134 protein-coding genes, 2 tRNA genes and 4 pseudogenes (2 of these 140 only partly in view) are annotated in these 230,686 nt (G+C 40.9%); 80 read left to right on the top strand and 60 right to left on the bottom strand.

Annotated elements, in window-relative coordinates:
* The 3 genes from ACN222_RS13585 to ACN222_RS13575 form a co-directional block, all read right to left on the bottom strand.
* A protein-coding gene (locus tag ACN222_RS13585; protein WP_010996872.1) for an RNA-guided endonuclease InsQ/TnpB family protein crosses the window boundary here: on the bottom strand, nucleotides 1-849 show its 5' portion. 510 nt of this gene lie to the left of the window's left edge; only the first 849 of its 1,359 coding nucleotides appear in the window; it begins with the start codon at nucleotides 847-849; the stop codon falls past the left edge of the window.
* A gap of 248 nt (nucleotides 850-1,097) precedes the next feature.
* The gene (locus tag ACN222_RS13580; protein ID WP_010996871.1) at nucleotides 1,098-1,919 is read right to left on the bottom strand and encodes a type 1 glutamine amidotransferase; all 822 of its coding nucleotides are present in this window, start codon (nucleotides 1,917-1,919) and stop codon (nucleotides 1,098-1,100) included.
* Between the two features lie 44 nt (nucleotides 1,920-1,963).
* Complete coding sequence (locus tag ACN222_RS13575) at nucleotides 1,964-3,307, bottom strand: Mur ligase family protein (protein ID WP_010996870.1); 1,344 nt, start codon at nucleotides 3,305-3,307, stop codon at nucleotides 1,964-1,966.
* Between the two features lie 197 nt (nucleotides 3,308-3,504).
* On the opposite strand from ACN222_RS13575, the gene ACN222_RS13570 reads away from it, so the two are divergent.
* From ACN222_RS13570 to ACN222_RS13555, 4 genes are all read left to right on the top strand, one after another.
* On the top strand, nucleotides 3,505-4,092 hold the full coding sequence (locus tag ACN222_RS13570) for a thylakoid membrane photosystem I accumulation factor (RefSeq protein WP_010996869.1): 588 nt from the start codon (nucleotides 3,505-3,507) through the stop codon (nucleotides 4,090-4,092).
* A 204-nt stretch (nucleotides 4,093-4,296) separates the two neighbouring features.
* On the top strand, nucleotides 4,297-4,905 hold the full coding sequence (locus ACN222_RS13565; protein WP_044523051.1) for a hypothetical protein: 609 nt from the start codon (nucleotides 4,297-4,299) through the stop codon (nucleotides 4,903-4,905).
* 68 nt (nucleotides 4,906-4,973) lie between these two features.
* Nucleotides 4,974-5,165, top strand: a complete 192-nt coding sequence (locus ACN222_RS13560) for a type II toxin-antitoxin system HicA family toxin (RefSeq protein ID WP_010996867.1) — start codon at nucleotides 4,974-4,976, stop codon at nucleotides 5,163-5,165.
* Entirely contained in the window at nucleotides 5,165-5,380 is a 216-nt protein-coding gene (locus ACN222_RS13555) for a type II toxin-antitoxin system HicB family antitoxin (protein WP_010996866.1), read from the top strand. Before ACN222_RS13560 ends, ACN222_RS13555 begins: the two co-directional genes overlap by 1 nt.
* 183 nt (nucleotides 5,381-5,563) lie before the next feature.
* On the opposite strand, the gene egtD is transcribed toward ACN222_RS13555, so the two are convergent.
* The 6 genes from egtD to pdhA all read right to left on the bottom strand — a co-directional run bounded on the left by egtD (nucleotide 5,564) and on the right by pdhA (nucleotide 11,420).
* Entirely contained in the window at nucleotides 5,564-6,577 is a 1,014-nt protein-coding gene (egtD, locus tag ACN222_RS13550) for an L-histidine N(alpha)-methyltransferase (RefSeq protein WP_010996865.1), read from the bottom strand.
* Between the two features lie 335 nt (nucleotides 6,578-6,912).
* On the bottom strand, nucleotides 6,913-8,178 hold the full coding sequence (gene egtB, locus ACN222_RS13545; protein ID WP_044521453.1) for an ergothioneine biosynthesis protein EgtB: 1,266 nt from the start codon (nucleotides 8,176-8,178) through the stop codon (nucleotides 6,913-6,915).
* Nucleotides 8,153-8,941 carry an ergothioneine biosynthesis protein EgtC gene (gene egtC, locus ACN222_RS13540; RefSeq protein ID WP_044521450.1) on the bottom strand — a complete coding sequence of 263 codons (789 nt, stop codon included), beginning with the start codon at nucleotides 8,939-8,941 and terminating at the stop codon, nucleotides 8,153-8,155. The genes egtB and egtC overlap by 26 nt, the downstream gene beginning before the upstream one ends.
* 324 nt (nucleotides 8,942-9,265) lie before the next feature.
* Nucleotides 9,266-9,337 (bottom strand) — tRNA-Lys (locus ACN222_RS13535).
* 62 nt (nucleotides 9,338-9,399) lie between these two features.
* A complete protein-coding gene (locus tag ACN222_RS13530) occupies nucleotides 9,400-10,269 on the bottom strand; it encodes an aldose 1-epimerase (RefSeq protein ID WP_010996862.1) in 870 nt (289 codons plus the stop codon).
* Nucleotides 10,270-10,385: 116 nt separating this feature from the next.
* Nucleotides 10,386-11,420, bottom strand: a complete 1,035-nt coding sequence (gene pdhA, locus ACN222_RS13525; protein WP_419756861.1) for a pyruvate dehydrogenase (acetyl-transferring) E1 component subunit alpha — start codon at nucleotides 11,418-11,420, stop codon at nucleotides 10,386-10,388.
* Nucleotides 11,421-12,301: 881 nt separating this feature from the next.
* Between pdhA and ACN222_RS13520 the strand changes: the two genes are divergently transcribed.
* From ACN222_RS13520 to ACN222_RS13480, 9 genes and pseudogenes are all read left to right on the top strand, one after another.
* Nucleotides 12,302-14,698, top strand: a complete 2,397-nt coding sequence (locus ACN222_RS13520; protein WP_010996860.1) for an IMS domain-containing protein — start codon at nucleotides 12,302-12,304, stop codon at nucleotides 14,696-14,698.
* Nucleotides 14,699-14,863: 165 nt separating this feature from the next.
* Nucleotides 14,864-15,853, top strand: a complete 990-nt coding sequence (locus ACN222_RS13515) for an AEC family transporter (RefSeq protein WP_096637150.1) — start codon at nucleotides 14,864-14,866, stop codon at nucleotides 15,851-15,853.
* A gap of 388 nt (nucleotides 15,854-16,241) precedes the next feature.
* Nucleotides 16,242-17,492 carry a DUF4912 domain-containing protein gene (locus ACN222_RS13510; RefSeq protein ID WP_010996858.1) on the top strand — a complete coding sequence of 417 codons (1,251 nt, stop codon included), beginning with the start codon at nucleotides 16,242-16,244 and terminating at the stop codon, nucleotides 17,490-17,492.
* Between the two features lie 131 nt (nucleotides 17,493-17,623).
* Nucleotides 17,624-18,557 (top strand): annotated as a pseudogene (locus ACN222_RS13505) (phosphodiester glycosidase family protein).
* 10 nt (nucleotides 18,558-18,567) lie between these two features.
* Nucleotides 18,568-19,380, top strand: a complete 813-nt coding sequence (locus ACN222_RS13500) for an Rpn family recombination-promoting nuclease/putative transposase (protein WP_010996856.1) — start codon at nucleotides 18,568-18,570, stop codon at nucleotides 19,378-19,380.
* Between the two features lie 59 nt (nucleotides 19,381-19,439).
* Nucleotides 19,440-20,009: a hypothetical protein gene (locus tag ACN222_RS13495; RefSeq protein ID WP_010996855.1), complete on the top strand. Its 570-nt coding sequence runs from the start codon at nucleotides 19,440-19,442 to the stop codon at nucleotides 20,007-20,009.
* A 25-nt stretch (nucleotides 20,010-20,034) separates the two neighbouring features.
* Nucleotides 20,035-20,421 (top strand): DUF2358 domain-containing protein, encoded by a 387-nt coding sequence (locus ACN222_RS13490; RefSeq protein ID WP_010996854.1) that lies wholly within the window; start codon nucleotides 20,035-20,037, stop codon nucleotides 20,419-20,421.
* 240 nt (nucleotides 20,422-20,661) lie between these two features.
* Nucleotides 20,662-21,849: a TRC40/GET3/ArsA family transport-energizing ATPase gene (locus ACN222_RS13485; RefSeq protein ID WP_010996853.1), complete on the top strand. Its 1,188-nt coding sequence runs from the start codon at nucleotides 20,662-20,664 to the stop codon at nucleotides 21,847-21,849.
* A 336-nt stretch (nucleotides 21,850-22,185) separates the two neighbouring features.
* Nucleotides 22,186-24,948: a GAF domain-containing protein gene (locus ACN222_RS13480; RefSeq protein WP_419756860.1), complete on the top strand. Its 2,763-nt coding sequence runs from the start codon at nucleotides 22,186-22,188 to the stop codon at nucleotides 24,946-24,948.
* Nucleotides 24,949-25,698: 750 nt separating this feature from the next.
* Here the strand turns inward: ACN222_RS13480 and ACN222_RS13475 are convergent.
* The 5 genes from ACN222_RS13475 to ACN222_RS13455 all read right to left on the bottom strand — a co-directional run bounded on the left by ACN222_RS13475 (nucleotide 25,699) and on the right by ACN222_RS13455 (nucleotide 29,593).
* Nucleotides 25,699-26,919 carry an ISL3 family transposase gene (locus ACN222_RS13475; protein WP_010996851.1) on the bottom strand — a complete coding sequence of 407 codons (1,221 nt, stop codon included), beginning with the start codon at nucleotides 26,917-26,919 and terminating at the stop codon, nucleotides 25,699-25,701.
* A gap of 165 nt (nucleotides 26,920-27,084) precedes the next feature.
* The gene (locus ACN222_RS13470; protein WP_126987825.1) at nucleotides 27,085-27,528 is read right to left on the bottom strand and encodes a hypothetical protein; all 444 of its coding nucleotides are present in this window, start codon (nucleotides 27,526-27,528) and stop codon (nucleotides 27,085-27,087) included.
* A gap of 70 nt (nucleotides 27,529-27,598) precedes the next feature.
* The gene (locus tag ACN222_RS13465) at nucleotides 27,599-28,042 is read right to left on the bottom strand and encodes a hypothetical protein (protein ID WP_010996849.1); all 444 of its coding nucleotides are present in this window, start codon (nucleotides 28,040-28,042) and stop codon (nucleotides 27,599-27,601) included.
* A 28-nt stretch (nucleotides 28,043-28,070) separates the two neighbouring features.
* Nucleotides 28,071-28,556, bottom strand: coding sequence for a hypothetical protein (locus tag ACN222_RS13460; RefSeq protein WP_010996848.1), 486 nt, complete (start codon nucleotides 28,554-28,556; stop codon nucleotides 28,071-28,073).
* A 143-nt stretch (nucleotides 28,557-28,699) separates the two neighbouring features.
* Complete coding sequence (locus ACN222_RS13455) at nucleotides 28,700-29,593, bottom strand: IS982-like element ISNsp1 family transposase (RefSeq protein ID WP_010996820.1); 894 nt, start codon at nucleotides 29,591-29,593, stop codon at nucleotides 28,700-28,702.
* Between the two features lie 506 nt (nucleotides 29,594-30,099).
* Between ACN222_RS13455 and ACN222_RS13450 the strand changes: the two genes are divergently transcribed.
* A protein-coding gene (locus ACN222_RS13450; RefSeq protein ID WP_419756859.1) for an IS5 family transposase occupies nucleotides 30,100-30,893 on the top strand; the annotation gives its coding sequence in 2 pieces (ribosomal slippage) (nucleotides 30,100-30,439 and nucleotides 30,439-30,893; 795 coding nt in all).
* Between the two features lie 125 nt (nucleotides 30,894-31,018).
* Here the strand turns inward: ACN222_RS13450 and cas12k are convergent.
* On the bottom strand, nucleotides 31,019-33,043 hold the full coding sequence (cas12k, locus tag ACN222_RS13445) for a type V CRISPR-associated protein Cas12k (RefSeq protein WP_010996846.1): 2,025 nt from the start codon (nucleotides 33,041-33,043) through the stop codon (nucleotides 31,019-31,021).
* 1 nt (nucleotide 33,044) lies between these two features.
* Between cas12k and ACN222_RS13440 the strand changes: the two genes are divergently transcribed.
* The 8 genes from ACN222_RS13440 (at nucleotide 33,045) to ACN222_RS13405 (ending at nucleotide 38,836) form a co-directional block, all read left to right on the top strand.
* Nucleotides 33,045-33,191, top strand: a complete 147-nt coding sequence (locus tag ACN222_RS13440; RefSeq protein ID WP_158303716.1) for a hypothetical protein — start codon at nucleotides 33,045-33,047, stop codon at nucleotides 33,189-33,191.
* Nucleotides 33,192-33,472: 281 nt separating this feature from the next.
* On the top strand, nucleotides 33,473-33,619 hold the full coding sequence (locus ACN222_RS13435; RefSeq protein WP_158303715.1) for a ribbon-helix-helix domain-containing protein: 147 nt from the start codon (nucleotides 33,473-33,475) through the stop codon (nucleotides 33,617-33,619).
* A gap of 197 nt (nucleotides 33,620-33,816) precedes the next feature.
* A complete protein-coding gene (locus ACN222_RS13430) occupies nucleotides 33,817-34,254 on the top strand; it encodes a type I restriction-modification system subunit M N-terminal domain-containing protein (protein WP_010996844.1) in 438 nt (145 codons plus the stop codon).
* 3 nt (nucleotides 34,255-34,257) lie between these two features.
* Nucleotides 34,258-36,231 carry an N-6 DNA methylase gene (locus ACN222_RS13425; RefSeq protein WP_199315966.1) on the top strand — a complete coding sequence of 658 codons (1,974 nt, stop codon included), beginning with the start codon at nucleotides 34,258-34,260 and terminating at the stop codon, nucleotides 36,229-36,231.
* Nucleotides 36,228-37,505: a restriction endonuclease subunit S gene (locus ACN222_RS13420; protein ID WP_049942447.1), complete on the top strand. Its 1,278-nt coding sequence runs from the start codon at nucleotides 36,228-36,230 to the stop codon at nucleotides 37,503-37,505. Before ACN222_RS13425 ends, ACN222_RS13420 begins: the two co-directional genes overlap by 4 nt.
* Nucleotides 37,506-37,570: 65 nt before the next feature.
* A complete protein-coding gene (locus tag ACN222_RS13415; protein ID WP_010996841.1) occupies nucleotides 37,571-37,807 on the top strand; it encodes a type II toxin-antitoxin system Phd/YefM family antitoxin in 237 nt (78 codons plus the stop codon).
* A complete protein-coding gene (locus ACN222_RS13410) occupies nucleotides 37,804-38,193 on the top strand; it encodes a type II toxin-antitoxin system VapC family toxin (protein WP_010996840.1) in 390 nt (129 codons plus the stop codon). Before ACN222_RS13415 ends, ACN222_RS13410 begins: the two co-directional genes overlap by 4 nt.
* Before the next feature lie 103 nt (nucleotides 38,194-38,296).
* Nucleotides 38,297-38,836, top strand: coding sequence for a type I restriction endonuclease (locus ACN222_RS13405; protein WP_010996839.1), 540 nt, complete (start codon nucleotides 38,297-38,299; stop codon nucleotides 38,834-38,836).
* Here the strand turns inward: ACN222_RS13405 and ACN222_RS13400 are convergent.
* The 3 genes from ACN222_RS13400 to ACN222_RS13390 all read right to left on the bottom strand — a co-directional run bounded on the left by ACN222_RS13400 (nucleotide 38,823) and on the right by ACN222_RS13390 (nucleotide 46,435).
* The gene (locus ACN222_RS13400) at nucleotides 38,823-39,716 is read right to left on the bottom strand and encodes an IS982-like element ISNsp1 family transposase (RefSeq protein ID WP_010995738.1); all 894 of its coding nucleotides are present in this window, start codon (nucleotides 39,714-39,716) and stop codon (nucleotides 38,823-38,825) included. The two genes, ACN222_RS13405 and ACN222_RS13400, sit on opposite strands and share 14 nt — an antisense overlap.
* 456 nt (nucleotides 39,717-40,172) lie before the next feature.
* A tRNA-Ala gene (locus tag ACN222_RS13395) sits at nucleotides 40,173-40,245 on the bottom strand.
* Between the two features lie 349 nt (nucleotides 40,246-40,594).
* The gene (locus tag ACN222_RS13390) at nucleotides 40,595-46,435 is read right to left on the bottom strand and encodes an AAA family ATPase (RefSeq protein ID WP_010996838.1); all 5,841 of its coding nucleotides are present in this window, start codon (nucleotides 46,433-46,435) and stop codon (nucleotides 40,595-40,597) included.
* A 565-nt stretch (nucleotides 46,436-47,000) separates the two neighbouring features.
* On the opposite strand from ACN222_RS13390, the gene ACN222_RS13385 reads away from it, so the two are divergent.
* Nucleotides 47,001-47,648 carry an HAD family hydrolase gene (locus ACN222_RS13385; protein WP_010996837.1) on the top strand — a complete coding sequence of 216 codons (648 nt, stop codon included), beginning with the start codon at nucleotides 47,001-47,003 and terminating at the stop codon, nucleotides 47,646-47,648.
* 43 nt (nucleotides 47,649-47,691) lie between these two features.
* Here ACN222_RS13385 and ACN222_RS13380 read toward each other — a convergent pair whose 3' ends face one another.
* From ACN222_RS13380 to ACN222_RS13370, 3 genes are all read right to left on the bottom strand, one after another.
* Nucleotides 47,692-55,248: a type I polyketide synthase gene (locus ACN222_RS13380; protein WP_010996836.1), complete on the bottom strand. Its 7,557-nt coding sequence runs from the start codon at nucleotides 55,246-55,248 to the stop codon at nucleotides 47,692-47,694.
* 114 nt (nucleotides 55,249-55,362) lie between these two features.
* Nucleotides 55,363-62,730 (bottom strand): type I polyketide synthase, encoded by a 7,368-nt coding sequence (locus ACN222_RS13375; RefSeq protein ID WP_044523045.1) that lies wholly within the window; start codon nucleotides 62,728-62,730, stop codon nucleotides 55,363-55,365.
* Between the two features lie 96 nt (nucleotides 62,731-62,826).
* Nucleotides 62,827-66,447, bottom strand: coding sequence for an AMP-binding protein (locus ACN222_RS13370; RefSeq protein WP_010996834.1), 3,621 nt, complete (start codon nucleotides 66,445-66,447; stop codon nucleotides 62,827-62,829).
* Between the two features lie 417 nt (nucleotides 66,448-66,864).
* On the opposite strand from ACN222_RS13370, the gene ACN222_RS13365 reads away from it, so the two are divergent.
* From ACN222_RS13365 to ACN222_RS13330, 8 genes are all read left to right on the top strand, one after another.
* The gene (locus ACN222_RS13365) at nucleotides 66,865-67,542 is read left to right on the top strand and encodes a peptidylprolyl isomerase (protein ID WP_010996833.1); all 678 of its coding nucleotides are present in this window, start codon (nucleotides 66,865-66,867) and stop codon (nucleotides 67,540-67,542) included.
* 97 nt (nucleotides 67,543-67,639) lie between these two features.
* Nucleotides 67,640-70,609, top strand: a complete 2,970-nt coding sequence (locus ACN222_RS13360; RefSeq protein WP_010996832.1) for a peptidase domain-containing ABC transporter — start codon at nucleotides 67,640-67,642, stop codon at nucleotides 70,607-70,609.
* 98 nt (nucleotides 70,610-70,707) lie between these two features.
* Nucleotides 70,708-72,231: an HlyD family efflux transporter periplasmic adaptor subunit gene (locus ACN222_RS13355; protein WP_010996831.1), complete on the top strand. Its 1,524-nt coding sequence runs from the start codon at nucleotides 70,708-70,710 to the stop codon at nucleotides 72,229-72,231.
* Between the two features lie 227 nt (nucleotides 72,232-72,458).
* A complete protein-coding gene (locus ACN222_RS13350; RefSeq protein ID WP_010996830.1) occupies nucleotides 72,459-75,062 on the top strand; it encodes a TonB-dependent siderophore receptor in 2,604 nt (867 codons plus the stop codon).
* Between the two features lie 82 nt (nucleotides 75,063-75,144).
* The gene (locus ACN222_RS13345) at nucleotides 75,145-76,473 is read left to right on the top strand and encodes an MFS transporter (protein WP_269083579.1); all 1,329 of its coding nucleotides are present in this window, start codon (nucleotides 75,145-75,147) and stop codon (nucleotides 76,471-76,473) included.
* Nucleotides 76,474-76,604: 131 nt separating this feature from the next.
* A complete protein-coding gene (locus ACN222_RS13340; RefSeq protein WP_010996828.1) occupies nucleotides 76,605-77,486 on the top strand; it encodes an ABC transporter ATP-binding protein in 882 nt (293 codons plus the stop codon).
* Entirely contained in the window at nucleotides 77,483-78,454 is a 972-nt protein-coding gene (locus ACN222_RS13335; RefSeq protein WP_010996827.1) for an ABC transporter permease, read from the top strand. The genes ACN222_RS13340 and ACN222_RS13335 overlap by 4 nt, the downstream gene beginning before the upstream one ends.
* The gene (locus tag ACN222_RS13330) at nucleotides 78,448-80,610 is read left to right on the top strand and encodes a M1 family metallopeptidase (protein ID WP_197535799.1); all 2,163 of its coding nucleotides are present in this window, start codon (nucleotides 78,448-78,450) and stop codon (nucleotides 80,608-80,610) included. The genes ACN222_RS13335 and ACN222_RS13330 overlap by 7 nt, the downstream gene beginning before the upstream one ends.
* Nucleotides 80,611-80,620: 10 nt before the next feature.
* On the opposite strand, the gene ACN222_RS13325 is transcribed toward ACN222_RS13330, so the two are convergent.
* The 4 genes and pseudogenes from ACN222_RS13325 to ACN222_RS13310 all read right to left on the bottom strand — a co-directional run bounded on the left by ACN222_RS13325 (nucleotide 80,621) and on the right by ACN222_RS13310 (nucleotide 82,272).
* Nucleotides 80,621-80,827, bottom strand: a complete 207-nt coding sequence (locus tag ACN222_RS13325; protein WP_010996825.1) for a hypothetical protein — start codon at nucleotides 80,825-80,827, stop codon at nucleotides 80,621-80,623.
* Entirely contained in the window at nucleotides 80,824-81,039 is a 216-nt protein-coding gene (locus ACN222_RS13320; protein ID WP_010996824.1) for a hypothetical protein, read from the bottom strand. The genes ACN222_RS13325 and ACN222_RS13320 overlap by 4 nt, the downstream gene beginning before the upstream one ends.
* 176 nt (nucleotides 81,040-81,215) lie before the next feature.
* Nucleotides 81,216-81,479: pseudogene (locus ACN222_RS13315) on the bottom strand (Rpn family recombination-promoting nuclease/putative transposase); the annotation flags it as partial.
* The gene (locus ACN222_RS13310) at nucleotides 81,472-82,272 is read right to left on the bottom strand and encodes an Rpn family recombination-promoting nuclease/putative transposase (RefSeq protein WP_044521433.1); all 801 of its coding nucleotides are present in this window, start codon (nucleotides 82,270-82,272) and stop codon (nucleotides 81,472-81,474) included. The gene ACN222_RS13310 and the pseudogene ACN222_RS13315, both read right to left, overlap by 8 nt.
* 181 nt (nucleotides 82,273-82,453) lie before the next feature.
* Between ACN222_RS13310 and ACN222_RS13305 the strand changes: the two genes are divergently transcribed.
* The gene (locus ACN222_RS13305) at nucleotides 82,454-83,347 is read left to right on the top strand and encodes an IS982-like element ISNsp1 family transposase (protein ID WP_010996820.1); all 894 of its coding nucleotides are present in this window, start codon (nucleotides 82,454-82,456) and stop codon (nucleotides 83,345-83,347) included.
* A gap of 136 nt (nucleotides 83,348-83,483) precedes the next feature.
* Here the strand turns inward: ACN222_RS13305 and ACN222_RS13300 are convergent, their stop codons facing one another.
* On the bottom strand, nucleotides 83,484-85,226 hold the full coding sequence (locus ACN222_RS13300) for an ABC transporter ATP-binding protein/permease (RefSeq protein ID WP_010996819.1): 1,743 nt from the start codon (nucleotides 85,224-85,226) through the stop codon (nucleotides 83,484-83,486).
* A 13-nt stretch (nucleotides 85,227-85,239) separates the two neighbouring features.
* Nucleotides 85,240-85,980, bottom strand: coding sequence for a VOC family protein (locus tag ACN222_RS13295; protein WP_010996818.1), 741 nt, complete (start codon nucleotides 85,978-85,980; stop codon nucleotides 85,240-85,242).
* A 647-nt stretch (nucleotides 85,981-86,627) separates the two neighbouring features.
* On the opposite strand from ACN222_RS13295, the gene ACN222_RS13290 reads away from it, so the two are divergent.
* Nucleotides 86,628-87,569 carry a DNA-methyltransferase gene (locus ACN222_RS13290; RefSeq protein WP_231865456.1) on the top strand — a complete coding sequence of 314 codons (942 nt, stop codon included), beginning with the start codon at nucleotides 86,628-86,630 and terminating at the stop codon, nucleotides 87,567-87,569.
* Between the two features lie 127 nt (nucleotides 87,570-87,696).
* Here ACN222_RS13290 and ACN222_RS13285 read toward each other — a convergent pair whose 3' ends face one another.
* Nucleotides 87,697-88,761 (bottom strand): sucrase ferredoxin, encoded by a 1,065-nt coding sequence (locus tag ACN222_RS13285; protein WP_010996816.1) that lies wholly within the window; start codon nucleotides 88,759-88,761, stop codon nucleotides 87,697-87,699.
* A 78-nt stretch (nucleotides 88,762-88,839) separates the two neighbouring features.
* Nucleotides 88,840-89,556, bottom strand: a complete 717-nt coding sequence (locus ACN222_RS13280; protein WP_010996815.1) for a COG4280 domain-containing protein — start codon at nucleotides 89,554-89,556, stop codon at nucleotides 88,840-88,842.
* Nucleotides 89,557-89,683: 127 nt separating this feature from the next.
* Between ACN222_RS13280 and ACN222_RS13275 the strand changes: the two genes are divergently transcribed.
* From ACN222_RS13275 to ACN222_RS13165, 23 genes are all read left to right on the top strand, one after another.
* Nucleotides 89,684-90,529 carry a sterol desaturase family protein gene (locus ACN222_RS13275; RefSeq protein ID WP_010996814.1) on the top strand — a complete coding sequence of 282 codons (846 nt, stop codon included), beginning with the start codon at nucleotides 89,684-89,686 and terminating at the stop codon, nucleotides 90,527-90,529.
* 29 nt (nucleotides 90,530-90,558) lie between these two features.
* The gene (locus tag ACN222_RS13270; RefSeq protein WP_044521432.1) at nucleotides 90,559-90,810 is read left to right on the top strand and encodes a thioesterase II family protein; all 252 of its coding nucleotides are present in this window, start codon (nucleotides 90,559-90,561) and stop codon (nucleotides 90,808-90,810) included.
* 22 nt (nucleotides 90,811-90,832) lie between these two features.
* On the top strand, nucleotides 90,833-92,077 hold the full coding sequence (locus ACN222_RS13265; protein ID WP_010996812.1) for a serine hydrolase domain-containing protein: 1,245 nt from the start codon (nucleotides 90,833-90,835) through the stop codon (nucleotides 92,075-92,077).
* Nucleotides 92,078-92,731: 654 nt separating this feature from the next.
* Nucleotides 92,732-102,520: an Ig-like domain-containing protein gene (locus ACN222_RS13260; protein ID WP_010996811.1), complete on the top strand. Its 9,789-nt coding sequence runs from the start codon at nucleotides 92,732-92,734 to the stop codon at nucleotides 102,518-102,520.
* A 198-nt stretch (nucleotides 102,521-102,718) separates the two neighbouring features.
* Nucleotides 102,719-106,972 carry a pre-peptidase C-terminal domain-containing protein gene (locus tag ACN222_RS13255; protein ID WP_010996810.1) on the top strand — a complete coding sequence of 1,418 codons (4,254 nt, stop codon included), beginning with the start codon at nucleotides 102,719-102,721 and terminating at the stop codon, nucleotides 106,970-106,972.
* Between the two features lie 153 nt (nucleotides 106,973-107,125).
* Nucleotides 107,126-108,196, top strand: a complete 1,071-nt coding sequence (locus ACN222_RS13250) for an LLM class flavin-dependent oxidoreductase (protein WP_010996809.1) — start codon at nucleotides 107,126-107,128, stop codon at nucleotides 108,194-108,196.
* 26 nt (nucleotides 108,197-108,222) lie between these two features.
* Entirely contained in the window at nucleotides 108,223-109,389 is a 1,167-nt protein-coding gene (locus ACN222_RS13245; RefSeq protein ID WP_044523038.1) for an HlyD family efflux transporter periplasmic adaptor subunit, read from the top strand.
* Nucleotides 109,390-109,463: 74 nt separating this feature from the next.
* Nucleotides 109,464-110,645, top strand: a complete 1,182-nt coding sequence (devC, locus tag ACN222_RS13240; RefSeq protein ID WP_010996807.1) for an ABC transporter permease DevC — start codon at nucleotides 109,464-109,466, stop codon at nucleotides 110,643-110,645.
* A gap of 1 nt (nucleotide 110,646) precedes the next feature.
* Nucleotides 110,647-112,305 carry an ABC transporter ATP-binding protein/permease gene (locus ACN222_RS13235; RefSeq protein WP_231865546.1) on the top strand — a complete coding sequence of 553 codons (1,659 nt, stop codon included), beginning with the start codon at nucleotides 110,647-110,649 and terminating at the stop codon, nucleotides 112,303-112,305.
* Nucleotides 112,306-112,457: 152 nt separating this feature from the next.
* Nucleotides 112,458-117,209 carry a non-ribosomal peptide synthetase gene (locus ACN222_RS13230; protein ID WP_010996805.1) on the top strand — a complete coding sequence of 1,584 codons (4,752 nt, stop codon included), beginning with the start codon at nucleotides 112,458-112,460 and terminating at the stop codon, nucleotides 117,207-117,209.
* A 44-nt stretch (nucleotides 117,210-117,253) separates the two neighbouring features.
* Complete coding sequence (locus ACN222_RS13225) at nucleotides 117,254-124,981, top strand: non-ribosomal peptide synthetase (RefSeq protein ID WP_044521430.1); 7,728 nt, start codon at nucleotides 117,254-117,256, stop codon at nucleotides 124,979-124,981.
* The gene (locus ACN222_RS13220; protein WP_010996803.1) at nucleotides 124,978-128,238 is read left to right on the top strand and encodes a non-ribosomal peptide synthetase; all 3,261 of its coding nucleotides are present in this window, start codon (nucleotides 124,978-124,980) and stop codon (nucleotides 128,236-128,238) included. Before ACN222_RS13225 ends, ACN222_RS13220 begins: the two co-directional genes overlap by 4 nt.
* A 67-nt stretch (nucleotides 128,239-128,305) precedes the next feature.
* Nucleotides 128,306-132,772 (top strand): type I polyketide synthase, encoded by a 4,467-nt coding sequence (locus ACN222_RS13215; RefSeq protein WP_010996802.1) that lies wholly within the window; start codon nucleotides 128,306-128,308, stop codon nucleotides 132,770-132,772.
* 51 nt (nucleotides 132,773-132,823) lie between these two features.
* Entirely contained in the window at nucleotides 132,824-140,203 is a 7,380-nt protein-coding gene (locus ACN222_RS13210; RefSeq protein ID WP_010996801.1) for a non-ribosomal peptide synthetase, read from the top strand.
* A gap of 102 nt (nucleotides 140,204-140,305) precedes the next feature.
* Entirely contained in the window at nucleotides 140,306-148,159 is a 7,854-nt protein-coding gene (locus ACN222_RS13205) for a non-ribosomal peptide synthetase (protein WP_010996800.1), read from the top strand.
* 130 nt (nucleotides 148,160-148,289) lie between these two features.
* Entirely contained in the window at nucleotides 148,290-151,598 is a 3,309-nt protein-coding gene (locus ACN222_RS13200) for a non-ribosomal peptide synthetase (RefSeq protein WP_096637148.1), read from the top strand.
* Nucleotides 151,595-155,089: a non-ribosomal peptide synthetase gene (locus ACN222_RS13195; protein WP_010996798.1), complete on the top strand. Its 3,495-nt coding sequence runs from the start codon at nucleotides 151,595-151,597 to the stop codon at nucleotides 155,087-155,089. The genes ACN222_RS13200 and ACN222_RS13195 overlap by 4 nt, the downstream gene beginning before the upstream one ends.
* A gap of 2 nt (nucleotides 155,090-155,091) precedes the next feature.
* A complete protein-coding gene (locus ACN222_RS13190) occupies nucleotides 155,092-158,151 on the top strand; it encodes a thioester reductase domain-containing protein (RefSeq protein WP_010996797.1) in 3,060 nt (1,019 codons plus the stop codon).
* A 27-nt stretch (nucleotides 158,152-158,178) separates the two neighbouring features.
* The gene (locus tag ACN222_RS13185) at nucleotides 158,179-159,057 is read left to right on the top strand and encodes a class I SAM-dependent methyltransferase (RefSeq protein ID WP_010996796.1); all 879 of its coding nucleotides are present in this window, start codon (nucleotides 158,179-158,181) and stop codon (nucleotides 159,055-159,057) included.
* Between the two features lie 73 nt (nucleotides 159,058-159,130).
* Nucleotides 159,131-160,618, top strand: coding sequence for an aspartate aminotransferase family protein (locus ACN222_RS13180; protein ID WP_044521428.1), 1,488 nt, complete (start codon nucleotides 159,131-159,133; stop codon nucleotides 160,616-160,618).
* A 55-nt stretch (nucleotides 160,619-160,673) separates the two neighbouring features.
* Nucleotides 160,674-161,123, top strand: coding sequence for a hypothetical protein (locus ACN222_RS13175; RefSeq protein WP_010996793.1), 450 nt, complete (start codon nucleotides 160,674-160,676; stop codon nucleotides 161,121-161,123).
* Entirely contained in the window at nucleotides 161,117-161,692 is a 576-nt protein-coding gene (locus tag ACN222_RS13170) for a hypothetical protein (protein WP_010996792.1), read from the top strand. The genes ACN222_RS13175 and ACN222_RS13170 overlap by 7 nt, the downstream gene beginning before the upstream one ends.
* A gap of 52 nt (nucleotides 161,693-161,744) precedes the next feature.
* Nucleotides 161,745-166,442, top strand: a complete 4,698-nt coding sequence (locus ACN222_RS13165) for a type I polyketide synthase (protein WP_096637147.1) — start codon at nucleotides 161,745-161,747, stop codon at nucleotides 166,440-166,442.
* Nucleotides 166,443-166,523: 81 nt separating this feature from the next.
* Here the strand turns inward: ACN222_RS13165 and ACN222_RS13160 are convergent, their stop codons facing one another.
* Nucleotides 166,524-167,183, bottom strand: coding sequence for a hypothetical protein (locus ACN222_RS13160; RefSeq protein ID WP_010996790.1), 660 nt, complete (start codon nucleotides 167,181-167,183; stop codon nucleotides 166,524-166,526).
* A gap of 539 nt (nucleotides 167,184-167,722) precedes the next feature.
* On the opposite strand from ACN222_RS13160, the gene ACN222_RS13155 reads away from it, so the two are divergent.
* Together ACN222_RS13155 and ACN222_RS13150 are read left to right on the top strand one after the other, a co-directional pair.
* The gene (locus ACN222_RS13155; RefSeq protein WP_419756905.1) at nucleotides 167,723-168,403 is read left to right on the top strand and encodes a ferric reductase-like transmembrane domain-containing protein; all 681 of its coding nucleotides are present in this window, start codon (nucleotides 167,723-167,725) and stop codon (nucleotides 168,401-168,403) included.
* Nucleotides 168,375-169,067 carry a hypothetical protein gene (locus tag ACN222_RS13150; protein ID WP_419756908.1) on the top strand — a complete coding sequence of 231 codons (693 nt, stop codon included), beginning with the start codon at nucleotides 168,375-168,377 and terminating at the stop codon, nucleotides 169,065-169,067. Before ACN222_RS13155 ends, ACN222_RS13150 begins: the two co-directional genes overlap by 29 nt.
* A 506-nt stretch (nucleotides 169,068-169,573) precedes the next feature.
* Here ACN222_RS13150 and ACN222_RS13145 read toward each other — a convergent pair.
* Complete coding sequence (locus tag ACN222_RS13145; protein WP_272867740.1) at nucleotides 169,574-169,699, bottom strand: hypothetical protein; 126 nt, start codon at nucleotides 169,697-169,699, stop codon at nucleotides 169,574-169,576.
* Between the two features lie 178 nt (nucleotides 169,700-169,877).
* On the opposite strand from ACN222_RS13145, the gene topA reads away from it, so the two are divergent.
* Together topA and rpmB are read left to right on the top strand one after the other, a co-directional pair.
* Nucleotides 169,878-172,061 (top strand): type I DNA topoisomerase, encoded by a 2,184-nt coding sequence (topA, locus tag ACN222_RS13140; protein WP_010996787.1) that lies wholly within the window; start codon nucleotides 169,878-169,880, stop codon nucleotides 172,059-172,061.
* Nucleotides 172,062-172,233: 172 nt separating this feature from the next.
* The gene (gene rpmB, locus ACN222_RS13135; RefSeq protein WP_010996786.1) at nucleotides 172,234-172,470 is read left to right on the top strand and encodes a 50S ribosomal protein L28; all 237 of its coding nucleotides are present in this window, start codon (nucleotides 172,234-172,236) and stop codon (nucleotides 172,468-172,470) included.
* Between the two features lie 172 nt (nucleotides 172,471-172,642).
* On the opposite strand, the gene ACN222_RS13130 is transcribed toward rpmB, so the two are convergent.
* The 5 genes from ACN222_RS13130 to ACN222_RS13110 form a co-directional block, all read right to left on the bottom strand.
* The gene (locus tag ACN222_RS13130; protein WP_010996785.1) at nucleotides 172,643-172,954 is read right to left on the bottom strand and encodes a hypothetical protein; all 312 of its coding nucleotides are present in this window, start codon (nucleotides 172,952-172,954) and stop codon (nucleotides 172,643-172,645) included.
* Nucleotides 172,955-173,549: 595 nt separating this feature from the next.
* Nucleotides 173,550-174,344, bottom strand: a complete 795-nt coding sequence (locus tag ACN222_RS13125) for a peroxiredoxin-like family protein (protein WP_010996784.1) — start codon at nucleotides 174,342-174,344, stop codon at nucleotides 173,550-173,552.
* 333 nt (nucleotides 174,345-174,677) lie between these two features.
* On the bottom strand, nucleotides 174,678-175,673 hold the full coding sequence (locus ACN222_RS13120; RefSeq protein ID WP_010996783.1) for an iron-siderophore ABC transporter substrate-binding protein: 996 nt from the start codon (nucleotides 175,671-175,673) through the stop codon (nucleotides 174,678-174,680).
* Between the two features lie 37 nt (nucleotides 175,674-175,710).
* A complete protein-coding gene (locus tag ACN222_RS13115; protein ID WP_044521425.1) occupies nucleotides 175,711-178,317 on the bottom strand; it encodes a TonB-dependent siderophore receptor in 2,607 nt (868 codons plus the stop codon).
* 299 nt (nucleotides 178,318-178,616) lie between these two features.
* A complete protein-coding gene (locus tag ACN222_RS13110) occupies nucleotides 178,617-179,660 on the bottom strand; it encodes a helix-turn-helix transcriptional regulator (protein WP_010996781.1) in 1,044 nt (347 codons plus the stop codon).
* A 930-nt stretch (nucleotides 179,661-180,590) separates the two neighbouring features.
* Here ACN222_RS13110 and ACN222_RS13105 point away from each other — a divergent pair.
* The 8 genes from ACN222_RS13105 (at nucleotide 180,591) to ACN222_RS13070 (ending at nucleotide 191,402) form a co-directional block, all read left to right on the top strand.
* Nucleotides 180,591-181,439, top strand: coding sequence for a DUF4351 domain-containing protein (locus ACN222_RS13105; protein ID WP_010996780.1), 849 nt, complete (start codon nucleotides 180,591-180,593; stop codon nucleotides 181,437-181,439).
* A 285-nt stretch (nucleotides 181,440-181,724) separates the two neighbouring features.
* The gene (locus ACN222_RS13100; RefSeq protein WP_010996779.1) at nucleotides 181,725-183,485 is read left to right on the top strand and encodes an ABC transporter ATP-binding protein; all 1,761 of its coding nucleotides are present in this window, start codon (nucleotides 181,725-181,727) and stop codon (nucleotides 183,483-183,485) included.
* A 125-nt stretch (nucleotides 183,486-183,610) separates the two neighbouring features.
* On the top strand, nucleotides 183,611-185,434 hold the full coding sequence (locus tag ACN222_RS13095) for an ATP-binding cassette domain-containing protein (protein WP_096637146.1): 1,824 nt from the start codon (nucleotides 183,611-183,613) through the stop codon (nucleotides 185,432-185,434).
* Nucleotides 185,435-185,557: 123 nt separating this feature from the next.
* A complete protein-coding gene (locus ACN222_RS13090; protein ID WP_231865545.1) occupies nucleotides 185,558-186,280 on the top strand; it encodes a helix-turn-helix transcriptional regulator in 723 nt (240 codons plus the stop codon).
* Nucleotides 186,281-186,486: 206 nt separating this feature from the next.
* A complete protein-coding gene (locus ACN222_RS13085) occupies nucleotides 186,487-188,097 on the top strand; it encodes a TonB-dependent receptor plug domain-containing protein (protein WP_010996776.1) in 1,611 nt (536 codons plus the stop codon).
* On the top strand, nucleotides 188,093-189,367 hold the full coding sequence (locus ACN222_RS13080; protein WP_084789097.1) for a TonB-dependent receptor: 1,275 nt from the start codon (nucleotides 188,093-188,095) through the stop codon (nucleotides 189,365-189,367). Before ACN222_RS13085 ends, ACN222_RS13080 begins: the two co-directional genes overlap by 5 nt.
* A 116-nt stretch (nucleotides 189,368-189,483) precedes the next feature.
* A complete protein-coding gene (locus tag ACN222_RS13075) occupies nucleotides 189,484-190,395 on the top strand; it encodes an iron-siderophore ABC transporter substrate-binding protein (RefSeq protein ID WP_199315699.1) in 912 nt (303 codons plus the stop codon).
* Between the two features lie 8 nt (nucleotides 190,396-190,403).
* Nucleotides 190,404-191,402, top strand: a complete 999-nt coding sequence (locus tag ACN222_RS13070; protein WP_010996773.1) for a sucrase ferredoxin — start codon at nucleotides 190,404-190,406, stop codon at nucleotides 191,400-191,402.
* A 117-nt stretch (nucleotides 191,403-191,519) separates the two neighbouring features.
* Here ACN222_RS13070 and ACN222_RS13065 read toward each other — a convergent pair whose 3' ends face one another.
* The 3 genes from ACN222_RS13065 to ACN222_RS13055 all read right to left on the bottom strand — a co-directional run bounded on the left by ACN222_RS13065 (nucleotide 191,520) and on the right by ACN222_RS13055 (nucleotide 193,670).
* Nucleotides 191,520-191,951, bottom strand: coding sequence for an EamA family transporter (locus tag ACN222_RS13065; RefSeq protein ID WP_010996772.1), 432 nt, complete (start codon nucleotides 191,949-191,951; stop codon nucleotides 191,520-191,522).
* 326 nt (nucleotides 191,952-192,277) lie between these two features.
* On the bottom strand, nucleotides 192,278-193,069 hold the full coding sequence (locus ACN222_RS13060) for a CPBP family intramembrane glutamic endopeptidase (protein WP_010996771.1): 792 nt from the start codon (nucleotides 193,067-193,069) through the stop codon (nucleotides 192,278-192,280).
* 4 nt (nucleotides 193,070-193,073) lie between these two features.
* Nucleotides 193,074-193,670, bottom strand: a complete 597-nt coding sequence (locus ACN222_RS13055) for a helix-turn-helix domain-containing protein (protein ID WP_049942441.1) — start codon at nucleotides 193,668-193,670, stop codon at nucleotides 193,074-193,076.
* A 152-nt stretch (nucleotides 193,671-193,822) separates the two neighbouring features.
* On the opposite strand from ACN222_RS13055, the gene ACN222_RS13050 reads away from it, so the two are divergent.
* From ACN222_RS13050 to ACN222_RS13030, 5 genes and pseudogenes are all read left to right on the top strand, one after another.
* Entirely contained in the window at nucleotides 193,823-194,803 is a 981-nt protein-coding gene (locus ACN222_RS13050; RefSeq protein WP_010996769.1) for an AraC family transcriptional regulator, read from the top strand.
* A gap of 57 nt (nucleotides 194,804-194,860) precedes the next feature.
* Nucleotides 194,861-195,799, top strand: a pseudogene (locus ACN222_RS13045) (hypothetical protein).
* Nucleotides 195,800-196,133: 334 nt separating this feature from the next.
* Complete coding sequence (locus ACN222_RS13040; protein ID WP_010996766.1) at nucleotides 196,134-198,707, top strand: TonB-dependent receptor; 2,574 nt, start codon at nucleotides 196,134-196,136, stop codon at nucleotides 198,705-198,707.
* A gap of 86 nt (nucleotides 198,708-198,793) precedes the next feature.
* Nucleotides 198,794-199,708 (top strand): iron-siderophore ABC transporter substrate-binding protein, encoded by a 915-nt coding sequence (locus ACN222_RS13035; RefSeq protein WP_158303714.1) that lies wholly within the window; start codon nucleotides 198,794-198,796, stop codon nucleotides 199,706-199,708.
* 2 nt (nucleotides 199,709-199,710) lie between these two features.
* Complete coding sequence (locus ACN222_RS13030; protein ID WP_010996764.1) at nucleotides 199,711-200,712, top strand: sucrase ferredoxin; 1,002 nt, start codon at nucleotides 199,711-199,713, stop codon at nucleotides 200,710-200,712.
* Here ACN222_RS13030 and ACN222_RS13025 read toward each other — a convergent pair whose 3' ends face one another.
* Nucleotides 200,713-200,979 (bottom strand): hypothetical protein, encoded by a 267-nt coding sequence (locus ACN222_RS13025; RefSeq protein WP_237087488.1) that lies wholly within the window; start codon nucleotides 200,977-200,979, stop codon nucleotides 200,713-200,715.
* Nucleotides 200,948-201,558, bottom strand: a pseudogene (locus ACN222_RS13020) (Rpn family recombination-promoting nuclease/putative transposase). Before ACN222_RS13020 ends, ACN222_RS13025 begins: the two are co-directional and overlap by 32 nt.
* Nucleotides 201,559-201,710: 152 nt before the next feature.
* Between ACN222_RS13020 and ACN222_RS13015 the strand changes: the two are divergent.
* Nucleotides 201,711-202,421: an ABC transporter ATP-binding protein gene (locus ACN222_RS13015; RefSeq protein ID WP_313949414.1), complete on the top strand. Its 711-nt coding sequence runs from the start codon at nucleotides 201,711-201,713 to the stop codon at nucleotides 202,419-202,421.
* On the opposite strand, the gene ACN222_RS13010 is transcribed toward ACN222_RS13015, so the two are convergent.
* Both ACN222_RS13010 and ACN222_RS13005 read right to left on the bottom strand, forming a co-directional pair.
* Entirely contained in the window at nucleotides 202,414-202,605 is a 192-nt protein-coding gene (locus tag ACN222_RS13010; protein ID WP_049942439.1) for a hypothetical protein, read from the bottom strand. The genes ACN222_RS13015 and ACN222_RS13010 overlap by 8 nt on opposite strands.
* Nucleotides 202,596-202,787 (bottom strand): hypothetical protein, encoded by a 192-nt coding sequence (locus tag ACN222_RS13005; RefSeq protein ID WP_010996758.1) that lies wholly within the window; start codon nucleotides 202,785-202,787, stop codon nucleotides 202,596-202,598. Before ACN222_RS13005 ends, ACN222_RS13010 begins: the two co-directional genes overlap by 10 nt.
* Nucleotides 202,788-203,069: 282 nt before the next feature.
* Here ACN222_RS13005 and ACN222_RS13000 point away from each other — a divergent pair, with 282 nt between their 5' ends.
* Nucleotides 203,070-203,228, top strand: coding sequence for a hypothetical protein (locus ACN222_RS13000; RefSeq protein ID WP_158303713.1), 159 nt, complete (start codon nucleotides 203,070-203,072; stop codon nucleotides 203,226-203,228).
* 108 nt (nucleotides 203,229-203,336) lie between these two features.
* Nucleotides 203,337-203,525, top strand: a complete 189-nt coding sequence (locus tag ACN222_RS12995; protein WP_010996757.1) for a hypothetical protein — start codon at nucleotides 203,337-203,339, stop codon at nucleotides 203,523-203,525.
* A gap of 165 nt (nucleotides 203,526-203,690) precedes the next feature.
* Here the strand turns inward: ACN222_RS12995 and ACN222_RS12990 are convergent, their stop codons facing one another.
* Both ACN222_RS12990 and ACN222_RS12985 read right to left on the bottom strand, forming a co-directional pair.
* Nucleotides 203,691-203,879, bottom strand: coding sequence for a hypothetical protein (locus ACN222_RS12990; RefSeq protein WP_010996756.1), 189 nt, complete (start codon nucleotides 203,877-203,879; stop codon nucleotides 203,691-203,693).
* Between the two features lie 521 nt (nucleotides 203,880-204,400).
* Complete coding sequence (locus tag ACN222_RS12985) at nucleotides 204,401-204,796, bottom strand: winged helix-turn-helix transcriptional regulator (protein WP_010996755.1); 396 nt, start codon at nucleotides 204,794-204,796, stop codon at nucleotides 204,401-204,403.
* An 89-nt stretch (nucleotides 204,797-204,885) separates the two neighbouring features.
* Between ACN222_RS12985 and ACN222_RS12980 the strand changes: the two genes are divergently transcribed.
* Complete coding sequence (locus ACN222_RS12980) at nucleotides 204,886-205,740, top strand: SDR family oxidoreductase (RefSeq protein ID WP_010996754.1); 855 nt, start codon at nucleotides 204,886-204,888, stop codon at nucleotides 205,738-205,740.
* A 245-nt stretch (nucleotides 205,741-205,985) separates the two neighbouring features.
* Here ACN222_RS12980 and ACN222_RS12975 read toward each other — a convergent pair whose 3' ends face one another.
* The 12 genes from ACN222_RS12975 to ACN222_RS12920 all read right to left on the bottom strand — a co-directional run bounded on the left by ACN222_RS12975 (nucleotide 205,986) and on the right by ACN222_RS12920 (nucleotide 222,322).
* Entirely contained in the window at nucleotides 205,986-207,062 is a 1,077-nt protein-coding gene (locus ACN222_RS12975; protein ID WP_231865542.1) for an iron-siderophore ABC transporter substrate-binding protein, read from the bottom strand.
* Nucleotides 207,063-207,085: 23 nt separating this feature from the next.
* Nucleotides 207,086-209,644 (bottom strand): TonB-dependent siderophore receptor, encoded by a 2,559-nt coding sequence (locus ACN222_RS12970; RefSeq protein ID WP_044521422.1) that lies wholly within the window; start codon nucleotides 209,642-209,644, stop codon nucleotides 207,086-207,088.
* 175 nt (nucleotides 209,645-209,819) lie between these two features.
* Nucleotides 209,820-210,812, bottom strand: coding sequence for a helix-turn-helix transcriptional regulator (locus ACN222_RS12965; RefSeq protein WP_010996751.1), 993 nt, complete (start codon nucleotides 210,810-210,812; stop codon nucleotides 209,820-209,822).
* Nucleotides 210,813-211,141: 329 nt separating this feature from the next.
* Entirely contained in the window at nucleotides 211,142-211,534 is a 393-nt protein-coding gene (locus ACN222_RS12960; protein ID WP_044523016.1) for a DUF1636 family protein, read from the bottom strand.
* Between the two features lie 125 nt (nucleotides 211,535-211,659).
* Nucleotides 211,660-212,661 (bottom strand): iron-siderophore ABC transporter substrate-binding protein, encoded by a 1,002-nt coding sequence (locus ACN222_RS12955; RefSeq protein ID WP_010996749.1) that lies wholly within the window; start codon nucleotides 212,659-212,661, stop codon nucleotides 211,660-211,662.
* Nucleotides 212,662-212,694: 33 nt separating this feature from the next.
* Nucleotides 212,695-215,244 carry a TonB-dependent siderophore receptor gene (locus ACN222_RS12950; RefSeq protein ID WP_010996748.1) on the bottom strand — a complete coding sequence of 850 codons (2,550 nt, stop codon included), beginning with the start codon at nucleotides 215,242-215,244 and terminating at the stop codon, nucleotides 212,695-212,697.
* A gap of 160 nt (nucleotides 215,245-215,404) precedes the next feature.
* Nucleotides 215,405-216,391 (bottom strand): helix-turn-helix transcriptional regulator, encoded by a 987-nt coding sequence (locus tag ACN222_RS12945; RefSeq protein ID WP_010996747.1) that lies wholly within the window; start codon nucleotides 216,389-216,391, stop codon nucleotides 215,405-215,407.
* Nucleotides 216,392-216,641: 250 nt separating this feature from the next.
* Complete coding sequence (locus tag ACN222_RS12940) at nucleotides 216,642-217,634, bottom strand: ABC transporter substrate-binding protein (RefSeq protein ID WP_010996746.1); 993 nt, start codon at nucleotides 217,632-217,634, stop codon at nucleotides 216,642-216,644.
* Nucleotides 217,635-218,588, bottom strand: a complete 954-nt coding sequence (locus tag ACN222_RS12935; RefSeq protein ID WP_010996745.1) for a sucrase ferredoxin — start codon at nucleotides 218,586-218,588, stop codon at nucleotides 217,635-217,637. It lies immediately after the preceding gene.
* Nucleotides 218,589-218,633: 45 nt separating this feature from the next.
* Complete coding sequence (locus ACN222_RS12930) at nucleotides 218,634-220,166, bottom strand: TonB-dependent siderophore receptor (protein ID WP_419756904.1); 1,533 nt, start codon at nucleotides 220,164-220,166, stop codon at nucleotides 218,634-218,636.
* Nucleotides 220,167-220,181: 15 nt separating this feature from the next.
* Nucleotides 220,182-221,177, bottom strand: a complete 996-nt coding sequence (locus ACN222_RS12925) for a TonB-dependent receptor plug domain-containing protein (RefSeq protein WP_419756903.1) — start codon at nucleotides 221,175-221,177, stop codon at nucleotides 220,182-220,184.
* Between the two features lie 161 nt (nucleotides 221,178-221,338).
* A complete protein-coding gene (locus tag ACN222_RS12920) occupies nucleotides 221,339-222,322 on the bottom strand; it encodes a helix-turn-helix domain-containing protein (protein WP_010996743.1) in 984 nt (327 codons plus the stop codon).
* Nucleotides 222,323-222,796: 474 nt separating this feature from the next.
* Here ACN222_RS12920 and ACN222_RS12915 point away from each other — a divergent pair, with 474 nt between their 5' ends.
* The 3 genes from ACN222_RS12915 (at nucleotide 222,797) to ACN222_RS12905 (ending at nucleotide 225,772) form a co-directional block, all read left to right on the top strand.
* Nucleotides 222,797-223,828, top strand: coding sequence for a FecCD family ABC transporter permease (locus ACN222_RS12915; protein WP_010996742.1), 1,032 nt, complete (start codon nucleotides 222,797-222,799; stop codon nucleotides 223,826-223,828).
* Nucleotides 223,825-224,865 (top strand): FecCD family ABC transporter permease, encoded by a 1,041-nt coding sequence (locus tag ACN222_RS12910; protein ID WP_010996741.1) that lies wholly within the window; start codon nucleotides 223,825-223,827, stop codon nucleotides 224,863-224,865. The genes ACN222_RS12915 and ACN222_RS12910 overlap by 4 nt, the downstream gene beginning before the upstream one ends.
* A gap of 109 nt (nucleotides 224,866-224,974) precedes the next feature.
* A complete protein-coding gene (locus ACN222_RS12905) occupies nucleotides 224,975-225,772 on the top strand; it encodes an ABC transporter ATP-binding protein (protein WP_044523010.1) in 798 nt (265 codons plus the stop codon).
* A gap of 124 nt (nucleotides 225,773-225,896) precedes the next feature.
* Here the strand turns inward: ACN222_RS12905 and ACN222_RS12900 are convergent, their stop codons facing one another.
* The 3 genes from ACN222_RS12900 to ACN222_RS12890 all read right to left on the bottom strand — a co-directional run.
* Nucleotides 225,897-226,883, bottom strand: coding sequence for an ABC transporter substrate-binding protein (locus ACN222_RS12900; RefSeq protein WP_010996739.1), 987 nt, complete (start codon nucleotides 226,881-226,883; stop codon nucleotides 225,897-225,899).
* A 15-nt stretch (nucleotides 226,884-226,898) separates the two neighbouring features.
* On the bottom strand, nucleotides 226,899-227,870 hold the full coding sequence (locus ACN222_RS12895) for a sucrase ferredoxin (RefSeq protein ID WP_010996738.1): 972 nt from the start codon (nucleotides 227,868-227,870) through the stop codon (nucleotides 226,899-226,901).
* Between the two features lie 263 nt (nucleotides 227,871-228,133).
* Nucleotides 228,134-230,686, bottom strand: partial view of a TonB-dependent siderophore receptor gene (locus ACN222_RS12890; protein WP_044521420.1) — the 3' portion only. The gene runs 72 nt beyond the window's last position; only the last 2,553 of its 2,625 coding nucleotides appear in the window; the start codon falls outside the window, past its right edge; it ends in the stop codon at nucleotides 228,134-228,136.

The following is a 230,686-nucleotide window of genomic DNA, read 5'->3' as shown; positions in this document are numbered from 1 at the left end:
GTACACTTTGGCAACAACTTTTCTATATCTATTTCTTGAATTACTCCCTTTTACTTTACGGGCTAACTTCTTTTGTTTACGCTTGAGGTTTTTCTCATGCTTGGCAAGGTGTTTAGGATTATCGTATTTAGAAATCTTTTCACCGTCAGACACAACAGCGAAATGTTTTAGCCCTAAATCAATACCGTAAATCTTCCCCTCCGTAATAGCAGGCTTTTCACTTGTGTTGAGCGGAGTCGAAACACCCTCTACTTCAGTCAGGATAGATGCCAAGTATTTACCTGATGGTGTTTTACTAACAGTGACAGTCTTTATTTTCCCTTCAATCGGTCTATGTATTTTGGCTTTGACTATTCCAATATTTCCTGGAAGTTTGATATTGCCCTTACGGGTGAATCCTTCGGATACGCTACGCGAGCGCCAGTTCCCTACGGAGGGAAACCCTCCTTCCCTACGGGACGCTGCGCGAACAGGACTGGACTCACCATCTACAATTTTGACGTTTTGAGGATACTGAATTGACTGCTTGCCATGCTTGGATTTGAACTTAGGAAAGCCAGCACGTTTCTCAAAAAAGTTCTTGTACGCTGTGGTTAGATTCAGTGTTGTAGCTTGTAAAACTTGGCTATAACAGTCAGCTAACCAACAAGTATCTTCTGCTTTTTTGAGATTAGGAAGTAGTGCGTTGAGTGCTGCACGTGTAAGTCCTTTGCCCGTTTCTTTATAAGTCTCAATTGATTTATTTAGAGCGTAATTCCACCACCAACGAGAGCAACCAAAAGCTTGAGCTAACTGAACTTTCTGCTCAATTGATGGGTATAAACGAACTTGTACAACCTTGTGCAACACTCAACCTCACCTCCTTATATACTTATTTTAGCATGATATATAATTCGTGGTAAGCAATCAAGAGAAAATAATTGTTGATTCGTCATACATCTAATATTTGTCTTTGCTGTGCAAAGAATTAACCTTAGATGCAATCCTTATCAACCACCATTAATCCCGCCACTGATTCGGAGTACCAAATTCAGTGGGGGACGAGGGCGTAATAGTTAAAAGAAGTGGAGACTTCCAAAAAACGCTAAAATACATTATTAGACTTTAGCTACCGCAGATGGTCTTGGTGGGTTGACTTGTAACTTTTTAAACATAGCTTCCCGTGCCTGCATAGCCAAACTATCATCTAAAGCTTGTAAAGTAATTGCCTGCTGATACTTTAACCGCAACGCTGTTTGAATTAACCAGTCAGCCACAAAGGGGTTTTTGGGTAATAATGGCCCGTGGGAATAGGTTGCTATGGCATTCTGATAAAATGAGCCTTCTGTACCATCTTCACCATTATTGCCTAAGCCGTAAACCACTTTTCCTAAAGCTTCTACCTTACCTAACTTAGTGCGTCCACCGTGATTTTCAAAACCCACTAAGTAGGCTTTGCTTCCCGTCATTTCTTCTAAATCTTTAGCCAGACGACTAGCTGTAACTTCTATAACTAAGTTACCGATACAACGCTTAGTATTTTCACCAGGATGGATAGAAACTAAATCAAGTATTCCTAAACCTTCAATACGCTGTCCAAATGCTGGTTCGTAATAGTGTCCTAATAATTGGGGTGAACCACAAGTAAACACTCCTGGTGTGCCATTGTCGATTTTCTCACGCATCGCGTCAGCTTTCGCGCCTTGCAAATCGCGCATGACAATTTCTTGCTGTCTGTCTTGTGCGCCACCACCAACTATCACATCTACAGACTTAATATCATCTGCTGTGGAGTTTTGGTCTAAAGGCAATACTTTCACCGTATATCCCCGCCATTGGGCGCGACGTTCGATAGTAATTACATTACCGCGATCGCCATAGGTACTCATCAATGTAGGATATAGCCAACCGATAGTTAATTCTAATTGTGGAGAATTCATATTTGTGGGGATTGTTGACTGTTGACTGTTGACTGTTGACTGGGTTACAGAATTTTCCTACCTGTGAGGACTTCGCGCACTTCTAGCATGGCGGAATAGGTGGGGAGAATATGCAGGGTTTCGGTGACTGGGGTGTGTTCTAAGGCTGTGGCGATCGCTTGACGTAAATCGGCTTCGACAATTAAATTTAGGTTACTATGGGGCGATTTTTCACTATAACGTAGACGTAGTGCCATATCATAGACGCGATCGCCACTTACTACTAAAGTTCCTCCCCGTTCCACTAATTTTTCTGTATCTACGTCCCAAATCCAAGATACATCTGTGCCATCTGGGGTGCGATCGTTTAATACTAATAAAGTGGTTTTATCTGTGCTTTGAGTGACGACGCGAATTGTTTCATTTGTCCCCACAGGATTTTTTGATAATAAAATTCTGACGCGCTTACCATCAATCACTAAATCTTCTGCACGACCAAAAGCCGCCTGGAAATTATTAATAGTATCTCTAATTGTGGTTTCATCTACACCTAATTCAATAGCGGCGGTGGTGGCGGCTAAGGTGTTGTATTTGTTGTATAAACCAACGAGAATTTGTGACCATTCCCTACTGGCTAAAGCAGGTTGACTCTTAGTAAATCCGCAACTAGGACAAGTAAAATCTCCCAAATGGGATAAATACACACCTTGGTAATCTAAAGAATGTCCACATTGAGGACAATAGATAGAATCAACGGCGTGAGGAATGGCTTCTAAATAATGTTCTGGTTCATTTAAACCGAAGAACAAGACCTTTTGGGGTAACTGTTGACCGAGAAGGGATAAAGTCGGGTCATCAGCGTTGGGAATGACTACCGTTTCTGTTGGAAGAGTCGAAATAACCTTCGTCCACCGCTTGCTGATGGTGTCTACTTCACCGTACCTATCAAGTTGGTCGCGGAACAGGTTTAAACAAAGAATAATTCGTGGCTGGAGTGGTTTTAAGACTCTGGGAACAATATTCTCATCCACTTCCAGAATTGCATAATCCACATCTAGCGTCCCCACCAGGTTAGTGCTTTCTAGCAACGCCGTCATCAACCCATTTTCTAGATTTGCACCCGTGGAGTTATGGCAGACACGGTAGCCTTTATTTTCTAAAATAGTGCATAACAGCAGCGCTGTAGTAGTTTTACCATTAGTCCCAGCAATGATGATGACCCCATTTTTCACCTGCTGACTCAATAATTGCAGCAACCGGGGTTCAATCCGACGGGCAATAGACCCTGGTAATACACTAGCAGCACCGAGACGGAGCGATCGCACTAAAAACGTGACACTTTTCGCCACCAACACCGCAAAACCCAACCGCAGCCTATCTATAACTTTGATTTTATTTCCCACATCCATACCCTAATTTATTAATAGTCATTAGTAATTAGTCAATAGTCCATAGTCAACGGTCAAAGGTCAACAGTCAACACTCCCCACAGATCCCACTAGGCGCTATCTTAAAAAATAGTATACGGGCGTAATTATATATCCGGCCCAGGTTGCCTCATTCAGCACAAACCGAAGACAAACAGTAGCTTGTAAGGTTCATTTTGATGAATAGTATAGAGTTTTCTTTTTTACATAGACAGATTGCTGACTGGCGACGGTTGGTTTTTAAAGGCCTGTGTTTGCTTATATGTCTATTGATTGTAGGAATACAGCCAGCCTTTGCAGGTATTAACGATGATGTATATGATGGCAATATGTTCGTGGTTTATGCGGGTAATGGATCGTTAGTACCATCCAGATTTACTTTAGCCCAATCGTTAGCAGAACATAAACCAATATTTTTGGCATTCTACTTGGATGACAGTAGCGATTGCAAACAATACGCCATTGTAATTTCACGGGTACAAGAATTCTACGGTAGAGCCGCAGAAATTATCCCCATCAGCGTGGATACCATCCCATCCAAAAAGACTTATGAACCCACCGAACCAGGATATTACTATTCTGGAGGTGTGCCTCAAGTTGTAGTGTTGAATCAATCTGGTGAGGTAGTCTTAAACAAGAAAGGTCAAGTTCCTTTTGAAGAAATCGATGACAGACTACGAGAAGTATTTGATTTATTACCACGTACAGAATCTGTACAATTGAAAAGGCGATCGTTCAATGAGTTCAGTAGTGAGTTAGCCAAGTAACTTCGGGGGTAGACCAAATTGGTCTGCCCAAATTTTTAGTGATATCTGTTACTGTATTCCCCATAACGCCAAGAGATAATGTCGAAATATCAACAGTCCAAAGTCTATAGTCAACAGTCCAAAGTTCATAGTCAATCATCCAAAACTAGAACTAATGACCAATGACTCATGACCAATGACCAACGACCAATTAAGTGTGTTCTGATGTCAAAGGTTTACACCACGGAAGAACTAATTCAAATTTTGGCTGCTGAACGCCTAGCTTGCCTTAAAGGAGAGCGTCTAAAATTAGAAGTAACAGTTTCTGGTAATCCTATAATTGACCAGTTTATCAGAACAGATGGACTACAAAAATTCACGGCATATCAAGATTTTAAAAATGCCATACATGACTATCAAAGGGATTATCAAATTTCTGGCATTGTGTGGAAGGAAATATCAGTCAAGGGCAAGATATTACGTTATCCAGAAGTAGATACCCAACTAATTGCTTTAAGTAGTGATTTAGAAATATTACAAGCTGCTAAAAACCATATTTTAGAATTTTGGTATGCAGTCTCAGCCGGGATGGATTTATATTTAAGCTTTAATATTAACAAACAACATCAGTTAATTTTTATGTCTGATGTAGAAAGAATTGTCCAAAGAACAGAATGGGCTACTTTATGGAAATCGGAAAGTTCTAATTTTTTAGAAATAGTTTTACAGTTGGGATGGGGTAAGCCAGAAGAAGCCAGTTATAAACGCGGTAGACCCAACTCAGGTAGTGAGTTTATTCATGCAGTTAATCCCGGTAATCGTCCTATTGGATAATTGGTTAGTTGGGAAGGCGCATCATATTTGAGTATTCTCTAAGTATGTAAATCCAGAGTATACAAAATATGAAAGTTAGTGAAGTTATTAAAAGATTGGAAACCGATGGTTGGTATTTAGCTAGAACTAAAGGTAGTCACAGACAGTTCAAGCATCCCGATAAAACTGGTACAGTAACAGTGTCTGGTAAGCCGAGTGTTGATGTACCAATTGGTACTCTGAAAAATATTTGGAGACAGGCTCAATTGGAGGAAGATTGATGCGTTACGCGGTTGTAATTGAAAAGGGTGAAACTAGCTATGGTGCTTATGTACCTGATTTACCAGGATGTGTAGCTGTGGGTGAAACTTTAGAAGAAGTTAAACAACTGATTACAGAAGCTATTGAGTTTCATATAGAAGGAATGATTGTCGATGGGTTACCTATTCCTCAACCCACAAGTATGACTCACGAAGTTGAAGTCTTAATGTCATGACCGAAATAGAGATAAGACAGTTTCCCTATTTTGGCAGATACCTATAAATTAATCACTAACAATATCCGTATTAGTTGGTAATCGGTAACAGGTAATGGGAAAGACCAATTACCTGTTACCGACAATACCAAGCATATTTTCAGCAATTAGCCGGACTTGATTGACATTTCCTAACTTAATTACTTATCCTTGCACTTGACATAGCAATAAACCAAACCACTGATTTGCATCAGTCCAGGTCTGGACAGGTATTAAACCTTTAGCTGCGAGTTGCTGCTGAATGCTTTCGAGGTTAAATTTGCGAGAAATTTCGGTGAGGATGGTTTCACCTTGGGCAAAATTAACGGTGAGATTGAGAGACTTTAACTGGACAGTTTGCGATCGCTCACTTTTCAAGTGCATCTCAATTTGCTGTTCACTTTCATTATAAAACGCCCAGTGTTCAAACTGTGTCGTATCAAAATTTCCCTCAAAACTTCGGTTTAAATGCTCCAACATATTCAGGTTAAATTCTGCGGTTACTCCTTGACTGTCGCTATATGCTGGTTCCAAAATCTCCTTTGGCTTTTGCAAATCTACCCCCAATAAGAAATATTCCCCAAAATTTAAAGTTGCTCTAATTTGGGACAAGAAGACATCACACTCTTGCTGGTTCAGATTACCTAAGGTACTACCAATAAAACAAATCATCCTACTAGATAATTTTCTGGTAGTAAGTTGTGCAAGTGCTAATTCATAAGTTCCTGCTAGTGCATAAACTTCTAGGGAAGGATAGTCTTGAAGTAACTGCTTGGCGCTACTTTCCAAAATCCCTGCACAAACATCAATCGGTAAATAACGCAGAGGATAATCTAGTTGCTGATAAGCATCCAGTAATATACGAGTTTTGGTAGAATTACCGCTTCCCAGTTCTACTAACTCGCAAGCGCCAGTAATTCGAGCAATTTCACCTGCAAACCTTTGTAGAATAGCCGTTTCTGTGCGTGTCACGTAATATTCAGGTAACTCACAGATACGCTCAAATAATTCAGAACCTCTGTCATCATAGAAATAACAAGGGGGTAAAGTTTTGGGTGTTTGAGTTAACCCCTTTACCACATCACCCCCAGCCGTAGATGTAACTACGCGGGTTGGCGCTTGCAAACGCTGTATTTGCAAACGTTGTTCAATGCTGTTAGTAGCTTTCAGTACTGACATTTAACCTCCGGATGCTGGATGTAAGAGATTGCCCTGAAAGAAGAATCTTTACGCTAGCCAGTGAAACATATAGCCATAATAAATAACATCACGCCACAGCAGGAATACTCAAACTTTAAAGCTATATTTAAGGTTTTTGTCTAAGAAAATGTTGTTAGCGATAGCGGGGCGTTCGGCCCATCTTGAGTAAGAATTGTTATCCTACTCTCTCATTTCTGTTTCATCTCTCATCATATAAAACTCCCAAAACCATGTAGCCTCTCCGTTAGAAGAGGCTACATAAACACCAACACAATAGCTCAACTTTCCACAACGAATTTTGAATTGATTCGTCCCTAATCCCTCGCACAACGAAACCCAGCAAAAATCTGACGAACCTGGGGATGATACCAATTGCGGAAACTAGGACGCAGTACCCAAGGACGTGTTGCCCAACTACCACCTTTTAACACGCGATGTTTTTGGTCAAAATAAACTTGCGCGTAACCTTTGTATGGGTAACTTTGAAAACCTTTGTAACCATCGAACCAAGAAGCTGTCCACTCCCAAACATTTCCTAAAGTGTCATATATACCATAGGCACTTTGCCCAGCCGGGTAAGCATTGACTGGTGTGGTTTTCTCGCCTAAACCTCGTCGTAGTCCATCACAATTACAATTCTGGGGTGTTGGCATATCTTCCCCCCAAGGGTAGGTGTGGCGACAGTCAGCTTTGACATTCCAACTTGCGGCTTTTTCCCATTCAACTTCTGTGGGTAAACGCTTACCGACGAACCGCGCATAAGCTTCGGCTTCGTACCAACTAACACCATATACTGGGTGATTCTCCGTGGTAGAGCTTAGGCGATTCCAGTAAAGTGGTTGTATTACTTGCTCTGTTTGTAACCATTTCCAACCTGCTACTGACCACCATTCAGGGTTTTGATACCCTCCAGCCTCTATAAATACCCCATATTCACCACACGTCACAGGGTAACGGTCAATCCAGTAAGTATCTAAATAAACTCTATGTGCTGGACGCTCATTATCTAAAGCATCAATGGAATCGTTACCCAACTCAAACTCCCCTGCGGGAATTTCCACCATCTCCCCCACAGAATTTAACTGTTGATGGTTGACGGTTGATAGTTGACAGTTGACAGTTGGCAGTTGACAGTTAAGTAATTCCAACACCATAGTTATGATTTCGCAGTGTTGGCTTTCGTGCTGAATTAAAAAGCGCCAAAGTCGTTCTTGCTGTTGGATATCAGCTACTTCTAGATATTCCAAAACCTTTGCTCTCACTGTATCCAAGTAATAAACGATTTCTGCTATTTCTGGTAATTGGCCTCGTTGTTTTTTCGGTAAACCATCAGCTGCGAATAACTGACGATATTGGGGAAATAAGCATGGTAAATCAGCACTATGTTCTAATACCCAAAGAGATTCTATATAGGCAATATGTCCCAAATGCCAACCCACAGGACTAAAATCAGCATGAGGTTGACAACAGAATGTAGCTGCATCCATACCTACAAATAAACTTAGGGTTTTAGTGCGACACTCCTCCAAAGCAAAAGCAATCAACTCTTTCACACTAGATGCTTTCAATTTTGATATCACAATCCTCTCCCACACTGATAATGCTATTTTCTGGACAAGCAGTCCAATTACCTGCAAATAATGGTTCAGATGCAATAATGACAGAATTAGGAAAAGTTAAATCATCTTTGAGCCAATACAGTGATGGCGGTGATGAAGATGAAGCAAAGCGGGAGGCGATGAGGCGATCGCCATCACTAAAAACTACATTTGCAGAAGCATCAACTTGATGACGTTTTGCCATCTCCCACAGCATGAGTAAAGTGTTACGTAAAACCGACTCTACAGAACGATGTTTATTGCTTTGAATTTGTGAAAGTAGTAACGCAAAAATATGTTCAGAATCAGTACTTCCATTGATATGTTCGTAAAAATCTGGGGTTAAAATACTGCGGAGTTTGCGATGTAAGGTCTTGCGAAAATTCTCAATGTAACCATTATGAATAAATAGGGATTGCTTATAATGAAATGGCTGACAGTTGGCAAAATCTAGAGCTTGTCCTGCTGTCGCACTACGCACATAAGCTAAAATACACTTAGATTCCACATAACGGCTCAGACTAGGCAAATTAATATCATTCCAAATAGGCAGAGTATTTTTATAGGTAAAAGGTTCAGTATCTTTTTGGCTATGATACCAACCCACACCAAAGCCGTCTGCATTTACCACCCCAGAAGTCATTTCACGGGGTTGGTAACTTTGAACTATCAGCGAATGTTCTGGTTTATACAAGAGATATTCCAGAGAAATAGGCGAACCAAGGTAGGCAAGTAGACGGCACATAATGAAAGAATTTGCTCCTAATTCCTGTATAGAATAAACTGTGTTGAGCATTATTGACGCAATACCACATCAATTTCAGTCATTCGTCATCTTTAAGTATTTGTATTATTTGTAGGGTTAGCATTGCCAAAGACATCTAGGTTAGTGTGAGCAATGCCCCATAACACTTGCCTTAAACCCCATATAATTCAGAAGTCAAACAGTCACTCTATAGTTTTAAAAAACAAATGGGGCGCAGATTATCAACACTGTAAATTTGCTCTTATTATGAAACCCGCCTCTACTTTCATTTAAAAGCATCAGCGAGTTTGTTTGTTCATTTTATGGGTCGCCCGGGATTCGAACCCGGAACTAATCGGTTAAAAGCCGAGTACTCTACCGTTGAGTTAGCGACCCTTGCGGTTTGTTTCGCAACTTTGCCATCATAGCATAAACAACCGTAGACTTGTAAAGGGTTTTTAGAAAAAACTTGCCGACAATCTTACAGATGCTTTGTAGCTAGTGCCTGGCTCTAGCACCGTCAGCTTTTCACCAGTATTCAGGGAGTTACGAGGAGCGCTCCAAGGTTCTAGACAATAGAATTCTTTGCCCTTGAGCGTCCAAAATACCAACATTGAAAAAATATCATCAGCATCCAAAGTTAGTTTAAACTGCCGATTACGGTCGATGACACTAGCAGACTGGCTGGTGATGTGACCAAACGCAAAATCCATTTCATCACGGTTAAAGTCAAAATTGCCATTAAAGGGATGAACTTCCTTTGTTTGCTGGTCTTGATACTCCTGGGAGGGAATGTCAAATTCCAGTTGATTTTTATCTCCAGTAAAGAAGTAAGGATGGAACCCAGCCGAGAATGGCAATTGCGTAGATGACAGATTTTGGTACTCCTGGCGAATTTCTAGAGTATTCCCTCGTAGTACGTAAGTGAATACTAATTGGAAATCGAAAGGATAAACCGCCTTTGTTTGTTCGTTGCTACGGAGAACTAACGTCAGTGCAGCTGAGTCCTTAGTGGTCTGCTCAACTACTTCCCAGGGCAAATCACGGGCAAACCCATGTTGTTTGAGTGTGTGCTGCTGACCGTTGAGGGTGTAAGAATTATCCGGTAAGTTGCCGCAGATGGGAAATAGAATTGGTACTCCACCTCTGACGCTCAAATCCGGATGAGTGAAGCGTTCAGCATCTAGGTAGAGAATTTCCTCTCCCTTCACACGCCAACGGGTAATAATACCGCCACGTTCTGGTACAACTTCCAATTGAGAACCAGTCGTTTCATCAGAAAGGATATAGGTTTTGTACTGTTGCTGTTGGATGGCAATACTAAACACAAGTTGAGTCCTCAGAGGCTAGGGGCTGGAGGCGAGAGATTAGGGGCTAGAAGCATTGGGGTTCAGAGCTAAATATATAATCCCTAATCCCCAATCCCTAATCCCCAGTCCTCAATTTATTCGTCTTCTGCGAAGACAAAGCGATACAATTCGCTGGGGTCTGGTTCAGGGCTACTTTCTGCGAACTTCACCGCATCATCAATCACGTCCTGAATCTTGCGCTCGATGGCTTTGAGTTCTGCCTCATCTGCCAAGTTCTGCTCTATTAGATAAGCTGCTAGCTTCTTAATTGGGTCACGGGAAAACCAAAATTCTTTCTCAGCTTTGCCACGCATTTCATCCGGGTCTGCCAAAGAGTGACCACGGAAACGGTAGGTTAGAGCTTCTATTAAGGTCGGGCCTTCACCAGCACGCGCACGGGCTACGGCTTCTTGCGCGACTGCACGCACCGCCAGCACATCCATACCATCTACTTCTACGCCAACCATGTTAAAGACGCTGGCTTTTTTGTAAATCTCTGGGTCAGAAGTTGCTCGGTCGTGAGCCATACCAATGGCCCACTTATTATTTTCTACCACGAAAATAATTGGCAGTTTCCAAAGAGCAGCCATATTGAGAGTTTCAAAGAACTGCCCGTTATTAGCTGCACCATCACCGAAGAAGCAAGCTGTTACCTGGTCGGCGTTGGGGTCTCCCAAAACTTCCCGGCGGTATTTACTTTGAAAAGCTGCACCAGCTGCTACAGGAATTCCTTCCGCAACGAAAGCATAGCCGCCTAATAAGCCATGTTCGGCGGAAAACATATGCATGGAACCGCCGCGCCCTTTGCTGCAACCTGTGGCTTTGCCAAATAACTCCGCCATGACTTCTCTAGCTGGGACTCCAGCACTCAAAGCATGAACGTGGTCGCGGTAGGTACTGCTAACAAAATCTTCCCCTGGTCGCATCGCTTGAATTACGCCAGTAGAAACTGCTTCTTGTCCGTTGTACAAGTGGACAAAACCAAACATTTTGCCTCTGTAGTACATTTCGGCACATTTATCTTCAAAAAAACGCCCCAAAGTCATGTCTTCGTATAAAAGAAGCCCTTCTTCTTTGGTGATTTTGGCGTTGGCAGTATTAAATTTAGGTATTGTGCGTTCTTGAACCATTATTTTTTAGTATTCCTGTCTAAAATCGAAATTTACCATTTTAAATAGGTTGTTTTCTGAGCAATTTTATTTTCCCCAGCAGGGTTTACTAGAGTGAACAACCAAATTTTCTACACCACAAAGAATTATGGGAAATAGTAGAGAGTAAATGCTGGAATTTTGTGTTTATGGGACATTTATCTGGGAATATCTCACTGTAACAACAATATTCTTGTTCTCAGTCTGACTCATCCCTATTTCAGTTCATAGACTATCACCCAGGATAGCTCGGTTTCTGCATACCGATGAACAATTTCCAAGAAATAAGAGTGACGACTCCTCAATGTATATAGGATTCAGTTTTGATTTTCATTTGTGCAGAGTGGTGTAGCCATATTTATTTTCGGAGGTAGGAGACAGAGGAGAAGAGAGATTAATAAGATGTAGGGAATTTTTCTGCCCAGGCTATGCCAACAGAGATCACATCGGATGCCTATATTTGTGTAGTTGCCATAAAAATATAGTTATGATAATATCTTGTTCTTTCTGTTATCCACATCTACCATTAGCAGTGGTGCATATTTAACTCCTGAATCAGAAAATTTTCTGATACGGGATTAATTGTACTTATGTGTAAGCACAACATTCGTACTCAAAAACAATGATTCTTATGTTGGTTTTACAGTAACTTAATTATTGATAACAGTTATTTTCAGCAGAAATACTAAGAATTAAGACAAAACATCAACATTTCCTAGCCAAGGAATAAAATATGACACAAATTTTTGGGAAGATACAAAAGTAATTGTTGCAATATACACTTATAGTGTAAGTTCACCACGGTATTATTCACCGTATGATTATGGCACGGTTTTACAAGCCTGGAATGGTCTAGGTGAATTATGTTGATCACGGTGCAGGGGAAGTACGCTGTGCGAATTCCGCTAGATTACTACCGAATTTTAGGGCTACCGTTAGCGGCAAGTGATGAACAACTGCGACAAGCATACAGCGATCGCATTGTCCAATTGCCGCGACGGGAGTATTCTCAAGCAGCAATTGCTTCCCGTAAACAACTTATAGAAGAAGCTTACGTGGTTTTATCAGATCCAAAGGAACGCAGCAGTTATGACCAGCTGTATCTTGCTCACGCCTACGACCCAGACAACGCGGCTACAACCAAAGTGGCAGTGGAAAATCGTGGGGACAGCAACAATGGTCATTTCGATGTCCAAAGCCTGAGCATCGAAGTTTCCTCCGAGGAATTAATTGGTGCTTTATTAATTTTGCAAGAGTTGGGAGAGTATGAACTCGTACTCAAGTTAGGTCGTAATTACTTAGGTAATCAAAACGGCACAGCATCCACCAGAAATGGCAATCATCGCACGCCTGAAGAATTTCTCGATAGTTCTGAACGTCCAGATATTCTCTTGACTGTTGCTTTGGCCTCATTAGAATTAGGGCGGGAACAATGGCAACAAGGCCACTATGAAAACGCTGCTTTGTCTTTAGAGACTGGGCAAGAAGTGCTGTTTAGTGAAGGCATCTTCCCCAGCGTCCAGGCAGAAATTCAGGCTGATCTTTACAAATTACGCCCTTATAGAATTTTAGAATTACTTGCCTTACCCCAGGAAAAAACCATTGAACGCCACCAAGGGCTGGATCTATTACAAAGCATCTTAGACGATCGCGGTGGCATTGATGGTACAGGCAATGATCAATCAGGCTTAAACATTGATGACTTCCTCCGATTCATCCAGCAATTACGCCACCACTTAACAGTGGCTGAACAACATAAGTTGTTTGATGGTGAAAGCAAACGCCCTTCGGCTGTGGCTACATACTTAGCTGTTTATGCTTCCATCGCCAGAGGATTCACCCAACGCCAGCCCGCTTTAATTCGTCATGCCAAGCAAATTCTGATGCGTTTGTCTAAGCGGCAAGATGTGCATTTAGAGCAGTCCCTGTGTGCGCTATTACTAGGGCAAACTGAAGAAGCCACGCGAGTTTTAGAACTGAGCCAAGAATACGAAGCTTTAGCCTTAATTCGAGAAAAATCTCAAGATTCACCCGATTTACTGCCAGGTTTGTGCTTATATGCCGAACAATGGCTGCAAAATGAAGTTTTCCCCCATTTCCGCGATTTGTCCAGACAGCAAGCTTCCCTGAAAGATTACTTTGCTAATCAACAAGTACAAGCGTATTTAGAAGCCTTGCCCAACGACGCGGAAACCACTAATGAATGGGCTGTAATTAACCGCCAATCGTTTTCTCAACCCAGGGGCAATTCTTACTCTGGAGGAACGCCAGTCGCCAAACGTCCCGTAGGGAAGGCGAACAGGCCAGGAGAAGCGTCCACAAGACCAGTTCCCCAACGTAGTCATCCATCAGAAGTAAATCGGCAGTTTCATCAAAACAGAACCCCTGATCCCGAATTACCAGAAACATCAAACCACAGAAGACCAGAGTCTTCAAATTTTACAACTGCTAGAGAAAATATATCGACCACAGATGCTTACACTGACAATTATCCACCAGAGATCCCTGTAGAACGCGCCAGCAGACCTGTTCAGCCGGGGGTAAGTGGTTATACCCAATCGACCCCTCCACGGCAAACTCCTAAACGCAGGAGACGCAAGAAGCCACAGGCAGTTGTCAACAGAGGACACAGTATTCATCAGCAACGCCAACCCTCACCTAGCACTCTAGGCCGGAAAACAAGATTACTTTGGATAGTTTTGGGTTCTTTGGGTGGGATATTATTGTTCTGGCTGATAGTCTCAACGACTTTTGGGTGGTTAAAGAATGTATTCTTCCCAGCACCATCTTTACAAGGTGAGCAATTATCGATTCAGATTAGTCAACCACCTTTAGAGATTCCTGACAAAAATGCCCAGATACAATCCCCAGAGGTGAGTCTCACAGAAGAAACGGCAAGGAAAATAATTGAAAATTGGTTGGCTACCAAAGCTAGTGCTTTAGGCGCTGAACATAAAATTGAGAGTTTAAACGAGATTTTAACTGGTTCAGCGTTATCTCAATGGCGGCTAATTGCCTTGCAAGATAAAGCAGACAATCGTCATCGAGAATACAGTCATAGTGTCAAGGTAGACTCCATCAGTAAATCTGACATAGATCCCAATCGTGCAAGTGTGGGGGCTACAGTCAGAGAGTTAACCCAATTTTATGAGAATGGGCAAAAAGGGAAGTCTTCTGACGAAAGATTACGTGTACGCTATGAATTGATTCGACAAGATGATATTTGGCGGATTCAGAGGATGTCAGCCGCTATAAATTAAGTATGAATTTTTATATCTAAATCAACTAAACTCAAGTTGTCTGTCTCTAGCGACAATTGGTAATTCGGAATGAAGAAAGTCAGATTTATCTGGGTTTTGGCGTTTTGAGTTGACCCAAGACGCGTACTTGAGACTAATGACACTGCTTAATCCCTATGATGATTCATGACAGAAACTTTGTTTCAGGCTTATACACCCCTGATTCTGTGGATAAGTTTGGGTTTATTAATATTTAGATTTTTACCTACATGGTTACCGCAATTTTTAGGTCGTGGTCTTTACTGGGTAGGAGTACCGTTGGAACTGGTGGCACTGGCTCGTAAAGGCAGTCAGAATGAACTTAGTGGTGCTGGGAGTACTCCCATACTAGCATCATTAATTACCTTCTTGGCATTGCTGCTGGGTTTAGTAGCTGCATTGGTGGTGTGGTGGGGATGGCAACAAATCTCACCTCGTTTGTTTAAGCCTGACTTGAGTGAGTCTGTTTCTCATCCTTGGCTGGACTCTTCTACTAAAGGTAGTTTTCTGCTGGCGGCTGTTTTAGGAAATACTGGTTTTGTGGGTTTGGCGATCGCACCATCTTTAATCCACGTTGATAGTCTCAACTGGGTTGTTCTCTTCAGTATTACCCACAATGTGATCGGCCCCTACGGTGTAGGTGTATTAATCGCCAGCTACTTCAGCCATACCAAGTCTACAAATCGCTGGTGGATGCAGCTTTGGGATCTGTTGACTGTACCCCCTCTATGGGCGTTTCTCATTGGGACTCTCACCCAACCAATAAAGTTACCGGAAGTTGTGGAATCAGGATTACAAGGTTCTGTTGATATTGTTATTGCTTGCGCTTTTCTCTTGACTGGTATTCGCTTGGCTCAACTACAAAGATGGCAAAGTTTCCAACTGGCGCTGATCCCCACCGTGTTGAGGGTTGTGATTACACCCTTACTAGTAGGTTTAGTTACAACTGTGTTTTTGGGGTTGTCAGGCGATCGCCGTTTAGCAATGGTTTTAATGTCGGGGATGCCCTCAGCCTTCGCTGGTCTAATTTTGGCAGAGGAGTACAACCTCAACCGTGATTTAATCGCCAGTAGCATCATTCTCTCAACTCTTCTATTACTGCTGATCCTGCCCTTGTGGATTCAAGTTTTTGGGTGAGTCCAGCGCATTGTCATGAAATTTTCACATAAATCAGGGGATCACCAATATCAATATCAAGATTTCATGACAATATGATCCCCTCAGAGGTAATAAGTTCGTAAATTAGGTAAAAAAGCCTGTTGACACCCCTTGATCCCGACCAAGAAGTAGTTAATATTTAGTTAACAAACTTAATAAATTGACTCCTCCAATCCTAAAGTGCTGATTTTGGCACGAATAAGGAGTTGAAAGGGAGTGTCCCCTCTTTTAACAAAAGACTAAAAACACACACTTAGCAAAACCAGGAGTCAGGAATAAGAAATTCATCTGGAAAGGATGATCTTTTATCAAGCATTCTATAACCAGGGGAAATCATTTACCTTTCAAACTACTGGAGGCCAAACACATGGCGAAAGAACGCCCACCGCTAGAAGAGATGACATTAAGGCAACTACGAAGAGTTGCCAGCGAATTCAGCATCTCTCGCTACAGCCGAATGCGTAAATCACAACTGCTGGCAGCAATTCAAGAAGTCCAGCGAAATAAAGCTTTGCTTAACCCATCTCGTTCACTGGAGGCACAGGAAACCGTGGAAGCCGCGAAATTTGAATTAGGACAAGAAGATCGTACTGGTGGCTCTCTGGCTGATGTTGATGAAGGACTAGCAGACCTACCTGGTGGTTACGGTGACAGCCGGATTGTCCTTCTACCACGCGATCCTCAGTGGGCTTATGCTTACTGGGATATTCCTAACGATCATAAAGAAGAATTGCGCCGCCAAGGGGGGCAACAACTAGCCCTGCGGATTTACGACGTTACTGATGTTAATCTGGAGTACCAAAGCCCCCACAGTATCCAAGAATATCCTGCGGATGAACTAGCAAGAGAATGGTACCTTCCTATTCCCGTGAGCGATCGCGATTATGTACTCGATATCGGTTATCGTGCAGTAGATGGTCGTTGGTTAGTCTTAGCTCGTTCCGCTCGCGTCCACATTCCCCCAGTCTATCCTTCTGACTGGATTGAAGATGTGTTCATCAGCGTCAACTTTGAAGAAGACCTACGCGGTAAGACACTGTACGAATTAGTTCCCCCAGCGAAGAAAGCACCTACTGTGGCTGCTGGTGCAAATGGCAGCAACCCCATCTACGACCACATCTTTGGCTTGGCAGAATCAGCCGAAGCCCAACGGGTTGCAGGTTCTCTGTTCGGTTCTCAACAACACGTTGCTGGTTCCGTGCGTCCCGAACAAGCTATCAGTTCTTATATCTTCCCCTCTGGTGTAGGTATGTGGGCAGTTCCCACCACATCGGGCTTAAATATGTCCGGCGTGGGAATGTCTGGTGTCGGCTTCTCCGCCTCCGCTATCCCAGTACGTCCTCGCCAGTTCTGGTTAATTGCTGATGCTGAGTTGATTGTCTACGGTGCAACAGAACCCGATGCTACCGTGACAATTGGCGGTCGTCCCATCAAACTGAATCCAGATGGTACATTCCGCTTCCAGATGTCTTTCCAAGATGGCTTAATCGACTATCCTATCCTGGCTGTGGCGGCTGATGGTGAGCAAACACGCTCAATTCACATGAAGTTTAACCGTGAAACCCCATCTCGTAACACCAACACCAAAGAAGAAGCTGTTGTAGAGTGGCTGGCTTAAGAAATTAGGACACAAAAGGCGGAATAATTTTAAATTGATAATGATATCAAGCCTTTAAAGTCTGTTTACTCACAATTGAAATTTTGAATTATTAACCGCTATAGTCATGCTGTAGCGGATTTTTATTTTATATGTATCTCCAAAAACTCATTGCTTTATCTGTATTTATCGGTGCTGTCAGCTTATTGTCTGGTTGTAAAAAAATCGATGCTAGTTCAGCACCAAAAGCTGCCAAAGTTTGTCCTGGAGAAAATGCTCAATTTAGTATGGAATTTTTTCAGACAAATAATCGTGGTGAAAAATTTGCTAAAGGCATTAATCATGTAATTATTTTTAATCCCAGATCAGCAAACTTAGATTTTAAAGTTAATCTTGGTTTATCTCATCAGTTATATACAAAAGATGCTAGAGGGAAAATTCGCCGAGAATATATCCCAAAACAATTTAACGAACTAATTTCTGATAGCAACTCTACATTAAATGGCCGAAGACCAATAGCCGCAATTAACGCCGACTATATAGATCCTGAAAATAAACCCCAAGGGTTAAATATTTCTCGTGGAGTAGAGTATTCAGGAGATTTTAAGAATAAACGTTCTTCCTTTGGCATTTCTGGCGGTAAACCACAGGAACGGAAAGCGACAATTCAAGCGGGAAGGAGAGAGATTAATATATTGAATTACAACTTAGTAGGGGGGTAACGGGAGATTTTATCGCCAGGGTAAATTTAAAGATATTTGTCAAGATTTAGGTGAATTCGCCTGTAAGCAATCTACAAATCGTTCTATGGCAGCTATTACCAATAAAGGCTATGTCATTTTATTAGTAAATGATATAAAAGCTAACTCTAATATTGAAATAAATTCAAATAATCAAGAATTAACACCAGATAAATTTGATGATGTTTTAGAAGGTATTTCCCGCCAGAACTGTTTAGGGAAGATTCAAGAGGGAATTTTATTTGATGGTGGGATGTCACCCGGATTGTATTACAACAAGAAAATTTATGTAGAAAATCCCGGCCCTATTGGTTCGGTATTTTTGATTTATAAGAACTCAAATTAAGTCTTGAATCGTGAAAACTGACACAATCTTCTACAGTCTATTTCAAGAATTTCCCCACATCTTCTTTGAACTGATTAACCAGTCTCCACAAGAAGCAAGTATCTACGAATTTACCTCGCGCGAAGTTAAACAATTGGCTTTTCGTCTGGATGGCTTGTTTCTCCCAAAAATTAACGACTCTACTAAACCATTTTATATAGTTGAAGTCCAATTTCAACCAGATGATGATTTTTACTACCGTTTGTTTGCAGAATTATTCCTCTACTTAAAACAATACAAACCTCCCTATCCTTGGCAAGTGGTGGTAATTTATCCTAGTCGCGGTATCGAAAGACAGCAGACTATACATTTTGATGAAATTCTTGTACTCAACAGAGTCAAACGCATTTACTTAGATGAGCTAGGAGAAGTAGCAGAAACTTCCTTGGGCGTTGGAGTTGTTAAGCTAGTAATTGAAACTGAAGAAACTGCACCAGTATTAGCAAGACAGTTGATAGCACAAGCAAAGCAGCAGCTAACGGATGTAACCGCTAAACGTGACCTCATCAACTTAATTGAGACAATTATCGTCTACAAATTACCGCAAAAAAGCCGCGAGGAGATAGAAGCTATGTTGGGTTTAAATGAACTGAAACAAAGCCGAGTTTATCAAGAAGCTTTAGAAGAAGGGAAACAGGAAGGTAAACAGGAAGGTAAACAGGAAGCTAAGTTAGAAACGATACCTCGTATGGTACAGTTTGGGTTGAGTGTAGAAGCGATCGCTCAATTATTAGATTTACCGCTAGAAGTTGTCCAGCAAGCAGTACAACAGTTCAACCAATAAACTGATGCGCCTCTGTACGCGAAAGCGGTACGCTAGAGGCTAAAGCTCAAAAAAAGACCATGACACCTGAAGTAATTGCCCAAACTCTGGCAGAATTATTTAGTACAGCAGATGTACAAGCGATCGCACCTGGATCGTGGCAAGTAGACACATCTACATTTAGACTGTTGGTGTTGCTGTCGGAAGATAGCAGTTGGTTGCGAGTTTTACTACCAATTGTGCCATTGCAAGAAGCTCAAGCATTCTTAGCACAGTTTTTGGAAGCCAACTTTGATGATACTCAAGAAGTCCGCTACGCCTTGTATGATGGCGTGGTATGGGCAGTCTATCAACACAATAGCAGTACTTTGACCAAAGATGACTTGAGTAGTGCGATCGCTAGACTGATTTCCTTATATGAAGCTGGTTTAAATGATGTCTTCAATCGTCTGATTGAAAGTCGCATCCGGCAAATTGTGCAAGCCGCAAAACAGCAAGGACAATCTCTGGAAGCCACAATGCAGAACCTAGAACGGTTTTACGCCGAAGGATTATTAGGAGAAATTAACCAAACTGTAGAATCAAGAGAAGAAGTTTTAGCAGCTTGGAAGCGTCAGTTAGAACGGTTGTGGAATGAAGTAAATAGCTAAATAATTGGTAATTGGTAATGCGTGAATGAAAATTATTGAAATTCTTAAGCAAGACTATCAGCGATTTCCCGTGAATCAAACTTACAGCATTTATGCAGAAGACGTTTATTTTCAAGACCCACTAAATAAATTTCGTGGGATTACACGTTATAAACAAATGATTAATTTCATGCAAACTTGGTTTTTAAATATCAAAATGGATTTGCATGATATTCAACATTTAGAAGACAAAATCAAAACCGAATGGACGCTGAGTTGGAATACTCCCGTACCTTGGAAGCCACGTATTTCCATCTCCGGTTGGAGTGAACTAGGTCTTAACTCCAAGGGTTTGATTGTCTCTCATATTGATTATTGGCAATGTTCCCCCTTCGATGTCATCAAACAACATTTCTTCCAGGTAAATAATTAGTAAGATTTGATTGCCAATAAATAATTCGTAACTTAAAAATTAAGATAGTAGTCCAACCCACTCTTAATCCTTTTTCTGCGCCCCCTCGCCTGTACGTGAGCTAAATTACCCATCACCCATCAACACCCAATGATTTCTTGACAGTAGACCCACTCAAACTGCACTTATTCCCTGCAAACCATCGATAATAGAGATAACGTAAATAAATGTAAACAATTCTCAGGCAGGGCATAATCATCCATGCGAGTAATCTTGATGACAGGGAAAGGCGGCGTAGGTAAAACCTCGGTGGCTGCTGCAACTGGGCTGCGGTGTGCAGAATTAGGCTATCGGACACTGGTCTTGAGTACAGACCCCGCTCACTCATTAGCAGACAGTTTTGACATGGAACTAGGCCATGCACCAAAACAAATCCGTCCCAACTTGTGGGGTGCAGAACTAGATGCACTGCAAGAACTAGAAGGAAACTGGGGTGCGGTGAAGCGCTACATTACCCAAGTTTTGCAAGCTAGGGGTTTAGATGGAGTGCAAGCGGAAGAATTAGCCATCCTACCAGGCATGGATGAGATTTTTGGCTTAGTGAGAATGAAGCGCCACTATGATGAAGGTGATTTTGATGTATTAATTATCGACTCTGCACCTACTGGTACAGCATTGCGCCTCTTGAGCTTACCAGAAGTGGGCGGCTGGTATATGCGGCGTTTTTACAAACCATTCCAAAATATCTCAGTTGCGTTGCGTCCATTGGTTGAACCTATATTTAAACCAATTGCTGGGTTTTCCTTGCCAGATAAAGAGGTGATGGATGCGCCTTATGAGTTTTATGAACAAATTGAAGCTCTGGAAAAAGTATTAACAGATAATACACAAACTTCTGTGCGTCTTGTTACAAACCCAGAGAAGATGGTTATTAAGGAATCCTTACGCGCTCACGCATATTTAAGCTTGTATAATGTTGCCACAGATTTAGTTGTGGCTAATCGCATTATCCCTGCGGAAGTACAAGATCCATTCTTCCAACGCTGGAAACAAAATCAGGAAGAATACCGTCAAGAAATTCATGAAAATTTCCATCCTTTACCAGTGAAGGAAGTGCCACTTTTTTCCGAGGAAATGTGTGGTCTGGCGGCTTTAGAACGCTTAAAAGAAACCCTGTATAAAGATGAAGATCCAACTCAGGTATATTACAAAGAAACCACTGTCAGAGTGGTGCAAGAAAATAACCAATACAGTTTAGAATTGTATTTACCTGGGATTCCCAAAAACCAAGTTCAACTCAGTAAAACTGGAGATGAATTAAACATCACTATTGGTAATCATCGCCGCAATTTAGTGCTACCACAGGCTTTGGCAGCATTGCAACCATCAGGAGCAAAGATGGAAGATGATTACTTAAAAATCCGTTTTGCTGATAACGTGAAACTTTAAATGGTTGAGATATAAAAGCAACCACAATACTGATAAATCCTGAAATATGCCTGAAAGAAGACACGATGTTAAGCGTGTCTTTTCTATTTTTAATTCTAATTAGTATGTAAATAATTAAGATATATTTATTCCGCTTAAATTTGCTTTTTTCTTTGCCTTATCTTAATAAAATATGTGAATTTCCGAGGATAAATATTTATATAAATAACCCGTGATTTTATTCATGATATTTTGACCGTACTTTTACTGTAGACAATGTAATATTTAAAATTTAAAAATATTTTTATATTTGTTAAGAATATCGTGATTTTCCTGAACTTAATTTAAAGAAAAGCAATGTCACCGACCGCTAAACCAAATTCTCAGGTTAGTCTCAATCAAGAAAGTGTACTACGTCGTATTACGGCTCGGATTCGTCAATCCTTGGAGTTGGAGGATATTATCACAGCGACAACGGCAGAGGTGCGCGCTCTCTTGGGAACTGACCGAGTGATGATTTATAAATTTCATCCAGATGGAAGCGGTCAGGTTATTGCTGAGTCTATTTATGAAAATCGTCTACCCTCATTGCTGGGCTTGAATTTTCCGGCTGATGATATTCCACCCCAAGCCAGGGAACTTTTGGTCAAGTCTAAAGTACGTTCTATAGTTGATGTTGCTACGGGGATGATTGGTCAAAGCCCTGTGCATGACTTAGAAACGGGGGAATTAATTTCCGAAGACATTTGTTACCGCCCTGTAGACTCTTGTCATGTGGAATACTTAACAGCAATGGGTGTGAAATCTTCGGTAGTCGCGCCTATTTTTTGCCAAGATGAACTGTGGGGACTGTTGGTATCTCATCATTCCGAAAACCGGACGGTTTCAGAGGATGAGTTGGAAGCTATGCAGATGATTGTAGATCAACTTGCAGCAGCGATCGCCCAAAGTCATCTCCTCACCCAAGCCAGAAAAAAAGCCCAAAAAGAAGCCATCATTAACCGCATTATTACCCTACTGCACTCATTACCCACCATTGTCTTAAAGCCAGCTTTAGAAGCAGCTGTTGGGGCTTTTGCTGGTGTTGGTGGTAGGCTGTGTTTAAGAAATCAAGCTGTTGAGTCACAACACGTTGTTCTTCGGAGTTTAGCAGAGTGTTTAATTCCAGGTAGTAACTGCGTTCAACTTTATACCTGTGGACAACAGCCTATCACCCCAGAACAAACTATCTATCCGCTCATTGAACAGTATAGGGTCTGGCAGGAACACTACACATCTCATCATGATATCTGGGCGATCGCTGATATTTATCAAGATTCCACGTTACGTAGCTTGCAAGCTGTTTTTCAACCAACTAAAATTCGCGGCATTTTAATCATTCCTCTAGAATATCGTCAGCAGTTACTAGGTTATTTAAGTATTTTCCGCAATGAGATAGATACCGAAACTCTCTGGGCCGGACGCATTGATCAGGATCAGAGGCAAATGTTTCCTCGTGTATCATTTAATTTATGGCGTGATGCCAAAAAGTCACAAGCTCAAGAATGGACAAGCGAAGAGATTGAACTAGCAAAAGAAATCGGTCAACACTTTGCCTCAGCCATTCAGCAGTATGAACTATATCAACAAGTACAAGCCTTTAACGAAAACTTAGAAAAACAAGTCCAGAAACGCACTCTTGAACTACGCCATACATCAGAACAACAACAAGCAGTGTTTGGTGTAATTTCTAAGATTCGTGAATCGCTAGATACTAACACTATTTTTCAAATAACTACTAAAGAAGCTTGCCAATTAATTAAAGCGGATCGGGTTTCTGTATATCGCTTTGATAATGAATGGGGTGGCGAATTTGTTGGTGATTTTGAAGCCACTAGCCCTCACTGGTCAAATGAATCAAAAATAAGTATTAATACCGTTTGGAACGACACCTACTTACAAAACACACAAGGAGGACGCTATCGCTACAATGAAACTTTTGCCGTAGATGACATCTATAAAGTGGGATTTACTCAATGTCATGTTGAAAATCTAGAGCAATTTCAAATTTATGCTTTTGTCTTGGCTCCTATCTTTGTTGGTCAAAAACTGTGGGGTTTACTAGCAACTTATCAACATTCTGGCCCCCGTCAATGGAAACCTTCAGAAGTTAACTTCCTGACTCAAATTGCTGCCCAACTAGGAATAGCACTACAACAAGCTGAACTACTCAATCAAACCCAGCAACAGGCTCAAAAGTTAACTCAAGCGCTGCACCATTTGCAACAAACCCAAACTCAACTCATCCAAACAGAGAAAATGTCTTCATTGGGTCAATTAGTAGCCGGAGTAGCCCATGAAATTAATAATCCAGTAAACTTTATTTATGGAAATCTCAGCCATGTAAGTGAATATGCTCAAAATTTACTCACTATGCTGGAACTTTATCAGCAAGAATTACCCAACCCTAGTGTAGAAATTCTAGAACAAGCAGACGAAATCGATCTAGAGTTTTTAGCTAAAGATTTACCCAAAACTCTCTCCTCTATGCAAATTGGTGTCGAGCGCATCCGCCAAATTGTTATGTCTTTACGGACTTTCTCTCGCCTTGATGAAGCAGAAATGAAAGCCGTAAATATTCATGAGGGTATTGATAGTACCTTGTTGATTTTGCAACACCGCTTGAAGGCCAAGCCGGAAACTGCGGGGATTAAACTTACCAAAAAATACGCTGAGATTCCCTTGGTAGAATGCTACGCCGGACAGATGAATCAAGTATTTATGAATGTTTTGAGTAACGCCATTGATGCTCTAGAAGATTGTAAGGAAACAAAATCGCCAAATCATAATGGTGAAATTATCATCTCTACTAGCTTTGGTCAAATTAGAGACAGTATTCAAAGCATAGTAATTCGGATTATGGATAATGGCCCTGGCATACCAGAGGATTTGAGACTCAGAATATGCGATCCATTCTTTACTACAAAGCCAGTGGGTAAGGGTACAGGTTTGGGTTTGTCTATTAGTTACAAAATTGTAGTAGATAGACATGGTGGGGTTTTCAAATGTGATTCTCAACTAGGTTCAGGTACAGAATTTTGGATTGAAATTCCAATTCAACAAGTTAATGGTAATTGGTAATTGGTCAATTCTTAAGTATGAATTACAAATACTATAGAAATCGTACTTGAATCTTGCTAGGTATACTGAGAACAAACCTTTTGCTACAACAATCATAAGTTGTCCAAACTGACAACCAATAGTTTGTGACTTTACACATTGCGACAACAACCATTAGTTGTCCAAAGTGACAACCAATAGTTGACCAAGATGGACTTTGAAATGTTCATTCTTTAGTTATGGCGATCGCAGCAGAAAAACCTATCAACAAGTATTAAGTGACCATAAGTTGAAATGCTAGGCATTAATTGACTAAAAATTGTAAATTAAAAATCTATAAATTTGCGTTTGATTGTGTGTGCTTGAAACTATGGCTTAGCCAGATGCTACGCCGGATGCTAATTTTTTCGTGAGTGCGCTCCTAAGCTGTTAGACATTTACCTTGCATAACATGGGTGGGCCAGATTCCCACCCTACAATAGCTTGAGTTAAACTTTTTTATCACTTCACAGAAAGTAGTGGGTTTTTTGAGCATGGAGCAGAAGCGGTTCATGCTGGTATGGGATATAAACTTTCAGACTATCGATCTTTTCTGAGTAACTACTGGAGTAGTATAATGTGTTCCTAACTAGTGTTAACAATAGCCTAAACTGGATTGCCAGTCTAACCAAAGTAGTTGGCGATGACAGCAAGGACAATTTTGCACAAGAGGATGTTGATGTATTAAACAAACTTTAACATCTTTAAATCTTTCTGGTTCTTCAGTTAATTTTATGGAGAATTAATAGTAAAATGCCAGTTTAACAAACTGCGTAATCTGAAATTGGTAAAGTTACGAAAGCCATATCCAAGTCTTTTAATTAACTTGAGTTTATTATTAATTCCTTCTACAGCACCACTTGTGGTTCTTCCGTCAAAATAACCGACTATTTCACCAAACCATCTAACTATTGTACCTATACTTTTCGGGAAATATGAAAGTGCATCATACATCCAATCCAATAGTTTTATTATACTATCTCCCCAGGATTTAGTTGTTTCAAATATATCTCGAAATTGTTCTTTAAGTGAGTGCATTTTGGCGAGATTTGGCGACACCTCTTGCACAGATTTTAATTTTTCTCTTTGCTTTTCATTTAGAGAGTCTTCATTTTTAATAATCGCATATTTACTCTTATTCAATGCCTCTAATATTCGCTCTTTTTCTGATTTATTATCTAGCGATATAGCTGCTTTATTTTCAGCTTTACGCATAGTATCTAATTCGTCATTTACTTGTTTCATTACATGAAATCTATCAGCAGTTATATTAGCATTTGGCATTAACTCTTCTACTAAATTTTTATAAGGCAACCAGAGGTCAATGCTCACTTCTTCAATTTGATTAAGTATCTCAACTCCCCAACTGACAAGTACTTCACGAATATCTTCTATTCGTCTTGATTGCACTATCTCAATTGGTTTATGAGTATCTAAATCCACTAATATTGCTAAGTAGTTTCCTTTTCCTTTAACTAAAGCTATTTCATCTATACCTAACTTTTTTACCTGACTTAGGTTAATGTTTAATATGTGCGAGACTTGCTTTTTTAACATTGATTCTACTTCTTCATCACTTAATCCATTTCTTTGGGCAACACTCCGGATATTACTATTTAATACTTGTTGAACTATGTCGGTCGCTAATCTTTTAGTATATCCTTTACTTTTATCTACAAAGTCTAGTTGTTCGCTAAATACTTTTTTACACTTATGACATTTAAATTGCCGACGATTTATTTTTAATAACACTGGTTTTTTATTCCACGGTAAATCATGAATTATTCGCCAGTGATTTTGATGTATACTGTGAGTCATTTGACCGCACCAAGGACAAGTCGAATAGTTCACACTTTTTTCTATCGTTATAATTATTTCTTCACCTTCAAGTTCTTGAAAATCTAATACTTTCATATCGGGAAGATTCAGGATTTGTTCTACTGGAAACTTCATAGCGATCGCCTAAAACTTTACTATATTATAATATAGATGATAATTTTAGAGTTCTTTAACTATGCTTGATATTTACTAAATGCCTATGTAATCTATCTTATAGGCATTGATATCACTAAATTATAAGTTATTAAAATCAAGTCAATTCTAATAAACACCATAAAACTACCGGAAGAACCAAAACTTTTTCCAAATACTACTATTATCTATATTAGTAATCCAGTTTTGTGTAATGTCTTCTGTAGCACTTTTATTGCGGGGTATCCATGTAGCAGAAATAGAAAGACTAGACTGTGATTCAAGAGATTTAAAGTATATGGGATAACGATTTCTATCGGTTGAATATTGCTCCTTCTTTTTTTCAACAAACTCTAAAACATTCATTGAACTAGAAATGAGACCAAGATAACCAAATTCGCTAAATTCTTGTAGTTCATCAAGAATTTTTTTGGCAAAAGGTGATTCAAAATAGTTTGATGCAGGAATGACAACCTTGTCTGAACATAGAAGGAAGGCTAATCTAGTAGACAAGCGAAGTTCTTGATATATTTTTTTAGAAATTTTCCCTGATTGTTTGATACCAAATAAAGTGATTAATTCATTATCCAAAAAGTGTAGCAGTATCTTGCCTATCATTCATTTGTTTACTTTGTCTAATCAGATTTTTTGGGAAACTGAGTTATTTAGTTTTAGAGTAAATACAGGAATTGTATTGTTCTATTAATGAATTAATATTTCCTTGAAGTGGTTTTATATCCCAAGCAATCAATTCATCTTTGAAACCCTCATATATATCATAGAGAAGGAATATTTGCCTTTGTTTATAAAATGCTATAGCAATCTCTGCAAAGGTATTAGCACCTATATAATTAGGAATATAATTTTTGGTAGGATTGACTACTAAAATTGCAAAAACATTATTATTGATAATTTCTTCAAAATGCCTTTTTGAGACTTTTCTTTTGAACTCATTAAATTCATCTCTTGAAAGGTGTTTGATTAGTTCTCCCTCATTTTCAGGAACTAGACAAGGAATGTTATTTTTTATTAAAATGTTTTGGTATTTTAACATTTCCTCATAATTAGACATACTACCGCATATTACAATATGTTTTTTTTCCATACTAACACCTATAAATTATGTACCTAATTTAATCTTGATACTTTCCTAAGAATAAATCATTATGTAACTTTTCTGAAAGTGTTTTACTTCCAGCCTCTAAAGTTTCAGGTAATTTTCCATTAGTTAAGAAATATTTACTAAAATCTTTTGGACTCCAAATAGAATTTTGTGGCAAAAAAATAGGTAAATCTTTTGGAGCTTCACTGAAAAATAATTTTATTTTACGTTCTACAACTCGTCCTATTTCATATGCCGTAGTACGTCCAATATAACCGTTAGGACAAAATGTATACACAAAACTTGATCTTAAGATTCTATGAAAAGCTATGAGTTGTATTTCCACAGGAGAGTAGTTTAAGTCATCACTTTCAAGTAATACAAATTCCTCATCTGGGTTTATAACTTGTGATTTTGTGGGAGAAAGAATAAAAATTCCTACACTTTCAAATAAATCTATAACCCCCCTAATTTCTCTGTAATATTTACGGAAGCTGCCAATGATAGAACCCTGCATAATTTGTTGAACGTTTTACATCTTTTTTAAAAGATTAATACTATCCTAATAAATCACTTTTTATTTTAACGAGTTTAGTATATTACCATGAAATAATTATTTTCAGTTAATTATTAAATTACTAGTGTTACGCCATGTGCGACTTAATATTCTGTAACAAGATCGTCGAACTGAAGAGGGTCACAATTGTGGCGATTAAGCCAGAAACAGACGGTATGAGCTAAAATCTTGCGATTGAGCCGACTGGTAAGATGCCACATATCTCTCGCTCGAATCTTCTCTATATGAAATCTCTCAACTAATTGACCAATTACTGTTTCAATTAGGCGACGAAAGCGTTGCATTAATCGCACTGAAGATCGGCTACGAGAGTCAGACATATTAGAACGCAAAGGGGTTTGTAAAGTAATACCCACTTCTTTAAGTTCTCCTGACAAGAACTGACTTAAATAGCCCTTATCTCCGATTAATAAACCTTTAATTCGCGTGATTAAATCCCAAAGTGCGTCCCGTTCACTGCCATTTGCCGGAGTCAGGGTAAACCCACTAATAACTCCTGTGCCACTAACGATTAAATGCCCATGAAACCCATAGTACGTCTGTTTTTTAGCAGCACAAAAACCATAATCTGCAAGGGATTTAAAACTTCGGCAGTTGGGAGCGCGACTCAAGCCACACAAAGGTATTGGTAATCCATCAATCAAATGAAGTTGATCAGAGTATGCTCCTAAATACTGTGCTAATTTTTGTTGTATGAGTTCCTTGTACTGCCAACAATTAGCTGCTTGACGAATAAAAGCATAGCGACTCTTTAACTGAGGAAATAGCCCTAACCAGTGACGGTGAAAGTATTTCCAAATGTCTTTGTCAGCATCTATTCCCAAAAACTCTGCCACTACTTCCATTGTTAAAACTTCACTCTCCCTTAAACTCGGAGCAAAACCTCGTCTCTTGATTGGGTATATCTGGGTGATTTCCATCCGCACGTCGTCAACACAGCAAAATACGGCAATGATAAACTCTTCAATAGAAAACATTTTTCCCGCATTCCATTCACTGGTAACGATTTTCTCGCTCCAGTGCGGATTGTGGGAATTTTCTTTTCAATCGTTCATACACCTCAATTGTGTAACGAAACAATAAGTCGCACATCGCGTAAAGTAAGAGGTAGAAAGTCACTGTAAAATCAAAATCGAAGATTTAGATCATACAGGCCGCTCTGGCACCCAACACCAAGCTAAAAGAGTTTGATGTCAAGAGCTAAGGTTCTGGGCTGTTTGAAACCCTAACACCTTATACTTCCCATGCGTCTCGGTGCGAGTCCTTTCTCATCTAAAAGCAGCATTTACTTACCCAAGCAATTACTGCTAACAAACACTTAGATGATCGCACAGGTAGAGTTGGCAGCCACCAGGGCCAGAAAGAATACGCTTATCCAAGCGTTAAACTAAGAGGCTATTTATAAAGTAAATCTAAAGGAGAGCCATCAGATAAAAAGGCAGCGATAAGATACTGTTTGTAGAGTGTATTTACATAGGAAACAATGAGACGAAAGTCTTATTCTACAGACCTTAATGACTCAGAATGGGCAATTTTAGCTCCTTTGATTCCACCCGCTAAATGCGGTGGGCATCCCCGAACAACTGATATGCGAGAAGTATGCAACGCTATCTACTACCATCTGAAAACAGGTTGTCAGTGGGATATGCTTCCAGGGGATTTTCCTCCTAGTTCAACTGTTTACAGCTACTATCGTAAATGGCAAAAACGAGGTATCTGGGAGCAAATGAATCATACTTTGCGCGATCAAGTTCGTCAAAAAATGGGGAAGTCAACTCAACCCACGGCGATCGCGGCAGACAGCCAGTCGGTAAAAACGACTGAAAAAAGGGGGATGTGTACGGTTTTGATGGTGGCAAGAAGGTAAAAGGACGAAAGCGGCAAACTTTGGTTGATAGTCTGGGACTTTTGTTAAAAGTGGTTGTAAGTGAAGCAAATGCTGGAGAAAGATTACTTGCCGCCTATACTTTGATGGAACTGTTAGAAGAGCGTCCAGAATTACTGGAAAAAGTTGAAGTCATCTGGGTTGATTCCGGCTATGACGGTGATAAATTTGCGCTCTCTGTTTGGCTGATGATTCAAGCTCATGTTGAGGTAATCCGGCGTACTAATCAAGAATTTCAGGTTTTGCCCAAACGGTGGGTAGTAGAAAGAACATTTGGCAGGTTAAACCAGTACCGTCGTCTCAGTAAGGATTATGAGCGTCTCCCAGAAATGAGTGAGGCTGCCATATATGCCGTTATGACTCGTATTATGCTACGTCGTCTAGTCGTCTAAAGATTTACTTTATAAATGGTCTCTAACCCATTCTTACAGTATCTACACAAAGGGGTGATACTGTCGCATCATAATAGATGGCACCGATTTAATATTTAAAATAATACAATCTTTAGGGGGAAATTTTATCTATCAATAGTATGAATCCTGCATTGATAGGCAGACAATGCTAAATCCCTCGCTTGTGCTTGCAGAGTGTCATAAGATAGCTGAATACCAAATTCAATACTAATTTTCAATTCAGCAGCTTTTGACTTTATGGATTCTTGAAGTCTGTTGTAACTCCAATTATGTACCTGGCGATTATATTCCTTGACATATAATTTTTGTGCATTGACATTACCTGGAAACTTGGTTTCAGCTTTTGCTTGAATTACACTGGTGCGAATTTCCTTCATATCTTTTAATTTGGGTAGGACAATGCAAATAGCCTGATATTCCTTAGCGACTTCCACTATTCTCTTTGCTAGTAATTTATCCACATATTCCCCTAGTTTTGATTCCCCTAGATTACAAGGCGAATCTTTTTTCTGAGCTTTTTTCCTCTCTTTACGGAAATGTATTTGTTGTCGTCGCATACGGCTTAATAGATGAAAAGCATTATCTAGTAACTCGTTGATTGTCTTATAGGCTATGACTTTTTGAGTGGTTGTATCAACTACAGCAACTGTTGCTAATTCCACTGGATGAAAACTAACGCCAACAATCATGTTAGATAGACCTTGGTAAATTGGCTGAATAGGACGATTGAAAGAATTATTCAGTCGAGACAATGAAGATTTATTTTTCTTCAATTGTTTTTGTTGCTGTTCATCTAGATTTTCAGTCTCTTCTGCTTGTTCAACTTGTCTTTGTATTTTATTTATCTTTTCTTTTCTCGCCTCTTCAGTACCTTCTGCTGTCCATAAACGAGTATCATATGTACAATGTAAAGATAATTTGTTAACTTTCCAAGGTTCACCCTTGCCTTCACCTTGTTGCCATAACAACTGTACACAGCGTAGTGTCACCAGGCTTCCTGAGAGTTTTACTTCTCCTTTCTCGCTCTCTTTCCAAGCCTTATGGTCTTCTAGGAACCTTTCAAAAAAATGACGCTGGCGTTTATTACAACAAATTTGAAAGTGATACTTAGACCAACCATTAAAGTATACAAAAATCTTTCCATCTTGATTTTTATACCAAGTTAAATCACTGTATAAATAATCTATTGGATATGGCAAATTTGATATTTTTCTCGATGCGTCAGCTATCCAATTTGCAAACTCTTCATTATTTTTAGGCACTTGATTTATTAACTTATCAAATGCCTCAAGATATCTGGCTCCAGTGATATCTCTACCATTAGGTAATCGACTATCTTGAATCTGCTTCTCCAAGCGTTTAATTTCTATTTCTTTCTCGGCACGACGCTCTTTTAATTTGTTTAAATCTTCTTCTGTATCACTAATTTTAGTATAGTTCTTTATCAGGTAAGTAACAGCACAGCGTATTATTGTATCCTGTGTTGTTTTGTGAATTTCGTATAAAATCTCTATTACGCTTTTTGATATGTTTTCTTCTGTAGTTTTTTCTTGAGAATTTAAAATATTATTTTTTGCTGTATCACTATTTGAAGCATTAATGTTTTTTCTAACTCGTTTTTGAATAGATTTAGTAGGTTTATCCTTGGGATTATCAATAGTAATTTGCCTGAGAATATCTTGTGGATTAGAAATGATTTCCTGTGCTTTAGCCCGTAGAATTTGTAAATCACAATTACTCTCTTCTACAAGCTCGATGTCACTTTTGAGTATATTGTTGAGAAAATACTCTTTGCCTTCTTTCTGCTTTTTTCTTTTTTGGTATAAAGTCAGCCATGCTGAATAAACTTCTTGCACTAAGTTGTCCACCGATGAGTAAAGGCGACCTGAATCTTGAGTCAGAGATTTACGTAAGTTTGTGATTTCTTTCTTCGTTATTTTTCCGTTTTCTTTATTAGTTTCAAATTCTGGTTGTTCGCTCACACTCTTCAGCAATTCAACAATTAAAGGAGTATTTTTTTGAGTCATTTCTTCCCATACTTTACGAAGTACATCTTCTTTGGTATGCAGATGACATCGTATAGTTCTTAGGCTTGGACTCTTGGAACCCTTTTTACGATCGCGGCTCATAGTGACAATATCTCCAGCAAATACACCCTTTTCTATTTGTGTGACTAAAATCAATCACCTATTTACCTTCACTAGGCAACGATCGCACTTGACGCGATCGCCATACAAAAATCTCGGTACTTTTGCAGCAACTTCTCAAATCTGCTGATGACTTTGTAGATTTGGGAAGTTCTTCATCAATGCAAACTCATTAATATTGCTGAAGCCGCACATAGCGTGAACTTTCGAGGTAATAGCTAAAGGCATTAAACATTGCCACACGTTTTATTAATGTTCGGCAATGTTTCTAATCTAACATATAAACATTGCCACACATTGTTAAACTTTATTTAGCCCTGTAGCAAGGTTGTGAAGGTATGATGGTTGGACTACAAATCGTTTTTGATTTGATTACAAATCGTTTTATTGTTGATGAGCCAGAGCGATCGCGTGCAAACTTCGATATATTTCCCCAAAGATATCCACGATGCTTTGGTGAGATGGGCGCAGGAAGAAGACCGTCCCATCAGTAATCTGGTTGTGCGGATTGTGAGTAAGGCTGTTGAGGAGCGAGAGAAGCAAAATCCGCCGCAATAATATGTAGCTGTTGTATTTACGCCAATTTGAGCATTCCTGGTATACGATATATCCTCAGCCACTACATGAGCTAAGTTCTTGTGCGTGGTATGTTATTGGTTCTTTGCACGATGTAAAAACTTCAAGGCAAAGTGTCAGACGGGCTTGAGAACGTCTGGCAAAGTTGATCGGGGGAGGTCTTTTAAAGGCTACACGAAATGGCAATTAAGAAAAGTGAACTATATAGTTCGTTATGGAAAAGCTGTGATGAACTGCGGGGTGGTATGGATGCCTCGCAGTATAAGGATTATGTACTGGTTTTATTGTTCGTTAAATATGTATCTGATAAATACGCTGGTGTCGCAGATGTGCTGATTGAAGTGCCTGAAGGTGGCGGATTTCAGGATATTGTGGCGCTAAAAGGACAGAAAGATATCGGGGATGGTATCAACAAAATTATTACCAATTTAGCCGAAGCCAATGATTTAAAGGGTGTCATTGATGTCGCTGATTTCAATAATGCCGACAAGCTGGGTAAGGGTAAGGAAATGCAGGATAGGCTTTCCAACTTGGTGGCGATTTTTGAAACCCCTGCTTTGAATTTTAGTAAGAATCGTGCTGATGGTGATGATATTTTAGGCGATGCCTATGAGTAACTGATGCGGAACTTTGCGACACAATCAGGTAAAAGCAAGGGTCAATTTTATACTCCGGCGGAAGTTTCCCGTGTCATCTCTCAAGTTATTGGGGTTAATTCAGCCCAAAGCCAGAGTCAGACGATTTATGACCCGACTTGTGGTAGTGGTTCTCTGTTGTTAAAGTCGGCGGATGAAGCGGAACGGGGCTTAACTATCTACGGGCAAGAGATGGACAACGCTACCCGCGCCTTGGCTCGGATGAACATGATCCTGCACGGACACCCTACTGCTGAGATTTGGCAGGATAATACTTTATCAAGTCCTTACTTCAAAGATGCGGATGGTAGCCTGAAAACTTTTGATTTTGCTGTGGCTAATCCTCCCTTTTCCTCCAAGGCTTGGAGTAATGGACTTGATCTAGCCAAGGATGAGTTTCAACGGTTTGATAACTATGGGATTCCTCCAGCTAAAAATGGGGACTATGCTTTTTTGCTGCACATGGTTCGCTCTCTGAAAAGTAATGGCAAAGGAGCGATTATTCTACCGCATGGGGTGCTGTTTCGGGGGAATGCGGAGGCAGAAATTCGGAAAAATCTGATTAGTAAGGGCATTATTAAAGGGATTATTGGGCTACCGCCGAACTTGTTTTATGGCACAGGGATACCAGCCTGCATTATTGTGTTAGACAAAGAAGATGCCGAGAATCGCCAAGGCATTTTTATGATTGATGCCAGCAAGGGATTTGTTAAAGACGGCAATAAAAACCGTCTGCGGGAGCAGGACATTCATAAGATTGTTGATGTCTTCAACAAACAGCTTGAGGTGGCGAAGTATTCGCGGATGGTTCCAGTTGAGGAAATTGCGGGGAATGAGTACAACCTGAATATTCCGCGCTATATCGACTCTCAGGAAGAGGAAGATATTCAGGATATTGAGGCGCATCTGTTGGGGGGGATACCCAAGCGAGATATTGAGGCTTTGAGCGATTACTGGCAGGTTTACCCGACGCTGCAACAGGAATTATTTGAGGCGGCCGATCGCCCAGGATACCTGATGCTCAAAATTCCAGGCTCAGAAGTCAAAGCTTGTATTTTTGCCCATCCTGAATTTATCAGCTATGGGAAAGACATTCAAGCGGTTTTTGAGACGTGGCAAGGGAAACACACGCCTTTGCTGAAAGCCATCCAGCCGGGAGATAAGCCCAAGGCGATTATTTACGCGCTCTCGGAAGACTTGCTGCAAGGGTTTACGGGTAAAAGTCTGATTGATAAATACGATGTTTACCAGCACCTAATGACTTATTGGGTGGAAAGTATGAAAGATGATGTTTATATTTTGGTTGAGGATGGCTGGAAGGCAGAACTGAAAGCGGTGACGAATAAGAAAGGTGTAGTAACAGATTATGTCTGCGAACTGATTCCGAAGGAGTTGATGATTAATCGCTATTTTCAAACTGAACAGGCGGCGATCGCAACTTTGGAAACGAAAAAAGATGAAATTGTTCGCCAGCAGGAAGAACTGCAAGAAGAACATGGCGGTGATGATGGTTTGCTGGAGGAAGTCACTAACGATAGTGGGAAAATCACTAAAGCGAACATTAATCTTCGGATTAAGGAAATTCAGAAAAATCCTCTTTTTGCGGATGCGGATGAGTTGAAAGTTCTAAAGTCTTATTTGAAATTGATTGAGTCAGAAGCGGAACTTAATAAAGAAATTAGAGAGGCTACCCAATCTTTACATAATCAGGTGTTAAAAAAATATCAGGAATTAACAGAGGATGAAATTAAAAACCTAGTAGTTGATGATAAGTGGATGCAGACGTTAAGACAGGCGATCGCTTCTGAGATGGATCAGATTTCGCAACGGTTGGCGCAGCGAATTCAGGAATTGGCTGAACGGTATGATACACCTTTACCGGAGTTGACGAGTCGGGTGGATGAGTTGACGACTAAGGTTGAGGGGCATCTTCAGCAGATGGGGATTGTGTGGTTATGAAAACAAATTTTCCTGAAAGCTATCAAAAAACAGAGTTTGGAATCGTACCTAATGATTGGAAGATAAGAAAGTTAGTAGAATGTTGTAATAAAATTACAGACGGAACTCACGATACACCAAAACCACTTGCTCAAGGAATACCATTTTTAACTGCTATTCATGTGAAAGAGGGTTTTATTGATTTCAATAATTGCTATTATTTGCCCCAAAGTATACATGAAAGTATTTACAAACGATGTAATCCAGAAAAGAATGATGTGCTTATGGTAAACATCGGTGCAGGAGTAGCTACAACTGCACTAATCGATGTTGAATATGAATTTAGCCTTAAAAATGTTGCATTATTAAAACCTGATAAGAATAATTTAATCGGTTCTTATTTAAATTATTGTCTTTCTCTTAATAAATTTAGAATTACCAATCAGCTTCTAAGTGGAGGAGCGCAACCGTTTCTGTCTCTAAAACAAATAGGTGAAATTTCAATTCCTATCCCTCCAACAATAGAAGAACAAGAAGCGATCGCCCAATCCCTCAGTGATGTCGATGCCCTGATTACAGAGTGCGATCGCATCATCGCCAAAAAGCACAACACCAAGCAAGGCACGATGCAGCAACTCCTCACGGGAGAGAAACGCTTGCCGGGTTTTAGTGGCGAGTGGGAGGTGGAGGAATTTGAGCAAGTTCTAAAAGTGGTAGATGGAGATAGAGGAGATAATTATCCAAGCAATGATGAGCTTTTTGACAATGGATATTGCTTGTTTTTAAGTGCCAAAAATGTCACAAAAGGAGGGTTTAAGTTTTCGGATTGTACTTTTATAACAAAGGAAAAAGATAATTTATTAGGAAATGGAAAGCTATGTAAAAAAGATGTGGTGTTAACAACTCGTGGGACTGTAGGTAATATTGCATTTTTTGATTATTCTGTCCCCTTTGAAAATATTCGGATAAATTCGGGAATGGTAATTTTAAGAAGTGAAGATAAGAATTTAGACAATAGTTATCTTTATAGTTTTTTGAAATCACATCTTTTCCAAACTCAGATTGATAGGGCTGTATTTGGAAGCGCACAACCACAATTAACTGTAAAAGGGATTAGTAAATTTAAAATTCCCGTCTCTTCTCTCCCTGAACAAAAAGCGATCGCCCAAATCCTCAGCGACATGGATACAGAAATCGCAGCCTTAGAACAAAAGCGCGATAAATACAAAGCCATAAAACAGGGCATGATGCAAGAACTTCTCACCGGAAAAACGAGACTAATTTGCAGTTCTTGATCAACGTTAGAGTTTTCAACCGCCAATCTCTAGAATAGAAGCAAGAACAAAAGCTAAACCTTACTATGGAACACATTGCTACCAGCGAACTGCCTGAAACCCTGCAACAAATATTTGCAGAAATACAACGCACTAAAACACCCGTAACCGTCACCCATGACGGGGAACCCTTAGTCATTATCTATCCCGCCACCCCTCAACCCCAACGCCCAGCATTTGGCGCAATGAAGGGTAGCGGCGAAATATTGGGAGACGTAATTGCTCCAGTAATCCCTGCTGCCACATGGGAAGCACTCCAGTGAAGCTATTACTTGATACCCACATCTGGCTTTGGTATTTGCTGGGTAACGAACGCCTATCTCCTGGGCTTCAAACCACTATTGCAGCAACAACAACCGAACTTTGGCTCAGTCCAATTAGTATCTGGGAAACGCTACTTTTAGCAGAAAAAGGACGAATATCTTTACAGCCTAATCCAGTTGCATGGGTCGATTTAGCCTTAAATACCCTAGAAATTCGTGAAGCTCCACTTAACCGCCACATCGCTATTTTAAGCCGTCAGATTCAGCTACCACATCAAGACCCAGGCGATCGCTTTATTGCTGCTACCGCAGTTCACCACCAGTTGACCTTAGCTACAGTCGATACCAATCTCACAGGTACTTCCTGGTTACAAACATTAAGCTAGACAGAAAATTCACGGATGACACAAATAGAGATGACATAGTTTGATTAACAGTGTCATATTTAAAGCTGAGTAAATCCGTGATTATCACAGTGAGAGAGTTGCTATGAGCAAGGTCGGACAACGCGAACGCCAAACCCAAAACCGCATTGTGCAACTATTCCAGCAACAATTAAAATATCGCTATCTGGGTGATTGGCACGACCGACCTAACAACAGCAACATCGAAACGGAAATCCTCAGCACCTTCCTACGCGACAAACAAGGCTACAGCAACAGCCTGATCACCAAAGCCTTGTATGAACTCAACAAAGTCGCAGGCGATCAAAGCAAAAGCCTTTATGACATCAACAAACAAGTTTATAGCCTCCTGCGCTATGGGGTTAATGTCAAAGAAGAAGTTGGCGAGAACACCCAAACCGTTTGGCTGATCAACTGGGAAAAACCCCTAGAAAATGATTTTGCGATCGCCGAAGAAGTCACAGTCAAAGGCGAAAACACCAAACGCCCAGATATCGTACTTTATGTTAATGGTATTGCGATCGGTGTACTCGAACTTAAACGCAGCACCGTTTCCGTCTCTGAAGGCATCCGCCAAAACCTAGATAACCAAAAATCACGCCATGTGCGACTTAATATTCTGTAACAAGATCGTCGAACTGAAGAGGGTCACAATTGTGGCGATTAAGCCAGAAACAGACGGTATGAGCTAAAATCTTGCGATTGAGCCGACTGGTAAGATGCCACATATCTCTCGCTCGAATCTTCTCTATATGAAATCTCTCAACTAATTGACCAATTACTGTTTCAATTAGGCGACGAAAGCGTTGCATTAATCGCACTGAAGATCGGCTACGAGAGTCAGACATATTAGAACGCAAAGGGGTTTGTAAAGTAATACCCACTTCTTTAAGTTCTCCTGACAAGAACTGACTTAAATAGCCCTTATCTCCGATTAATAAACCTTTAATTCGCGTGATTAAATCCCAAAGTGCGTCCCGTTCACTGCCATTTGCCGGAGTCAGGGTAAACCCACTAATAACTCCTGTGCCACTAACGATTAAATGCCCATGAAACCCATAGTACGTCTGTTTTTTAGCAGCACAAAAACCATAATCTGCAAGGGATTTAAAACTTCGGCAGTTGGGAGCGCGACTCAAGCCACACAAAGGTATTGGTAATCCATCAATCAAATGAAGTTGATCAGAGTATGCTCCTAAATACTGTGCTAATTTTTGTTGTATGAGTTCCTTGTACTGCCAACAATTAGCTGCTTGACGAATAAAAGCATAGCGACTCTTTAACTGAGGAAATAGCCCTAACCAGTGACGGTGAAAGTATTTCCAAATGTCTTTGTCAGCATCTATTCCCAAAAACTCTGCCACTACTTCCATTGTTAAAACTTCACTCTCCCTTAAACTCGGAGCAAAACCTCGTCTCTTGATTGGGTATATCTGGGTGATTTCCATCAGCACGTCGTCAACACAGCAAAATACGGCAATGATAAACTCTTCAATAGAAAACATTTTTCCCGCATTCCATTCACTGGTAACGATTTTCTCGCTCCAGTGCGGATTGTGGGAATTTTCTTTTCAATCGTTCATACACCGAACTTGTGTAACGAAACAATAAGTCGCACATCGCGTAAAGTTATAAGCTTTAAGCCTAAAGCAGGGTGACTTTTAGATTGTTTATATTGTGGTCGGCTGTTTAGCCAAAACTAAACTATAGACTTTGGTACTAAAAGCAACTGTGTATTTAACTGACACTTGCGTCGCTTAAATTACTGGATTTTTCCTGCTTAAACCTTCCAACTTACTTTTTGGACAATAATTCTTTAAAACTGGTTTCAACTTTGGACAATAATTCTTTGAAACTGAATTAACTGCTGAAAGTCAAGGAAACACGCAATTCATGTCTCTTCACAGGGTAAAATTGGACAATAATTCTTTAAAACTGACAATAAATATTTAATGTACAAATGGAGTTAAGCGGATTCGAACCGCTGACCCCTTCAATGCCATTGAAGTGCTCTACCAACTGAGCTATAACCCCGAATTAACTTTTAATTATTTTTTTTATTTTTTTATGGCATTCTGCCATTGTATGCCATAATCGAGCAATTTAAACCAAGTATTACTTATTTATAAATACTTAAACATTATTAAAACTTATGTACATTAGCATAATGCTTATTATATTAGACTCATCCGCAAATGGTAAATACCTAGTGTAAATGGGTTTGACAAATGTGGATGCAATAGAATCATCCTTAATATAAATAACATGGGATAGTAAAAAGCTAGAGTAAAAATTATGTATGAAGAATATGACGAGTCTCCTAGTAAGAATTGAGTCACAATCACTGCGTTGCTGTTTCTATGCAAATTACATCCACCATAACTCACACTGGAATCTCTATCATAAAGTCTGTACCCTCACCCAAAATAGAGTGACAACTCAATTTACCGTTGTGAGTTTCTTCTACAATTTGCCGAGCGATCGCCAATCCCAATCCAGTACCTTTACCTACAGCTTTTGTAGTAAATAAATGGTCAAAGATTTTCTCTTGGACTTCTTTAGTCATTCCTTTACCATTATCAGATATTGAAATATTTACACATTTATCTACCATTAATGTTGTAATCAAGATGCGGTTAGGCTTGGCTTGAATATCTGCAAAACTTCGTCCAGTATTTGATTCATCAAGTGCATCAATGGCATTGGCTAGAATGTTCATAAATACCTGATTTAATTGCCCAGGAAAACATTCAATTAGGGGTAAATCTCCATACTCAGTTATGACTTCAATTGCTGGGCGTTTATCATTGGCTTTGAAACGATGTTTGAGAATAAGAATGGTACTGTCAATACCTTGATGAAGATTAAAAGGTACTTTATAGTCTTTATCTGCGCGGGAAAAAGTGCGAAGACTAGTACTAATATTTTTCAGTCTGTCACACGCCATAACCATTGCATCTATCGTTTTAGGTAAGTCTTCTAAAAGATAATCTAGGTCAATTTCTTCAGCATGGTCTTGAATTTCATCACCTGGATTTTCTATTAATTCTTGATAGAGTTGCAAGTGTCCAATTATATCAGTAAAATTGGGTTTAGTTTGTTTGAGAGTCGCAGAAATAAAGCCCAAAGGATTATTCATTTCATGGGCTACACCGGCTACTAAATTTCCCAATGCAGACATTTTCTCACTCTGAACAATTTGTAATTGTGCTTGTTGTAAATCTTCTAACGCTGTTTCGAGTGCTTGTGATTTCTCTGTTACAGCTTCTTCAGCTTGTTTGCGTTCACGAAGTGCAGCTTGCTGTTCGCTAATATTAATCGTTGTCCCAACTAGGCGATAAACTTTGTCCGTCTCATCTTTTAATGGACTGAGTGTGGTTAACCACCAAGTTTCCTGATCATTAAATGTTAGGCATTCCTCATAGGTGATGGGTATGCCGGTTTGGAAACAACGCAAATATTTTTGCTCCACTGCTGCACCTTGATCGGGAGCCATTAATTCTTGTGGAGTTTTGCCCAGTACTTCACTAGTCGGTATACCAATCGCTAGTTCGCAAGATTTGCTCCATCCTGTGTACTCAAGCCTACCATTATCCCGGACATCAATCACAAATACCAGACAGCCAATACCTTCATAAATACTACTGAGGAACTGTTCTCGCTCTTGCAGATGGTTATATAATTGAGCATTTTCCAATGCAATCGCAGCTTGAGTGCAGAGGAAATTGATCACAGAAAGGCGATCGCGCGTAAATACCCCTTGAGTGAGTTTATTTTCTAAGTAAAGAACCCCCACCAAACGCCCTTGATTAATAATGGGAGTAGATAATACACTCTGGGGTTGTATTTGCTGCATATATTCCCCCATTAAACCAGGGATATCTGTTTTGCAGTTGTCTATCACAACTGTTTGCCGAGTATTTTTAACGTAGTTGATAATATTTACAGGAATATCTTGACAAGTATCTAGTGATTGTGATTCAAAAATCGGTTGTATTTGCTCATGATTAATCAAGGTAATTGCCTTAACTTGCCAAGTATTTTCTTGGAGAAGAATGAGTGCAGATTTCTTCGCCCCAGAGTTTTCTAGGATAATGCGGGTGAGATTGGCAATCAGTTGATCTAGTTTTAGAGAACTGGAAATAGCTTGAGCAGCTTTGAGGATAGAGGAAAAATCCAGCATATTGGAAATACTGGTGCTGTCAGCATTTGAAGTGTGAATGGATAAGGAAGTTCCACTCCAGGAAATAGTTTCCAAGGGGTGAAAGTTGATTCGTTGCTGTTGTAAAATCGGTTGGAGCAGGTGGGGATAGCGTTTTTCTAAGTCCTCGGTTTTTGCTTTTGCCCCCCAGGAAAAGTAGCAGTAGTATGCTTCCTGCATATATGCTTGAGCCACTTTTTCCTTACCCCATTCCAGGTAAAATTTAGCTGCTAGTTCGTTAGCCAAAGCTTCTTCCAGAATATATTCGTTTGCTTTAGCTCCAGCGATCGCACTTTCATATAGATCAATTGCCTCAAATCGTTGCCCTAATGCCCGATGACGCTCTGCTTCCACTAAATCAAACTTATGCTGAAAATTCATTGGTGCAACTGTAGCCCGAAGTTTTAGGTGTTGCTGATTTTCGTCAACCCGCAAAAGTAACCTTGTTTGTTCAGAGGGTTCAACTTGAGAATAAAGAGCTAAACGAGCCAAAGAATCGTAGTAATAAAAGACAGATACAGATAGCATTCCTGCACCGCCTTTAAGATGGCTATCTCCTTGCTCTGCATAGTGAACAGCAGTGAGACTATCATTAAATAAATAGCTGTTTATTAACTTAATTAAATAAAATTCATGGAATGTGAATTCATCATTCTCTTGTAGTAAAATAGGTAAAATATTTTCCTCATTCCAGTGTTCATCCATCAATAAATCAGAATCATGACTAACACCAGTCAGAATTTCAATACTTTGCCGCAGCATCCTAAATCTGATTGAGAAAGATTGACTACTTGCAAAATTTACCTCGTACATTTTAATTTCTTTTAGCAAGTCATCTAATTTTTCACTACTGGTTAAATAAGTATAAAAAAGTCGGAAAAACGTTGCTACTATTATATGTACAAAATCTCCAAATTCTAAACCAAAACTATAAGATTCTTTTAATAAATTGATTGCATCTCGAATATGTAATTTATTAATTTGATTAAATGCAGCTACTTTGAAGCTAGTCATACTCTGAACATATTTTGCTGCAAACTTATCGACAATTTTTAATGCTAACTGTCCGAATTCATAGCCTTTGTCTAATTCGTTGAATACAGCATTCAAGACAATTGCAAAGTCTGCATATCCTGGTGCTGAGAGTGCAGCATTGCCGTATTTAAGCGATAAATTAACTTGTTCACAGGCAATTATAGGAAATAGCTGAGGGGCAGCCTGATGTACAGAGGGAGTCAGGCTAATCATAATTTTTAGGGCAAATAGAGCTTGAGGCTCAATCATCATAGGTAAATCAATCAAGCTTTCAATTTGGCGATTACCTAATATTAATAATGTGTTTTCTATGGCTTGATTAATGTCATGAGATGTAATATCTTCAGATAAGACTATGCCCAATTCTTGAAGGGTTTTGCATCCAATTTTGATGGCTTTAAGCATCTGCCCCTGCACCTGATAAGACTGTAGCTGAATCTCATGAACTTTGACTTTATCTAAGAGATTTTTCGCTTCTTGAATCACCACTTCAATCAGGGATTCCATCTGTTCAAATTCATTATTCAGAAAGGCTGCCTCAGCAGCATCTTGATATAAATTTAGCGTCAAATCATGAGCATTTTTCCAGCCATCACTAATTATTAACTCAATGCCCTGATTAAAATATTGTAGAGATGCACTATAAGCAATTGCTTCTTTAGCTTTGCGACCTGCATTGAGATTTAGTTGAGCTAATTGTTGACATTTTTTTTGCTCAGTAATGAGTGGAATTGCACAATTTAACTGACCAACAATCTCAAAAATTCGCTCTGACTGCTGGGCTAAGGGTGTATTTTCTAAAAGTAATTGCCCCACTTTCAAATGTGTTAACTGTTTCTGTTCTTCTGGAATCAGATAAGAGGCAGCTTGTTGGACACGATCATGCAAAAATTTATATATAGTTGTTTTTTCTTCTACATTAAATGCAGCTAATTGCGCTTCTATATTCTTCGCTGTGTGTTCAGTATTTTCTAATGATGAATCCTGATAAAATTTATAAATTTCACTCAGAGGTAAAATTAATCCTTCTTGTAAAGCTTTGCATAAACTAGCTGCCGTTTCTATTTTTGATTGTTCTGAAACTATTGCCAAGGTTGCTAAATCAAATTGATTCCCAATACAAGCAGCTAGCTGTAAAACTTTTTGAGTAGCTTCAGGTAGTCGCCGTAATTGAGCTACCATAAATTCTACAACATCATCTGTAACAACTTGGTTCTTTACTTTTGCAATATCACATTGCCAAAATCCAGATTGAAAATTAAAGTCAATCAACTTATCTTGATATAATTGTTTTAACAATTGGGTAGCAAAAAATGGATTACCTTGAGTTTTCTGAAATATCAATGCAGAAAGAGGTAGTGCCAAATCTTCTGTACATTTAAATGTGTCAGCAATTAATTGATTTATTTGTCTTTGAGTTAATGCTGATAAAGTAATTGTATTAATTATTGTTGCTGTTTTTTCAATCTGATTTAAAGTCACCATTAGTGGATGGACTGGGCTAACTTCATTATCACGATAAGCACCAATTAAAAAAAGATGACCTGTATCAGCCATTAAGAGTTGCATTAACTTTAGTGATGCTGAATCTGCCCATTGTAAATCATCTAAAAATATCACTAATGGATGTTCAGCAGTAGTAAAAACTTGGGTAAATTTCTGAAACAATAAATTAAATCTACTTTGTGCCGCCGTTCCGGATATTTCCAGCACAGATGCTTGTTCACCAATAATTCTTGATAATTCGGGAATGACTTCAATAATTATTTGTCCATTCTCACCCACAGCTTCTAGTATTTGGTTTCTCCATCTCTGGATTTGAGTATCACTTTCGGTTAACAATTGTGCGATTAAATCTCGAAATGCCTGCACAAACGCACTCAAGGGAATATTACGTTGAAATTGATCAAATTTTCCTTTAATAAAATAACCGCGTTGCCGTACAATTGGTTTGTGAACTTCGTTGATCACAGCAGTTTTGCCAATTCCGGAAGCCCCAGCTATCAGCATCATTTCTGTTGCACCAAGGCTGACTCGCTCGAATGCTTGCAGCAAAGCTTCCACTTCGGTGTCTCTGCCATATAGTTTATCGGTTATCAGAAAACGATCGCATACATCCCTTTGGGCAATTTCAAAGTCCTGAATCTTACCAGTTTCTTGTAACTGATTTAAACAATTTTCTAAATCAAATTTTAATCCTAACGCGCTTTGATAGCGATTTTCTGCATTTTTCGCCATCAATTTCATCACAATATCACAAATAACTTTGGGAATTTCTCTTTCCCTACCACTCCTCAATTTCTCTGGAAGTTTTGCAATATGAGAATGTATTAACTCCATCGGATCTCTGGAGACAAAAGGTAACTCAGCAGTAAGTAATTCGTAGAAAGTTACACCCAGAGAATAAAAATCAGTCCGGTAGTCAATACCCCGATTCATTCTGCCAGTTTGTTCTGGAGAAATATAAGCAAGTGTCCCTTCTAATATATTTTTATTAATAACTATTTGTGTTTCTCGTGGAAGTAAAGATGCAATACTAAAGTCAATGAGCTTTATTTGTTTGGTTTCTGGATTAATTAAAATATTGGCGGGTTTTATATCTTTATGAATAATGCACTCCCTATAAAGTACATCTAAGGTATTACAGAGAGCGATCGCTATTTCTAAAAACTCTTGTAGAGACGCAACATGATGATCCTTGCCAAAATAATCCTTAAGAGAAACGCCCCCAAAATCTTCCATTACTAACGCATAGCCATTTTTGTAGGGTTCAAGACTATAGGTTTGGATGATTCCCGGATAGTGCAGATTTTTGGTGATAGTGTATTGATTGCGAAAATGTATGAGTTCGTTAAAACTAGGATAAGGATTTTTCAGCAGTTTGACCACTACTGGTAAGGAGTCAATTTCTCTATATCCTCGATAAACTAACGTTCTGGAACCATTGTAGAGTTCTTCATCCAAGCGATAACCGGGAATACTAAGCATAGTGCCAAATCTTCAATACTAGATTTAGTATTCCCTTATATTTAAAATTTTTAAAACATGAAGTTGGCATACTTGAATTTTGTCAGTAATGGACTACAGAAAAATGTACTCATTGCTTTTTGTCAAGTAATCAGTTATCTCAATGAGAGATATAGCTATAATATCGACTATGCAATGGTTTTAAGGTTGAAAACAAGGAAATAAAAGGGTAATGCAGCAACAGGAGTAGCAAATCTAGCATATCGCTCAATTAGAACTCCTAATTATTAGCGACTTTGTTTTACAGCTTTTTTCCAAAGACGCTATGCAAATACTCGCTTTTGGAGGCATTCTTCGGGTGTAGTCAGTTTTATGGGACAAATATACAATAATGTCGGAACTCTTATAATTGGCGCAAGCAGTCCAGCGTTAACGGTGCTAATAACATGGATAACCATTAGCGAAACTTTAAACTTGATTCAGATTTTAGGAATTGGTATTGTCACTTTGGGGGTTGCATTATTGAGAGGCGAAAGCTTTATAAATAGACGTAGTCCTTCCTAAAAATCTTTTCAATTACAAATGAATGTCTACCTCCGTTATTTTGTTTGATTTAGATGGAACCTTGACAGACCCCAAGCTTGGGATCACTCGCTGCATTCAGTTTGCTTTATCTGAACTCGGTTATAAACCACCTGATGCTGATGAATTAAACTGGTGTATTGGCCCTCCCATCAAAAATACTTTTTCCCTGCTATTGAATACATCAGATGACGCAGTTTTGGAACAAGCTATTTCGCTGTATCGTAGTCGTTTTGCCACAATCGGATTATTTGAAAACTCCCTTTATCCCCAGATTCCTGAAACCTTAGATGCTATTTGTTTTGCTGGTTATAAAACCTTTGTAGCGACTTCTAAACCACAGATTTATGCTAACCAGATCATTCAACATTTTGGCTTGTCGTCGCTTTTCGATGGTGTTTACGGGAGTGAACTTGACGGAACCAGGAGTGTAAAATCTGACTTGATTCATTACATCTTACTCACAGAAAATTTTTCTCCTCCCCATGTGGTTATGGTAGGCGATCGCTTGTACGATATGATCGGAGCTAAACGTAATGGTATAACTGCAATTGGTGTTACCTACGGTTACGGAACAGAGGAAGAGTTAAAGGCTCATGGTGCTGATTTGATTGTTCATACTCCAGATGAGATTACCCGATTACTTATTTAAAGTCCGGAGAAATAGACTAATTAAATCAGCTTTTGTTGGTGATTCATGTTAATAAAGATTCTAGGGCTGCTAATTCTGCTGTAATTGATGTTTCAATTTCCTGTTTTGAGGAAACATCTGAAGAGCTTATATCCGGTTGTTCATTTATTGCGGAAATTACAGTTTCCTGTGGTAACAACTGAGTGGCAATATACTCTGCTAAAGCTTGAATGCTCGGATGTTCAAATAATACTGTAGAAGGAATAGTTTGCTTTAAACTTGTTTCTAGACGACTCCGCAACTCTACCATCATCAGTGAATCCATCCCCATATCAAAAAATCCTAACTGCACATTTGGTAGTTGAGATGAGGACGAACCTAAAACTTGACTGACTTCTGTTTGGAGGTATTTTCTCAAGTAGGAAATCCGTTCTTTGATTCCTAAACATTGGATGTGTTGGATTAGTTGAGAGGGTTGATATTCTTGGCTAGTGCTTGGGGTGGACTCGTAAAAATCTGCAAAGAAAGTTGAGGATAATTTTTGCTTGAGCAGTTCTGACCAATTGATGGGAATTACCCCTACTTGTGTGGAAGATTGGGTGAGGATAAATTCTAAAATATCTATACCTTGGTCGGGAGTAATTTCACCGATACCCCGTGAACTCATTTGATTAGAAACTTGTCTTTTAGCTGCTGCACCAATATCTGACCATACGCCCCAATTTATACTCAGTGCAGGTAATCCCTGATGGCGGCGATATTGGGCTAAAGCATCGAGGAAGGTATTTGCAGCTACGTGGTTTGCCTGTCCTGGAGAACCTAGTAGGGAAGCTGCGGAAGAAAACATGATGAAATAATCTAGGGGGATGTCTTGGGTTAATTGGTGGAGATTCCACGCACCTGTAACTTTGGGATTCATGACGCGGTGCGATCGCTCTGGAGTTAATTGCTGTAAAATGCCATCATCTAAAACTCCGGCGGCGTGAATCACTCCCCGTAAAGGAGGATGGTTTTGCTGAATATCTGTCAAAACTGCTGCTAATTGGTCTTTTTGGCTGACATCCGCCTGAGTTATGATAATTTTTGCCCCTGTTGCTTCTAAAGCTTGAATTTGTTGCTGTGCTGTTGTATCTGGTTGGTTACGTCCCAACAATACGAGATGTTTTGCACCTTTTTCTACTAACCAACGGGCTACACGCAAACCTAAACCGCCCATTCCCCCTGTAATTAAATAGGTTGCATCGGGTTGTAATGACTCAGTAGGTGTGTGGGTAATGACGATTTTACCGATGTGTCGGGCTTGTTGCATCATCTGCAACGCTTCTACTATTTTGGTGGCGGGGAAAATGGTTTGAGGATGCGATGACCTACGGTCGGTCGGAGACCAACGCAATTCTCCACTTTCAAACTCTGCCATGAGACAATGTAACAAGGTTTGGATTGTCTGGGGTTGTTGTTGAGCAACACTCATCAAATCCACTAAATGATAAACAACATCAGGCTTGACTTGAGCAACTTTTTGTGCATTCCACACTCCCCGTTTACCAATTTCGATAAATTGTCCTTGGGGTTTGAGTACCGATAAACTAGCCGGGATAAATTCACCAGACAGGGAGTTAAATACAATATCAACTCCTTCCCCTTGGGTGATTTCGTGAATTTCCTCGGCAAAATTCAAGGTACGAGAATTAAAAATATGTTGCACACCTAAAGCGCGTAAAGTCTCCCATTTCCCAACACTAGCTGTAGCGAAGACTTCTAACCCTGCTTGTTGGGCGATTTGTAAAGCAGCCATTCCTGTTCCCCCAGTCGCTGCATGAATGAGAATGCGTTTTCCTGGTTGAATTTTGGCAACTTCCCGCAAAGCATAAGCAGCAGTGAGGAAATTGGCGGGAATGGTAGCTGCGGCTGTAAAACTGAGGGAATCTGGTTTTTTAATTACATAATTAGCGTTAGTTGTCACATATTGACTAAAACTATCAGCCGCCAGTGCAACCACAGCATCACCGACATTTAAATGTGTAACACCCTCACCAATGGCGACAACTTCACCGGCACATTCTACACCAAACCAATTACGTTCAAAAGGTAGTAATCCTAAAGCGTCGAGAACATCAATAAAATTTAATCCGGTGGCTTTTACTTGAATTTCTACCTCTCCAGGTTGGGGTTGACGACGGGGTGAAGATTGCCATTTTAAGGATGCAATTACACCACGTTTAGCAATAGTTAAACGGTAAGGTTCATGGGGGAGAATTTGCAAAGTGCAGCGAGTTAATCTGGCTACCTTACGTTCAGATTTGTGTAGGGTAATTTGTGCTTCTTCTCCAGGATGGGTAATTTCAGTAACGAGGTTTTCAACTTGGGTAAACAGTTCTTGTGTAGGATCTAAATCGACACAACGACAATTTAATTCTGGGTGTTCTAAACGAATGACTTTACCCATACCCCAAACAGAAGATTGATTTAATCCTGTGATAGTGTGGGGACTAATAGCACCTTGAGTTACTAACCAAAGGTTGATAGGGTAATGTTGTGTCTTAATTAGGGTTTGGACTAGGTGAAGAATATTATTACATTCGGTGATATTGTCTTGACATCCAGCAATATAAATGATGTGTTTAATAGATTGATGCGGAAATTCGGCAATGTTGTCTGAAGGTTTGAGGGTAAAAGATGGCAATTTTAATTGTTGATTTATAGCTTCTCCCCATGCTGGTAAATCTGTAATAATTAAGCATTCTTCTCCCTCCCTTTTATAAGGGGAGGGTTGGGGTGGGGTATTTTGTGCCACAATGACACTTTGTTGGGCTAATGCTTCTGGGAGAATTGAATCAGGAGTAATATTTACAATGTTGGTAAAGTCATGTGTTTTTAATAAACTGTGCCAAGCAGTAGTAGAAATGAGGGGATGATGAGGGCGTAAATCTTGGTCTTGAAAACGCCACCAACCTTCAGTTAAACCGAAAATTAAATCTATCCAAATACTAGGAATAGTGCCTTCTAAAACAATGAGTAAACCTTGATTATTGAGTAATGATTTAACATTAGTAATTGTATGATTTAAATTTTCAGTTGCGTGGAGAACATTAGCTGCAATTACTATATCAAAACTATGAGGTGTAATATCTTGATTGGTTAAAGGTTGTTCAATATTCAGGGTTTGGTAACTCACAAATTCATACTCTGAAAATTGCTGACGCGCCTTTGCTAAAAATAAAGGTGAAATATCTGTGAATACATATTCTACAGATTGGTGGACGAGTTGGGGTAAAACATAAGCTGTTGTTCCGCCAGTACCTGCACCAATTTCTAAAATTCTTACCTTTTCCCCTGGGGGTAAATCTTTTAAAGCTGAGTTTATTGCTTGCTGTACTAAGGTATTCATTACCTTTGCACCAGGGGAGTTTTGATAAAGTTGTGTGAGGGTTGTTAAGTCTCCGTTGGGAAATAACAAATCTATAGGATTACATTTTCCTTGTAAAACTTTACCTAAATTTGTACCACAACGCTCTATCAGAGTTAATTCTGCGGCTATTTCTGGGTGTTGTGTTGGGGAAAGTTGGGGTTTTTCATATTCACGTTGATTTGTGATGAGAGAAAGTAGGTGTGTATATAATCGCTGATGCTGTGGGGCGATTTCTGGTGATAAAACATCTAGATTTTGTAAGGCTTGGACGATATAATAAAGACTTAATGCTTCCAATTGTGGTAGTAATTGGGCATAAGTTTTAATTTCTTCTGTTGTTAATAGTTCTGTGAATTTAAGTGCTAATTCTTGGGAGATTTCTGCTGGAGAGGTGAGAGAAATATCAGAGGTGATGCTTAAAGGTTGGCTTCTCCATTCAATTTCATATAACCAGTTTTGCCAATCTTTAATATTTGGCGATTGGATTTTTTTGAGTTGTAATCCTTCAACTAGAGCAATTACTTGTCCTGATGGGGACAAGATTTGAATATCTGCTACAAGAGCAAAGGCGGTTTTGTGTTGAGTACGTAATTTAACTAAACTCCAAACGGTTTCACCAATGGGTAGATAAATTGTCAATTTATCTACGCCAATAGGTAGGTAAACTTGATTTGTTGTGTTTAAACCTAACCCCCTAACCCCCTTCCCTACAAGGGAAGGGGGAACATTTAAAGCCTCTCTCCTTTTAGGAGAGAGGTTTGGAGAGGGGTTTTCTATATCTTGTGAAGAATTAGAGGGTGTAGGTTGACTGTAAAAAATTGCTGCTATAGTTTGCAAGCAAGCATCGAGAATAATGGGATGAAATTGATAATTATCCCGACAATTACAAGTTGATGGTAGGTGAATTTCTGCTAAAGCTTGGTTATCAAGATACCAAATATGGGTAATAGCTTGAAAGGTTTCACCGTATTCAATTCCTACTTGGGTTAGGTTTTGATAAAAATCGGTAATATCGATGATTTTGGTGAATGTATTTTGCAGTTCTCCAAGATTTATCTGCTGGGGTTGGGGAATATTGTTGTGAGGTTTTATTTTACCAGTAGCATGAGTTATCCAATCATGATTTGATGTGGTACTGACAATTTCAAATTCATGATTATTTTTCAAGATGAACTGTATATTTTTGGGATTATCTGGAGTTAAAATACACGTCTCTTGGAAGGAAACTGTTTCTACAGAAATACTATTATTTTTAAATATTGTCTTTGCCGCAGCTAAAGACATTTCTAAATATGCTGCTCCAGGTAAGATGATTTGGTTAAATACTTTATGGTCTTGGAGATAATCAGGGTTATTATTAGTAAGTTGTTGCTCAAAGTAAATATCTGAAGATTTAGCTAAGTTTAATTGCTGTCCTAATAAGGGATGAATGTTATTAGGTGAAGATGAATAGTAATTTTTATTTACTGGTTTAATATCTATCCAAAAATTCTGTCTTTGGAAAGGATAATTTGGTAAGTCTAAGCGTTGATGGTGGTAATTTTGCTCAAATTTATGCCAATCAATTTTTACTCCTCTGCCATAAATTGCGGCTATGCTTGATAGCATTACTTGCCAATCTTGTTGTTTTGGCTGTAAGCTTGGTAGCCATAAATATTTATCGGCTTGGGAGATAATAGAGCGTGCCATTTGTAGTAAGATTGGCTTTGCTCCGACTTCTAAAAATATGCTGCAATTTTGTTGAATTAGCGTTTCGACACCAGCAAGAAACTGCACTGGTTGGCGAATGTGACGACACCAATATTCAGGAGTTGCAATTTCTGAATTAATTAAGCTACCTGTGACGTTAGATATAATTGGATATTTCGGGGGATGGAAATTAATAGTAGCAGCAATTTTCTCAAATTCTCCTAACATTGTTTCCATCATGGGTGAGTGGAAAGCATGAGAAACTGATAGAGGTGTGGCTTGAATATTTTGGGATACTAAAACAGCAATAATTTTTTCAATCGCAGCAGGTTCACCAGAAATTACTGTATTATTAGGTGCGTTAATTGCGGCAATAGAAACTTGTTGATCATAAGGTAATAAAAAGTTTTGTAATTGAGATGGGCTGGCTGCTACTGCTACCATTTTACCTTGTGGTAGTTGCTGCATTAAACGAGCGCGAGTAGCAATGAGTTTTAAGCCATCTTCTAAACTGAAAACTCCTGCAATGCAAGCGGCGACATATTCACCAACGCTATGTCCCATGAAGAAGTCAGGTTTGATTCCCCAGGATAACCACAGTTGACAAAGGGCGTATTCTAGGATGAATAATGCGGGTTGGGTGTAGAGAGTTTGGGAAAGTAATTTGTGATTATTTTCGTTGTCTTGTGGAAATAATACTGAATGTAAGTCTAAGCCTGAGTTAGCTAATAGTAATTCACAGCATTTATCTATTGTTTCTTTAAAAAATGGCTCAGTTTGATATAGTTCCCAGCCCATGTTTTGATATTGGGAACCTTGTCCGGTAAAGAGGAAGGCGATTTTGGGACGAGATGGAGAATTTACTTTATTTGTAAATAGATTTGTGGTGGCTTCATTGTTGATGAAACAAGTTAATTTTTCTTGGGCTGTGGTGATGGAATTGGCGATGATAGATAGACGATGTTCAAATTGCGTTAGCGAAGCGGCTCCTCTGGAGCTTCGCCCAGTATTTGCACTATAACAAATATCGGCTAAATTAATATCTTGATGTTCCTTGAGGTAGGTTATATAGTTTTGTGCTAGTTGTTTTAATGCTGTCTCAGTTTTAGCTGATAAATTTAAAATTTGTAGAGGACGTTTTATAGTATTTTCTTTATTTTGATTTTGAATTTCTGAAGCTGCTAAAATCACATGGGCGTTAGTTCCACTAAAACCAAAGGAACTTACCCCAGCTAATTTTTTACCATGCCAAGGTGTGCAAGTGGTGGGAATTTGAATTGGGAATTGTTCCCAAGGAATATGGGGGTTTGGTTGTTGAAAATGCAGATGTGGCGGAATTTCTCCATGTTTCAACGCCAGCACTACTTTCATTAACCCCGCTATACCCGCAGCTGCTTCTAAATGTCCGATGTTCGTTTTGAGTGAACCTACCAATAAAGGTGATGTTTGATGACTTTCGCCAAATACAGCCCCTAATGCGCCAATTTCAATGGGATCTCCCAAGGCTGTACCTGTTCCATGTGCTTCTACATAAGTAATATCACTAGGTTCTACAGTCGCATTTTTTAAGGCTTGTCTAATTACAGCTTGTTGTGCGGGGCCATTGGGAACTGTTAAGCCGCTACTGCGTCCATCTTGGTTGACGGCACTACCCCGAATTACTGCTAGTATAGGATTTCGGGCGGCTTGGGCATCGCTCAGTTTTTGTAGAATGATTACACCACAGCCTTCACCCCGCACAAAACCGTCAGCTTTAGTATCAAAGGTTTTACATCTTCCATCGGCTGCTAACATCCGCGCTTGGGAAAAGTTGATGGTAAATTCTGGGGAAAAGATGCGATTTACACCACCAACTACAGCGAGTTGACATTCTCCTTGGCGTAAGCTTTGACAGGCGAGATGTACGGCGACTAGGGAGGAGGAACAGGCGGTGTCTACGGCTAAGGAAGGGCCTGTGAATCCTAAGATGTAGGAAATCCGACCGGCTGCGGTACTGTGGGAATTACCTGTGGCTAAGTAAGCATCGATGTCTGTGACTGGGCGATTTAATAGGTGGGTGGTGTAGTCGTTGCTGCTGATACCAATGAAAACTCCGGTTTGGCTACCTGTAAGTTGTTCGGGTAAGATACCTGTGTTTTCTAAGGCTTCCCAAGTGACTTCTAATAATAGGCGTTGTTGGGGGTCTAGGGAAATGGCTTCTTTTGGGGCGATACCAAAAAAGTCTGCGTCAAATTCTTTTAGGTGTCCAATGAAACCGCCGTAACGGGTGGACATTTTGCCAGGGGTGGCGGGGTTGTTGTGGTAGAAGGTTTCTATAGACCAGCGATCGCTCGGTATTTCAGTAATTCCATCATCTCCGTTGCGTAATAATTGCCACAGTTTTTCGGGGGTGTCTGCACCTCCAGGGAAGCGACAGCCCATCCCAACTATGGCTATGGGTTCGGTTTGAGCTTTTAGTTTTTCCCGCAAGTCTTGGATTTGCTTGAGGGCGTTTTGCATTAGGGTGCGGTAGTCTTGTGTCATGTGTTTTTTAAACGCAGAGGGGCGCGGAGGTAAACGCAAAGGGGCGCGGAGGTTTAAGAAGTTTAATTGCGTTAGCGTAGCGGGACGTTAGTCCATTGCGAATTGCGAATTGATTTAGTTGAGTTGTTCTAGTTCTTGGGCTAGTAGTTGGGCGATTTCTGCTGTGGAGGGTTCGGTTTGGGGTTCTGGGGTTGGTTGTAGTTGATTGTTTAGGTGGTGGGCTAATGTTTGAATGTTGGGATAGTCGAAGGCTATTGTTGAGGGGAGTGTGATTTTTAGGTCGGTTTGGAGGCGGTTTTTGAATTCGATGGCTGTGAGTGAGTCCATTCCTAAGTCGAAAAATCCGGTTTGGGGGTTGATTTCATGGGGTGGGAAACCTAAGACTTTGGCTATTTGTTCTTGAAGATAGGTTTCTAGTAGTTCGTAACCTGTTTGTTTATCTAGTTGAGATAGTTTTTCTAGTAAATCTGTTTTGGGGGGTGGTGTTTGCCTTGTTTCTGGGTTGTTAGTTGGGTAAAAATTCTCGAAAAATGGTGAGTTAATAGGGAATTTTTGCCAATTAATGGGTACTACTCCGATTTGGGTGAGGGGTTGGGTCATGAGGTGTTGTAGAATTTGAATACCATCGGCTGGAGCGATCGCTTCGATTCCTCTTTGCTGCATTTGTTTGGTGGCTTGGGTGGCTGAACCAATTTCTGACCAAATTCCCCAGTTAATACTCATGGCGGGTAAGCCTTTGGTATGTCGGTAATGGGCTAGGGTATCAAGAAATGTGTTTGCAGCTACGTGGTTTGCTTGTCCCGGTGAACCAAATAAGGCGGTGGCTGAGGAGAAAAGGACGAAGAAATCTAGGGGTAGGTGTTGGGTTAATGTATGCAAATTCCAAGCACCCATGACTTTCGCCGCCATGACTTTTTGAAAGCGTTCCCAGTTCATTTGTAGTAATGCGCCATCATCTAATACTCCCGCCGCATGGATAATTCCGGCTAGGGGATATGCGGAGTTTTCGATTTGTGTCAAGATGTTGCTTAAAGCTGCGGTTTGGGATACATCTATTTGGGCGATCGCTATTCTCGCACCAGTAGTTTCTAATTCCTGAATCTTTGATACTGCATCAGCTGTAGGTGCATTGCGTCCCAATAGGAGGAGATGACAAGCCCCCATTTTTACTAGCCACTCCGCTACAAGTAAACCTAAACCACCCAAACCGCCAGTAATTAAATAAGTACAATTCTCTTTGAGAGGATACAGCGAATTTCCCAGCCCCCAATCTACTACTACTTTCCCAATATGCTTACCTTGCTGCATATACCGGAAAGCATCTACTATTTGATTCATCGGAAATACTTTTGCAGCTAGGGGTTGCAAGCGATGTTGCTCAAATTCCTCCACTAACTGCTTTAACATATTCTGTATCAGTTCCGGTTGTTGCTGGCACAAGTCAACTAAATCTACTAAGAAGTAATTTGCATTTGGTTTGACTTGTTTTACCTGTTCCTCTGTCCACACATCAATTTTGCCGATTTCTACAAATCTTCCTTGGGGTTTGAGAACGGCGAAACTCGCAGCGATAAAATCACCACGGAGAGAATTGAGGACGATATCTACACCTTCTCCTTGAGTTTGGGTGAGAATTTCCTCAGCAAAATCTAAAGTGCGTGAGTTGAAAATTTTGGTTACGCCTAAGTTTCGCAGGGTTTCCCATTTCTGGGGACTGGCGGTTGCAAATATTTCTGCACCTGCTAGTTTAGCTATTTGAATGGCTGCTTGTCCGACACCACCCGCAGCAGCATGGATGAGAACTTTGTCACCGGGGCGAATTTTGGCGAGATGGCGCAAGGTGTAAAAGGCGGTGAGGAAGGCGGCTGGTATGGTTGCGCCATCGATGATATTTAAGTTTTGGGGGAGGGGAATTGCGATGCCTGCGGCGGGCGAAGCCATCGCTGCTTTGATGGTGACATACTGGCTAAAGCTACCACTGGCTAAGGCTATGACTGTTTGTCCGATTTGCAGGTGTTTGACATCTGTACCGATGGCTACTATTTCGCCGACGCACTCACAGCCTAGCATTCCGGGTTCGCCTGGGTACAAGTCTAAGGCGTTTAAGATGTCGCGGAAGTTTAAGCCTGTGGCTTGAATGCGGATTTCTATTTCTCCTGGGTTTGGGGAAGTACGGTTAACTGTTTGGAAGGTTAGGTTTTCTAGTGTTCCTCTTTGGGGGATGGTTAGGCGTTGCATTAAGGAATTATTTTTCTCACGCAGAGGCGCAGAGACGCAGAGAGAGTTTTGAGAGAGTCTTGGGGTGTATCGGATGTTAGTGCGCCAAGCGATTTCTTTTTCTGGGGAGTTTGTTAGGAGTTCTTTTAAAAGAATATCTAGTTGTTCTATGGGGGTGTGGTTTGGGTCTAGGTCTAAACAGTGACAGTTGATTTCTGGATGTTCTAGTTGTATTACTTTGCTTATTCCCCACAATGTTGTGGCTGCAAGTCCTTTTATAGAAGTGTCCTGATCTGTGTTTACTGCTCCCTGGGTGACTAGCCACCATTGGGGTAATTGCTGATATTTTATATTATTTTGTAGCGAATACAACAAACTTTCGCAGAGGATCTGTTGTTGTTTGATTAATTCTGCGGTGGTTAATTCGTCGGGGTGGGGTACGTCTAAACCCCAGAGGTTAATTAGGTGTGATGCTGGTGTGGGAAGGGTGGGAGGTTGGGAGTCGGCAAAAATTAAATGACAAGTTACTCCTTGGGTTTGTAGATGGGTGGCGAGTTTTTCTCCTAAGCCTTGTTTATCCGCTAAAATTACGCAGTTATCTGGTAATTTTGGAGTTTGCGCGGTAATTACTGCTTGGTTTCCTATGGTTTCGAGTAAGGTTGTAGAGTCAAAACCCTCTTGTGTGAATAATTTCTGCCATTGTTCACTGGAAATTAGCGGATGATGGGGACGTAAATCATAGTCTTGGAAACGCCACCAGCCTTCAGTTAACCCAAATATTAAGTCTAACCACCATACAGGCTGTACTCCTTCTAGTAAAATAAGCAGCCCACCTCTTGACAAGAGTTGCTTGATATGTATTATGGTTTGTCGTAAATCTTCGGTGGCGTGGAGTACGTTAGCGGCGATGATGATATCAAAGCTATTTTCTGTGAAGCCTTGGGTAGTGGGAGGTTTTTCGACATCAAATAATTGATATCGCACACAGGAATAATCTGCAAATTGTTGCTGTGCTTTGCTGAGGAACAGGGGTGAAACGTCGGTAAAGAAATATTCAATGTTTCTTTGTGCGAGTTCTGGTAATAAATGTGCGGTAGTTCCCCCAGTTCCCGCGCCTATTTCCAAAATTCGCAGGGGTTGTTCTGGGGGGATGTCGGTTATGGCTGTGGTAATTGCTTGTTTTACCAAGGTATTCATCATTTTGGCAATGGGTGAATTTTGGTAAAGGTGCGTTAAGTCGCTGAAGTCTCCATTGGGAAATAATAATTGTAGTGGGTCGATTTTTCCTTGCAAGACTTCTGCTAAATGGCTGGTGCAGCGTTTGAGTAAGTTTAATTCGGATGTGGCGTTGGGATAGGTTTGACGCAATTGGGTAAAGCTGAGGGGTGTTTCTCTTTGTTCTTGATTTTGGAGAATTTGCAATAAATACTGATATAGTTTTTTATGTTGGGTTACTATACTCAATTCTTCACCCGCTTGCAATGTCTGTAAGATGCAAGCAATACTCAGCTTTTCTAGTTGGGATGATAGGGATAAATAATTATCTAATTCTGACTGATTTAATATTGATGAGTTACTAACTTTAGTGGGAGTTAGTAAGTGATGGTAAGTTAAGGGGTTTTCTTTCCATGCAATACTATATAACCAATCTTGCCAGTTATTTAATTGTTTGACTGGCTGAATTTTTAAGCCGGTGATAGTGGCGATTAGTTTATTATTAGCGTTGAATATTTGAATATCAGCGATATATCTTTCTCGCAGTTTAACGTAACTCCAAAGGTGTGTTTGGTGTTTTTCTCCATACCATTGGAATTGTTCGATAGCTATGGGTAGGTACGCTGTTAATGGTTGGGAGTCGAGGAAAATTGCTCCCGTTACTTGTAAGCAAGCGTCTAAGATTATCGGGTGAATTTGATAAGGGGTTGTGTCAATTTCTGGTGATAGTTTGATTTCGCCTAATGCTTGGTTTTCTCCTCGCCAAAGTTGTTGAATTGCTTGGAAGTATTTTCCGTATTCTATTCCTAATTTTTGGCAGGTTTGGTAGTAGGTGGTGGGGTCAATTTTTTGGGTGCAGGTTGTTGGGAGTTGAGGGGAGTTTGGAAGGGGTGGGGAGGTTTGGATGATTCCTGTGGCGTGGGTGGTTTCTTTCTCACGCAAAGGCGCAAAGGCGCAAAGGGAGAGGATTTCAAATTGGTAGGTTTGTTTTTCTAGGGGGGTGAGGATTAGTTGGAGGGTGATTTCTTGGGTGGTGGGTAAGGGTTGGATGATTTGAATGTTTTGTAGGTTGTAGGAGTGGGATGGAAATATTTGTTCGGCGGCTGTTATTGCTATTTCTATATAGCCGGCAGCAGGCATGATACTATTACTCTGGACTTGATGTTGCTGTAGGAAGTCTGGTTTTTTTGGGGAAATTTTATTTTGGTAATATATCTTTTCTGATTTTGCTAGTTTTAATTTCTGTCCCAGTAAAGGATGTAGGTTAGGAGTTGGATAGGGTGGGGTAAATTCAGGTTTGTCTACCCAAAATCTCTGGCGTTGAAATGAATAGGTTGGTAAAATTACTCGTTGATGTGGTTGGTTGTCGGTGAAGTTTTCCCAGTTGATATCTATACCTTGCATATATAACGATGCGAGGCTAGATAAGATTGTTTGTCTGTCACTTTGTCGGGGACGTAAACTGGGTAGCCAGGAGTAATTTTCTGCATCTGGGAAGCAGGTTTTACCTATACTGAGTAAGGTGGGTTTTACTCCAATTTCGAGAAAGATTTTGCAGTTGTCTTTGGCTAATGTTTCTATCCCTAGTGCAAATTGTACGGGTTGTAAAATATGATGACACCAATACTCGGCGTTCGCAATTTCTTCACCAATAACTGTACCTGTGATGTTAGAAATTATCGGTGTTTTGGGTGGATGAAAGGTGATACTCTCGGCGACTTGTCTAAATTCTTCTACCATTGTCTCCATTAAGGGAGAATGGAAAGCATGGGAAACTGATAAGGGTGTAGTTTTGATTCCCTGATTTTGCAAAATTTCTGCTAGTTGTGCAATGGCTGTTTGTTCGCCGGAAATTACTGTATTCTCTGGGGAATTGATGGCAGCAATACCCACGTTTTCAGAATATGCTTGAATATATTCGGCGATTTCTGTGGCTGATGCACTCACAGCTAACATTTTGCCATTCTCAGGCAATTGTTGCATCAACCGAGCGCGGTGAGCAATTAGTTTGAGTGCGTCTGGTAAGGTGAAGACACCAGCAATACAAGCGGCGACATATTCCCCTAAACTATGTCCTATAAGAAAGTCAGGTGTAACTCCCCAATGTCGCCACAGTTGAGTTAAGGCGTATTCGATGACGAATAAGGCGGGTTGAGTGTAGATGGTATGGGATAATTCGTAATTTGTAATTCGTAATTCGTAATTACTACTATTTGGCGTTTCTGGTGTGAATAAAATCTCACGTAAATCTACATCTAAGTAAGGATGCAATAATTCACAACATTTATCAACTTGTTGGCGGAAATAGGGGTGGGTGTCGTAAAGTTCCCTCGCCATGTTAAGGTATTGGCTACCTTGTCCGGTGAAGAGAAAGGCGATTTTGAGAGTATTTGGGGGGATTAGTTGACTATCAAATGTTTTTGCGGTATTGTTCAGGTAATTAGATAATTGCTCATAAACTGAATTATAAGAATTGGCGGGTATCGTTAGGCGGTAAGGGAAGTGCGATCGCCCGACGTTAGAAGTAAAGCAAATATCATCTAAGTTATCTTCCGGCTGTGAAGCAAAGTATTTAATGTATTCCCCTACAAGTTCCCGCAATGCCTGGGGTGTTTTGGCGGATATGGTTAGTAGTTGATATCCTGTGTCTTGTTGGGAATTTGGTACAGGGGTAAATTCTTCTAAGATTAAATGTACATTCGTCCCACTCATCCCAAAGGAACTCACACCGGCGAGGCGTTGACTGTTTGCACTCTGCCAAGGAGTTAATTGAGTAGGGACGGTGAGGGGTAATTTCTGCCAGGGAATGTAGGGGTTTGGTTGTTGAAAGTTGACATGGGCTGGAATTTGTTGGTGTTGCAGTGCCAAGATGACTTTCATTAACCCCGCTACACCGGCTGCACCTTCTAAATGTCCGATGTTGGTTTTCACCGAACCAATAGATAAGGGTTGATTTTTACTTCTACCTTCACCTAGCACCTTAGCTAGTGCTAAAACTTCGATGGGGTCGCCGAGAACTGTACCTGTGCCATGCAATTCACTATATTGGATTTGGTGTGGTTCGACTTGAGCATTTTGTAAAGCTTGGTGAATTACGGCTTCTTGGGCTGTACCGTTGGGGGCTGTTAAACCGTTGCTGCTACCGTCGTGATTAACTGCCGAACCGCGAATCACTGCTAAGATCGGGTCACGGTTTGCGATCGCATCTCGCAATTTTTTCAAGACAACAATGCCACAACCTTCACCTCGTCCGTAACCATCCGCCGCCGCATCTAAGGTTTTACAACGTCCATCAACTGCTAAGGCTTTCAACTTACAAAAGCCAATCATCGGTTCTGGGGATAAAATTAAGTTGACTCCTCCCGCCAAAGCCATGTCAGACTCACCATTCCGCAAACTTTGACAGGCTAAATGTACCCCCAGCAAGGAGGAAGAACAGGTTGTATCTAGTTGCATTACTGTTCCTTGTAACCCCAACACATAGGCGATACGTCCGGCGGCGATGCTGCGAGTGTTACCTAAACTGCTAAAAGCATCAATTTGTGTAGGATGAGAAAGACTATGTTTGGCGTAGTCATCAAAACATAGTCCTATATATATAGATGTCTGACTACCTTTGATTTTTGCGGGAGATTGTCCAGCACGTTCTAAAGCTTCATAGCTCACCTCTAATAATAGACGTTGTTGGGGGTCGAGACTTTGGGCTTCGCGGGGAGAAATGCCGAAAAATTGAGCGTCAAACTCGTCTACTTTGTCCAGAAAATGCCCGTAGCGAGTGTACATTTTCCCTGGGGTGTCGGGGTTTGCATCGTAGTATTTCTCTATATCCCAACGTGCGTCGGGAATTTCGCCGACTGCATTCACACCATCCCGTAACAATTGCCAAAAAGCTTCCGGGTTATTTGCACCACCAGGAAATCTACAAGCCATGCCAATAATAGCGATGGGTTCAGTTTGTTGTGCTTCCAAGGCTGTGATTTCGGCTCGTAGTTGTCGCATTTCTACGAGTGCGTCTTTGAGCAATGTTTGGTAGTTGGGTGAGTTAGTCATAGGATTTTTTAAACGCAAAGGGGCGCGGAGGTAAACGCAAAGGGGCGCGGAGTCTGTTGTAACTCTCACTCTCTGCGCCTCTGCGTCTGGGCGTGATCATTTCATTTGAGGTTTACGGTGACGAGCGATCGCAATTTCTTGGCTTAAGAGTTGTGCTATATCTGTAGTAGATAAGTCATCCAAGTTGTTATCTGAAGGTACAGCATTTTCTTTGGTAACTTCCCCCAAGTAGTTAGCTAAGGCGTTAATGGTGGGGAAATTCCAAGCGATAGTCGCATCTAAAGGTTGGGAAATCTTCAACCATTCTTGTAAATCTTGGGTTAGTTCTATCGCTGTGACGGAATCCATACCGTATTCGGCGAAGGCTCTATTTACATCTATAGTAGAAATTGGCTGGCGTAATTTTTGAGATATCCAAGTTTTTAACCAGGTTTGAATCTCTGAGGATGCGGGTAAATCTGCTGTTGTGGGAATAAACTGGGGATTCTCCCCTGACTGACGCAGTAACTCATCTAACTCTTGCGCTTCCCCAGCCAGATTTTGTTCAATGTCACCGATGGTTTTTGTGTATTCGTTGAGGTGATGAACTAAACTTTGACCATTGAGAAATAGTAAGTTATCGGTGTTAAAACTCAAGATTTCTTGCAGTTGTTCATCAAAGCGATGTTTTACCCAATTTATTGCAGATTTATCATCTAATACTGCCCATAATATCGCTTCAGTTGCGAGTTTACCGACTTGATGATAAACCCAACGCTGCACTGTAATATTAGCACCATCAAAACAGCGTCCTCTAATTTTATCAACAGCATCCCTTAACCTCGTACCGACTTCCACCGCACCCAAAGTTTGACAGAGGAAATTTTGCAATGTCTCACCCTGTTTCAACACACGCGCACCCAAAAACCCACACAAAGTTTCTGTCGGCCCTTCAAATATCCGCAAAACTCGCGCATCTCTGAGAATTTGCGGTGCAATATTACTTTCTATATATCCTCGTCCCCCTAAAGTTTGTACCAATAAATCTGCTGCTTGCCAATAAAATTCCGGTGCAGAAATTTTACAAGCTGCATATACTTCCGCCGGCACAGTTTCACCAGCGTCGAGTAATTTTCCTACCCGCATCACCAAACTCTGGACAACAGTAATCGCACAAGTCAATTCTTGCAGACGATGTAAAACTATGGGATGGTCGAGTAACTTCCCTGTAGCGATTTGTCGCCGTTGACTATAACGCCACATTAATTGTACACAGCGTTGCATCCCACCGACACAAGCAGATGCGATCGCTAATCTCCCATACATCATGGCATCTTGAGCGACATTCATCCCCTTCCCGACTTCACCCAAAACTTGCGCGGATGTCACCGGAATATCTTCCAAATAAACCGTATTCTGTACCATTCCCCGCATTCCCATCGTCAACGCTTCCGCACCTTGACGCAAACCAGGACTACCGCGACGCACCACAAAACCGCTAATACCCTGCTGATGTTTGACAAACACATTAATCACACCAGCCCAAGCCGCCGAACCACTCCAAATCTTTTCCCCCCGCAACAACCAACCATCACCATCACTAATCGCTTGCGACTGTATAGCTTGCGGATTCGCCCCAGCACCCGTTTCCGTCAGTGCAAAAGCTGCCAATTCCCGCCCCGTCGCCAAAATCGGTAAAAGTTCCGCCTTTAAAGCATCCGTCCCATACATTAATATAGGACGCACCCCCAAAACATTATTCAACCCCACAAACAAAGCCAAAGTCGGATCAATCGCCCCAAGCTGTTGTATAATCCTGATGGTGTCCGTATATCCCAAACCCAACCCACCATAACAGGAAGGGACTTGCATCCCCAACAAACCCTTATTCCCAAAATCCAAAACCACATGAGGCGAAATACAACGCCGTTCATCCATCAACCGCGAATTAATATGATGGTTAGCATAATCCCGTAACCACCCAATCAACCCATCTACTATCTTTTCTTTCTCTTCTCCCCTCTCCTCTCTGCGCCTCTGCGCCTCTGCGTGAGCTAATTCCCACCCAAACACCACATCCAACCCCCCACAAACAAACCCCTCCCGACAAGCAAAACGCTGCACCTTCCCACTAGAAGTCTTAGGAATACTCCCAGGCTTCAACAAACAAATCCCATACACCTGCAAACCAAACTCACAGGAAACAGCACCACGAATCGCCGCAATAATCCCATCCTCATCAAGCCTACGCCAACTACTACGTTCAACCTCCTGCACCACCACCAACCGTTCTTCCCCGTCTACTTCCACACTAAACGCCGCACCCCAATAGGCACTCAAAGCCGGATGACACTGGGAAACAGCCGCCTCAATATCGTGAGGATAGTAATTTTGTCCCCGAATTATCATCACATCTTTTATCCTGCCGGTGACAAATAATTCGCCTGAGTTTAAATACCCCAAGTCACCCGTGCGTAAAAACCCGCCAGTTCCCGAAGCCAAAGCCCCTTGAAAAGTTGCTTTTGTTTCTTGGGGATTTTGCCAATAACCTTGGGCGACACTTGCACCTTTGAGCCAAATTTCCCCTTCTTCCCCGGCTGCACAGGGTTCTCTAGATTCAGGATTAACTATAATTATAGTCTGGTCATCACTGGGAGAACCACAACTAACCAAGGATTGAGAAGTATGATTAAATACTATTTCATCCTTATTTTTACCAGTGACAAACAAAGTCGCCTCAGCTAAACCATAGCAAGGATAAAACGCTTCTCGACGAAAACCATAAGTTTTAAAAGTAGTAGCAAATCTTTCTAGTGTCTCCTGGCGAATTGGTTCTGCACCTGTAAACGCCAACTCCCAACTACTCAAATCTAAATCAAGACATTCATCAAGACGGATATTGCGGACACACATTTCATAGGCGAAATTGGGTGCGCCGCTTGTGGTAGCTTGAGTTTGAGAAATTGCTTGTAACCAACGCAGGGGTTTTTGTAGAAAAGCTACAGGAGACATCAAAGTGACGGGAAAACCTCCATATAAAGGCTGCAAAATTCCGCCAATCAAACCCATGTCATGATAAGGTGGCAACCAACTGACAACGTGAGTATTAGCAGAATGTCCAAAACGTTGATAAATTTGCCCTAAGTTATGCAGCAAATTACCATGACTCAGCATCACGCCCTTTGGTGTGCCGGTCGAACCAGAAGTATATTGTAGTAAAGCCAGACTATCGGCTGTCAGTTGAGGATTCTGCCAAGCTTCACCGACAGATAAAATGATGCTATCTGTAGCAACTTTCGGCAAAGCCTCAAAAGCAGTATTTTTAGATACTTGTTTTAAAGAATTTTCTAAGGATACTTTCGTCAAAATTCCCTTAGCTTGGGCATCTTCACCAATTGACAACAACCTCGTTATGTTATTATTGGGACGCGGAGGATATACAGGAACTGCCACCAAACCCGCATAAAAGCAACCCATAAGAGCTGCAATCAATTCCAACCCTGGCGGATACATTAATAATACACGTTCTCCCTGCCAGCGCATAGCTTGTAAATGCACTGCAATGGCTCGCGCTTTGTGGTCTAACTCCGTGTATGTAAGATGTACCTGTTTGTCATCTTGCCAAAAAGCAAAACCAACCGCATCACCTTTTTGCTGCGTCCATGCGCGTAAGACATCCACAAGTGTCGCTGCATGGTGTGGAGTTAATGACAATATTTGTCGTTGGCGGTTAATCATTATGCACCAATTCGCCTTGGGGGAATGAAATTAGCTAGAAGGGTTTGTGAAAAATTTGCACTTTTTAACTGCGCTTCTTGGCAGTTACATTTGGGTGTGGACTCAATCACCAATACCTGATTGATCAAGATTTCACTGAAGGTTAGTATACCTGATTGTTGATGATTTTACTAGCAGCTAGAGTGGCTATATTTAAGCTGCTTAATTTTGTTATAGATAAAAACATAATTTTTTTACAATCTAACCTCTGTAATCTAAGGTATATTATTTTTAATAAAATTTCTCAATAATTTGATTGCAATAGCTCTAAATTGAGCCGTAATTCTTATTGAATGTTATCAACTTGATCAAGCAATTTGCAACAGTAATTACTATTGCAAACATTACATCCCACCAAACTGTCCACTTGATTTTGCAATGAATGATTCTTATCTAGAAAGATTGTGTCAGCAAACCATCACTGCATCAGAGTTAATATCTCTGTTGGCAGGTTATCAGATGCTACCTCAACTATATCGTGAGTTGTTAATTGACCAAGCCATAGCCTCTATAGAATGTACTCCAGAAGAAATAGAGCAGGCAAAACAGGAAGATCCTCAACAGACAACAGCACTAGCAACTAGAAAATTACGGTTAGAGAAATTTAAACAAGCGACTTGGGGACATAAAGTAGAGTCTTATTTCCTCACCCAAAAAGCCCAACTAGACCAGGTAACTTATTCTCTGCTACGAACCCGTGATATGGCACTAGCTCAAGAATTATACTTTCGGATTAAAGCCAAAGAGCAAAGTTTTGCGGAAATTGCCCGTCAATACTCCCAAGGGCCGGAAGCACAGACAGGCGGATTAATCGGCCCCACACCCCTTACCCAACCCCATCCCCAGTTAGTAGCCAAACTCCGCGCCAGTCAACCAGGACAACTATTACCCCCCACGCGTCTAGGGGAATGGATAGTTATTGTGCGGTTAGAACAGATGGTTCACGCCAAATTAGATGACTCTACGCGGAAAAAACTCCTGAATAAACTCTTCCAGGAATGGTTACAAGAATCATTACAAGCAACTTTAAATAAAACTCTGTGTACCTCCGCGTGAACCTCCGCGATACTACCCTGCGGGAACGCTTATCAGCGAATGCGTTTGAAAAGATTTTATTTCACGCAGAGGCGCAGAGACGCAGAGAGTTTGAGAGATGAAAGTCTCACTTAATAAGTCTTTTTTCGGACACGATATGACTACTTCCATACCCTCAATATCCGATTTCCTCACAACAACGCCGCCTTTCAATCTTCTATCTACCGCCGCTATTGAGCAATTGACACAGAAAGCACAACTATTGCGCTACCGTATGGGACAAACAATAGTTGTCAAAGAAACAATGCCGGCTCATGTAGCAATTCTCTACGAAGGACAAGCCCGGCTAATTGGTTACAGCTACAATTCTGCTATTCCCGATACTATCGAATTACTCCAACCAGGGGCGATTCTGGGTTGGGTAAGTTTGCTTAGGGGTGTGGGTTGTGAAACTGCGATCGCCTCCACAGAAGCAGTATTTTTAACTATCCCATCTGTTATTTTTCAGACCTTATTAAAAAAAGAAAAAGCCTTTAATGATGCTCTAACTAAACACTGTGCTACCTCAGAGTTATTTGACCTACTGAGTTTAGAAGTGCAACGCCGCGCCTTGGGGGAAGTTGAACTGACAGATTTAGTCCAGCAAATGCTCCCTCAAACGGTCGTTTTGAATCTCTCCAAGGGGAAAACACCCCTCAGCCAACTAGATCCCCACCGGCTTTGGTTGTTAAGTAGTGGTAATACTAACTTTGCCATAGGCGATCGCTTAGAGCCATATCCAGACAAGCAAAATCTCAAGGTAGAAAGTGGTATAGCGAGGTTAATCGGCATTCCCCCGGTATCTTTTCAACCCACACCCACAGAAATAGAACCGGAAACAATCACAGACGATATCCCCTACGCCTCAGAACAACCCCCGGCCCTAGAGTCCAAAGATAGACAGGGTAAATATCCTTATGTGAGTGGAAAAGGGGTATTAAATGAAACCCTGGCTTGCTTCCAGATGTTGAGCCAGTATTGGAATATGCCTTTCCGTCGTGATGTCATCCGCCGGGTATTGCAGAATCAACAACAAAGATTAGGTAGTGTTTCCTTACAATTATGCGGTTCTTTAGCCGAAATGTTGGGTTTACGGGCGCAATTAGCCGTAGTTCCTGCCATTGCTATCAGTCGCTTGCAAACCCCAGTCATGCTGCAATGGCAAAACCGCTTTGCTATCCTCTACAAAGCTACCGATAGCGAACTGGTGTTAGGTGTCCCAGGAAAGGGAATACAACGCCACAAACCCAAAGCCTTCATTGAAACTTGGGGAGAACAAGGCGAGATTCTCCTCCTCCAACCAACCAAGGAAACCCCCCGTAAACGCTTCGGCTTAAGTTGGTTTTTACCCTTCGTTTCCCAGTATCGCCGCGTCTTGAGTGAGGTATTAATTTCCTCCTTCTTTGTCCAGTTGTTCGGCTTGGCGAATCCCCTAATTACCCAGGTAATTATCGATAAAGTCCTAATTCAAAACTCCCCCGCCACCTTGAATGTGTTGGGGACATTGTTAGTTGCTACAGCCCTATTTGAAGCCGTCCTCACCACCCTACGGACAAATTTATTCGTAGAAACCACCAACCGCATAGACATGGCCTTGGGGTCAGAAGTCATTAACCACCTGTTACGGCTACCCCTGGGTTACTTTGAAAAGCGTCCTGTAGGCGAACTCTCAACCCGCATTAACGAACTAGAGAACATCCGCCAATTCCTGACAGGTACAGCCTTAACAGTAGTCCTAGACGCGATATTTTCCGTTATTTACATCGTCGTCATGCTGTACTACAGTTGGCTATTAACCTTAGTTGCCTTAGCTACAGTCCCCCTATTTGCCCTGTTAGGTGTAATTGTCGCCCCCGTCATCCGCCAACAAACCCGCACCCGCGCCGAACGCAACGCCCAAACTCAATCTTATTTAGTCGAAGTCGTTTCCGGTATTCAAACCGTCAAAGCCCAAAATATTGAATTGCGATCGCGTTGGCAATGGCAAGACCGTTATGCTCGTTATGTGGCTGATAGTTTCAAAAATGCCCTCACCTCCACCACAGCAGGTTCTATCAGTAAATTTCTGAACCAACTCTCAGGGTTATTACTCCTCTGGGTCGGCGCATTCTTAGTATTACAAGGAACACTCACCCTCGGTCAATTAATCGCCTTCCGCATCATCGCTGGTTACACCACAAGCCCCCTACTGCGTCTAGTGCAACTGTGGCAAAACTTCCAAGAAACAGCCTTATCCCTGGAAAGATTGAGTGATATTTTAGACACACCCCAAGAAGAAGCAGTGCGTCAAGATATCCCCTTACCAGATATTCAAGGAGCAGTTAAATACGACCATATCACCTTCCGCTTCACCAATAGCCCCACCCCCCAACTAGACAACATTAGTTTAGATATTCCCCCTGGTAAATTCGTCGGTGTAGTCGGACAAAGTGGCGCAGGTAAAAGCACCCTCACCAAACTCTTAACACGTCTCTATGATCCCGAAGTTGGACGCATCCTCATCGACGGTTACGACATCCACAAAGTTGAACTGTATTCCCTACGGCGACAAATCGGCATGGTATTACAAGATACCCTGTTATTTGATACCACAGTTCAAGAAAATATTGCTCTCAATAACCCCGAAGCCACACCAGAAGAAATCATCAACGCTGCCAAAATTGCCTACGCCCATGAGTTCATCATGAGCCTACCGATGGGATATAACACCCGTGTTGGGGAAAGAGGATCAGCACTTTCTGGGGGACAAAGACAAAGAATTGCGATCGCTCGTACCGTCCTGCAAAACCCCCGTCTCCTAATTATGGATGAAGCCACAAGTGCCTTAGATTACAACAGCGAACGCCAAGTCTGTCAAAACCTGCAACAAGCACTAGAAGGGCGAACAGTCTTCTTCATAACTCATCGTTTAGGTACTATTCGCCATGCTGACATTATCTTAATGATGGAACAAGGCCGCATTGCCGAGCAAGGCACACACGACGAATTAATGGCTCTCAGAGGGCTGTATTACTGTTTATACCGCCAGCAAGAAGCCGTAGTGGTGTGAGTAATGAGTAATGAGTAAGGAGTAATGAGTCAGAATTTCTTCCCTCACTCCCTTCTCCCCCTGCTCCCCCAATTCCCAGTCCCCAATCCCTAAATACTATGAGTTCCAACAACGGTAACGGTCGCCTGACAACGATAACACAGGAAACGAATATTACTCCCACACCACCTAAAACATCAAATCCTGCTGCATCCTCCTTTGAACATCCCCTGATGCTCAAACAATCCTCTGGGTGGTCACGGGGGATATTATGGACATTGATGTTTGTCTCAATTGCAGCAGTAGCTTGGGCTAGTGTCTCCAAAATCGAACAAGCAGTTCCAGCCCAAGGAAAACTCGAACCTCAAGATAATGTCAACGAGGTGCAAATCCCTATCGAGGGTGTCGTCAAAACCATTCACGTCAAAGATGGACACCGTGTTAAAGCCGGGGATTTACTTGTAAGTCTTGATCCCACCGTTTCCCAAGCGCAGGAAAATTCCTTCCAAAAAGTTCGCACAGTTTTAGAACAAGAAAATCAATTTTACCAAGCACAACTAAGTGGTAAAGAGGACACCTCACCTACAGTCTCCATTCCGGCGCAATTTGTCAGCTTAACCAGAAGCCGGGCGGTATTACTTGCCGAAAATCGTCTGTTTCAAGCTCAACTTGATGGCAATGCTGGGGAAATGTCCTTGAGTGCCGAACAGCGACAACGGGTAAAATCTGAATTAGAAGAGTTAACATCACGAGTTACATCTGCTCAGTTAGAAATTGACCAATTACAAAAGCAATACAGCCAAGCAGACATTAAACTTAAATCCAACCAAGAAAAATTGAAAGTTAATGAGCAAATTCTCACAGATATCTCCGAATTGGCGTTAGAAGGGGGAATTTCCCGCATTCAATACCTCAACCAGCAGCAGGAAGTAGAATCCATTCGTGCAGAAATTGCACAATTGCAAGAAGAAAAGATACGCTTGCAAGCGGCTATAGCCCAAGCCCAAGCCAAAGTCCAAAACACCAAAGACATTGATAGAAGAGATTTAACCGCCCGTATTGGCAATAATAGCCAGAGAATAGCTGAGATTGACAGCCAATTAAGCAAAGCCATTGTCGATAACAAAAAACGCATCGCCGAACTTGACAGCCAACTCAGTCAAACCAATCAGGCATTAAAGTATAGTGTAGTGCGATCGCCTGTTGATGGTGTAGTCTTTGACCTCAAAGCCCACGCCCCCGGCTTTGTGGCTAAATCCACCGAACCAGTGCTGAAAATCGTACCCCAAACTAACTTAGTAGCAAAAGTTTCCATCACCAACCAAGACATCGGCTTTATTAGAGAAGGAATGCGCGTTGATGTCCGCATAGATTCCTTCCCCTACAGCGAATTTGGCGATATCAAAGGTACTTTAACCTGGATTGGTTCTGATGCCCTACCACCAACCCAACTTCAGCCATACTACACCTTCCCAGCCACAGTCACCCTTGACCAACAATATCTTCTCAGCCAGCAACGTAAAATTGCCCTACAGTCGGGAATGTCATTAAACGCCAACATCAAAATTAGAGAACGTACTGTCATGAGCATCTTTACTGATTTCTTCAATAAAACCGGAGAAAGCCTGAAATTCGTTCGTTAATACTCAGTTCGTAGTAAGGACTTTAGTCCTTAGAATGAGAGGACTAAAGTCCTCGCTACAAACAAATCTGTAGAAGTATTGAAAAGTCGGATGAAGATTATAGAAAAAATGATAGTATTCTATTCCAGTTAAATAACTGAGCATAAAAATTTCCCTTTCCACACATTACGACATTCTTCGCTTGATCTGTAAGCGTCTACATCAGTAAATTAGGACAATCGGTATTTATGACATGGAATTATTGGCAACCCGCCATTGGTGTTGCTAGTGTAATCACTGTTCTCGTCTCCCAACCAGTTTGGGCTGCTCCTGTTCCGGTAACGGCAGTAGAACTCTATGATACAGATCAAGGTTTAGAGGTCGTTTTAAAAACTTCGCCAGGAGTAACCCTAACTACTCAAACTAGCACCGAAGACAAAACCCTAATTATCACCGTCAATAATGCTCAACTGCAATTGGTAGAAGGAAAACCCCCCATCACTACCAATAATCCCATCCCTGGTATTGCTGAGATTTTTGTGGGACAGTCTGACCCTAACACTATTGAAATTGAAATCACCGGTGTTAATGCAGTCCCGCAATTTAATCTACGTCAGGACGGACAAGAATTTATTGTTAGTCTTCCTTTTGTTACTACCAGTCAAACTCCACCAACTACACAAACCCCAACCCCAGAAACACCTACCGCAGAAACCCCAACCCCAGAAACACCCACAACTCCAGAAACACCCACAGCCGAAACCCCACCCCCAGAAGAACCAGACGAACCCATCGAACTAACAGTTGTCGGGGATCAATTCCGTCCAACGTATCAAGTTCCTAATTCTTCTGTGGGAACGCGCACAGATACTCCCCTAATTGACGTACCCCAAGCTATTCAAGTCATACCCCAAGAAGTTATTAAAGACCAAGGAACTCGCAGCCTTGGCGAAGTCTTAAAAAATACTAGTAGTGCTAGTAGCGGTCGGACATCTTCCCAAGCACCAGCACTAACTCCAGTAATTCGGGGCTTTGAATCTCGTAACTTATTACGCAACGGTTTAAGGGATGATAGCTTACGGTTTCAAAGTGAAATTGCTAACGTTGAACGCGTAGAAGTCCTCAAAGGCCCAGCTTCCGTCCTCTTTGGACAAGGTGATTTAGGTGGGGTCGTCAACCTAGTTACTAAACAACCTCTAAATACACCTTACTACTCTATTGGCTATCAAGTAGGACAATTTGGTTTACATCGTCCCACCATCGACTTTTCTGGCCCCTTAGATAAAGATGGTGTTGCTTATCGTTTGAATGCGGCTTATCAAACTGCTGAAAGCTTTAAAGATTTCGAGAATAGTGAATCCTTTTTTATTGCGCCTGTTGTTAGATTAATAGGTAACGAAAATACAAATTTAACAGCAAGCATAGAATATCTGAAATACCGCAGTTTTGAGACAGCACCAGACTTACCAGCGTCAGGAACAGTTATTTCCAACCCTAATGGTAGAGTTTCACGAGAGACTAACTTAGGTGAACCATCATTATCTGAAAGTGAGTCTTTAGTTACCCGTTTAGGCTATCAGTTAGACCATCGCCTCAATGATAACTGGACAATCAAAAGTGAATTTTCTACAGCCTTTTTAGATGTTCCAGAAAGTACCGTAGTGCTTCCTATCGCTAACTCTAGTACATCAAATGGACTAAATAGAGATGGTCGTACACTCCGACGCTTTTTAGTAGAAAACCCATCTAGTACGACCAGTTTGACGTTTAATAATAGCCTCTTAGGTAAGTTCAAAACAGGCAGTATTGAACACAGTTTACTGTTTGGTGTGGAAGTTACTAGAGAGGAAACAGAAGATAGACTAGATTTTAGACAACTCAGAGACATTGATATTTTCAATCCCGTCTATCGTCCTGAGAGTGTGTCATCATTTGCCATTCCTTTTGGTAATACTAATACCGAGAAAAATTCTTTGGGGATTTATGCTCAAGACCAAATTTCCCTATCCAAAAATATTATTTTAGTTTTGGGTGGACGTTTGGATTTTGTTAACCAAGACTATGAAGACTTACTCTCAGAAGAAGAAAGCTTTGAACGTAACGACACAGTTTTTAGTCCCCGTGTCGGTATTGTTTACAAACCTAGTGAAAACCTTTCTTTGTATGCCAGCTACAGTAGATCCTTTACACCCGTTGTTGGTAGAACCAGGGTTTTAGACACAAACACAGGAATAACAACAGTTGGCGAACCCTTTGAACCAGAAAGAGGAACTCAGTATGAAGTGGGTTTAAAAGCAAATTTATTAGGCGATCGCCTCTCCACCACTCTCGCATTTTATAATCTAGAACGTACCAACGTTGCAGCCCAAGGACTCAGCGAACCCCTCTCCCAAATCCAAATCGGCAAGCAACGCAGCCAAGGTATAGAATTAGACGTAGCCGGGGAAATTCTCCCTGGTTGGAACTTAACAGCCAGTTACGCCTATACAGATAGCAAAATCACCGAAGATAGTCGCCCCGAATTTCAAGATAGACAATTACAAAACGTTCCCAGAAACTCCTTTGGTTTGTGGAGTACCTACGAACTGCAAGCCGGAAGCCTCAAAGGGTTAGGATTTGGATTAGGTGTTTTCACGCAAGGAGAACGCCAAGGAGACCTACGCAACACCTTCACATTACCTAGCTACTTGCGTACAGATGCTTCCATCTTTTACCGCCGTGACAAATTCCGCGCCGCCATTAATATTCAAAACCTATTCGATGAAAATTACTACGAAGGTGCGCGGGACATTGTGCGTGTAATTCCAGGTGCGCCCTTTACTTTGACAGGTAGTGTCTCCTTTGAATTTTAATTCATGGCGGCAGGGGGCAGGGAGCAGGGGGAGAAAATTCCATACCCAATACCCAGTCCCCAATTTTGAATTTTGAATTGATTTGTCCCCAGAAACTATGCGAACTTTTTTGATCATCTGGCTAGGACAGATAATATCTACCATCGGTAGTTTTATGACAGTGTTTGCCCTGACGATTTGGGTTTGGGATAAAACTGGTTCAGCGACAGCTTTGGCGTTAGTCGGCTTTTTTGCCCAGATGCCAAAAATCCTGATTACCACCTTTGCTGGTATTGCGGTAGATAGGTTTAATCGTCGCTTTCTGATGATTTTGGCGGAAGTTGTCGCCGTGTTGTGTACCCTAGCGATCGCCATCCTATACCTAAACCAACAATTACAGGTGTGGCACTTGTATATAATTGTCATGCTTTACGGTGGCTTTGGGCAATTACAAGTTCTCGCCTATTCTGCCTCCATATCCCTATTAGTTCCCAAAGAACAATTTACCCGTGCAGAAAGTTTAGGTTCAGCCGTTAACTACAGTGCAGCCATATTTTCTCCGGCCTTAGCCGGGTTTATATATCCCCGTCTGGGGTTGCAGGCTATCTTCTGGATTGACTTAACAACTTTTGCTGCTGCCTTCATCACCTTACTCATCGTCAAAATTCCCCAGCCTGCCGTTGAGCCAAATCACCGGGATAATACTGAGAGCTTATGGCAAAAATTAACATTTGGATTTCGTTATATTTGGGCAAATCCATCATTAACAGCAATGGCGATCGCCTTCACATTATTCGCCATTCCCAACGATATAAGTAAAGTCCTTTACACACCGATGATTCTAGCCCGTACAGGTGGCAACTCAGAAATTCTCGGCACAGTCACCACGGCGGCGGGGATTGGGGGTGTCATTGGGGCGATCGCCCTTAGTATTTGGGGCGGATTCCATCGCCGTATACACGGAATGTTACTAGGTTTCATCGGACACGGTATTTTTAGAACCCTGATCGGACTGGGGCAAACAGTATCGGTGTGGATGGGAGCGCATTTTCTTTCATCCACACTCATTCCCTTGTTTTACAGTTCCAGTAACGCTATATGGTATGCCACAATTCCCCCAGGCTTACAAGGACGAGTCCTCGCAGCCGATCAACTCATAGGCGTAACTGTAGCCGCCATCACCCCCTTAATTGCTGGTTTCCTGGCTGATAGAGTCTTTGAACCCGCCATGCGTCCCACAGGGATTTTAGCCCCGATTTTCGGCAACATCTTTGGGACTGGGACTGGTTCAGGGATTACTTTACTATTTGTCAGTATGACTATCTGCACAGTCTTAGTAGGTATTTTCGGTTACACCTGGCGCACTTTGCGAAAAGTAGAAGACTTAATTCCTGATCAGAAGCTTCCTGAAAGTTCTGGCGTTGTTGATTAATGGGGTTTTATCTCACGCATTCGCCCTTCTCTACGAGAGGCTGCGCCAAGGCGTTCCCACAGGGTAGGCGCAAAGACTCAAAGAACTCCCTCATAAAATCTCTCTCCGCGCCCCTCTGCGTTAAAAAAATCATGCTCATCATCAAACAATTAAACAAAAAATACCCCAACGGCATCCAAGCCCTAAGAGATATATCCTTAAAAATAGATTACGGCATCTTCGGATTACTCGGCCCAAACGGTGCAGGGAAATCTAGCCTCATGCGGACACTAGCCACTCTCCAAGATGCTGATTCTGGCTCAATAGAATTAGACGGCGTAAATTTCCTCAAAAATCCCCAATCTGCTCGTAGTATCTTAGGTTATTTACCTCAAGATTTTGGCGTTTATCCAAGTGTTTCAGCTGAAGATTTACTAGATCAATTAGCCGTCTTCAAAGGATTTATTCATCATCAACAACGACGAGAAATAGTTGCACAACAACTGCAACTTGTCAATCTATACGAACAGCGTCAACAGAAATTAGGCACTTTTTCCGGTGGTATGCGCCAGCGTTTCGGAATTGCTCAAGCTTTACTCGGTTCACCCAAACTCGTAATAGTAGATGAGCCAACCGCAGGTTTAGATCCAGCAGAACGCATCCGGTTTCATAATTTGCTTTCAGAAATCAGCCAAGACAGAGTTTTACTACTCTCTACCCATATTGTCGAAGATGTCGCCGAATTATGCCCGAATATGGCGATTATGAATAGGGGTGAAATCCTTCGCAGTGGTAGTCCACAGGCTTTAATTAATGCTTTAAATGGCAGAGTTTGGACTGCACTGCATTCAGAAACGAGCAATGTTGAAGAATTAACGGTAATTACTTCCCGAATGTCGCGGGGAGAAAGATGGGTGCGCGTTTTAAGTGATTCTCAACCCGGTAAGGATTTTCAACCTGTTGAACCGGATTTAAATGATGTTTATTTCATTGCGTTATTAGATAAACCCCAATCTCAAACTATTGCTGTATGAAACAAGCATTTTCCGCTATTTTGCGGTTTGAAACTTTTTATCATCTCCGTCGCCCGACGTTTTGGTTAATTGCTATCTTATTTTTCGCCATTGGACTCACCGATATAGTTGCGAAAGCTGGGCCTGGTAACGCCTTCTTTTTTGTCAATAGTCCGGCGGAAATCTTTCAAGTTACTATTTGGTATACCATTTTTGGAATTTTGGCAGCATCGGCTTTTGTGGCTGAAACTTTTGTGCGGGATAGTAATTACCGTATGGAAGCTTTAATTTTGGCTACTCCCATCCGTAAACGGGACTATTTAACAACCCGCTTCATCGCTGCATTTGGAATGACGCTTTTGGCGTTTTCTACCTATATACCAGGGATGCTTTTAGGTACTGTTATACCTGGATTAAACCCCTTTGCTTTGGGTGCATTTCGTCCTGAAGCTTATGTGGCTAGTTATGTATTATTTGTATTACCCAATCTATTTTTAGTTTCTGCGATCGCATTTAGTATTGCTTCCAAAACCAGAAGTATTATCATTACCTATGCTGGGGCAATTGTTCTTGTCATGCTCTACCTGGTTTCTCTGATGCTGGTGGGGGTAGATGTCATCGACTTTGAATTATACCGCATCTGGGCAATGTTAGACCCCTTTGGCTTTTATGCTTTTGAAGAAAAAACCCTGACTTGGACAGTTTTCCAGCATAATAATTTGATGCCGTCTTTAGGGGGAACACTGCTGTGGAATCGTCTACTTTGGATTACCATTGCTGTGGCTGGTTGGATGTGGAGTTATCACACCTATTCAATGAAGGTGATGGGAAAATCTCCTGTGAAAACCAAAGTGAAGACTACAAAGTCTCAACCAATAAATATCAATAGAAATTATTCCCCCGCTTATTCTCCTGCATCTTCCTTACTATGGCAACAATGGATTAACCGCGCTTGGTTTGAAACTAACTTAATTTTACGAGGGTGTTAATTTCTCTCTCAAAAATTCCTCTCCACGCCCTGGGTTTATATCATAATCTCTACCGTTTTGCTGCTACCAATGATATTGAATATTCCTTAATGAACGGTTACGGACATCTGTTAATCGGACATCTTTGGTATAGTCTTTACTGGGCAATTGGGGGAGCAATTTTAATGATGCTGGCATATATTATTTATCCCCGTGGGACATTTGATCAAAATTTAGTTAAAGATTGGCAAAGAGGTTGGCGAAATACTAATAAAAAAGTCAAACGTGCTTTAGCAGCTTTAATATTCATGTTTGCAGGTGTGGGAGGATGGATTGGTTACAACACAATTATCGTTAACGCATACAAACCACCTACCAGCGAAGAAACGGCGGCGGAGGTGGAAAGGCGATACAAAAAGTATGAAAATCTGCCTATGCCGGTTGTGACTGAAACTCGGCTAAATATTGACCTTTATCCAGAGCAACGTTATTTTATTGCTCAAGGTGAATATTTATTAGAAAATCGTACCCAGTCACCGATACGAGAAATTCATTTATTGACCTTCATTAATTTAAAAATTGATGATGTAAAATACCCAGGTTTAAAGTTATGTTCCTCTGATAATAAATTAGGATATCACATCTATGACCTAGAAAAACCTCTGATGCCGGGAGAGAAACAAACCATGCAGTTTGTCACCCGCATTGAACGCCCCCAAGGATTTCGTAATGAGGTTGATAATGATGATATCTACATGATTTATCCTAACGATGTGGTAGGTAACGGCACTTATTTATATAGTCCTTTTATCTTACCTTTTGTGGGTTACACCAAGATGGTAGAAAATAAAAAAGCTTGGTTACGTCAAAAGCTAAATCTACCACCCCTGGAAGACAGAATGAGAAAACATGATGATCCGGTGGGTTTATCCCAAGGGCTGATGTTAACTCATTTAGGCTGGGGTAAAACAGATATTACTATTGGTACATCAGCAAATCAAACTGCTATCACATCGGGGAAATTAATTAAACAATGGAAGCAAGGAGATAGAAAATACTTCCGTTATCAATCAACCACTCCTAAGCGTGGGGAATTTACTATTTATTCTGGACGCTACAAAGTTTATCGAGATAATAATTATCGCGTTCCCATTGAAATCTATTACCATCCAACCCACGAAGATAATGTGAAACTCATCGCCACTCAAATTGGTGAAGCTTTAGAGTTTTATGAAAAAACTTTTGGTTCTTATCCTTTTCCACAAGTGCGGGTGACGGAGTTTGTTTTTTACAATGGTATGGTATTTTCTGATGCTGGGACAATTGGCATTCCTGAAGTCTTAGTTTGGAAAAGTCAAGCCCAAGGTTTAGGTAAAGAAAATATCATTGATTGGTTATCATATTTGTTAGCTCAAGCTTGGTGGGATGAGCAAATTATGGCGGCTGATGTTGCAGGGGGAATGACAATTAATGAATCTCTGAGTGCTTATGCTAGTTCACTTTATCAACGTTCTCGACGCACTCCTAAAGAACAAGTTTTAGCGAGAAAACAGTTGATGCGGGATTTCTTTCGTCTGTTAGGAAAGATTGATTTTAAAGAACCGCCTTTAACTGATGTTTATAATGAAACTCCTATCGCTCGTTATAAGGGTGGTATGGTGTTGGAATTGGTGGAAGATATCATCGGGAAGGAGGCTTTATTATCTGCTATTCGGGAATTTTTGAATAAGTATCGTTATAAATCTGCTCCCTATGCAACAGTGATTGATTTACGGGATGCAATTTTAAGTAAGGCTGGGGCTGAAAAGAGAGAGGTAATTAATGAATTGTTTGCTGAAGTTATTACTTATCAAGTATCTTTAACTGATGCTGTTTGGCAAAAGTTACCTGATGGCAAATATAAAATTAAATTGAAGGTGGAAGCGCAGAAGCTTTATACAAGTAATCTGGGAGAGCAAAAATCAGCAGTGTTGAATATCCCGTTTACTGTGTCTTTGGAGGATGCAGAGGGAAATAGGATTTATCAGCAAAAACATCAAGTTAATCAACAACAAGCAACTATTGAGGTTGTGACAGATAAACTTCCTACTTATGCGGCGGTTGATGGGAGTTATATTTTACCTTCTGCTGTCTTACAGGATAATGTTAAGCGTCTGCGTGCTGATGTGGAACGTTAACAAAAAGCGATCAACGTGCGGTGACAAAGCCTTGGCTAGTGAGTTTCAGGCGATTGAAGTCCCATCCTAGAACCCGCGCACTGCGAATAATACCTTCACGTAGCTTTGCTATACCAGCACTGTCACCGCGACGCTTGAGATCATTCAACACAAGCACAGACATCACGGCTTGATATGCCATAGAATCGGCAACGATTTGCTTGTCAGTATTGCTCATACCACCCAATCGTAAAATGACATGAATGGGATATCAATGTTGGATATCTGTGCAGTTACTGGTAGAGGGATGAAGATTGGTGCAAGTAGCAGGGTAGCTTTAAGAGCCAGTTTCCAGTTAGCTAGTCGATGATACGCCAAAGGACGCTGATCTCTATATTTGTCTAATCTCAAGGTTTGCGATCGGGCTATCAGTTGATTGATTTTCAGCATATAATCAGGTGTAATTTGGGATTTTAAATTTATTTGTCCCTGATTCTACCTCAACAGTGAAGTGATATGAGAGTCTGATTACGTTGCGTTACGGCAATTTACACTGTCGCTCATGCTTAAATCCTCACATTGTCGTAACACACCCTACTGCTCTAGCTTTGTGTAGCAAAGAGAAGTTATCGCTCTTGTTGTGCTAACTCTTGGACTTGTGCAGTATCTAAATCTAAAGCCTGTGCTATTTGTTCTACAGTTAAACCCAGTGCTAACAGTTTAGGTACAGCTTCTAATTTGGCTTTTTGTTTACCTTCCTGTTCACCTTCTAGTTTGCCTTCTAGTTTGCCTTCCTCTTTAGCTTCTTGATAAACCCGTGTTTGCTTTAACTCACTTAAACCAAACATTGCTTCTATCTCCTGGCGACTCATTTGCGGAAATTTATAAACCTGCTACTTGCTGGACTTCTGTAACATCTAAATCTAATGCCTGTGCTATTTGTTCCACGGTTAAACCCAGTGCTAACAGTTTAGGTATAGCTTCTAATTTGGCTTTTTGTTTACCTTCCTGTTCACCTTCTAGTTTGCCTTCCTCTTTAGCTTCTTGATAAACTCGCGTTTGCTTTAACTCACTTAAACCAAACATTGCTTCTATCTCCTGGCGACTCATTTGGGGAAATTTATAAACTAAGATTGTCTCTATTAATTCTAGTAACTGTTGTTGTGGCAGTTGCAAATTTTGTGCTTGTTGGGTGCGGTTGATTAATTCCTTAGCCGTGTTAATGGCTGTATCTTCCGCCTCAATTACTAATTTTATCGTAGCAATGCCTATGGGTAGTGATCCAGCTTCACCTAGTTCATTTAAGTAGATTATCTTGATACGTTGACTCTCAAATAATTCTAGGAAATCTGCTTTTTCGGCTGTATCTATCTGTCTGTAAGGATAAATTACTACTCCCCGCCAAGGATTTTGGCGTTTGTTTTGGCGTAAGTATAGGGTAATTTCGGAAATCAGACGCAGGTAAATATCTACATCTGCTTGAAATTGGACTTCTACAAAATAAATAGGTTTAGTTTCATCTTGGATGGGGAGAAATACACCATCAATTCTAAAGGCTGTTTGTTTGATTTCTACGGAAGCAAATTGATAGATGTTGGCAGTTTCGGGAGGGTTGTCAATGAGTTCAAAGAAGATGCTGGGGAATTGTTGAAATAGGCGATAAAATATGCTGTCGGTTTTCACGCAGAGGTTTTAGGTGATTTTCGGCTAGGGTGATTTTATCATGATTGATATTACCTATGTTACGCGATGTGCGACTTATTGTTTCGTTACACAATTGAGGTGTATGAACGATTGAAAAGAAAATTCCCACAATCCGCACTGGAGCGAGAAAATCGTTACCAGTGAATGGAATGCGGGAAAAATGTTTTCTATTGAAGAGTTTATCATTGCCGTATTTTGCTGTGTTGACGACGTGCGGATGGAAATCACCCAGATATACCCAATCAAGAGACGAGGTTTTGCTCCGAGTTTAAGGGAGAGTGAAGTTTTAACAATGGAAGTAGTGGCAGAGTTTTTGGGAATAGATGCTGACAAAGACATTTGGAAATACTTTCACCGTCACTGGTTAGGGCTATTTCCTCAGTTAAAGAGTCGCTATGCTTTTATTCGTCAAGCAGCTAATTGTTGGCAGTACAAGGAACTCATACAACAAAAATTAGCACAGTATTTAGGAGCATACTCTGATCAACTTCATTTGATTGATGGATTACCAATACCTTTGTGTGGCTTGAGTCGCGCTCCCAACTGCCGAAGTTTTAAATCCCTTGCAGATTATGGTTTTTGTGCTGCTAAAAAACAGACGTACTATGGGTTTCATGGGCATTTAATCGTTAGTGGCACAGGAGTTATTAGTGGATTTACCCTGACTCCGGCAAATGGCAGTGAACGGGACGCACTTTGGGATTTAATCACGCGAATTAAAGGTTTATTAATCGGAGATAAGGGCTATTTAAGTCAGTTCTTGTCAGGAGAACTTAAAGAAGTGGGTATTACTTTACAAACCCCTTTGCGTTCTAATATGTCTGACTCTCGTAGCCGATCTTCAGTGCGATTAATGCAACGCTTTCGTCGCCTAATTGAAACAGTAATTGGTCAATTAGTTGAGAGATTTCATATAGAGAAGATTCGAGCGAGAGATATGTGGCATCTTACCAGTCGTCTCAATCGCAAGATTTTAGCTCATACCGTCTGTTTCTGGCTTAATCGCCACAATTGTGACCCTCTTCAGTTCGACGATCTTGTTACAGAATATTAAGTCGCACATGGCGTTATGTTTGCTTGGTGCGTGACGGCAAGTTGAATATATGCGTGATGTTTTAAATCTTATCGTTGCCGTCACACACCCTACGTTACTGATTTAGGGGAGTTTTAAACGCAGAGGAGCGCGGAGTTCACGCAAAGGGGCGCGGAGAATCCTTTGCGTCTACCCTGCGGGAACGCCAAGGGCGAATGCGCCTTTGCGCGAAACAAAAATTATCTATAGGTAATAATTGCCAGTTTTGCTGTGCTAGTTCTAAAACCATTTGATGATAGTTTAATAATGTGTTGCGATGTCCGACGCTGATATAGGTGATTGATGTTTGTTGCAGTTGTTGATATAAACTGGCTTCGGTTTCTTCATCTAGCGCACTTGTTGACTCGTCTAAAATGGCGTATTTTGGTTGAATTAAGAGCAATCTGGCAAAGGCTAGTCTTTGTTGTTCTCCTAATGATAATACTCTTGACCAATCAATTACTGTGTCTAAGCCTCCGTGGCTTTGGGCTAAGTCGGGTAGGTGTACTTGTTGGAGGGTTTTGAGGAGGATTTCAGAGGGAATGTTCGTTGTTGTTTGGGGATAGGTTAATTGTTGTCGCAAGCTTCCCCAAGTGATGTAGGGACGTTGGGGGAGAAATAACAAACTATCATTAGCTGGACGCTCAATTATGCCTTCTCCATGTAACCATAGCCCAGCGATCGCTCTCAATAATGATGTCTTTCCTACGCCACTCTCCCCGACAATTATTAATGATTCCCCTGGTTTGACACTCAAAGATATATCTTGAATTAAGTTGCCTCTTTCGGGAATTTCTAGTGTTAAATTTTTAATATTAATCTCTGTATTTTCCGCAAACTTAATTTTCCCTTGTGCCTCTGTTTGCATTGCCTTACCTAGTTCTGAAAGTCGCTCAACTCCGGCTGCTAAAGTAGTAATTTGATTGAATTGAGTAATAATTAATCCCAGTGCTAACCCGACTCGCTCAAAGGCTGCTTGGGATTGGGTGACTGCACCTATTTCTAATTCACGGGAGAAAATTCGGGGAGCTAATATCAAAAAGGGTAGGATGAAGGTAAGAAACTGATAGCCGTTTTGGAAGACATTCAGCCGAAATTGCCAGCTAATTAAACGCTTAATATTGGCAAATACTTGACTAAATCTCTGTTTGAGTTGTTGTGATTCCTGGGTTTGTCCGTTGTAGAATGCGATCGCTTCTGCATTTTCTCTGACTCTGACTAAACCATAGCGAAAATCCGCTTCCCGCTTGATTTGCTCTAAGTTAATTCCGACTAAAACTTTCCCAAACACCAGCGTTGTCACCAGTGTACCGACTACAGCGTAGGTCACCAAGGAGTACATCAGGAAGGGAGAAATCAGCCACAGTACACCAATAAAACCTATTAGCTGTACTAAAGAATCAAGAAAAATTACAAATAGTGCTACTAATCTTTGGGTGACATTTTTGATATCTTCCGCCAAACGTTGATCTGGATTATCAATCTCAGCGTTAACCTGCAATTGATAAAAGGATTGTTTGGCAAAATATTGCTGGAAATAGTCAGATGTCAGCCATTTTCGCCAATCAAGGCTGATTTGGGCTTGGATATAGTTTTTGAGAGAGATAAATATAACGTTAATAATAACAACGCCGCTAAAAAACCAAAAGGTCTGGTAGAACCGATTAAAATTCTGTGCGGCTAAGGAAGAAGTGATTTCTCCGCGTTGGAGAATCTCAAAAATGATGAAATAACTACTTCCCAAGGATAAAATCACCAGCATGATTAATTGGGCGATCGCATCCCCTCGCCAACGATATAACCAGTATGGTTGAATAATTTGCCAAAATTGCTGCCAGATTTGAGGATTCCCCAAATTCATGAGATTTTTGTGCCTAAAACTTTAATACCAGAGGAATATCTATTTTTCGCGCATCTATCACACCTCTTTGCACCCGATTATCAAAAGTCAACTGGATAGATGGACAACCAGAGTCAATTTGTACCACTCCGTCTTGGGATAACAGTGCTAGAGGTTGAGTTAAAGTATTCCCACAAGCAGCACTAATCTCAATCCCTGTCATCTTTTTCAACCCCAAAGCATGAGACATCCACTGATGTTGCAAGTTAGGAAAGTTTCTTTTGAGTCTAGGTAGAGATATGGCATCAGGAATTAAAAAACACAGGGGTTCTGTTTGATTTACTAAATTATCACTAGAAAAACTTAGCAATAATTCTGAACGTCCCGGTGGTGAGTAACTAAATTCATAGTCTTCTAGGGGACGTTTTGTCTGAGATTGCTGACGTAGTGCAATCCCAAAAGGAGAAATTTTCGTGTCATGAAAGTGCTTAGGTGCAGTCCTTCGTAGACATCTGGCTAAAAAATCTATACCTGTACGCACTGCATAAATTTCTGCGGCGACTTCATCCTCAATCCAGATAAATTCTATATAAAAATTATCAAAAAAAATAATATATGAGGCTGTACCTCTATCAGGTTGTTTGACAGGAGTGTTAGCAACAGTTAGTCCCTGTTTAGCAAAAAACTCTAGTTCCGGTGCTGTCTCAACACAGATAAAAATATGGTCAACTTCTAACAATGAACTATTTACCGACGGTAGCAACGGAGTTTTCATAAATTAGCTCGCATGGCTTCAGATAGTGAAAATATTGTGTATGCACGTAATTTATTACAGTGCTTTTTAACTGAGCGATCGCAAATGGAAAATCAAGCCTGCGTCTAGGTTAAAGATATCCACCAAAATATATCTGCCCCTGATACCACAAAATACACATTGACATTTTTATTAACCACTTAACTCTTTTAATAATTATTCTCAATAAATCAATAAATGGGATACTTTGTCAAGTCTTTTTGTTGTTACCTGAGATAACAGCAATATCCCGATATTTACTCACAATATTGACAGCAAGATTTGGCAAAAAATAACTCAAACATTAAAATTACGTAATCTTGCGTATGGGAGTTGAATCTTAAAGCAGTTAGAATAGCTCCAGCTATCTGGGAATCAATGCGTAGCAAGGCATTGCTAGGTTAACGTTAAAGTATTTGTCAGTCTCAGTTCAATAAATTGCCCATTTTCCACTAAAATTAGACGTATAGTGTGTCTACCAACGTAGGGATTATCTGTAACTGATTAAAATAACCTCGTCATTGTGCTTGTTCTACCAGCAATCTCAGGTGACTGAATTCTTTGCTCAATGGATCTAGAAAACCATAACTATGATTAATTCAAAGCCTAAGAATCCGAAACAGAATATTGTGACTAGTTTTGATTATGGCATTCTCACTCCAGAGCAGCGATCGCTAGTTGAGCAACGTACAAGCGAGATTAGAGAGCAGTTACGGCGGACAGCTCAAGATATTTGGGAAATTGGGCAAAGTTTGGCAGAAGTGCGCGCTCAACTGAAGCATGGCCAGTTTGAGACTTGGTTAAAAGCGGAATTCGGTTGGAGTCGCCGCACAGCTTATAATTTCATTAATGTCTACGAAACCTTTGGGAATCGTGCAAATCTTGCACAAATTGACATTGCGACCTCAGCCCTTTATCTTTTAGCTGCACCTTCGACACCCGAAAACTTGCGGGAACAGTACATAGAAGAAGCTAAAGCTGGTAAACGCATCACCCATAAAGAATTAGTCCAAACTATTAAGCATCAACAAGAAAATCTTCCAGAACAAACAGAATTACCTCTGACTACAACGTCAGAAATCATCGCTATCATACCTAACTCCATAGACAAAAGCAATTCTCATGATGTTAATAACTCTATAGTTGAAGTACCAATCACCGCGCCACCGATACCAGAAACCATTGCCGAACTTAGCCGCCGATGGCTACGGTTAGGTAAACAACACTTAATATTTCATGGTGACACAGCCTCAAGTGAGTTTTTTGCTAACATCCCTTCCATTGCTTTAGCCGTAGCTGTAACCGAGGATGACTGGGATCATGAGTGGCTAATTGAGGAAGCAAAGACACTAATTGTTCTCCAACCCTCTGACTTGCAAACAAATACCTTAGAGCAACTAATTACCATGTTTTCTCAGCCAGGAGAGTTGATAGTCTTTCCCTGGTTGCCACAACCCGATATGATTGCGATCGCCCATCGTTTGCAGCGACGAGTGATAGCCGGTGATCCTTCCATAGAATTGTGTCAGCAAGCGGTGATTGCTTCAGGTTTAAGTGTGGAACAAATTTAGTTAATTCGTAATTCGTTAAGTAAAAAGACCTGATAAAACCAAAATTTAGTTCGTAGTGAGGACTTTAGTCCTTGTGAGAGGACTGAAGTCCTCACTACAAACCTTTAATTCGTAATTCCCCAGTCTCTTATTTCCCGAACTCCTCAACGCCATACTGACTCACACTCGCCAAGGGTACATCATCGCCGGATTTAAATTTGGTAGTGACTGTTCCGGTTTTTTTGACAACGGCTGTGTATGTACCCCAATTATCATCGTCTTTACTGGTATAGCTAATTGCCAATTTTACCCAAGTGGCTTGTTCATTCCAGCGTTCTACTAGAAGCTTGAGTTTGGGACAAGGAAGACGCTTTAAGATGGTTGTCAGGAGCTTTTTTTTGATATCTCCCACATCTTGCGCCAAAATACGTCCCGTTTTTTCATAGTTCAACCAATCCCACCCCACCTGCATCCAAATTTCTCGCTCTGCAATTTGCTCGAATTTGCTCAAACCTGTCCAACCACGGTAAAAAGGACGTAGCTGGGAAACATCACCTCGGCGATGAATTAAACAATCTAAAATATCAACCTCCAAATGTCCCCAAACTTGTCCGTGGGGGAAATCAATTAATGTAGGTGCAAATTGATGTCCGCCAAAATGATTGGTTTGCCACACGCGCAGGTTTTCTGTAGCATATTGTTTGCGTAAATGTTGGTAAAGAGGATAACCAAATCTTCCGCAGGCTCGATCATAGTTTGCATGGGTACAGATGATAATTTCTCGAATGTGTGCTGTTGGTTGCTGGTAAGACTGAAAGCGGATGAGTTGCTGGGGTTGGAATAATAAAGCTTCTGTAAGGGGTGCAAGTTCGGTGTGGGGAAGTAAATATTCCCGCTTGGTGTATTGAGCAAATAACTTGGCGGGACGTTTGTAATGAAAGACGTGAACGAGTTCTGGGTTAGTGTAGGTTTTATCGGGAGCGATCGCCAGAAGTCGCGTTTTAAAATATCGTATAGGTTGGGATGCTAACTTCTCCACAACTTGCAGCAGTGGTTGAAATTCTGGTTTTGCTTCCCAAAGATGGGTTTTCCAAGGTTGGGGTACTTCCACCAGTAACCATTCATCTACTGTACTGGCTGTTCCAATGGGGTCTTCCCGGTTAGCTTTAGAAACTACAGAACAGTAACGACAATCTTCATCTAATTTGTTCATTGCGAATTGCTAATTGCGTTGGCGTTAGCCTTGCCGTTCGCGGTAGCGTTGCGTAGCAAAGGCTATTGCGAATTGGTTTCATGTCACAGGTTGATTTTTGAACCAATACACGGAAATTACGGCTGTTAGACTATATAAGGCAATTAAAATCAAGATAAACAATTCATCCAAAGGAAATTCTAAGCCGACACCTTCCCCTAACCAGAAAGTCCCCATCGCACTGAGCATGATTCCTGCACCAAGTTTGATTAGCACTTCGGGCAGTTTCACCAAATATGGATGTAAGAAAATTACAAATACTAATGATAATAATAAAGCGAATCCTGTAGCAGCGATCGCTTCATACCATGCACTCGTTGCTAAACCCAACGTGATGACAATCACAAAGATTTCCAAGGCTTCCAAAGCCACACTTTTAGTCATAATGAGGAAATTAAGCTTACTAAATCCTGTGGATTCCTGATCTAAAACAATACCTTCTTTTTCTAATACCTGATCATCAATCCAACCTGCACGCCTTCCCGTCGCCAGTCTGCGTACAGACTTCTTGGCCCATCCCCAACCAAACCACAGCAACAACCCACCAATCACAATTTGTAATGGTTGTAGTGGTAAGAATTGTAACCCAGTTCCGAGAGCGATCGCCACAGATAACACAGCTATTAACCCGACGATAGAACCCCAAATAGCTTCTTTAACATAACCAGAACTACCAATAGCATAGGCGATCGCTACCACCTCGAAAAACTCCACACTCGTACTACCAAGCGCAGCCAAGAAAATACTCCAATTCATCGTATTACCTCCAAAAATAATCTGAGATAAATTTGCAACTAATTGAGATAGACTTATGGTAAATTAATACAATCACCACAAAATCGTAAAATTCATTTTCTCTACACAAGAAATAGGTTAATTCATCATGGAATGGATGGGTGCTATCTTCAGCTTTGTGGAATATGTGCTGAAGGGAATGCTAATGTATGGCGTATTTATTGTAATAGAAAGAGTGCGTCCAGCCGAACCAAATCAACCATTTCGCCATATTATTTTCAACTTAAAATGGTATATTGTCTATCTTTTGTTGGCATTTGGAATGAATGCCCTTGGTTTAGCTGCACTAGTGGGATTAACACGCAGTTGGCTAGGTGGAGCTTATCTAAATTTTCCAGCACCCCGCAACTGGATAGAAACAATTATCGGGATCATTCTGTATTTCTTAATAGTTGACTTTTTCTACTATTGGTTTCACCGACTACAACACACAAATTCATTTTTATGGGGACAACATAAATTTCATCACAGTGAAGTTTCCTTAAATGTTACCAGTTCCAGAAGAATACATTGGCTAGAAGAACCCTTAGTTCTCTTCTTCATAATTCTTCCCATGAATTTATTATTTAATCTTCAACCGATAGCAGCAGGTTTATTAGCCTTTATAGAAATTTTGTGGTTGCAATTTATTCACATGAATTTACGTTTAGGATTTGGTATTTTCTCAACCATAATTGTTAGTCCACAATACCACAGAATCCATCACTCATTTCAACCCCAACATATTAATAAAAACTATGCCGTATTCTTCCCGATTTGGGACATAGTTTTTGGTTCTTATTGTCATCCCCAACCAGGTGAGTTTCCAGCCACCGGACTAACAACCAAGGAAACCTATAATCATCTCTGGAAAGCTTCTATTTTACCTTTTCAAGAATGGTATAAGTTAATCATATTAAAACGTAGTTGTAGTGGACTGACACGACTGAAATAGTGCAATAATGCAGTTTTTGTGGTGTGGTCATGGGCATTTGGCCTGCACCATTATCTTGTGCAATTACAACCTTTGGCGGAATTACAGATCCAGAAGTTTCACAAATAGAACTAGCCGCATGGCAACAACATACAACGGGTGAATTTTCTCTACAGATGCTACCAGGAAATCATTTTTTTATTCATGAACATTGCCTACAGTTCTTAGATTTACTCTCACAACACATAGCTTTTCAAGAAAATCGGGCTAATATCCTTTTCTTGATTACTTTTGCCTTTTAACTTTTACCTTTCTTCTACTTATATGCTGTTGAAAATTTTTCGCACAACAATTCTGACTTCAGCCCTGTTATGTACTCCAGCGATCGCCCAAGCTGCAACCTTAACAACTGAATCAAGCCAGTCCATTACCTTCAGAAATACAGTCAATAGAGACTTAGGACAACAGCTACAAACAGCCTTAGATCAAGCACGGGGAGACATCCCAGGCGCGGCTGTAGCAATTATCAGCCCGAAAGGAAATTGGTTTGGGGCTAGTGGAGTAGCAGACATAGCCACAGGTAGACAATTGCAATCGAGCGATCGCTTTCAAATTGGCAGTATTACTAAAACATTTGTCGCAACAACTACATTACAGCTAGTAGAAGAAGACATCCTGAATTTAGACGATAAGCTAACAGACAGACTACCAATATCTGTCACTGATTGGATTCCCAACGCTAATCAAATTACCCTCCGCCAACTCCTAAACCATACAAGCGGCGTGCCTGATTATACAGATGTATTATTTAGATGGGCTGCCGTAAATCCAGGGGTATTTTTCAACAATTGGCAACCAGAACTACTAGTGAGTTTTATTGATGGCTTAGAGGCAAGTTTTCAACCGGGAGATGCTTGGCAATATTCCAACACCAATTATTTACTGTTGGGTATGGTGGTAGAAGCAGCGACAAATAATAGTATTGCACAAGAAATACGCGATCGCATTCTTGAACCCTTAGCCCTCAGCAACACCTTCTTTGCCGAAGAAGAAACCATTCCCGGTGGTTACGTCAGAGGTTATTGGGACTTCGACCAAAACGGCACACTCAACGATATTTCCACCGCTAACCTATCTTGGGCTTGGGCTAGCGGCGCAATGGTTTCCAACACCAGCGATTTAGCCACCTTCATTCATGCTCTCATAGGTGGGAAACTACTAGAACCCGACACCCTCCAACAAATGCTCACCACCATCAGTCCCATCACCTCCCAAAACTATACCACCTACGGTCTAGGCATCGGCACTCTAGAATCCCCCAATCGCTTTTGGTACATCCATCGGGGACAAACTCTAGGTTATCGCTCCAATATGTGGTACTCACCCTTAGAAAACATCACCTATATCGAATTAATTAACGCCCGTTCCAGTCGTAACTTAGCCGGTGCAACACTCACCACCCTACGACGCTATGAACCCCCCGCCGCAGTTCCCGAACCAAGAACGCTCCTTAGTGTGCTGTTAATAACAGTCGGTATGCTGACAGTTAGAGCAAGACCAGGTGTGTAAGGGTGCAGGGGTGCAGGGGAAGTAAATTCGCCCTTTCTTTCCCCAGTCCCCCATTCGTGCAAAATTTGCACAAACAATTTATATCTACGAAAATATATTGAGTTAAATAGACTTTACAGAAATTTTATAATTCATATATCCGATTAATTACGGATGTGTTATTATTTGAAGTGTGATTCAAATTATCGAGAATAAATCGCAATAAAGAATCACCTACTTTATTCATTGTTCTACTCAGAACCGCCAAAACTACTATTAATAACCAGTAATTGGTCACTGCAAGAGCATCATTATCTGAATATTTTCTCAATTTCATTATCCTAGTTTTCACATAGGAGCGTTGTATCTAGCTATTTATTAAGCTGTCAATATCATGACTTACTGCAAACATCATTTGAGCATAGCCAAGAGAAGACAGAGGAACTAGATAGCGTAGTCAATGTAATAGCTTCATTCATTTAGCTATGTAATTGAAATTTACTGATTGCCAGAAGCATATGTATCTGGCGCAGTTTTAACTGTCAAATATTCAGATGAATGAAACTGCTTTAAGTTTTTTACACGATGTGATCCTAGTTAAGACTTGGGAGGAAGAGTAACCCAGTTATTTCTGTCGATCAGATTCGAGATTGACCCATCTGTAGCAAACTATTTATGACAACAGTCAAGTTTACAACCAACACGACAACCCTCATAGAGACTCAAGACACCGTACTTACCTTTAGATTTGAGTTAAGTGAACCGCCACCATCAGGAGGGGTAAGAGTTTATCTCTTAGGTAACGTACCCCAGTCCTTAACGCAACTAGATTTATTTGCCATCAGCTTTACTGGTGGTGGTGTTCCACAGGGAGACTTCGACTTTAGCGGGTTTTTCTTTAACATTACATCCCAAGTTGCCACCGTCAGCGTACCCATTTTTCAAGATGGGATTCCTGAAGGACAGCAAAGCGTAGTTTATACTGTACAACCAGGCACAGGATATACAGTTGATCCAAACTTCAGCGCGGTCACTGTTAACTTCTATGATAATCCTAGTCAAGTTCCACCACCGCCACCACCAAACAATCCACCAGTAACAGTCAACGACAGCTACAGTACACAAGCCGGTCAACAATTGGTAGTGGCTGTTGCTAATGGTGTATTGAGTAATGACACAGATGCTCAATCAGACCCATTGACAGCCGCAGTAGTGCAAGCACCCAGCAACGGTACTCTCAGTCTCAATGCTGATGGTTCATTTGCTTACACACCCAATGCAGGGTTTGTGGGTACAGATAGCTTTACCTATTTAGCCAACGATACTAAAGCCAATTCTGCACCGGCGACAGTTAGCATTACAGTCACTGCACCACCGCCACCACCAAACGACCCGCCAGTAACAGTCAACGACAGTTACAGTACACAAGCCGGTCAACAATTGGTAGTGGCTGTTGCTAATGGCGTGTTGAGTAACGATACCGATGCTCAGTCAGACCCACTGACAGCCGCAGTAGTGCAAGCACCCAGCAATGGGAGTGTCACCCTCAATGCTGATGGGTCATTTGCGTATACACCCAATGCAGGGTTTATTGGTACAGATAGTTTTACTTATCTAGCTAATGATACTAAAGCCAATTCTGCACCGGCGACAGTTAGCATTACAGTCACTGCACCACCGCCACCACCAAACGACCCGCCAGTTACAGTCAACGACAACTACAGCACACAAGCCGATCAACAGTTGGTAGTAGCTGTGGCTAATGGCGTGTTGAGTAACGATACCGATGCTCAGTCAGACCCACTGACAGCCGCAGTAGTGCAAGCACCCAGCAACGGTAGCGTCACCCTCAATCCTGATGGTTCGTTTGCGTATACACCCAATGCAGGGTTTGTGGGTACAGATAGCTTTACCTATTTAGCCAACGATACTAAGGTAAATTCTGCACCGGCGACAGTTAATATTACAGTCACTGCACCACCGCCACCACCCAACGACCCGCCAGTTGCAGTCAACGACAGCTACAGCACAACAGCAGATCAAGCGTTGGTAGTGGATGCGGCTAATGGTGTGTTAAGTAATGATACTGATGCTCAATCAGACCCATTGACAGCCGCAGTAGCGCAAGCACCCAGCAACGGTAGCGTCACCTTCAACACTGATGGTTCATTTACTTACACACCCAATGCAGGGTTTGTTGGTACTGATAGCTTTACCTATTTAGCTAATGACAGTAAGACAAATTCTACACCTGCTACTGTCAATATCACAGTCAACGCAGCACCGCCACCACCAAATGACCCACCAGTCACAGTCAACGACAGCTACATCACAACAGCCGGTCAAGAACTGATAGTGGACGTAGCTAATGGTGTATTAAGCAATGATACCGATGCTCAGTCAGACCCACTCACCGCCGCAGTGGTGCAAGCACCCAGCAACGGTAGTCTGACCTTAAACAGCAATGGTTCATTTAGTTACACACCCAATGCAGGTTTTTCAGGTACAGACAGCTTTACCTATCTAGCCAACGACAGCAAGGTAAATTCTGCACCTGCGACAGTTAGCATCACAGTTAACCCACCAGCAACTATGCCAACAATTAGCTTTACCGCTAGTCCGACTACTTTAGTTGAGGCTAATAACGACAGTATTGTTTTAACCTTTCAACTGAGTGAAGCACCCCCAGAAGGAGGGTTAGAAGTTACATTTGATAGTGGCGTAGGGCGATCGCTTGCTGAATTTGATGTATTTAGTGCAGCATTTGATGGATTAAGGTTTTTAAGAGCTAATGCTACATCTAGTGCTGTTACTGTCAGATTACTCCAGCAAACCGCAACCATCACTTTACCTCTATTTAGAGATGAAGTTGTAGAAGGTGCAGAAACCTTTACCTACACTCTTAGCCCCGTACCAGGATATGACTTTGTTCCTGGTGAAAACGCAATTACCTTCACAATTAACGATACTGCTCCATCAACCATACCAGTAGTTAGCCTCACAGCATCGCCAGAGATAGTCAGCGAAGCAGAAGGAACAGTCTTAACATTAACCTTCAACACCACAGGCGGTATTCCCCCCGAAGGTATCACCGTGCGTCTACAAGGTGATGTTGCCAACATCATGAGGCAGTTCACGGCGGCGCAAGTACGCTTTGATGCCGAAGCCAATGTTTTCTACCGCTTTGACCGTCCCTTGGTAGAGACTGGAGTTACTGGGGGAAGATTGGATCTGTTTGCCCTCGAAACAGACCTGAGCAGCTTCACCTTTACCATCCTCGAACCAACGGCAACAATTCGCCTGCCTGTCTTAAACGACATCTTAGAAGAAAGCGACGCTACCTTTACCTACACCCTCGAAGCAGGAGAAGGTTACACAGTAGATCCCGCAGCCAGTTCTGCCAGCTTCACCGTCACTGATGGAGTACCTGGAGGAGTAGGGCCAGTGGTGAGTGTTTCTGCTACTCCCAGCACCCTGTTTGAATCAGAACAAACAGTCCTTACTATCACCTTTACTCTCGACAGCCCACCCCCAGAAGGAGGCGTTGTCGTCTACCTAGATAGTGGTGTACCCCGCTCCATTGCTCAATTTAACGTGACGGTGGATAATCCCCGTAATCCTGAAGATACTCTCAACCCTGTTGGTTTAACTACCACAGGCGGCACAATTGTCGGCACAAATGAATTTGTCAGTGCCGTACTTTTCCGTATCACCGAACAGACTGCAACGATTACAGTACCGGTGTTTAATAACGGGGAAGTAGATGGGCCAAGGAATTATACCTATACCCTCCGCGATGGTGAGCAGTATCAAGTTAACCCCGAAGCAAACCAAGTAACCATAACAATTGACGACACTATGACTATTGAACAGCCCGTAGTAGGGATTAGTGCTACCCCCGTAACAGCAGATGCTCAAAATAACCTACTAGCTTATGGGTTAGTAAAATCACCAGAATATACAGACGCAGAAGGCACGACCAGAACAGGTGCAGCCATCCTCAACCTATCCCTGAATGTAGACGGTACAATCCCAGAAGAAGGTTTAGTAGTTGATGTCATCACCGACCTAGACCTGTGGAAATATGTCAGTGGATTAAATGGGACACCATTCTCACCAGGAGCGCAAGTTCTAGAGGGAATTTACGACGAAGCAGGTAACGGTATTGGCTTCAAAGTCAGAGTCACATCACCCAACTCCTTAATTGTCTTCCGGCTCAAGAGTGGACTAGCAGCCGATGACCTAGCCTCAGCTACCTTCTCAATCCAAGGTGGGGAAGGCTACAGTGTCAACTCAGAGGCAGAATCCACCACATTCCCGGTCTACAACACACTGCAAGACGTACCAGCACCCAGCGTCACCCCAGAAGTTAGCTTCAGTGCCACCAACACCACCATAGTTGAGTCGGAAGGCGGCACAGTTACCCTCAACTTCAGCCTCAGTGAACCACCACCACCAGAAGGTGTAGTAGTTTTAGTCAGAGGCGCGCAATTCTCCAGCTTGAGTGATTTTGATGTCCTGCAAGCAGAAGTCGTAGGTGGAGAGTTCCCCGCTCTCATTGGTGCTAATAGCTTCTACTTCCGCATCACCGAACAGACTGCCAGTATTACAGTAGCGGCATTCCCTGACGGTGTAACAGAAGGGGTAGAAGTTCAAAGCTTTAGCGTAGTAGCAAATCCTGGTTACACAGTCAACTCCACAGAAAATACTGTGGTATTTACCATCCAAGACACCCCAGAATCGACCCTACCATCACTCACGCTCACCAGAACACCAGCCACTCTGATTGAGGCTAATGGCACAGTTTCCCGCCACACCTTCACCTTGAGCGCGCCTCCAGCCGCAGAAGGCGTAGTGATTTCTGTCAGCGCACCAAATCTGAGTGAATTTGACCTGGCAGGAATTAGCGTTACTGGGGGGACTATTGTCGCAGTCAGAGAAGATGGCTTTGACTTGAGTATGACTGCACAACGAGCAGTGATTGATTTACCTGTGAAAAATGACGGCATCACGGAAGGTACAGAAACAGCCGTCTTCAGCTTGCAGCCAGGAACAGGTTACATCATTGGGGAAACTAACAACCAAGCAATCTTCACTATCGTAGATGCACTAACACCCCTAAGTGCAGAAATAGAAAGCAATGATACCATTGCTACAGCCAACGATACCGGACTTAGTGAGGCTAACCCCACGCTATCAATCACCGGGGAAATCGGTTATAGCGGTGTAAATAGATACCGAATTAACCCCACAGATGCAGGTTGGACATACGTTGACAACACCGAAGATGTAGACCTGTACAAAGTTGAATTGAAAGCAGGCGATCGCCTAGCGATTGACATCGATGCACAGATCAATGGTTCTACCCTTTCCTCAGCCTTGCAAGTCTTTGATGCTGAAGGTAACGTGTTAGCAGCTAACCGCATCGCCCCAGCCCCCAACGAGATATTCCTTTCCCGCAACGACTCCTACATTAATTTCACTGCAACCGCAGACGGCGTTTATTACATTGGTGTCAGCAGCAATCCCAACTACGATCGCACTGCTGAAAATCCCAACCTAGCCAACTTTAACCCCTACGATCCTAACGTCCAGGGAAGCGGTACAGGTACAACTACTGGGGCATATACCCTCAATCTCAGCCTCAATTCAGAAGTTGGTACGGTTGTCAATCCCCCTGCACCAGTTCCCACAGGTGATGGCCCAATCATCTCCATCGAAACAGTCACAGGGACTTACTCATCCGCCGGCACAGGTGAAAGGATTCTGTCTCCATACCTAGTGACTGCTCCCCCATCAGGTGCAGCAGTATTAGCGATCGCTTTAACAGCAGATGGTGCAATTCCTGAAGGTGGTGCAGAGGTTGTTATCAACAGTGACATTATCCTGCGGCAATACTTCGGCAACTCCGTTAGAGTCAGACCTTTCACTGTGGGCGGACAAATTGGCGAAGCGATTTATGACCCAGCCACAGGTGAGGCTACAGGTTTTACCTTCAAACTGACACAGAATAACGCCTTCATCAACATTGTTATTCCCACCAGTCTGCAACTTGAATCACCACAAGCGGCTACTTTCTCCTTGGCTGCTGGAAACAACACCATAATTAACCCAGATGCGGACACCTCTACAGTTACCTTCTACCCAACCTTAGAGCAAGCACCTGTACCCACAGTTGTGCCGCAGGTAGGCATAGAAATCAGCCAAAACCAACTGATTGAATCAGAAGGTACTACCACCACACTCACATTTACCCTAGACCAAGCACCACCAGCAGAAGGCGTATTAGTCTACGTCAACAGTGGGGTGACTGGAGCTTTGGGTGACATTGATGTGTTTGACATAGAAACTAACGGTGCATCCTTCCCCATTGGTAACTTCCGTGCAGGTGGTTTCTACGTCAAGTTAACCCAACAAACCTCAACTATCACCCTGTCACCCTTTGATGATGGTCTAGTTGAAGGTATCGAAACCTTCACCTTCAGCTTAGAAACTGGTGCAGGATACACAATTGACTCAGCGAAAGCAGCAATTACCTTGAGCATTGCTGATACACCAGCATCTCAAGTATTAGTTAGATATACCTTCAGTCCCGCAACTCTAGTTGAGTCAGAGAACACAGTAGGCGTACATACTTTTAGCCTCAGTTCCCCACCACCCGCAGAAGGTCTCACCATCTTCGTTAATAGCGATAGTTTAGGTGAATTTGACCTGACTGGCGTAGAAATTACTGGTGGAGAAATCGTCAGTGTTGCTGAAAATGGCTTTAGTCTAAAAATCACAGCTAATCAAGCTGTAGTTAGAACACCTATAAGCAATGATGGCATTGCTGAAGGTGTAGAGACAGCAGTCTTCTCCATCGCCCCTGGTGATGGCTATGAAGTTAGCCCCACTGCTAACACTGCCACCTTCACAATCTACGACAATACCAGTGATGTCCCGTTAGTTGAAACAGAAGGTAACAACCTAGCAGCGATCAACGATACTATTCCTCAAGCCGTTGATACACAGTTAACTAAAGACAATACCCAATTCAAAATTCAAGCAAGAATTGGTAATGCTGCGCCTAACTTCATCGACAGATCCGAAGATGTTGACATCTACAAGGTAGAACTCAAAGCAGGCGATACCATTAAAGTTGACATCGACTCCCTGCCCTTTAATATTGACGGAGTTACCAACACCCAGTTTGTTGATACCGAACTACGCTTATTTGATGCCACAGGTCAACAATTAGCCATATCATTTAACGACCCTGCCCGTAACGAGTTATTTGTTTCTAACCGTGATGCTTACCTAGAGTTCACCGCTACCGCAGATGGTGCTTACTACATAGGTGTTGCAGCTAACTTTAACCGTTACTATGACCCCTTCACCGCAGGTAGTGGCGGCGGTCGGATTATCCCCACCTCTGGAACGAATATTGGCACATACGACCTCACTATTGACTTGACTCCTAGTGCATTACCAGTAGTTGGTTTGACAGCCAGCCCAGTAGTCAGTGAAGCAGACGGGCCAGGCTTGGTGCTGTTCTTCAACGCCCAAGGCATCATCCCAGAAGAAGGCATAGTCATCAGCGTTGGTGGAGACTTACGTACTTCAGCAGTCGCCCAAGGGTTGCAATTCCGTCAAGTGGTTGAGTCAGAAGGCGTTGAATACTTACGCTTTAACCGTGACACCCAAGCTTATGAGTTCCGCTTAACTCAAGCTAACGCCACAGTGACAATTCCTGTATTTGATGACATCGTAGAAGAAGTAGACACCACCTACACCTACCAACTACTAACCAGTGAAGCCTACACGGTAGACTCAGCAGCAGCTACAGCAGATGTCACCTATGTAGATGGTGTACCTGGAGGTATCGGCCCAATCGTCAGCATCTCCACTGAGCAAACAGCCCTCAACGAAGGCGATACCCTAACCGTTAACTTCAGTGTCGATGGCGAAATCCCAGAGGGAGGCTTGACAGTATTTGTCCTCAGTCCCACCAGAGCATCATTAGGTGAGTTTGTTATCTTCAATGAAGATGGCACACCTGCTGTCACCTGGGAAGGTATCGCTGGCTTCCCTGAACCAGATGGAACTGGTGGTGGTTTCTTCGTCACTTTAACCGAACCAACAGCATCCCTGAGCTTGAAGGTGTTTGATGATGGTATTGGTGAAGGGGTAGAAACCTTAACCTTCAACTTAGTTGATGGGGAACAGTATGAAGTTAGCCCTGATGCTGGTAGTATCACTCTCACTATTAGTGAATTACCAGTAGTTGGTTTGACAGCCAGCCCAGTAGTGAGCGAAGCAGACGGGCCAGGCTTGGTGCTGTTCTTCAATGCCCAAGGCATCATTCCAGAAGAAGGCATAGTCATCAGCGTTGGTGGAGACTTACGTACTTCAGCAGTCGCCCAAGGGTTACAATTCCGTCAAGTAGTTGAGTCAGAAGGCGTTGAATACTTACGCTTTAACCGTGACACCCAAGCTTATGAGTTCCGTCTCACCCAAGCTAACGCCACAGTGACAATTCCCGTCTTCGATGACATTGTAGAGGAAGCAGATACCACCTACACCTACCAACTACTAGCTAGTGAAAGTTACAAAGTAGACGCAGCCGCATCTACAGTAGATGTCACCTTTACTGATGGTGTACCTGGAGGTGTCGGGCCAGTAGTTAGCATCTCCACTGAGCAGACAGCCCTCAACGAAGGCGATACCCTAACCGTTAACTTCAGTGTCGATGGCGAAATCCCAGAGGGAGGCTTGACAGTATTCGTCCTAAGTCCCACCAGAGCATCATTAGGTGAGTTTGTCATCTTTAATGAAGATGGAACACCTGCTGTGACTTGGGAAGGTATTGCTGGCTTCCCAGAACCAGATGGAACTGGCGGTGGTTTCTTCGTCACTTTAACCGAACCGACAGCATCCTTGAGCCTAAAGGTGTTTGATGATGGCCCCGGTGAAGGGGTAGAAACCTTAACCTTCAACTTAGTTGATGGGGAACAGTACCAAGTTAGCCCTGATGCTGGTAGTATCACTTTCACTATTAGTGATCCTCCGATTGTCGGTTTCACAGCTAGTCCAATAGTCAATGAAGCTGAAGGTACAGGCTTAGTTCTGACATTCAATGTCCAAGGCAACTTGACCGCAGAAGGTGTAGTAGTCAGCGTTGGTGGAGATTTCCGTACCTCGGCGGTAGAGCAAGGTCTGCAATTCCGTCAAGTGGTTGAGTCAGAAGGTGTTGAATACTTACGCTTTAACCGTGACACTCAAGCTTATGAGTTCCGCTTAACCCAAGCAACTGCTACCGTTACCATTCCCGTCTTCGATGACATCGTAGAAGAAGCAGACACTACCTACACCTACCAACTGTTAGCCAGTGAAGCTTATGCACTAGACCCCGCAGCAACTTCCGCAGATGTCACCTTTATTGATGGTGTACCTGGAGGTGTCGGGCCAGTAGTTAGCATCTCTACTACACAAACCAACCTGCAAGAAGGTGATACCCTAACTGTTAACTTCAGTGTAGATGGCGAAATCCCAGAGGGAGGCTTGACAATATTTGTCCTCAGTCCCACCAGAGCGTCATTAGGTGAGTTTGTTATCTTTAATGAAGATGGTACACCTGCTGTCACCTGGGAAGGTATTGCTGGCTTCCCTGAACCAGATGGCACTGGTGGCGGTTTCTTCGTCACTTTAACCGAACCGACAGCATCCCTCAGCCTGAAGGTGTTTGATGATGGTGCTAATGAAGGTATTGAAAGCTTAACCTTCAATTTGGTGGATGGAGAACAGTATCAAGTCAGCCCTGATGCTGGTAGTATTGCTCTGACTATCAGTGATACCCCAACCAATCCTGTTGGTGATGCTGGTGACAACATCCTAGTTGGTGATGGCAATAACAACAGTTTGTTTGGTAATGCTGGCAATGACCGCATCTTTGGTGGTCTGGGTAATGACTACCTGTTTGGCGGTGCTGACGACGACCTCTTAAATGGTGGCGACGGTAACGACGCGCTGTTTGGTGGTGCTGGTAATAACACCCTATTAGGTGGTGCTGGTAATGACTACTTAACTGGTGGTGCTGGCAATAACCTCTTAGATGGAGGTGACGGTAACGATATCCTCTATGGTGGTAATGGTAATAATACTTTACTAGGTGGTGCTGGTAATGACATCATCTACAGTGGCTCTGGTGATGACCTGATTAACGGTGGTCTTGGTAATGACACCATTTTCTTGAATGGTGGACAAGATACTGTGGTTGTGGCTCAAGGTGCAGGTATTGACACTATCAACAATTTCCAAGTCAGTTTGGGTCAAAAGGTTGGTTTGAGTGGTGGACTTACCTTTGAGCAATTGACTTTGACTCAAAGCGGTTTGGATACGTTGGTGAAAGTTGGTGATGAAACTCTGGCTGTGTTGAAGTTTGTTCAATCTAGTGATTTGAGTTCTTCAGCTTTTACAACGGTCTAATGATTGTGTGGTGAATGGTTAGTTATTGACCATTCACCGTTTTGGCATGGCTGAATGAAAGTATAAGTTGATTTTTATACCTCAATTCAGCAATGCCTTAATTAATTTTAGAGGGACGCAGAGTTACGCGGAGTATTTCTCGAAAACCGATCCGGAACACTTGTTGAGTAAACATTTCATGAATCGGAAAACCCTATTATGACAAGTTTAGTAAACTTCAATGCGATCGCTGGTGCTTTTGACTCTCAAGATAATTTAGTCGCATCAGCAATTGTCAAATCCCTAGAAGATGGTACTTCTCTGCTAACTTTTGTGTTTAGTGTTGATGGCGAAGTTCCCGCAGAAGGATTAATTGTCACGGTGAATAGTGATATTGCTTTCCGTGATAACTTCAGCAATCTGGGACTTGAACCATTTTCTCCTGGCGGTGAATTTGTTGGTGCAGTATTCAACGCAGATGGGGAAGCTACTGGATTTAAATTTAAACTGACTCAAGCAAATGCGTTAATCAATCTTGCTGTTAAAGATAACGGTGCTGGGACGCAAACAGCAACTTTCACTCTGGAAGCAGGCGATGACTACAGCATCGGTGATAGTTCCTCAGAAGTCACCTTCTACGCCAGCCTTGAGGAAGTACCTACCCCTAGTGTGACACCGGAAATCAGCCTGAGTGTGGAAAATGCCACTATTAGCGAAGCTGAAGGTAATACTACTACACTGAGATTTACCCTCAGTGAACCACCACCAGCCGGAGGTGTACTCGTTTATGTTAAGAGTAATACTCAAACTGGTGGCGAAGGCGACCCCGCAGGACGGGATATATCGGAATTCGATGTTTACAATGCTCAAGTTGAGGGGGGAGTTTTCCCTGCACCTAATTTTGCTGCCAACGGTTTTTACTTTAAAATCACTGAGCAAACCGCTAGTATTACTCTGTCAGCCTTTGCTGATGATGCCGTTGAAGGTATTGAAGAATTGACTTTCAATTTGCAATCAGCCCCAGGTTATACGATTAATGAAACTGCATCAGGAGCTACTATCACAGTTGTAGATGATGCAACCTCCCAAATTCAAGTCAGTCTCACCACTTCTCCACAATTGCTGATTGAGTCGGAAAGCACTATATCACTACATACTTTCAATCTCAGTGCTACGCCACCAGCCGCAGGTGTGACTGTATCGGTAAATGCTCCCAACCTGAACGAGTTTAACCTTGATGCTATCCAAGTTGAGGGAGGGGAAATTGTCGCTGTCCGCAGTGATGGATTTGACTTAAAAATTACTGCTAAGTCGGCAACAATTCAGCTACCTATACAGGCGGATGGTGTGGCTGAATCTGATGAACAGGTAGTGTTTAGCCTGTCACCAGGTGCAGGATATCAGGTGAATCAGGCTGCGAATTCTGGTAATTTTACGATTGTTGATGTACCTGAATTAGCACCACCTTTGAGTGAAGTTAGCGAACCCAACGACACAATTGACACAGCTTTTGATACAAGGTTGAGTGCAGATGCGCCTTTCTTTACTATTAACAGCACCCTGGATTTTGATTTTGATAATAGCTACGTCACTGACAACGGTTTAGTTTATGTAGATGCTTCCGAAGATGTAGACTTCTACAAAGTTGAACTGAAAGCTGGTGACACTATCAAAATTGATACTGACTCCAATCAATTTGCAGATGGGAGAAAGGTAGATACTTGGTTGCGTCTGTTCGATGTCAGTGGTACAGAATTAGCATCAAATGATGATGGTGCAGCCCCAAATGAAGTTTTTGACTCTGGTTTCCAGTCCTACATTGAATTTACTGCGCCTAGTGACGGTGTTTACTATGTGGGCGTGACTCTGTATAACAACAGTGAGTATGACCCCAACAAACCTGCTAGTGGTAATGGTTATAGCAGCACCGACCCGGATGAGTATGGTACTGGTGAGTATACCCTCAACATCAGTCTCAACAACCCCACTGGCTTTGTAGCTGGAGCGACGGAAATTCCCCCTGGTAATGGCGCAGGCCCTACCATCTTTCTACAAACGATCGCCGGAACTTACAATAATGATTTCGAGAACCGCGATTTTCAAATTTTAGCCCCGGCTTTGGTGGAAACATCTGGGGAAGATGCGGGTTCTGCACTGAATATTGTCTTGGTTGCTGGTGGTGAAGTTCCCGAAGAGGGGATTGATGTTTTTATTACCAGTGATATTGTTCTGACAGATTACTTTGGTGGTTTGGAGGAAGATTATTCAGTCCCTTATGGGGGGAATCTCAACGGTAAACCCTTTAGTCGTGGTGGGGAATTTCTGGATGCTGTTTACAACGAAGCTGGTGAGGCTATTGGCTTTAGGTTCAGGCTGACGGAATCTTTTGCTACGATTACCCTCAATCCCACAAATCGAGAGGAAGCGGAAACTGACGGGGCAGAAACGGCTACATTTACTATTGTGGAAAGCCTTGGCTACCAAGTCAATCCGGCTGCTAGCAGTTCTACTGTCACCTTCTACGATACCCTAGAGCAAGTTCCTGCTCCCTCGGTGACTCCAGAAGTCAGTTTGGCATTTAGCACCACAGAATTAATTGAGTCTGAGGAAACTTCTTTCACAATCACCATTTCTCTGAGTGAACCACCTCCAGCAGAAGGTGTACAAGTTTACATCAGTGGCAATGCTCAGGATGCCTTGAATGAGTTTAGCATCTTCCAAGCACAGTTTACTGGTGGTGTACCGATCGCCGATGGTGCAGTTAGTGGCTTCTATTTTAAGTTGTTGGCTCAAACTGCAACTATTACCTTACCTGTATTTAACAGTACCGACATTGTTGAAGGGATTGAGGAATTTAATTTTGAGGTCAAGCCTGGAGTCGGTTACACTGTCAATCCAGAACAGAGTTCGGCTGTCATCACAATTAAAGATACTCCTGAGTCGGAAATTCAGGTTAGTCTCAGCACTGAACCACAGGTGTTGATTGAGACAGAAGGAACGGTAGCCAAGTTGAATTTTAGCTTGAGTGCTACCCCACCAGTTGCAGGGGTGATTGTCACCGTCAGCGTGACTGATATTGCTGAAAACTTTGTCACAGATAGCTTGGTGGTAGAGGGAGGGGAATTACTGGGATTTTCAGCCGCAGATAATACCTTCACTCTGAAGATTACCGAAAAGACTGCGAGTTTAAGTGTAGCGATCGCCAACGATAATATCGCTGAAGGTGTCGAAACGGCTACTGTAACTCTCTTAGCTGGTGATGGTTATCAAATTAACCCCCTAGCTAATAGCGGTACATTGACACTAGTGGATTCACCAGAACTAGCTCCTAGTTCCTTAGAAGAATCTAATGATACTCTAGCAACTGCGATCGCAACTGGGTTGACTACAACTAACACCACAGTCACCTTTGATAGCGAAATCGCTGAATATACCGTCGGGGAAGGTGAGGAACGTATTCAGGTTGACGGAACTGAGGATGTAGACCTATACAAAGTCAATCTCAAGGTAGGGGAGAAGCTGTCAATTAACGTTGATGCGGCGGAAATTGATTCTAAGTTACTGTATGCACAGTTGCGAGTCTTTGATGCAGAAGGTAATGAACTGGCGAAGACCGATTTTGATGACTTTCAAGCCGCACCGGATGAGGTGTTCTCAGCCTTTAATGACCCTTACTTAGAGTTCACCGCTGAAACAACTGGTACTTACTATGTTGGCATCAGTCAGATTGGTAATGACTATTATGATCCGAATGTGGTTGGTAGTGGTTCTGGTTGGCTATTCGCTGATTTCGGAATTGAAAATGGTGAGTACACAGTTAGTTTTAATCTGACTCCAGAACAACCCACTAACCCCGTTGGGACTTCAGGTGATGATACCCTGATTGGGACTGACGAGGAAGAGAGCCTGTTTGGTAATGGTGGTAATGACATACTCTATGCTAGAGGCGGTGATGACAAGCTATTTGGCGGTGCTGGTGACGACCTCTTAGATGGTGGCGAGGGTAATGACGCGTTGTTTGGTGGTGCTGGTACAGATACCTTGCTTGGTGGTGCTGGTAATGATTACTTAACTGGTGGTACTGGCGACAATCTATTAGATGGGGGTGACGGTAATGATCTCCTCTATGGTAATGGTGGTCAAGATACTTTACTGGGCGGTGCTGGTGATGACATTATCTACAGTGGCTCTGGTGATGACTTGATTAATGGTGGTCTTGGTAATGACATCATCTTCTTGAATGGTGGTCAAGATACTATAGTTGTGGCTCAAGGTGCGGGTATTGACACTATCAACAATTTCCAAGTCAGTTTGGGTCAAAAGGTTGGTTTGAGTGGTGGTATCACTTTTGAGCAACTAACTTTCAGTCAAAGTGGTTTGGATACGCTGATTCAGGTCGGTGATGAGGCTCTGGCTGTGTTGAAGTTTGTTCAATCTAGTAGTCTGAGTTCTGCGGCGTTTACTGTTGTTTAAATGAAGTTTAAACGCAGAGGGGAGGCAGCGCGTTGGGCGGCTTTGCCGACTTGAAGCGACTGCCGTAGCGCGGAGGTAAGCGCAGAGGTACGCGGAGTAGAGATGTAGCGTTGCTATGTCTCTACTGATATTTTTTAGAGAGGTTTTAAAAGTATGGATTTTAGTCTGTTTTATTTTGATGGTGATGGTTCTGTTGCTCGTCCGAATCAATATCAGCTTTTGATAGAGAGTGCTAAGTTTGCTGATACTAATGATTTTACGGCTGTTTGGACTCCAGAGCGGCATTTTCACTCTTTTGGTGGTCTGTACCCTAATCCAACTCTGACAAGTGCGGCTTTGGCGATGATTACTGAAAGGGTGCAGCTACGGGCTGGGAGTTTTGTGTTACCTTTACATGACCCTGTACGGGCTACGGAAGAGTGGGCTGTTGTGGATAATTTATCACATGGTCGGGTAGCGATCGCTTTTGCTTCTGGTTGGACTGTGGATGATTTTGTCTTGGCTCGTGAACCCCATGCTCAACGCAAAGCTGTGATGTGGCGCGATTTGGAGGTGATGCGGAAGCTGTGGCGGGGTGAAGCTATTGAACGTCAAGATGCTACAGGGAAAACTTTCACTGTAAAAACACTACCTCGACCTGTACAAAATGAACTACCCGTCTGGATGACTTGTCAATCTTCAGAAACCTTTGTGGAAGCAGGAAAATTAGGAACTCATGTTTTGACTTCCTTATTAGGTGGTACTCTTAATGATATTGTTCCAAAAATTCAACTCTATCGGAAATCTTTAGCCAAACATGGACACGACCCCCAATCGGGGAAAGTGGCGTTGATGATTCATACCTTTTTGGGGGATGATATCAATGATGTGAAAGCAAAAGTTACGCAGCCTTTTTGCAATTATCTCAAAACTCACTACGACTTGCTGGAAAATCTGGCTAAGGGTATGGGGTTAAATGTCAGTATCAAAAACTTCTCGGAAGATGATATTGATAGTTTACTGCAATTTGGCGTGGAAGGATTTATGAAAGGGCGATCGCTCATTGGCACTCCTGCAAGTTGTCTTCCCTTTGTTGAACAAATCCAAGCGGCTGGTGTTGATGAAATTGCTTGCTTAATTGATTTTGTGCAAGATTACGATTTGGTGATGGCAAGTCTACCATTTGTCAATCAATTAAAGCTGATGCAGGAAAATAAAAAATCAATGGTTGGTGTAAGGGTGTAGGGGTGTTTTGGTTAGGTTTTAAGTTCATGAAAAAATGGTGTAACTTAACAATTATTTTGGGCTTGTTGAGTCTATCTACAGCTTGTACAACATCACAGGCGAATATTAATTCTACTGCTCAAATTGCAGTCGAACCTGCACCTGTGACTGCTGTAATTGCACTGGGACAAATTGAACCAGAAGGAGAAGTAATTAAACTTTCTGTTCCTAATGCTCAAGATAGTCGAGTTAACCAAATTTTGGTAAAGGAAGGGGATTTTGTTAAAACCAATCAAGTTATCGCAATTTTACAAGGAATTGACCAATTAGAAGCAGATTTACGCGATGCCGAGGCTAATGTACGCTTGCATGAGGCGGAACTTTTAAAGGTTGAACAAGGTGAAGCGAAACAAGGGGAAATGGCTGCACAAAGGGCTACTATTGCTCGTTTAGAAGCGCAGTTGAAAGCAGAAACTACCCAAAAGCAAGCAGCTATAAATAGTGCAGAAGCAACCCTACAAGAAGCACAATTAACTTATCAACGTCGCCAAGATTTATCTACTGAAGGTGCTATTTCAATTGCAGATGCAGACACAGCTAAAAGAGAATTAGCTACGGCTGAAGCTACCTTGATGGAACGCCAAGCAGAATTAGAGAAAACTATCACGACTTTACAAGCACAAATTACTCAAGAAGAGGCGACATTAGCACAATTAAAAGAAATTCGTCCCGTAGATGTCAGAATTTCTAAAGTGCATTTAGAGAAAGCTAAAATCGCTGTCATTCAAAGAAAAGCTCAGTTAGAAAATGCCAAAGTCCGCGCTCCTTCTGCTGGTCAAATATTAAAAATAAATACTCGTATTGGTGAGCAGGTAAATACAAATCAAGGAATTGTCGAAATTGCTCAAACTAACCAAATGTTTGCTGTAGCTGAAGTAGCGGAAACTGATATTGATAAAGTGCGTCGAGGACAAAAGGCAATTATTAGCAGCGAGTATGGCGGTTTTAGCGGTGAAATTAAAGGTACTGTTGAACAGATTGCTTTACAAATTGGTAAAAGGACTCTGCAAAATGCAGCTAATACAAGAGGCCCTACAACGGATGATAATTCACGGGTGATTGCTGTTAAGGTGCGAATTGACCCTAAGTATAATTCTAAAATTGCTGCTTTAACTTATATGTTGGTAAGGGTAAAGATTGATATTGGGGGGTAGTTTTTTGGAGTTTTAAACGCGGAGGGGCGCAAAGGGTTAGTTAAGGTTTTTATTGAGTATACTAAGAATTGTTAATGTTATATATTTTTAAAAAAGTACAATTTCAGCGTTCGTTGGCTTGGTCGCAATTATCATATCAAAAAACTCGTCTTTTGGTAGCGATGGGAGGAATTGCATTTGCCAATATATTAATTTTTATGCAGTTGGGATTTAGGCAATTATTTACTAGTGGGGCTACGGCTTTACCGGAAAGTCTTCAGGGAGATTTATTTTTAGTACACCCAGATACTAGATTTTTGGGTTCAATTGAATTTGACCGTTTGCGACTTTATCAAGCGGCGGGAATTGCAGGTGTGGCTGATACTATTCCTCTCTATATTAATTCTGGTGTTGCTTGGGCTTATAAACAAGAATATCAATCTTATGAAGCACGGGTGATTGCTTTTAATCCTAATAGGAAAGTTTTTAATATTCCTGAAGTGAATGCTCAACGCCATAAAATCAGTGTACCTGATAGTTTTATATTTGATCGGTTCGCTAAACAAGAGTTGGGAACTGTCGTCCAAGATTTTAGTAGTAACAAAAATAATCAACTGACAGCTTTAATTAATCGGCGTAAGGCTGATATCGTTGGATTATTTAATCTGGGTAATTCATTTTTTCTGGGTACAGGTAATGTGATTACTAGTGAAGCTAATTATGCAGAAATATTTGGTAAGGATATTTTAAATAGAGTCAGCATTGGTATAGTTATTTTAAACCCCGGTGTGAATCCAGAAGCAGTAAAGGCTGGTATTGAAAAGAATGTTCCTGGTATTAGTGTCTATACTCATCAAGAATTGATAGCTAAAGAATTGAAATATCAAGAAGAAAACCCAGCCGGATTGATTTTTAGTTTTGGTGCAGTTATGGGATTTATTATTGGGGTGGTAATTGTCTATCAGGTTTTGTATGCCGATGTTAGGGATCATTTAGCTGAATACGCTACCCTTAAAGCAATGGGTTATTCTGATATTTATCTTTTATTGGTGATTTTTCAAGAAGCAGCAATGCTGACAGTATTAGGTTTTATTCCAGGCTTTTTTATCTCTGTGGGAATGTACCATTTTCTCGCAGATTTAACACGACTGGAACTGGCGATGACACCTGATTTGGCAGTTATGGTGTTGATTTTAACATTTATCATGTGTCTCGCTTCAGCTGCGATCGCCTCCAATAAACTTCGTTCTGCTGATCCCGCAGATGTTTTTCATTAAAATGCTTAGACAGTTTTCGCGCATCGGTAAACTTTATTGGCTTTCAGAAAAAAAGTGGCAAGCGATCGCACTCCTTTTTCTGTTACTATGTCTCTCACTCATCGGTACAGTAGTCACCGTTGTCTTAAGTCTGTTTCTCGGTGAACTAGAATCATCTTTAGCCGCAGTAGATAGCAACCGATTTATCCAAGCGGTGGTAATCTTCCTGGGAATTTTACTCATCGGTGTACCAATTCTCGCCCTGAAAACCTATTTACAAGCCCAGTTAAGTTTATCTTGGCGACAGTGGTTAACTACATATTTTCTTAATAAATATCTGCATCAACGCAACTTTTACCACCTGACGACAACATCGGATATTGATAACCCAGATCAGCGCATTGCGGAAGATATTCAAAATTTTACCCAACAATCGCTGTATTTTGCCATAGTCCTATTAGACTCAATTTTACAACTGATTGCCTTCTCTGGAGTGTTGTGGCGCATTGCACCGACATTAATGGTGTTTTTAATCATTTACGCTGTAGTTGGCACAGTATTCACAACCATAGTTTTTGGCAAAACCTTAGTTGGAATTAACTTTGAACAACTCAAACGAGAAGCTGATTTACGCTACGGCTTGATTCGCGTGGGGGATAATGCAGAAGCGATCGCATTTTACCAAGGACAAGCGGTAGAATCTCAAGAAATCTGGCAAAGGTTTCTCAGAGTCGTCAGCAACTTTACACATTTAATTCGTTGGCAATTAGGCTTAGACTTATTTCAAAACAGTTATCAATACATCACATTTTTACTACCAACATTTATATTAGCCCCCCGAATTTTAGCGGGAGAACTAGAAATAGGCGTATCCGCACAAGCTGGAGTAGCTTTCCGCAGTATTTTACTAGCTTTAGGTTTAATTATTAGCCAATTTGAGCAACTGAGTAACTTAGCCGCAGCCGTCACTCGGTTAGATGAATTGTACAATCTCATTGAGAAACTAGAAAACCCCATCAATCTAAATCAAGAACAGTATATTATACTTAACCGACTTGCAGATTCCTACATCAGTTTTCAAAACGTCACCCTACACACCCCCGACTATCAAAAGATTTTAGTCAAAGATTTATCCTTTACTGTTTCCCCTGGAGAATCCCTATTAATCACCGGTAAAAGTGGCGTAGGTAAAACCTCTGTATTGCGTGCATTAGCAGGATTGTGGCAGTCTGGAACTGGAAAAATTACCTATCCAAAATCGCACCTACTCTTTTTACCCCAACGTCCCTACATGATTCTCGGCAGCTTACGAGAACAGCTACTATATCCCCAAAATAACCGCAGTATATCAGACGATGAACTCTTGCAAGTGTTACAGCAAGTAAACTTAACAGACTTAATAGAACGCTTCAACGGTTTAGATAGCATCACCGACTGGGAAAGAGTCTTATCAGTTGGAGAACAACAAAGACTAGCATTTGCCCGCTTACTAATACAGTCTCCCCAATACGCCATTCTCGACGAAGCCACCAGTGCCTTAGACGAAACCAATCAAACCCAACTTTATCAACAACTCCAAACAACCCAAATCACCTACATTAGTGTCGGACATCGCTCCTCACTCCGCCCCTTCCATCACCACATACTCGAACTCATAAAACCTCCGCGCCCCTTTGCGTAAACCTCCCCTCCCCTCTGCGTTCAATAACCCCCTAGACTTATTAATAGAAACTTGCAATAATAAATTCAAATACTTAGCATAAATATTCAAGCTTCCAGCAATTTATACTTTCTACCTTACTCAGCAATTCTATAGAGTAAGTACATATTGATATGACATCCTCCCAGCCCAACATCCCCCAGCAGTTACAAAGCCGTTTAGCCTCACTAACGCCTGAAAAACGAGCCTTACTAGAAAAACTACTCCGCCAAAAAGCCAATTCTAGCCAAACTATTCCACCCCGCAACAATAACACCGAATTACCCCTTTCCTTAGCCCAAGAAAGACTGTGGTTTCTGCATCAAATCAACCCCAGCGATTCATCCTATAATATTGCAATTTCTTGGCAATTAGCAGGAAAATTAGAAATTTCGACTTTATTAGCCAGTTTACAAACAATTATCCAACGCCACGAAAGTTTAAGGACTGCCTTTTTATCCCAAGAAGGTAAACCTTATCAAAAAATTGCGGCAAATATTGACTTACAACTACCAATTATTGACCTACAAGGCTTACCACCGCAACAACAAGCACAAACAGCCCAAGATTTAGCCAAACTAGAAGCCAGTCAACCCTTCGATTTAACTCAAGCCCCCCTAATGCGGGTGAAATTAATTCGCCTCGCACCAAATCAAGCCACCCTACTGCTAACACTACACCATATCATCGCTGATGGATGGTCACGGGGCATCCTGTTGCGGGAATTAGCAACTTGCTATCGTGCATTCATCAACGATGAGCAACCGTCTCTACCTGCATTATCAAATCAGTATGCAGATTTTGCTTTATGGCAGAGAGAATGTCTGCAAAGAGAAGAAATGGCAGCACAATTGGCATACTGGCAACAAAAATTAGCCAAATTGCCTACCCTAGAACTACCAACAGATTACCCACGCACCGCACTACAAAAGTTTAACGGGAAAACCGAGTCATATTTATTGCCCAAAACTCTCTCAGAATCCCTGAAACAATTGAGTAAACAGCAAGGTGTAACGCTGTTTATGTTGTTGTTAGCAGCTTTTAAAGTGTTGCTACATCGCTATTGTCAGCAAGACGAGATTGTTTTAGGAGTACCGAGTGCAAACCGCGATCGCCAACAAATACAAAGTTTAATTGGTTTTTTCGTCAACACGTTAGTATTACGCACAGATTTATCTGAAAATCCCACCTTTACCACCCTTCTCGAACGCATACGCACCACCGCCGCCGAAGCCTTTGAATATCAAGAAATTCCCTTCGCCAAAGTTGTCGAAGCACTGCAAATAGAACGGGATTTGAGCCATAATCCCTTAGTGCAAGTGATGTTTCAGGTACAAAACGAAGCTTATCAGTTGCAGAATGATTCCCAGTTAGATTTACAAATACCAGACTTAGAAATTCAGCAAACTTGGGTAGAAACTGGCGCAACCAAATTTGACTTAACTTGTCATATAGTGGAACGTTCCCAAGGTTTGCTAGTGGTGATGGAATATTGTACAGATTTATTTCAGCAACAGACTATCACCAGGATGATTCAGCACTTGCGGGTTATCCTAGCAGCCATTGTCGAAAACCCCAGCCGGAAAATTTCTGAAATTCCCATTCTCACCCCCCAAGAACAGCATCAAATTCTGGTGGAATGGAATCAAACCCAGGTAGATTATCCGCAAAAATGGCTACATCAACTATTTGAGGAACAAGTTCAGCGCACACCCGATAGTATCGCTGTTTGTTATCAAGAGCAAACCCTTACCTATCAAGAACTGAACAGCAAAGTTAATCAACTCGCCCATCATTTACAAAAATTAGGCGTAGGTTGTGAGTCTTTAGTAGGAATTTATTTAGAGCGATCGCCAGAATTAATTATAGCCTTACTAGCAGTTCTCAAAGCTGGAGGCGCGTACATCCCCCTAGATAACAAACTCCCTCCCGAACGTTTAGCTTATATGCTGGGGGATGCTCAACCGAGAATTATATTAACAATGGCTGCATCGGTGACGGGATTACCAGACTATCAAGGAACTGTAATCTGTTTAGATGAAGATTGGCAAAGCATAGCTCAAAATCCCACAGAAAACTTACCCAACATAGTTACAGGTGAAAACCTCGCTTACATAATTTACACATCTGGTTCGACGGGTAAACCAAAAGGCGTAATGCTTACCCATCGAGGACTAGCTAATTATTTACAATGGGCGATTCAAACCTATCCAGTAGATTTAGGTGTAGGTGTACCTGTACAATCTGCCATCAGCTTTGATGCTACCATTACCAGTTTATATACACCCCTACTCGTAGGGAAAGCGGTAATACTGCTACCAGAAGCCGAGGAAATCGAAGCACTAAAAAACGCCCTCAGTTCTGCAAGGAATTTTAGTTTAGTTAAACTTACCCCTGCTCATTTAAGCATACTGTCTCAACTTCTACCGCAAAAAGTGCCAGCAGGATACCCCCAAGCATTCATCATTGGTGGTGAAGCACTAACGGAACAACATTTAGAATTTTGGCGCAGTTATTTTCCCCAAACAAAGTTAATTAATGAATATGGCCCCACAGAAACCGTTGTGGGGTGCTGTATTTATGATGCTTCACAAGGAAAATCAAGCAAGGGTAATGTACCTATTGGTCGTCCTATTGCCAATACACGACTTTATATTTTAGACCGCTATTTACAACCCGTTCCCATCGGCGTACCCGGAGAACTCTACATAGGTGGTGCGGGAGTCGCCAGAGGTTACTTAAATCGCCCCGAATTAACCGCAGAAAGATTTATTAGTCAACAGTCAACAGTCAACAGTCAACAGTCAACAGTCAACACTCTCTACAAACCAGGCGATCGCGCCCGCTACCTCAGTGACGGTACAATAGAATACTTAGGCAGATTAGACGATCAAGTAAAAATTCGCGGATTTCGGGTAGAATTGGGGGAAATTGAAGCAATTTTAAAAGCTCATCCCTCAGTACAAGAAGCTGTAGTCATCCTACAGAAAGTTCACCCCCAATCGTCTCAATTAGTCGCTTATCTTGTCGGGAATCAGCAAACGGTAGATTTTCGGCAATATTTAGCAACCAAATTACCAGCTTATATGCTACCTTCAGCCTTTGTCTGGCTGGAACAATTACCATTAACAACCAATGGGAAGGTTGACAAACAACAACTTCCCGCACCCGCAGCCAAACCAGAATCAGAACAAGTCGCACCACGTAACGCCATAGAAGCCACCCTAGTAGAAATCTGGACAGAAATTCTCGGTGTTAGCGTTGGTATTCATGATAATTTCTTTGAGCGTGGGGGAGATTCCATCCTGAGTATTCAAATGGTAGCAAAGGCGAATAATGCAGGAATAAAGTTAACACCCAAGCAATTATTCCAGCATCAAACCATCGCAGAACTAGCAACTGTGATAGAAATCGCGCCCACAACTCAAGTAGAACAAGGGATAGCGACGGGAATAGTCCCCTTAACGCCGATTCAACATTGGCTATTTGAGCAAAATTTGCACAAATGGGATTACTTTAACCAAGCTGTGCTTTTGGAAGTAGCGGCAGATTTAGAGGTAGATTACTTAAAACAGGCAATTGAGGAACTAGTATTACATCATGATGTATTGCGTTCTTGTTTTATCAATTCTTCCTTAGATGGTGCGTGGGAGCAAGATATAATTCCTACCTTCGAGAATGGGGAGATATTCACAGTTGTTGATTTAAATGGATTCTCAGCAAACCAGCAAACCCAGCAAATTGAATCAGTCGCATCTCAACTGCAAGCTAGTTTAGATTTAGCTCAGGGGATACTATTTAAAGTAGCCTTGTTTAAACTAGGAGATAATCAAAATCATCGCCTACTATTTATCATTCATCATTTAGTCGTTGATGGAATTTCTTGGCGCATTTTGCTAGAAGATTTAGTCACAGCCTATCAACAGCTAAAAGCCAAGCAAACATCTATAAAACTATCACTAAAAACCACATCTTTCAGAGAATGGGCGCAAAATTTAGTTAATTATGCCGAATCTGATCAAGTTGTCGCACAATTCAAAACTTGGTTAGAAATTCTCCCTAAACAATTACCCCAATTACCTTTAGATAAGATTGGTAAAGGTGATAATAACATTGCATCTGAGGCTGAAATTCAGGTTAAGCTAGATATTAGTCAAACTCGCGCCTTAATAGAAGCAGTACCCAAAGCCTACCAGACACAAATCAATGATGTATTATTAACCGCTTTAGCACTAACTTATAGTCAATGGACACAACAAAATTCTGTACTGATTGACTTAGAAACGCATGGACGAGAAGATTTATTTGCTAATATCAACATCACTCGGACAGTAGGTTGGTTTACTACCATTTTTCCAGTATTTTTAGAATTAAAAAATATAAATAACCTGGAAGAGAATTTAAAATATGTAAAGGAAAGACTTAGAGAAATTCCGCAAAAAGGTATTAGTTATGGGCTGCTACGATATTTAAATCCGAATCAACAGATATCTCAAACTTTACAATCACTACCCCAATCTGCTATTAGTTTTAATTACTTGGGACAACTAGATTTATTCACCTCCCAAGGATGGATTCTGGGACTAGCAAAAGAATCTACAGGATTATCATCACATCCTCTAAATCAGCGTCGATATGTATTAAATATCAATGCTTGGATAGCCCAATCTCAGTTACAAATTCAATGGCGATACAGTCGCAATTTACATGACACAACGACCATTGAAAATTTAGCCCAGCAATTCATTAAAACATTACAAGCAATAATTCAACATTGCCAAGCACCAAATAGTGGCGGTTACACACCATCAGATTTTGCAGGTGCGCGTTTAAATCAGCAGCAACTCGACAAATTTTTAAACAAGCTTCAGCCAAAGAAAAGGTAGCGAGAGTGGAAAGCAGTATTATCGACATCTACGAACTTTCTCCCATGCAGGCGGGAATGTTATTTCATACCTTGTACGCTCCCAATTCGGGCGTATATTTTGAACAGCGTAGTTGTCTGATTCGCGGTAATTTGAATTTACCAGCTTTTCGTCAAGCTTGGCAGCGCGTAGTTGAGCGTCATTCAGTTTTGCGGACTGCTTTTCACTATTCAGAGTTAGAAAAACCATTGCAAGTAGTATATGACTATGTAGAATTACCTTGGCAAGAATTAGATTGGTGTGGTGTAGAGGCTACTGTACAAAAAGCTAAATTAACTGAGTTTTTAGAATGTGACTGTAATTCTGGTTTCAATTTACAGCAACCTCCCCTGATGCGTTGTGCTGTAATTCGTTTAGAAGCCAATAAATACCAATTTATCTGGAGTCACCATCATTTACTCATGGATGGTTGGTGTAACGGGATTTTATTAACAGAAGTTTTCACACTATATAAAGCATTTTGTCAAAGTGAGGATGTAACTCTACCATCACCCATCCCCTACGGTAATTATATTCTCTGGTTACAGCAACAAAACCCAGAGCAAGCAGAAAGTTTTTGGCGTAAGCAGCTTCAAGATTTTACAGCACCAACAGTTTTGGGGAATAAAATAAATAACCAATCCTCAATTTTCAGTCAACAGTCAAAAGTCAACAGTCAACAAACTGAACAACTACAAAACTTTGTCCGTCAGCATCGTCTTACCCTTAATATCTTAGTACAAGGGGCTTGGGCATTATTATTAAGCCGCTATAGTGGTGAGAATAATGTATTGTTTGGTACTACTGTTTCCGGTCGTCCTCCAGAATTACCACAAGTAGAAAGCATAGTTGGTCTATTTATTAATACTTTACCTGTGCGCGTCGATGTAAATGGAGAGATGCAAATAATACCTTGGCTGCAACAATTGCAAGCTCAACAGGTAGAAAGAGAACAATATAGTTATAGTTCCTTGGTAGATATTCAAAGCTGGAGTTCCGTTCCCCGTGGAACATCTTTATTTGAGAGTTTGCTGGTATTTGAAAATTATCCAGTGTCGATAGAATCAGTCATCAAAACTTTTGATCAAACTCTCCAAATTGAGGATACCCAAGGATTTGAAAAAACAAATTATCCTCTGACATTAACAGTAATTCCTGGGGAGGAGTTATTATTTAAGGTTAGTTATGATGTCTCTTATTTTGATGCAGCAACGATTTCGCGTCTTTTAGGACATTTAGAAACTTTGCTGATGTCAATGGTGAATGAGCCTGAGCAAAGGCTTTCACAACTATCAATGTTAACGCCCCAGGAGAAGCAATTAATATTAAAAGATTGGAATCAAACTACACAAGCATATCCAAATCAGTGCATTCATCAGCTATTTGAGGCGCAGGTGGAAAGAACACCTGATGCAATTGCGTTGGTTTTTGGTGAGGAATGTTTGACTTATAGAGAACTGAATAATAAAGCTAATCAACTGGCTCATTATTTGCAGCAGTTGGGGGTAAAACCGGAAATATTAGTTGGTATTTGTTTAGAACGTTCTTTAGAAATGACTGTCTGTTTGTTGGGAATCATCAAAGCTGGGGGTGCTTATGTACCCATTGATCCAGAATATCCCCAAGAACGCATAGCTTATATGCTAGAAGATTCTCAGGTTAAAGTATTTTTAACTCAGGAACAATTACTCGCTCAAATTCCTCAAAATCAAACTCATAAGATTTGTATAGATACAGAATGGGATAAAATTTCCAGACAACCAAATACTAATCCTGATAGTGGAGTAAAACTAGATAATCTTGCTTACGTTATCTACACATCTGGTTCTACTGGTAAACCCAAAGGTGTAATGAACACCCACCAAGGGATATGCAATCGCTTATTGTGGATGCAAGAAACTTATCAAATAAATTCTACAGATAGCATTTTACAAAAAACACCTTTTAGCTTTGATGTATCTGTCTGGGAATTCTTCTGGACTTTATTAACAGGCGCACGTTTAGTAATTGCTAAACCAGGTGGACATCGAGATAGTGCTTATCTGATTAATCTAATTATTCAAGAGCAAATAACTATTTTGCATTTTGTACCCTCCATGCTGCGAATCTTTTTAGAAAGCGGTAATGTAGAAAAATGTACCTCTCTTAAAAGAGTAATTTGTAGTGGTGAAGCCTTATCTTTAGATTTGCAAAACCAATTTCTTGAGCGTTTTGACTGCGAATTATATAACCTCTATGGCCCTACAGAAGCAGCTATTGATGTTACTTTCTGGCAGTGCCGAAAACATACTAACTTAAAAACCGTACCTATTGGTCGTCCTATCGCCAACACCCACATTTACATCCTTGACCAGCATTTACAACCCGTTCCCATCGGCGTACCAGGAGAACTTTACATTGGCGGTGCGGGAGTCGCCAGAGGTTACTTAAATCGCCCTGAATTAACAGCAGAAAGATTTATTAGTTATTCGGATTTGGGCAGCATAGGCTATCTTACACCAATGCCCCATGCCCCATGCCCCATACCCCATGCCCTATACAAAACAGGCGATCGCGCCCGCTACCTAAGAGATGGTACAATAGAATACTTAGGCAGATTAGACAACCAAGTAAAAATTCGTGGATTTCGGATTGAATTAGGTGAGATAGAAACCGTACTCAGCCAACATTCAGAGGTACAAGCGGCTATTGTAGTTGTGACAGAAGATACCACTGGTGATAAACGGTTAGTGGCTTATATTGTCTCAGAAAATCCAGAAATAACAGATTTGCGGCAATATTTGGCAAAAAATCTGCCAGATTACATGATTCCTTCTCAATTTATCACCTTAGATGCACTACCGCTCACTCCTAATGGTAAAGTTGACCGTCGTGCATTACCAAAACCACAATTTAAAACATCATCACACACAATTGCACCACGCACACCCACAGAGGAATTATTGCTAAATATTTGGCAAAATATATTGAATTTAAATTCAGTGGGAATTACAGATAATTTCTTTGCTTTGGGTGGTCATTCTTTATTAGTAATTCGTCTGGTTTCCCAAATTCAGCAGGTGTTTGGGGTAGATATTTCTTTACGACAAATATTTGAAAATCCTACCATTGCTGAATTAGCAACATTAATTAATTCTTCAAAATTATCTCTGTATAGCTCAATTCCTGAGAGGGAAAGTACAGATAAAATATTGCTTTCCTTCGCTCAACAACGTTTGTGGATGTTGGCGCAAATCGAACCAGAAAACCCATCATACAACGTAGCTGCTGCTTTACAACTTACTGGTGATGTCAATGTTGATGTTCTGACACAAAGTTTGCAAGAAATTATCCACCGTCATGAAATTTTGCGTACCAGTTTTGTCAATGTCGATGGTCAAGGGATAGCTGTCATTGCAACAGAAATCAATTCCCATATCCCGGTTGTAGATTTAAGTTTTCTTCCCCCATCTCAACAGCAAAAACTTGTCCAAGAACTGGCGCAAGAGGAAAGTCAACAACCTTTTAATTTAGAAATTAGTCCACTTTTACGAGCCAAATTTTTATATTTAAATACTCAGGAATACATCCTCTTATTGACCATGCACCACATTATTACCGATGGTTGGTCAATTAATGTATTCGCGCAGGAAATGGCGACTATATATCAAGCCTTTTCTCAAGGACAATCTTCTCCTCTACAACCATTAAAAATTCAGTATGCTGATTTCGCTGTTTGGCAAAGGTCGCAAAGTGATAAATTTAACTATCAAGTTGAATATTGGCGACAACAATTAGAGTCAGCACCAGAACTATTAGACTTACCTACAGATTATCCGCGTCCAGCTATTCAAACATTTCGAGGTCAGCGACATAGTTTTACAATATCTGAAGAATTAACAGAGAAAATTAAACAACTCGGTCAGGAAACGCACACTACATTATTTATGGTAATGTTTTCGGCGTTTAGTATTCTGTTGCATCGCTATAGTCAACAAGAAAAAATCGTCATTGGTAGTCCTGTAGCCAATCGTCATTATCCTGGAACAGAGGGATTAATTGGCTTTTTTGTGAATACCTTCGCGCTGTTAATTTCCCTAGAAGATAATCCCACAGTCGCGGAATTATTACCACGGGTGCGAGAAATGGTGTTATCTGCGTACAGCCATCAAGATGTACCATTTGAGCAGGTAGTAGAAGAGTTAAAATTAGTTCGCTCTTTGAGTCATTCACCCTTATTTCAAGTTATGCTGGCAGTAGAAAATGCACCTACCCAGCCAATAGAAATTCCCGGTTTACGTTGGAGTCCCCTAGAAATTGATGGCGGTACGGCAAAATTTGACATTACGTTGATGATTGCGGAAACAGATGCAGGTTTACAAGGTAAATGGGAATATAACTGTGATTTATTTACAGAAACAACGATTCACCGTTTTACAGAACATTTACAGAATATTTTGTTGGGAATGACTTCTGAACCTAGTCAGAAAATTTCTGATTTACCTTTAATGAGTGGGGGAGAACTTCAGCAAATCATCAATTTTGGTACTTCGCCAACAAATCTCATCATTCATTGCATACAAGAATTATTTGAGCAGCAAGTTGCAAAATTTGGTGATGAAATTGCAGTGATTTGTCAACATCAAAAACTTACTTACTCAGAACTAAACACCAAAGCTAATCAACTTGCATATCATCTCAAATCTTTAGGAGTTCAGCCAGAAATAGCTGTAGGAATTTGCGTTCACCGTTCCCTAGATTTTATCATTGGTATTTTAGCAATCCTCAAAGCTGGTGGTTTCTATGTTCCCTTAGACCCAACTTACCCCCAAGAACGTCTAGAATTTCTAATTGAAGATGCTCAAATACAGGTAATACTCACCCAACAGCAGCACATCCCCCAATTACCCGATTTACCTATCTTCTGTTTTGATACAGACACAGCAAACCTAACACAGCACCCCACAACCAACCCCGTCAACCACACCACACCGGAAAATCTCGCCTACGTCATGTACACCTCTGGTTCTACAGGAGTTCCCAAGGGTGTATGTATACCCCATCGTGGTGTAGTGCGACTCGTCAAAGATTGCAATTATATAAATTTAAGTGCTGATGAAAGCATACTCCAAGCCGCGCCAATATCTTTTGATGCTTCGACATTTGAAATTTGGGGAGCATTATTAAATGGTAGTCGCTTAGTAATTTTATCTAATCAACAACCCACATTAGCAGAAATTGGACAGGCTATTACACAACATCAAATTACTACTCTGTGGTTAACAGCAGGCTTATTTCACCTGATGGTAGATGAACATCTTGAAAGTTTGAAATCAGTCAAACAATTAATCGCTGGTGGTGATGTTTTATCTGCGGTTCATATTAATAAATTACTGCAAACCTATCCTGAATGTCGTGTAATTAATGGTTACGGCCCTACTGAAAATACTACCTTTACCTGTTGTTATAGTGTGACCGATATCTGTGAGAGTAACACTGTTCCCATCGGTCGCCCTATCAATAATACTCAAGTTTATATTCTCGATAACCACCTCAATCCCTTACCTGTAGGCGTTCCCGGTGAGTTATATATTGCTGGTGACGGACTAGCGCGGGGTTACTTAAATCAACCAACTTTAACCGCCGAAAAATTTATTAATTGGGGACTGGGGACTGGGGACTGGGGACTGGGAACTACCACACTCAGCACTCTCTATAAAACAGGCGATCGCGCTCGTTACCTTGCAGATGGTAATATTGAATACTTAGGGAGATTAGACAATCAAGTAAAAATTCGGGGATTCCGCATTGAGTTGGGTGAGATTGAAGCGGTATTAAATCAGCATCCAGCAGTAAAAGAATGTGTGGTTATTGCTCGTGAAAAACAACTCATAGCCTACTTTATCGCTTTAGATAATACACCAGATAATCTCAGAGAATTTTTACAGCAGCGTCTTCCTGATTATTTAATTCCTCACTTTTTTGTTGCTTTAGAAACTCTACCTCTGACAGTTAACGGTAAGGTAGATAGACAGAAATTACCAGCACCAGAAATTACAAGTTTTCCAGATGGAACTGTAGCGCGTTCTGATATAGAAGCTAAGTTATTAGAAATTTGGTCGTCAGTTTTGAATTTGTCCCAAGTGAGTATTTATGATAATTTCTTTGCGCTTGGTGGTGATTCAATTCTGGCGATTCAGTTGATATCTAAGGCTAATCAAGTAGGATTACAATTAACGCCTAAGCAGCTTTTTCAATATCAAACTATTGCCGAACTTGCAGGAGTTTTTACTGTTGATAAATCTTCTTTGCTACCGCAGGGTATGGTTACTGGTGCTGTGCAGTTGACTCCGATTCAATGTTGGTTTTTTGAGCAGGAGTTGGTGAATCAGCATCATTTTAATCAGGTGGTGTTTTTGGAGTCTGGGGAGAAGTTACAACAGGAAGTTTTGGTTGCAGTTATTAATAAGTTATTGCTGCATCATGATATGTTGCGGTGTCAATTTGGAGAGAAGAATTTTATCACGCAGAGGCGCAGAGGCGCAGAGAGAGAGATAGGAGAGGTTGTTGAGTTGGGTGGGGATGTTCCTCTGGTTTTTTGTGATTTGTCTGGTTTGTCTGGGAGTGAGCAGGATAGAGTTATTCAAGAGGTTGCTGGTGAAGTACAGGCTGGTTTAAATATTGGTTATGCTCCTTTATTAAGGGTGGTGCATTTTGATTTGGGTGAGGTTTCTAGGTTATTAATTGTTATTCATCATTTGGTTGTTGATGGGGTTTCTTGGCGGATTTTGTTGGCGGATTTTCAAACGGCTTATCAACAAGCTTTGGCGAAACAGACAATTAGTTTACCTGCTAAGACTACTTCGTTTTTAACTTGGGCGGAAAAGTTATATGATTATGCTCGGTCTGAATGTCTACAAGATGAATTAGAATATTGGTTATCCAATAAATACCAACAAGTAAAACGATTACCAATTGATTATCCTGATGGTGGTAATCAGGTGGTTGATGTTGAGACTGTGACTATAAAACTTTCTGTGGAAGATACTCAAGCTTTACTTACAGAAGTTTCTCCGGTCTACAATACACAAATTAATGATGTGTTATTAACGGCTTTAACTGCTACTATCTCAACCTGGATAGATAATCCTTTGGTGTTGCTTGATTTAGAAGGTTATGGTCGTAATTTTCCAGGGGAAGATATAGATATATCTCGGACCGTGGGATGGTTTACAACAATTTATCCCTGTTTGTTATCAAAGGAAAGTGATGATTGGGGGGAATTGCTGAAGGGTATTAAAGAACAATTGCGAGCAGTACCCAATCAAGGATTTGGTTATGGAATATTACGCTACCTTGATGATAGTGAAGCGAGTCAAAGGTTGCGGGATTTACCCCAAGCGGAAATCAGCTTTAATTATTTAGGACAATTAGATTTAGGTTTGGAACATGGAAAATTGAAATGGCTACCCTTACCTGGAATTACAACCCAAGATAAACAACAAACTCGACGCTATGCTATAGAAATTGTTGGGTTTGTCCGCGAAGGTAAATTACAGTTTGATTGGATATATAGTCAGCAGCAGTATCAACAAGAAACTATTTCACAATTAGCAAATAATTTTCAGCAAGGATTACAAGCAATTATCAATCACTGTCGTTTACCTAATGTGGGAGGTTACACACCTTCTGATTTTGAGTTAGCAAATTTAAATCAAGAAACTTTAGATTTGGTGATGGGGATGATTAGTTTTGCACCGGAGGGTTTGCAATGAATACAACTCTAAATCAAAAAATGATTGAGGATATTTATCCCCTCTCATCTTTGCAGCAGGGTATGTTATTTCATAGTCTGTATGCGCCTAACTCTGGTGCTTATGTGGTACAGGTAAGTTATGAGTTACATGGTAATTTAAATATTGCGGCTTTTGAGGCTGCTTGGCAAGATTTAATCAATCGTCATCCTGTTTTACGCACAGCTTTTGTTTGGGATAATTTAGAAAAGCCGCTACAAGTAGTTGGGAAGCAAGTAAAATGTCAGATTAATCATCTTGATTGGAGTGATGTTTCAGTTCAGCAACAACAGGAAGCTTTAAAAGTTCTGCTGCTACAAAAACAGCGCGAACAGGGATTTAATTTATCCCAAGCACCTCTGATGCAAATGACACTCATTCAGTTAAAATCTGAAGTTTATCAGTTTGTTTGGAGTTATCACCATTTATTATTAGATGGTTGGTCTGTTCAGGTACTTTTAAAAGAATTTATTGTTATTTATCAAGCATATATTCAACAACAAACACCTGTTTTACTCAACCCACGTCGCTATCGAGATTATATTGGGTGGTTACAGCAACAAAACTTGGCGGAAGCTGAGACTTTTTGGAAACAGCAATTACAGGGGTTTGTGTCGCCAACGCAGTTAAATGTTGGTCAAAACCTAGATGTTCGTCCCGATAATTTACATAGTCATTATCACGAGGAAAAAATTCAGCTTTCAGTCGAATTAACTAGCAAACTGCAAACCCTAGCCAAACAACAACAATTAACCATCAATACCTTTGTCCAAGGTGCTTGGGCGTTGTTGTTAAGTCGCTATAGTGGGGAAAAAAATGTTTTATTTGCTACCGTTAGTGCAGGTCGTCCCAGTGCGCTGAATGGTGCTGATGCAATGGTGGGATTATTTATCAATACCTTACCATTCCGGGTGTTAGTTTCTCCTGAAGAGACACTATATCAATGGTTGCAAAAGCTACAAAATCAGCAAGTAGAAATACGGCAATATGAATATAGTTCTTTAGTAGATATTCATCGTTGGAGTCAAGTTTCACCATCCATACCACTATTTGAAACCTTGGTGGTATTTGAAAATTATCCCATTGAACCTGCTCTGAAACAGTCTTTAGCATCTTTGGAAATTCGCAATATTCAAGCTACGGAACAGACGAATTATCCTCTGACGCTGTATGCAGTGGTGGATTCTCAGCTTGCTTTGAGAATTTTATATGATAGCGATCGCTTTCACCATACCACCATCACCCAAATCTTAGAACAGTTAGAAACCCTGTTGTTAGGAATGACACAGGGAGATTGTAATTTAGCCACACTCCCATTTCTCAGTCCCACCCAACAACAGCAAATACTCATTGACTGGAACGCCACAACACAGGAAATTCCTCAGCAATGTGTTCATGAAATCATCAGCCAGCAAGCACAACAAACACCGGACGCGACAGCAGTTGTATTTGCAGATAAAACCCTAACTTATGCCGAATTAAACGCCAAATCCAACCAAATCGCCCATTATCTACTACAACTAGGAATCAAACCAGAAGCCAGAATTGGGGTTTATTTAGAGCGTTCATCGCCATTATTAATCATAGCCCTACTGGGTATCCTCAAAGCTGGTGCAGCCTACGTACCACTAGACCCCACCTTCCCCCCAGAACGTCTGCGTTTCATGATGGCAGATGCAGAGTTAAAATTGTTGCTTACACAAACATCTTTAACTAGTGTTATTACTGACAAAATAGCAACAATTAACCTCGATGAATTAGAGGAAGATATTAGCCAGCAGCCAATATTTGACCCACAAATTAAAGTAACACCAGAACAACTAACTTATTTAATTTATACATCTGGGTCAACAGGGCAACCAAAAGGGGTGATGATTGAAGGGCGATCGCTCGTTAACATCTTAACAGACCTGAAACAACGTTTATCAATCACCCCTAACGACAAACTCCTAGCAGTCACCACCATCGCCTTTGACATCGCCGCCTTAGAATTATTTCTCCCCTTAATTGCAGGCGCACAAGTCGTATTACCCCCCCAAACAGCCTTAGTTGACCCTCGCCAACTCGCCAACTGCATAGAACACCATCAAATTACCATCATGCAAGCCACCCCCGCAACTTGGCGGTTACTTCTAGCCAGTGGTTGGGAAGGGAAACAGGACTTAAAAATCCTCTGTGGTGGCGAAGCACTAGAGAATACCCTAGCCCAACAGTTATTATCTTGCAGTCAAGAAGTCTGGAATCTATACGGCCCAACAGAAACCACAATTTGGTCAGCAGCCCAGAAACTAAGTATAGATGAACCCGTAACCATCGGTCATCCCATCGCCAACACACAATTTTACATCCTCGACGAACAGTTACAACCCGTCCCCATCGGCGTACCAGGAGAATTATATATTGGTGGTGCAGGAGTCGCCAGAGGATATTGGAAACGCCCAGACTTAACAGCAGAGAGATTTAAGGGACTGGGGACTGGGCAGAGAAATTACCCTACTCCCTACTCCCTACTCCCTACTCCCTTATACAAAACAGGCGATCGCGTCCGCTACCTAAGAGATGGTAAACTCGAATACTTAGGGAGACTAGATTATCAAATCAAAATTCGCGGATTTCGCATCGAACTAGGAGAAATAGAAGCGGTACTAGCACAACATCCCGCAGTAGAACAAGCAGTAGTCACCCTGCGAGAAGATGAACCAGGAGAACAGCGTTTAGTAGCCTATATAGTCTCCCACCCTGAAATTATCCCCACAGAACTACGCACATTTTTAGGTGAAAAACTACCTATATATATGATGCCATCGGCATTCATATTATTAGAAAAATTCCCCCTCACACCCAACGGTAAAATAGACCGCAAAGCATTACCAAAATCCAACAATTTACCTTTAACAACCACTAATAATTTCATACCACCGCAAACCCAAATCGAACAAACCCTGTCTGATATTTGGCAACAATTATTAGGTAGAGAAAAAATCAGCATTCATGATAACTTCTTCGACTTAGGAGGACATTCATTATTAATAGTAAGAATGCAAGGACAACTCACCCTAAAACTCAATCAAAACATACCCCTAGTAGACCTATTCCGTTATCCCACCATCAACTCCCTAGCAAAATACCTAACCCAAAACACCCCCACATCAGATAAAGAAATAGAAAACAGAATCTCCCAACAACAAACCGGAAAACAAAGACTCCTCCAACAAAGACAAACAAGACTAAAAACCTAACCCTCAAAAAAACTCTCCGCGCACCTTTGCGCTTACCTCTGCGCCCCTCTGCGTTTAAAAAACCTATATGAACAACCCCACAGGACTAGAAATAGCAATAATTGGCATAAACGGTAAATTCCCCGGTGCTAATAACCTAGAAGAATATTGGCAAAACCTCCGCAACGGAGTAGAATCAATCACCAACTTAACCGACGAACAAATCCAAAAAAACGGCGTAGACCCCACACAATTAAAACATCCCAATTACGTCAAAAGACAAGCCATAATAGACAACATAGAATACTTTGACGCAGAATTTTTTGGCTTTAACCCCAGAGAAGCAGAAATTCTCGACCCCCAGCACAGACTATTTTTAGAATGTGCTTGGACAGCCTTAGAAGACGCAGGATATAACCCAGAAAACTACACCGGAGCAATTGGAGTTTATGCCGGTGCAGCCATGAATAACTATTTATTAAACCTAATTACAAACCCACAAATTCAAAATCAAATTAGCCGCTATCAACTATTTTTATCCAACGATAAAGACTTTCTCACCACCAGAGTTTCTTATAAATTAAATTTACGAGGCCCAAGTTTAGATATTCAAACAGCTTGTTCCACATCCTTAGTAGCAGTTCATGTAGCTTGTCAGAGTTTATTAAGTGGAGAATGCGACATAGCCCTAGCAGGGGGTGTATCCTTAGCAAAAGCCACAGGTTACTTATATCAAGAAGGCGGAATTTACTCACCTGATGGTCATTGTCGCGCCTTTGATGCTGATGCTCAAGGAACAATTGCAGGTAGTGGTTTAGGTATCGTTGTCCTTAAAAGACTGCAAGAAGCTATTGAAGATAGAGATTATATTCATGCTGTAATTAAAGGTTCAGCTATTAATAATGATGGCGGTTTAAAAGTCAGTTACACAGCACCGAGAATTGATACCCAAGCAGCAGTAATTCGCGCCGCACAAGCATTAGCTGGAGTAGAACCAGCAGATATTAGTTATATTGAAACCCACGGAACAGGAACAGCATTAGGAGATCCCATTGAAATTGCTGCTTTAACTCAAGCCTTCCGCGCCGGAACAGAAAAAACTGGATTTTGTGCCATATCATCAGTAAAAACCAACATCGGACACTTAGATGCAGCAGCAGGAATTGCCAGTTTAATCAAAACAGTTTTAGCACTCAAACACCAACAAATTCCCCCCAATTTACATTTTCAACAACCAAATCCCCAAATAGATTTTTCCCAAACACCCTTTTATGTGAATACTAATTTAGTTGACTGGGAAACAGATAAAACTCCCCGCCGTGCTGGTGTCAGTTCCTTTGGAATTGGGGGGACAAATGCTCATGTAATTTTAGAAGAAGCACCAATTAAATTCAAAATTCAAAATTCAAAATTCAAAATTAATTATCAGATGTTATGTTTATCGGCTAAAAGTGAAAAAGCTCTTGAAGAAGCAACAATTAATCTGGCTACATATTTACAACAGCATCCACAATTCAACCTTGCAGATATTGCTTATACCCTCCACATAGGACGACAACATTTTGCATATCGCCGGATGGTGTTGTGTCAAACCACAGAAGAAGCAGCGCAAATTTTAGAGAAAGAAACTAAATACACTCATACAAATTCCGAAAAAAGCCCAAGTATCGCCTTCATGTTTCCCGGACAAGGTAGTCATTACCTCAACATGGGTAAGGAATTATATGAGACAGAAGCTATATTTCGAGAGCAAATAGATCATTGCTGTGAATTATTACAGCATGATTTGGGGTTAGATTTGCTATCCATCCTATTTGAAACAGAAAGCATTCCCAGTCCCCAGTCCCCAGTCCCCAGTCCCCAGTCCCAAACCATCTACGCACAACCAGCATTATTTATAATCGAATATGCCTTAGCAAAATTATGGATATCTTGGGGTATTCAACCACAGGCCATGATTGGTCATAGTCTCGGCGAATACGTAGTAGCCACTTTAGCAGGTGTCTTTTCTCTCCCCGATGTTTTAAAATTAGTCGCATTGCGTGGTCGTTTAATGCAGCAATGTCCAACTGGTGCAATGCTCTCAGTAGGAATGTCAGCAGCTAAACTACAACCTCTGTTGACAGATAATTTAGTCATAGCGGCATACAATGCACCAGAATTATGTGTAGTATCTGGTACTGAAGCGGAAATCGTTCAACTAGAAACAAACTTAAATAAACAGGGAATTTCTAACCGTAGATTACAAACATCTCACGCTTTCCACTCACCCTTAATGGAGTCCATGATTACTCCATTTATCGCCGCTTTCCAGAAAATTACACTGCAAACACCCAAAATTCCCTTTATTTCTAACGTTACAGGAACTTGGATTACAGCAGAACAAGCAACTGATCCGCACTACTGGGTAAATCACTTACGTCAACCTGTACAATTTGCCACAGGAATCAAAGAACTGCTAACAGAACCTCAGCAAATTTTACTAGAAGTAGGAGCAGGACGAACACTTGCTACCTTAGCCAAACAACAAACCAACAGCCATACAATTTTATCTTCCTTACGTCATCCCCAAGATACACAATCAGATGTAGCATTTTTACTGCAAACCTTGGGTCAATTGTGGTTAGCAGGTGTATCAATTGATTGGGAAAATTTCTACACACACCAACAACGTCAACGTTTACCATTACCCACCTATCCTTTTCAACGTCAGCGTTACTGGATTGATTTGAAAGCAGGAGAGCAGGGGAGCGAGAATATACCCAGTCCCCGGCTTTATCTTCCCTCTTGGGAACGTAGTTTACCTCATCCCCAAGTAGACATAGCTGAAAAACGCTTGTGTTGGTTGGTGTTTACAGATAATTACGGTATTTATCAAGAAATAATTAATACGCTACAAGCGGTTGGACATGATGTAATTATTGTGAGCCAAGGTGAAAAATACGACCAACCTGCATATCGTACTTTTACAGTTAATCCCCAAAACTCACAGGATTTTGTGGAATTGTGGTCAGATTTAGAACTGCGAGAACTCATTCCTCACCATATTTTATATTTATGGGATTTAACTGATTTACAACAGCAACCACTCAGTTTGTTGTATTTAGCGCAAGCAATTTCATCACAGTCAATTGAGCGAGAAATAACATTAACTTTGGTAACAAATGATGGGCAATTGTTGTTAGGGAATGAAAATATTCAACCCATGAAAGCGACAGTTTGGGGTATGGGTAAAGTGATTTCTCAAGAAATACCACAATTAACTTGTCGCTGTGTTGATATTTCATTATCCACTGTAGCTAGTACAAATGAACAAATCGCCCAACAATTAATTACAGAATGTTTAAATAATCAGAATGATTCTGTAGTTGCTTATCGGGGTAATTATAGATGGAATCAAATTTATAAACCCTTATTAATGGACGATGCACAATCAAAAATATCTGTACATGAAGGAGGAAATTATGTAATTTTGGGAGACTTAACAACGGGTTTAGGAACAGTATTTGCTGAATTTCTGATGAAAAATTCAGTGCGATTAGTGCTACTTAGTGATGTCATTACCGAAACTCTCAAACAAAGTTTAGATAATGTTGGTATTGATTACTTATCACTCAATATAGATATTACCAAGCAAGCAGAATTAGAAAATGCTATAGCTCAAGCCGAAACAAAATTCGGACAAATAAATGGGGTATTTTACTCCACACCCATGAGCAATGAGCATTCAATGGCATTTTTACCCCAATTAACTACAAAACACTGGGAATATAACTACCGTACCAAAATCCAGGGCTTATGTGTTTTAGCTGAAGTTTTGCGGGATAAACCTTTAGATTTCTGTGTATTACAATCTTCCCTGTCCACAGTGTTAGGTGGGTTAGGTTTAGCCGTATACGCTGCGGCGAATGCAGTAATTGATATGTTTGCTATCCAACAAAATCAAAATAGCAAATTCCCCTGGATTAGCATTAACTGGGATGCTTGTCGTAGCGACTTAGAAACAGATATTAATCATAGTTTCGCCGCCAATTTAGTAACATTAGCACTCACACCGGCAGAAGTATGGCAATCAACCCAACATATTATCAAATTGGGTTTACCAGAATCGGTTGTAGTTACAAAATCTGACTTAGACAAACGTTTAGAAAAGTGGGTAACAAACACCCCAACCAAAACCAAAACAGAAACCAATAACAGCTACACCCGTCCCCAACTCACCAATGAATATATTGCACCCCGTGACGAAATTGAAACAGCGATCGCCCAAATTTGGCAAGACCTATTAGGAATTTCCCCCATAGGAATTAATGATAGCTTCTTCGACTTAGGCGGACACTCCCTACTAGCCATCCAAGCCATTTCCAGATTACGCGATCGCTTTGGTGTCGAACTCTCAATGCGAAACCTCCTCTACGAAGCACCCACAATCGCCGCAATCGCCACAATCATCACCACCCAAAACCAAAACCTAGAACAAATGACAGCCCTACTCACAGAAATCCAAACCCTCACCCCAGAACAAATCCGCCAACAACTCAACCACCTCTCCTAAAAACTCCGCGTACCTCCGCGCCTACCTCCGCGTACCTCTGCGTTAAAAAAAATGTCAAACTACTCACAAATCCTCTCAACCCTAACCCCAGAACAAAAAGCCTTATTTGAACGTCGCCTTAAAGAAAAAGGATTAACCCTCCCTCAATCCTCCACCATTCCCCGACTAAATCAAACAGAAAACATCCCCCTATCTTTTGCTCAACAACGCCTCTGGTTCATCCAACAACTAGAGCCAGATAGCTACATTTATAACGTTCCCTGCGTCCTAAAAATGCACGGAAATTTACAACTATCCGCATTAGAATCAGCTATCAACCAACTCAGAAAAAGACACGAAACATTAAGAACTTATTTCCCAACCAACTCCGAAAATCAACCCATTCAAATTATCGAACCTTGGCAACCCATCACCTTACAAATTATAGACACAACCGAAGAAATCGAAAAAATAGCATTAACAGCCGCACAAACACCCTTTGATTTAACTCAACCTTTATTCAAAACTAGCCTCTTCCGGTTAGCTGAAAACGAACATATTTTATTAATCACAACCCATCATATTATTTCTGACCGTTGGTCAGTCGGTGTCTTTCTCAAAGAAATTTCTCTATTATATTCCGCTTATGTGCGGGGAGAAGCTGCACCCTTATCAGAATTACCTATTCAATATGCTGATTGGGCATTGTGGCAAAGACAACAATTACAAGGTGCATTTTTAGAAGAACAAATTAATTATTGGCAACAAAAATTAGGCGGTGAATTGCCTGTTTTACAGTTACCTACTCTGCGTAAAGATGTATCTACATACTCTGGCTCACAATATACAGTTGCTCTTTCTCCGTCTTTATCACAAGCGTTGAAAACCTTAGCTGCCAAGCAGAGTGTCACCTTATTTATGCTGCTGCTGGCAAGTTTTCAAGTATTACTATATCGCTACACAGGAGAAGAAGATTTATTAATTGGTACAGATATTGTTAACCGCGATCGCCAGGAAACAGAAAATCTCATTGGCTTATTAGTCAACACTGTAGTATTGCGTACCAATTTAGACGGAAATCCCACAGTAGCAGAATTATTAAAACGAGTACGTGAGGTAACGCTTGGTGCTTTCGCTCATCAACATTTACCTTTTGAAAAGTTGGTAGAAGTTCTGAATCCTGAACGTCATCTCAATCAAATGATGCCTTTATTTCAGGTAAAATTTGATTTACAACTGGCAACAGTACAACCACCTCAACTAACAGGATTATCTGTAGAAAGGTTGCCAATTAATGATGATAATGCCAAATATGAATTACGTCTAAATTTACAAGATACTCCCCAGGGAATCAAGGGACAATTTGAATATAGTTCGGAATTATTTGATGCTGCTACTATTGCTCAAATAGCAGAGCATTGGCAGATGCTTTTAGAAAGTATAGTGACAAATATTGATGCAAAAATATCTGATTTATCTTTATTAACTGCTCAGGAAGCAGAATTATTAAATAATTGGAATGCGACATCACGGGAATATCCTACTCATGAGTGTATTCATGAATTATTTGCAGCGCAGGTAGAAAGAACTCCTGATGCAATTGCTTTGATTTTTGGTGAGGAAGCTTTTACTTATCGAGAAATTAATATTAAGGCTAATCAACTGGCTTATTATTTACAAACTTTGGGAGTTAAGCCAGAAACGCCTGTGGGAATTTGTCTGGAACGTTCCCCGGAAATGGTGATTGGGATGTTAGCTATTCTCAAGGCTGGGGGTTTTTATGTTCCGCTCGATCCGGCTTATCCTGATGAGAGATTACAGTATATTTTGGATGATGCGAAAGTGGAGGTAATGCTCACGCAAAGGCGCAAAGACGCAAAGGAAGAAAAGAAGGTTGTTGATTTAGGAGATTGGGAGAGTGTTGGGGAATATCCTGTTACTAATCCTGTGACGGATGTTACGCCGGGGAATTTGGCTTATTTGATTTATACTTCGGGTTCTACGGGTAAGCCTAAAGGGGTGATGATTGAGCATCGCAGTCCAGTTTGTTTATTGTACTGGGCGCGTGAGGTTTTTTGTGATGAGGCGATTTCTGGGGTGTTGGCGGCTACTTCTATTTGTTTTGATTTATCGGTGTTTGAGATTTTTGTCCCGCTTTGTTGGGGGGGTAAGGTAATTTTGGCAGAAAATGCTCTGGAATTGCCGAATTTACCTGCTAAATATGAGGTGACGTTAATTAATACTGTACCAAGTGCGATAACTCAACTTCTCAACTTTAATGCTATTCCTCATTCTGTGAACACAGTGAATTTAGCGGGTGAACCTCTGACATGGAAATTAGTACAGCAACTTCAACAACTCCCCCATGTTCAGCACATCTATAATCTTTATGGCCCTTCGGAAGATACTACTTATTCTACTTACATAGAACTGAAAGATATTACCCCAAATAGTCCTACTCCTCCTATTGGTCGTGCGATCGCCAATACTCAAGTTTATATTTTAGACAAACATTTACAACCAGTACCCGTTGGTGTTCCAGGAGAATTATACATTGCAGGTGCAGGAGTCGCCAGAGGATATTGGCAACGCCCAGAATTAACAGCAGAAAGGTTTATTAATCAACAGTCAACAGTCAACAGTCAACAATCAACAGTCAACACTTTATATAAAACAGGCGATCGCGTTCGTTATCTGCCTGATGGCAATATTGAATACTTAGGTAGGTTAGATAATCAAGTAAAAATACGTGGTTATCGCATTGAATTAGGCGAGATAGACGCTTTACTCAGTCAGTATCCAGAAATTCAAGAATCTGTCGTGATTGCTAGTGAAACATCATCAGGTGATAAAAATTTAGTTGCTTATATTGCTCCTAAAAATATCAATATTGCAGATTTACGGCATTATTTGACAGATAAATTACCTGGATACATGATTCCTGCTCATTTCATGACTTTGGATGCACTGCCACGTAATCCCAATGGTAAGATTGACCGTAAGGCATTACCCGCAGTTGAAAATTTATCTTCAGAATTAGGAATTGGTTATGTAGCACCTCGCACAGCTACAGAGCAAGCTTTAGAGGTGATTTGGCGAGAAATACTTTTAGTTGAGCCTATCGGCATTTATGATAACTTTTTTACATTGGGCGGACATTCACTTCTGGGGATGCAGTTAGTAGCGAGAATTAACGAATCCTTGCAGGTAGAATTACCCCTAAAGTATTTATTTCAGTTTCCCACCATTGCCAGTTTAGCCGCACAGATTGACCTCTCTCCTACGAGGAGAGAGGCTTTGACATTCCCCCCTTCCCTTGTAGGGAAGGGGGTTAGGGGGTTAGGTTTCGGACTACCCAAAATTCAACCCCAACCCCAGGAACGCTATCAACCTTTTCCCCTGACAGATATTCAGCAAGCTTACCTCATCGGACGTAACGCCGCTTTTGAGTTGGGTAACATTGCTACTCATGGTTATCAAGAAATTGAGACGGTGGGGTTAAGTGTTGCACAGGTAGAAATGGCGATGCAGCGATTGATTGAGCGTCATGATATGCTGCGGGTGATTGTCCAAGCTGATGGACAGCAAAAGGTTTTATCACAAGTACCGGATTTCAAAATTGCGGTGACAGATTTGCGTGGGGTAGCTTCTGCACTCCAGGATATCCGCCAACGCCTTTCTCATCAAGTTCGCCCCACTGACAGCTATCCTTTATTTGAAATTCAAGCAATTTTATTAAATGACAACAAAACCCGCTTCTGCATCAGCTTTGATGTTTTAATCGGCGATGCTTGGAGTTTTCGCTTATTAGGGAGAGAATTAGTCCAAATTATGGAAAATCCAGAGGTCGAGTTACCACCCATTAACTTAACTTTCCGAGATTACGTCCTCACAGAAAAAACATTACAAGACTCAGCGATTTATCACCGTTCTCAAGCCTACTGGCAAAATCGCCTGACTACCCTGCCTCCTGCACCAGAATTACCTTTAACTAAACCCCTCAGTAAAATTACAGAACCGCATTTCACCCGTCGCAGTGGAACTTTATCCCCAACCCAATGGCAAAAACTCAAACAGCAAGCCAGCGAAGCAGGAATTACACCATCCGGCATACTTTTGGCTGCTTTTGCCAAAATTCTCTCACGGTGGAGCAAACAACCCAATTTCACCCTAAATCTGACCTTATTTAACCGTCTACCCCTACATCCCGAAGTCAATCAAATTGTCGGAGACTTCACAGCGTCTCTGCTGCTAGAAATGAAGAGTGCAGGGTGTAATAACTTCCTCGAACTAGCTCACCGCATCCAAAGCCAACTGTGGGATGATTTAGACCATCGTTATTTCAGTGGTGTAGAGGTACTGCGTCAACTAGCGCGTCAGCAACAACGGGTAACAGAAGCATTAATGCCTGTAGTTTTTACCAGTACCCTCACCCAAGATTATCAACAACCAGAAGATAACCGCAATTGGCAAGGTGAATTAATATACAGCCTCAGCCAAACCTCCCAAGTGTATTTTGACCATCAAGTAGGAGAAGTTGCCGGCGCATTAGTATTTAACTGGGACACCATTGATGAACTTTTCCCCCCAGGAATGTTAGATGAAATGTTCCGCACCTACTGTAATTTCCTCAACCAGTTAGTAGAACCCGATACCAATCACATCCCCCTGCCCCCTGCCCCCTGCCCCCCTGCCTCCTGCCTCCAAACCCTATTTTTCCAGCAAGTAGCAAAACAACCCAACCAAACCGCAATCGTCACCACAGAACAAACTTTAACCTATCAACAGGTGAGCGATCGCGTCTGTCATCTTGCCGAACATTTACAACAATTAAGTGTAATTCCCAACCAATTAGTAGCAATTGTCATGGATAAAGGTTGGGAACAAATAGTAGCAGCCTTAGCAATTCTAACTGCTGGTGCTGCCTACGTACCCATTGACCCGCAATTACCAGCCCAGCGTCGTCTACATCTATTACAAGAAACACAAGCACAAATTATACTTACCCAATCTTGGTTAGATACAACTTTAGAATGGGCTGATCATCTAACTCGGATATGTGTTGACCTCTCTCCAAACCTCTCTCCTACAAGGAGAGAGGCTTTAACCTCTCCCTCTGATTCTTCGGATGTAGAACCAATCTTAAACTCTCCCCCTTCCCTTGTAGGGAAGGGGGCTGGGGGGTTAGGTCAACCCACAGATTTAGCCTATGTAATTTACACCTCTGGCTCAACAGGAACACCCAAAGGTGTGATGATTGATCATCAGGGAGCAGTCAACACAATATTAGATATTAATCAACGCTTTGGTGTAACAGAGAATGACCGAGTTTTAGCGGTGTCATCCCTTAGTTTTGATTTATCCGTGTATGACATCTTTGGCATTTTAGCGGCTGGCGGAACAATCATCATTCCTAAAAGCGGTAATGATCCCACCCATTGGATGCAGTTAATTAACCAACATCAGGTGACAATATGGAACACAGTTCCCGCCCTGATGCAGCTTTTACTTGACACCTCCCCCACCCAAAACCAGACACTCCGCCTAATTTTACTCAGTGGTGACTGGATTCCTCTCACATTACCCCCACGCATCCGCAGCCAATTTAATCATCCCCAAATTATTAGCTTAGGCGGTGCTACAGAAGCTTCCATCTGGTCAATTTTCTACCCCATAGAGACAATCGACCCCAATTGGAAAAGTATTCCCTACGGTTATTCATTGACTAATCAACAAGTTTACGTCCTCAACCACTCCCTAGAACCCTGTCCCACCTGGGCTATTGGCGAAATCTACATCAGTGGTTTAGGAGTCGCCAAAGGATATTGGCAAAATCCAGAATTAACGGCGGAAAAATTTATTCAATTGGACATGGGAGAGAATTTCCCCCCTACACCCCTACACCCCTACACCCCTACACCCCTATATAAAACTGGCGACTTAGGACGCTACTTATCTGATGGAACAATAGAATTTTTGGGACGGGAGGATTTTCAAGTCAAAATTAATGGCTATCGAATTGAATTAGGAGAAATTGAAGCCGCTTTACAACAACATCCAGCCATAACTCAAGCTGTGGTGACAACTGCGGGAAATGCACTATCTCAACAGCAATTAGTTGCTTATCTGGTATTGCAACCAGAAGTAATTGCTAGTCAAAACACTCTTAACTCCTCCTCACAACTGGATTTCAAATTGCAACAAAAGGGAGTCAGAAAATTTGATGCTGGGGTGCATTCTGTAGCTTTACCTGGGGTTAAATCTTCTCAAGTCAATTTGCGGCGACAAAGTTACAGACAGTTTTTAGCAGAAACTATCCCTCTAAATGCCTTGGGTGAATTTTTCGAGTGTTTGCAAATGCAACATTTAGAAAATTCCCCATTACCAAAATATCGCTATGCTTCGGCTGGTAGTTTATATCCAGTCCAAACATATATCTATATAAAACCCCATCGAGTTGAAAATTTAGCGGCTGGTTTTTATTACTATCATCCCCAAAAACATCAACTTATCCAGTTAAGTGATGAGACAAACATTGATAGTAGTATCTATGGCATCAATCAAGAGATTTTTACACAAGCAGCATTTGCCATCTTTTTAATTGGTGACTTACAAGCAATTTCGCCAGTTTATGGTGATAAATCTAGGGACTTCTGTTTACTAGAAGCGGGTTATATGGGTCAACTATTAATGGAAACCGCACCAAATCAAAATTTAGGCTTGTGTCCCATTGGGGATTTAGAATTTGATGCGATCCGCGAACATTTCATTTTACATGAGCAGCAAATATTCTTACATGGGTTTGTAGGCGGTATTATAGACCCCCATTGGACAACCCGTTGGTTATCACCTGAAACTGCTCAAACCAAGGTAACAAAAGCCGAATTAATTACCCAAAAACTACGGCAATTCCTGCAACAAAGATTGCCAGAATATATGATTCCCCGCCTCTATATTCCCCTAGAAACGCTGCCATTAACACCAAATGGCAAAATTGACCGTCGTGCGTTACCTCAGCCAGAATATCAATTTAGCCAATCTGAACAGCCTATTATACCTCCCTCTACAGAATTAGAAATAGCACTAGCTCAACTATGGCAATCTATTTTAAATGTAGAAGTTTCTAGCATTCACAATAATTTTTTTGAATTGGGAGGTAATTCATTATCAGCTACTCAAATAATTACTCAGATGCGGCAAAATCTCCAACTTGATTTACCCATTCGGGAATTTTTTCTCAATCCTACCTTAACTGCACAAGCTGAGTTACTCAAACAACAGTGGGAAGCAAAACAAGAAATTACAATTGAACCTATTGAACGTATTAATCCACAAGAATTACTGGCAAATTTAGATGAACTTTCTGATGAAGAAGTAGAGATTTTACTTCAAAAAATGCAGTTAGAAGAGGATGATTTATCTCACGCAAAGACGCAAAGACGCGAAGAATAGGAGGAGAGGAGATAATTTTCTAATCAAACTATCTCTCTTTTCTCCTCTTTGCGCCTCTGCGCCTCTGCGTGAGGAAAAAATATTATTTTACTTGATTAAATTATGAATATTTCCACATCCCAAAAACGCGAACTATTAGCGAAACTACTACAACAAAAAGCCACCAAACAACATTTTCCGCTTTCTTTTGCTCAAAAAAGATTGTGGTTTCTAGATAAATTACAGCCAGGATTATCAGTTTATAACGTACCTGCGGCTTTAAGGTTGACGGGTAATCTCGATGTCACGCGCCTAGAGCAAAGTTTACAATCAATTTTGTTGCGTCATGAGATTTTACGCACCAGTTTTGCTGTAATTAATGATGAACCTGTACAGAATATTGCTGTAAACGTCAAAATAAATCTACCTATAATTGATTTGCGGGAATTATCACCAGAAAATCAAGAATCACAAGTCATACAGCAAGCTAAATTACTCACAGAGCAACCGTTTCAACTTACAGAACCGCCTTTATTACGTGTGGCGTTACTACAACTGAGTGATACTGAATTTGTATTGATTTTGGTCATGCACCACATCATTACAGATTACTGGTCATTTCGTGTTTTGGTGCGGGAATTAATCTCACTTTATCAAGGTCAAACCTTAGCAAAATTACCAATTCAATTTGCAGATTTTGCAACTTGGCAACAAAAATGGCTGCAAAGTGAAGCTAGACAAAATCAATTATTATACTGGCAAGAACAACTAAAAAATTATCCCCGTGAATTATCTTTACCAACAGATTATCCACGTAACGCTATACAAACTTTTAAAGGTGCAAGGCTATTTTTTACTTTATCACCAGAATTATCTGAGCAATTGCGACAATTGAGTCAACAGTATAATGCTACGCTGTTCATGACTCTTTTAACAGCATTTAATATCTTATTATATCGCTACAGTGGACAGGATGATATATTAGTTGGTTCTACAGTTACTAGCCGCGATCGCCCAGAAATTGCTAACCTCATTGGTCTATTTGTTAATAATCTCATATTTCGCACCAATTTATCTGGTAAACCCAGTTTTATCGAACTTCTTAACCAAGTAAAAGAAACAGTTTTAGGCGCGTTATCTCACCAAGATTTACCCTTTGAAGATTTAGTAGAACAACTGCAACCAGAACGAAATTTAAGTCAAAATCCTTTATTCCAGGTAATGTTTGTTCTCCATAACACACCGAATAAAACGACAAATTTACCTGGATTAAAAATTGAACCTCTAGAAACCGAACATTCTACATCTCGCTTTGATATCAGCTTGGATATGTACGAAACACCAAACGGTTTAAGGGGAACTTGGGAATACAGTACAGAATTATTTGAACAAGCTACTATTGAAAGATTAATTGCACATTTTCAAATTTTATTATCAAATATTGTTGATAATCCCAAACAATCTATTAATGAAGTACCATTATTAACAGTTAAAGAACAAAATCTATTAACAGAATGGAACGATACATTTACAGATATTCCAGAATTAACAGTTTATGAATTATTTAGTCAACAAGTAGAAAAAACACCAGATAAAATTGCCGTTCTTTTTGGTAATAAATCCCTAACGTATCAGCAACTAGAACAAGAAGCTAATCACCTAGCTGCCTATTTACAAAACATAGGAGTGCAAGCAGAAACAAGAGTAGGAATTTGCTGCGATCGCTCTCTAGAAATGGTAATCTCCCTATTAGCAGTTCACAAAGCCGGCGGTGCTTACGTTCCCCTCGACCCCGGCTATCCCCAAGAGCGTTTACAGTTTATAATCAACGACTCACAAATCTCAATCTTATTAACTCAAACTTCCTTATTAAACAACCTCCCACTCATAGAGGAAATAGCATTAAATAAACCTCTTAAAACTCCTCTCTGCGCCTCTGCGCCTCTGCGTGAAATAAAAATCATCCCACTCATCAGCAACACCGACAAAACCAATGATTTATCACACCCCAATCAACTCGCCTACCTAATTTACACCTCCGGTTCAACCGGAACACCCAAAGGCGTGCAAATTTTGCACAGAAGCTTAAGCAACTTCTTAACCGCAATGTCCAAAGCACCAGGACTCACAGCAGAAGATAACCTTTTAGCTGTCACCACCCTAGCCTTTGATATTGCAGCCTTAGAGATTTTCTTACCCTTAATTGTCGGTGCTTGTTTAGTCTTAGTAGAAAGGGAAGTCACCCTAGATGGAGAGAGATTAGCACAAGCGATCGCACAACATCAAATCACCTTTATGCAAGCCACCCCAGCAACTTGGCGGTTACTTTTAGCCAGTGGTTGGGAAGGTAAACAGGACTTGAAAATTCTCTGTGGCGGCGAAGCATTAGATAACACCCTAGCCCAACAATTATTATCCTGTACTCAAGAAGTCTGGAACTTATACGGACCAACAGAAACCACCATTTGGTCAGCAGCCCAAAAACTCAGTATAGATGAACCCGTAACCATCGGTCATCCCATCGCCAACACCCAATTTTACGTCCTCGACGAGCATTTACAACCAGTCCCCATCGGCGTACCAGGAGAATTATATATTGGTGGTGCAGGAGTTGCCAAAGGATATTGGCAACGTCCAGACTTAACAGCAGAAAGATTTCTCAATCAACAGTCAACAGTCAACAGTCAACAGTCAACAGTCAACACCTTATATAAAACAGGCGATCGCGTCCGATATCTCCCAGATGGTAAACTAGAATACTTGGGTAGATTAGATTATCAAGTCAAAATTCGCGGTTTTCGCATTGAATTAGGAGAAATTGAGGCAGTATTAGCACAACATCCCCAAATATCACAAGCAGTAGTAAGCGTGCAAGAAGATGAACCAGGAGAACAGCGTTTAGTCGCTTACATCGTCCCCAATTCTCAGGATGTGGGAAGCAATGATTTACAGCAATTCCTCGCCAACAAACTCCCAAAATATATGATTCCTGGGGTGTTTGTCACATTAACAGCCTTACCCCTCACACCTAATGGTAAAGTTGACCGTAAAGCCTTACCCACTCCCAATACCCAATCACAGGTAAATGAAACCCCTCGCACACCAACAGAGGAAGTTTTGGCGAGTATTTGGGCGATGGTGTTGGGTGTCGAGTCGGTGGGTATTGAGGATAATTTCTTTGATTTGGGGGGACATTCCCTGCTGGCGACGCGGTTAATTTCTCAAGTACGGCAGGTATTTGGTGTAGAGTTACCATTACGTAATCTGTTTGAAAGTCCGAAAATTGCGGATTTAGCCAGAGTAATAGAACATAGTCACCACGAAATTAACCCAATATTACCGATTGCTCGCACTGGTAACTTACCTCTATCTTTTGCCCAGCAACGCTTTTGGATTTTAGCGCAGTTAGAACCGGATAGCCCTTTTTATAATATTCCTTTGGCGGTGCAAATTCGGGGTGATATCCACTTGGATAGTTTGCAGCGCAGTTTTACGGAAGTGGTGCGGCGACAGGAAATTTTGCGATCGCATTTCTTGAATGTCGATGGACAGCCTGTTTTGAGGATTGCTGATGTTTGTGATGTCAATATACCAGTGATTGATTTACAGGGATTACCGGAATTTGAACAACAGCAGCAGGTGCAGGAGTTGGCGCGAACTCAGGCGCAGCAGCCTTTTGATTTGGCTGGTTTGTTGTGGCGGGTGCGGTTGGTAAAATTGGGGGAGGGGAATCAGGTATTATTGTTGACTTTGCATCATATTATTGCTGATGCTTGGTCTGTGGGGTTGTTGGTTCGGGAAATTTCTCGCGCATTCGCGGAGCGTCCCGCAGGGAAGGCGCAAAGACGCAGAGAGGAGGAGAGGATTCAGTATGTGGATTTTGCTTTTTGGCAGAGGGAGTGGTTGCGGGGGAGGGTTTTAGAGGAACATTTGGAGTATTGGCGCGGACAGTTGGAGTCTGCGCCGGTGATGTTGGAATTACCGACTGATTACCCCCGTCCGGCTGTACAGTCTTTTCGGGGGGCTGTATATGGGTTTGGTTTGTCGGCGGAATTGACTCAGGGTTTGCAAGGGTTGAGTCGGCGTTATCACAGCACTTTATTTATGACTTTGTTGGCTGTTTGGAATGTGCTGTTATATCGTTACAGTGGTGATGATGATATTGTGGTTGGTAGTCCTATAGCTAATCGCAATCGTGTAGAGACGGAAGGGTTAATTGGTTGTTTCGCTAACACTCTGGCTTTACGTACTGATTTGAGTGCTAATCCTAGTTTTGCTGATTTATTGTCACGGGTTCGGGCAACTGCTTTGGGTGCTTATGCTCATCAGGATTTACCTTTTGAACAATTGGTAGATGTGCTGCAACCAGTGCGATCGCTCAGTCATTCGCCTCTTTTTCAAGTGATGCTGGTGTTACAAAATTTACCTTTGCCAGAGTTGGATATGGGGGGCATAGAATGGCAAGTAATTGAGGCGGATAGTGGTACAGCAAAATTTGACCTGACTTGGTTCGTGAGCGAAACTGCTCAAGGCTTAAGCTGTAAGTTGGAATATAATACTGATTTATTCGCAGCCACAACTATTGAGCGTTTAGCTGGACATTTAGAAACATTATTACAAGCAGTAGTTCTCAATCCCGAACAGCATATTAACGAATTACCGTTATTAACCACTGTTGAACAGCAGCAACTCGCACAATGGAACGCCACTCAACGCCAGTATCCTCAGCAGTGTTTACATGAGTTATTTGAAGCACAGGTGAGACAAACCCCGGAAAAGATAGCAGTGATTTGGGGTGAAAAACAGCTAACATATCAAGAATTAAACACCAAAGCCAATCAATTAGCCTGTCATCTGCAAAGTTTAGGTGTCCAGCCAGAAACGCCCGTGGGAATTTGCGTTGACCGTTCCCTAGATATGATTATCGGCTTATTGGCTATCCTCAAAGCTGACGGTGCTTACGTTCCCCTAGACCCCACTTATCCCGAAGCCAGATTAGCATTTATTATTGAAGATTCCCAAATGCAGGTGTTACTCACCCAGCAAAAACAATTAACTAAACTCCCCCAACTCCAAATCCCCATAATTTCCCTAGACACCCCAATCCCCAGCCCCCAATCCCCAGTCCCCAGTCCCCAGTCCCCAACCAACCTAGCCTACATCATCTACACCTCCGGCACTACAGGCATTCCCAAAGGAGTCGCCATTACTCATCAAAGTCCGGTAACGCTGATGTATTGGGCGCGAGAAATTTACACAAGAGCAGAATTAACAGGTGTTTTAGCTTCCACTTCCATTTGTTTTGACCTTTCAATATTTGAAATCTTCGTTCCCCTAAGTTGGGGAGGTTGCGTCATCCTCGCTGATAATGCCCTACAACTACCAGAATTACCAGCAGCCGCACAAGTTACTTTAATCAATACAGTCCCCTCAGCCGCCAGAGAACTGCTACGTTTAAATGGTATTGCCGCAACAGTACAGACAGTAAACTTAGCCGGCGAACCTTTACCGAAATCGTTGGTAGACGAACTCTATCAACAATCCACAATTGAGCGCGTATATAATCTTTACGGGCCTTCAGAAGATACCACCTACTCTACCCATGCGCTCATTCCCCGCAATAGTCAACAAGCCCCGACAATCGGTCAACCCATCGCCAACACTCAAGTTTATATCCTAGACCAAAACCTGCAACCCGTTCCCGTTGGCATACCCGGTGAAATTTACCTCAGTGGCGCAGGGTTAGCAAGAGGTTACTGGAAGCGTCCAAAATTGACGGACGAGAGGTTTATTAAACAGTCAACAGTCAACAGTCAACAGTCAACAGTCAACACTCTCTACAAAACAGGCGATCGCGCTCGTTATCTTCCAGATGGTAATATTGAATATCTGGGGCGTTTCGACCATCAGGTGAAATTGCGTGGTTTTCGCATTGAATTGGGGGAAATTGAAGCGTTACTTCATCAACATCCAGAGTTAACGCAGGCTGTCGCCATTGTTCGCAATGATACGCCAGAACATAGCCGCCTAGTAGCTTATGTTGTTCCCAAATCTCACATTGAAGCAGCAGAATTAAGGCAATTTTTAGCGGCGAAACTTCCTGCTTATATGCTACCGACAGCGTTTGTCATCCTGGAAACTTTACCTCTAACAGCTAATGGTAAAGTAGACCGTTTTGCTTTACCCATACCTGATTTATCGCCAGTCACCACCACAACCGCACCCCGCACACCCATAGAACAACAATTAATTAATATTTGGACTCAGGTTTTAGGGGTAGAATCTATCAGCATTCATGATAACTTCTTTAGATTGGGTGGTGATTCAATTTTAGCCATTCAAGCAGTAGCCAAAGCGAATCAACAAGGCTTGGCTTTACGACCCCGGCAGATGTTCCAATATCAAACAGTGGCAGAACTAGCAGCCATTGTGGACACTGATACCACATTATCTAGTGAGCAAACACCAATCACAGGGGAAGTTCCTCTCACTCCTATTCAGCAATGGTTCTTTGAGCAAAATCTAGTAGATGCACATCATTGGAATCAAGCCATTCTTTTAGAAGTACACCAATCTCTTAACCCTGATTACTTACGGCAAGCATTAGATCAACTATTAGCACACCATGATGGATTGCGATCGCACTTCCAACAAACCCCCGACGGTTGGCGACAATTTGTAGCAGACATCAATCAATTACATAATACGCAGAAACCTAACCCCCAACCCCTTCTCTACAAGGGAAGGGGAGAAATCAAAGCCTCTCTCCCTCTGGGGGAGAGGCTTGGAGAGGGGTTTTATTATTTTGATATGTCAGAATTGACAAACCTTCACCCAGAAAAAGTATCAGACACAATAGCTAATATTGCCAATGATTTACAAGCCAGTTTCAACCTAGAAACACCGCCATTGCTACGTTTAGCCTATTTTGACTGTGGTGAAACTCAAAATCATCGCTTACTTCTGATTTTCCATCACTTAATCATTGATGGCATCTCCTGGCGGGTGTTTCTCGAAGATTTGCAACTAGCCTACCAACAACTTAGCCAAGGACAGCAAATCCAACTCCCACCCAAAACCACATCCTATCAACAGTGGGCAAATAAACTACAAGAACATACCTGGAGTGCCGATTTACAAGCAGCCTTCAATTACTGGACATCCCCCACTTGGCAACAAATACCACCTCTCCCCGTAGATTATGCCCCAGGTTCTAATACAATGGCAGATGTAGACACCTATTCTACATTTCTCAGCGTCACAGATACCCAAAACCTCCTGCAAGAAGTTCCTCACGCCTACCGTACCCAAATTAATGATGTTTTATTAACAGCCTTAGTCTTAGCCTTCCAAACATGGACGGGTGAAAATCGCTTGTTAGTAGAACTAGAAGGACATGGAAGAGAAGATTTGTTTCCAAGTATTAATTTATCTCGAACAATGGGTTGGTTTACCAGCCTATTCCCAGTATTATTAGATATATATCCCTCTGCCGATCTAGGGATTTCCCTCAAAGCTATCAAAGAGCAACTACGGCAAATTCCAGACCGAGGAATTAGCTATGGGTTGTTGCGCTATTTAGCATCGCCAACAATTCGAGACACTATCAAAGCAATACCTTTACCACAAGTCAGATTTAACTATTTAGGACAATCTGACCAAATTTTCTCGGAAAATTCACTCTTTACCCCAGCCAGTGAATCTATCGGACATAGCCGTAGTTCTAGAGGGAAACGTAACACTCTGATTGAAATTAACAGCATCGTCACAGGAGGAAAACTGCGATGTGATTGGACATACAGCAAACAACTGCATCATCGCCAAACCATCGCCACCTTAGCAGAAAACTATCAACAGATACTACTTTCATTAATTCAGCATTGTCTCACCCCTGAAGTTAGCGGCTTTACTCCCTCTGACTTCCCGCAAATGGATTTCAGTCAAGATGAATTAGATAAGTTGTTGGGAGAGTTATGAGAGGAGTTTTTTTGAAACGCGGAGGTACGCGGAGGTAACGCAAAGGTACGCAGAGTTCTCTTACTCTCTGTGTCTCTGCGCCTCTGCGTGAGCCTAATTAAATACTTGCATCACAACATTACCAAAAATCATGCAACCTGTGGATAAACGCAAAAATATAGAAAATATCTATCCCCTATCACCCATGCAGCAAGGAATGCTGTTTCATACCTTGCTAACCCCCCAAGCAGGGGTATATGTGCCACAGGTTTGCTTGTATCTGGAAGGAAAACTAGATATAAACGCCTTAAAAACTGCATGGAATCAAGTTGTAATTAACCATCCAGCTTTACGCACAGCCTTTTATTGGGAACAGCGAGATAAACCCTTTCAAGTTGTATTTCGCCAAGTAGAAATACCTTGGAAAATTTTAGATTGGCAGACAATATCTGATGCGGAACAGCAAGTAGAATTAGAGATTTTTTTGGAGAGCGATCGCACCTTCTCCTTCGACATCAAACAACCTCCATTATTACGTTTAACCCTAATTCAATTATCAGCAACTAAATATATTCTTATCTGGACACAACATCATTTAATTCTCGATGGTTGGTCATCAGCATTAGTAATTAAAGAAGTATTTCAAAATTATTATAATTCCCCATCTTATTATCCTAATTCCCGCCCCTACGGTGACTACATAGCTTGGTTACAACAACAAGATAAAATTGCCGCTAAAACATTCTGGCAAAAACAACTTGCAGGATTTACTACACCCACTGTCATACAACGATTTGCCCAAAGAGAAAACAAAAACCTCACACCCCAAGAACAAACCCGCAGTCTCACCCCGAATCAAACAACTGGGTTGCAACAATGGGCAAAAGAGCAACAATTAACCCTGAATACTCTCTTACAGGGTGCTTTTGCCTTATTATTAAGCCGCTATTGCAACACCACCGATGTAGTCTTTGGTGCAACCTCATCAGGACGACCCGCAACCCTCGCTGGTGTAGAGTCAATGGTGGGATTATTTATCAATACTTTGCCGGTGCGGGTTCAGGTATCACCCACAGATGATTTAGTTGAGTGGTTGCAAAAATTACAAGCACAACAAGCAGAAGCTCTAGAATATGAATATACATCACTCTTAGAAATTCAAGAATGGAGCGAACTTACACCAGGAACTTCATTATTTGACAGTATTTTAGTATTTGAAAATTATCCCGTTGATACATCGGGAATTTCCCAAAACCAAGATTTACGTATTATTGATATTCAATCTTTAGAATGGACAAGTTTTCCCTTAACCATGTTGGTTTCTGTAGGGAATCAATTGTCATTAAAAGTAAAATATGACCGCAACAGATTTACAGATAATGCCATCACTCAATTATTAGAGCATTTCTGTAATTTGTTATTAGGAATGAGTCAACCAGGGCAAACAATAGGAAACCTACCTTTATTAACTCAGCAAGAGTATGAAACCATCCACAAATGGAATCAAACAGAAGCATATTATCCCCTAGAATGTATTCATCAGCAATTTGACATCCAGGTAGAAAGAACACCCGATGATGTTGCTGTGGTCTTTGAGGAACAACAACTTACCTATAGAGAATTAAATCAACGTGCTAATCAATTAGCTCATTATTTGCAAACCTGGGGAGTACAACCAGAAACACCAGTTGGGATTTATATTGAACGTTCTTTAGAAATGGTCATTGGGATTTTAGGTATCCTCAAAGCTGGAGGTTGTTATGTTCCTCTTGACCCTGCTTATCCTGCATCTAGGTTGACATATATTATTAATGAAACTCAAGTCCCAGTAGTATTAACTCAGGAAAGTTTATTAGAAAAATTGCTAGGGTTTACCTCTTCCCAAGCCTCCAGCAAAGTATTGAATAAAACCTTGTGCTTATGCTTAGATACAGATTGGCAGGAAATCACCCAGAAACCTGACAATAATCCCATCACAAATGTTAATCATGAAGATGCAATTTATATTATCTATACCTCTGGTTCTACAGGCACACCCAAGGGAGTAATTAACACCCATCGCGGTGTGAGTAATCGATTGTATTGGATGCAGCAACAGTATGGTTTAGAAAGAGGAGAAGTTGTTTTACAAAAAACTCCCTTTAGTTTTGATGTTTCAGTGTGGGAATTTTTCTGGACATTACTAAATGGTGGTCGTTTGGTGATGTCTAAACCAGGAGGACATCAAGATCCAAATTATTTATTAGAAATTATTGCACAGCACAAGATCACGACATTACACTTTGTGCCGACGATGTTAGGAGTGTTTTTAGAAGCACCAAATTTAAATGAACGTTGTCACAGCTTGAAGCGGGTAATTTGTAGCGGTGAAGCTTTATCAATAGAAATTCAAAATCGTTTCTTCCAGCATTTGGATGCAGAATTACACAATTTATATGGGCCGACAGAAGCCGCAATTGATGTCACATATTGGCAATGTCAGCCTACAGATAATTTACATACAGTGCCTATCGGTCGTCCAATTGCTAACACCCAAATTTACCTTTTAAATGATTATTTACAACCAGTACCTTTAGGTATTCCAGGTGAAATTTACATCGGTGGTGTAGGAGTCGCCAGAGGTTATTGGAAACGTCCAGATTTAACGACGGAAAGGTTTGTTGGGGGACTGGGGACTGGGGACTGGGGACTGGGGACTGGGGAAAAAAATAACCCAACTCTCAACTCCCAACTCAGCACTCAGCACTCAGCACTCAGCACTCTCTATAAAACAGGCGACCTTGCTCGCTATTTGCCTGATGGTAATTTAGAATACTTGGGGCGATTGGATAATCAGGTAAAAATTCGGGGGTTGAGGATTGAATTAGGGGAAATTGAAGCGGTAATTAATCAACATCCTGATGTACAGCAAGCGGTGGTGATTTTAGACTCAAAACAAGCTGATAATCAGCGTTTAGGGGCTTATGTGGTGCAGAAATCAACTAGCCTTGAGTCGCCAGATTTCACCAGCGAATTAGAAAAATTGTTGGCATCTCAATTACCAGAATATATGTTGCCTTCTGTATTTGTGATGTTGTCAGAATTACCTTTATTGCCTAACGGTAAAATCAATCGTCAAGCTTTACCGACACCTGAAACTGTACGCCATGCAAATCAATCTTATATTGCACCGCGTAATTCTACAGAAACAATTATTGCCAACATTTTGGCCGATGTGTTGCGACTAGAACGCATGGGAGTAGATGAAAACTTCTTTGAATTGGGGGGAAATTCCCTTTCAGCAATTCGGGTGACATCAAGACTCAGAGAAGCTTTTCAATTGGATTTACCTTTACATAGTGTATTTGAAAAACCCACAATTGCCGGACTTGCAGAACGAATTATGATTCTGCAACAGAGTATTCAACAAATGCAAACTACCCCGTCTGAACAATCAGGTCGTAAGGAGATATCGCTATGAAAACTATTGAAAAATTTCTGGCACACCTTTACAGCCTTGATGTTAAATTGTGGGTAGAAGATGCTAATTTACGGTGTAGTATTCCTGAAGATGTGCTGACGGATGAACTGACTGGAGAATTGCGATCGCGCAAATCTGAAATCATCACTTTTTTACGTCAAGCTAAGTCATCTACAAATTATACACAAGCAATTACCCCAGCACCACGCAACGGCAACCTACCTCTGTCTTTTGCTCAACAAAGATTGTGGTTTTTAGAACAATTACAACCCGATAGTTATACTTATAATTTACCGACAGCAGTCAGATTGACGGGGATTTTGGATGTTGGATTATTGGAGCGATCGCTAAATACCATTATCCAACGTCATGAGCTACTACGCACAAACTTCAAAACTGTAGATGGAAATCCTGTTTTAGATATTCAGCCGAGTGTCACCCTTCCCCTGGCTGTGATAGATTTACAAGCCTTTAATCTCCTCGAACAAGATGAAGAAGTCCGTCACCTGGCTTTAAAAGAAGCACAAACACCTTTTGATTTAGCCACAGATGTATTATTGCGGGTGAAAATTCTCCAACTAGCTAAAGATGAAAATGTAGTTTTATTTACCATGCACCACATCGTTTCTGATGGTTGGTCAATGGAAATTTTAGTTAAAGAATTAGCAACCCTTTATACTGCCTTTAGTGGTAATCAACCATCCCCTTTACCAGAGTTAGCAATTCAGTATGTTGATTTTGCAATTTGGCAAAGACAATGGTTACAAGGAGAAGTTTTAGAAACTCAACTAGACTATTGGCGACAACAATTAGGCGGTATCCTCCCAGTATTACAATTACCCACCGACTACCCCCGTGGAAGAGTACAGACATTTCGGGGTGCAATTGAATCTTTTTCTCTCTCTCCTCAATTGAGTCAAGGTATTATCAAACTCGCAAAAAATGCAGGTGTCACGCCTTTTGTTACCCTCCTCACGGCTTATAAAATTCTCCTGCATCGCTATACCGGACAAACAGATATCCTCGTTGGGACTCCCGTAGCTAATCGCCATCGTCGAGAAATAGAAGCTTTAATTGGCTTTTTTGTCAACACATTAGTATTGCGGACAAATTTAGCAGATAATCCCAGTTTTCAGGAATTATTACAGCAGCTAATAAATACAACTTGGCAAGCTTACGACCATCAAGATATACCTTTTGAAAAATTAGTAGAAGTCCTGCAACCGGAAAGAGATTTAAGTTTTAATCCACTATTTCAGGTAAAATTTCGGTTAGAAAATGCCCCTACAGAAAAATTAGAATTACCAGGGTTAACTCTCAGACCTTTAAATCGGACAGAAGCAAGTGCCAAACTAGATTTAAGTTTGGATATGTACGAAACATCAGAGGGTTTTGTAGGTGCATTTGAATATAACCGAGATTTGTTTGCACCAGAGACAATTAACCGAATGGTAGGACATTTTCAAACGGTATTGACGGCGATTGTTGAGAATCCACAAAAACGGATTTCCGAATTACCATTACTGACAGATAAAGAAAAACAAACTATTCTCATTGATTGGAATCAAACCCAAGTAGAATGTCCTAGCCATTTAACCTTTCAAGACTTATTTGCAGCGCAGGTAGAAAAAACACCAGATGAAGTAGCGATTATCTTTGAAAATCAGTCTCTTACTTACACAGAACTCAATCAAAAAAGTAATCAAGTTGCTCATTACCTCAAAAAAAAAGGGGTGAAACCAGAGGTAATTGTGGGATTATGTGTAGAGCGTTCCCCATTAATGATCATCGCTTTACTTGGTATCCTCAAAGCTGGTGGTGCATATCTCCCCCTCGACCCCAATTATCCCCCAGAACGCCTGGGGTATATGTTGGCTGATTCCCAAGTACCAATTTTACTAACAGAAACAAGCCTGAAAGTTGCCACTTCCTCAAGCTACGAAATAATTTACCTAGATACAGACTGGGAAACAATTTCTCAATGCAGTATAGAAAACCCAGAAAGTGAAGTTAAACCAGAAAATTTAGCTTATTTAATTTACACCTCCGGTTCTACTGGTAAACCAAAAGGGGTTTTAATCCCCCACATCGGCTTAACCAACCTCACACAACATAAAATACAAGTTTGTGATGTTCATCCCGGTGATTGTGTACTGCAATTTTTCTCACTCAGCTTTGATGCTTCTATCCCCGAAATCATCATGGCTTTGGGAAGCGGTGCAAAACTTTGTCTAGCCAAATCAGAATCTTTACTACCAGGAGAAACCTTACTAAAACTGCTACGGGACAACGCAGTTACTCATATAACTATCACCCCCTCAGCCCTATCCCTACTCCCCTCAGCAGACTTACCACATTTGCGAATGGTACTAGTAGGAGGTGAAGCACCATCACCTGAATTAATCGCCAAATGGTCACAAGGAAGACGTTTTATCAACGCTTACGGCCCAACGGAAGTTACAGTCAACGCCAGCATGGTACTTTGTGGAAACGGTCATCCCCTAGTTCCCACCATTCGCCCCAGTGCCAACAAACAACTATATATATTAGATAATTATTTACAACCCGTCCCCATCGGCGTAATTGGTGAACTCTACATTGGTGGAATAGGTTTAGCGCGAGGTTATCTAAATCGCCCAGATTTAACAGCCGAAAGATTTATTAGGGACTGGGGACTGGGGACTGGGGACTGGGGACTGGGAAAAGAAGTGTCCTTAGTCAACAGTCAACAGTCAACAGTCAACAGTGATTCCAGACTTTATAAAACCGGTGACTTAGCTTATTACTTACCTGATGGTCGCATCAGACTTTTAGGAAGGGTTGATAACCAAGTCAAAATTCGCGGTTTTCGCATTGAACCGCAAGAAGTGGAAACCTTATTATGTCAACATCCTGGGGTGCGTGCTGGAGTAGTAATTGTCCGCGAAGACCAACCAGGGGAGAAGCGTTTAGTCGCCTACGTCATTCCCAATGAGGAAGGAGGGGAGCAAAAATTTCCCCAATCCCCAATCCCCAATCCCCAGTCCCCAATCCCCAATCCCCAATCCCTCCGAGCTTTCATGCGAGAGAAGTTACCCGAATATCTTGTTCCGTCGGCGTTTGTGCTACTGACTGATTTACCCCTGACACCCAACGGTAAAGTAGACACCCACGCACTCCCCGCACCCGAACAAGTCCTAGCAAACGCTGAATTTATCGCCCCCCGTACAGATATCGAAGCGCAATTAGCCGATATATACGCCCAGATACTCAAGTTAGAAAAGGTGAGTATTCAGGATGACTTTTTTGAATTGGGGGGACATTCTCTCATCGCCACTCAATTAATCGCCCAAGCTTTGCAGGTATTTCAAGTCGAACTTACCGTCATGGATTTGTTTGATGCACCAACAGTAGCAGGTTTAGCGGAACGAATTTTACAACGACAACTAAAGGCAGAAATTCCAGTAATATCTGATACCAGCGATGATGAACGAGAGGAGTTTGAAATTTAACCATGACACAACCAATGTATCTCAAACCCAATGTCATCATTGAACCACTATTCAATCAGTGGTACGCCTGGTCATATTTAATTTCTCCCGCCACAGCCGCAATGTACATTGCTAATTCTCATGTACCAATTATGCAATCATTCATTGCTGCGCCGCAGGTACACCACGATGCTTTAAAAAATCCAGCGATGACTGGTAGCCCCTTCATCAACCATAATCCCAGTCAAGTTGAGGATATTCGGGTATTACTGGAGACAACGCAAAAGCAGCAAGCGCAAATGCTAGAACTAGCGCAAGCAATTCAAGATTTAGAAAAACTCTTAGCTGCACACCCCCAGGGTTATTCTCTAGAACCTTTGTATAGTCAAATTCCTCAACCGCTACGGGGTTACGTAGAATTGGTACAGGATAGTAACAATCACCCCTCAATTCGCTTTATTGAAGGGCTACTATATCGCAGTCCATATTATAATCCTGCCAATCAATCGGTAAATTTGTACTTGGGTGACGGGGATAAACGCGCTTTTGTTTTGAGTACACCGCGCTTACCAGATGACGAGAGTATACATCTAAAAATAGCATTTAGCGATCGCCGTCTTGACCAACTCTCACAAATGCGTCACACTCCCCAACCCTACAACGATATTCGAGACACCCTGCAAATTCAACCTCATCAAGAATCACTATTTGCCGAATTTTTTACCACCACACCCCCCAACCTAGAACCCGACTACACAGAGGAAGCTGTAAGAGTTCGCTACTTTGGTCATGCTTGTGTTTTAATTCAAACCGAATCAGTCAATATTCTCTGTGATCCCATCATTAGCTATCCCCATGATTCGGGGATGAATCGCTACACCTACGAGAATTTACCCCGTGTGATTGACTACGTTATTCTGACCCACAATCACCAAGACCATGTAATGTTAGAAACGCTGTTGCAGTTACGCCACAAAGTTAAAACAGTGGTAGTTCCTAAAAGCAATAAGGGAATATTAATAGACCCTTCCTTAAAATTGATGCTGCAACAAATTGGCTTTGCAGATATCCGGGAAATTGACGAGTTAGAAGTAATTAATCTGACAGACGGATATATTACCGCCTTGCCATTTTTAGGAGAACATGGAGATTTAAATATAGGTGCGAAAGCTGCGTATTTAGTAAATCTTAAAGGACGTTCAATCTTATGTGCAGCCGATTCTAATAATATTGCACCCCAATTGTACAGCCACCTACAGCAAATCTTTGGGGATATAGATGTCTTGTTTATTGGGATGGAATGCGAAGGTGCGCCTTATACATGGGCGTATGGAGCATTATTAACCAATCAAGTACCGCGAAAAATTGCCCAAACGCGACGGTTAGACGGTTCTAATAGTAGCAGAGCGATCGCCCTAGTGCAACAACTGAAACCTCAGCAAGTTTACGTTTATGCAATGGGTCAAGAACCGTGGCTGACCTTCATCACCTCAATTATATATACACCAGAATCCCTAGCTATAATTGAATCTAACAAACTCATTGAATATTGTCATAGCCAAGAAATACTCAGTAAACGCCTCTATGGTTGTGAAGAAATCTTCCTTACACCCAACACTCAACCATCACTTATCCTAGCGAATATTAAAACTCCCTCCCTTTTACAAGGGGAGGGTTGGGGAGGGGTAACTTCAATTCAATCATTACTTTCAGAATTACAAAATTTAGATATTCGGATTTGGTTAGAAGATACTGAGAGCATCCCCAAACTAAGATGTAATGCGCCCAAAGGAGTTTTAACCCCGCACTTAAAAGCACAATTACAAGAACGCAAACCTGAAATCATCGAATTTTTACAGAGTTGTCAACAACCAAAACTAGCAATAGATTGGGAACAAGAAACAACCCTTGACTCGACAATTATTCCTCCTTCTCCATCTGCCTTACCTTCCTCATATTCCTCATTATTATTAACAGGTGCAACCGGATTTATCGGCGCATTTCTCCTAAGAGAACTACTCAACAAAACCACAGCATCAGTTTATTGTTTAATTAAAGCCAATAATCTTGAAATAGCCACCCAAAGAATCATCAAAACCTTACAAGATTACCAAATTTGGGATAGCTCATACTCAGATAGAATTATTCCCATAGTAGGCGACCTAGCCCAACCAAAACTAGGACTATCTGAACTAAAATTTCAAAACCTAGCCAACCAGATAGACGTAATTTATCATAACGGAGCGCGAGTAAATCACACAGAACCTTACAGCCGCTTAAAACCAGCGAATGTTTTAGGTACTCAAGAAATTTTCCGCCTAGCCAGCCAGAGCAAACTAAAACCAGTACATTTAATTTCCTCAATCAGTATTTTGGCAGGTAATAAAAATAGTAATTTCCAGGTGACAGAAGATGCTAACTTAGATGATTATGGCATACCTATTGGTGGCTATCCTCAGAGTAAATGGGCAGCAGAAAAACTAGCGATAACAGCAGTAAAACGCGGAATACCCGTAAAAATTTATCGCTTAGGAGCAGTATCAGGAGACAGTCAAACAGGAGTATTTAATCAAAACGATTTCCTCTATAAACTGCTGTTAGGTTACGTCCAATTAGGCAGCATTCCAGATACACCAATGCCCTTAGAAATCTTACCAGTAGATTATGTTTGTCGCGCCATTGTTGAACTATCAAAAATAACATCCAACCAACAAATATTCCATATCATCCAACCACAAGCAACAACCTCAGACATAGTATTTGAACAACTAAAAAAAGTCGGCATTGAAATTAAGAAAACCTCATATCATCAATGGCGCAACCAAATCTTACAAATAGCCCAAAACTCCCCAGAACACATCTTATATCCTCTAATTCCCCTATTACCCAGACAAAGAACCACCAACCAAACACCAACCAACAACAAACTACAAATTGACAACAGAAAAACCCAAACCATACTAAACCAACTCATCCCCCCACCAACCATCAACGAAACCCTAATTCAAACCTACCTCTCCCACCTCATCCAAAAAAACCTCATCCAAAAACCTCCCTCAAACCTCCGCGCACCTTTGCGTTAACCTCCGCGTACCTCTGCGTTTAAAAACATGATTTCCAACAACCCAAACCATACAGAATACGACACCTGGGCATGGCTATACAACCAAACAATGGGGCCAGAATATAGCCAAAACCAACTAAAACCCCTAGAAAAAATCCTTCTCCCCCAAATAAAACCAAACGCCAAAATCTTAGACTTATGCTGTGGAACAGGACAACTAGTCCAAACTTTAATCAATCGAGGATATCAAATAACAGGCGTAGATAACTCCTCAGAAATGTTAAATTACGCCCGTAAAAACGCCCCAAACGGACAATTTCTCCTAGCAGATGCGCGTTACTTTGAACTTCCCCTATCCTTCGACGCAGCATTTTCCACAAGCGCAGCCCTCAACCACATCATGACAATTCCCGAACTCCAGCAAGTCTTTCAAAGAGTATATTCCGCCCTCAAAGAAAACGGCTGGTTTCTCTTTGACATCAACCATCATCAACAAATGCAACGCTGGTGGAGAGGAAAAATTGCCGAAGGAGAAATAGAAAATAAATACGCTTGGATGGTGACACCAAATTACAACCCAGAAGAACGTCAAGGCTACTTTCAAGTCACCATGTTTCAGAAAAAAACCAAACCATCATCCGCCCGCATAATAAAAATAATTTGGCGTTTATTATCCCCAATATTAAACCACAACCTTTTATATAAACTCCGTATAAAACTATTATCCGTATTTCAAGCCAAAGAAAAAAACTGGCAAAGAATGGACGAAAAATATTTTGTTAGAGGACATATCCCCGAAGAAATCAAAATAGCCCTACAACAAACAGGATTCACCGACATTCAAATCCTCACCCTAGAAGGAAACCCCACAATAGACGATAGACACTCAGCCTACTTCCTTTGTCGTAAACCCGTAAACATCTAACCTTTCTTCCTTTGCGTCTTTGCGCCTACTCTTCGAGAACGACTTCGTCGAATGCGTGAGCTAAAAATCACCTATGACAACAACACAAAAACCCCAAACAACCCCCCAACAAAACCACCTAAAAAACTTCATCCAAAACTACAACCAACGCACCCAAACCTCCAAAAAAATAGCCCAACAAAATCGCCAAATACTAGCCGATAAAACCTCAATAGGTTTCAACTTTGCACCAGAAACCAAAGAACTCTGCTACCCAATTGCTATCGAAAAATCCAACGGTTCTCGCCTGTGGGATGTCGATGGAAACGAATACATAGACATCCTCATGGGACTAGGAATTAACTTATTTGGACATAACCCCCCATTCATTCAAACAGCCATCAGCGAACAACTACAACAGGGAATGCACATCGGTGTCCAAAATACACTAGCTGGCGAAGTAGCCCAACTCATCAGCGAACTAACAGGTGCAGAAAGAGTCACCTTTAGTAACACAGGTACAGAAGCCGTCATGACAGCCGTGCGTATCGCCCGCGCCGCCACAAAACGCCCAAAAATAGCGATTTTCACCAACTCCTACCACGGACACTTTGATTCTGTACTTGTCCGGGCAACAATGACAGAATATGCTAAAAAAGCCGCCCGTCGCATCATCGCCGCTAAATCTGGTAGTTTTATCGGTAGACTAGCCCAACCAATTCAAGCCCTTTTCACAGCCAACCTCAATCCCAAAGCCGTACCCGCAGCCCCAGGTATTCCCAACAGTGCAGCTGCTGACGTACTGATTTTAGAGTACGGTAACGAACATTCTTTAAAGCTGATTCGCAAACATCGCCGAGAACTCGCCGCCGTCTTAGTAGAACCAGTACAAAGCCGTTGTCCCGAACTGCAACCGCGTGAATTTCTGCAACAACTACGACAAATCACCCAAGAACTAGGAATAGTCCTGATTTTTGACGAAATGGTGACAGGTTTTCGCATCCACCCAGGAGGAGCGCAAGCACACTTTGGTGTAAAAGCCGACATTGCAACCTATAGCAAAATCGTTGGGGGAGGTCTACCGCTTTCGGTAATTGCTGGGAAAGCTAGTTACATGAACTACATAGACGGTGGACAATGGCAATTTGGAGATGATTCCACGCCTCAAGTTCCCACAACCTTCTTTGCTGGAACATTTTGCAAACATCCCCTCGCCCTCGCCGCCGCCCGTGCCACCTTACAACACCTCAAAATTTCAGGTATTGAATTACACAACGAATTAAATCAACGGACTACGCAACTCGTCAACGATTTAAATACTCACATGACACAGCAGGGTATAGCTATCAAGTTTACTAGCTTTGGCTCATTTTTTGCTGTAGCAGCCTCCCAAAGCGCAGTTCCCCCAATGGCGATAAACTTACTCTCTTATCACCTCATCACAAAAGGAATACATCTGCGCCAAGGAGACAAAGGCGGTTTTCTTTCCACAGCACACACCGAAGAAGATATTAATCTCATCAAAAAAGCCTTTATCGACAGTATTAACGAACTACGCAACGAAGGATTTATTAACAACTAATCTTCTCTCCGCGCCCCTCCGCGTTTCCCTCTGCGCCCCTTTGCGTTAAAAAAATATGCTCCTAGAACTCTTAAACCCCGCAGAACTCCCCATCCAACAACAGCTAACCCCACCCACCCAAATTAAACTCAAAAAAATCCTCACAGAACTATTAACAGCATTAAATAAACCCGATATTCAACAAGCCATCAACAACATTGAAACTGCAATAGCTGAACTAGAAATATATGATGTATTCCCCCTAGAAACAATTTCTACACAAACAACCTTAAAATACTGGGAAATAGAAGACTTTGACACCTACTTTCATGTCCAACACGTCCAAAGCAATGAACCAGAATTGTGCTTAGTCAAAGGTTTATTATCAGCTTGTCAAACCTTCTTGTATCTCCAACAAGACAATTTAAATCTAGATATTACTCAAATTGAACTACAAAGAGAAGGCTTTAAAAATTATGTCTATCTTTTAGACAGAGTATTTCAACTTAACTTAGAGTCATGTTAAAACTCACACCCCAGGAAATTTGGCAAGGTTTCCATTGGTCATTTTTTATCAATATTCAAGGATTAATTATTTGTTTGCATCGCTTTAATTTAGAATTAATAGACGGAAATTTACAACAAGCACAAATAGAGTTAAAAACAGCTACGAAATTAATGTTAGCTTCTGGTGCATCAATGGAATTAGCAGGTAGCTTAAGCCCAGAATTATATGAAGCTGAAATTCGTCCTTCGATGATGCCTCCTCATGTTAAATCTCATGATTTTAGTGGGTTGATGTCTTGGGAACATTCAGTATTGATTAAAGTTTGGAAACAGTTACGACCTCATTTTGCTAATTTACCAACAGAATTAAAAGCTGAACATCAAGGGTTTGTTGATGCTTATCTTTATCTGGCTAAGTCTCATCGAGCAGTTTGTCAAAAGTTCGGTGGGGAGGAGGCTGGTAGTTTAAGATTTGAGCGTAGTTGTGCTGTTGATGTTTTAGATGCTTTTGCTCGTAGTCGTTGTCAGTTTATTAATCCTGAGAATTTGGAGAAATGTGTCACGCAGAGACGCAGAAGCGCAGAGTGAGATTTATAAGTTTTCTTAGTTCCATATTAGAGATTTTAAGAGTAGAAAAATTATGTCTTATTCCATTGATGATATTAAAAATCACCCTGCATCTGAGCGTATTTTGGCTGCGCTTAAGGAGGCTCGGACTAAGTTAGAAGCGGTGGAATTAGAAAGGTCTGAGGAAGTTGCTATTGTTGGGATGGCGGGGCGGTTTCCGGGGGCTAAAAATGTTGATGAGTTTTGGGATAATCTGAAAAATGGTATTAACTCGATTAAGTTTTTAAGTAATGAAGATTTATTAGCAAATGGGGTAAAGGCGGAGGATTTAGAAAAACAAAATTATGTCCGGGCTTATGCTAGTTTGGCGGGAATTGATGAGTTTGATGCCGGTTTTTTTGGTTATTCTCCTAGAGAAGCGGAAATTCTCGATCCTCAGCATCGGTTGTTTTTAGAATGTGCTTGGGAAGCTTTAGAAAATGCTGGCTATGATTCAGAGCAGTATTCGGGTAATATTGCTGTGTATGGTGGGGCTGCACTGAATAGTTATTTGGTGAATTTAGCGAGTAATTCTAATTATCGAGAAAATAGCGATCGCACTCAAGTCGTGATCAGCAATGTTATGGGTTTAATGCCTACTCGTGTCTCCTATAAATTGAATTTGACAGGTGCGAGTTGTGGTATTCAAACTGGTTGTTCTACTTCTTTGGTCAGTGTACATATTGCTTGTCAAAGTTTATTAAATAAAGAATGCGATATAGCACTTGCTGGTGGTGTGTCTATCGGTATAGGGGAAAAAGCAGGTTATCTTTATCAAGAAGATGGTGTACTTTCTCCAGATGGTTATTGTCGGGCTTTTGATGTTAACGCGAAAGGCACAGTATTCGGTAATGGTGTGGGAATTGTTGTCTTGAAAAGACTGCGGGATGCTATTCAAGACGGCGACCATATTTATGCAATTATCAAAGCAACAGCAATAAATAATGACGGTTCGCAAAAAGTAGGTTTAACTGCACCCAGTGTTACCGGACAAGCAAAAGCTATCACTACTGCGTTAACAAAAGCTAAGATAAATCCAGAGACAATTCAATATATTGAAACTCACGGAACAGGAACAGCTTTAGGTGATCCTATTGAAATTGCAGCTTTAACTAAAGCATTTTCACCACATACTCATCAAAAACAATTCTGTGCTGTTGGTTCAGTTAAAACTAATATTGGTCATTTAGATGCGGCTGCGGGTATCAGTGGTTTAATTAAAACTGCTTTGGCTCTCAAACACAAACAAATTCCTCCAAGTTTAAATTTTACGGCGGCGAATCCGCAAATTGATTTTGCTAATAGTCCATTTTTTGTTAATACTCAGTTGACACCTTGGATAAATCATCAACACCCAAGAAGGGCTGGAGTTAGTTCCTTTGGGATGGGTGGAACTAATGCTCATGCAATTTTAGAAGAAGCACCAACACAATTCAAAATTCAAAATTCAAAATTCAAAATTAATTATCATCTATTATGTTTATCAGCTAAAAGTGAGAAAGCACTTGAGCAAGCAACAATCAACCTTGCTACACATTTACAAAAGCATCCAGAATTAAACCTTGCAGATGTAGCTTACACTCTCCAAATTGGTAGACGAGCATTTAACCATCGTCGTTGCTTAGTTTGTCAAACCCCTGCCCAAGCAATTGAAATCCTCACAGGAGTTGATGCTTCCCAACTGTTGAGTTATTCCCCAGAAAACACCGAACCCAGCATAGTTTTTATGTTCCCTGGACAGGGTAGCCAATACCTCAACATGGGACAAGAACTCTACAACACCGAACCAGTTTTCCGCAAAGAAATTGACCATTGCAGCGAATTATTACAACCACATCTAGGCTGTGATTTACCTTCCATCCTATTTAAACAGGACAACGAAAATTCACCCAGTCCCCAATCCCCAGTCCCCAATCTCAATTACGAATTACGAATTACGAATTACGAATTACTAACCCAAACCACCTACGCCCAACCTGCTCTATTCGCCGTAGAGTACGCCCTAGCGAAACTCTGGTTATCCTATGGTATTCAGCCACAGGCTATGATTGGTCACAGCATTGGGGAATATGTGGCTGCAACTTTGGCGGGTGTTTTCACCTTAGCTGATGCTTTGGCAATAGTGGCACAGCGCGGAAAATTGATGCAACAATGTCCATCGGGAGTCATGCTTTCGGTTTCCCTTGCGCCTGAGAAATTGCAACCGTTTTTGACTGATGATTTAGTCATCGCTGTCCATAACGCACCTGAGTTATGCGTCGTATCGGGAACAGAAGCCGCAATTACTCTACTAGAAAAACTGCTCACACATCAAAATATTACTCATCGACGTTTACATACTTCCCATGCTTTCCATTCACCCTTGATGGAAACTGCTGTTACTCCCTTAACGCAAATATTACAAAATATCTCCCTCCATCCGCCACAAATTCCCTTCATTTCCAACGTTACGGGAACTTGGATAACTCCAGAACAAGCCACAAACCCTAATTACTGGGCTACCCATTTACGTCAACCAGTGTTATTTGCTGAAGGAATTACCGAACTCCAACAAACACCCAATCAGATTTTTGTAGAGGTTGGTTTTGGTCAAACTTTAAGTACCTTCGTCAGACAGTTTCCCGATGCACCCCCCACCTTATCATCTGGACGACATCCCCAAGACACCCAATCTGATGTAGCTTTGATTTGCAAAACCTTGGGACAACTTTGGCTCAGGGGTGTGACTATCAACTGGTCAGAACTTTATACCCAACAGCAACGCCGAAGATTACCCCTCCCAACTTACCCCTTTGAACGTCAACGCTATTGGGTAGAAAGGGATACATTACCAGAAACTACTTCTAATACCTCTAAAACGCTCCAGAAGCAGGAACAAATCTCAAATTGGTTTTATTTGCCCTCTTGGAGACAAAAACCCCTGTTGCGTTCTGCTGCACCGTTAAATAAACAGCGATATTTAGTATTTTGTCATGCTGGGAATGTTGGGGAAAGATTAGTACAACATCTTCAGGAAACGGGACAGGAAGTAGTAACTGTCAAACCGGGAGAGGGATTTACTCAAGAAGGTGATAATTATGCGATCGCACCTCATAACCCTGAAGACTACAAAACACTGTGGTTACAATTACAAACAGATGATAAGTTACCTGATGTAATTATACATTCCTGGACTCTCCAAGAGCGCACAAATTTTCAACAACAGCAAAATCTGGGTTTTTACAGTTTACTTTGGCTCACTCAGGCTTTATCTTCCTCATCCCTGTCAATTTATGTACTGACTCAGCAAGTACAGAATGTTCTGGGAAATGAAAATCTTAACCCTGATGATGCTACGATTCTGGGTTTAGTGAAGGTAATTCCCCAAGAATACCCGAATTTGACTTGTCAACATATTGATGTGTCCATTTCTGACATTAACTTCCAGCAATTAGTTAGGGAAATCAACATCCCACCCGTCCTATCGGACACCCTCCCCTTGGAAAAGGGAGGGTTAAGAATGAGTGTTGCTTATCGGGGGAAAACTCGCTGGATACAAGAATTTCAACCAATTTCTCTCCCCGAACCCACCCAATTACCCCTAATTACAGGGGGTGTATATGTGATTGCTGGGGATTTAGTGGAAGGTTTAGGGTTAATTTATGCCAAGTTCCTCGCAGCAACAGTCAATGCTAAATTAGTGTTTCTGGGACGCTCAGATTTACCACAACCAAAAGAATGGGATAATTGGCTGGCTACCCACGGTCGTCAAGACGCTGTGAGTCATTGTATTCAACAACTGCAAGGTTTACAGGCTCAAGGGTGTGAATTTTTATTTACCACTGTTGACTTAGCAGAGATTAGCCAAGTTGAGGATGCGATCGCTCAAGCCCTCACGCGATTTGGTAAAATCAACGGTGTGATTCATGCTGGCGTAATGGGCGATCGCGCTAGTTGTCTAATTCGCAATCTCACCATCCCAGAGTGTGAAAAACAATTCCACACCAAAATTCACGGTTTGCTGGCGTTAGAAACAGCACTCAAAAATCAACCCCTAGACTTCTTCCTCTTGCAATCATCCCTCTCGGCTGTCGTTGGTGGTATAGGCTTTGCGGCGTATGCGGGGGCGAACTGCTTTATGGATGCGATCGCTCATCAACGCACTCAAAACAGTAACACACATTGGATTAGTATCAACTGGGATGCCGTCAGTTTAGCAGAAATCACCACTTCCACAGGTGCAACTCTCATAGATTTAGCCATGACTTCCCAGGAAGTTTGGCAAGTCACAGAACGTATTCTGGCGCAACCCATAGCAGCACAAATCACCGTTTCCCCCGTAGACTTAGCATCTCGCCAACAATCCCAGCCACTAGAACAATCTACAACTAATCACGCCCGCCCCCAAATTACCGCTACCTACCTTCCCCCCAGCAATGAAATTGAAGCCAGAGTCACCCAAGTAATGGAGAGTTTATTGGGAATCGCTCCTATTGGGGTTAATGATAACTTCTTTGAGTTAGGAGGACATTCCCTGTTAGCAATTCAAGCAGTTTCACAGCTACGGGAAGAATTTCAAGTAGAATTACCCATGCGACAATTTTTATTTGAGTCACCCACAATTGGGGGGATAGCCAAAATTATCATTGAAAATCAATCGCCTATTACTGATGATACAGAAGCCTTAGCAGCACTAATAGATCAAGTTGAACAAATGACACCCATCCAAGTACAACAATTGCTAGCAGAATAGTAAGGATTCAGGTCTAATACCACTAACTATGTTTTCCCTAAGCTTCGTATAATTCTGCCCTCTTTTAGAGAGTTTGAAAAATTAGAAATTGTAACCAACACCTATTGATAAACCTACATCAGTTTCATCAATAAAACTAACATTTACCCCACCCGTTGCTGTTATCTGTTGAGATAAAGGCACATCTACACCAGCAGTAATTAATGCCCCGACAGTGCTATCTCTACCTGTAGAAATTGCTACGCCACCACCAATGTAAGGCGCTACACTTAATTGAGTAATTTCCAGATTTTCTTGTGGAAAATCTACAGTCAGTGGTAGAAGAAAAACTGTATTATCACCAACTAAAGCAGCAGGACGTGCAGATATATTTCGTGTCAGTCCAATTTTGCTAATCACAGAAAATGAGCCTTCACCGACCCTTGTATTACCAGTAATACCAATATTACCGCCAACACCAATATAACTAGCGCCAGAACGGGTAGCTCTACCAGGTTCAAAAGTTTGAGCTACCGTTTGCGATTCAATAGCTGAGGGAGTTTGTTGTTGTATTGTCTCAGTTGTTAAAGAAGTTGTAGAAGTATTAGGATTTGCATTTATTTGTTCTGGCTGATTTATCACGTTGGCTTCATCAGCAGTAAAATTTTCATTCTCTGCATAAGCTGGTAAAACACTAGAAATAATAACTACACTAGCAACAGTTAATAAGGTAGAAGTGCGGTTGATAAAATTGGTATTCATGGCTTTTCATTACTTTTGATGCTTTTAATTCCATTGTTGGCAACAAAAGTGAAGAGAAAGTGATAAATATTTAACAATTTAGTTTTGTCCATAAGATATATGTAATTAGAATTAAAACTAATATGGTGAATCAGACAAAAATAAGTCTAAATGTATACTATTTGCCCTTGGATAGGCAATAAACCAAATTTATAGCTTATTTTTCAAGGATAAGATTTACTCAATTTTATAAAAAGAAATGAGTTAATATTTTACTTTAATTTTTGAAGTGTGTGAAACTGAGGATGTTATAAGTTCTAGCCTAAACTATCCTTAATAAGTATAAAGTATTAACAATATAATAATTTGTCACTTTCTCTTCACATTTATTTGAAAATATACCGATAGGAAACTTTGGCAAAGTGTTAATTACAGTCGCAGTTTTTGACATTTTCCAGGTCAATTACTAGAAATATCCAAGTAAATCTCCTTTCTGAAGGAGACACTACACGAAGTCTAACGCAAGCCGTATTGTTTAACTAGGCTAGGAGTTACGCGCCATGAGAAGCTTATTGATGAAAAATCCCGTGGTAATAGGGGCATCTTGGATAGCTGCGTATATTGTCATTATTCTCTTCCCGCTATTTATACTACTTTTATACCCACCAACACCCAGTAATGAACGCAGTTTTTTATTGGAATTTTCTGCGGCTTTGGGTTTCATTGGTTTAGCAATGATGGCAATGCAATTTGCTCTCACTGCGCGCATTAATCGCATAGAAGCCTCTTATGGTGTTGACCTCATTCTTCAATTTCATCGCTACACCTCGATAGTTGCATTCTTATTTCTCCTGGCTCATCCGATAATTTTGTTCATTAATAATCCTGAGACACTACAATTATTAAATTTTTTCCAAGCGCCTTGGCGAGCTAGGGCAGCAGTTATTGCAACTTTGGCACTAATAGCAATTATTGTTACTTCTATCTGGCGCAAACAACTGAATATTGGCTATGAAAATTGGCGTATAGCTCATGGTATTTTGGCAGTTATTATCGTTAGCTTTGGTTTAGGACACGTCTTGGGTGTGCTGAATTATTTAAGTCTGTTTTGGAAAGCAGTGATTTGGACTGGTATTGCAATAGCTGCGTTATGGTTGTTAATTTATATTCGCTTAGTTAAACCTTATTTTATGCTGAAAAAAACCTTACTTGGTGGAAGCTGTAATTCCCCAACGAGGTAATGTTTGGAATTTGGTTTTACGTCCTAGAGGACACCAAGGAATATATTTTCAACCAGGCCAATTTGCTTGGTTAACTCTAGAAATTTCCCCCTTTAGAATGCGGGAACATCCATTTTCTATTGCTTGTAGTGCAGAACATTCCGATCGCCTGGAATTTGGTATTAAAGCTTTAGGCGATTTTACCAAAACCATCAAAGATGTCAAACCAGGGACTAAAGCTTTTCTAGATGGCCCCTATGGAGTTTTCACCACAGACCGCTATGAGAATACTGCTGGATTTGTCTTTATTGCTGGGGGGATAGGTATTACACCAATTATTAGTATGCTTTTTACCTTAGCAGAACGTAAAGATGAGCGTCCGCTACTGTTAATTTATGCCAGCAAAAATTGGGAAGACATAACTTACAGAGAGGAAATTGAAGCCTTAACAGATAAATTAGATCTAACAGTGATTCACGTTCTCAAAGAACCTCCGGAGGATTGGTCAGGGGAAAGTGGATACGTTGATCAGCAACTATTAGAACGCTACATTCCTAAACGTCCGGCAACTCGAAATTACTTTATCTGTGCTGCGCCAAAAATGATGGATCAAGTGGAGATATATTTACATAATTTGGAAGTGCCAATCACTAATATTCACATGGAACATTACAACCTTGTATAACCCAACTGATTAATTATCCCAACTTAATTAACAAATATAGTCCCAGAATTTGATGAGACTTGAGTTTTTACAGCAAAAAAACTACCTTTTTTGATCATGCGTTACAGTATCATGCTGCAAATTGTAGCCACTATAACTATAACTTTTTTAGGTACTGCCGCCTTATTTGCTTGGCTACAATACCGTCCTGGATCTGAACAAAAAAATACAAATAATAGTAATGAAAATATAACATTGCTAAGTCATAATTTGGTTGAAAAAAGCTAGTTGTAAAGTAGTAGTAAAAGATAGTAAAGGCAGAAACAGCATAACATTCAAGAATTTCAAGCTTTGCTCATCGATACGTTAGAAGAAATTAAAATTAACTATGTCAAGAATATTTCTACTTCTGGATCTGAAAAAATCTTAAATGCTTTACATTGGGATTGGCGATGCCAAAGACCCGCAAAGTTCCCAGGATGTGACGTGATTATCATTCTTATATCTAAAGCTTTGAGTATTTTAGCTCATTGACAAAGCACACTTTGATTTAAACCCTCACGAGTGGACTGATTGTTTGTTAAACGCACTGCTGGGGGATAGTTGGGATAAAGTTTTTGTTCGGTATTAGCTATCTCCAGCAGACGAGTCATTTTCACTGCGACCATTCAACCGCATCTGGTCTAAAATCTACTTAAGCTTACCCAGAACACCTTGATATTTTCTTGACGAATTAGCTTTAAGGATGGGGGTAATGGTATCGCTATATGGGACGCGAGAGTAGAGCAATTTGATTTTTGCTGTTCCCTTTTTCTTACTTTTGAATTGTTTATGCCGAAACGCCTGCTAGTGGTTGAATCTCCGGGTAAAGTGAAAAAGCTCAGTCAAATTTTGGGTTCTGAGTGGATTGTCCGTGCTTCTTGTGGACATATTCGGGAACTGAGTGATGAGGGTGAGGATGCTTTGGGGTTCAGCATGGATGGTAGTAGTGTGCAGTGTCACTACGTACCGCGTGACCAACGTTCAAAAGAAACTATCCAGCAGTTAAAGAGTGCGGCGAAGCAGGTAAGTGAAGTTGTGTTAGGGACTGACCCGGATAGGGAAGGAGAAACCATTGCTTGGCATCTCAAGGAAGTTTTGGGATTGAGAGAACCGAAACGGGTTGTCTATACAGAGATTACAGCCTCGGCGGTACAGAGTGCGATCGCTCATCCGCGCAAACTGGACTTAAATTTAGTCGGGGCGGGATTGTGTCGAGATTGTCTAGATAAGTTGGTCGGGTATAAGGGTAGTCCTCTGGTTTGGGCGTTAAATAATGGGGCCAAGAGTGTGGGGAGAGTGCAGAGTTCTACACTCCACCTGATTTGTCAACGGGAGAGGGAAATTCAAAGTTTTGTACCTCAAGATTATTGGAGTGTTTGGGTTGATTATGTTGAAGGTTTCCGCGCTTTCTATAAAGGTGCAGTTAACACTCGCTCAAACTCTCCAGAAGCAGAAGTAGAAATTCATGATGATGCGGCGGGAAATAGCACAACTGCGCCTGAGTCTACCCGCGTACTTGCAGAAGCCGAAGCTAACCGTTTAGTAGAAGAAGCACGCCGTCATCCCCACCAAATCGTGCAGTATGAGGGAAAAGTTGCCAACCGTCAACCACCGCCACCTTTTATTACTTCCACTCTGCAACAAGCGGCTGGTTCTAAGTTGAAGTTTGCACCAGAGAAGACGATGCAGCTAGCCCAAAAGTTGTATGAGGCTGGGTTGATTACATATATGCGGACAGACTCGGTAATGTTGAGTCCAGAGTTTTGTGAAAGTGCGCGTCAGTGGTTGGAACAAAATGACCCGCAGAATGTACCGACACAGGTTGCCAGACATCGCAGTAGCAAGACAGCCCAACAAGGACACGAAGCAATTCGCCCCACTGATGTGTTTCGTCCTTCCGCCCAGTTGCGAATAGAACTATCCACGGATGAGTTTAACTTGTATGTGATGATTTGGAAACGGGCGATCGCTTCCCAATGTCGTCCAGCCCAACTACGCAAAACGGTCGTAATCACCCAGTCTGGTCAAATTCTTTGGCAAGCAAGAGGACAAGTAGTAGAATTTCTCGGTTATACCCGCTACTGGCCTAATCTCAGCAAGGATACCCTCTTACCCACCTTGCAACAAGGGCAAATGGTAACTTTAGAAAATGCCGGTCACGAGAAAAAACAAACCCAACCTCCACCACGCTACAGCGAACCAAAGTTAGTGCAACTTATGGAACGTAAAGGCATTGGTCGTCCCAGTACCTATTCTCCCACCATCGCCACCCTGAAGAAACGGGGTTACGTCGAACTGACCAAAGACAACTTACACCCAACAAATCTAGGTTTAGAAGTTGATACTTTCTTACAAAAAGCCCTACCGGATTTACTAGAAGCAGAATTTACTGCCAAAATGGAAAATGCCCTCGATGCGATCGCTGAAGGTAAACAACCTTGGCAGATATACTTGACCACTTGGAATCAGAATTATTTTGCCCCAGCTTTAGCCAAAGCTAAGACTGTCACTGTCGATTCAGGCAAGACGACAAAAACTTTTCCCGCGCGTCAATACGATACCAGCCGGACTCGCTGCCCTGATTGCAATAACTTTCTCAGCAAAATTCCCAGCAGTAAACTGAAGAAAAAATACTTCCTCAAATGCACTAGCGGTTGTGAAAACACTGTCTTATTTTGGAGTGAATTTAGTAAGACTTGGCAAGCGCCACGAACAAAAGATGACAAGATGGCAGAAAATGGGGAAAAGAATCATCTCTCACCTTCAACAAAACTTCCCACTCAGTTGACAGCATACCCCTGTCCAGTATGTAAAAAACCTTTGGAAGAGTATACTTACACCAAAGATGGACAGAAAAAAACTATGCTGCGTTGCTCTGCATCCTCATCTCGCACTGACAAAAAGCATAAAGATGTGGCTTATTTCCACACTGCAAAAGGTTGGTGGAGTCCTAAGTTTGGGGAAATAACCTAGCCATGCAACGTTTTCATCCCCCCTAGCCCCCTTAAAAAAAGCAGGGCTGTTTCATTATCTCAGACTTTCCAAGACGAATTTGGAATTTTAAATCAATCTAACCCCAATATTCATCCTAGAGCTTCTAAAATAGAAAGGCTGTACTTAAATAGTAATCTGGAGATACAACATAATGTCTCGTCGATGTGATCTAACTGGTAAAAAGGCAAATAACGCTTTTGCTGTTTCCCACTCCCACCGTCGCACCAAACGCTTACAACAAGTAAACCTGCAAAACAAGCGCGTTTGGTGGCCAAGTGGTAACCGTTGGGTAAAACTAAAGCTATCTACCAAAGCCATTAAAACTTTAGAGGTCAAAGGTTTAGAAGCAATGGCAAAAGAAGCTGGGATTAACCTCAACCATTACTAAACTTCTCATAATAGGTTGGGAATTCGCTAATTTTATTTTCTGGTTAATTTCCGTATCTTCAGAAAATACTTAATTAAAATTGCCCTTGGTGCCACATTTTCTGCCTCAAAGACCTATGTGGGTGAATCATAAACCCACATGGTCTTAATATGATGAAGTGTCAACTTAAGCCTCAATGCCCTTGCTTACGAGTATCAACATCGGCATCAGTACATATATTGCCTGATAGCCCTTGTAACCAAAGTTTTGCCAATTTATCACCAAATACTTTGTAAATCAAACCTCTAAAATCACCCAGAGGTTTATCAACAGCTTTACAAAACTTAAATTGTGGCAACCTTAAATCTTTAACACAAGACTGTTGGACGATACACGAAAAAGCGCTCATAGTTTTACTTACTAAGCGCTTATCGTGTAAGTTTATACCATCTTTCTTATCATGTGTAACAGTTGAAATATGCAATAAGCCTTTCAGTGGAAGCATTACAGCAATTCCCTGTAACAAACATTTAAGTTCAGAGGTATCACTCCTTGCACTAATACAGAATATCTTTTTTCGGATAAAAATAAGCGGTTAATCAGTGCCAGTTTCTAAACTGACCCTAGTCAAAAATGCTTTATTGTGCATAGTGTGAAACGAATTAATCGAAGTTGTGAGAAAACCATAGGAAAGTATTTTTTACTCAGAACTCGCCAAAAAATTTTTGTGGCATTTTGGCAACTAAGATTGTGCTGTAACAGTTTAAATAAGATCACAAGAGGGTCACGGGATAGTAGAACTTCAGCTAAGGGATAAAAGTTACCTAAAATAACCCTTAGGATGCCCACCCTATCGCCAGTTGTTGATGAGGTGCTGTAGATTAACGCTACATAGATAGAAAGTAAAATCTCAGCACTGAATCACCGCTTCACTACAACTGGCTAAAAATCCACCAGATAACATATAGAGCTTCTCGTTTGTATGCGATACACTCTGACCTCTCTCCTTGTAGGCTAGGGCGTACACATATTCTTTAGGTTTTTTTTGTCCAGGAATTGTCTTAAACTCTAGATGACAACTTCTCTTCTCCGCTTACTATCTATTCGTATAAAAAAGATAAGGGATTGCTCATATTTTCTGCAAAACCCAGGATACCGCGATCGCGATGCTCATAAATTAATTTCCCTTGAGAATCAAATAGAAAAGTTCCTCCGCGCTGGGTCAAATAAGATGAATCCGGTACATAAGTACTCCAGTTGCTCAAAACTTCAGTCATATTTCGCAAGCGCAGGGTTGCTAGTTCAAAAGGACGCTGAAAGCCTTTTCCGCCAGCAGCTTTGAAAAATGAACCTTTCATTGGTGGTAAAGGTGTACCCCTCACAACTTCCTCATCAGCAATTAACTGAGGTGCTTTCTTGTCACCCTTATAACCCCGGAAAACTTCCTTGAGAGTTCCGGGACTACCAATCCCAGCACACATGAGCATTAAATTCAGCCATGCTTTTTGTGAATTGGATAGCATGGGAAATTGTAGAGATAAACCGCGATAAAGCCCTAAAATGCGGTGAATTTCAGCTTTTGCATCTACAAACAACCATTCTTGAGGGAAGCCCGTATATTCGCAAAACTTGAGTCCAGAATTGCGATCGCCAATTCCAATAGCGCAAATTCTAATTCCTCTGGCTGCGATCTGTTCTTTTTCTCTTTGCAGCCACCAAGCATATTCTAAATTATCAAAATCCCCTAACTGTGACCAAATTAGTACAAGTAACTTTGACGGATAGATGCAGCCATCTAAAACGGGTTTAATCTCTCCATCGCTAACTCGCAAGCGTTGAGATTGACTCAAAATCGAATAAATATTTAGAGAATTAGAGCTTATTTGAATATTCATGCAGGTGAGGGGGCGATGGTTTTTCAATGAAAGGGAACCGGGAATAGGGAACGGGGAATAGGGAAACTCAGCCGCCCACCAGGAGAGTGTGATTTCTACCTACCTTCTCTACGAGAGGCTACGCCAAGGAAAATCAGGTTTTTTCTCTGACGAGATGCTACCGCGTAGCTTGCTTCACCGTTCGCGTAGCGTTCCGCAGGAAAGGAGTATGCACACCAGGGGTGAGGCTTTAAACCTTACATCCGATGCTCATCTTCTCTTATGTTCCCTCTTGCTTCTGCCCCGAAGGGGCTGGTAAAATTTTAGCCTTCCCTATTTATACTAAGTTAATAATTAATTTGTTAGATACTTAAATAAATCATCAATAATTGCGTTTGCCGCTAACATACCACTCCCTATCCAGTAACTTGGAACTACATAAACCTTATTTTCTTTTACAGCTTTTAAATTTCTCCACAGTGGACTTGCTTTAAGTTGCTCTAATTTATATTGTGCTGTTTGATTACCTTTGGCATCATTCTCAGCCGTCCAGATAAATATAACATCACCATCAGCTTGTTCGATTAATTCATTACTGATGGACATTTGAATCTGATTATTAAATAAAATTGTTGCTTCTGATGCCGTGAAATTTTGCGATTCGGGGCGAGATAATCCGGCATCTTGCAAAATAGTTCCGCAGAAGGAATCAAGGAGATAAAGGTTTATTTTATCTGGATATACGCGCACTACAGAAACTTTAATTTTTGACAACTTATTACCCATCTTCTGCTTAAATTCTGCAAGACGACGGTAATAATTTTCCATTACCTTTTGACCAACTTCTGTCTTACCTAACGCCACACTAGTATTTGTAAATACCTCTTTCCATTGACCACTGTGTTCAAATTTCAACAAAACGGTTGGAGCAATTTTTGAAGTAATAGGATAAATATCTTGTTCATAGTCAGAACCGACAATTAAATCTGGTTTGAGTGCAAGAATACTTTCTAAATTAGGTTCACCAGTTGTCCCAATGTTTTTTACTCCTGTGAGCTTATCTTTCCAAAATGATGAAAAATCGGAGATTACAGCACCAAGAGGTTTAATACCTAGTGCGATCGCATTTTCTCCATCATCTAAAGTCACAAGTCGCTCAAACTTTTCGGGAATACAGGCAATTCCCGCAGCGTGTTCCATCTGACGACAAGCTGCATTTGTATTTTGATAATTAACAGGTAGAGAACCATCACGATGACAAGCTATAGATAGGATTAGACTACAAAATAGTACAATCCCAAATCGCCACCAGCGAGTCAAGTTTTTGATTTTGATATAACTGTCATTCATGATGGAATCTCATACTTAAAGCCTGATTTTTGACAAATTAAAATGTCACAGAAAAACTACCAATCACTGTTAATGGTGCGCCCGGTTCTATGGCAACTCTACCGAAATTTGCTCCTAGATAATGTTTTTCGTTAAAGAGATTTTGGATATTAATCCCCGCACGCCAATTATCACGTTTATAGTAGATTGCTGCATCTGTTCTGAGATAGCCAGGGATGATATATGTATTACTAGAGTCACCTTGGCGATCGCCTACATAAAATAACCCTAAACCAAAACCTAATCCTTGCAAATCACCTTGTTGCAATTCGTAAGTTGTCCAGAAACTGGCTGTATTAAATGGGACATTAGCTGGACGATTTCCCTGCAAACCGTCATTATCTCTGGTAATCTCGGCATCAATATGGGAATAAGATGCAATCACATTCCAACCAGGACTAATTTCTCCTGCCACATTGAGTTCAATACCTTGGTTACGTTGTTCACCTATAGGAAGAAGAAAGTCTGGATTATCAAGATCAGTGGCAGCAATGTTGGATTTTGTAATGTGATAAGCTGCCAAAGTAGCCGCTAATCTGCCATCCAAAAATTCACCTTTTACTCCTACTTCGTATTGAGTTCCCCGTTCAGCTTCTAGAATTGAACCATCTACTCTTGTACCAAAATTTGGTTGAAATGATTGGCTGTAACTAGCATAAAGAGAAATAGGTTCAATCGGTTGATAAACAATACCCAATCTGGGAGTGAAAGCGGAATCATAGCGACCAGATTCAGAACCATCCCGTAAATCTGTACTATTTTGATCGACAGTATCAAACCGTCCACCAACAAGCAATTTTAAATTATCTGCAAACGCTATTTGGTTTTGCAAGAAAATTCCTAGACCAGTGCTTCTATCCTGGTTATTACGCACAACGTTTGTTAATTCGTCTAAACCAGGTCTGGGTATGGCATTGTAAACTGGATTGAATACATTAATACTGGGTGTAATTACTCCTGGTAATCGGCTTTGAGTTCCTCCTGATGTGAATCTAGCTAAGTCAACACCAAACAAAAGAGTATGATTAATCGAGCCTGTAATAAACTTACCAACTACATCAGTTTGTAAAGTATAATTTTCTTCATAATCATCATTGGATCTAAAGTTCCGTGTGAGAATGCCTGTTGTTTCATTTAATCTCACAGGTTCAGCACGATAATCAAAAGTATCTGAACTTTGATATCGGAAAGCATTACGGATTTTCCAATTATCGTTAAAGTTATGCTCTAAACGATAGCTCAAGCCTATTTCTTCAACTTTTCTGACATCATCTGGTTCACCAAAAAAACGCTCTAGAGGAGTATCAATAATACCCTCACCAAAGGCTAAAAATCCCCGATCAAATGGACGCTCATCGTTGAGATAGTCGAATTGAAGCGTTAAGTTAGTTGCTTTGCCAATTTCCCATTTTAAAGTGGGTGAAATAAAGAATCTTTGAACATCTTGATTAAAATCACGGAAACCATCAGAAGTTTCGTAAACAGAATTGAGCCTATAGAGCAGAGTTTTATCAGAATTTAGTGGTCCAGAGATATCAATACTAGGGCGGAATGTGGAGAAACTACCCACTGACAATTCAGCATTATAGTAGGGATCTCTTAGAGGCTGCTTTGTAACTAAATTAATTACTCCCCCTGGTTGAACGCCACCATATAAAACAGAAGCTGGCCCTTTGAGAACTTCTATCCGTTCAACGTTTGCAGTCTCTCTAATACCACCTCGTCCATCTTTGAAACCATCAACTAAAATACTCCCACCAAAAGTACCATCACCAAAAAATCCCCGAATACCGATTTGGTCTGATGTACTACCAAACCCACCATCTTGAACCACACCACCAATATTCAGCAGCGCGTCTCTTAAACGGGTGACTCTTTGATCTTTGATCACTTGTTCAGGAACTACTTGAATAGTCTGAGGAATATCTCGGATCAGAGTATCAGTTCTCGTTCCAGTAGAAGCATTGGGTACACGGTATCTATTTTGCTCACCTGTGACTAATAATTCAATAGGTGCTTCTGGTTCACCCTGTGCAGATGGCTGTTCTGGCTGGGTTTCAGTGCTGGGTTGTGGTTCTACTGGCGTGGGTTGTGTCTGTGGTGTTTGTGTAGTCGTCACAGTTGGTACAGCCCCAAACACCAAACCTTCATCACCATCAAATAACTCAACTTGCGGCGCACCAGTTTCACCCGTCACTGTCACGCGAACAGTGTTTGCATCTAAATTTGTGACTATAACTTCACTAATTCCCGCAGTCGCTTTCTCTTGACGGAATGTATCGCCACTAGGTAGGCGTAATTGAGCATTGGGAATATCAACAATATAGCTATTCCCTTCACTCTTATTTACCAGTTGCAGTTTATCTGATTGATTAGTTTCTAAAGTTACCTCTATCCCTTTGCCTGTGGTTTGGGACTTGACACCTGTAATTTGAATTAGCGACTGAGCCAGCCATTGCTTAATACTGGTAGCAGGTTTTTCTACATCATCCAATTGAGAAATTTTAGAGATTGGTTTTTGGCTATCCTCTGCTAATACAGGGGGGTTAACCAGTACCAAAGCCACACCGATCATCCAAGCTAGTTTTTGTAACTGATTTGACATCACTCTACTCACCCACAAATAAGTGATTGGGGACTGGGGACTGGGTATTAATAAATTCTCTTACCTACTACCTAATGCCCAATCACCTTTACTTTCGTAATTAGTAATTAATATCAAAAAGCTTACAGGAAACCTCTTGCATATAGATGAGTGCTTTGAACGCTAGACGGAATTTTTTGAACGCTAGACGGAATTTTTGAATTTTTAAGTTGTTTAATCAGGTTATGATTACATGGAAATCTTTAAATTTATGCATCAAATTTTGATACAAACACTCAAGCTATTTATTGCTCTTATCTTTATCCTATCAACTGATGAAGTTCCATTGATAAACGCGAATTATCTATCAAAAATTCTTTGGGATTGATGCCAAATTTTTTTCTAAAAGCGGTAGCAAAGTAACTGCGACTAGAAAAACCAACTCTACGAGCTGCTTGGGAAATGTTTATTTCTCCTGCTACTAACAATTTGCGTGCTTCTTCTAATCTATGATGATGTAAATAGCCAAATACTGTCGTATCAAATACTAGCCGGAAGCCACGTTTAAGAGTGCAGTCATTTAAGCCGACTTGTCTAGATAATTCCATTAAAGAAGGAGGATTTTCTAAATTGCGGATCAAAATTTCTTTGGCGTGGTGAATACGTTCCACATCATCAGGTTTGAGTGCAGAGGTATCATTCTTACCTTGACGTGCAGATACATCTTCTTCAACCAGCAATACCATTAGTTCCAAAACCTTACTTTCTAAGTACATCCGTTTCATCATTCCCTGGTAGGGACAATTTAACATTTGTTGTAATGCAATTTGCATTGCTGGAGTCGTAGTACCAGGACGAGAATAATATTCTTGATGATTGTTTCTGACTAAATGAGTTAATTCTTGCGGAAGCTGATTTTTTTCTTTACCCATAAAACGGCAAAATAGCTCCGTTTCCATGTGAACATTAATCTCAATGATTTTTTCTGATTTAAATGTTTTATATTTTTCCTTTGGTGCTAGTCCACTACCCCACAATCTATTTTGTCCGCTACTAATAGCAAAATGATTATCTTCGTAATAGCCTGCTAGATAAAAGCTGTATTCTAAAGGATGTTGTCGCTCAGGAAGTTTTATAACCAGATCGTCATTTAATTGGTGTTCGGAAATAGATAAATATAAACCATCTCGTAGTTCTATTCCACCAGACAATCCTTGACCTAATTCTTGTGGGAAATAGCAAATGGTATCAAATATATCCCAGCGATCGCCTATACTTGGACTTAGCCCATCGCACTTTTTTTCTGTTTCTGGTATCTCTACAAATAAATCCCAAAAAGCTTCTTGTGAAATTGTGATTGTCATAAATAGTGGCAATAAATTATTATATTTGTTGCTAATTATTAGTAATATGTTTTAGTAAATCCTCAATGCAAAGTCACTTTGATCAGTATTTGTGATAAATACAGCAAGTAGCAGCTTACTGAGATTAATTAGCACTAACATAATTAGAATAGCCTATTTTTATAACACTAATTTGTTATTAAACATACAAAATTTTTGCTAGCTTTTCTCAACTACTAGGAATCGTTTGGCAACCTCAAGAATATTACTTGCTGACATAGAGAAGCGGCTTGTCCTTAGACAGCACCAAAAAAATATCGCATCGTTCAAAGAGGACGACAACAAGGGTGCAAGGTGAAAGCGATGGTTTCCGAACGACCAGAGGCGATCGCTTAACTCAAAAATTATTGAAAATTAATTGCAATAAATAGAATCATTTGTTAGATTATTGTTATACAAATCTATTACCTCCAACATCAGGCTTTTTTGTGGGAGAACTACTCTCCCACATATTTTCTGATTGCAAAAATCTCAATACGTTACGATATTTGTTGACTTTAGTGTCAATAATTAGATTTTATAAATTTGAAATTTAGCAACGCAAATAATTAAAATATGAGTAACTGCCCTTGCTGTCATGGAAAACTGTTGCAACACATTGGTAGCAGCAGAATTTACTGGTTTTGTCCCGATTGTCGCCAGGAAATGCCAAATATAAGTTCAGTCGTTCATCCTAATTGCTTTTCATCCGCAATATTGTCAGCAAAAGTAGGAAGAAAATCCTTGTGATGTTTGCAGTCAAAATGCCTTTACAACCTGTAATGCAAACGATCGCTCAAGCACTTAATCGAGAAGAGCAAGCAAAACAGGCGATCGCATCCCATCATCTATTAGATTTTTAATTCCCCATGAGATAATCACAATGCTTAACGAAATAGCTATCTATTCTCAATGTCCTTCGATAATCTCTGCAAACTGCTATCGGAAAAACACCCGCAAAAATTCGCAACTTGGGTATTAGGCGCACCCCAAACAGATGTCACAGTCCTCAAAACCGAATTGAGTATTGAACCCATCCGCGCCGATTACGTCACCTTTTTACAACTCCAAGGCAGGATTTTACACCTAGAATTTCAAACCACATTAGAATCTACACCACCCCTACCTCTGCGAATGCTCGATTATTGGGTGCGGTTGTATCGTTTATATCGTTTACCAATCACACAAGTGGTAGTATTATTGCTTCCCCCAAAAGATGATAGTGAAATTGCTACAGCTTTTACAGTGGAAAGCACCCGTCACGAATACCGAGTAATTCGGATATGGGAAGAAAACCCCGAACCATTTCTCCAGGATTCAGCCTTATTACCCTTAGCACCATTAACAGCCACCAATCAACCCCAACTCTTGCTAGAACAAATTGTGCAGCGTGTTGACCAATTGGAGACAACACAACGACAGGAAATTTCTGCTTATACCCAAATCTTAGCGGGGTTAAAATTTAAGAAGGATTTGATTAAAAGATTATTTCGGGAGGGTATGATGCGCGAGTCAGTAATTTACCAAGAAATTCTCGAAGAAGGCGAACAACGAGGAGAACAGCGAGGACGACAAGAAGGACGACAAGAAGGGGAACGAAGTCTGGTTTTGCGTCTACTAACTCGCAAGCTAGGAGAATTACCCCCACAGATACGGGAACAGGTAGAGATTCTGAGTTTGTCAGAATTGGAAAATCTGGGTGAGGCTTTATTGGACTTTACCAGTTTGTTGGATTTAGAGGCATGGTTAGCTAATCAGTAGAAACTTAACCCCAAGCAAACTAGGATTTCTTCGGGTTTGCTTGGTTATTTATTTTAAGGATTTGATAAAAAGACTATAAAAACTAATATCAATTCTTGCCCAATTGCTTGATAAACGAGTAATTTAATTTTTGGATGTCCCGTAGGAAAAATAATCAAAATATTTAGCAATAAATAGGCAGATTCGGCGTAGAATACGAAAATTAGCTAAGAAAAATTCTCTCCTAAACTCTACGTGATTCTCAAATCAGCTTCCAGAATACGGCTTGCTGATAGCTAAAACTTTATGAAAATCGGACTACAGCAATATTGGCACTTACTTGTAGACTACCTCAAGCCGCAAAAGAGTAGGATGGTCAAATTTGCGATCGCACTCCTCGTTAGCATCGGCTTACAAATCCTCAACCCCCAAATTCTCCGTTATTTCATTGACACAGCTGTTAGTGGTGGGGATAGCCAAAAATTACTCTTAGCGGCCTTGCTATTTATTGGTGTAGCCTTAATCACCCAAGCAATGTCAATTATAGCCACATTCTACGGTGAAAATGTCGCCTGGACAGCTACTAATAATTTGCGTGCAGATTTAGTAGAGCATTGTTTGAGACTAGATTTATCCTTCCACAAATACCGTACACCAGGGGAACTAGTGGAACGCATAGACGGCGATGTGCAGAATTTATCAGAATTTTTCTCGAAATTTACTATTCACATCTTGGGTAATTTGCTCATGGTGTTGGGTGTGATAGTAGTCCTGTTTATAGAAGATTGGCGAGCCGGTTTAGCTATTTTATTGTTTGCTCTCACCGCCTTATCTACTCTGATTAAGTTGCGTAGAATTTCAGTTTTCCATTGGGGAGGGTATCGCCAATTTAGTGCAGAGTTTTTTGGCTTCTTAGGTGAACAGCTAACCGGGATGGAAGACATCCGCGCCAATGGCGCGAAAAACTATGTCATGCAACGCTTCTATACAATAATTCGTAACTGGCTACCCATCTTTCATAAAGCCCGCTTTGCCGATACAATTCTTTGGGTGACAACCAACGGTATATTTACTTTAGGCAGTGTAATTGCTCTCATCGTTGGTGCTTACCTATGGAGTCAACAGACAATTACCATCGGTACAGTTTACCTATTGTATTACTACACCAATATTCTCAGCGAACCGATTGAACAAATTCGCAACCAATTTGAAGACCTCCAACAAGCAGATGCGAGTATTTACCGCATCACAGACTTATTACAAATTCAATCTCAATTACGTACAAGCGGCGAAAAATTACTTCCCCCAGGTGCGCTGTCTATAGCTGTCGAGAATATCTCCTTTGCTTACAATGACCGGAAAAATGATACTGAAGATTGGGTATTGCAAGATGTATCTTTTAATTTACCTGCGGGTCAGGTGTTGGGTTTACTGGGACGTACAGGAAGCGGAAAGTCTACTTTGGCGCGATTACTCTTGAGATTGTATGATCCACAATCAGGTTCAATTCGGTTGGGTGGTGTACCTATCGACCAAACCCCACTCCAAGAATTACCGGGGAAAGTCGGATTAGTAACTCAAGATGTGCAACTTTTTCAAACCACAGTTCGCAATAACCTGACTTTTTTTAATCCTGACATTACTAGCGATCGCATCCATGAAACAATAGAAATGTTGGGCTTGTCAGAATGGTTGCACTCTTTACCCAACGGCTTAGATACAACTCTAGGGCCAGATAGTAGCGGCTTGTCAGCAGGACAAGCGCAGCTATTAGCCTTTACCCGTGTATTTCTCAAAAATCCTGGCTTAGTAATTCTCGATGAAGCTTCTTCACGTCTTGACCCAATGACAGAAAGACTCATTGAAAAAGCTATAGATAAATTATTGATGGGACGGACTGCTATTATTATTGCCCATCGTTTAGCAACCGTAGAAAGAGCCAATCAAATCTTAATTTTAGACAAAGGTAAAATAAGTGAATACGGTGAACGAAAAGAACTAGCAAACAATCCTAATTCACGTTTTGCTCAGTTATTAAAAGCAGGTTTAACAGATTTATTAGTTTAAATAAGGGACTGGGTACTCGGTACTGGGTCTTAAAAGTAGACTCTTCTTCTTATTCCTGACTCATCATCTATACTTTTAGACCTTTCCCAATCCCCAATCCCCAATCCCCAATCCCTAATATTATGATGTCATCAACAAAAAAACTTGCTGGTTGGCAATTATTATGGCAACTAATTTGCTATAAACCAAAACTCTACTTAATTGATACTTGCTTCTGGATTTTTATTATGGGCTTACCTGCCCTACCTGGATTAATTATTCGAGAATTTTTTAATAGTCTCACAGGTAAAGCTCAATTTGGTCTATCACCTTGGGCATTTATTGCAGGTTTCGTCGCTTTGAATTTGGGGCATATTTTGGTGATATTGATAGGGCGAATCACCAAAACTCAGCATCGTTTTACTATGAGGTCATTACTGAGAAGAAATTTATTAGAACGTCTCTTAAATAATCCTCATGCTCAAATTAAGGCTGCTCATAATGATACTGAAAAAACTGTATCCCAAGGTGAAGTAATCAGCTATTTTCGAGATGATACCGAACACATTGAAGATAATGTGGCATGGGTATCAGAAATATTTGGAGAAGGAATATTTGCTGTTCTTTCTTTAGTCATATTATTAAGTGTCAATGTCCCCATGACACTATTTGTTTTCCTCCCCTTAGTGGGAATGGTAGTAATTATCCAAAAAACAGAAACCCGCATCAAACAATATCGCAAATCTAGCCGTCAAGCAACTCAACAAGTGACAGGCATTTTAGGAGAAATATTTAGTTCTGTACAAGCTATTAAAGTAGCTGGTGCAGAACAAGATGTCCTCTCTTATTTTCGCACTTTGAATGATAACCGTCGGGAGACGATGGTTAAAGACACCCTATTAAAAGCCATTCTCAATTCACTATTTCAAAACATGGTGAATTTCGGTACAGGTTTAATTTTGGTGATGGCTTCTTTTTTGATGCAAAGTGGCAGTAATCAATTAACAGTAGGTGACTTTGCTTTATTTGTTTATAATCTATCATTTGTCACAGGTTTTTTTGCCTCTGTAGGCGGCTTTATGGCATTGTATAAGCAAACGGAAGTTGCTTTTGAACGTATGACTACTTTAATTTCTGGTGCATCAACAGAGACTTTGGTAGCCCCAAATCAACTTTATTTACAAGACTTGGGTAAAAGTAGAAAAAACTTACCTCGATTAGAACAACCAAAAAATAATGCAAGTCATCAACTACAATCATTAAAACTAACAAATTTAACTTATATTTATCCTGGTACTACTCAAGGAATTGTAGATATTAACTTACAAATACAGCGCGGTAGTTTGACTGTAATTACTGGGCGCATCGGTGCAGGAAAAACTACATTGCTCAGAGTATTATTAGGATTATTACCCAAACAAGCCGGGGAAATTTATTGGAATAATCATCTAGTTGCAGACCCTGCTAATTTTTTTGTCCCACCTCGCAGTGCTTACACTCCGCAAATTCCCCAACTGTTCAGCTATTCCTTACGAGAAAACATTTTGCTGGGATTGTCTAAGGATGATGCTGATATTGAAACAGCATTAAAAATGGCTGTATTTGAGCAAGATTTAGCAGCTATGAACGAGAAGTTAGAAACTTTAGTGGGAACAAAAGGTGTGCGGCTTTCTGGTGGACAAATGCAACGGGTAGCGGCGGCGCGGATGTTTGTACGTCAACCAGAATTACTGATATTTGATGACCTTTCTAGCGCGTTGGATGTGGAAACAGAATTGGCATTATGGTCGCGGATATTTGCTAATACAACTGAGGAAAATCCTTGGACACCAACTTGTCTGGTGGTGTCTCATCGCCGTTCTGTTTTACGACGCGCTGACCAGATTATTGTAATGAAAGCAGGTAGGGTTGTAGCACAAGGTAAGTTTGAAGATATTTTAGCTGATGAGCAAGCTGATTGGATTTTTTAAGAGTTAACAATTGCTGACTATCAACTCCATGATTATCTGATTCTCAAATCTCCAGAACGCCAACACGGTGTAGAGTTTACCTTTTATCTATCTGGTGGTCACAAAAATCAATCTAGCTCTGCTTTGGCTGGACAGTACGCTATTTGTGGTAGCGGTGTTGCACCAAAAGAATCTTATGAATGGTTAGCAAGTCAGAGGACTCTGTCGATTAATCTCCATATCGAACCGGAGTTTTTTTGCTCATGTCTAGACCTTCGCACTGAGCAAAAATCGGCACAACTTGCCCATTTAGTTGAAAAACCAGAAAACAAATATTATGTGCGTTCCGGTAACACCACGTCTGTGATGACGATGGCTTTGCAACAAATTTTACAATGTCCTTACCAGAGTGTTACTAAGCGTATATATTTGGAAAGTAAAGCTTTAGAGTTAATGGCCTTGCTAATTTCAGAAGAGTTAGCACTAGGACAATCTCAAATAAATGCCTATCACCTCAAACCAGATGACATAGAACGTATTCACTGTGCAAAAGATATTTTGTTACAGAATATAGACAATCCTCCTTCCTTAATCGAACTAGCGCGAATGGTGGGTTTGAATGACTGCACCCTCAAACGAGGTTTCCGTCAAGTTTTTCATACAACGGCTTTTGGCTATTTACATCACCAGAGATTAGAGAAAGCCGGACAACTGTTAGCAATAGGTGAAATGAGCATAGGAGAAGTAGCTCGTGCAGTTGGTTTTGCAGACCGCAGTTACTTTGCAGCTGCATTTCGTAAACAGTATGGTGTTAATCCTAGTGTGTATTTGCGAACCCATCAACAACCAATGAAAAATTCCGCCTAGTCATCAAGAAATTCCGTCTAGCCATCCAGTCGATACTTCACACCTTCAGACTTTCCTGTAAGCTTCTTGATAGTAATTACTAAATGCTGCACTGAAGATACTTTCCATACTGTCTTAATTAAGCAAGTATTGGAGTCAATTTTTGCAGTTTACAAGACCATTTACTTAGAAAATTTCTCAATTTTTGCATTCGGTTGTGTGGAGTTATGGCTAGTCAACTGCAAAGAGTTGTTTTGATGACGATATTAGCCTTGGTGTTAATTAATCTACCTGGGCGCGCAGAAGAGAAAAAAGACGAAATCGAAAACCCTGTCACCAGTCTTAAACAATTACTTTCCCAAGCACAAATTCAGATTACCAATGTCAAGTTACAAACAACTGACAAAGGGATAGAGATAATTTTAGAGACCAATCAAGGAGAACAGTTACAACCTGTAAATAAGAGCCAGGGGAATGTCTATGTGGTGGAAATCCCCAATGCTCAATTAAGTCAGGAATTTCGCCAAGAAAATCCTGCTAGTGGCATTACTGATGTTGTTGTCAGCAATTTAGATACCAATACTATCAGGGTGACAGTTACAGGTGAAACAACATTACCAAACGTAGAGTTGTTTGACGGCGACGAGGGTTTAATTTTAGGTGTAGAAGTTGCTGCATCATCTGTTCCACAACCTCCGCAACCAGAAACGCAACAGCCACAGACAGAACAACAGACACAACAACCATCTGCGGAAGTTGATGATGCAATTGAACTGATAGTGACAGCGACACGAACAGAGGAAGCAATTACCAACGTACCGCGCAGTGTAACAGTTATTACCCGCGAAGAAATTGAGAAACAATCAACCATCACCAATGATTTAGGAGATATCTTAGGCCGGACAGTTCCAGGTTTGGGTCCGCCAAACTCCCTCAACCGCGCTGGTAATGCTCAAACTTTGCGGGGTCGTCCAGTATCAATTTTGATTGACGGTGTACCACAGCAAGGTAATTCCTTTGTGAATACTCAGTTAGAGTACATTTCCCCAGATGCGATTGAACGGGTGGAAGTGGTGCGTGGCCCTACAGCCGTCTTTGGTCAAGGTGCATCTGGTGGTGTCATCAATATTATTACGAGAAAGCCAGCTGAAGGATTTACTTCTACTGCTCAAGTTGGTATTAGTGCGGCGGCGGCTGGTGATGCGTTCTTGGGAGAAAACAGCTTCGGCAATTATCTACAATATGGATTTTCCGGTAAAGATGGGATTTTTGATTATGTATTTTCCCTCTCACGTAATAGTGTAGGTGGTTTCTTTGATGCCGATGGTTCGCGGATTCCCAGTAACAACGCCACATCAGATGATACTGTCTCTACAAATATATTGGGCAAGATAGGAATAGATGTTGGGGAACAACAACGTCTACAATTTACCGTCAATCATGGCAATAATTCCCGTAAAATTAAATTTATCGCTGATCCGATTACGCGTACAATCCCTGGATTGCAAACAACCCGTGCCTTAAGACAAAATCAGGTTTACGAAGGCACTGATGCACCTCGAATTACCAGTACATCTGTTAACCTCAACTATACTACAATACCTTCGCCAATTTTAGAGGGTGAGTTGATGTACAAACTCCCATTTCTCCGAAGCTGGGCAAAAACAATCAGTCCTAAAAATTCCTTCCAGGTTTATCGCAAGGCTTTTTTTGGCGTACTAACGCAGTATCAAGGGTTTCAGTCTCTAACCTACCTTGTAAGCTCAAGGCTTATGTATTGGTTATTTTGCCATTTTTGCCAAAATTTTTTTACCCTCTTATTTTGGCTAAGGTATTGATACTAATGAGGCAGTTTTTGGTAGCAAACTGCAGGCCCAAGCCTATTATCGCAGTTCCGAAGAGTTAGGGGTAGGCAGAGATGACCGGGGTCGATTTGCAGATGCCATCAATCGCTTCCGTTCTGAAGAAGAAGCTTTTGGGGGAAGGTTACAGATTCAAACACCTCTATCTACATCTGTATCTTTATTATGGGGAGCTGATTACGAGAAACAACAAGAAGGGGATACCCGCCAAGAGATATTTGATCCCGTCGCTTTTGATGCTAGTAATAATAACCGTCGGATTCTGCGTAAAATTGGTGAACAAGTTTATTACCCAGCCTTTGATTTGAGTAGCTTAGGATTGTTTGCCCAAGCGCAATGGGACGTAAGTGAGCAATTAATTCTCAGTGGTGGTGTGCGTCACGAACGCTTTAACTTTAGTGTGGACGAATTCACACCGTTATTAGACAACAACTTTGATCCCTATGTTGGCCCCAGCGTTGCAGGCGGCGAACTAGATTTCAGTGACACGGTGTTTAATGTGGGCAGCGTCTATAAAATTACGCCTACAGTTAGTGTTTTTGCTAACTTTGCTCAAGGTTATTCAGTACCGCAACTTTTCCGCGTCCTCAACTTCTTACCCCCCGGATTCACCATTGACAGAGATGTCCGTTTTCTCCAGCCGCAAAAAATAGATAATTACGAAATTGGTGTCCGTGGGAATTGGAATAATTTCCAAGCAACTCTAGCCGGATTTTTTAATTATTCTGCTCTTGGTCTATCTTCCAGGGGTCAACCAGACGGTACGATTCAATATATTCGCGCTCCGCAAAGAAACTATGGGATTGAAGCGACTTTAGACTGGCAACCCTCGAACAAGTGGAAACTTGGGAGTAGTTTAACTTGGACAGAAGGGGAAGATGATCAAAATGAAGACGGTGATTTTAGAGCTTTGCGAACATTAGAAGTTCAGCCATTGAAGTTAACAGCTTATGTTGAAAATCAAACTACTCCAGGCTGGCGGAATCGATTGCAATTACTGTATGTTGGTAATCGCAATCGCGGTTTTGAAGCGGGTAGTGATTTTGTTACTATTAGGGATTATCTTGTAGTTGATTACATCAGCAGCTTTCAAATTGGTGCGGGGAATTTAGAAGTAGGTATTCAAAACCTATTTAATAATAAATACTCCTCTGTATTTTCTCAAGCAGGTGGCGGACTGGATGAATTGTTATATAACCTAGAAAGAGGTCGCAGCCTTAGTGTTAATTACCGCATTAGTTGGTAATTAGGGACTGGGTATTGGGGACTGGGGATTGGGAATTTATCACTTTTTTCAGGAGGAAGAAAATTAAAATTAGAAGTTACATTATTCTATGTTTATCGGGTTTTGTTTCTATCATTTTGCTTTGGGCTTGTCAGTATATTTCTGATGATAAACCTCGACAATTTGATAGTACCTTACCTATTTCTCAACCAGTAGCTACACGAGTAGTTAAACACGCTGGGGGAGAAACAAAAATTCCCATTAAACCCCAACGAATAATCACTTTACATGATTCGACTATCCTCGATCCTGTTTTGGCTTTGGGTGTAAAACCAATTGGTATAGCTACCTATGCTGCCGAACAAGGAGTTTTATTTCGTGGCATAACTGAAGATGAAGTAAAGAGTATTCAACAAGTAGGTAGTGCTTTTCAGCCTTCTCTTGAGAAAATACTCATGCTCAAACCTGACTTAATAATAGGACGTGAATATCAAAAAAATATTTACAATCAACTGAGTAATTTTGCTCCTACAGTATTAGTTGATTGGGGGAGTTTTACTTCTTTTCAGGATAATTTTCGCTATATTGCCCAAGTATTAAATGAGGAAGAACAAGGGAAGTTGGTATTACAGCAATACCAAAAAAGAATTCGGGATTTACAAGATAGGATGGGTGAGAGACTACAAAAAATAGAAGTTTCTGTGATTGGATTTTCTGGACAAAGTATCAAATCCTTAAATCGTGATGCCGTATTTAACCAAGTTTTAGATGATGCGGGTATTAAACGTATATCAATTCAGAAAAATCAGCAAGAAAGATATTTAGAAATAAGTATAGAAAATCTCAATAAATATGATGCAGATGTTTTGTTTGTAATTAATGAATCTAAAGAGCAACTATATCCTGATTTAAAAAATCCTCTTTGGCACCATTTACGAGCAGTCAAAAAGCAACAAGTATATGTAGTAAATCAAAGTGATTGGTTTGCTGGTGGTCCTTTGGGAGTTAATAAAATTCTTGATGATTTGTTCAAATATTTAGTGAGGTAAATTTGAATATGTCAATTAATAATACTCAAAATAATTGCCGTTTTTGTTCAGAAATTTCTCAAGCTAACGGTGAAGACCCAATTGGAACAGCGATCGCTGTGGAACAATATTTAATTATTGAAGCTGCACAACCTTGGCCGATTCCAATTTGGATTGAACCTGATCCCATGCCCCAGGGAGTAATAGAGGCTTTAAACTTTATTTGGGAAGGTGGGGGAACAGTTCGACAGCTGGCGATCGCACCAGATAAAGAATACTCCCATCCAGGTTACACTCGTGTAATCTACTATCGCCGTCCAGCCAAATTTTTTGCCCAATTTGAGAAACAAGAATTTATCGTACCTCATGCTTTACTGGGTTCTTTAGCATTAGCTTTACTCAAAAACCCAGAAGAACTACCAAACTTTAACCAATATCGCCAACAAACAAACCACATTCGAGAAATACTCGTTTGCAACCACGGCAATGTGGATGCGGCTTGTAGTAGATTTGGTTATCCAATTTATCAAAAATTACGTTCTGAATACGCTGCTGCAACTAACAGTAACTTACGTTTTTGGCGATGTAGTCATTTTGGTGGACACGAGTTTGCACCTACCTTAGTTGATTTACCCCAAGGACAATATTGGGGTCATTTAAAACCAGAAATTTTAGATTTATTAGTCCTACGTAATGGTTCAGTCAAAGAACTATATCCCTACTATCGAGGTTGGGGTGGTTTATCTTTCTTTGAACAAATTGCCGAACGAGAAATTTGGATGCTTGAAGGTTGGAAATGGCTGGAATATCACAAAGCCGGTCAAGTTTTAGCCAGTGATGAAATTAATCAAGAATGGGCTGATGTTCGTATTGATTTCACTACAGTTGATGGCAATATTAGCAGTGCATATCAAGCGAGGGTGGAGGTGAAAGGCTCAGTTATGACAGCTTGGAAATCAGGAGCAAATCCAACTTTAGAGGAAGTCAAGCAGTATCGTGTCCGTAATTTAGTGAAATTGGCATTATGAAAAATGGACATGAATACTTACAAAATTTCTTGTTATCTATCTAATGGCAGTAGAATAATTTAAGCAGTGTAAAAAATTAATTTGCTCCGCATTTTCTTTTTCCGGTTCACTACAATATCAACGAATCAAAACCAGTGTACCGGCTAAAATTAAACCAGTTCCTATCATTATTTGTGGTGTCAGTGATTCCTTGAGAAAAAGTGCTGAAAAAATAATTACTAACACCAAACTTGACTTATCTAAAGGTGCGACTAAAGAAGCTTTTCCTACCTGTAAAGCACGAAAGTAAAATAACCAAGATAAACCCGTCGATAACCCAGAAAATACAAGAAATAATAGAGTTTTAGGAGAAATTATCAATAGTGTATCTAGTTGTCCTTTGGCAAAAACCCAACCCCAAACCATAAATAAAATTACAACTGTGCGGATTGCGGTTGCTAAATTAGGGTTAATTGCTTCTACTCCTATCTTGCCAAAAATGGTAGTCAAGGCGGCAAAAAATGCTGATAACAGCGCGAATAATATAGCATTGGTTTCATGGAGAAGCATTGAATATCTTTAAAAGTTTAGTATTTATTGATAAATAATATCACTAATCCTGATGCCACACTACAGCTATAAAGAAACCCCCAACTTGTCTTGTAGTGTCTTATCACCGTTCTATTTGACGACGCGCTGACTAGATTATTGTGATGAAAACTGGTAGGGTCGTAGCTCAAGGGAAGTTGGAAGAGATTTTAGCTGATGAGGAAGCGGATTGGATTTTTTAGTTGCTGTGATTCATAACAGGCGATGTACTGCCTAAACGAGTTGATATTTTTGATTCTAGTTACTCGATTTTTGATAGTATTCTTTCAGTCTTGATTCCCAGCGAGCTAGATAAATTTCGTCAGCAACACGTTAAGGGCAAAGGCATAGACATGAAAAATAGCATGGGCTATCATTGCACTTTCTAGGGAATATTGCCAAAATAGCCATCCACAAGCAATACCTACTATACCATTGAGTAGAATGGCGTAAACGATGACCCAACCTGTAATCGGTGCCAGGTTAGAGATTAGCGGCAAATGCAACAGCCCAAAAACAACTGCTGCTAAAACGATCGCACCCTGGTAGACTGCATGAGTAGGCAATCCTAAGCCTTGTTTGCATAACTTCCAACCTAACCAGACTAGCAGCGACATTAACCCCCAACGCGTCAAAATTTCTTCCGTAATCCCACCGTAAAACATCCCCGCTATAGCATCTATAATACTGGGTTGGGGCTGATTAGTAGCCCTCAATGCTTCTGGTAATACAGGTTCTAGCAATAGGCGAATCGATAGGGTGATGACTGTTGCTGCTGTACCAATACCTAGACCCCATTTCACATCATTGATCCAGGATATCGGGTTGGATGGATGAAGTACCCAAGATTCAATTAAATGCGATCGCAATCCTACCACCGGAGTACAAAAGATACCAATCAAAACAGCGATCGCTAATAAAACTGCGATTTGGATTCCTTGCAATAGCAGTACAATCCATAAAGGTGGCACTTCTGCGGCTATTTCTGTTGGTAAGGTAGCTAACTGCTTTTGAATTACGGGCATCAAGGACGGAATCAGCAGTACAATTCCCCAACTACCTAACGTAAATAAAATTGCAAACTGCTTTAAAACCAACATGAGATTAATCTCCTGGAATCAAGATGCTGGATAGCAAAAATCGTTTCCTCTGCTTTGAGGGTTTTTGGTGCAAAAACTTCACTAGTACCTGATTGAGAGATTGTGTTAACTCAGCCAGTTCCTCATCACTCAAATGCAGTGCTATCTGACGATAGCCAACTCCATCTTTGACAATATCAATCTCATCCCGTTGTAAATACGCTTCAAACTCAGTCAACAAGCTAACGACAAAGGCTGTGAAATGGCGTTGATGATCTGCACCTGTTAAGGCGGCTAGTTCTTCTGGTAAAAGCTCAGTGTTTTGCTCTTGTAGACTGTAAAATTTTTCCACAGTACCACGTATAGGATGTTCTGCTATAACGGTCAGAAGTTCTGCCTGTACAAGCTTTTGGAAATGACGATACAACGTTGCTTGAGGGATATCGGGTAGTATTTCGCACAATTGCCGTGCTGAAAGATGGCGATCGCCTACAAAAGCTTGAAGAATCTTTAATCGGACAGGATGGAGAATTAGGTCTGCTTTGCTACCACTCAAAGTTTTAGAGAAATAAATGTTATCGTTAACAGTAATATTATCATTATTGATAATATTGTCAAACAAGATTTAAATAATAACCATCAACTTTTTTAGTAATAGATACAGTCTTGATATCAAACCCGTCAGGTATTGGGCGATGACATCCCTCTTGAGAAAATTATCTAATAGCTGTTAACCTAGTTGTAAATATCACCTTTAAGAGCGTGTAACTAGAGATGGCTGGTATCTTATCAATCAAAAATATGGATGAAATGTTTGAAGAGACAGCTATCAACGGTAATCAACCTCATCAAACTGAAAATGACATTGTTTTGAAATATTCAGAGTCTATTGGTAAAGGATATTGGCAGCGCACGTTCCTACCGGATGGTATTTCTATAGATATTGAAAATAATGTATTCTTCAACCATATTATCTTGAAAGAACCAGACGGCGAGGGATGGCCGGAAATAGGTTTTCGGCTATCGGGAAACCGTAAATTGTATACAGGTGAGGTGATGCAAGGTGGTCAAAACTTCTTGTGTTTGTCGGATGTCGGTCGCGGAGATGTAACAGAGTGGGCGGGTAATCAACGACACCTGAAAGTTGATATTAACCTCACGCCGGAAATGTGGGCTATGTTGATTCAGCAACACTCACAATACTTATCTCCACACCAGCAACTTCCGCTTTTCGGGGTTAAAAATGCACCTTACTACGAACTGCGAACCACTACACCTGTAATGCAGTCGGTGCTATACCAAATTCTCAATTGTCCCTACCGAGATTTTATCCGAGAGGTTTATCTACAAAGTAAAGCACTGGAACTTGTGGCTTTGTGGCTGGCACAAGAACTAGATTATCGTCAGATTAACCAATCTACAGTCAAACTTGCCCCAGATGATATAGAACGTATTTACTATGCCAGAGATATTCTCATTACTAACTTACATCATCCACCAACATTGCTAGAACTATCACGTCGAATCACGGTGAATGAACGAAAACTGAAGCAGGGTTTTCGGCAGATATTTGGGACTACAGTTTTTGGCTACCTGCATGATCATCGCATGGAACAAGCTAAACAAATGTTGACAGAACAAAAATTGACTGTTGCCCAAGTTGCCCATGCTGTAGGCTATTCTCATCTAAGTCACTTTGCGGCTGCATTCAGAAAAAAATTTGGGGTAAATCCCAGTGCTTACCGACAAAAATAGTCTGTCTAACGCAGAAGGCACAAATATTAGACAATTATTGACACTATTTTAATCACAATGACGGAAATTACAGCTAACTATGATGAAACCTGGAAAGAAGTAATAGGAGATTATTTTGATTCATTTCTTGCCTTCTTTTACCCAGAAATATATCAACAAATAGATTGGACTAAAAACCCCATTTCTCTAGATAAAGAATTAGAACAGATTACCGCATCTGCGGACAGCAAAACACGCCATGCTGATAAATTATTTCAAGTGTGGTTGTTAGATAACCAAGAAGTGTGGATATTAATTCATGTAGAAGTACAAAGTCAATATGATAAAGAATTTTCCCAAAGAATGTTTATCTACAACTATCGAGCTTTTGATTTATATAAAAAACCAGTTATTAGTTTAGCCATACTGGGAGATGAAACTAAAAATTGGCGACCTAGTTCTTACTAATATGGTTTAGGCAGTAGTCAATTAATCTTTAACTTTTCTATTGTTAAGCTTCTAGATTATCAGTGGGAGGAGTTAGATCAAAGTAATAATATTTTTGCTATAGTGGTAATGGCACATTTAAGGACTAAAGCCACTAACAGCAATTTGTCAGCTAGGGAACAGTGGAAATGGAACTTAGCTAGATTACTTTATGAAAGAGGTTATAACCGTAAAGAAATTGTTGATTTGTATAAAGTCATTGATTTAATGATGGCTTTATCTCCAGACCTGCAATTAAGTTTTGAGGAAAAATTAGCTAATTATCAAGAGGAACGAAAAATGCCACTTTTAACTAACATCGAACAACGGACTATAAAACAAACTCTGAAACAAAATATTATCAAACTTGTGCAAGTGCGGTTTGGTGATATTCCCGAAAATTTAGTTGCAAACATTAATCAAATTGATGATACATCTTTTTTAGAACAAATATTTATATCAGCAATTAATGTTAGTTCTATAGAAGAATTTGCACAGCTTGTTAACTCTAATTTACCAGAAGCAGATTAATAGATGTAGCTTGGGTTAAGCGACAGTGCAACCAACAATTGATAATATACTTTACGAAAGCGGAAGTTAGGAGAACAGCCAACTTTTAGGGATGGGCTGGTTTTTCGCTTAAATGCTTCACAGTGATACGTAGTATCGCTGTGAATGGTAAATCCCAGTGCTTACGGAAAGTAAAAATAGTCCGTCTATGGATAAAGAAAGTCTGTCTATGGATAGACTCAGTAACCACAGAACCATCAAAATACTTTCACAATAATTGAAAAGTATTCCTAACTAGCAGGTTAAAACCCTAGTTTTAATCTACTCGTTAATGTGATGTAACTGTGGTTTGAGGGTGAGTACGGTGAATCAACAAATTTTGTATAGTCTTTGCTTAACAGGTATTGTATCGACATTGATTGTGCCTTCTGCTTCTGCTGAAGTGGTTCAGACAAAATCGGGCGTTTTGCAAAATATTACGCACAGAGAATTACGTAAACGTCTTGTTAATCAAGCTGAATTGCTGTCTCAAGTACCTAATTCCCCCACACTGGTGGAAGTGACAGGAGTGAAAGCCACTCCCACAGATAAAGGGGTGGAGTTGATTTTGCAGACGAATCAAGGAGAAGAGTTACAAATCACCAATCGTAGTGCCGATAATAACTTTATCGCAGATATTGCCAATGCTCAATTGCGTTTACCCAATAGCGATGGGTTCATATTCCGTTCGGAAAAACCAATTGAGGGAATTACTGAGATAACGGTAACAAACTTGGATGCTAATACTATCCGAGTCACAGTCATAGGAGAGGCGGGATTACCTACGGCGGAGTTATTTGATAGTGATGAAGGTCTGATTTTTGGCTTGACACCAGTTGTTACTTCTGCACAGACTCCAAAATTACCAGAAGAACCAGAAACTCAAACAGAACAACCATCAACTCCAGACCAGCCGATTGAATTGGTAGTAACTGGTCAGCAAGATAGATACAGTGTACCCAATGCCACAACTGCGACAAGAACGGACACACCCCTACGTGATATTCCCCAATCAATTCAAGCAGTTCCCCGACAGGTGCTAGAGGACAGACAGGTGATTCGAGCCTCAGATGCACTACGTAGTGTCAGTGGTGTGCAGCAGGGAAATAAAGTTGGCGGTACATCCGAGGTATTTAATATTCGTGGTTTTCCACAATTTGGAGGGAATCTCCGCGATGGCTTTAACAATAGAAACAATTTTTCTATTGTAGAAACGGCAAATTTGGAACGGATAGAAGTCCTCAAAGGACCGGCTTCTGTACTCTATGGTAATTTAGACCCTGGTGGTGTGATTAACTTCGTTACCAAACAACCCCTTTCAGAGCCTTTTTATGCTGCGGGATTGCAGGTTGGAAGTTTTGGTTTAGTGCGACCAACCCTTGATTTATCAGGCCCCTTAAACCCAGAACGAACACTGCTTTATCGCTTGAATGCAGCTTATGAGAGAGGCGGAAACTTTCGGAATTTTGATACAGAAGTTGAGAGATTTTTCATTTCACCTGTAGTTACTTGGAAGATTGGCGATCGCACTGACCTCAGACTTGAATTAGAATACTCAAACGATAAGCGTCCATATGATCGGGGATTAGTTGCTTTTGGTACAGGTATTGCTGATATTCCCTTTGACCGAGTTTTGGGTGAACCAGACGACTTCAGTGAAAGAACAAATTTTTTAGCAGGATATCGATTAGAGCATCGTTTCAATGATGACTGGAAACTCCGGAATCAGTTTCGATACTCTTCCTCTGACCAAACCAATAATCGGCTCGAACCTGGCAGGCTCAACGAAACTACTGGGGAGCTACGTAGAGAATTTTCTCTGGGTGAATTTACTGTAAGAAATTATGAATTGCAAACCGATCTAGTGGGAAATTTTGCTACGGGATCAATCCAGCACACCCTGCTATTTGGCGTTGATTTATCTTGGGTAAATGACGGAGGAGTATCTCTTTTTGAACCCGCTCCTAGCATTAATATCTTTAATCCTGTTTATGGAATTGCTACCCGACCTAGCAGAGATGAATTTGCAGATGTATTCCCTTTTGGATCTCAAACAGATTCCATTGGCGTGTTTGTGCAAAATCAAATTACCCTAGCTGAAAACTTAAAACTGCTAGTAGGTGGACGCTTTGACAATATCGATCAAAGCTCTGCTTCTGATGAACGGCAAGATCAAGCCTTTAGTCCGCGAGTGGGTATCGTCTATCAACCGATTGAGCCAATTTCTTTATATACCAGCTTCAGTAGATCATTTCAACCTAACTTTGGAAATCGTGCAGATGGTTCGCTCCTTGAACCAGTGCGCGGTACACAGTATGAAGTTGGTGTCAGAGGTGAGTTTCTCAATGGTAGCTTGATTACAAATTTGGCTGCTTATGAAATCACCAGGAGTAATCTTGCGGTTACTGATCCAGATAATCCAAATTTCTCCATTCCATCAGGAGAGCAAAGAAGCCGGGGTGTGGAGTTGGATGTCACAGGGCAAATTTTGCCGGGATGGAATTTGATTGCTTCCTATGCTTACACTGATGCCAGAGTTACCAAAGATGACAACCTACAGCCGGGTAATTTACTTGATGGTGTACCGTTTAATTCAGCCAGTTTGTGGTCAACTTATGAAATTCAAACAGGTGATTTCCAAGGCTTAGGATTTGGCTTGGGTTTATTTTATGTGGGTGAACGCCAAGGTGATTTGAATAACTCTTTTCAACTGCCTAGCTACGTGCGTACTGATGCCAGTATATTTTATCGACGAAATAACTGGCGGGCTGGTATTAATATTAACAACCTTTTCAATGTCGATTATATCGAAGATAGTGGCCAGCGCCGGAATCGCATTAACCCTGGTGAGCCGTTCACGGTAAGAGGAACGGTGTCCGTTGAGTTTTAGATTGTCCTGCACTTCGAGTAGAACTAAATCAACTTTTTAAAATGTATAAAATTCGTCGTGGGCTGGGGTTCTTTGGGTTAACACTTATGGCAGTTGTGCTGTTTTCTGCTTGTACTAATAATGTCTCACAAAAGTTAACTAACTCTGCTGAGTTATTGCCTTCACAGTGCAGAATAGTCAAACATCTTACGGGTGAAACCTGTGTTCCTAATATCCCACAGCGAATTATTGCTGCAAGTGAACCAGCTTTGGAGGCTGCTTTAATACTAGACTTCAAGCCCATAGGTACAACTAATTACGCACAACAGGCTGATTACTTGAGAGAACGGTTTGAAAGTTCTGACAGTGTTGGTTTAGATTCACGACAACTAAGTTTAGAGAAAATTCTCACTATCAAACCAGATTTAATTTTAGCTACAGATGATTATGGAGAACAGCAGGAATTGTATGACCGGCTCTCACAAATGGCTCCTACTGTGATTGCAAAGTGGTGGGATGGTCAGAGTATTCGCTGGAAAGAATGCTTTCAACTATTTGCTCAAGCCTTTGGGAAAACATCTGAAGCTGAAGAAACCGTCAATGCTTACAATCAAAGGATTGCAGAATTACAGCAGCAAATGGGCGATCGCCTCCCAAATACTGTCATCTCAATTATCGAAATTTATCCCGATAGAATCCGCCTATATGGGAAAACCAAGACTGTTAGCCTGAGTAGCACCATTATCGAAGATATCGGCTTACCTCGCCCACCTTCCCAGGAAGAGGGAATGGATATCTCCCTTGAAAGTATTGGGGATGCTGATGGCGACATCATTTTTTTAACGGCACGAGATCCCGAAGCACAACTTTATCAGCAAGTTCTTAATCATCCTCTATGGAAACAACTGAAGGCTGTACAGGCTGGAAAAGTGTATAAAGTTGAAAATAGTTACTGGGGTGGAAGCGGCTACATTGCTGCCAATCTCGTTTTGGATGACTTGTTTAAATATTTAGTGAAGTAATCATGAATATTTCAACCAACAAAACTCAAAATAATTGCCGTTTTTGTTCCGAGATTTCCCAAGCTAACGGTGAAGACCCCATTGGTTCAGCGAACAATGCTGAACAATACTTCATTATTGAAGCTGCACAACCTTGGCCAGATAACATTTGGATAAACCCTAACTCCATACCACAGGATGTATTAGACCCGTTACAATGTATTTGGGGAAATGGTGGGTCAATTCGACCACTAGCGATCGCACCAGACCGAGAGTATTCCCATCCAAGTTATACTCGTGTATTCTACTATCGCCGACCCGCCAAATTTTTTGCTCAATTTGAGAAACATGAATTTATCGTACCTGATGCTTTACTTGGTTCTTTGGCATTAGCTTTACTCAAAAATCCAGAAGAATTACCAAACCTTAACCAATATCGCCAACCAACAAACCACATTCGAGAAATACTCGTTTGCAACCACGGCAATGTTGATGCAGCTTGTAGCAGATTTGGTTATCCGCTTTATCAAAAATTGCGTTCTGAATACGCGAGTGCAAATAATAATAACTTACGTTTTTGGCGATGTAGTCATTTTGGTGGACACGAATTTGCACCTACCTTAGTTGACTTACCCCAAGGACAATATTGGGGTCATTTAAAACCAGAAATTTTAGATTTATTAGTCCGACGTAATGGTTCAGTTAAAGAACTATATCCCTACTATCGAGGCTGGGGTGGTTTATCCTTCTTTGAACAAATTGCCGAACGAGAAATTTGGATGCTTGAAGGTTGGAAATGGCTGGAATATCATAAAGCCGGTCAAGTTTTAGCCAGTGATGAAATTAACCAAGAATGGGCTGATATTCGCATTGATTACACCACAGTTGATGGCAATATTAGCGGTGCATATCAAGCCAGGGTCGAAGTAAAAGGTTCAGTTATGACAGCCTGGAAATCAGGAGCAAACCCAACTTTAGAGGAAGTCAAGCAGTATCAAGTTAGTAGTCTAGTGAAATTGGCATGATCAAAATTGGACACGCGCAGCTTTTCTAACTTCTGTAATGTCTAATTCTAGTGCTTCTGCTACCTGTTCCAAAGTTAACCCCAATTTCAATAATCGAGGTATTGCCTCAAGTTTGCCCTCAACGCGCCCCTTACGCTTTCCGTCTTCCAAGCCTTCTCGGTAAACCTTTGTTTGTTTCAAATCACCTAATCCTAACATTGCCTGAATCTGATAATTACTACTTTTGTTGCTCAGTTTACGGTCGCGCAGCTTTTCTAACTTCTGCAACGTCTAATTCTAGTGCTTCTGCTACCTGTTCCAAAGTTAACCCCAATTTCAATAACCGAGGTACTGCTTCGAGTTTACCTTCGAGTTTACCTTCGAGTTTACCCTCAAGTTTACCCTCAACGCGCCCCTTCCGCTCTCCGTCTTCCAAGCCTTCTTGGTAAACCTTGGTTTGTTTCAAATCGCCTAATCCTAACATTGCTTGAATCTCCGCTTGATTCTTGTGAGGAAACTTATAAACAATGATTGTCTCTATTAATTCTACTAATTTTCTCCTGACTTGTTCATCAGGAACTTGTTTACTCCTCTCAATTAAATTCCGAGCTTTTACACTGGCCTGTTCTGGTGGTTCAACTACCAACGTGAGAGTTCCTAAACCAATTGATTGATTAGTTAAGTCTCTCAACTCATCTAGGTAAATTACTTGCACTCGCTGACCTTTTTTGAATTGGAGCGAAGCGACTTGACTTCTACTGATAAAAATTCATAGGCTTCCGCTTCCACTGGCGATTGACCGAGCAATTCAAAGAAAACGCCAGGAAATGTTTTGAACAGTCGATAGAGAATTGAATCAGTTTTCACACATTCAAAAAAAGCTACATAGCTAAATCAATATATCAAAATATATTCGCATTAAATAGGCATAATTAAGCGGAAAATATGAAAATTGGACTACGGCAATACTGGAATTTACTTGTAGATTATCTTAAACCCCAAAAGGGTAGAGTTATCAAATTTGCGGTAAGCGTAGCTATGCCGTCAGGCTTATCGCACTCTTAGCCAGCATCGGACTACAATTAGTCAACCCGCAAATTCTCCGTTATTTCATAGATACAGCCGTAGCTGGTGGTTCTGGGCGAAACTTACTTTTAGCCGCCTTACTATTTATAGCTGTAGCTGTCATCACTCAACTCATCACCATTACTGCTACCTACTACGGTGAAAACGTCGCTTGGAGAGCCACTAACGCCTTACGGGCTGACTTGGTTGAGCATTGTTTAAAACTAGATTTATCCTTTCATAAATACACTACACCCGGTGAATTACTAGAGAGAGTAGAAGGGGATGTTCACACTCTTTCGCAATTCTTTTCCAATTTCAGCATTTACATCTTAGGCAACTTGCTATTGATGTTAGGTGTAATTGTAGTGCTATTTGCCGAAGATTGGCGTGCAGGTTTAGCGATCGCCTTTTTTGCCTTAATAGCCTTATCTACTTTAATACGTCTGCGTTCCATAGCCGTTCCCTATTGGAGAACTTATCGCCAAATTAGTGCCGATTTTTTTGGGTTTCTAGGTGAACAACTCGTTGGGATGGAAGACATCCGCGCCAATGGTGCTAAAAGCTATGTGATGCAACGCTTCCATAAAATTTTGCAAGGCTGGCTACCTGTATATCATCAAGCCCGTTTTGCCAGCACTATTCTTTTTTGGCAAATTAAATAAATTTTGTCAGCAAAGCATTCAGGGCAAAGACATAAACATGAAAGTTGGCATGGGCTATCATTGCTGCTTCAAGAGAATATTGCCAAAACAGCCATCCACAAGCAGTACCCACAATACCATTCAGCAGAATGGCGTAAACGATGACCCAACCTGTAATCGGTGCCAGGTTAGAGATTAGCGGCAAATGCAACAGCCCAAAACAACTGCTGCTAAAACGATCGCACTCTGATAGACTACATGACTAGGCAGTCCTAAGCCTTGCTTGCATAACTTCCAACCTAACCAAACTAGGAGCGACATCAACCCCCAACGCGTCAAAATTTCTTCCGTAATGCCACCGTAAAACATCCCCGCTATAGCATCCATAATACTTGGCTGGGGCTGATTAGTAGCCCTCAATGCTTCCGGCGGAGTTATTTGACATCTGAAGCTGAAAAAATCGTCAATGCCTATAATCGAATGGCACTAAGATAAGCGCAAATCTTTAAGGTATAAGCCTTTCAGGGTGTAAGGGTGTAGAGGGGTAAGGTAAACATCTAAATAATTAAATCAAGATACCTCATAAATACTGTTCTTCTCATCACCCCTACACCCATTCATAGCAAGAGTTTCATGTTTTCTTAGTGCCATTCGCCTATAATCAAAGGATTGCAGGATTACGGCAGCAAATGGGCGATCGCCGGCAATACTACACAATTCTCAGGCGCGGAATTAGAGACACTTGCAGCCGAAGCCGCACTACTGGCATTTGACCAAGGGCGATTCACTAATATTAGTATATTATTGAATATAAATCTATATATTTGATGATCACAAGACTATCTAATTCGTATCCTTCTTAAGGATGAATTATATGGTATATGGCGGCTGATTGTTTCAAGTAATGCTTGATAGAAAATCTTAAAAGGTGAATGTGTGGCGACAGTTGAGTATAAACAAACAGGAAAATACCTTCCTCCTAACATACTTATTTTAGGAATATCTTTTGTACCTGGAATAACTGAGATTAGTAGTGAGCAACTAACTGAAATGCGGCATTTTATTAAAAATGATCGATTACTTCAGCATTATGTTAAACAAAAAATTCTGATTATTCAAGAGTGATTTTTATACAAGAGTCTCTGCATACGAAATAATCTGTTTTTGACACAAAAATATTTTCTTTAGGTGCTTTTAATCTGGCATATGCACCTAAAAGAAAAAGCTTGGCTGGTGAAAAATGAATTGCCACTATAGCCTTAAATATCCCTAGAAAATGTCACAAGATGATTAGCCAATCAATTTAATGACACCTTGACTAACAAAATACTCAAGCTGAGAATTGTGCTGTATTTGTTCGCGGACTAACCTAAGCTGCTCGTAGCTGAGAATGTGTAATCCTGGACGAATCACATAACCATCGATAATAACATTTTGTGGCTGCTGGCTGTCAGTGCGATTGTAAGTAATTGAAGGCACATTTATACCTAGATAAGTAAAAACTAACAAAGTTCAGAATATTTTGCTCTGTTGCCTATAGCTTTACATAGTTTCTTAGCCTTAGTACATTTCTCAACAAGAGCTTAGTTTTTGTGTGGCATTATCTGTTCTCTCACCCATTCCCTGATTGCTTGGAGAAAAACCCGTCTTCCTGCCATGCGATATCTTTCAATTAGTGATGGAATTGCTTGAATATTCAGATGAGGAAACACTAAAATTGTTTCTCTTTCAAGGTATCCCTCACCCTGCAACTGATAAATTTTGATTTCTCCAGAATCATAAGACCAAATCTCAGGTACACCCAGAATCTACAATTTCAGGGTTATCGCTGCTGTTTACCGCAGGTTTTATGGCTTGGAAATCGCGGAAAAATGGTTTCCAATTTTATTGATTTTTGCAATGAAATCTGTTCGTGGTAATGACTTTAATTCTAATATGCAGCCACCACAACCAACGCGATCGCCTCTGTTGCTAAAGTCCCGATTGGGTCACTTAATTAGCTATCTCTCCACCTTCTTCCTTGCATCCAAAACCCTTGGCGTATTGAGTTCAATCCAGTCTGCTAAAGCGGCGATGCGATCAGCGACTTCTTCTCCCATCGGAGTCAGGCTGTACTCAACAAAAGGTGGAACTACATGGTGAGATACACGCAAAACAAAACCATCTTCCGTCAGTGATTGTAGACTCTGAGCCAGCATTTTCTCACTAACTCCCCCTATTTTTCGTCTCAACTCGCTAAATCTGTGAGTTCCTTGGCGCAGCGCAATCAGAATCAGTACGCCCCATCGACTGCAAACGTGTTTCAGGATGTCTCGTGAAGGACATGGCTGGGCGAAAAGATCGCCCATTTCAAAGCGTTGTGTCAGAGTATTTGAATCATTATTGTTATTACTCATATACTTACTTTTTTGTTAGTACTTACCAAAAGTTAGTAAAGCAATTATATTAGGTTTATCGACATCAAAAAATTAACCAACTAAAAAATATGATTGTCATCACTGCTGCATCGGGTCAGTTAGGCAGATTAGTATTGCAAGAACTATTAAAATCCGTTCCTGCCAATAAACTAGTAGCTGCGGTTCGGAATCCAGAAAAAGTATCAGATTTTGCCAGTTTAGGCGTGCAGGTACGGCAGATTGATTATACCCAACCCCACACATTAGATATTGCCTTCGCTGGTGCAGAAAAAGTATTGCTCATCTCCTCCAGTGAAATTGGCAGTCGCGTACCTCAGCATAAAAATGTCATCAACGCCTGTAAACAAGCTGGAGTCAAATTACTGGCTTATACGAGTCTCTTACACGCAGATAGCAGTCCCCTGCCTCTAGCAGCAGAACATCAACAAACTGAAACTGTCCTGAAAGAATCTGGTGTGCCTTATGTGATATTACGTAATAGTTGGTATAACGAAAATTATATGACTGGTATTCCCGTAGCTTTGGAATATGGTGCAGTCATGGGCTGTGCCGGAGAAGGCAAAATAGCCTCCGCCGCCCGTGCTGATTATGCCGCAGCCGCAGCCACCGTTTTATTAGCCCATGACCAAGCGGGTAAAGTCTATGAATTAGCTGGTGATGTAGCCTATACATTGAGCGAATTTGCCACCGAAATTAGTAAGCTGTCTGGAAAGCAGGTCATTTATCAGAATTTGTCTGAAGATGAGTATATTCATGTATTAAAAAATGCAGGCTTACCTGAGTCTATTGCTGTGATGTTAGCAGAATCTGAGACAGGAGCAGCAAAAGGAGGGTTGTTTGATGCCAGCCAAACCCTAAGTCAACTGATAAGCCGTCCTACCACATCTTTGAGTGAGTCTATTCAAACAGTTCTGAAGCTGTAGTAGGTGATAGGTCAGGACTTATCCAAACTGCACAATAGTAATGGACTGACATAGCTAATTTAGTGCAGTAACCAAAATTTCATCCGCGTCCATCTGCGTTTATCTGCGGTTAATTTTATCCAAACTCTAATGCAACATTTTAGTCGCGTCAGTCCACTACTAAAGGCTACTTCTTTATCTTCATCAATAGCAATATACCAGCTACAGATGATTTTTACTCAGCACTCAGCATTTTCCAGCTATGTCTATGGTTTCAAGGTGTTGGATAGCAAAAGTGATGGTAGTTGTTCTAATATCAGAGCATTAGCAATAGGTGCGCCAATTACATTACCCCAGAGGGTGTAGTCCACAAAATAAACCCGTCCTTCTTTCCAAGCTTGTGAATTGTGCAAGAGGGGATTTTTAGCCCATTTTTGCTTGAGTTCTTTGAGGGGAACGGTATAAGTAGATTTACCATTCCAGTTATCTACCCAAGTATTAACAATTACAATATCTGCATCGAGTTGAGCGAGGGTTTCCAGGGTAATTTGTGGACGTAACCCTGGTTTTCGTTCTATATCTGGCAAAAATACAGGTTGAAATCCAATTTTTTCGAGAATTTCAATTGTATTTCCGTTGTATGTAACCTCTATATAGTCCATTAATTGACTGCAAACAATATTTAGGACTCGCGGATGGGTACTGACGAGAGATTCTAATTGAGCGCGGACTTTAGCTAACTGTTGCTGTTGTGAGGTAATAATTGATGGTATATTTTTCTGGCTATCAAGGGCTTTGGCAACAATTTTAATGCTTTCCTGCCAATTTTGCTCATTATCTATGAATACGGTTGGAGCGATCGCACTAAATAACTGATTGTCCTGATAATTTAAGCCTAAAATCAAATCGGGTTTGAGTAGAGTCAAAGCTTCTAGGGAAGGACTAGAGCGATCGCCTAAATTAATCGGCTGACTTGTGACATACTTACCCAGGTAGGGAATTTGTTGGCTAGGGTTATCGAATTGAGGCGCATTCACTAAATAAGCATCCGCGTAAGCAGCAGGTTGTACATCCAAGGCTAACATCAGACTCAGCATCTTAGGTTCGAGAACTGCGATTTTTTTAGGTTTACCGCAAATCTTGGTTTTTCCTACTGCGTGTTCAACCACTCGACAATCAGTAGACTGTGGTACATTACTTTCTAAATTGGGGTTGTCGATAATATCACCTTGACAAGCTGTGATCAAGATGGACGTGAGTACAACCAAGACAATATATTTATGCAGGAAAGCGATAGCAACACCCACCAAAAGCATCGCATTGCAGCAAGTTTTCCAGAACATGATCAACTCAACAAAAATCAAGGTCAAAACTGAATTGAAAACGAACCGATGACAGTAAAAGGCGCACCAGGATAGATTGTATTTCTGGCTTGAGATGTTTCATAGTAAGTTTCATTGAAAAGATTGCGGAAATTTAGAGCCAACCTCCAGTTATCTCGTTTGTAATATATTGCTGAATCTGTTCGGAAATAGCTGGACAACAAGCTTGTATTTTCCACGTCGGCATATCTATCTCCCACATAGTACAGTCCCAAACCAAAGCCCAAACCTTTTAAATCACCGCTTTGCAGTTCATAGCTTGTCCACAAACTTGCAGCGTGTTCGGGTACATTATCGATGCGATTACCTACGGGAATGGTATTGTCCTTTGAGGTAATTGCATCGGTGTAGGTGTAAGAGGCAATGATATTCCAACCTGGCACAATCTCCCCGCCAATATCTAATTCAATCCCTCTACTTCTTTGTTCTCCAACCTGCACAGATAAATTGGGATCGTTGGGATCGGAAGTGACAACGTTAGTTTTGGTAATCTCGTAGGCTGCTAGGGTTGCTGAAAGTTTTTCGCTAATATCTGCCTTGATACCAACTTCGTACTGTGTTCCTCTTGTTGGCTTAAAGGGTTCGTTACTTGCCGAACGACCAAAAAAGCGATCGGGTTTAAACGATTGAGAATAACTGGCATAAAGAGAAATCGCTTGAATTGGTTGATAAACTATACCGATACGGGGACTAAAAGCACTGAGAGATTCTTCACTCGCTGTTTCTGAGAAACCTTCTTCTTTTCTCTGGAAGGCATCAAAGCGACCACCAACTAAGAGCTTCAAATTATCTGCAAAAGTAATTTGGTCTTGAACGTAAATCCCTAAAGTATCTCTTCTAGTTGTGTAGGAGAAAGTGCTTTCATCAGGTGTAGCCGGGAGTTCTACATCATAATTGGGATTAAAAATGTCCAGAAGTATAGGATCTGCCACATCGAATGAGGTGTATTTCCAGGTGTTGCGTCTTAACTCCACCCCAATTAAAGGTTGATGAACAATTGATCCCGTCTTGAACTTACCAACTACTTCTGTTTGTAAAGTATAGATGTCGCGTGTGAACTCATCACGACTCACGTATATTGGGGCAAACTGGTCATCAATTAAGTCATAGCCACCATAGGCATAAGTCCCAGATGATTTCCCAGAAACAAAGGAAAACGCATTACGCAGTTGCCAGTCTTTACTAAAGTCATGCTCTAGTCGATAGCCAATCCGAAAAGTGCTATCGTTATAAACGTGGGGCAGACCAACAAAGCGACTAATAGGGATAGGAGCAGGTCGATCGCCAATGGAAGGAATACCACGATCAAAGAGATAATCGTTGTCCTGATATTCTAAGTCAAAGGTTAAAGAAGTGCGATCGCTAATATTCCAAGTAATTACAGGCGCAACAAATACCCGTTCTAGAAAGTTATAATCTCGAAAACTCCCAGAATTTTGATAAGCCACATTCAACCGATACAACAGTGAACCATCATCTGTCAGCGGCCCCGAAATATCAAAACTAGGGCGATAAAAGGCATAATTACCCACATTCAACTCAGCCGCATAATAGGGAGTTCTCAGGGGTTGTTTGGTGACAACATTGATAATTCCTCCTGGTTCAGCCTGACCGAATAGCACCGAAGCCGGTCCTTTGAGAACTTCGATGCGATCGATGTTAGCTGTGTCTACCAAAGAATAAAAGTCAGTATCATTAAAACCATTGCGGAAGTTACCATCCTGATCGAAGCCACGAATTCTATATCCACCTGCATCTGTACCACCATAATTACCTTGTTTGTTGACACCGCTAACGTTCTGCAATACCTCTTGTATGCGCGTGGTTTTTTGGTCTTCTAAGATTTGACGCGGGATCACTTGAATCGAACCAGGAATATCGCGCACAGGCGTATCGGTTTTAGTCGCAGTTGAGGCGGTAGGTACGCGATATCTGTCTTGTTCTCCCGTTACTACCAACTCAATTGGGTCATCCTGTTGGGCTATGGGTTCTGCTGGAGGTGCATCACTAGTTGGTGTTGCTGGCGGTTGTGTGGCTGTGGTTGTAGATTCAACAGCCAAAATCAACCCTGCATCATCATCAAATAACTCAACCGCAGGTAAGGCCTTTTCACCGACTACCGTAACTCGTACAGTATTCGCGTCAAGATTTGCAACTGTTATCTCCGTAATTCCATTTATAGGTTTTTCTGAGCGATATGTAAAAGCATCTCCATTAGGTAGTTGCAATTGTCCTGTAGTAATATCTGCAATAAAATTATTTCCCGTGCTGCGATTAGTAACTTGCAGTTGCTCCCCTTGGGTGGTTTCTAAAATTACCTCCACCCCTTTTTCAGTGGAATTTGCCTTTACTCCTGTAATGAGAATCAGAGTCTGTTGGGTGGGGGCTGATGTTTGTGCGATAATACGAGCATTAGTTACAGGAAGTTTGATTTTATCCTGTCCCACTGTCTCGGCTCGTGTGGGAGTGGCGAATAAAATAGCCATTGTCAAAGGTATTGCACTTGTCAGCAGCAAGTTTGGAAATAATTTATCTAACTTCATCTATCTCCCCACATCAGATAACACAATTTGTCCGTAACTCAAGCGGACAATGACTTTAGCAAGATTGTTTGAATTACAAACGCAAGTCTTATTAGTAAGTATTCTCAGTAATCTTACGGTAATCTGAGGAAAAGCTAAAGTATGGAATGTTCTCTAAACGGAATTTTTTAGTTCTTTAAACGGAATTTTTGCGCGAGTAAACGCTAGGACTCACGCCAAACTTTTTACAGAAAGCTGTCATAAAAGCACTACGACTAGCATAACCTACATATTGTGCTACTTGATTGACAGTTAACTTGGCATCTAAAAGTAATTCCTTGGCTTGTTCCATACGGTAGTTATGCAAATAACCAAAGACAGTTGTACCAAATATTTGCTGAAAGCCTTTTTTAAGAGTGCAATCATTCAGATTGACTTGCCGTGCTAAGGCTATTAATGTTGGTGGATTAGTAAAATTATTAATGAGAATATCTCTGGCTTGGTAAATACTATCAATTTGTATCGGTTTGAGGTTAATATTTTGATTTAAGATAAGCGAATCTTGTAATTCTTCAAACCTTAACGCCATTAATTCCAATACTTTAGCCTCTAAATAAAGTTGCTTTGTTAAACTTTGATAGGGACAATTTAATATTTGTTGTAAAATGGTCTGCATTTGTGGTGTTGTCCTACCAATTTGCAGATAATTCATTTCACCGCTATTAGCATTCTCAATGATCTGTCTAAAATCGGCAGGTAATTTATCTATATGATCGAATACGAAACTTTCAAATAAAGCATATTCAATATGAATATCTAGTTTTAAAAACTCTTTTTGAGCTTGCCATTCTTTCCAACTACTTTCACCAGGATCTAGTTCTAAAGCTATGAAATTTTGCCCTGTTCTTAAATCTAAATGAGGGTCACGACCCAAAATATGAAACCCTAATTCTAAACAAGAATAAGGTTGATGTGGGGAATATTCAATAACTAAGTTTTCTTGCAGATTATATTTTTCTAGCAACAGGGAGATTCCTGGACGTAAATACAACCACCGTCTATAACCATGACTTATCCCCCTGGGATCATCTACCTGCAATTCATAAGTTTTGAGTTGAAAAGGAGCGTTATTATCTAGTGGTTCTGATGTCAATAAATGATGAAAATCTTCTTGTAAAACAAGGGTCATGTAATTTGGGATTTGGGATTTTGTATTTATTAAATATTTAAATATATAGATGAGAAATAATATTGTTACTTTGTCTGGGACATGAGTATCAAGAGTTATAAGCGAATGGCACTAAGATAAGCGCAAATCTTTAAGGTATAAGGCTTTTGGGGTGTAAGGGTGTAGGGGAAACAACTAATACTTAAGTGAAGATATCTCATCAATACTGTTCTTCTCCTAACCCCTACACCCATCCACAGCAAGAGTTTCACCTTTTCTTAGTGACATTCAGTTATAAGCATTGTGTACGTTAAGTAGAGCAACATCACAATTGATGTTGCAAATAACACCTAACCTTCCGGTTTCGTCAATACAGAAGGAATACTTGCAAAAATGGCAGACTCCAATTCTTTGGGAAGTTTTTCCCACATAAACGCCCCTTTACGATTATTAATGTACATCTGTGTAAATTCGAGTAATGCTGAAGCATTTTCTGCATCTGGAGGTAAATCAACCAACAGATAGGTTGGTTTTTCTGGACTGGAAAGCGCCACAACACAGCCACGGCTGCAAGCCCATAAACATCCCACAGACTGAATTTCCAGTTCTTCTGTTGCAAATTTTTCTGAATACAAGCTGGTAATTTTGTCAAGTAAAATACTGCCATCGCAAGGCTGATTTTCTGCCAATTCTTCCGATGAACGGTGACAAGATTTGCAAACGAATAGGGTGTGTTTGGTCATCTGAGTAATGTCAACAGAAAATTTATTGATAAATAATATCATTAATTATTGTAATGTAGTGAAACAATACAGCAAAAAATAGAAATCAGCCGTTCAAATTCCTCTTATTTCTTCACCGTCACCTATTATCTACATTGCTGGAGAAGGTATTTATCTAAATCATCGAGTATGGCGTTAGCTGACATAATATTGCCAAATATCCAGTAACCTGAATCAACTGTGTATACGCAATTGTTTTTGACTGCTTTCAGCTTTTGCCATAAGGGGCTAGCCTGAAATTTTTTGAAGTTTTCTTCACCACCAGCATCTAATGTGACAAACATTACATCTGCATCTAGTAAGTCTAGTCTTTCTAGACTTGCAAATACAAAAGGAAAGCCTGGACTAGTAGGAATTTGATTTTGTTTTTCTGGAAAAGACAGTCCCAACTCCACAAGAAGGCTACCGGGGAATGAGAAATTGGAGCGAAATTCTATTGTTTTGTGAAAGTAATTATATACACGTACTACAGAAATTTTTGTTTTTCCCAATTTGTTTTTTACAATTACCCGCAATTTTTCTATTCGTTGCTGAAATTCAGCAATTAATTTCTGGGCTTGTTCAGTTTTACCGATTATATTACCAACACGCAAAAGGACATCTCTCCAAGCAGTTTGAGCATAATCAACAGTAACAGTCGGGGCTATTTGCGAAAATAACTCGTAGCTTTTTCTGTCGGTGCTTTCTGCTAGACCTAAAATTAAATCTGGTTTTAATAGCAGCATTTTTTCTAGATTCAAAATACCATGATTTCCTATAACAATTGAATCTATACCTTCAGCTTTTTGCCATAATTGTTTTTCTCTACTACTCCATTCATCAAAATTTATGGCTACAGCTATGGGTTTTAAATCTAGTGCTACCAAAATTTCTAAAATATCTTCATCCATAGCGATAATGCGCTGGGGATGCAAAGGAATACAGGTTTCTCCCAAGGGATGCTTGATAATTCGACATTCAGATGTGACTGGTTTTGAATTAGCAGATTGAATATTTTGATTTGGATGGCTATAACAACCCGTCACTAATACAAAGACCAAGGTTATAAAGAAGATTAGCTGGAGAGAATAAAGCCACCGTTTGGACATCTTTGCTTTTAGTTTTTGATATCTGGCAAATTTTTAAAATTGTACTGAAACAGTTCCCAATACAGTAAGTGGTGTTCCTGGATATATCAATGAACTATTTTGAGATGATTCGTAATATCTCGTGTCAGATAGATTTTTAAAATTTAATCCTATTCTCCAGTTATCGCGTCTATAGAAAATAGAAGCATCAGCACGCACATAGGATGGTAACACAAGATTGTTGGGTAATTCAGCTTGGCGATCGCCAACATAAAATACCCCTAAGCCAAAGCCCAATCCTTGCAAATCGCCCGTCTGAATTTCATAGGTTGTCCACAGACTAGCTCCACGCCTTGGAGCATTAACCAATGTATCACCAATAGGTAGATTATTATCTTGGGTGATGACGGAATCATTAATAAAAGTGGAAGCAATGACATTCCAACCTGGTAAAATTTCTCCAGAAATGTCTAACTCAATACCACGACTTCTGACTTCTCCCACCCCAAGAGAGAAAAAAGGGTTGTCACGATCGCTGGTGAGAATATTAGTTTTAGTAATCTCATAAGCTGCTAGAGTTGTCGAAAGTCTCCCAAAATCAGCTTTGACTCCTACTTCCAACTGTTTACCACGAGTTGGTTCAATTATCTCTCCACTAAAAGTTTTAGCATTGTTGGGGAGAAAGGAGCGACTATAACTAGCATACAAAGAGATGGGTTCAATCGGTTGATACACCAATCCCACACGCGGGGAAAAGGCTTCATTATAAAATTCATCTGAGGTAGGGCTGTCAGGTTCACCTATAAACTGGAAATTAGAATCAGATTTAGCTCTAGCAAAATCATATCTACCTCCGATTAATAACTTTAAATTAGGCGAGAGGGTGATTTGATCTTGGAGATAGAGACCTATGGTATTAGAATTGCTTTTGCCACTAAAACTGTATAATGCTAGTGGGATTGGTGTATCATACACAGGATTAAAAACATTAATGAAGCTGTCTTCTGAATCCGTTGCATTGTAAGCGTTATCATTAAAAGCGAGTTCAAATCCGACAAGTAGCTCATGTTTGACTGCGCCAGTATTAAACTTAGCAATCACATCGGTTTGCCAAGAATAGTCATTTTCATAATCTGGACTATTCCGAAAGGCTCGTAGGACTTCATTGGTTTCTGGATTGTAGTTAAACAGACGGTAGGCTAAAGTTGTCCCCTCAGAAAAAGAAGCTCCAAAAACAGTGCGGAGGCGGATATTATCATTAAATCCATGCTCCAAGGTGAAATTGAGACTATTAGTGGTATTGTCAAGTGTATCGTCAGGATTGTTTAAATTTCGACTGATGGGTAACTCAAAGGAAATGGGATCTATGGGTAAACCATCATTAAAAGACTGATTTGAGCGTGAATGTTCATACTCAAAAGTTAAGGCTGTGCGATCGCTAATCTGATAATTGACGACGGGTACAATAGACAAGTTTTCCCCATTGACAAAATCAATGAAGCTACCAAAGTTTTGATACGAAGCATTCAAGCGATATAACAGTTTTTTGTCAGTAGTCAGAGGCCCAGAGATATCTAATGAAGGGCTATAAAAACTGTAACTCCCAGCAGTAAATTCAGCCGCATAGTAGGGATCGCTGAGGGGTTTTTTGGTAACAATATTTACAAGTCCCCCTGGTTCTAATTGCCCATACAAAACGGAAGCCGGGCCTTTGAGAACTTCGACTCGCTCAACGCTGCTAGGAGCGGTAAAAGTAGACGTACCACCCCTAGCGGCTCGAACATTGAATCCATTTCTCAGAGTTCGATTCGAGTTAAATCCGCGAATAGTATAAAAATCTGTCGCATCTCCATAACCTTTTTGTGGAGTCACCCCTGACACATTCCGCACAGCATCTAAGATGCGAGTTACTTGCTGGTCTTTCAACACCTGCTGCGGGATCACTTGAATCGATTGAGGGATATCGCGCAATGGAGTATCGGTTCTGGTAGCAGTGGAAGCATTAGGAACACTATATATATCCTGTTCGCCTGTCACCACCAGTTCAATTGGTTCTTGATTTTCTTCAGTCTGTGCTGCTGGTTGTTCTGGTGTAGCTTGTGTCTGTGGGGGTGTTGCACTCACCACCCCCAAAATCAAACCCTCATCACTATCAAATAACTCTACTACAGGTAATCCCGTCTCACCTGTGACTGTCACCCGAATAGTATTAGCATCCAGATTGGTAACTATAATCTCGCTAATTCCCTCCACTGGCTTTGGGGAAGTGAATGTAAAACTATCACCATTAGGTAAGCGTAACTGTGCATTAGGAATATCAACTATGTATGCGTTACCTTGACTGAGATTTACCAGTTGTAATTTTTCCCCAGAGGTAGTCTGTAAAATAACTTCCACGCCTTTTTCTGTAGGATTTGCTGTCACTCCTGTTACTTGTACAATTTCAGTTGTCGGTGCTTGCGCCAATATTGAGACATCTTTACTCAGTTGAGGAGTTTGATTGCCTGTGGTGTTTACCTCTGCCCGTACAGTTTGATTACTGATTAAGATTGATACTATTGTCGCCAAGTACAAAGTATTTAATAAACCTGCTTTAATTAACATCTCTCCTCACATACAGAAAGATAAAGCCATAATGAGGTGTATATTGCATGACATCTCATTGAGACTTGCTTCTGTTATTAGTAATTCTTAGCGAGAATCTTACTGCAATTAAATGGAGAGTTAAAGCTCTAAGTGTGACATCAACGGAATTTATTGTTACCTAAGCGGAATTTCTTTGGATATAAGCAGTAGGACTCACACCGAACTTTTTACGGAAAGCCCTGATAAAAGAAGTACGCGCTTCATAACCAACCACTTGGGCTACTTGAGTCACATTCATTTCTTTTTCTAAGAGTAATTCTTTCGCCTGTTCCATACGATATTCATGTAAATATCCAAAGGCTGTAGTCCCAAACACCTCTTGAAACCCCTTTTTTAGTGTGCAATCATTTAATCCCACCAGCCTCGCCAAATCTATTAATGAAGGTGGGTTATTGAGATTTTTAATTAAAATATCTCTAGCATGGTAAATACCATCAACTTGATGATTTTTAAGAGTATTGTCTGTATTGATATTAGTAGGATTTTCTTGTAGATATTCCAACCGTAAAGCTAATAATTCTAATATTTTGCCTTCCAAATAAAGTTGTTTTGTCAAACCTTGATAGGGACAATTTAAAATCTGACGTAACACAATTTGCATTTCATGGGTGGTAATGCCAAAATTCCGATACTCAGGCTCATCATCATTTTTTTCAAACATTCGTCTAAAGCTAGCTGGCAATAAATCCATTTGATGAGCAAATAATCTTTGAAGTTCTGAATATTCAAGGTGAATATCAAATTTTAAAACTTTTTCCTGTGCTTGCCATTCAGTATGATTTGCTGGTTCTAATCCTCGATATACATCTAAGAAATTTTCTCCTGGGTAGACACCTTCACAGATGTTATGACCAAAGATATTAAAACTTAACTCTAACCAAATTAAAGCAGGGCTAGGTGCTTTCTCCACAACTAAATCATCATTTAACTGATAACAATCAGTGAGCAGAGATATTCCTGGGCGCAAATGAAACCATTGTCTATAACCATGACTCATACCTTGCGGATCATGTATATGAGCTTCCCAGATAGTTGATTGTGGAGTGTTGTTATTTTCTGTCAATGGTTGATAACAATCTGCTGATTCCTGAAGGATGAGTACCATTGGTTTGAAATTATCTACACAGATAAGTGGAGAAAATCAAAATAGATGATAAATCTTATCATTAGTTTGTTAGTTTCTGCAATTCCAAAGGAGCAGATATTATCTAATGTGTCATATTTGACATATCAGGCATACTGAAAAATCATATAGGAATCGTACTTGAATTTTGCTACGTATACTGAGAAACAAAGCTCTGTATAGCAAGCTTCTAGCCAATTTGGTTTTTCAGAAATCAAAGATGAGTCCTATATCAAGACAGCAATTGACGAACTTGATTAACAAACAACTCAGCAGCGATCGGCCCGCGAATGCGGCTTGCTAGTTGGTAATCAATGAAGTAAATTCGATTTGTATTGTGAGCAGATATAGACTGTAAAATCGGATTTTGACTCCATTGACGCTTGGCGTTTTCTATATTGTTATTTCCTGAAGGCATAATCACAATTAAGTCGGACTTAAATTTAGGTAATACTTCCAACGCCACTTCATATTCTGTGGATTCAGGACTAACAAGCTTAAATCCTAAATCTTGTAATAGTCCGCCAGCAAAGGTTTCTGCTCCAAAGGTAAATGAGGTTAGAGTAATTCCCCTAAATGCTAACAGCAATAGTTCCTGGTGTTGAGCAATAGGAGCGATCGCAGTTTTGGCTTGGGATAATTTCTGTTCATACTCTGCTATGACGGTTGGTACTTTATCTTCTCGTCCTAAAGCTTGGGCAATAATTGAGATTGTTTGTTGCCAAGCTGGAGTGATACCATCTCGATGACTTATTAAAATTGTCGGTGCAATTTTGTTTAAGATTTGGTATTCAGTTTCGTTATAAGATGCTTCACCTAAAATCAAATCTGGCTTCAGTTGCAGTAAACTTTCTAAAGAAGGATTACCGCGATCGCCTACATTCATCGGTTGACTGGTAATGCGATCGCCAAGGTAGGGAATTTGCTCTTTAGGTCGATCAAATACTTTACTGTTGAGCAAGTCTACTTCCGCATAACCCGCAGGTTGCACACCCAAAGCAAGCATCATATCTAACACAGGCGGACTCAGAGCAACAACTTTTTTAGGTTGTCCGCAGATCTGCGTTTTACCTGCTTCATGATTAATTACACGGCAATTTGTAGTTATATTGCTGGTAGTCTGATTACTTGGTAATTTTGATACGTTACTGTTACAGCCTGTCACTAACAAAAAAGTACAAACTGATAGCAGCAATAATTTTATATACTTAAACCAAGTCTTCATTTAGATAATTTGTATAAGATTATTCACAGAGTATTTAGGAATCAGTTCTGGCTCAATCCCATGACAATCCCCAATTAAATATATAGATTTACTCTCATCTTCCACCACATCCGCTTGATAAGTTTTAATATCACCATCGGGAAGAATAGCACTAATTTCTATGCGATTAAAGCACTCATCTTCACTTTGTTCTATGAAACAACAGCTAACTTTATAATTAAACCATTGCCAACCATGTAAAAAAATCAATTCTCCCTCCATCACTTGCGCCGGAAACGGGAGGATTCCCCAACCACGATAGATGGATTTTAAACAGTTAATATCCCCTGTGTAGGTGAGAATATTTGTAAAACTTTGGCAGTCTAATTTACCGTAGTATCTACCTTGGGGCAAATCCAAAATAGTAGGGGCAAAGCGATGACCACTAAAATGGCTAGATTGCCAAATTCGGACAGATTCTACAGCCAAATCAGCTACTATATTTTTAGCCTGGCGATAAAAAGGGATACCATATTTAGCACAACATTTATCATGAGTGCCGTGAGTACAAACTAAGATATCCCTAGTGTGAGGATTGATATCTGTATCAGCAATATCTTTACCCGCTAACCAATCTTTGAGAACAATCGCCACATCCTCAAGACTAGAAACATGAATTTCTTGCTTGATATATCCCCCGGAATAACCCATCATGGGGCGAAAAATGAGGATACGGGTTAGATAATTTTGCCGTAATTCTTCGCTGTAGATAAATAGTAAAATTCCATCAGGTTCGACTGCATAGAACTCATTTTCTAGCGATCGCAAATTTGCAGGTACAGCTTTAGAATCAAATTCATTCGCCATCCAAGGAGGCGGACATTCAATCAATACATAGCACTGTCGTCTGCAACCACTACCAATCGGATCTTCGTTAACTTGGCGAGATTCATCAGCACAAAAAAAGTAATTCATCAGTCCCCAGTCCCCAGTCCCCAGTCCCCAGTCCCCAGTCCCCAATTAAAATTTTACAGACAACGAACCGATAACCGTAAAAGGAATACCAGCATCAATTGATGTGCGGGATGTGGTGGACTCAATATAGTTAACATCAAAAATGTTTTTAAAATTGAGACCTATATTCCAGTTATCTCGACGATAGAACAAAGCAGCATCAGTGCGGGTGTAGCCAGGAACGGTAAAGGAATTACTTAAGTCTCCTTGACGTTCACCTACAAAAAATAATCCCACACCCATACCCAAACCTTGCAACGCCCCACTTTGCAATTCGTAGGTTGTCCAAATACTAGCACTATTTTCTGGCACTCGATTGAGGCGATTGCCTTCGTTATCGGTATTATCTTCTGTAATCTTGGCATCTGTATAGGCATAGGAAGCAATAATATTCCAGCCTTTAGCCAGTTCTCCAGCAATATCAAATTCAATCCCTCGACTTCGTACTTCGCCAACGGGAATAGAAAAGTTTAAATCTGCGGGGTCGGGTGTGGCAACATTGGTTTTAGTAATCTGATAACCCGCTAAACTCGCAATCAATTTACCATCTAAAAATTCTCCTCTCACACCAACTTCGTATTGTGTTCCTCGTTCTGGTTCTATGCGTGAGTTGTCCCGTTGAATGCCAAAGTTTTGCGCGAAAGAACGGCTATAACTGGCGTAAAGAGAGAGGGGTGTAATTGGTTGATATACTATGCCTATACGGGGGCTAAATGCTTGATCGGATATATCAAAGAATTTCACACCATCAACAATACTCAGGAAACTTTGATTGGTAAAATCATAACGTCCGCCAATCAGGAGTTTGAGATTTTCTGCCAGTTTAATTTGGTCTTGGATATAGATACCAATGTTATCTGCTGCAAATAAACCCCGAAACGGATCTGATTCTATATTAGGTCTAGCAGTCAAATAGACTGGGTTGAAAATATCAATAGCGGGTGCGGGTGCGCTGCGGCGATCGTCAACGAAGTTAGTTTGGCGGTTAAAGTCAAAGCCAATTACAAGTTCGTGTTCAATTGCACCAGTTTTAAATTTACCGATCAGATCAGTTTGAAAAGCGTAGGTTTCATCAGGTGTAGGTCGATCTACACCAAAATCACGAGATAGTAAACCTGTGGCTTCATCCAAACTACCAGGTTCAGTCACAAAACTAGATGTTTGTGTGGAGACAATTCGGAAGGCAGAACGCAGTTTCCAGTTATCATTGAAGCCATGCTCAAAGCGTGTACCAATCCGTAAGTCTTCTACTTCTTTAGAGTCAAAGGGTTCGCCTAAGATGCGATTGAAGGGAATCTCAGCAACGCGATCGCCTAATGCTACTAAACCCCGATCAAATGGTCGAGAGTCTTTTAAATATTCTAGGTCAAATACTAAGCTTGTGCGATCGCCAATCTCCCACGCTAATACAGGCGCAATAAAAAAGCGGCTAGTTTCTTTGTCAAAGTCACGGAAGGATTCGGAAATTTCTACAGCTGCATTAACTCGCAATCGCAAGGTTTTAGAACCAGGGGGAGTAATTAACGTTATTACAAGCAACCCCGAGAGAACCTTTTAACTTATGGGTAAACCCATAATTAAAAAGGGTTCTCTCTGGGGTTGCTTGGTAATAACGTTAATTACTCCCCCTGGTTCTAGTTGTCCAAATAACACAGAAGCCGGGCCTTTTAACACTTCTATGCGTTCAATATTGGCAGTTTCTCTATATACAGAGGTGTTTTCTTTAAACCCATCTCGAATTACCGAGTTGAAATCATCAAATCCCCGAATCACGAAGCGATCGCGTGTTCTCCCTGCACTGTTGGATGGCTGTACACCACTGACATTCCGCAATGCTTCATTCAACTGGGTAGCGCGTTGATCCTCAATCACTTGACGAGGAATGACTTGAATTGATTGGGGAATATCCCGCAAGGGTGTATCAGTCTTAGTAGCCGTTGCAGCATTCGTTACACGATAGCTATCTTGTTGTCCTGTTACTACAAGTTCAATAGGCTGATCAGTTGTAGCGGCTGGTTGTTCTGGTTCTGGTGTTGGTGTAGCTTGTGTCTGTGACGGTGCTGCACTCAACACTCCCAAAATCAAACCCTCATCACTATCAAATAACTCTACTACAGGTAATCCCGCCTCACCTGTGACTGTCACCCGAATAGTATTAGCATCCAGATTGCTGACTATAATCTCGCTAATTCCCTCCACTGGCTTTGGGGAAGTGAATGTAAAAGTATCACCATTAGGTAAGCGTAACTGTGCATTAGGAATATCAGCAATATATGCGTTACCTTGACTACGATTTACCAGTTGTAATTTTTCCCCAGAGGTAGTCTGTAGAATTACTTCTACGCCTTTTTCTGTGGGATTCGCTTTCACGCCTGTTACTTCTAAAATTTCAGTTGTCGGTGCTTGCGCCAGTATTGGGACACCTTTACTCAGTTGAGGAGTCTTATTTTGTGAGGTATTTACCTCTGCCCATACAGTTTGATTACTGATTAAAACTGATACCGTCGCCGCCAAACATAAACGATGCAATAATGCTGGTTTAATTAACATCTCTCCTCTCATACAGAAAGATAAAGCACCAATGAGGTGTACTTTTAGTTACATCTCATTGAGACTTGCTTCTGTTATTAGTAATTCTTAGCAAGAATCTTACTGTAATTAAACGGAGAGTTAAAGCTCTAAGTGTGACGTAACGGGAATTTTTCTGTTACCTAAGCGGAATTTTTTTGGACATAAGCAGTAGGACTCACACCGAACTTTTTACGGAAAGCCCTAATAAAAGAAGTACGTGCTTCGTAACCGACGATTTGAGCTACTTGAGTCACATTCATTTTCTTGTCTAAGAGTAATTCTTTCGCCTCTTCCATACGATATTCGTGTAAATATCCAAAAACTGTAGTACCGAATATCTCTTGAAAACCTTTTTTCAGGGTGCAATCATTTAATCCTACCTGTCGGGCTAAATTTATTAATGAAGGTGGGTTATTAATATTATTAATTAAAATATCTCTAGCATGATAAATACTATCAAGTTGATGAGGTTTCAAAGTCGTGCTTTTATTAAAATTAGGATTTTCTTGGAGATATTCTAAACGTAATGCTAATAGTTCTAATATTTTACCCTCCAAATAGAGTTGTTTTGTCAAACCTTGATATGGGCAATTTAAGATTTGACGTAAAACAGTTTGCATTTCGTGGGTGGTAATCCCAAAATTCCGATAATTAGGCTCATCATCATTTTTTTCAAACATTTGCCTAAAGCTTACAGGCAATACATCCATTTGATGAGCAAGTAATTTTTGAATTTGTGAATATTCAATATGAATATCAAACTTCAAGATTCTTTCCTGAGCTTGCCATTTAGTATAACCAGCTTTGCCTAATTCTCTATATACATATAAGAAATTTTGTCCTGAGTAGACATCTTCATTATTATTATTACCAAATATACTAAAACTCAACTCTAACCACAGACAGTTAGGAGCAGATATTTTCTCCACAATTAAATCGTTATTTAACTGATAGTGATCAGTGAGCAGAGATATTCCAGGGCGCAAATGAAACCATTGTCTATAACCATGACTCATACCTTGTGGATCATGTATATGAGCTTCCCAGATATTTGATTGCGGAGTGTTGTTATTTTCTGTCAATGATTGATAACAATCTGCTGATTCCTGAAGGATGAGTACCATTTACTTAGAATTATCTACACAGTTTACTTAAGAAAATAGAAAAAAATAAGAGACTATATCATTAATTTTGGTCGTTTCTACAGTTAGAGAGTAGCAGACATTATATGCCGTGCCATCTTTGGCATAGCAGACATACTAAGCTGTCAGGGATTTAACTGGTATATTTTTCGTGTTGATTTTCAGCATTCAACCACACAGCAAGTAACTAACTGTCTCTACTATTTGGCAATTATTTCTGTTTTTTCATCAAACAAGACTACAAAAAGTTGAAAAAATATACTAATAAGTATAAAGTATAATCTTGAACCTTTCCGCTTACATCAGGCTGTAAATCTCAAGAATGCGAGAATATACCTTGCTTAAACACTTAATCTTCTTATATTAATTCTCAATTAAGATGTTGAACTGGCAAATGTCAAAGAAAGCACAACCAACTTACCCAAATGACTATATTTTTCAATTAACTAGGAGATAATGACAAGAGCAACCACAGCATCACCAAGGAACTGGAATCCACCCAAAATATCGCCATTAGTGGGTCTGATTCTGGGCATACTGATTCTGCTAATTTGCTTGGTGTACAGTGTTACATTGGGTGCGGCAGAAATACCGTTAAACAAGATTCTGGAATCCTTTATCACCTTTGATGGTTCTTATGAGCATTTAGTGATTCAGACGGTGAGATTACCGCGATCGCTCGTCGCTCTTCTTGTAGGATCATCCTTGGCAGTCGCTGGCGCATTAATGCAAGGTTTGACACGCAACCCTCTAGCAGATCCAGGAATTTTAGGGATTGAGTCGGGGGCCGCATTAGCTGTAGTTACAACAATTTTCGTGTTTGGCAGCTCCTCCTTGGGTTTGTTAACCACTGTGGCCTTTTTGGGTGCAGGAGTCACAGCGATGTTAGTCTACTTCCTTGGGTCTTTAGGGAAGGGAGGAGCTACACCATTAAATCTCACCGTAGCAGGTGCGGCGTTGACAGCACTGATTTCTTCCCTCACCACTGCTATTCTCATCGTTAGTCAACGCACCTTAGAAGAAATTAGATTTTGGTTAGCTGGTTCTTTGGCTGGACGAGATTTCAACATCTTATTGTCAGCCTTACCTTTCGTCATGATTGGCTTAGTAGTAGCCTTTGCTCTGGGTAGACAAATTACAACCATGAGTCTGGGTGAAGATATGGCTAAAGGCTTGGGTCAACAGACTGCTTGGGTGAAAATTACAACTGCCATCAGCGTGGTTTTACTGGCGGGAAGTTCCGTATCTCTGGCTGGGCCAATTGGCTTTATTGGCTTAGTCGTGCCTCACATGGTGAGATTTTTCATCAAAGCTGATTATCGTTGGATTTTGCCATACTCCGCAGTCGTCGGTGCAACTTTACTTTTAGTTGCAGATGTGGCGGCCCGTGTATTACTCAAACCCCAGGAATTACCTGTGGGAGTAATGACAGCATTGGTTGGCGCACCCTTTTTTGTTTACTTGGCTAAATCAAAGGTGAAGAAATGAAGGTTGATTGGCTCGTCATCCGTTCCGAAACCATGTCTTTGCGGATTGACCGACGTGTACCACCAATATTGCTATGTTTGGTAGTGGCTATTGTGGTAGCGATGGTAATGAACTTAGGGCGGGGTGAATATCCCATTGCGCCCTTAGATATCATCAAAACAGTATTAGGTATAGATACAGGCAACCCAGATCATGCTTTTGTGATTTACAACCTGCGTCTACCCCGTACCCTTGTCGCTTGCATGGTAGGAGTGGCACTAGCCGTTGCCGGGACTATCTTTCAAGGCATCACACGCAACCCACTAGCTGATCCCGGTATTATTGGCATTAATGCCGGGGCAAGTCTAGCAGCAGTTACAGTAATTGTCCTATTTCCCTCAGCGCCCATTTACACTTTGCCTTTATCAGCCTTTGCAGGTGCTTTATTAATGGCTGGTTTAATTTACTCCTTAGCTTGGAACAATGGTAGTTCCCCCGTTTTGTTTATTTTAATGGGTGTGGGATTATCTGCGATCGCAGGTGCTTTCACCAGCTTGATGATTACCTTTGGCGATATCTATAGCGTCAGTGACGCTTTGGTATGGTTAGCGGGTAGTGTCTACGGACGCACCTGGGAACAAGTCTTTTCCTTCTTACCTTGGTTAATCGTTTTTGTCCCGATGGCGTTGACATTAGCCAGACATTTGAACACCTTAAATTTGGGAGATGATGTTGCCAAAGGTTTAGGTACTCGTGTGGAATGGCAGCGTGGTTTGCTAGTGCTAGTAGGTGTAGCATTGGCAGGTGCAGGAGTCGCCACAGCCGGAATGATTGGTTTTGTAGGATTAATAGCACCCCATTTAGGCAGACAGTTAGTAGGTACAAATCATCAAGGCTTGCTCCCTACCTCTGCGTTGTTGGGAGGGATGCTTGTTGTTGTGGCAGACTTCTTGGGACGAACCCTCTTTGCACCTATCGAAATTCCTTGTGGCGTAGTGACAGCTGCCGTCGGTGCGCCTTATTTCCTCTATTTGTTAATTCGTAATCGCAAGAAGTAGGGATGGGTTCTGTGAGATATTCACACAGAAAACACATATGTCGGTTAAACCCGCCCGTTTAACACTCAACAGTCAACACTCAACAGTCAACACTCAAAAAATAGCCAATATGAAAGGATTATCAACTCAAAGTCTGTCTTTAGCTTATGATGGTGTCCCAATTATCCGTGACTTGAATTTGGCAATTCCTACTGGTAAAATTAGTGCTTTGGTTGGTGCAAATGGTTGCGGTAAATCAACTTTACTACGAGGTTTAGCCAGACTACTTAAACCCTATGGTGGGACAGTTCATTTAGATGGACAATCTATTTTTAGTCTGGCAACAAAGGAAGTAGCAAAGCAATTAGGAATCTTGCCTCAAGGTCCAGTTGCGCCAGAAGGATTAACAGTCAAAGACTTAGTAGGACAAGGACGTTATCCTTATCAAAACTGGTTGCAGCAGTGGTCAGAAAAAGATGAAATAATTGTCCAACAGGCGCTAGAGATTACCAATTTATTATCCTTGGCAGATAGGGCCTTAGACACCTTATCTGGTGGACAACGCCAACGTGCTTGGATTGCAATGGCACTGGCACAAGATACAGATATTTTATTGTTAGATGAACCCACCACTTTTTTAGATTTAGCACATCAGATAGAAGTGTTGGATTTGTTATACGAATTGAATCAGCATCAAGAGAGAACTATTGTCATGGTGCTGCATGATTTAAACCAGGCTTGTCGTTATGCAGATTATCTGGTTGTCGTGAAACAAGGCAGAATTTTCACGGCTGGAGAACCAAAAGATGTAATGACTGAAGAAATGGTACAAGAGGTTTTTGGCTTACAGTGTCGTATTGTTTCTGACCCTGTTGTAGGAACACCAATGTGTGTACCAATAGGACGCAAGGGAGAAAAGCAATTGTAAGAGGATGTTTTAAAAGTCGCAAAAGCTATAGAATTGTCATTTTGTAGAAGCCTCTGCGGCTTTTTGCAGGGTGCAGAGTCCTCAGCGCAGTGAAGAAACATTTTATATAGATTAAGCGCTGTAATTACTCAAGCAAATATTTGAATAAGTCATCCAAAACAAGATTAGCTCCAATGATTCCCCATGCAGAAATCCAAACATCACCTGTAACTGGATAAACCTGATTTTTTTGTACAGCTTGTAACTGCGACCACAAAGGATGATTGGTAAATTGTTTCAACCTTGATTCATTGTGTCCTCCAAGAATTAAGAAAATAACATCACCATTGATCTGAGGAATTAATTCTAAAGAGATATTTTCGTGATTTTTATCTTTATCTTGATATTTAGGACGAGGTAAACCGATTTCTTTGAGGATTGATCCACCAAAGGAATTATTCATATAAAGACGAGTAAAATTAGCCCAAAAGTTGACTAAAGATACTTTGGTTTGGGAAAGGGTATCTCCCATTTGTTGACGCAGGCTTTCCATTCTTTGATCATATTCTTGCAACAATTTTTCAGCTTTTGCTGTTTCTCCAACTGCTTCCGCATATTTCTTTAACCAATCTTTCCAATCGCTATCTTGATCTGCCAATACTGTTGGGGCAATTTGCGATAGTTGTCCATATAATTCAGCATCCCAAGAAAAACCTAAAATTAAGTCTGGTTTGAGATATAAAATCTTTTCTAGATTTGGTTGACCATTAATACCAATTTTTTCAATTCCTGATGTTACATCTTGTAAGTAATCAGCAAAGTTATCATCACTGAATGTTGTAGCTGCTATTGGTTTTACCCCTAAAGCTAAAATATTATCTAAGCCACCTAGTACAACTACCCTCTGTGGACGCAAAGGTATTTTTGTTTCGCCCATAGTATGTTTAACTACGCGCATTTCTGAAGTTGCATTCACAGAATTTATAGTGACATTGTTTGGTGTACTCATTTCACAGCCGATAACTATTAAAGCTGTGATGATGCTGAATAAAATTAACTTAATTTGATGATAATTAAGTATATGGTGCAGGAAGGTAAATACCCTGATAAATAAATTATTTTTAATTGACATTTTCCTGATGATTAATTAAACTGCGATTAATGATGTGGCTATATCAACAAGTTCTGTAATGCTAAATTGAGAAATCTTTACTAATTCAGTATTGCCGCATTCTGCCCTAAAAACTACACTTTTATTTTCATCTTCAATCACATTACATCTATAACAGCCAACTATGCCATCAGGTGTGGTAAACTTTATTTCTACTTGACTAAAAGTTTCATCCTCGTTTTGCTCAATTACATGACCTTGCACTTTGTAATTAAACCAATCCCAATTATATTTGAGCATCAACTCTCTTTCTAATATTTGCACTTGCCAAGGTAAGATACCCCAACCACGATAGACTTTTTTTAAACATTGGATATCGCCCGTTCGTGTCAAGATAGAAGTAAAAGATTTTTGGTCTAACCTAGCGTAATATCTGCCTTCTGGAAGCTCAATCATAGTTGGTGCAAAACGATGTCCACCAAAATGACTGCTTTGCCAAACTCGCACATGAGATAATGATAAATCTTCTACTTTTGCTAAGGCTTGATGATAAAAAGGATTGCCATATTTAGCACAGCATTTATCATGACTACCATGAGTACATACTAAAAAATCTCTAGTTTGAATATTGGTGTCTTCAGATTCTAGAGTTTCATTTTTGATGCACTTTTGGATGATTGGTACTGCATCATTAATATCTGATAGGATATATTCTTTCTTGCTATACCCTGAATATATTTCTTCTGTCTGGTAATAGATAATTAACCGAGTTTGCCCACTTTGGTAATAATTGGCATTGTAAATAAACACAAACCTTATATAACAAGCCGCTTCATCAATATCTGATTGTAAATCTTGTAATTTACTGGGAATATTTTTGGAATCTAGGGGTTGAGATGTCCAAGGTGGTGGAACTTCAATTAAGATATAGTATCGGCGATTTATGGCAGTACCAATGGGGTCTTCTTTTGCTTGACAAGATTCCTCAGCACAGAAAATTTTGTTCATAATAAACCACAAAATCAGAGTTAGTCATTTCAGCTAATTACAATTATTATCAATAATTAAATATGATTTATGTTTGTTTGGGTACAAGTTTAAGGTATCTTAGCTGACTCTGGATATTCAACAATGGCGTTACAGGTGACATATTTGAGAAAATTACATGGGTGTTCTGACTCGAACACCCACGTAACTAAATTATTTATCTTTTTATTGCTGCTAAGAAACTGATACAGCGACCTCTTTATCTCTGTTTTTCTTCCTAAAATTTACCAAATAATCCGATACCCAACGCTTAAGGTTCTACCTTGACCTGCGTAGTTAGCACTATCAAAGAAAGGTGCAAAGTATTGTGAGTAAACTGGGAAATATTGGTTATTGAAGAGGTTTTGAATGCCTATTTGTAGTTCCCCTTGACCTATTTTGATGCTGCTGATGTAGTCTACGGTGACGAAGCTGCTGATTTTACCATCTTCTACACCATCTTCAAAAGCCCGATCACGATCGCCTGAGTAAAGTAATTGTAATCTGTTCCGCCAACCTTTGAGGGTTTGGTTTTCTACATAAGCGGTCAACTTCAATGGTGGGACTGTAATACTGTTGAGTGCTAGATATTGACCATCATTATTTGCATCATTTTCACCTTCTATCCAAGTCGCCGTACCCCCCACTCTCCAACCCTCAGTAGGTTGGACATCAACCGCAGCCTCTATACCGTAAACTTTTTGAGGAGCGCGAACAGTCTCTAGAAAATCAGTGCTACGGTTAAAGTTAAAAGCCGAACCTAGATCAGAATAGTTGTAGAAACCAGACAAGGATGCTTGGACATTATCCCATTGACCGCGAATGCCGATTTCATAGTTGTCTACTTTCTGTGGTTCTGTCAGTTGCAGAGAGTTTAAAATATTGACTACACCTGCTGGGGGTCGTCGGAAGACACGACCTAAATCGGGAACTGAGAAGCCTTGAGAAAAGCTGGCAAATACACTAACTTCTGGGGTAAATTTATAGACAATACCTGCATTAAATACTGTAGAATCAAGACTGCGATCGCCCCCTTGCATATTCCGACGGGGAAAATCGGCGGTGATGTAGTCGTCTAAACTCACACCTATATTCACATAACGCAAGCCACCACTTAAACGCAGGTTATCACTAACTTCCCATTGCAATTGACCAAATACACCCAGTTCTCTAAAGTCATATTCGGGAACAAAAACTCGCTCTTCAATCTTGCGAAAGATTCGACCCCCTGATGCGTCAAATTCCCCAGGATCGAAAATATTAAATTTTTGAGAACTACGCTCATTTTGATAGTCCACACCCCAAAGTAAACTCACTGTTTTTTGAGAGTTGAAGGGTGTCTCAACTTGCAATCTTCCGCCTAATTGTTCTGTACCCCCTTCTGAATCGGTAATCGCTCTTAAGCTACCACCCCGGTTATCATCAGGAATTCCCCCAGCAAAATTATAGTTACGATAGTAAGCTTGAGCCTGAAGTTTGCTACCGAAAATATTGTCGTTATTGTAATTTAAGCTCAGTAAAGTATTTGTGATAGAAATCCCTTGATCAGCACCAATCACAGTTGTTCCTTCCGGTAGCTTCAAGGCGCGAGATTTTTGAATACCAGGAATATCATCAACGGCCGGGTCGGAAATAAAATCACTATTTTGTTGCTGATTAAAGTGATTGAAAGTGAATTGCAGACGTTGTTCTGGCGATAATTCAACTCCTATTTTAGCCAAGGCGTTGATTTTGGTGCTATCATCATCACCTGCAAAATTAGCAATGCGATCGCCTTCTGCATCATAAAAACCCGCAGTTGTCACCAGCGAAAAACCCACAGTATAATCAAATTTGCCTTCTGTCCCCGCAATTTGATGGGAAAGGTTATAACCAAAACTATCTTCGGAACGAGTTAAGGAGGTATCCAAACCAATATTTGTTGTGGAAGTTAGTTTTTGACCGCTTGGCCTCTTAGTAATAATATTGACTACACCACCAGTTGCTTGACCACCATAGATCGCATTCGGGCCACGCACAACTTCAATCCGTTCAATTGCACTGGGATCAATAGTGGTCAATTGTGCAGAAAATGATTGTAAATTACCATTTTGGGGAACTCCGTCAATTAAAACTGAGATGTTGCGACCCCGTAAATTTTGCCCGAATGTATCAGTCCGACTAATTGGTGAACCAAAGCCAGGAACAGTTTTTGCCAGAATGTCAGCTAAGTTAGTGCTTAACCTTGCTTGATCCTCAATCTGCTCACGAGTAATCACAGTTACAGAACGCGGTACATTTTGGATATCTTCTTCTGTACGCGTTGCTGTCACGACCAGTTCAATTGATGAGTCGCTTTCAGATGTTGTTGCATCTGGTGTTTCTTCACTAGTTGGCTGTTCTGGTTGTGTTGGTGTTTGTGTCGTTGAAACAACAGGTGTGAAGCTAAAAATCAGACTTTCATCACTATCAAATAATTCCACGGTTGGGACTTGTGACTCTCCCGTTACCGTCACTCGGATAGTATTAGCATCAGCTTGAGTCACATTTACAGACACAATCCCAGCCACAGGATTATTCACGCTGAAATCTTTACCCTCTGGGAGTTCTAACACTGTATTGGGAATATCTGCAATATAACTATTGGCTTCAGTTTTAGTTACAGGTTGCAATGCTTCTGCTTGGGGAGTTTGTAAGAGAACTTCAATCCCTTTATCTGTAGAGTTGACTTTCACACCTGTAACTTTGACTGCTGATTGTTGCGCCATCAGCTGGGTGCTGCTAATATCATGATGCGATCGAGTTTCAGCAACGGCTGG

It is taken from the genome of Anabaena sp. FACHB-595 (assembly GCF_048568275.1).
Lineage (GTDB): Bacteria > Cyanobacteriota > Cyanobacteriia > Cyanobacteriales > Nostocaceae > Trichormus.
This window is presented reverse-complemented; position numbering and strand designations above follow the sequence as displayed.

What these genes read in the sequence shown, in the direction of transcription:
- ACN222_RS12960 (WP_044523016.1), bottom strand. Translation starts at nt 211,534, where the DNA reads ATGACCAAACACACCCTATTCGTTTGCAAATCTTGTCACCGTTCATCG.
- ACN222_RS13390 (WP_010996838.1), bottom strand. Translation starts at nt 46,435, where the DNA reads ATGCTTAGTATTCCCGGTTATCGCTTGGATGAAGAACTCTACAATGGT.
- ACN222_RS13120 (WP_010996783.1), bottom strand. Translation starts at nt 175,673, where the DNA reads ATGAATGACAGTTATATCAAAATCAAAAACTTGACTCGCTGGTGGCGA.
- ACN222_RS13295 (WP_010996818.1), bottom strand. Translation starts at nt 85,980, where the DNA reads ATGAAAACTCCGTTGCTACCGTCGGTAAATAGTTCATTGTTAGAAGTT.
- egtC (WP_044521450.1), bottom strand. Translation starts at nt 8,941, where the DNA reads ATGTGCCGTCTACTTGCCTACCTTGGTTCGCCTATTTCTCTGGAATAT.
- ACN222_RS13460 (WP_010996848.1), bottom strand. Translation starts at nt 28,556, where the DNA reads ATGCAGGGTTCTATCATTGGCAGCTTCCGTAAATATTACAGAGAAATT.
- ACN222_RS13210 (WP_010996801.1), top strand. Translation starts at nt 132,824, where the DNA reads ATGTCAAACTACTCACAAATCCTCTCAACCCTAACCCCAGAACAAAAA.
- ACN222_RS12980 (WP_010996754.1), top strand. Translation starts at nt 204,886, where the DNA reads ATGATTGTCATCACTGCTGCATCGGGTCAGTTAGGCAGATTAGTATTG.
- ACN222_RS13520 (WP_010996860.1), top strand. Translation starts at nt 12,302, where the DNA reads ATGTTGATCACGGTGCAGGGGAAGTACGCTGTGCGAATTCCGCTAGAT.
- ACN222_RS13350 (WP_010996830.1), top strand. Translation starts at nt 72,459, where the DNA reads ATGACATGGAATTATTGGCAACCCGCCATTGGTGTTGCTAGTGTAATC.
- ACN222_RS13280 (WP_010996815.1), bottom strand. Translation starts at nt 89,556, where the DNA reads ATGAATTGGAGTATTTTCTTGGCTGCGCTTGGTAGTACGAGTGTGGAG.
- ACN222_RS13005 (WP_010996758.1), bottom strand. Translation starts at nt 202,787, where the DNA reads ATGGATGCTATAGCGGGGATGTTTTACGGTGGCATTACGGAAGAAATT.
- ACN222_RS13510 (WP_010996858.1), top strand. Translation starts at nt 16,242, where the DNA reads ATGGCGAAAGAACGCCCACCGCTAGAAGAGATGACATTAAGGCAACTA.
- ACN222_RS12970 (WP_044521422.1), bottom strand. Translation starts at nt 209,644, where the DNA reads ATGAAGTTAGATAAATTATTTCCAAACTTGCTGCTGACAAGTGCAATA.
- ACN222_RS12920 (WP_010996743.1), bottom strand. Translation starts at nt 222,322, where the DNA reads ATGGTACTCATCCTTCAGGAATCAGCAGATTGTTATCAATCATTGACA.
- ACN222_RS13130 (WP_010996785.1), bottom strand. Translation starts at nt 172,954, where the DNA reads ATGCTTCCACTGAAAGGCTTATTGCATATTTCAACTGTTACACATGAT.
- ACN222_RS13145 (WP_272867740.1), bottom strand. Translation starts at nt 169,699, where the DNA reads ATGACTCGTCTGCTGGAGATAGCTAATACCGAACAAAAACTTTATCCC.
- ACN222_RS13305 (WP_010996820.1), top strand. Translation starts at nt 82,454, where the DNA reads ATGTTTTCTATTGAAGAGTTTATCATTGCCGTATTTTGCTGTGTTGAC.
- ACN222_RS13335 (WP_010996827.1), top strand. Translation starts at nt 77,483, where the DNA reads ATGAAACAAGCATTTTCCGCTATTTTGCGGTTTGAAACTTTTTATCAT.
- ACN222_RS12975 (WP_231865542.1), bottom strand. Translation starts at nt 207,062, where the DNA reads ATGTTCTGGAAAACTTGCTGCAATGCGATGCTTTTGGTGGGTGTTGCT.
- ACN222_RS13095 (WP_096637146.1), top strand. Translation starts at nt 183,611, where the DNA reads ATGTCATCAACAAAAAAACTTGCTGGTTGGCAATTATTATGGCAACTA.
- ACN222_RS12935 (WP_010996745.1), bottom strand. Translation starts at nt 218,588, where the DNA reads ATGAATTACTTTTTTTGTGCTGATGAATCTCGCCAAGTTAACGAAGAT.
- cas12k (WP_010996846.1), bottom strand. Translation starts at nt 33,043, where the DNA reads ATGAGCCGCGATCGTAAAAAGGGTTCCAAGAGTCCAAGCCTAAGAACT.
- pdhA (WP_419756861.1), bottom strand. Translation starts at nt 11,420, where the DNA reads ATGGTTCAAGAACGCACAATACCTAAATTTAATACTGCCAACGCCAAA.
- ACN222_RS13455 (WP_010996820.1), bottom strand. Translation starts at nt 29,593, where the DNA reads ATGTTTTCTATTGAAGAGTTTATCATTGCCGTATTTTGCTGTGTTGAC.
- ACN222_RS13270 (WP_044521432.1), top strand. Translation starts at nt 90,559, where the DNA reads ATGGGCATTTGGCCTGCACCATTATCTTGTGCAATTACAACCTTTGGC.
- ACN222_RS13225 (WP_044521430.1), top strand. Translation starts at nt 117,254, where the DNA reads ATGCAGGCGGGAATGTTATTTCATACCTTGTACGCTCCCAATTCGGGC.
- ACN222_RS13565 (WP_044523051.1), top strand. Translation starts at nt 4,297, where the DNA reads ATGTCAAAGGTTTACACCACGGAAGAACTAATTCAAATTTTGGCTGCT.
- ACN222_RS13175 (WP_010996793.1), top strand. Translation starts at nt 160,674, where the DNA reads ATGCTCCTAGAACTCTTAAACCCCGCAGAACTCCCCATCCAACAACAG.
- ACN222_RS13050 (WP_010996769.1), top strand. Translation starts at nt 193,823, where the DNA reads ATGGCTGGTATCTTATCAATCAAAAATATGGATGAAATGTTTGAAGAG.
- ACN222_RS13430 (WP_010996844.1), top strand. Translation starts at nt 33,817, where the DNA reads ATGGCAATTAAGAAAAGTGAACTATATAGTTCGTTATGGAAAAGCTGT.
- ACN222_RS13065 (WP_010996772.1), bottom strand. Translation starts at nt 191,951, where the DNA reads ATGCTTCTCCATGAAACCAATGCTATATTATTCGCGCTGTTATCAGCA.
- ACN222_RS12895 (WP_010996738.1), bottom strand. Translation starts at nt 227,870, where the DNA reads ATGAACAAAATTTTCTGTGCTGAGGAATCTTGTCAAGCAAAAGAAGAC.
- ACN222_RS13275 (WP_010996814.1), top strand. Translation starts at nt 89,684, where the DNA reads ATGGAATGGATGGGTGCTATCTTCAGCTTTGTGGAATATGTGCTGAAG.
- ACN222_RS13230 (WP_010996805.1), top strand. Translation starts at nt 112,458, where the DNA reads ATGACATCCTCCCAGCCCAACATCCCCCAGCAGTTACAAAGCCGTTTA.
- ACN222_RS13340 (WP_010996828.1), top strand. Translation starts at nt 76,605, where the DNA reads ATGCTCATCATCAAACAATTAAACAAAAAATACCCCAACGGCATCCAA.
- ACN222_RS12955 (WP_010996749.1), bottom strand. Translation starts at nt 212,661, where the DNA reads ATGTCCAAACGGTGGCTTTATTCTCTCCAGCTAATCTTCTTTATAACC.
- ACN222_RS13265 (WP_010996812.1), top strand. Translation starts at nt 90,833, where the DNA reads ATGCTGTTGAAAATTTTTCGCACAACAATTCTGACTTCAGCCCTGTTA.
- ACN222_RS13570 (WP_010996869.1), top strand. Translation starts at nt 3,505, where the DNA reads ATGAATAGTATAGAGTTTTCTTTTTTACATAGACAGATTGCTGACTGG.
- ACN222_RS13325 (WP_010996825.1), bottom strand. Translation starts at nt 80,827, where the DNA reads ATGAGCAATACTGACAAGCAAATCGTTGCCGATTCTATGGCATATCAA.
- ACN222_RS13085 (WP_010996776.1), top strand. Translation starts at nt 186,487, where the DNA reads ATGGCTAGTCAACTGCAAAGAGTTGTTTTGATGACGATATTAGCCTTG.
- ACN222_RS13155 (WP_419756905.1), top strand. Translation starts at nt 167,723, where the DNA reads ATGAGAAGCTTATTGATGAAAAATCCCGTGGTAATAGGGGCATCTTGG.
- ACN222_RS12925 (WP_419756903.1), bottom strand. Translation starts at nt 221,177, where the DNA reads ATGTTAATTAAACCAGCATTATTGCATCGTTTATGTTTGGCGGCGACG.
- ACN222_RS13190 (WP_010996797.1), top strand. Translation starts at nt 155,092, where the DNA reads ATGACACAACCAATGTATCTCAAACCCAATGTCATCATTGAACCACTA.
- ACN222_RS12940 (WP_010996746.1), bottom strand. Translation starts at nt 217,634, where the DNA reads ATGAAGACTTGGTTTAAGTATATAAAATTATTGCTGCTATCAGTTTGT.
- ACN222_RS13060 (WP_010996771.1), bottom strand. Translation starts at nt 193,069, where the DNA reads ATGTTGGTTTTAAAGCAGTTTGCAATTTTATTTACGTTAGGTAGTTGG.
- ACN222_RS13250 (WP_010996809.1), top strand. Translation starts at nt 107,126, where the DNA reads ATGGATTTTAGTCTGTTTTATTTTGATGGTGATGGTTCTGTTGCTCGT.
- ACN222_RS13105 (WP_010996780.1), top strand. Translation starts at nt 180,591, where the DNA reads ATGTCCTTCGATAATCTCTGCAAACTGCTATCGGAAAAACACCCGCAA.
- ACN222_RS13245 (WP_044523038.1), top strand. Translation starts at nt 108,223, where the DNA reads ATGAAAAAATGGTGTAACTTAACAATTATTTTGGGCTTGTTGAGTCTA.
- ACN222_RS13515 (WP_096637150.1), top strand. Translation starts at nt 14,864, where the DNA reads ATGACAGAAACTTTGTTTCAGGCTTATACACCCCTGATTCTGTGGATA.
- ACN222_RS13300 (WP_010996819.1), bottom strand. Translation starts at nt 85,226, where the DNA reads ATGAATTTGGGGAATCCTCAAATCTGGCAGCAATTTTGGCAAATTATT.
- ACN222_RS13285 (WP_010996816.1), bottom strand. Translation starts at nt 88,761, where the DNA reads ATGAACAAATTAGATGAAGATTGTCGTTACTGTTCTGTAGTTTCTAAA.
- ACN222_RS12900 (WP_010996739.1), bottom strand. Translation starts at nt 226,883, where the DNA reads ATGTCAATTAAAAATAATTTATTTATCAGGGTATTTACCTTCCTGCAC.
- ACN222_RS13465 (WP_010996849.1), bottom strand. Translation starts at nt 28,042, where the DNA reads ATGGAAAAAAAACATATTGTAATATGCGGTAGTATGTCTAATTATGAG.
- ACN222_RS13185 (WP_010996796.1), top strand. Translation starts at nt 158,179, where the DNA reads ATGATTTCCAACAACCCAAACCATACAGAATACGACACCTGGGCATGG.
- ACN222_RS13255 (WP_010996810.1), top strand. Translation starts at nt 102,719, where the DNA reads ATGACAAGTTTAGTAAACTTCAATGCGATCGCTGGTGCTTTTGACTCT.
- ACN222_RS12985 (WP_010996755.1), bottom strand. Translation starts at nt 204,796, where the DNA reads ATGAGTAATAACAATAATGATTCAAATACTCTGACACAACGCTTTGAA.
- rpmB (WP_010996786.1), top strand. Translation starts at nt 172,234, where the DNA reads ATGTCTCGTCGATGTGATCTAACTGGTAAAAAGGCAAATAACGCTTTT.
- ACN222_RS13380 (WP_010996836.1), bottom strand. Translation starts at nt 55,248, where the DNA reads ATGACACAAGACTACCGCACCCTAATGCAAAACGCCCTCAAGCAAATC.
- ACN222_RS13035 (WP_158303714.1), top strand. Translation starts at nt 198,794, where the DNA reads ATGGCAGTTGTGCTGTTTTCTGCTTGTACTAATAATGTCTCACAAAAG.
- ACN222_RS13110 (WP_010996781.1), bottom strand. Translation starts at nt 179,660, where the DNA reads ATGACAATCACAATTTCACAAGAAGCTTTTTGGGATTTATTTGTAGAG.
- ACN222_RS13420 (WP_049942447.1), top strand. Translation starts at nt 36,228, where the DNA reads ATGAAAACAAATTTTCCTGAAAGCTATCAAAAAACAGAGTTTGGAATC.
- ACN222_RS13560 (WP_010996867.1), top strand. Translation starts at nt 4,974, where the DNA reads ATGAAAGTTAGTGAAGTTATTAAAAGATTGGAAACCGATGGTTGGTAT.
- ACN222_RS13425 (WP_199315966.1), top strand. Translation starts at nt 34,258, where the DNA reads ATGCGGAACTTTGCGACACAATCAGGTAAAAGCAAGGGTCAATTTTAT.
- ACN222_RS13480 (WP_419756860.1), top strand. Translation starts at nt 22,186, where the DNA reads ATGTCACCGACCGCTAAACCAAATTCTCAGGTTAGTCTCAATCAAGAA.
- ACN222_RS12915 (WP_010996742.1), top strand. Translation starts at nt 222,797, where the DNA reads ATGACAAGAGCAACCACAGCATCACCAAGGAACTGGAATCCACCCAAA.
- ACN222_RS12950 (WP_010996748.1), bottom strand. Translation starts at nt 215,244, where the DNA reads ATGTTAATTAAAGCAGGTTTATTAAATACTTTGTACTTGGCGACAATA.
- ACN222_RS13235 (WP_231865546.1), top strand. Translation starts at nt 110,647, where the DNA reads ATGCTTAGACAGTTTTCGCGCATCGGTAAACTTTATTGGCTTTCAGAA.
- ACN222_RS13415 (WP_010996841.1), top strand. Translation starts at nt 37,571, where the DNA reads ATGGAACACATTGCTACCAGCGAACTGCCTGAAACCCTGCAACAAATA.
- ACN222_RS13260 (WP_010996811.1), top strand. Translation starts at nt 92,732, where the DNA reads ATGACAACAGTCAAGTTTACAACCAACACGACAACCCTCATAGAGACT.
- ACN222_RS13100 (WP_010996779.1), top strand. Translation starts at nt 181,725, where the DNA reads ATGAAAATCGGACTACAGCAATATTGGCACTTACTTGTAGACTACCTC.
- ACN222_RS13165 (WP_096637147.1), top strand. Translation starts at nt 161,745, where the DNA reads ATGTCTTATTCCATTGATGATATTAAAAATCACCCTGCATCTGAGCGT.
- ACN222_RS13195 (WP_010996798.1), top strand. Translation starts at nt 151,595, where the DNA reads ATGAAAACTATTGAAAAATTTCTGGCACACCTTTACAGCCTTGATGTT.
- topA (WP_010996787.1), top strand. Translation starts at nt 169,878, where the DNA reads ATGCCGAAACGCCTGCTAGTGGTTGAATCTCCGGGTAAAGTGAAAAAG.
- ACN222_RS12910 (WP_010996741.1), top strand. Translation starts at nt 223,825, where the DNA reads ATGAAGGTTGATTGGCTCGTCATCCGTTCCGAAACCATGTCTTTGCGG.
- ACN222_RS12945 (WP_010996747.1), bottom strand. Translation starts at nt 216,391, where the DNA reads ATGGTACTCATCCTTCAGGAATCAGCAGATTGTTATCAACCATTGACA.
- ACN222_RS13125 (WP_010996784.1), bottom strand. Translation starts at nt 174,344, where the DNA reads ATGAATATTCAAATAAGCTCTAATTCTCTAAATATTTATTCGATTTTG.
- ACN222_RS13160 (WP_010996790.1), bottom strand. Translation starts at nt 167,183, where the DNA reads ATGAATACCAATTTTATCAACCGCACTTCTACCTTATTAACTGTTGCT.
- ACN222_RS13400 (WP_010995738.1), bottom strand. Translation starts at nt 39,716, where the DNA reads ATGTTTTCTATTGAAGAGTTTATCATTGCCGTATTTTGCTGTGTTGAC.
- ACN222_RS13360 (WP_010996832.1), top strand. Translation starts at nt 67,640, where the DNA reads ATGAAAGTCTCACTTAATAAGTCTTTTTTCGGACACGATATGACTACT.
- ACN222_RS13205 (WP_010996800.1), top strand. Translation starts at nt 140,306, where the DNA reads ATGAATATTTCCACATCCCAAAAACGCGAACTATTAGCGAAACTACTA.
- ACN222_RS13030 (WP_010996764.1), top strand. Translation starts at nt 199,711, where the DNA reads ATGAATATTTCAACCAACAAAACTCAAAATAATTGCCGTTTTTGTTCC.
- ACN222_RS13215 (WP_010996802.1), top strand. Translation starts at nt 128,306, where the DNA reads ATGAACAACCCCACAGGACTAGAAATAGCAATAATTGGCATAAACGGT.
- ACN222_RS13495 (WP_010996855.1), top strand. Translation starts at nt 19,440, where the DNA reads ATGACACCTGAAGTAATTGCCCAAACTCTGGCAGAATTATTTAGTACA.
- ACN222_RS13365 (WP_010996833.1), top strand. Translation starts at nt 66,865, where the DNA reads ATGAATGATTCTTATCTAGAAAGATTGTGTCAGCAAACCATCACTGCA.
- ACN222_RS13180 (WP_044521428.1), top strand. Translation starts at nt 159,131, where the DNA reads ATGACAACAACACAAAAACCCCAAACAACCCCCCAACAAAACCACCTA.
- ACN222_RS13320 (WP_010996824.1), bottom strand. Translation starts at nt 81,039, where the DNA reads ATGCTGAAAATCAATCAACTGATAGCCCGATCGCAAACCTTGAGATTA.
- ACN222_RS13575 (WP_010996870.1), bottom strand. Translation starts at nt 3,307, where the DNA reads ATGGATGTGGGAAATAAAATCAAAGTTATAGATAGGCTGCGGTTGGGT.
- ACN222_RS13385 (WP_010996837.1), top strand. Translation starts at nt 47,001, where the DNA reads ATGTCTACCTCCGTTATTTTGTTTGATTTAGATGGAACCTTGACAGAC.
- ACN222_RS13580 (WP_010996871.1), bottom strand. Translation starts at nt 1,919, where the DNA reads ATGAATTCTCCACAATTAGAATTAACTATCGGTTGGCTATATCCTACA.
- ACN222_RS13490 (WP_010996854.1), top strand. Translation starts at nt 20,035, where the DNA reads ATGAAAATTATTGAAATTCTTAAGCAAGACTATCAGCGATTTCCCGTG.
- ACN222_RS13475 (WP_010996851.1), bottom strand. Translation starts at nt 26,919, where the DNA reads ATGAAGTTTCCAGTAGAACAAATCCTGAATCTTCCCGATATGAAAGTA.
- ACN222_RS12905 (WP_044523010.1), top strand. Translation starts at nt 224,975, where the DNA reads ATGAAAGGATTATCAACTCAAAGTCTGTCTTTAGCTTATGATGGTGTC.
- devC (WP_010996807.1), top strand. Translation starts at nt 109,464, where the DNA reads ATGTTATATATTTTTAAAAAAGTACAATTTCAGCGTTCGTTGGCTTGG.
- ACN222_RS13375 (WP_044523045.1), bottom strand. Translation starts at nt 62,730, where the DNA reads ATGACTAACTCACCCAACTACCAAACATTGCTCAAAGACGCACTCGTA.
- ACN222_RS13070 (WP_010996773.1), top strand. Translation starts at nt 190,404, where the DNA reads ATGTCAATTAATAATACTCAAAATAATTGCCGTTTTTGTTCAGAAATT.
- ACN222_RS13115 (WP_044521425.1), bottom strand. Translation starts at nt 178,317, where the DNA reads ATGTCAAATCAGTTACAAAAACTAGCTTGGATGATCGGTGTGGCTTTG.
- ACN222_RS12965 (WP_010996751.1), bottom strand. Translation starts at nt 210,812, where the DNA reads ATGACCCTTGTTTTACAAGAAGATTTTCATCATTTATTGACATCAGAA.
- ACN222_RS13200 (WP_096637148.1), top strand. Translation starts at nt 148,290, where the DNA reads ATGCAACCTGTGGATAAACGCAAAAATATAGAAAATATCTATCCCCTA.
- ACN222_RS13555 (WP_010996866.1), top strand. Translation starts at nt 5,165, where the DNA reads ATGCGTTACGCGGTTGTAATTGAAAAGGGTGAAACTAGCTATGGTGCT.
- egtD (WP_010996865.1), bottom strand. Translation starts at nt 6,577, where the DNA reads ATGTCAGTACTGAAAGCTACTAACAGCATTGAACAACGTTTGCAAATA.
- ACN222_RS13405 (WP_010996839.1), top strand. Translation starts at nt 38,297, where the DNA reads ATGAGCAAGGTCGGACAACGCGAACGCCAAACCCAAAACCGCATTGTG.
- ACN222_RS13485 (WP_010996853.1), top strand. Translation starts at nt 20,662, where the DNA reads ATGCGAGTAATCTTGATGACAGGGAAAGGCGGCGTAGGTAAAACCTCG.
- ACN222_RS13170 (WP_010996792.1), top strand. Translation starts at nt 161,117, where the DNA reads ATGTTAAAACTCACACCCCAGGAAATTTGGCAAGGTTTCCATTGGTCA.
- ACN222_RS13370 (WP_010996834.1), bottom strand. Translation starts at nt 66,447, where the DNA reads ATGATTAACCGCCAACGACAAATATTGTCATTAACTCCACACCATGCA.
- ACN222_RS13355 (WP_010996831.1), top strand. Translation starts at nt 70,708, where the DNA reads ATGAGTTCCAACAACGGTAACGGTCGCCTGACAACGATAACACAGGAA.
- ACN222_RS13220 (WP_010996803.1), top strand. Translation starts at nt 124,978, where the DNA reads ATGAATACAACTCTAAATCAAAAAATGATTGAGGATATTTATCCCCTC.